The 223423-nt window shown below is 65.6% G+C and carries 226 protein-coding genes and 1 pseudogene (2 of these 227 cut by a window edge); 141 read left to right on the top strand and 86 right to left on the bottom strand.

The annotated features are described in order from the left end of the window. Together tuf and ACF3NP_RS08470 are read left to right on the top strand one after the other, a co-directional pair. Positions 1–480 carry the 3' end of an elongation factor Tu gene (gene tuf, locus ACF3NP_RS08475; RefSeq protein ID WP_181889784.1) on the top strand. It extends 711 nt beyond the left edge of the window, so only the last 480 of its 1191 coding nucleotides appear in the window; its start codon lies beyond the left edge, outside the window; it ends in the stop codon at positions 478–480. 85 nt (positions 481–565) lie between these two features. Further along, on the top strand, positions 566–1246 hold the full coding sequence (locus ACF3NP_RS08470; protein WP_181889785.1) for a hypothetical protein: 681 nt from the start codon (positions 566–568) through the stop codon (positions 1244–1246). On the opposite strand, the gene ACF3NP_RS08465 is transcribed toward ACF3NP_RS08470, so the two are convergent. The 6 genes from ACF3NP_RS08465 to ACF3NP_RS08440 are packed head-to-tail and all read right to left on the bottom strand — an operon-like array spanning position 1243 to position 4523. After that, entirely contained in the window at positions 1243–1803 is a 561-nt protein-coding gene (locus tag ACF3NP_RS08465; protein WP_181889786.1) for a hypothetical protein, read from the bottom strand. The genes ACF3NP_RS08470 and ACF3NP_RS08465 overlap by 4 nt on opposite strands. Next, complete coding sequence (locus tag ACF3NP_RS08460; RefSeq protein WP_181889787.1) at positions 1800–2468, bottom strand: hypothetical protein; 669 nt, start codon at positions 2466–2468, stop codon at positions 1800–1802. Before ACF3NP_RS08460 ends, ACF3NP_RS08465 begins: the two co-directional genes overlap by 4 nt. Then, positions 2452–3432: an Asp23/Gls24 family envelope stress response protein gene (locus tag ACF3NP_RS08455; protein WP_181889788.1), complete on the bottom strand. Its 981-nt coding sequence runs from the start codon at positions 3430–3432 to the stop codon at positions 2452–2454. The genes ACF3NP_RS08460 and ACF3NP_RS08455 overlap by 17 nt, the downstream gene beginning before the upstream one ends. Next, on the bottom strand, positions 3432–3632 hold the full coding sequence (locus ACF3NP_RS08450; RefSeq protein ID WP_181889789.1) for a hypothetical protein: 201 nt from the start codon (positions 3630–3632) through the stop codon (positions 3432–3434). Before ACF3NP_RS08450 ends, ACF3NP_RS08455 begins: the two co-directional genes overlap by 1 nt. A gap of 42 nt (positions 3633–3674) precedes the next feature. Next, complete coding sequence (locus ACF3NP_RS08445; RefSeq protein WP_181889790.1) at positions 3675–3977, bottom strand: hypothetical protein; 303 nt, start codon at positions 3975–3977, stop codon at positions 3675–3677. A 3-nt stretch (positions 3978–3980) separates the two neighbouring features. Then, positions 3981–4523 (bottom strand): Asp23/Gls24 family envelope stress response protein, encoded by a 543-nt coding sequence (locus ACF3NP_RS08440; protein ID WP_181889791.1) that lies wholly within the window; start codon positions 4521–4523, stop codon positions 3981–3983. Between the two features lie 591 nt (positions 4524–5114). Between ACF3NP_RS08440 and rpsJ the strand changes: the two genes are divergently transcribed. From rpsJ to glmS, 15 genes are all read left to right on the top strand, one after another. After that, positions 5115–5420, top strand: a complete 306-nt coding sequence (gene rpsJ, locus ACF3NP_RS08435) for a 30S ribosomal protein S10 (RefSeq protein ID WP_034997227.1) — start codon at positions 5115–5117, stop codon at positions 5418–5420. A 36-nt stretch (positions 5421–5456) separates the two neighbouring features. Beyond that, positions 5457–6113 (top strand): 50S ribosomal protein L3, encoded by a 657-nt coding sequence (gene rplC, locus ACF3NP_RS08430; protein WP_181889792.1) that lies wholly within the window; start codon positions 5457–5459, stop codon positions 6111–6113. Beyond that, on the top strand, positions 6110–6775 hold the full coding sequence (gene rplD, locus ACF3NP_RS08425; protein ID WP_392398628.1) for a 50S ribosomal protein L4: 666 nt from the start codon (positions 6110–6112) through the stop codon (positions 6773–6775). Before rplC ends, rplD begins: the two co-directional genes overlap by 4 nt. Continuing rightward, positions 6776–7081, top strand: coding sequence for a 50S ribosomal protein L23 (gene rplW / locus ACF3NP_RS08420; RefSeq protein WP_070475003.1), 306 nt, complete (start codon positions 6776–6778; stop codon positions 7079–7081). Positions 7082–7123: 42 nt separating this feature from the next. Next, entirely contained in the window at positions 7124–7957 is an 834-nt protein-coding gene (gene rplB / locus ACF3NP_RS08415; RefSeq protein WP_181889794.1) for a 50S ribosomal protein L2, read from the top strand. Between the two features lie 16 nt (positions 7958–7973). Then, positions 7974–8249: a 30S ribosomal protein S19 gene (gene rpsS / locus ACF3NP_RS08410; RefSeq protein WP_018017481.1), complete on the top strand. Its 276-nt coding sequence runs from the start codon at positions 7974–7976 to the stop codon at positions 8247–8249. Positions 8250–8252: 3 nt separating this feature from the next. Next, a complete protein-coding gene (rplV, locus tag ACF3NP_RS08405; RefSeq protein WP_070475001.1) occupies positions 8253–8612 on the top strand; it encodes a 50S ribosomal protein L22 in 360 nt (119 codons plus the stop codon). Then, a complete protein-coding gene (gene rpsC, locus ACF3NP_RS08400; protein ID WP_181889795.1) occupies positions 8612–9355 on the top strand; it encodes a 30S ribosomal protein S3 in 744 nt (247 codons plus the stop codon). The genes rplV and rpsC overlap by 1 nt, the downstream gene beginning before the upstream one ends. A 3-nt stretch (positions 9356–9358) precedes the next feature. Next, on the top strand, positions 9359–9775 hold the full coding sequence (gene rplP / locus ACF3NP_RS08395; RefSeq protein WP_181889796.1) for a 50S ribosomal protein L16: 417 nt from the start codon (positions 9359–9361) through the stop codon (positions 9773–9775). Then, complete coding sequence (gene rpmC, locus ACF3NP_RS08390) at positions 9775–10014, top strand: 50S ribosomal protein L29 (protein ID WP_085956803.1); 240 nt, start codon at positions 9775–9777, stop codon at positions 10012–10014. Before rplP ends, rpmC begins: the two co-directional genes overlap by 1 nt. Positions 10015–10016: 2 nt before the next feature. Next, entirely contained in the window at positions 10017–10301 is a 285-nt protein-coding gene (rpsQ, locus tag ACF3NP_RS08385) for a 30S ribosomal protein S17 (protein ID WP_181889797.1), read from the top strand. 360 nt (positions 10302–10661) lie between these two features. Continuing rightward, positions 10662–12302: an IS21 family transposase gene (gene istA / locus ACF3NP_RS08380; protein WP_181888927.1), complete on the top strand. Its 1641-nt coding sequence runs from the start codon at positions 10662–10664 to the stop codon at positions 12300–12302. A gap of 3 nt (positions 12303–12305) precedes the next feature. Continuing rightward, positions 12306–13073 (top strand): ATP-binding protein, encoded by a 768-nt coding sequence (locus tag ACF3NP_RS08375; RefSeq protein WP_070771239.1) that lies wholly within the window; start codon positions 12306–12308, stop codon positions 13071–13073. A gap of 161 nt (positions 13074–13234) precedes the next feature. Further along, on the top strand, positions 13235–15202 hold the full coding sequence (locus ACF3NP_RS08370; RefSeq protein WP_392398627.1) for a PhoX family protein: 1968 nt from the start codon (positions 13235–13237) through the stop codon (positions 15200–15202). A gap of 103 nt (positions 15203–15305) precedes the next feature. After that, positions 15306–17171: a glutamine--fructose-6-phosphate transaminase (isomerizing) gene (glmS, locus tag ACF3NP_RS08365; RefSeq protein WP_181889800.1), complete on the top strand. Its 1866-nt coding sequence runs from the start codon at positions 15306–15308 to the stop codon at positions 17169–17171. A 213-nt stretch (positions 17172–17384) separates the two neighbouring features. Here glmS and ACF3NP_RS08360 read toward each other — a convergent pair whose 3' ends face one another. The 3 genes from ACF3NP_RS08360 to ACF3NP_RS08350 all read right to left on the bottom strand — a co-directional run bounded on the left by ACF3NP_RS08360 (position 17385) and on the right by ACF3NP_RS08350 (position 19424). Next, on the bottom strand, positions 17385–17984 hold the full coding sequence (locus ACF3NP_RS08360) for a Fic/DOC family protein (RefSeq protein ID WP_236883581.1): 600 nt from the start codon (positions 17982–17984) through the stop codon (positions 17385–17387). Between the two features lie 101 nt (positions 17985–18085). Beyond that, a complete protein-coding gene (locus tag ACF3NP_RS08355) occupies positions 18086–18307 on the bottom strand; it encodes an antitoxin VbhA family protein (protein ID WP_181889801.1) in 222 nt (73 codons plus the stop codon). Positions 18308–18557: 250 nt separating this feature from the next. Beyond that, positions 18558–19424, bottom strand: a complete 867-nt coding sequence (locus ACF3NP_RS08350; protein WP_181889802.1) for a carbohydrate kinase family protein — start codon at positions 19422–19424, stop codon at positions 18558–18560. An 18-nt stretch (positions 19425–19442) separates the two neighbouring features. On the opposite strand from ACF3NP_RS08350, the gene ACF3NP_RS08345 reads away from it, so the two are divergent. Together ACF3NP_RS08345 and ACF3NP_RS08340 are read left to right on the top strand one after the other, a co-directional pair. After that, entirely contained in the window at positions 19443–20711 is a 1269-nt protein-coding gene (locus tag ACF3NP_RS08345) for a glycoside hydrolase family 32 protein (protein ID WP_181889803.1), read from the top strand. A gap of 12 nt (positions 20712–20723) precedes the next feature. After that, positions 20724–22724 (top strand): sucrose-specific PTS transporter subunit IIBC, encoded by a 2001-nt coding sequence (locus ACF3NP_RS08340; RefSeq protein ID WP_181889804.1) that lies wholly within the window; start codon positions 20724–20726, stop codon positions 22722–22724. On the opposite strand, the pseudogene thiD reads toward ACF3NP_RS08340, so the two are convergent. The 4 genes and pseudogenes from thiD to ACF3NP_RS08320 form a co-directional block, all read right to left on the bottom strand. Then, positions 22712–23521, bottom strand: a pseudogene (thiD, locus tag ACF3NP_RS08335) (bifunctional hydroxymethylpyrimidine kinase/phosphomethylpyrimidine kinase); the annotation flags it as partial. The gene ACF3NP_RS08340 and the pseudogene thiD overlap by 13 nt on opposite strands. A 22-nt stretch (positions 23522–23543) precedes the next feature. Beyond that, the gene (locus ACF3NP_RS08330) at positions 23544–25136 is read right to left on the bottom strand and encodes a GTPase (RefSeq protein WP_392398626.1); all 1593 of its coding nucleotides are present in this window, start codon (positions 25134–25136) and stop codon (positions 23544–23546) included. Then, positions 25129–26973, bottom strand: coding sequence for a GTPase (locus ACF3NP_RS08325; protein WP_338026648.1), 1845 nt, complete (start codon positions 26971–26973; stop codon positions 25129–25131). Before ACF3NP_RS08325 ends, ACF3NP_RS08330 begins: the two co-directional genes overlap by 8 nt. 28 nt (positions 26974–27001) lie before the next feature. After that, complete coding sequence (locus ACF3NP_RS08320) at positions 27002–27793, bottom strand: formate/nitrite transporter family protein (RefSeq protein ID WP_181889808.1); 792 nt, start codon at positions 27791–27793, stop codon at positions 27002–27004. A 371-nt stretch (positions 27794–28164) separates the two neighbouring features. On the opposite strand from ACF3NP_RS08320, the gene rplN reads away from it, so the two are divergent. The 3 genes from rplN to rplE are packed head-to-tail and all read left to right on the top strand — an operon-like array spanning position 28165 to position 29438. Then, positions 28165–28533 carry a 50S ribosomal protein L14 gene (rplN, locus tag ACF3NP_RS08315; protein WP_038609661.1) on the top strand — a complete coding sequence of 123 codons (369 nt, stop codon included), beginning with the start codon at positions 28165–28167 and terminating at the stop codon, positions 28531–28533. Positions 28534–28536: 3 nt separating this feature from the next. Then, the gene (gene rplX / locus ACF3NP_RS08310; protein ID WP_181889810.1) at positions 28537–28851 is read left to right on the top strand and encodes a 50S ribosomal protein L24; all 315 of its coding nucleotides are present in this window, start codon (positions 28537–28539) and stop codon (positions 28849–28851) included. Beyond that, positions 28851–29438 (top strand): 50S ribosomal protein L5, encoded by a 588-nt coding sequence (gene rplE / locus ACF3NP_RS08305; protein ID WP_181889811.1) that lies wholly within the window; start codon positions 28851–28853, stop codon positions 29436–29438. The genes rplX and rplE overlap by 1 nt, the downstream gene beginning before the upstream one ends. 103 nt (positions 29439–29541) lie before the next feature. On the opposite strand, the gene ACF3NP_RS08300 is transcribed toward rplE, so the two are convergent. Beyond that, positions 29542–30741 carry a hypothetical protein gene (locus ACF3NP_RS08300; protein ID WP_181889812.1) on the bottom strand — a complete coding sequence of 400 codons (1200 nt, stop codon included), beginning with the start codon at positions 30739–30741 and terminating at the stop codon, positions 29542–29544. Between the two features lie 122 nt (positions 30742–30863). On the opposite strand from ACF3NP_RS08300, the gene ACF3NP_RS08295 reads away from it, so the two are divergent. After that, positions 30864–32381, top strand: coding sequence for an OFA family MFS transporter (locus ACF3NP_RS08295; protein ID WP_181890048.1), 1518 nt, complete (start codon positions 30864–30866; stop codon positions 32379–32381). On the opposite strand, the gene ACF3NP_RS08290 is transcribed toward ACF3NP_RS08295, so the two are convergent. Beyond that, the gene (locus ACF3NP_RS08290) at positions 32378–33133 is read right to left on the bottom strand and encodes a formate dehydrogenase accessory sulfurtransferase FdhD (protein WP_181889813.1); all 756 of its coding nucleotides are present in this window, start codon (positions 33131–33133) and stop codon (positions 32378–32380) included. The two genes, ACF3NP_RS08295 and ACF3NP_RS08290, sit on opposite strands and share 4 nt — an antisense overlap. 178 nt (positions 33134–33311) lie before the next feature. Between ACF3NP_RS08290 and ACF3NP_RS08285 the strand changes: the two genes are divergently transcribed. Then, complete coding sequence (locus tag ACF3NP_RS08285; protein WP_181889814.1) at positions 33312–34025, top strand: DUF2786 domain-containing protein; 714 nt, start codon at positions 33312–33314, stop codon at positions 34023–34025. A 468-nt stretch (positions 34026–34493) separates the two neighbouring features. Beyond that, entirely contained in the window at positions 34494–35567 is a 1074-nt protein-coding gene (locus ACF3NP_RS08280; protein WP_392398625.1) for an MFS transporter, read from the top strand. A gap of 18 nt (positions 35568–35585) precedes the next feature. On the opposite strand, the gene ACF3NP_RS08275 is transcribed toward ACF3NP_RS08280, so the two are convergent. After that, the gene (locus ACF3NP_RS08275; RefSeq protein ID WP_181889817.1) at positions 35586–36809 is read right to left on the bottom strand and encodes an amidohydrolase; all 1224 of its coding nucleotides are present in this window, start codon (positions 36807–36809) and stop codon (positions 35586–35588) included. Between the two features lie 354 nt (positions 36810–37163). Between ACF3NP_RS08275 and rpsH the strand changes: the two genes are divergently transcribed. The 19 genes from rpsH (at position 37164) to eccB (ending at position 52024) form a co-directional block, all read left to right on the top strand. Continuing rightward, the gene (gene rpsH / locus ACF3NP_RS08270; protein ID WP_181889818.1) at positions 37164–37562 is read left to right on the top strand and encodes a 30S ribosomal protein S8; all 399 of its coding nucleotides are present in this window, start codon (positions 37164–37166) and stop codon (positions 37560–37562) included. Between the two features lie 18 nt (positions 37563–37580). Continuing rightward, complete coding sequence (rplF, locus tag ACF3NP_RS08265; RefSeq protein WP_070474977.1) at positions 37581–38117, top strand: 50S ribosomal protein L6; 537 nt, start codon at positions 37581–37583, stop codon at positions 38115–38117. Between the two features lie 2 nt (positions 38118–38119). Beyond that, complete coding sequence (gene rplR, locus ACF3NP_RS08260) at positions 38120–38524, top strand: 50S ribosomal protein L18 (protein ID WP_181889819.1); 405 nt, start codon at positions 38120–38122, stop codon at positions 38522–38524. Positions 38525–38564: 40 nt separating this feature from the next. After that, positions 38565–39218 (top strand): 30S ribosomal protein S5, encoded by a 654-nt coding sequence (rpsE, locus tag ACF3NP_RS08255; protein WP_181889820.1) that lies wholly within the window; start codon positions 38565–38567, stop codon positions 39216–39218. Between the two features lie 5 nt (positions 39219–39223). After that, positions 39224–39409: a 50S ribosomal protein L30 gene (gene rpmD / locus ACF3NP_RS08250; RefSeq protein WP_181889821.1), complete on the top strand. Its 186-nt coding sequence runs from the start codon at positions 39224–39226 to the stop codon at positions 39407–39409. 7 nt (positions 39410–39416) lie between these two features. Next, complete coding sequence (gene rplO / locus ACF3NP_RS08245; protein ID WP_070474973.1) at positions 39417–39881, top strand: 50S ribosomal protein L15; 465 nt, start codon at positions 39417–39419, stop codon at positions 39879–39881. A 592-nt stretch (positions 39882–40473) separates the two neighbouring features. Beyond that, entirely contained in the window at positions 40474–41802 is a 1329-nt protein-coding gene (gene secY / locus ACF3NP_RS08240) for a preprotein translocase subunit SecY (protein WP_181889822.1), read from the top strand. Beyond that, positions 41802–42347 carry an adenylate kinase gene (locus tag ACF3NP_RS08235; protein ID WP_181889823.1) on the top strand — a complete coding sequence of 182 codons (546 nt, stop codon included), beginning with the start codon at positions 41802–41804 and terminating at the stop codon, positions 42345–42347. The genes secY and ACF3NP_RS08235 overlap by 1 nt, the downstream gene beginning before the upstream one ends. 79 nt (positions 42348–42426) lie before the next feature. After that, positions 42427–43218, top strand: a complete 792-nt coding sequence (gene map / locus ACF3NP_RS08230) for a type I methionyl aminopeptidase (RefSeq protein WP_181889824.1) — start codon at positions 42427–42429, stop codon at positions 43216–43218. A 51-nt stretch (positions 43219–43269) separates the two neighbouring features. Next, a complete protein-coding gene (locus tag ACF3NP_RS08225) occupies positions 43270–44055 on the top strand; it encodes a L,D-transpeptidase (protein ID WP_181889825.1) in 786 nt (261 codons plus the stop codon). A gap of 165 nt (positions 44056–44220) precedes the next feature. Further along, positions 44221–44439, top strand: coding sequence for a translation initiation factor IF-1 (gene infA / locus ACF3NP_RS08220; RefSeq protein WP_019193979.1), 219 nt, complete (start codon positions 44221–44223; stop codon positions 44437–44439). A gap of 175 nt (positions 44440–44614) precedes the next feature. Next, positions 44615–44983, top strand: a complete 369-nt coding sequence (gene rpsM, locus ACF3NP_RS08215; RefSeq protein ID WP_034997293.1) for a 30S ribosomal protein S13 — start codon at positions 44615–44617, stop codon at positions 44981–44983. Positions 44984–44986: 3 nt separating this feature from the next. Next, positions 44987–45388, top strand: coding sequence for a 30S ribosomal protein S11 (gene rpsK / locus ACF3NP_RS08210; protein WP_038609718.1), 402 nt, complete (start codon positions 44987–44989; stop codon positions 45386–45388). A gap of 27 nt (positions 45389–45415) precedes the next feature. Next, positions 45416–46021: a 30S ribosomal protein S4 gene (gene rpsD, locus ACF3NP_RS08205; protein WP_181889826.1), complete on the top strand. Its 606-nt coding sequence runs from the start codon at positions 45416–45418 to the stop codon at positions 46019–46021. A gap of 113 nt (positions 46022–46134) precedes the next feature. Next, positions 46135–47148 (top strand): DNA-directed RNA polymerase subunit alpha, encoded by a 1014-nt coding sequence (locus ACF3NP_RS08200; protein WP_181889827.1) that lies wholly within the window; start codon positions 46135–46137, stop codon positions 47146–47148. A 46-nt stretch (positions 47149–47194) separates the two neighbouring features. Beyond that, on the top strand, positions 47195–47689 hold the full coding sequence (gene rplQ / locus ACF3NP_RS08195; protein ID WP_181889828.1) for a 50S ribosomal protein L17: 495 nt from the start codon (positions 47195–47197) through the stop codon (positions 47687–47689). Positions 47690–47787: 98 nt separating this feature from the next. Next, a complete protein-coding gene (truA, locus tag ACF3NP_RS08190; protein ID WP_181889829.1) occupies positions 47788–48618 on the top strand; it encodes a tRNA pseudouridine(38-40) synthase TruA in 831 nt (276 codons plus the stop codon). Between the two features lie 33 nt (positions 48619–48651). After that, on the top strand, positions 48652–50769 hold the full coding sequence (locus tag ACF3NP_RS08185) for a DUF6541 family protein (RefSeq protein ID WP_392398624.1): 2118 nt from the start codon (positions 48652–48654) through the stop codon (positions 50767–50769). 40 nt (positions 50770–50809) lie between these two features. Further along, complete coding sequence (eccB, locus tag ACF3NP_RS08180) at positions 50810–52024, top strand: type VII secretion protein EccB (protein ID WP_181889831.1); 1215 nt, start codon at positions 50810–50812, stop codon at positions 52022–52024. A gap of 9 nt (positions 52025–52033) precedes the next feature. On the opposite strand, the gene ACF3NP_RS08175 is transcribed toward eccB, so the two are convergent. Beyond that, positions 52034–53107 (bottom strand): S8 family serine peptidase, encoded by a 1074-nt coding sequence (locus ACF3NP_RS08175; protein WP_202032266.1) that lies wholly within the window; start codon positions 53105–53107, stop codon positions 52034–52036. Position 53108: 1 nt separating this feature from the next. Beyond that, positions 53109–54419 carry a type VII secretion integral membrane protein EccD gene (eccD, locus tag ACF3NP_RS08170; protein ID WP_181889832.1) on the bottom strand — a complete coding sequence of 437 codons (1311 nt, stop codon included), beginning with the start codon at positions 54417–54419 and terminating at the stop codon, positions 53109–53111. Between the two features lie 129 nt (positions 54420–54548). On the opposite strand from eccD, the gene eccCb reads away from it, so the two are divergent. The 6 genes from eccCb to rpsI all read left to right on the top strand — a co-directional run bounded on the left by eccCb (position 54549) and on the right by rpsI (position 60877). Next, on the top strand, positions 54549–57974 hold the full coding sequence (gene eccCb / locus ACF3NP_RS08165; protein WP_181889833.1) for a type VII secretion protein EccCb: 3426 nt from the start codon (positions 54549–54551) through the stop codon (positions 57972–57974). Further along, complete coding sequence (locus tag ACF3NP_RS08160) at positions 57971–58879, top strand: type VII secretion-associated protein (protein WP_311390508.1); 909 nt, start codon at positions 57971–57973, stop codon at positions 58877–58879. The genes eccCb and ACF3NP_RS08160 overlap by 4 nt, the downstream gene beginning before the upstream one ends. A gap of 103 nt (positions 58880–58982) precedes the next feature. Then, the gene (locus tag ACF3NP_RS08155; protein WP_181889836.1) at positions 58983–59294 is read left to right on the top strand and encodes a WXG100 family type VII secretion target; all 312 of its coding nucleotides are present in this window, start codon (positions 58983–58985) and stop codon (positions 59292–59294) included. Positions 59295–59304: 10 nt separating this feature from the next. Then, positions 59305–59589: a WXG100 family type VII secretion target gene (locus ACF3NP_RS08150; RefSeq protein ID WP_070474959.1), complete on the top strand. Its 285-nt coding sequence runs from the start codon at positions 59305–59307 to the stop codon at positions 59587–59589. Positions 59590–59885: 296 nt separating this feature from the next. Then, entirely contained in the window at positions 59886–60329 is a 444-nt protein-coding gene (gene rplM, locus ACF3NP_RS08145; protein WP_034997310.1) for a 50S ribosomal protein L13, read from the top strand. Continuing rightward, entirely contained in the window at positions 60329–60877 is a 549-nt protein-coding gene (rpsI, locus tag ACF3NP_RS08140; protein ID WP_236883584.1) for a 30S ribosomal protein S9, read from the top strand. The genes rplM and rpsI overlap by 1 nt, the downstream gene beginning before the upstream one ends. 60 nt (positions 60878–60937) lie before the next feature. Here the strand turns inward: rpsI and ACF3NP_RS08135 are convergent, their stop codons facing one another. Then, positions 60938–62011: an HNH endonuclease signature motif containing protein gene (locus tag ACF3NP_RS08135; protein ID WP_181889837.1), complete on the bottom strand. Its 1074-nt coding sequence runs from the start codon at positions 62009–62011 to the stop codon at positions 60938–60940. 154 nt (positions 62012–62165) lie between these two features. Between ACF3NP_RS08135 and glmM the strand changes: the two genes are divergently transcribed. The 4 genes from glmM to ACF3NP_RS08115 all read left to right on the top strand — a co-directional run bounded on the left by glmM (position 62166) and on the right by ACF3NP_RS08115 (position 65319). Then, the gene (glmM, locus tag ACF3NP_RS08130; protein WP_181889838.1) at positions 62166–63509 is read left to right on the top strand and encodes a phosphoglucosamine mutase; all 1344 of its coding nucleotides are present in this window, start codon (positions 62166–62168) and stop codon (positions 63507–63509) included. Positions 63510–63617: 108 nt separating this feature from the next. Further along, positions 63618–63944, top strand: a complete 327-nt coding sequence (locus ACF3NP_RS08125) for a hypothetical protein (RefSeq protein ID WP_181889839.1) — start codon at positions 63618–63620, stop codon at positions 63942–63944. Further along, entirely contained in the window at positions 63941–65047 is a 1107-nt protein-coding gene (locus ACF3NP_RS08120) for a hypothetical protein (protein WP_392398623.1), read from the top strand. Before ACF3NP_RS08125 ends, ACF3NP_RS08120 begins: the two co-directional genes overlap by 4 nt. A gap of 2 nt (positions 65048–65049) precedes the next feature. Then, positions 65050–65319, top strand: a complete 270-nt coding sequence (locus ACF3NP_RS08115; RefSeq protein ID WP_181889840.1) for a hypothetical protein — start codon at positions 65050–65052, stop codon at positions 65317–65319. A gap of 18 nt (positions 65320–65337) precedes the next feature. Here ACF3NP_RS08115 and ACF3NP_RS08110 read toward each other — a convergent pair whose 3' ends face one another. Then, the gene (locus ACF3NP_RS08110) at positions 65338–66192 is read right to left on the bottom strand and encodes a poly(ethylene terephthalate) hydrolase family protein (protein WP_181889841.1); all 855 of its coding nucleotides are present in this window, start codon (positions 66190–66192) and stop codon (positions 65338–65340) included. Between the two features lie 69 nt (positions 66193–66261). Between ACF3NP_RS08110 and ACF3NP_RS08105 the strand changes: the two genes are divergently transcribed. From ACF3NP_RS08105 to groL, 10 genes are all read left to right on the top strand, one after another. Next, positions 66262–66912, top strand: coding sequence for a sulfite exporter TauE/SafE family protein (locus tag ACF3NP_RS08105; protein ID WP_181889842.1), 651 nt, complete (start codon positions 66262–66264; stop codon positions 66910–66912). Between the two features lie 7 nt (positions 66913–66919). After that, complete coding sequence (gene alr / locus ACF3NP_RS08100; protein ID WP_181889843.1) at positions 66920–67987, top strand: alanine racemase; 1068 nt, start codon at positions 66920–66922, stop codon at positions 67985–67987. Then, positions 67988–68455 carry a tRNA (adenosine(37)-N6)-threonylcarbamoyltransferase complex ATPase subunit type 1 TsaE gene (gene tsaE, locus ACF3NP_RS08095; RefSeq protein ID WP_392398622.1) on the top strand — a complete coding sequence of 156 codons (468 nt, stop codon included), beginning with the start codon at positions 67988–67990 and terminating at the stop codon, positions 68453–68455. A gap of 10 nt (positions 68456–68465) precedes the next feature. After that, positions 68466–68969 (top strand): hypothetical protein, encoded by a 504-nt coding sequence (locus tag ACF3NP_RS08090; RefSeq protein WP_181889845.1) that lies wholly within the window; start codon positions 68466–68468, stop codon positions 68967–68969. Continuing rightward, on the top strand, positions 68969–69601 hold the full coding sequence (gene tsaB, locus ACF3NP_RS08085; RefSeq protein ID WP_181889846.1) for a tRNA (adenosine(37)-N6)-threonylcarbamoyltransferase complex dimerization subunit type 1 TsaB: 633 nt from the start codon (positions 68969–68971) through the stop codon (positions 69599–69601). The genes ACF3NP_RS08090 and tsaB overlap by 1 nt, the downstream gene beginning before the upstream one ends. Next, on the top strand, positions 69598–70074 hold the full coding sequence (rimI, locus tag ACF3NP_RS08080; RefSeq protein ID WP_181889847.1) for a ribosomal protein S18-alanine N-acetyltransferase: 477 nt from the start codon (positions 69598–69600) through the stop codon (positions 70072–70074). The genes tsaB and rimI overlap by 4 nt, the downstream gene beginning before the upstream one ends. Continuing rightward, positions 70071–71120 carry a tRNA (adenosine(37)-N6)-threonylcarbamoyltransferase complex transferase subunit TsaD gene (gene tsaD / locus ACF3NP_RS08075; RefSeq protein WP_181889848.1) on the top strand — a complete coding sequence of 350 codons (1050 nt, stop codon included), beginning with the start codon at positions 70071–70073 and terminating at the stop codon, positions 71118–71120. Before rimI ends, tsaD begins: the two co-directional genes overlap by 4 nt. Before the next feature lie 65 nt (positions 71121–71185). Then, a complete protein-coding gene (locus ACF3NP_RS08070) occupies positions 71186–71647 on the top strand; it encodes a hypothetical protein (RefSeq protein WP_181889849.1) in 462 nt (153 codons plus the stop codon). Between the two features lie 155 nt (positions 71648–71802). Then, entirely contained in the window at positions 71803–72102 is a 300-nt protein-coding gene (gene groES / locus ACF3NP_RS08065; protein WP_038609785.1) for a co-chaperone GroES, read from the top strand. A gap of 5 nt (positions 72103–72107) precedes the next feature. Further along, entirely contained in the window at positions 72108–73715 is a 1608-nt protein-coding gene (groL, locus tag ACF3NP_RS08060; protein WP_181889850.1) for a chaperonin GroEL, read from the top strand. A 70-nt stretch (positions 73716–73785) separates the two neighbouring features. Here the strand turns inward: groL and ACF3NP_RS08055 are convergent, their stop codons facing one another. After that, positions 73786–74097 (bottom strand): WhiB family transcriptional regulator, encoded by a 312-nt coding sequence (locus ACF3NP_RS08055; RefSeq protein WP_070473359.1) that lies wholly within the window; start codon positions 74095–74097, stop codon positions 73786–73788. Positions 74098–74373: 276 nt separating this feature from the next. Here ACF3NP_RS08055 and ACF3NP_RS08050 point away from each other — a divergent pair, with 276 nt between their 5' ends. Both ACF3NP_RS08050 and ACF3NP_RS08045 read left to right on the top strand, forming a co-directional pair. Then, entirely contained in the window at positions 74374–74949 is a 576-nt protein-coding gene (locus ACF3NP_RS08050; protein ID WP_338026649.1) for a sigma-70 family RNA polymerase sigma factor, read from the top strand. Then, positions 74946–75896 carry a hypothetical protein gene (locus ACF3NP_RS08045; protein ID WP_181889852.1) on the top strand — a complete coding sequence of 317 codons (951 nt, stop codon included), beginning with the start codon at positions 74946–74948 and terminating at the stop codon, positions 75894–75896. The genes ACF3NP_RS08050 and ACF3NP_RS08045 overlap by 4 nt, the downstream gene beginning before the upstream one ends. Here ACF3NP_RS08045 and ACF3NP_RS08040 read toward each other — a convergent pair. Beyond that, positions 75893–76249, bottom strand: coding sequence for a DUF5319 domain-containing protein (locus ACF3NP_RS08040; protein WP_181890050.1), 357 nt, complete (start codon positions 76247–76249; stop codon positions 75893–75895). The genes ACF3NP_RS08045 and ACF3NP_RS08040 overlap by 4 nt on opposite strands. A 150-nt stretch (positions 76250–76399) precedes the next feature. Here ACF3NP_RS08040 and guaB point away from each other — a divergent pair, with 150 nt between their 5' ends. The 4 genes from guaB (at position 76400) to guaA (ending at position 82129) form a co-directional block, all read left to right on the top strand. Continuing rightward, positions 76400–77923 carry an IMP dehydrogenase gene (guaB, locus tag ACF3NP_RS08035; protein ID WP_181889853.1) on the top strand — a complete coding sequence of 508 codons (1524 nt, stop codon included), beginning with the start codon at positions 76400–76402 and terminating at the stop codon, positions 77921–77923. A 9-nt stretch (positions 77924–77932) separates the two neighbouring features. Then, positions 77933–79087: a GuaB3 family IMP dehydrogenase-related protein gene (locus tag ACF3NP_RS08030; protein WP_392398621.1), complete on the top strand. Its 1155-nt coding sequence runs from the start codon at positions 77933–77935 to the stop codon at positions 79085–79087. Positions 79088–79107: 20 nt separating this feature from the next. Then, on the top strand, positions 79108–80400 hold the full coding sequence (locus ACF3NP_RS08025; protein WP_181889855.1) for a PAS domain-containing protein: 1293 nt from the start codon (positions 79108–79110) through the stop codon (positions 80398–80400). Positions 80401–80575: 175 nt separating this feature from the next. Further along, positions 80576–82129 (top strand): glutamine-hydrolyzing GMP synthase, encoded by a 1554-nt coding sequence (gene guaA, locus ACF3NP_RS08020; RefSeq protein ID WP_338026650.1) that lies wholly within the window; start codon positions 80576–80578, stop codon positions 82127–82129. Between the two features lie 9 nt (positions 82130–82138). On the opposite strand, the gene ACF3NP_RS08015 is transcribed toward guaA, so the two are convergent. After that, complete coding sequence (locus tag ACF3NP_RS08015; protein WP_181889857.1) at positions 82139–83191, bottom strand: PspC domain-containing protein; 1053 nt, start codon at positions 83189–83191, stop codon at positions 82139–82141. 112 nt (positions 83192–83303) lie between these two features. On the opposite strand from ACF3NP_RS08015, the gene ACF3NP_RS08010 reads away from it, so the two are divergent. Then, positions 83304–84431: an ATP-binding protein gene (locus ACF3NP_RS08010; protein ID WP_236883585.1), complete on the top strand. Its 1128-nt coding sequence runs from the start codon at positions 83304–83306 to the stop codon at positions 84429–84431. Further along, positions 84428–85051 (top strand): LuxR C-terminal-related transcriptional regulator, encoded by a 624-nt coding sequence (locus ACF3NP_RS08005; RefSeq protein WP_181889859.1) that lies wholly within the window; start codon positions 84428–84430, stop codon positions 85049–85051. The genes ACF3NP_RS08010 and ACF3NP_RS08005 overlap by 4 nt, the downstream gene beginning before the upstream one ends. Here the strand turns inward: ACF3NP_RS08005 and ACF3NP_RS08000 are convergent. Beyond that, on the bottom strand, positions 85048–86919 hold the full coding sequence (locus ACF3NP_RS08000; RefSeq protein WP_181889860.1) for an FAD/NAD(P)-binding protein: 1872 nt from the start codon (positions 86917–86919) through the stop codon (positions 85048–85050). The two genes, ACF3NP_RS08005 and ACF3NP_RS08000, sit on opposite strands and share 4 nt — an antisense overlap. Positions 86920–87045: 126 nt before the next feature. Here ACF3NP_RS08000 and ACF3NP_RS07995 point away from each other — a divergent pair, with 126 nt between their 5' ends. The 5 genes from ACF3NP_RS07995 to ACF3NP_RS07975 are packed head-to-tail and all read left to right on the top strand — an operon-like array spanning position 87046 to position 93365. After that, the gene (locus ACF3NP_RS07995) at positions 87046–88677 is read left to right on the top strand and encodes a TIGR04028 family ABC transporter substrate-binding protein (protein WP_301614604.1); all 1632 of its coding nucleotides are present in this window, start codon (positions 87046–87048) and stop codon (positions 88675–88677) included. Next, a complete protein-coding gene (locus ACF3NP_RS07990; RefSeq protein WP_181889862.1) occupies positions 88678–89697 on the top strand; it encodes an ABC transporter permease in 1020 nt (339 codons plus the stop codon). It abuts the gene before it with no gap. Next, a complete protein-coding gene (locus tag ACF3NP_RS07985) occupies positions 89694–90569 on the top strand; it encodes an ABC transporter permease (RefSeq protein ID WP_392398620.1) in 876 nt (291 codons plus the stop codon). Before ACF3NP_RS07990 ends, ACF3NP_RS07985 begins: the two co-directional genes overlap by 4 nt. Then, positions 90566–92170, top strand: a complete 1605-nt coding sequence (locus ACF3NP_RS07980) for a dipeptide ABC transporter ATP-binding protein (RefSeq protein ID WP_392398619.1) — start codon at positions 90566–90568, stop codon at positions 92168–92170. The genes ACF3NP_RS07985 and ACF3NP_RS07980 overlap by 4 nt, the downstream gene beginning before the upstream one ends. Continuing rightward, positions 92163–93365 (top strand): alkylhydroperoxidase domain protein, encoded by a 1203-nt coding sequence (locus ACF3NP_RS07975; RefSeq protein ID WP_392398618.1) that lies wholly within the window; start codon positions 92163–92165, stop codon positions 93363–93365. Before ACF3NP_RS07980 ends, ACF3NP_RS07975 begins: the two co-directional genes overlap by 8 nt. A 13-nt stretch (positions 93366–93378) precedes the next feature. On the opposite strand, the gene ACF3NP_RS07970 is transcribed toward ACF3NP_RS07975, so the two are convergent. After that, positions 93379–93864 carry a PspC domain-containing protein gene (locus ACF3NP_RS07970; RefSeq protein ID WP_392398617.1) on the bottom strand — a complete coding sequence of 162 codons (486 nt, stop codon included), beginning with the start codon at positions 93862–93864 and terminating at the stop codon, positions 93379–93381. 291 nt (positions 93865–94155) lie between these two features. Between ACF3NP_RS07970 and ACF3NP_RS07965 the strand changes: the two genes are divergently transcribed. Next, a complete protein-coding gene (locus ACF3NP_RS07965; protein WP_392398616.1) occupies positions 94156–95547 on the top strand; it encodes an RNA-binding domain-containing protein in 1392 nt (463 codons plus the stop codon). A gap of 91 nt (positions 95548–95638) precedes the next feature. On the opposite strand, the gene ACF3NP_RS07960 is transcribed toward ACF3NP_RS07965, so the two are convergent. After that, positions 95639–96055, bottom strand: coding sequence for a hypothetical protein (locus ACF3NP_RS07960; RefSeq protein ID WP_392398615.1), 417 nt, complete (start codon positions 96053–96055; stop codon positions 95639–95641). Between the two features lie 176 nt (positions 96056–96231). Between ACF3NP_RS07960 and ACF3NP_RS07955 the strand changes: the two genes are divergently transcribed. Together ACF3NP_RS07955 and ACF3NP_RS07950 are read left to right on the top strand one after the other, a co-directional pair. Then, on the top strand, positions 96232–96921 hold the full coding sequence (locus tag ACF3NP_RS07955) for a hypothetical protein (protein WP_392398614.1): 690 nt from the start codon (positions 96232–96234) through the stop codon (positions 96919–96921). After that, on the top strand, positions 96918–98471 hold the full coding sequence (locus ACF3NP_RS07950) for a Y-family DNA polymerase (RefSeq protein ID WP_181889868.1): 1554 nt from the start codon (positions 96918–96920) through the stop codon (positions 98469–98471). Before ACF3NP_RS07955 ends, ACF3NP_RS07950 begins: the two co-directional genes overlap by 4 nt. Here the strand turns inward: ACF3NP_RS07950 and ACF3NP_RS07945 are convergent, their stop codons facing one another. Further along, positions 98472–99059 carry an AMIN-like domain-containing (lipo)protein gene (locus ACF3NP_RS07945; protein WP_202032267.1) on the bottom strand — a complete coding sequence of 196 codons (588 nt, stop codon included), beginning with the start codon at positions 99057–99059 and terminating at the stop codon, positions 98472–98474. 141 nt (positions 99060–99200) lie between these two features. On the opposite strand from ACF3NP_RS07945, the gene ACF3NP_RS07940 reads away from it, so the two are divergent. Beyond that, positions 99201–100079 carry a sucrase ferredoxin gene (locus ACF3NP_RS07940; RefSeq protein WP_181889869.1) on the top strand — a complete coding sequence of 293 codons (879 nt, stop codon included), beginning with the start codon at positions 99201–99203 and terminating at the stop codon, positions 100077–100079. A gap of 202 nt (positions 100080–100281) precedes the next feature. On the opposite strand, the gene ACF3NP_RS07935 is transcribed toward ACF3NP_RS07940, so the two are convergent. The 6 genes from ACF3NP_RS07935 to ACF3NP_RS07910 all read right to left on the bottom strand — a co-directional run bounded on the left by ACF3NP_RS07935 (position 100282) and on the right by ACF3NP_RS07910 (position 105690). After that, entirely contained in the window at positions 100282–101052 is a 771-nt protein-coding gene (locus tag ACF3NP_RS07935) for an HAD-IIB family hydrolase (RefSeq protein WP_181889870.1), read from the bottom strand. A gap of 11 nt (positions 101053–101063) precedes the next feature. Continuing rightward, a complete protein-coding gene (locus ACF3NP_RS07930) occupies positions 101064–101765 on the bottom strand; it encodes a methionine ABC transporter permease (protein ID WP_181889871.1) in 702 nt (233 codons plus the stop codon). Continuing rightward, on the bottom strand, positions 101762–102790 hold the full coding sequence (locus ACF3NP_RS07925; RefSeq protein ID WP_181889872.1) for a methionine ABC transporter ATP-binding protein: 1029 nt from the start codon (positions 102788–102790) through the stop codon (positions 101762–101764). The genes ACF3NP_RS07930 and ACF3NP_RS07925 overlap by 4 nt, the downstream gene beginning before the upstream one ends. Then, positions 102791–103681 (bottom strand): MetQ/NlpA family ABC transporter substrate-binding protein, encoded by an 891-nt coding sequence (locus tag ACF3NP_RS07920; protein ID WP_181889873.1) that lies wholly within the window; start codon positions 103679–103681, stop codon positions 102791–102793. It abuts the gene before it with no gap. 40 nt (positions 103682–103721) lie between these two features. Further along, a complete protein-coding gene (locus ACF3NP_RS07915) occupies positions 103722–104615 on the bottom strand; it encodes a MetQ/NlpA family ABC transporter substrate-binding protein (protein WP_181889874.1) in 894 nt (297 codons plus the stop codon). A 94-nt stretch (positions 104616–104709) separates the two neighbouring features. Beyond that, positions 104710–105690: a helix-turn-helix transcriptional regulator gene (locus ACF3NP_RS07910; RefSeq protein WP_236883586.1), complete on the bottom strand. Its 981-nt coding sequence runs from the start codon at positions 105688–105690 to the stop codon at positions 104710–104712. Between the two features lie 72 nt (positions 105691–105762). Between ACF3NP_RS07910 and ACF3NP_RS07905 the strand changes: the two genes are divergently transcribed. From ACF3NP_RS07905 to ACF3NP_RS07885, 5 genes are all read left to right on the top strand, one after another. Next, positions 105763–106320, top strand: coding sequence for a DinB family protein (locus ACF3NP_RS07905; protein WP_181889875.1), 558 nt, complete (start codon positions 105763–105765; stop codon positions 106318–106320). 33 nt (positions 106321–106353) lie between these two features. Next, on the top strand, positions 106354–109542 hold the full coding sequence (locus tag ACF3NP_RS07900; protein ID WP_181889876.1) for an error-prone DNA polymerase: 3189 nt from the start codon (positions 106354–106356) through the stop codon (positions 109540–109542). A gap of 29 nt (positions 109543–109571) precedes the next feature. After that, positions 109572–110273 (top strand): hypothetical protein, encoded by a 702-nt coding sequence (locus ACF3NP_RS07895; RefSeq protein WP_181889877.1) that lies wholly within the window; start codon positions 109572–109574, stop codon positions 110271–110273. 461 nt (positions 110274–110734) lie between these two features. Next, positions 110735–111229: a PH domain-containing protein gene (locus ACF3NP_RS07890; RefSeq protein ID WP_236883587.1), complete on the top strand. Its 495-nt coding sequence runs from the start codon at positions 110735–110737 to the stop codon at positions 111227–111229. Further along, positions 111226–112611 (top strand): PH domain-containing protein, encoded by a 1386-nt coding sequence (locus ACF3NP_RS07885; protein ID WP_338026653.1) that lies wholly within the window; start codon positions 111226–111228, stop codon positions 112609–112611. The genes ACF3NP_RS07890 and ACF3NP_RS07885 overlap by 4 nt, the downstream gene beginning before the upstream one ends. A 398-nt stretch (positions 112612–113009) precedes the next feature. Here the strand turns inward: ACF3NP_RS07885 and ACF3NP_RS07880 are convergent, their stop codons facing one another. Further along, entirely contained in the window at positions 113010–113474 is a 465-nt protein-coding gene (locus tag ACF3NP_RS07880) for a tRNA (cytidine(34)-2'-O)-methyltransferase (RefSeq protein WP_181889878.1), read from the bottom strand. Positions 113475–113498: 24 nt separating this feature from the next. Here ACF3NP_RS07880 and ACF3NP_RS07875 point away from each other — a divergent pair, with 24 nt between their 5' ends. The 4 genes from ACF3NP_RS07875 (at position 113499) to ACF3NP_RS07860 (ending at position 116841) form a co-directional block, all read left to right on the top strand. Then, positions 113499–114371: a bifunctional methylenetetrahydrofolate dehydrogenase/methenyltetrahydrofolate cyclohydrolase gene (locus ACF3NP_RS07875; RefSeq protein WP_181889879.1), complete on the top strand. Its 873-nt coding sequence runs from the start codon at positions 113499–113501 to the stop codon at positions 114369–114371. Between the two features lie 52 nt (positions 114372–114423). Then, positions 114424–114762 (top strand): DUF3017 domain-containing protein, encoded by a 339-nt coding sequence (locus ACF3NP_RS07870; protein ID WP_236883588.1) that lies wholly within the window; start codon positions 114424–114426, stop codon positions 114760–114762. A 79-nt stretch (positions 114763–114841) separates the two neighbouring features. Then, the gene (locus ACF3NP_RS07865; RefSeq protein ID WP_181889880.1) at positions 114842–116137 is read left to right on the top strand and encodes a hypothetical protein; all 1296 of its coding nucleotides are present in this window, start codon (positions 114842–114844) and stop codon (positions 116135–116137) included. Positions 116138–116157: 20 nt separating this feature from the next. Next, on the top strand, positions 116158–116841 hold the full coding sequence (locus ACF3NP_RS07860; RefSeq protein WP_181889881.1) for a metallophosphoesterase family protein: 684 nt from the start codon (positions 116158–116160) through the stop codon (positions 116839–116841). Here the strand turns inward: ACF3NP_RS07860 and metX are convergent. The 3 genes from metX to ACF3NP_RS07845 all read right to left on the bottom strand — a co-directional run bounded on the left by metX (position 116838) and on the right by ACF3NP_RS07845 (position 119769). Continuing rightward, on the bottom strand, positions 116838–117974 hold the full coding sequence (gene metX / locus ACF3NP_RS07855) for a homoserine O-acetyltransferase MetX (RefSeq protein WP_181889882.1): 1137 nt from the start codon (positions 117972–117974) through the stop codon (positions 116838–116840). The two genes, ACF3NP_RS07860 and metX, sit on opposite strands and share 4 nt — an antisense overlap. Then, positions 117975–119309, bottom strand: a complete 1335-nt coding sequence (locus tag ACF3NP_RS07850) for an O-acetylhomoserine/O-acetylserine sulfhydrylase (protein ID WP_181889883.1) — start codon at positions 119307–119309, stop codon at positions 117975–117977. It abuts the gene before it with no gap. Between the two features lie 118 nt (positions 119310–119427). Next, on the bottom strand, positions 119428–119769 hold the full coding sequence (locus ACF3NP_RS07845; RefSeq protein ID WP_181889884.1) for a hypothetical protein: 342 nt from the start codon (positions 119767–119769) through the stop codon (positions 119428–119430). Between the two features lie 154 nt (positions 119770–119923). Between ACF3NP_RS07845 and ACF3NP_RS07840 the strand changes: the two genes are divergently transcribed. Next, positions 119924–121912 (top strand): hypothetical protein, encoded by a 1989-nt coding sequence (locus ACF3NP_RS07840; protein WP_181889885.1) that lies wholly within the window; start codon positions 119924–119926, stop codon positions 121910–121912. Then, a complete protein-coding gene (ccmA, locus tag ACF3NP_RS07835; RefSeq protein WP_181889886.1) occupies positions 121909–122523 on the top strand; it encodes a heme ABC exporter ATP-binding protein CcmA in 615 nt (204 codons plus the stop codon). The genes ACF3NP_RS07840 and ccmA overlap by 4 nt, the downstream gene beginning before the upstream one ends. A gap of 425 nt (positions 122524–122948) precedes the next feature. On the opposite strand, the gene ACF3NP_RS07830 is transcribed toward ccmA, so the two are convergent. The 7 genes from ACF3NP_RS07830 to ACF3NP_RS07800 form a co-directional block, all read right to left on the bottom strand. Then, positions 122949–123596, bottom strand: coding sequence for an ATP-binding protein (locus ACF3NP_RS07830; RefSeq protein ID WP_181889887.1), 648 nt, complete (start codon positions 123594–123596; stop codon positions 122949–122951). Between the two features lie 119 nt (positions 123597–123715). Next, positions 123716–124483 carry an ATP-binding protein gene (locus ACF3NP_RS07825; protein WP_392398613.1) on the bottom strand — a complete coding sequence of 256 codons (768 nt, stop codon included), beginning with the start codon at positions 124481–124483 and terminating at the stop codon, positions 123716–123718. Beyond that, positions 124480–125505, bottom strand: coding sequence for a Mu transposase domain-containing protein (locus ACF3NP_RS07820; RefSeq protein ID WP_392398612.1), 1026 nt, complete (start codon positions 125503–125505; stop codon positions 124480–124482). Before ACF3NP_RS07820 ends, ACF3NP_RS07825 begins: the two co-directional genes overlap by 4 nt. 42 nt (positions 125506–125547) lie before the next feature. Continuing rightward, positions 125548–126897, bottom strand: coding sequence for an IS256 family transposase (locus ACF3NP_RS07815; protein WP_392398611.1), 1350 nt, complete (start codon positions 126895–126897; stop codon positions 125548–125550). A 30-nt stretch (positions 126898–126927) separates the two neighbouring features. After that, entirely contained in the window at positions 126928–127572 is a 645-nt protein-coding gene (locus ACF3NP_RS07810) for a Trp family transcriptional regulator (RefSeq protein WP_236883590.1), read from the bottom strand. 129 nt (positions 127573–127701) lie between these two features. Further along, positions 127702–128529: an AlbA family DNA-binding domain-containing protein gene (locus tag ACF3NP_RS07805; RefSeq protein ID WP_181889889.1), complete on the bottom strand. Its 828-nt coding sequence runs from the start codon at positions 128527–128529 to the stop codon at positions 127702–127704. Positions 128530–128844: 315 nt separating this feature from the next. After that, complete coding sequence (locus ACF3NP_RS07800) at positions 128845–131031, bottom strand: NADP-dependent isocitrate dehydrogenase (RefSeq protein WP_181889890.1); 2187 nt, start codon at positions 131029–131031, stop codon at positions 128845–128847. 60 nt (positions 131032–131091) lie between these two features. Here ACF3NP_RS07800 and ACF3NP_RS07795 point away from each other — a divergent pair, with 60 nt between their 5' ends. The 3 genes from ACF3NP_RS07795 (at position 131092) to bsaP (ending at position 133369) form a co-directional block, all read left to right on the top strand. Next, positions 131092–132006: an exodeoxyribonuclease III gene (locus ACF3NP_RS07795; protein ID WP_181889891.1), complete on the top strand. Its 915-nt coding sequence runs from the start codon at positions 131092–131094 to the stop codon at positions 132004–132006. 75 nt (positions 132007–132081) lie between these two features. Continuing rightward, positions 132082–133143 carry a biotin synthase BioB gene (gene bioB, locus ACF3NP_RS07790; RefSeq protein WP_181889892.1) on the top strand — a complete coding sequence of 354 codons (1062 nt, stop codon included), beginning with the start codon at positions 132082–132084 and terminating at the stop codon, positions 133141–133143. A 22-nt stretch (positions 133144–133165) separates the two neighbouring features. Continuing rightward, the gene (gene bsaP / locus ACF3NP_RS07785; protein ID WP_181889893.1) at positions 133166–133369 is read left to right on the top strand and encodes a biotin synthase auxiliary protein BsaP; all 204 of its coding nucleotides are present in this window, start codon (positions 133166–133168) and stop codon (positions 133367–133369) included. Here bsaP and ACF3NP_RS07780 read toward each other — a convergent pair. The 7 genes from ACF3NP_RS07780 to ACF3NP_RS07750 form a co-directional block, all read right to left on the bottom strand. Further along, a complete protein-coding gene (locus ACF3NP_RS07780) occupies positions 133366–134049 on the bottom strand; it encodes a hypothetical protein (protein ID WP_181889894.1) in 684 nt (227 codons plus the stop codon). The two genes, bsaP and ACF3NP_RS07780, sit on opposite strands and share 4 nt — an antisense overlap. Further along, positions 134046–134729, bottom strand: a complete 684-nt coding sequence (locus ACF3NP_RS07775; RefSeq protein WP_181889895.1) for a P-loop NTPase family protein — start codon at positions 134727–134729, stop codon at positions 134046–134048. The genes ACF3NP_RS07780 and ACF3NP_RS07775 overlap by 4 nt, the downstream gene beginning before the upstream one ends. Beyond that, positions 134726–135079: a GntR family transcriptional regulator gene (locus ACF3NP_RS07770; RefSeq protein WP_070614319.1), complete on the bottom strand. Its 354-nt coding sequence runs from the start codon at positions 135077–135079 to the stop codon at positions 134726–134728. Before ACF3NP_RS07770 ends, ACF3NP_RS07775 begins: the two co-directional genes overlap by 4 nt. A 98-nt stretch (positions 135080–135177) precedes the next feature. Further along, positions 135178–136980, bottom strand: a complete 1803-nt coding sequence (locus ACF3NP_RS07765) for an acetyl/propionyl/methylcrotonyl-CoA carboxylase subunit alpha (protein ID WP_181889896.1) — start codon at positions 136978–136980, stop codon at positions 135178–135180. A gap of 14 nt (positions 136981–136994) precedes the next feature. Further along, positions 136995–137204, bottom strand: coding sequence for a hypothetical protein (locus ACF3NP_RS07760; protein WP_181889897.1), 210 nt, complete (start codon positions 137202–137204; stop codon positions 136995–136997). A gap of 11 nt (positions 137205–137215) precedes the next feature. Continuing rightward, positions 137216–146254 (bottom strand): fatty acid synthase subunit beta domain-containing protein, encoded by a 9039-nt coding sequence (locus ACF3NP_RS07755; protein WP_392398610.1) that lies wholly within the window; start codon positions 146252–146254, stop codon positions 137216–137218. A gap of 36 nt (positions 146255–146290) precedes the next feature. Further along, a complete protein-coding gene (locus tag ACF3NP_RS07750) occupies positions 146291–147922 on the bottom strand; it encodes an acyl-CoA carboxylase subunit beta (RefSeq protein WP_181889899.1) in 1632 nt (543 codons plus the stop codon). 172 nt (positions 147923–148094) lie between these two features. On the opposite strand from ACF3NP_RS07750, the gene ACF3NP_RS07745 reads away from it, so the two are divergent. Then, complete coding sequence (locus tag ACF3NP_RS07745) at positions 148095–148454, top strand: holo-ACP synthase (protein ID WP_236883591.1); 360 nt, start codon at positions 148095–148097, stop codon at positions 148452–148454. A gap of 161 nt (positions 148455–148615) precedes the next feature. On the opposite strand, the gene ACF3NP_RS07740 is transcribed toward ACF3NP_RS07745, so the two are convergent. From ACF3NP_RS07740 to ACF3NP_RS07710, 7 genes are all read right to left on the bottom strand, one after another. Further along, positions 148616–149383 (bottom strand): ATP-binding protein, encoded by a 768-nt coding sequence (locus ACF3NP_RS07740; protein WP_181889901.1) that lies wholly within the window; start codon positions 149381–149383, stop codon positions 148616–148618. Beyond that, a complete protein-coding gene (locus tag ACF3NP_RS07735; protein WP_236883592.1) occupies positions 149380–150069 on the bottom strand; it encodes a Mu transposase domain-containing protein in 690 nt (229 codons plus the stop codon). The genes ACF3NP_RS07740 and ACF3NP_RS07735 overlap by 4 nt, the downstream gene beginning before the upstream one ends. Before the next feature lie 38 nt (positions 150070–150107). Next, positions 150108–151457: an IS256 family transposase gene (locus tag ACF3NP_RS07730; protein ID WP_181889902.1), complete on the bottom strand. Its 1350-nt coding sequence runs from the start codon at positions 151455–151457 to the stop codon at positions 150108–150110. A gap of 22 nt (positions 151458–151479) precedes the next feature. Then, entirely contained in the window at positions 151480–152472 is a 993-nt protein-coding gene (istA, locus tag ACF3NP_RS07725) for an IS21 family transposase (RefSeq protein ID WP_236883593.1), read from the bottom strand. Positions 152473–152713: 241 nt separating this feature from the next. Further along, positions 152714–153397 (bottom strand): type 1 glutamine amidotransferase, encoded by a 684-nt coding sequence (locus ACF3NP_RS07720; protein WP_181889903.1) that lies wholly within the window; start codon positions 153395–153397, stop codon positions 152714–152716. 2 nt (positions 153398–153399) lie between these two features. Then, positions 153400–153561: an RNA helicase gene (locus ACF3NP_RS07715; protein ID WP_101494221.1), complete on the bottom strand. Its 162-nt coding sequence runs from the start codon at positions 153559–153561 to the stop codon at positions 153400–153402. Beyond that, the gene (locus ACF3NP_RS07710; RefSeq protein ID WP_143339012.1) at positions 153558–153971 is read right to left on the bottom strand and encodes a hypothetical protein; all 414 of its coding nucleotides are present in this window, start codon (positions 153969–153971) and stop codon (positions 153558–153560) included. Before ACF3NP_RS07710 ends, ACF3NP_RS07715 begins: the two co-directional genes overlap by 4 nt. An 83-nt stretch (positions 153972–154054) precedes the next feature. Between ACF3NP_RS07710 and trpS the strand changes: the two genes are divergently transcribed. Together trpS and ACF3NP_RS07700 are read left to right on the top strand one after the other, a co-directional pair. Further along, on the top strand, positions 154055–155065 hold the full coding sequence (trpS, locus tag ACF3NP_RS07705; RefSeq protein WP_181889904.1) for a tryptophan--tRNA ligase: 1011 nt from the start codon (positions 154055–154057) through the stop codon (positions 155063–155065). 77 nt (positions 155066–155142) lie between these two features. After that, entirely contained in the window at positions 155143–156237 is a 1095-nt protein-coding gene (locus tag ACF3NP_RS07700; RefSeq protein WP_181889905.1) for a YhjD/YihY/BrkB family envelope integrity protein, read from the top strand. Here the strand turns inward: ACF3NP_RS07700 and ACF3NP_RS07695 are convergent. From ACF3NP_RS07695 to ACF3NP_RS07675, 5 genes are all read right to left on the bottom strand, one after another. After that, entirely contained in the window at positions 156197–157450 is a 1254-nt protein-coding gene (locus tag ACF3NP_RS07695) for a D-alanyl-D-alanine carboxypeptidase family protein (protein WP_181889906.1), read from the bottom strand. The two genes, ACF3NP_RS07700 and ACF3NP_RS07695, sit on opposite strands and share 41 nt — an antisense overlap. After that, on the bottom strand, positions 157451–158581 hold the full coding sequence (locus tag ACF3NP_RS07690) for a TRIC cation channel family protein (RefSeq protein ID WP_181889907.1): 1131 nt from the start codon (positions 158579–158581) through the stop codon (positions 157451–157453). It lies immediately after the preceding gene. 69 nt (positions 158582–158650) lie between these two features. After that, positions 158651–159889 (bottom strand): hypothetical protein, encoded by a 1239-nt coding sequence (locus ACF3NP_RS07685; RefSeq protein WP_181889908.1) that lies wholly within the window; start codon positions 159887–159889, stop codon positions 158651–158653. A 10-nt stretch (positions 159890–159899) separates the two neighbouring features. Further along, positions 159900–160943 carry a C40 family peptidase gene (locus tag ACF3NP_RS07680; RefSeq protein ID WP_236883594.1) on the bottom strand — a complete coding sequence of 348 codons (1044 nt, stop codon included), beginning with the start codon at positions 160941–160943 and terminating at the stop codon, positions 159900–159902. Next, positions 160940–161221, bottom strand: a complete 282-nt coding sequence (locus ACF3NP_RS07675; RefSeq protein WP_181889909.1) for a hypothetical protein — start codon at positions 161219–161221, stop codon at positions 160940–160942. Before ACF3NP_RS07675 ends, ACF3NP_RS07680 begins: the two co-directional genes overlap by 4 nt. 86 nt (positions 161222–161307) lie before the next feature. Between ACF3NP_RS07675 and upp the strand changes: the two genes are divergently transcribed. The 4 genes from upp (at position 161308) to ACF3NP_RS07655 (ending at position 165313) form a co-directional block, all read left to right on the top strand. Further along, complete coding sequence (gene upp, locus ACF3NP_RS07670) at positions 161308–161943, top strand: uracil phosphoribosyltransferase (protein WP_181889910.1); 636 nt, start codon at positions 161308–161310, stop codon at positions 161941–161943. A gap of 106 nt (positions 161944–162049) precedes the next feature. Beyond that, complete coding sequence (locus ACF3NP_RS07665; RefSeq protein WP_181889911.1) at positions 162050–162460, top strand: helix-turn-helix domain-containing protein; 411 nt, start codon at positions 162050–162052, stop codon at positions 162458–162460. A gap of 199 nt (positions 162461–162659) precedes the next feature. Then, positions 162660–163841 (top strand): amidohydrolase, encoded by a 1182-nt coding sequence (locus ACF3NP_RS07660; RefSeq protein ID WP_338026654.1) that lies wholly within the window; start codon positions 162660–162662, stop codon positions 163839–163841. A 65-nt stretch (positions 163842–163906) separates the two neighbouring features. Continuing rightward, positions 163907–165313, top strand: coding sequence for an NAD(P)H-quinone dehydrogenase (locus tag ACF3NP_RS07655; protein ID WP_392398609.1), 1407 nt, complete (start codon positions 163907–163909; stop codon positions 165311–165313). On the opposite strand, the gene ACF3NP_RS07650 is transcribed toward ACF3NP_RS07655, so the two are convergent. Further along, positions 165310–166569: a helix-turn-helix domain-containing protein gene (locus tag ACF3NP_RS07650; protein WP_181889914.1), complete on the bottom strand. Its 1260-nt coding sequence runs from the start codon at positions 166567–166569 to the stop codon at positions 165310–165312. The genes ACF3NP_RS07655 and ACF3NP_RS07650 overlap by 4 nt on opposite strands. Positions 166570–166737: 168 nt before the next feature. Here ACF3NP_RS07650 and prpD point away from each other — a divergent pair, with 168 nt between their 5' ends. The 4 genes from prpD to ACF3NP_RS07630 all read left to right on the top strand — a co-directional run bounded on the left by prpD (position 166738) and on the right by ACF3NP_RS07630 (position 173941). Then, complete coding sequence (prpD, locus tag ACF3NP_RS07645; RefSeq protein ID WP_392398608.1) at positions 166738–168249, top strand: 2-methylcitrate dehydratase PrpD; 1512 nt, start codon at positions 166738–166740, stop codon at positions 168247–168249. Beyond that, on the top strand, positions 168249–169172 hold the full coding sequence (gene prpB, locus ACF3NP_RS07640; protein ID WP_181889916.1) for a methylisocitrate lyase: 924 nt from the start codon (positions 168249–168251) through the stop codon (positions 169170–169172). The genes prpD and prpB overlap by 1 nt, the downstream gene beginning before the upstream one ends. Before the next feature lie 38 nt (positions 169173–169210). Then, positions 169211–170356 carry a bifunctional 2-methylcitrate synthase/citrate synthase gene (locus ACF3NP_RS07635; protein WP_181889917.1) on the top strand — a complete coding sequence of 382 codons (1146 nt, stop codon included), beginning with the start codon at positions 169211–169213 and terminating at the stop codon, positions 170354–170356. Positions 170357–170512: 156 nt separating this feature from the next. Further along, positions 170513–173941, top strand: a complete 3429-nt coding sequence (locus tag ACF3NP_RS07630; protein ID WP_239357042.1) for a pyruvate carboxylase — start codon at positions 170513–170515, stop codon at positions 173939–173941. 93 nt (positions 173942–174034) lie between these two features. On the opposite strand, the gene ACF3NP_RS07625 is transcribed toward ACF3NP_RS07630, so the two are convergent. Then, complete coding sequence (locus tag ACF3NP_RS07625; protein WP_181889919.1) at positions 174035–174538, bottom strand: GNAT family N-acetyltransferase; 504 nt, start codon at positions 174536–174538, stop codon at positions 174035–174037. Positions 174539–174561: 23 nt separating this feature from the next. On the opposite strand from ACF3NP_RS07625, the gene ACF3NP_RS07620 reads away from it, so the two are divergent. Continuing rightward, positions 174562–175473 carry a chymotrypsin family serine protease gene (locus ACF3NP_RS07620; protein ID WP_181889920.1) on the top strand — a complete coding sequence of 304 codons (912 nt, stop codon included), beginning with the start codon at positions 174562–174564 and terminating at the stop codon, positions 175471–175473. 10 nt (positions 175474–175483) lie between these two features. Here ACF3NP_RS07620 and ACF3NP_RS07615 read toward each other — a convergent pair whose 3' ends face one another. Then, positions 175484–177262 carry an acetyl/propionyl/methylcrotonyl-CoA carboxylase subunit alpha gene (locus tag ACF3NP_RS07615; RefSeq protein ID WP_338026655.1) on the bottom strand — a complete coding sequence of 593 codons (1779 nt, stop codon included), beginning with the start codon at positions 177260–177262 and terminating at the stop codon, positions 175484–175486. Positions 177263–177355: 93 nt separating this feature from the next. After that, a complete protein-coding gene (locus tag ACF3NP_RS07610) occupies positions 177356–178240 on the bottom strand; it encodes a sulfurtransferase (RefSeq protein ID WP_181889921.1) in 885 nt (294 codons plus the stop codon). Between the two features lie 286 nt (positions 178241–178526). Here ACF3NP_RS07610 and ACF3NP_RS07605 point away from each other — a divergent pair, with 286 nt between their 5' ends. After that, positions 178527–179588, top strand: a complete 1062-nt coding sequence (locus tag ACF3NP_RS07605) for a Cj0069 family protein (RefSeq protein WP_181889922.1) — start codon at positions 178527–178529, stop codon at positions 179586–179588. Between the two features lie 179 nt (positions 179589–179767). Here the strand turns inward: ACF3NP_RS07605 and ACF3NP_RS07600 are convergent, their stop codons facing one another. Together ACF3NP_RS07600 and ACF3NP_RS07595 are read right to left on the bottom strand one after the other, a co-directional pair. Further along, positions 179768–180502, bottom strand: coding sequence for a hypothetical protein (locus tag ACF3NP_RS07600; RefSeq protein WP_392398607.1), 735 nt, complete (start codon positions 180500–180502; stop codon positions 179768–179770). 6 nt (positions 180503–180508) lie between these two features. Beyond that, complete coding sequence (locus ACF3NP_RS07595; RefSeq protein ID WP_392398606.1) at positions 180509–180907, bottom strand: DUF3151 domain-containing protein; 399 nt, start codon at positions 180905–180907, stop codon at positions 180509–180511. Positions 180908–181014: 107 nt separating this feature from the next. On the opposite strand from ACF3NP_RS07595, the gene ACF3NP_RS07590 reads away from it, so the two are divergent. Genes ACF3NP_RS07590 through ACF3NP_RS07580 form a run of 3 tightly spaced genes read left to right on the top strand, consistent with a single transcriptional unit; the run spans position 181015 to position 182611 of the window. Beyond that, positions 181015–181536: a hypothetical protein gene (locus tag ACF3NP_RS07590; RefSeq protein WP_392398605.1), complete on the top strand. Its 522-nt coding sequence runs from the start codon at positions 181015–181017 to the stop codon at positions 181534–181536. 9 nt (positions 181537–181545) lie between these two features. Further along, a complete protein-coding gene (locus ACF3NP_RS07585; RefSeq protein ID WP_392398604.1) occupies positions 181546–182073 on the top strand; it encodes a hypothetical protein in 528 nt (175 codons plus the stop codon). A 16-nt stretch (positions 182074–182089) separates the two neighbouring features. Further along, positions 182090–182611 (top strand): hypothetical protein, encoded by a 522-nt coding sequence (locus tag ACF3NP_RS07580; RefSeq protein WP_392398603.1) that lies wholly within the window; start codon positions 182090–182092, stop codon positions 182609–182611. Positions 182612–182739: 128 nt separating this feature from the next. Here the strand turns inward: ACF3NP_RS07580 and ACF3NP_RS07575 are convergent, their stop codons facing one another. From ACF3NP_RS07575 to ACF3NP_RS07560, 4 genes are all read right to left on the bottom strand, one after another. Beyond that, entirely contained in the window at positions 182740–183330 is a 591-nt protein-coding gene (locus ACF3NP_RS07575) for a Maf family protein (RefSeq protein ID WP_392398602.1), read from the bottom strand. Beyond that, entirely contained in the window at positions 183330–183515 is a 186-nt protein-coding gene (locus ACF3NP_RS07570; RefSeq protein WP_392398601.1) for an acyl-CoA carboxylase subunit epsilon, read from the bottom strand. Before ACF3NP_RS07570 ends, ACF3NP_RS07575 begins: the two co-directional genes overlap by 1 nt. A 20-nt stretch (positions 183516–183535) precedes the next feature. Then, positions 183536–185050, bottom strand: a complete 1515-nt coding sequence (locus ACF3NP_RS07565; protein ID WP_392398600.1) for an acyl-CoA carboxylase subunit beta — start codon at positions 185048–185050, stop codon at positions 183536–183538. A 94-nt stretch (positions 185051–185144) separates the two neighbouring features. Continuing rightward, the gene (locus tag ACF3NP_RS07560; RefSeq protein WP_392398599.1) at positions 185145–186026 is read right to left on the bottom strand and encodes an ATP-binding protein; all 882 of its coding nucleotides are present in this window, start codon (positions 186024–186026) and stop codon (positions 185145–185147) included. Between the two features lie 137 nt (positions 186027–186163). On the opposite strand from ACF3NP_RS07560, the gene ACF3NP_RS07555 reads away from it, so the two are divergent. Further along, positions 186164–186370, top strand: a complete 207-nt coding sequence (locus ACF3NP_RS07555) for a hypothetical protein (protein ID WP_392398598.1) — start codon at positions 186164–186166, stop codon at positions 186368–186370. A 207-nt stretch (positions 186371–186577) separates the two neighbouring features. On the opposite strand, the gene ACF3NP_RS07550 is transcribed toward ACF3NP_RS07555, so the two are convergent. Further along, a complete protein-coding gene (locus ACF3NP_RS07550; RefSeq protein ID WP_392398597.1) occupies positions 186578–188674 on the bottom strand; it encodes a catalase in 2097 nt (698 codons plus the stop codon). A 158-nt stretch (positions 188675–188832) separates the two neighbouring features. On the opposite strand from ACF3NP_RS07550, the gene ACF3NP_RS07545 reads away from it, so the two are divergent. Then, a complete protein-coding gene (locus tag ACF3NP_RS07545; protein ID WP_392398596.1) occupies positions 188833–189561 on the top strand; it encodes a biotin--[acetyl-CoA-carboxylase] ligase in 729 nt (242 codons plus the stop codon). Positions 189562–189583: 22 nt separating this feature from the next. Further along, a complete protein-coding gene (locus ACF3NP_RS07540) occupies positions 189584–190045 on the top strand; it encodes a hypothetical protein (RefSeq protein ID WP_269508083.1) in 462 nt (153 codons plus the stop codon). 9 nt (positions 190046–190054) lie between these two features. Here the strand turns inward: ACF3NP_RS07540 and budA are convergent, their stop codons facing one another. Continuing rightward, positions 190055–190783, bottom strand: coding sequence for an acetolactate decarboxylase (gene budA, locus ACF3NP_RS07535; protein WP_392398595.1), 729 nt, complete (start codon positions 190781–190783; stop codon positions 190055–190057). A gap of 58 nt (positions 190784–190841) precedes the next feature. Between budA and ACF3NP_RS07530 the strand changes: the two genes are divergently transcribed. The 4 genes from ACF3NP_RS07530 to ACF3NP_RS07515 are packed head-to-tail and all read left to right on the top strand — an operon-like array spanning position 190842 to position 193274. Next, positions 190842–192005 (top strand): 5-(carboxyamino)imidazole ribonucleotide synthase, encoded by a 1164-nt coding sequence (locus ACF3NP_RS07530; protein WP_392399143.1) that lies wholly within the window; start codon positions 190842–190844, stop codon positions 192003–192005. Positions 192006–192009: 4 nt separating this feature from the next. Further along, the gene (gene purE, locus ACF3NP_RS07525; RefSeq protein WP_070845032.1) at positions 192010–192513 is read left to right on the top strand and encodes a 5-(carboxyamino)imidazole ribonucleotide mutase; all 504 of its coding nucleotides are present in this window, start codon (positions 192010–192012) and stop codon (positions 192511–192513) included. Then, positions 192506–192973, top strand: a complete 468-nt coding sequence (locus ACF3NP_RS07520; RefSeq protein WP_392398594.1) for a YdcF family protein — start codon at positions 192506–192508, stop codon at positions 192971–192973. Before purE ends, ACF3NP_RS07520 begins: the two co-directional genes overlap by 8 nt. Positions 192974–193001: 28 nt before the next feature. Next, complete coding sequence (locus ACF3NP_RS07515) at positions 193002–193274, top strand: ribbon-helix-helix domain-containing protein (protein WP_239356841.1); 273 nt, start codon at positions 193002–193004, stop codon at positions 193272–193274. 113 nt (positions 193275–193387) lie between these two features. Here ACF3NP_RS07515 and ACF3NP_RS07510 read toward each other — a convergent pair whose 3' ends face one another. Continuing rightward, positions 193388–193699, bottom strand: coding sequence for a hypothetical protein (locus ACF3NP_RS07510; RefSeq protein ID WP_239356839.1), 312 nt, complete (start codon positions 193697–193699; stop codon positions 193388–193390). Positions 193700–193765: 66 nt separating this feature from the next. Then, positions 193766–194425: a TIGR03089 family protein gene (locus tag ACF3NP_RS07505; protein ID WP_392398593.1), complete on the bottom strand. Its 660-nt coding sequence runs from the start codon at positions 194423–194425 to the stop codon at positions 193766–193768. On the opposite strand from ACF3NP_RS07505, the gene ACF3NP_RS12060 reads away from it, so the two are divergent. Beyond that, complete coding sequence (locus tag ACF3NP_RS12060) at positions 194424–194594, top strand: hypothetical protein (protein WP_262360355.1); 171 nt, start codon at positions 194424–194426, stop codon at positions 194592–194594. The genes ACF3NP_RS07505 and ACF3NP_RS12060 overlap by 2 nt on opposite strands. Before the next feature lie 15 nt (positions 194595–194609). On the opposite strand, the gene ACF3NP_RS07495 is transcribed toward ACF3NP_RS12060, so the two are convergent. Continuing rightward, on the bottom strand, positions 194610–196208 hold the full coding sequence (locus ACF3NP_RS07495) for an LCP family protein (protein WP_392398592.1): 1599 nt from the start codon (positions 196206–196208) through the stop codon (positions 194610–194612). Between the two features lie 81 nt (positions 196209–196289). On the opposite strand from ACF3NP_RS07495, the gene ACF3NP_RS07490 reads away from it, so the two are divergent. The 3 genes from ACF3NP_RS07490 to ACF3NP_RS07480 all read left to right on the top strand — a co-directional run bounded on the left by ACF3NP_RS07490 (position 196290) and on the right by ACF3NP_RS07480 (position 198953). Next, positions 196290–197222: a glycosyltransferase family 2 protein gene (locus ACF3NP_RS07490; protein ID WP_392398591.1), complete on the top strand. Its 933-nt coding sequence runs from the start codon at positions 196290–196292 to the stop codon at positions 197220–197222. Positions 197223–197257: 35 nt separating this feature from the next. Further along, entirely contained in the window at positions 197258–198376 is a 1119-nt protein-coding gene (gene manB / locus ACF3NP_RS07485; RefSeq protein WP_070844803.1) for a mannose-1-phosphate guanylyltransferase, read from the top strand. Between the two features lie 328 nt (positions 198377–198704). Next, the gene (locus ACF3NP_RS07480; RefSeq protein WP_171194374.1) at positions 198705–198953 is read left to right on the top strand and encodes a WhiB family transcriptional regulator; all 249 of its coding nucleotides are present in this window, start codon (positions 198705–198707) and stop codon (positions 198951–198953) included. A 3-nt stretch (positions 198954–198956) separates the two neighbouring features. Here the strand turns inward: ACF3NP_RS07480 and ACF3NP_RS07475 are convergent, their stop codons facing one another. Continuing rightward, positions 198957–199430 (bottom strand): metallopeptidase family protein, encoded by a 474-nt coding sequence (locus ACF3NP_RS07475; RefSeq protein ID WP_070476127.1) that lies wholly within the window; start codon positions 199428–199430, stop codon positions 198957–198959. Positions 199431–199523: 93 nt separating this feature from the next. Between ACF3NP_RS07475 and ACF3NP_RS07470 the strand changes: the two genes are divergently transcribed. The 4 genes from ACF3NP_RS07470 to manA are packed head-to-tail and all read left to right on the top strand — an operon-like array spanning position 199524 to position 203633. Beyond that, the gene (locus ACF3NP_RS07470; RefSeq protein WP_239306709.1) at positions 199524–199991 is read left to right on the top strand and encodes a DUF3499 domain-containing protein; all 468 of its coding nucleotides are present in this window, start codon (positions 199524–199526) and stop codon (positions 199989–199991) included. 52 nt (positions 199992–200043) lie between these two features. After that, positions 200044–201414, top strand: coding sequence for a phosphomannomutase/phosphoglucomutase (locus ACF3NP_RS07465; protein ID WP_392398590.1), 1371 nt, complete (start codon positions 200044–200046; stop codon positions 201412–201414). A 25-nt stretch (positions 201415–201439) separates the two neighbouring features. Then, on the top strand, positions 201440–202441 hold the full coding sequence (locus ACF3NP_RS07460; protein WP_392398589.1) for a hypothetical protein: 1002 nt from the start codon (positions 201440–201442) through the stop codon (positions 202439–202441). Positions 202442–202451: 10 nt separating this feature from the next. After that, positions 202452–203633 carry a mannose-6-phosphate isomerase, class I gene (manA, locus tag ACF3NP_RS07455; RefSeq protein ID WP_392398588.1) on the top strand — a complete coding sequence of 394 codons (1182 nt, stop codon included), beginning with the start codon at positions 202452–202454 and terminating at the stop codon, positions 203631–203633. Here manA and ACF3NP_RS07450 read toward each other — a convergent pair. Then, on the bottom strand, positions 203630–204658 hold the full coding sequence (locus ACF3NP_RS07450) for a hypothetical protein (RefSeq protein WP_392398587.1): 1029 nt from the start codon (positions 204656–204658) through the stop codon (positions 203630–203632). The genes manA and ACF3NP_RS07450 overlap by 4 nt on opposite strands. Positions 204659–204881: 223 nt before the next feature. Between ACF3NP_RS07450 and ACF3NP_RS07445 the strand changes: the two genes are divergently transcribed. The 8 genes from ACF3NP_RS07445 (at position 204882) to secA (ending at position 214460) form a co-directional block, all read left to right on the top strand. Further along, the gene (locus tag ACF3NP_RS07445; RefSeq protein WP_269508038.1) at positions 204882–205232 is read left to right on the top strand and encodes a hypothetical protein; all 351 of its coding nucleotides are present in this window, start codon (positions 204882–204884) and stop codon (positions 205230–205232) included. A gap of 4 nt (positions 205233–205236) precedes the next feature. Continuing rightward, positions 205237–205845 carry a dTMP kinase gene (locus ACF3NP_RS07440; protein WP_070476148.1) on the top strand — a complete coding sequence of 203 codons (609 nt, stop codon included), beginning with the start codon at positions 205237–205239 and terminating at the stop codon, positions 205843–205845. Positions 205846–205880: 35 nt separating this feature from the next. Next, a complete protein-coding gene (mtrA, locus tag ACF3NP_RS07435) occupies positions 205881–206564 on the top strand; it encodes an MtrAB system response regulator MtrA (RefSeq protein ID WP_070476151.1) in 684 nt (227 codons plus the stop codon). A gap of 33 nt (positions 206565–206597) precedes the next feature. Then, positions 206598–208253, top strand: coding sequence for an MtrAB system histidine kinase MtrB (gene mtrB / locus ACF3NP_RS07430; RefSeq protein ID WP_239356830.1), 1656 nt, complete (start codon positions 206598–206600; stop codon positions 208251–208253). Further along, a complete protein-coding gene (gene lpqB / locus ACF3NP_RS07425; protein ID WP_392398586.1) occupies positions 208195–209949 on the top strand; it encodes an MtrAB system accessory lipoprotein LpqB in 1755 nt (584 codons plus the stop codon). Before mtrB ends, lpqB begins: the two co-directional genes overlap by 59 nt. Before the next feature lie 10 nt (positions 209950–209959). Further along, the gene (locus ACF3NP_RS07420; RefSeq protein WP_070476156.1) at positions 209960–210586 is read left to right on the top strand and encodes a ComF family protein; all 627 of its coding nucleotides are present in this window, start codon (positions 209960–209962) and stop codon (positions 210584–210586) included. Between the two features lie 442 nt (positions 210587–211028). Then, positions 211029–211721 (top strand): ribosome hibernation-promoting factor, HPF/YfiA family, encoded by a 693-nt coding sequence (gene hpf / locus ACF3NP_RS07415; RefSeq protein WP_392398585.1) that lies wholly within the window; start codon positions 211029–211031, stop codon positions 211719–211721. Between the two features lie 180 nt (positions 211722–211901). Further along, positions 211902–214460: a preprotein translocase subunit SecA gene (gene secA / locus ACF3NP_RS07410; RefSeq protein WP_269951500.1), complete on the top strand. Its 2559-nt coding sequence runs from the start codon at positions 211902–211904 to the stop codon at positions 214458–214460. A gap of 27 nt (positions 214461–214487) precedes the next feature. Here the strand turns inward: secA and ACF3NP_RS07405 are convergent, their stop codons facing one another. Further along, positions 214488–214925, bottom strand: coding sequence for a hypothetical protein (locus ACF3NP_RS07405; RefSeq protein WP_392398584.1), 438 nt, complete (start codon positions 214923–214925; stop codon positions 214488–214490). Between the two features lie 155 nt (positions 214926–215080). Here ACF3NP_RS07405 and ACF3NP_RS07400 point away from each other — a divergent pair, with 155 nt between their 5' ends. Then, positions 215081–215494 (top strand): HAD family hydrolase, encoded by a 414-nt coding sequence (locus ACF3NP_RS07400; protein ID WP_269508017.1) that lies wholly within the window; start codon positions 215081–215083, stop codon positions 215492–215494. After that, complete coding sequence (locus tag ACF3NP_RS07395) at positions 215494–215997, top strand: DUF6912 family protein (RefSeq protein WP_070476171.1); 504 nt, start codon at positions 215494–215496, stop codon at positions 215995–215997. The genes ACF3NP_RS07400 and ACF3NP_RS07395 overlap by 1 nt, the downstream gene beginning before the upstream one ends. Here the strand turns inward: ACF3NP_RS07395 and rsgA are convergent. Both rsgA and aroA read right to left on the bottom strand, forming a co-directional pair. Then, a complete protein-coding gene (gene rsgA / locus ACF3NP_RS07390; RefSeq protein ID WP_392398583.1) occupies positions 215971–216996 on the bottom strand; it encodes a ribosome small subunit-dependent GTPase A in 1026 nt (341 codons plus the stop codon). The two genes, ACF3NP_RS07395 and rsgA, sit on opposite strands and share 27 nt — an antisense overlap. After that, entirely contained in the window at positions 216996–218267 is a 1272-nt protein-coding gene (gene aroA / locus ACF3NP_RS07385; RefSeq protein ID WP_392398582.1) for a 3-phosphoshikimate 1-carboxyvinyltransferase, read from the bottom strand. Before aroA ends, rsgA begins: the two co-directional genes overlap by 1 nt. A gap of 22 nt (positions 218268–218289) precedes the next feature. On the opposite strand from aroA, the gene ACF3NP_RS07380 reads away from it, so the two are divergent. Then, positions 218290–218952 (top strand): SOS response-associated peptidase, encoded by a 663-nt coding sequence (locus ACF3NP_RS07380; RefSeq protein WP_392399142.1) that lies wholly within the window; start codon positions 218290–218292, stop codon positions 218950–218952. 17 nt (positions 218953–218969) lie between these two features. Here the strand turns inward: ACF3NP_RS07380 and ACF3NP_RS07375 are convergent, their stop codons facing one another. Further along, on the bottom strand, positions 218970–219434 hold the full coding sequence (locus tag ACF3NP_RS07375) for an aminoacyl-tRNA deacylase (protein ID WP_392398581.1): 465 nt from the start codon (positions 219432–219434) through the stop codon (positions 218970–218972). A 45-nt stretch (positions 219435–219479) separates the two neighbouring features. Between ACF3NP_RS07375 and ACF3NP_RS07370 the strand changes: the two genes are divergently transcribed. The 3 genes from ACF3NP_RS07370 (at position 219480) to ACF3NP_RS07360 (ending at position 222272) form a co-directional block, all read left to right on the top strand. Continuing rightward, positions 219480–220118, top strand: a complete 639-nt coding sequence (locus ACF3NP_RS07370) for a sigma-70 family RNA polymerase sigma factor (RefSeq protein ID WP_181889959.1) — start codon at positions 219480–219482, stop codon at positions 220116–220118. Then, positions 220118–220396 carry a mycothiol system anti-sigma-R factor gene (locus tag ACF3NP_RS07365; RefSeq protein ID WP_181889960.1) on the top strand — a complete coding sequence of 93 codons (279 nt, stop codon included), beginning with the start codon at positions 220118–220120 and terminating at the stop codon, positions 220394–220396. Before ACF3NP_RS07370 ends, ACF3NP_RS07365 begins: the two co-directional genes overlap by 1 nt. A 535-nt stretch (positions 220397–220931) precedes the next feature. Then, complete coding sequence (locus ACF3NP_RS07360; protein ID WP_392398580.1) at positions 220932–222272, top strand: zinc metalloprotease; 1341 nt, start codon at positions 220932–220934, stop codon at positions 222270–222272. Positions 222273–222359: 87 nt separating this feature from the next. Here the strand turns inward: ACF3NP_RS07360 and ACF3NP_RS07355 are convergent, their stop codons facing one another. Both ACF3NP_RS07355 and ACF3NP_RS07350 read right to left on the bottom strand, forming a co-directional pair. Then, positions 222360–222434 (bottom strand): 50S ribosomal protein bL37, encoded by a 75-nt coding sequence (locus tag ACF3NP_RS07355; RefSeq protein ID WP_095066802.1) that lies wholly within the window; start codon positions 222432–222434, stop codon positions 222360–222362. A gap of 84 nt (positions 222435–222518) precedes the next feature. Beyond that, on the bottom strand, positions 222519–222782 hold the full coding sequence (locus ACF3NP_RS07350; RefSeq protein ID WP_034997533.1) for a WhiB family transcriptional regulator: 264 nt from the start codon (positions 222780–222782) through the stop codon (positions 222519–222521). A 519-nt stretch (positions 222783–223301) separates the two neighbouring features. On the opposite strand from ACF3NP_RS07350, the gene ACF3NP_RS07345 reads away from it, so the two are divergent. After that, positions 223302–223423: the 5' end (the start) of a hypothetical protein gene (locus ACF3NP_RS07345; RefSeq protein ID WP_269951605.1), read on the top strand. It continues 289 nt past the right edge of the window; only the first 122 of its 411 coding nucleotides appear in the window; the start codon lies at positions 223302–223304; the stop codon falls past the right edge of the window.

Genomic DNA, 223423 nt, shown 5'->3' with positions numbered 1-223423 from the left:
CTCAACCTCAACGACGAGGTCGAGATCATCGGTATCCGCGAGAAGTCCCAGAAGACCACCGTCACCTCCATCGAGATGTTCAACAAGCTTCTTGACACCGCTGAGGCTGGCGACAACGCAGCTCTGCTGCTCCGTGGCCTGAAGCGCGAGGACGTCGAGCGTGGCCAGGTTGTCATCCACCCGGGCGCTTACACCCCGCACTCCAAGTTCGAGGGTTCCGTCTACGTCCTGTCCAAGGACGAGGGCGGCCGCCACACCCCGTTCTTCGACAACTACCGTCCGCAGTTCTACTTCCGCACCACCGACGTCACCGGCGTTGTGAAGCTGCCGGAGGGCACCGAGATGGTCATGCCGGGCGACAACGTCGAGATGTCCGTCGAGCTGATCCAGTCGGTCGCTATGGACGAGGGCCTGCGCTTCGCTATCCGCGAGGGCTCCCGCACCGTCGGTGCTGGCCGCGTCACCAAGATCCTGGACTAATTCCAGACCTGGTGTAACCAGCTGACGTAGAAGCCGTCTTCCCCGCCGGGGAAGGCGGCTTTTCGCATGCGCTAGGCTCTCATGCGTGCACGACCCCACCCGAATCCCACGCCTGACCCAGGCGCTGCAGCGTGCCTGGGAGGGCCAGCCGGACCTGAACTTCGCCCAGCTCATCGGCGTGCTGCAAAACCGCGGCCTAGGGTGGGGCACAACCGACGACGAGACCATGGAGCTCTTTGCGGCGATGGAGCGCGAGCATCCTTCGCTTATCGACGCCACCGCCGGCCCCCACACCATCACCACCCTCAACCCGCCGCACCTGGTGACCATCACGGGCGGCTACGTGGTGGTGCGCAGCGGCACCGATCCCGAACGTATGCCATCTGTGTGGCGGATGGGCGGGATGCGCAAGACCGGCCCCGGTCTTCCGTTAGTCGTCTCCGACGAGGAAGGCGTGGAGCACCGCCTGGGGATAGTGTCGTTGGTGGAGCGGATTGCGGGGGAAGCGGAGGCGTCGATAAGCATCGCGCAATCGGCGGTGGGCAGTAGGCGCTGGCTGGTCCAATTCAGCGACGGCGCGCGAGCCGTGGTGGGGCAGCGCATCCGCCTCTGGCGGGTAGACGGGCGGGCAGTGGACACCAAACGTATCGCCTGGAGCGAGATTCTGCGCTGCGAACCTGGTGCGGAGATGGAAATAGCCCCAGCGGGCGGCGGGATGCCGGTCTCGCTGGGGCTGGTGCAGCTCGTGCTGGAGTTGGAACGCTAGGCGGTAATCCGATCCAGCTGGAGCTTCCACACCGAGTCAATGTCCATGGTGTGATTAGCCATGCGGAAGTCCTGATCCGCGGCCTCGATGATGCGCACGGCATCATCGAGCGGGTACTCCGGGTTGGCAAAGACGGTGAACGTCGCGGTCGGACGCTGGCCCACCATCGCCACCTTGCTGGACGCGCGGCGGATCTCGTTGGCGTCCTCCAGGGAGGAGCACGCTGCCTCGGCAACCCGCTGGACGTTGATGACAGTCTCGCCGTGCTCCGGATCCGCAGGCAGGATGCCACGGTTCGAAAACGCGCGGGACCGGATGTTCGCCAGCAGGATCCACAGGCCCAGGATTGCCGCCACGACAGCGCCGATGATCAGCGCGGTGACGTAGTGGTCCTGGTAAGCCAGGTCGATCAGGCGGGTGCGGTCGAGGTAGTCGGCCGCGTCGACGAGGTAGGGGATCTGCCAGTACTCGGCGACCGGGAAAAGGCCAGCGGCGATCAACAGCAAACTGAGCAGGAAGAGCACTAGTCGGTTGAAGAAGCTGAGTGTCTTCGTCATCGCGTCACCTCCGGGGTCGTCGTGGTGGCGGGCGCGGACTCCGTAGTGGTCTGAGGCGCGCCTGAACGCTGGGCAGTCGATTGCTGCGTAGCAGGGCTGGGCAGCAACTTCACCGACACAGCCGGCGGGGTTTGCAGGGCATGGAACTCACCGTTCAAGGATTGGGTGATGCGCTCCTGCATGGCGGCGCCGGATCCGTCGTCGACTACTTGCACCTTCACATTCTTGCGGTTCGCCTTCGTGCTCACCTGTTCACCGCCGAGGTCCCCGCGGGTGGTGAACGTGGCCTTGCGGGCGATGTCCACCGGGCGGGTCCAAATGGAGGCGGGGGAGTTCACCCGCACGTAGCCGTGCGGGCGCGGCTTGAACGTGAAGAACAACAGGATCAGGCCGAGCAGCACCAGAATGATGCCCACGACAACTGCCGTCACATCGGCCTCAAAGGAACCGAGGAAGTCCCAGGTGCGGCCCAGCCAGGAGTCCGACGGGGCCTCGTCGCCGTAGAAGTGGTACCACAGGTCGCGCGCCGCGACGCCAGCCAGCGCGAGCAGCAGCAGGCTAATCAGCACCGCGAACCAGCGCGAGGCCGGGTTGCCCAGCGGCTCGTCGCCCGGGTGCGGGCCCACTGCTTGAGCTGGGGGTGCAGTGTTAGCGGGAGCGGTCATAGTACTTCACCACCGGTTCAATCGTGATCTGCTTAAGCGGCTTCGGCGCGGGCGCCGTGGGCACCACTACCGGCTGCGGCCCAGGTGCGGAGGAAATCGGGGCGCGCGCCACCGGCTCCACCACGATGGGCTTGAGCGGCGGGCGGTTGACCGTGATCTCCTTCAGCGGAGCGCGGCGCGGCAGCGGCACCTCGCGGGGCTGGGCGAAACGCTGGACGTCCACAGGCTTGAGCGCCTGCAGTGGGGGCAGCTGCGGATGGCGGGCGACAAGCTCGTTCGCCTGCGGCGACCACGGCTGCACCGGTTCCGGCGGGAACGGGACCCGCGCCTCCGTCGGAGAGGTGTGGATGGCAACGAGGCGCTGCGGCTCCGGCACCTCGGGGGAGAACGTGCGCACTGGCTCCGGGGTCTCCGGAGTAAACGTGCGCACCGGCTCCGGCTGGTCCGGGTGCTCCACCTCGATTGGGGCGGGGACGACCACATCCCGCATGTCTTCGACGAGCGAGCGCGCCTCGATCGGCATGAGCTGCTCGAGTGGCTTGGTCACGGGGTGCTCCACGCGGGTCGGGGAGACCTCGATGGGGGTCGGGATCACGAAGGCTTCGTGCTCCGCCACCTGGTCCCAGGTCACGCGGCCGGTGTCGGGGAGGGTTTCCACATTGGCCACTGTGACCTTCACGCGCGAGACGTCCAGGCCCACCAACGTGCGGATGTGCGCGATGATGGTTGCGCGCACAGCGTCGGTGATGGCAGCTACCGGGGCGGGGTAGGAGGTGGCAATCTCGGTGTCCACCGCCACTGTGCCCGTCGCCTGGTCCAGCCGGGCGTGGATGCGCGGGAAGCTGCGTCCCGCGAGCCCGGCCAGCTTTGCGTCGATGGTCCGGCATCCCGGCACCGCCGCAGCTGCCACCTCAGCGACGCGCTCGATGGTGCGCTCACTGACGTGGTAGAAGGAATTATCCATTAGCTTCGGCCTCTGCCGGTGCCGTTACTCAGGGCCGCGGACAGGTCCAGACGGCCGTCGAGCTGGGCCCCGACAACCCCGCCGATGATGGTGAACAGCAGCAGCCAGAGCAGGCCCGGCCAACCGCCGAAGGTGACAAAGAAGGCGATTACAACACCGATGAGGATGCCGGTCAGCGCCTTGTTAGCAAAAAGATTCATAATAAAACCACGTTTCGGGTTATGAGGTTGGGGCGGGCAGCGCTACTGCGCGTCGCCTGCGACAACGTCCACGAACTCCGCATCGGATGCGCCGAGAACAGCCGCCCGGACATCCTCGGCCACGTCCTGCACCTTGCGGCCGGATGCGACGTCGAAGACGAAGTGGACTTCAAATCCGGTTCGGCCGTCCCGCGAGATGGCCTTCAGGCCTTCAATGCGGGTGTTGGGCAGGTAGGTCGCAATCTCGCCGACGCGGCCGCCGTGCAATGCGGCGACCCCGTCGACAGCGACGGCGGCATCGCGGACGCCCTCCGCAACCTCGCGGCTAACGGGGGTGTACGCCATGGCTTACTGGTTGATCGGCTGGTTGACAGCCTGGTAGTTCGCGTTGGTGTCCTCGAGCTGCTCGGCGCCCTCCTGCTCCGGCAGGTGCACGTCGTGCACGGTGACGTCCACGCGGTCCACGATCAGGCCGGTCATGCGGGTGATGGCGACGGTGACGTTCTCGCGGATAGCGTTAGCCAGCTCGTGGATGGCCACGCCGTACTCGGCGATGATGGCGACGGCGACGGAAGCGTGGCCGTCCTCGACCGCCACGTTGACGCCCTGCTGGACGTTGGTGGAGGAGGTCAGGGACTCGCGCACAGCGCCCCACATGCGGGCAGCGCCGCCGCCCAGGTTGTTGACGCCGGAGACCTCACGGGCAGCGATGCCTGCGATCTTGCCCACAACGTTGTCGTCGATGACGGTGGAGCCGTGCTCGGTCTCCAGGTTCTCGTTGCGCGGGCGGACCTGCTCCGGCTCCACTGCGGTGGAGGAGGACGCCGGGGTGTTAGCGCCGGTGGTCTTTGCGGTGTTTGCAGAGGTCTCGTTAACGTTCTTGTCGGCCATGACGGTCCTTTCAATCTGTAAATACTGTGCATCCGTGACCTCCGGATGTGAGGCGCACGGTCTGGAAATAAAGGGTACACAGATCTAATCGCTCGGGCTGGGGTGAGGAGAAGGTGATACCAAGTTGCAATATTTGTGGGCTCGCCGGAGGTTCGTCGTGAAGCGGGGCTTGTGCTTCCTGCAACCTTGTGTTTTAATACCCAGGTTGCCTTGACATGGGCCGGGTGAAACCGGCCGGTGGCCAGGCAAACATGACACCTTCCAACCGGAAGAAACCGGAGAAGGGCCATGGCAAATTCACAGCGGCAGTACGCAAGGGTCACGCGCCCTTCCGAGTCTGACACCCAGGCATGTGCTTATAGACGGGCACGCCTTGGCGGAAGCACTGAAACAGCATGAATTTGCTCGGTCACCTTCCGGACGTGTCATGGCAGTCAGAAACGACACTGGCGTTGAGCCAAGGGCCCAGCCCGGACAACGTTATAGAGAAACTAGAAGCTACAAACCCCACCGCTTCGCCCGTTTCTCACTCCGTTCGAAATGAGCGGGAGAGAATAAGGACGAACGTGGGGATGCGAGGAAGAGGTAAGCGTGGCGGGACAGAAGATCCGCATCAGGCTCAAGGCTTACGACCACGAGGCGATCGACGCATCCGCGAAGAAGATCGTCGAGACGGTCACCCGCACGGGTGCCCGCGTCGTGGGCCCGGTGCCGTTGCCCACCCAGAAGAACGTGTACGCCGTTATTCGTTCTCCCCACAAGTACAAGGATTCTCGCGAGCACTTCGAGATGCGCACTCACAAGCGCCTCATCGACATTCTCGACCCGACGCCCAAGACGGTGGACGCGCTCATGCGCATCGACCTGCCGGCAAGCGTCGACGTGAACATCCAGTAGAGCAATCCCCAACGTAAGTAGTGGAGAACTAACAACATGTCTGAGAACCAGATCAAGGGCATTCTGGGCAAGAAGCTCGGCATGACCCAGATCTTCGACGAGGACAACCGTGTTATCCCGGTTACCGTCGTCGAAGCTGGGCCGTGCGTGGTCACCCAGATCCGTACCCCTGAGACCGATGGCTACTCCGCCATCCAGATCGCCTACGGCGACATCGATCCCCGTAAGGCAAAGAAGCCACAGGCCGGCCACTTCAAGAAGGCCGGCGTGAACCCGCGCCGTTTCGTCGCCGAGATCCGCATGGAGGACACCTCGGGCTACGAGCTCGGCCAGGAATTCAACGCAACCATCTTCGAGGGCGACACCTACGTGGACGTCGCCGGCACCACCAAGGGCCACGGCTACGCCGGCGCCATGAAGCGCCACGGCTTCGCCGGCCAGGGTGCCGCACACGGTAACCAGGCTGCGCACCGCCGCGTGGGCTCCATCGGCGCCTGCGCAACCCCGGGCCGCGTGTTCAAGGGCACGCGCATGGCAGGCCGCATGGGCGGTAACCGCGTTACCACCCAGAACCTGAAGATCCAACGCATCGACGGCGACAACAACCTCATCCTGATCAAGGGCGCCATCCCGGGCGCAAAGGGTTCCGTTGTCACCGTCAAGACCGCAGTGAAGGGCGGTGCTCACGCATGACGAACCTGACGCTTGACGTCCACACCGCTGACGGAGCCACCAAGGGCTCTGTCGATCTCCCGGCCGAGTTCTTCGACCGCGAGGCTTCCGTGGCGCTGATGCACCAGGTTGTGAACGCACAGCTTGCTGCAGCTCGCCAGGGCACCCACGCGACGAAGACCCGCGGCATGGTTTCCGGCGGCGGCAAGAAGCCGTTCCGCCAGAAGGGCACCGGCCGCGCACGCCAGGGTTCCACCCGTGCGCCGCACTTCACCGGCGGTGGCACCGTGCACGGTCCGCAGCTGCGTTCCTACGCGCAGCGCACCCCGAAGAAGATGATCAAGGCTGCCCTCGCAGGCGCTTTGACCAACCGCGCACAGAACGAGCGCATCCACATCGTGGAGGACCTGGTTCCGGGCCAGACCCCGTCGACCAAGTCCGCCCGCGCTTTCATCGAGCGCCTCACGGACCGCAAGTCGGTTCTGCTGGTGATCGGCCGTGATGACGTGAACTCCCGCCTTTCCGCAAGGAATCTGCCGGGCGTCCACATCATTGAGCCGACCCAGCTGAACGCATACGACGTACTCAACGCTGACGATGTCGTGTTCTCGGTCGAGGCGCTGCACACCTTCGTCAACCGCGGCAAGGAGCTCGCTACCGCCGCTGCGGAGGAGGAGAAGTAAATGGCTAAGATCGCGAACCCGCGCGACATCATCATCGCGCCCGTGCTCTCCGAGAAGAGCTACGGCCTGATGGAGCAGAACACCTACACGTTCTTCGTCGCTCCGTCGGCCAACAAGACCCAGATCAAGATTGCCGTGGAGCAGATCTTCGGCGTCGACGTCGCATCGGTGAACACCGCTAACCGCGAGGGCAAGCGCAAGCGCTCCCGCACCGGCTACGGCCAGCGCAAGGACACCAAGCGCGCCTACGTCACGCTCCGCGAGGGCAGCGACTCCATCGACATCTTCGGAGGTGCGACGGCCTAACGGCTATCGCACAGCGAAGAGGACGATAGAAAAGGAACCATTATGGCTATTCGCAAGTACAAGCCGACAACTCCGGGTCGCCGTGCCAGCTCCGTTTCCGCGTTCGAGGAGATCACTCGCTCGACCCCGGAAAAGTCGCTGCTGCGCCCGCTCCCGAAGAAGGGTGGCCGTAACTCTCACGGCCACATCACCACCCGTCACCGCGGCGGCGGCCACAAGCGCCGTTACCGCGTGATCGACTTCCGCCGCTCCGACAAGGACGGCGTGCTGGCAAAGGTCGCTCACATCGAGTACGACCCGAACCGCACCGCAAACATTGCGCTGCTGCACTACTACGACGGCGAGAAGCGCTACATCATCGCGCCGAAGGGCCTGACCCAGGGCACCGTCGTCGAGGCTGGTCCGAACGCCGACATCAAGGTCGGCAACAACCTGCCGCTGCGCAACATCCCGACCGGTACGACCATCCACGCTGTGGAGCTCAAGCCGGGTGCTGGTGCCAAGCTCGCCCGCTCCGCCGGTGCGTCCATCCAGCTGCTGGGTAAGGAAGGCAACTACGCAGTCCTGCGTATGCCGTCTTCCGAGATCCGTCGCGTGGACATCCGCTGCCGCGCCACCATCGGTGAGGTCGGCAACGCCGACCAGATCAACATCCGCTGGGGCAAGGCCGGCCGCATGCGCTGGAAGGGCTGGCGCCCGACCGTGCGTGGTGTGGTCATGAACCCGGTCGACCACCCGCACGGTGGTGGCGAGGGCAAGACCTCGGGTGGCCGCCACCCGGTGTCGCCGTGGGGCCAGAAGGAAGGCCGCACCCGCAACCCGAACCGTTATTCCAACAACATGATCGTGCGGCGCCGCCGCTCGAAGAAGCGCTAAGAGGAGGTAAACAGACATGCCACGTAGCCTGAAGAAAGGCCCGTTCGTCGACGAGCACCTCCTCAACAAGGTGGACGCTCAGAACGAGGCTGGCACCAAGCAGGTCATCAAGACCTGGTCGCGCCGTTCGACCATTCTCCCCGATTTCATCGGTCACACCTTCGCCGTCCACGACGGCCGCAAGCACGTGCCGGTGTTCGTCGACGAGTCCATGGTCGGCCACAAGCTCGGCGAGTTTGCACCGACCAAGACCTTCAAGGGTCACGTCAAGGAACAGAAGGGACGTCGATAAGCAATGGCTGACACCATCACCACTGCATCCGCGACGGCCAAGTTTGTCCGCGTCTCGCCGATGAAGGCCCGCCGCGTGCTGGCACTCGTCCGCGGCAAGGACGTTGCCGAGGCCCTCGCGATCCTGAAGTACGCACCGCAGGGTGCTGCCAAGGACGTTGCGAAGGTTGTCGCCTCCGCAGCGGCCAACGCTGAGAACAACTTCGGCCTGGACCCGCGCACGCTCGTCATCTCCGAGTGCTACGCAAACGAGGGCCCGACCATGCGCCGCTACCAGCCGCGCGCCCAGGGCCGCGCCTTCCAGATCCGGAAGCGCACCTCCCACATCACCGTTGTTGTCGAGTCCAAGGAAGGGGCCAAGTAATGGGCCAGAAGATTCACCCGCACGGCCTGCGCCTGGGTATCACTTCCGACTGGAAGTCCCACTGGTACGCCGACAAGAACTACGCTGACTACGTTGCGGAGGACATCAAGGTCCGCGAGTACCTCGAGAAGAACCTCGAGCGCGCCGGCATCTCCGACATCGTCATCGAGCGCACCCGCGACCGCGTGCGTGTGGACATCCACACCGCTCGTCCGGGCATCGTCATCGGCCGCCGCGGCGCTGAGGCAGACCGCATCCGTCGCGAGCTGGAGAAGCTCACCGGCAAGATGGTCGCGCTGAACATCATCGAGGTCAAGAACATCGATGCCGACGCAACCCTGGTTGCACAGTCCATCGCTGAGCAGCTGGTAAACCGTGTCGCGTTCCGTCGCGCCATGCGTAAGGCCATCCAGTCCGCGATGCGCAACCCGCAGGTCAAGGGCATCAAGGTTATGACGTCCGGCCGTCTCGGCGGCGCGGAAATGTCCCGTGTCGAGCGCTACCACGAGGGTCGCGTTCCGCTGCACACCCTGCGTGCAGAGATCGATTACGGCACGGCAGAAGCACACACCACCTTTGGCGTCATCGGCGTCAAGGTGTGGATCTACAAGGGCGACGTCGTGGGCGGTGTCCGCGAGTCCGAGCTCAACGCTCCGAAGAACGAGCGCGGTGGCCGTGGCGACCGTCGCCCGCGCCGCGGCGGCCAGCGTCGCCAGCGTGCAGAGCAGAAGAAGGAGGGCTAATTCATGCTCATCCCTAAGCGCGTGAAGTACCGCCGTCAGCACCGTCCGCACCGCACGGGCGTGTCCAAGGGCGGCAACAAGATCACCTTCGGCGACTACGGCCTGCAGGCGCTCGAGCCGGCGTACATCACCAACCGCCAGATCGAGTCCGCACGTATCGCCATCAACCGCCACGTCAAGCGTGGTGGCAAGGTGTGGATCAACATCTTCCCGGATCGTCCGTTGACCCAGAAGCCGCTCGGCGTGCGTATGGGTTCCGGTAAGGGCCCGGTGGAGAAGTGGGTGGCCAACGTCAAGCCTGGCCGCATTCTTTTCGAAATGTCCTACCCGAACGAGGAGACTGCAATCGAGGCTCTGCGCCGCGCTGGCGCGAAGCTGCCGTGCAAGGTCCGCGTGATTAAGAAGGAGGACCAGTTCTAATGGCAACCGGTACCCCCGCATCTGAGTTCCGCGAGCTCAACGACGATGAGCTGCGCACCCGTCTGACCGAGGCGAAGGAAGAGCTGTTCAACCTGCGCTTCCAGCTCGCGACCGGCCAGCTCACCAACAACCGCCGCATCTCCACCGTGAAGCGCGACATCGCTCGCATCTACACGGTGCTGCGCGAGCGCGAGCTCGGCCTGTCCGTTGTCCCGGAGTCCACGGGAGCTGAGGCATAACCATGAGTGAGGCAAACGTGACTGAGAACACCAAGGTCAAGGCAGTGCAGAAGCGTCGTCGTGGCTACGTTGTGTCCGACAAGATGGACAAGACGATCGTCGTCGAGGTTGAGGACCGCAAGTCCCACGCCCTGTACGGCAAGATCGTGCGTACCACCACCCGCGTGAAGGCACACGACGAGGAGAACACCGCCGGCATCGGCGACCTCGTCCTCATCGAGGAGACGCGTCCGCTGTCCAAGGACAAGCACTTCCGTCTCGTCGACATCATCGAGAAGGCTCGCTAAGAGCACCTAGCTTTTCGACGTCGTACCCGTCCAACCTCGTGTTGGGCGGGTATTTTCGTGTGTTTGACAACTGTTCACCCGGATTTCGGCGCTCATTTACTCGTGTTGAGTAACTTCTTCCAGGCCAAACTCTGTATACGTTTCCTGGGAGAACTCATGCCTATCAAGGGTATTAACCTGCTGTTCCAGTCCAAGCGCTCGTCTTTGACCTGTACCTACAAGTGTTGTTACGCGGTCGTATCTAGTAACACCGTGGTGAGTATCGAGTAACGCATTGGTGAGCATCCAGTAACAGTCCGGGGGAGGATTCTGGTGACCGCGTGACTTCAGGGCACGCGGCGTTACCAGAGGAGTCTGATTGTGACTGACTACCGGGCGGTAATGGATCAAGTGCTCAAAGGCTGGTCTGTCCGCCAAATCTGTTCGAGTCTGCGGTGCTCGCACACCACGGTGCAAAAAGCACGCGATGCGCTGGTGGAACACAACATCACAACCCGTGAGCAACTTCGTGGGGTTGCGGATCATGAGCTGGTGGACTGGTTCGTCGACGGGCGCAGCCATGCTCAGGGCGATTTCGTCCCGATCGATTTCGACGCTGTCGCCAAGGCACGCACCGGGCGCAACAAGGTGACCCTGCAGGTACTGTGGGGCCGCTACACCGCACAGCCTGCGGACCCAGGCCAGCGGTATTACAGCTACGAGCGGTTTCGCCAGCTTGTGGCCCAACACGTTGATGCAGCTGGGCTGACCGCCAGGATCACCCATGCCCCAGGCCATACGATGCAGGTGGACTGGGCAGGCACAAAGATGCGGCTGTGTGACCCCACCGGCGGGCAAGGATCGAAGGTCAGTATCTTTGTCGCCTCGCTGCCGTATTCAGGCATGGTGTTCGCCTGCGCGTGCGCGGATGAGCGCCAGGACGCATGGCTTGCAGCTCATATCCGCGCGTTTGAGTACTTCGGCGGGGTTGCCGAGGTCATCGTGCCAGATAACGCCTCGACAGCCTCGAACGCGATTAGTGCCGCGGACAAAAATCGTCGGGTCAACTCCACCTACGAGGAGTTTTTGGAGCACTACAACACCGCCGCATTGCCGGCTCGGGCGAAACGACCCAAAGACAAGGCCAGCGTCGAAGCCGCAGTCAAGATCGTCACCCAAAACGTCATCCACGCACTCGATGGCCACCAGTGCGTCGGGATAGACGAGCTCAACGCGAAAATCACCGCCCTGGTCGATGGGATCAACGCTGCCACGCCGTTTCGCGGCAATGCGACGAGCAGACGCGCATTGTTTGATCAGTTCGAACGCGACGTGCTCACCGCGCTGCCTGCAACACCGTGGCAGCGCACCGAATGGAAACGCGCCAAAGTCGCACCCAATTTCCACATCAGAGTGCACAACGCGCATTACTCGGTACCGCACCAGCTGGTGGGCCGCACCGTGGATGTGCGCATCACCGGTGACAGTCTCGCCGTCTTCGACGCCGGGCAGCGTGTGGCCAGACACCAACTCGCGCGTGCCCGCGGGGTGTATGTCACCGACACCGACCACATACCGGCGAACCTGGGTGATACCCGTGGGTTGTGGACAAGTGAGTACTTCCTGCGCGAAGCCTCCAAGATCGGGCCGGCCACACGCCAGGTGATTGCCGAGCTCATCGAAGCTAAAGCGATCCCTGCCCAGGCGTACCAAGCGTGCCGCAACGTGCTCAACATGGGCAAACACGCCAACAAGCCAATCCTCGAAGATGCCTGCAGACGTTTGGTGTCCACCGACGGCAGAAGGCGTGCTGTGTCGTATACCGCGGTGAAAAACATGATGGCCGCCGTGCGCAAAGACACCTCCACACGACCTACAGGTGCTGACCTGCCAATCGATCAATTAACCGGCAGACCCGCTGACGGTGCGCCTGCCCCGTCAGCGCGTGACACCCGCGGCGCCTACCTCGGTGGTGCTGCCCAGTTCAGCCTCGAAAACCTCACCAAGAAAGGATCTGCATAACCCATGCCCCACCCGCAACCAGCATCATCATCCGCCCGCTTCCTCGACGAATCAGTCCTGCCGATCTTTACCGATCTACGCATGACCGCCTTCGGACAAAGCGTCATCGACATCGCCGCCGATCCCGCATTCGACGACTGGAGCTTCTCCGACAAAGTGCTCTACGCACTCGATAAAGAGGTAGCGGCCAAGCGTGAGAGGCGAGTCAACAAACTGCTCAAAGCATCCCGATCGCCAAATCCCGATGCTTGTATCGAAGACATCACCTACACGCCCGGCCGCACCATTAACAAAGAGCAAATCACCCGACTCGCTCACTGCCAATGGTGCCAAAGCGCACAAAACATTGTCATCCTGGGCAAATCCTCCGTCGGCAAAACCTACCTCGCCCAAGCACTACTCACCGCGGCGTGCAGAAATGACTACTCCGCACGCTTCTTCCGCACCGACACACTCGCCAACCACCTCGCCGTGCTCAAACACGACGACCCAGCCCGCATCACGTTCCTCGAAGACCTACACAACACAGACGTGTTAGTCCTCGACGACTTCCTCACCACCCCAATCGATGCCGCCACCGCACACCAACTGCTCAATATCCTCGCAGAACGCGAACCCCGCGGATCGACCATCGTGACATCCCAGTTCACACCCGACGAGTGGTACAAATCCATCCCCGACGCCGTCATCGCCGAGTCAATACTCAACCGACTCGTCGCCGGCGCCGAAATCATCACACTCGAAGGCACCAACATGCGACTGACCCAATAACCCCCGCTACCAACCTAAACGCCCGGGTGTTACTCGATACTCACCCGGGCGTTACCCGAAACTCACCACACCGTTACTAAACACGTGGTCTAAACAAGTGCGGCAACGCGTGTGCTGGCGATTGCACCAACGAGTCCGACAACCCGTACTTCGGCGACCTGATGTCCCGCCGCGGCGTGCTGAAGGCATTCGGTGCTGGCACCGTGACCCTCGGCGGCGGCGCACTGCTCGCCGCCTGCGGCGTCGACGAGGATGTGGCGGAAACCACCGAATCCGCGACGGCCACCTCCACCAGCACCGAGGTCGCGAAGGCTGAGATCAAGCCGGCTGCTGGCATGCGTTTCGACGGCGTGCAGCCGAACGAGAAGGACGAGGTTGTCGTCCCGGCGGGCTACGACACCTCTGTGCTGATCGCCTGGGGCGACCCGGTGTACGAGGACGCGCCTGAGTTCGACCCGAACAACCAGACCGCCGCAGCTGCAGCCCGCCAGTTCGGCTTCAACAACGACTTCGCCGGCCTGATGGAGCACCCGACCGACAAGAACCGCATGCTCTACGTCTGCTCCCACGAGTACTCCACTGAACCGCAGATGCTGCCGAACTACGATCCGGAGAACCCGACGGACGAGCAGATCAATATCGGCATTGCCAGCCACGGCCACACCGTCCTCGAGGTGTCCAAGGACCCCAAGACCGGTGAGCTCAAGCGCGAGTTCGGCCCGCTGAACCGCCGCATCACTGGCGAGACCGAGTTCAAGATCGTCGGGCCGGCTGCCGGCCACGACCTGCTCAAGACCTCCGCCGATCCGACCGGCACCACGGTCTTCGGCACCTTCAACAACTGCTCCGGCGGTGTGACCCCGTGGGGCACCTTCCTTTCTGGCGAGGAGAACATCGACCAGTACTGGGCCAACGCCGCCGCCGTCACCGGTGAGCGCCCGGCCGCGGACGTGAAGCGCTTCGGCGTGTCCGAGAACGCGTCGCAGCGCAAGTGGGAGCGCCTGCACGACCGCTTCGACCTGGCGAAGGAGCCGAACGAGTTTAACCGCTTCGGCTACCTGGTTGAGATCAACCCGTACGATCCGGAGTCCGTCCCGGTCAAGCACACCGCCCTGGGCCGTTTCAAGCACGAGGCCGGCAACGTCCACGTCACCGAGGACGGCACCGTGGTGTGCTACTCCGGCGACGACGCGCGCTTCGAGTACATCTACAAGTTCGTCTCCTCCAAGAAGGTCAAGGAGGGCGACATCGCCCACAACATGGCAATCCTCGACGAGGGCACCCTCTACGTCGCCAACCTCGAAGGTAACTCCGAGGCCGGCGAGATCACCGGCGACGGCGACCTGCCCAAGGACGGCGACTTTGACGGCACCGGCAAGTGGATCCCGCTGCTGACCGCCCATGCCGACGGCACCGCCGAGTCCCACGTGGACGGCTTCACCGGCGAAGAGGTGGCCATCTACACCCGCCTCGCCGCAGACGAGGTCGGCGCCACGAAGATGGACCGCCCGGAGGACTTCGAGGTCAACCCGGTCAACGGCAAGCTCTACGTCGCGCTGACCAACAACAGCTACCGCGGCGCCACCGGCGAGAACGCCAAGAAGAGCAAGGAAGACGTCACCGAGTACGCGCCGATCCGCGAGAACAAGAACGGCCTGGTCATGGAGATCGAGGACGACTACGCAGGCACCGAGTTCAAGTGGAACCTGCTGCTCGTCTGCGGCGACCCGAACGCCGCGTCGACCTACTTCGGCGGCTTCCCCAAGGAGCAAGTGTCCCCGATTTCCTGCCCGGACAACGTCGCGTTCGACTCCCACGGCAACCTGTGGATCTCCACCGACGGCAACGCGCTCGGCACTAACGACGGCCTGTACGCCGTCGGCCTCGAGGGTGAGAACCGCGGCCAGGTGCTGTGCTTCCTCACCGTGCCGTACGCCGCTGAGACCTGCGGCCCGATCGTCACCGACGAGCTGGTCCTGGTCAACGTCCAGCACCCGGGCGAGGAGGACGATGCCACCTTTGAAAAGCCCGCGTCCCACTGGCCCGACGGTGGCAACTCCGTTCCGCGCCCGGCCGTTGCTCAGGTGTTCCGCACCGACGGCCAGAAGATCGGCATGGAGAAGGCTTAAACGCTAGGTGTCTTTTGCTCGAACCCGCCGCTGTCCACACTCGTGGCCCGTGGCGGGTTTTCCACTTTCTACAGACAACTAAACTGGAGTAAAATTTTTCCCCATGTGTGGAATCGTTGGATACGTAGGCGCCGGCACCGCTGAGCGCGACGCGAAAAATGTCATTGTCGAGGGACTGCGCCGCCTCGAATACCGCGGATACGACTCCGCCGGTGTCGCGGTTGCCAACAACGGCGTCATCGAGTGCCGCAAGAAGGCCGGCAAAGTTGCAGACCTGGAAGCCGAAATCTCGGACAACCCAATTGCGGCTTCCAAGCTCGGCATCGGGCACACCCGCTGGGCAACCCACGGCGGACCGACCGATGCAAACGCCCACCCGCACGTCGTCGGCGACGGCCGCATGGCTGTGGTCCACAACGGCATCATCGAGAACTTTTCGGCGTTGAAGGCGGAGCTCGTCGATAAGGGCTACCGCTTCGTCTCCGAGACCGACACCGAGGTCGCTGGCACCCTGCTGCTGGACATCTACGACAAGGAAGCAGACGGCGACCTCACCCGCGCGATGCAGCTGACCGCGCAGCGCCTCGAAGGCGCCTTCACCCTGCTGGCGATCCACGCAGACCACCCGGACCGCATCGTCGCAGCGCGCTGGAACTCCCCGCTGGTCATCGGCGTCGGCGAGAACGAAAACTTCCTCAGCTCCGACGTCGCCGGCTTCATCGAATTCACCCGCGACGCCGTGGAGATGGACAACGGCCAGATTGTCACCCTGACCGCCGAGGGCTACGAGGTCTGCGACTTCGACGGCAACCCCGCCGAAGCCAAGCCGTTCACCGTTGAATGGGACGTCACCGCCGCGGAAAAGGGCGGCTTCAACTCCTTCATGGAAAAGGAGATCCACGACCAGCCCACCGCCGTCCGCGACACCCTCTACGGACGCTTCGACGAACAGGGCAAGCTCATCCTCGACGAGCTGCGCATCGACGAATCCGTGCTGCGCTCCATCAACAAAATCATCATCGTGGCCTGCGGCACCGCCTCCTACGCGGGCCAGGTGGCGCGCTACGCCATCGAACACTGGTGCCGCATCCCGACGGAGGTGGAGCTCGCCCACGAGTTCCGCTACCGCGACCCGATCGTCAACGAGCGCACCCTCGTGGTCGCCGTGTCCCAGTCTGGCGAAACCATGGACACGCTCATGGCCGTGCGCCACGCCCGCGAGCAGGGCGCGAAGGTGATCGCCATCTGCAACACCGTCGGTTCCTCCATCCCGCGCGAGGCAGACGCGTCGCTGTACACCTACGCCGGTCCGGAGATCGCCGTGGCGTCGACGAAGGCGTTCATCTCCCAGATCGTGGCCGCATACCTGCTCGCCCTGTACCTGGCTCAGGTGCGCGGCAACAAGTACGCCGACGAGATCCGCCAGATCGTGGACGAGCTGCAGGAAATGCCGGACAAGATCCAGCAGGTGCTGGACAACGAAGGCCAGGTCAAGCAGCTGGGCCAGGACATGTCGGACGCGAAGTCCGTGCTGTTCCTAGGCCGCCACGTCGGCTTCCCAGTCGCCCTCGAAGGCGCGCTGAAGCTCAAGGAGGTGGCCTACCTGCACTCCGAGGGCTTCGCCGCCGGCGAGCTCAAGCACGGCCCGATCGCGCTCGTGGAGGAAGGCCAACCGGTGTTCATCATCGTGCCGTCCAAGCGCTCCCGCAATAACCTGCACGCCAAGGTCGTCTCCAACATCCAGGAGGTCCGCGCCCGCGGTGCGGTGACCATCGTGATCGCGGAAGACGGCGACACGGACGTGGAGGCCTACGCCGACCACATCATCCGCATCCCGCAGTCCGCCGGCCTGATGCAGCCGCTGTTGTCCACCATCCCGCTGCAGATCTTCGCCTCCTCCGTGGCGGAGGCCCGCGGCCTGAACGTGGACCAGCCGCGCAACCTGGCTAAGTCCGTGACGGTGGAGTAGGGTTTGCCGCGCTTTCCTGGCGTCGGGCTCGGGCGGTTTCGTCTGGGCCCGGCGCCGTTCTTGTGCCGGTTTCGCGGATCGTCTAGCAGCGCATAGAGGAGTGCTAGACGATCATTTGTTGGGCGCGGCGTTTGCCCAGGTGATGTTGGAAATAGTTGTCGTTAGCAGCGTGATCGTATAGCAGCGGTAGCGAGCCGCTAGACGATCCGGGCCTCAGTGGGATTCGGGAGACCACGCCGCGCCGGGGTGCGCGCGGCGGAACTCCATCATCCGGTGGAAGACCTCAGCTGCGCCTGCTCTTTGGCCCTGCGTCTCGCTGAGCGCGCCACTGCCGTCGGGGAGATCTGTCGGGGCGAACACGCCAGGGCGCAGTACTTGAGCGAGAAAAGAGGGATCGGCAGTTGCAGCGCCGACGTATCGGGCAGCGTGTGCCTGGGTGGCGTCGATACGCGTCCAGTCCACCGCCCAACCTGCAGCGCGCAGCATCTGATCGAAGAAGTACCGCTGTGTGCGGGAGTTGCCGTCGCGGAACGGGTGCACGATTGTGAGCTCGCTCCAGTGATCTGTGACGGTCCGCACCGCAGACTCGATTTCTGACGACGAAGGCGGCAACTTCGCGATGCGGCTCATGACCCGGTCAAGCTCAGTGTCGACGTACTGCGCCCGGCACATGGCCATTCCCATTGCGCCGACCTCCTCGGTGCGGATCTCGCCGGCCCACGGGTAGATGTCTTGCATCAGGTAGTGGTGGGTGCGCAGGAGTGATTCGCGGGTGAACTCGGTGAGGGGAGGGCCGAGCTCGAGCTCACCCAACCGTTGCGTAGCAAGGCTCCCAGCGATGCGTTCTAGCTGCGCGGGATCTGAAATCCCAAACAGGTTATCGGGTGCTTCCCGGCTCTGTCGGGCCACGATGCTTAGGCCACGCCGGCGATACGTCGGCGCAGTTCGTGTGCGCGTGGCGAATCGCCCAGCCCCTCGCGCTCCAAGACAAGCAATACTGCCTCGTCGGCGGAGACCTCGCTACGGAATTGCCGTCTTAGCAGCGCTTCGTCCTCGGCTGATAGGGGTTGCCCCGCCATGACCATGGAGGCGTTCACGGCGGCAACCTTTTGGTCTTCACTGCGCGGGTCGGTCATGGTGCAGCATTTTACCTGTTCAGGAGTAGAAGCGGAACCCTGCGGATCTGCTAGCTCCGCTTTGGACGGCACTAGCAGATCAACTGTCCAAGTTTTTGTTTGTGCAGGTGATGTTGAAAGGCGTTGTCGGTAAGAGCGTGATCTGCTAGTTACCTGGAAGAGGGCGGGGCGGGGAACTAGCAGATCCGCGCGCCGGGGGGTGAGAAGACGGTGCCAGACCGGAACCCCACAGACCCGCGCAGATCCGCGCCTACACCAGCTCGTGCAGATACGGCGTGTCGGCGCCGGTGCGGGAAACGGTGATGGCGGCGGCGCGGGCGGCGAAGTCCAGGATCTCGCGCCACTCGTCCGCGCCCAGCGCCAACAGCGCGGAACGGTCGAGGCCGCGGGCGTCGAACTGGTGCACCAGCGCGGCCATGATGGTGTCGCCGGCGCCGATGGTGTCCGCGACCTCCACGGTGGGGGCCTGCACTTCGCAAACGCCGAACGGTGCACGGACACGGATGCCTTCGCCGCCGAGGGTGGTCACCACGACGGGCACGTGTGAGGTGTCGCCGAGGAATTCGACTTCCTCGTCGGAAAGCTTCAACACCGTGACCGATTCCAAGAGACCGCGCAGGAACAGGCGGTGTTTCTCCGAGGAAAACGCGGGCCGTAGGTTGGGATCCAGGCACACGATCGCGCCGTTGTCGGCGCTGACTCGCGCGGCCTCTGCGTAGCGCAGCGAGCCGGGTTCCAGGGCCAGGGACAACGTGCCGAACACTGCGTAGCCGCTCTCCACCGGCACCGGTTGGGCGAGCCGGTCCGCGGTGCCGTTGACGTAGAAGGTGTAGGAGGCGGAGCCGTCGTCACGCAATGCGGTCCCTGCGAGGGTGGTGGGCTCGCTGCCGCTGGGGCATTTCGAGAGGTCGACGCCTTCGTCGATGAGTGATTGCCGCAGCGCCGCGCCGTACGCGTCGGATGAGAGGCGCGACTGGAACGCCACAGGAGAGCCGAAGCGCCCGAGCGCGCGGGCCACGTTGAACGGGCCGCCGCCGAGCGCCGGGGTGAGCGGCGCGAGCGGGCCGGGGGCGGACGGCACGAGGTCGACCAAGGCTTCGCCGTACACGGTGATCATGCGTCATAGAATAAACACATGTCGTACCGGCCGAAACACCACCTCACCGCGCCTCAGGGCAGGCTCAACGACCCTAACGGGATGATGTTGCTCGGCGATGAGCTGCATGTGTTCTACCAGCACGACCCGTCCTTTCCCGCCCAGCCCAAACGCACCGGCTGGGGGCATGCCGTGACCACGTTGGGCTCAGGCGTGTGGCGGCACTTCCCGGACGCGCTCTACCCGGGCGTGTCGTACGACGAGAACGGCTGCTACTCCGGCTCTGGCGTGGTGCACGACGGCCAGATTCGCCTGTTTTACACCGGCAACGTCAAACGCGACGGAAAGCGGCTGACCAGCCAGAACATCGTGGACGTGGGCGGCATCGAGGGCCCGATGGGCGGAACCTACCGCCGCCGCGGCACCAATCCCGCGATCGATGGCCCCGCGGACGGCTACACCGCGCACTACCGCGACCCGCACGTCACCCAGGCGCCGGACGGCACGTGGCGGATGGTGCTTGGCGCCCAGCGCGAAAACGGCACCGGCGCCGCTGTGCTCTACACCTCCGACGACCTGGACAGGTGGCAATTCGCCGGCGAGATCGAGTTCGCGGGCCTGAACTACAACGTCGCCTCGGCCTACATGTGGGAGTGTCCAAACCTGCTGCGGATGCACGATCAGGCCACGGGCGAGATGCGCGACGTTTTCGTGTTTTGCCCGCAGTTTCCGGATTCGGACGAGTGCGGGTACGTCGTCGGCAAACTTGAAGGCCTGCGGTTCGAGGTCGAGCGGGATTTCACGCCGCTGGATTTCGGCTCTGAGTTCTACGCGCCACAGCTCATCAGCGACAACAACGGCGGCGCGCTCATGCTCGGCTGGATGGGGCTGCCCGCGCGCGACGACACCCCCAGCTTCCCCGCGGAGGGGTGGGTGCATCAGCTCACGCTGGTCAGGGAGCTTTCGCTTATCGACGGCCACCTAGCCACCGCCCTGCAGATCCCGGACGCCCACGACATGCTGGTCGAGCGGGTAGCGCTGGGGGACGCCCCCTGGGCGGCGGATCTCGTCGCGGAGGGGGATCACGTGTGCGCCACGGTGACCTGGCAGCCGGACGGCGCAGGGCGCGGCACAGTGTTCGTCGACGTGGCAGGCCGCATCCGGTGGGCCGAGTGCGCCGCGGGTGAGCTGGTGCTTACCGCGGACGGCGCGGCGGTGGAGTGCACCGCGGGCGACGGGGAAGTCGCGTTTTCTTTTGCCGTCTTTGCTCCCGGTGGGGCGCAGTGGTCGGCGCTGACACCTCAATAGGAAGGAACAACCGTGCAACATAAGGACGTGGCCAGCCGGGTGCTGGCCGCCGTGGGCGGCGAGGACAACATCGTCGGCGCGGCGCACTGCGCCACGCGCCTGCGGATGGTGCTGAAGGATTCTTCGCTGGCGGACACCGCCGCGCTGGAAAACGACCCAGACCTCAAGGGCGTGTTCGAAACCGGCGGGATGTACCAGATCATCGTCGGCCCTGGCGACGTGGACAGGGTGTTTGCGGCGATGGACGCGATGACGTCGAGAAGCATTGCGGTTTCCACCGAGGAGCTGAAAAGCGTGGCGGCGAACCAGGGCAGCTGGTTCACCCGCTTTATCAAGGTGTTTTCGGACATCTTCGTGCCGCTGATTCCGATCCTGGTCGGCGGCGGCCTGCTCATGGCGCTGAACAACGTGCTTACCGCAGAGGGGCTGTTCGGCGACGAATCCCTGGTGGGGATGTTCCCGCAGATCCAGGGGCTGACGGAGATCATCAACGTCCTGTCGTCCGCGCCGTTCGCCTTCCTGCCGGTGCTGGTGGGCTTCTCCGCGACGAAGCGCTTCGGCGGCAACGAGTACTTGGGCGCCGGCATGGGCATGGCGATGGTGCACCCGGCGCTGGTCAACGGTTACGACGTGGTCACCTCCATGGCGGAGGGCACCATGCCGTACTGGGACCTGTTCGGCTTCCCGGTGGCGCAGGGCGGCTACCAGGGCGCGGTGCTTCCGGTGCTGGTGGTCGCGTGGATTTTGGCCACGATTGAGAAGTGGTTCCACCGCCGCCTCAAGGGCACCGCAGACTTCCTGATTACCCCGCTGGCCACGCTGCTGATCACCGGGTTCATCACGTTCATCGCGGTCGGCCCGTTCGTGCGCTGGCTGGGCGACCTGCTCATTCACGGCCTGGCCAGCCTGTACGACCTCGGCGGCCCGGTGGGCGGGTTCCTGTTCGGCCTGGTGTACTCGCCGATCGTGATCACGGGCCTGCACCAGTCCTTCCCGCCGATTGAGCTGGAGCTGTTTAACCAGGGCGGCTCGTTTATCTTCCCCACGGCGTCCATGGCCAACATCGCGCAGGGCGCGGTGGCGCTGGCCGTGTACTTCCTGGCGCGCAACGCCAAGCTCAAGGGCCTGGCGGGGTCCTCGGGCATCTCGGCGGTCTTCGGCATCACCGAGCCGGCGATCTTCGGCGTGAACCTGCGTCTGCGCTGGCCGTTCTACATCGGCATGGGCGCGGCGGCCATTGGTGCGATGCTCATTGCGCTTTTCGACGTCAAGGCCACCGCCCTCGGCGCCGCCGGCTTCATCGGAGTTGTGTCCATGCGCCCCGGCGATATGCCCACGTTCCTGGCGCTGGCAGCCGTCACGTTCGTCATCGCGTTCGCGGCCGCGTACGGTTACGGCCTCTACCTGGTGCGCAAGCAGGGAACCATCGACCCGGACGCCCCGGAGGATTCGCGGGCCGACGCGGCCGCGGCGGCGACGCTGCGCGAGGCATCGGCGGACGCGCTGCCGGTCGCGGCCCCGCTCACCGGCGAGGCGCTGCCGCTGGCGGACGTGTCCGACCCGATGTTCGCCCAGGCCAAACTCGGCGAGGGCGTGGCAATCCGCCCGACGGTGGGGGAGCTGCGCTCGCCCCTCGACGGCAAAGTGGTGGTCACCTTCCCGTCCGCCCACGCTTACGCGGTGCGCGGCACCGGCTCCGACGGCAAGCCTGTGGACGTGCTGATGCACATCGGCTTCGACACCGTGAACCTCAAGGGCGAGCACTTCACCCCGCAGGTGAAGAAGGGCGATGAGGTGCGCGCGGGCGATCTGCTAGCCACCTTCGACATCGAGGGCATCGAGGCCGCTGGCTACGAGGTAACCACCCCGGTAGTGGTGTCCAACATGAAGAAGGTCGGCGAGGTCCTGCCGGGCCTGCTGCTGCCCGGCAGCGTCAGCGCCGGCGACAAGCTGTTCTCCGTGGAGCCGAAGCCGGCTGCGGCCGAGGCTCACACCCCGCCCGCCAGCCGGTAGAGGCGGTGGAAGTGGTGCACGGGGCCGTTCCCGCGGCCGACGTTGAGCTCGTCGGCGTGGGCGATGGCCTCGTGGAGCCAGTCGGAGGCCCAGGTGGCCGCGGCGTTGGCGTCGCTGAGCACCATGCGCGTGGCCAGCGCCGCCGAGAGCGAACACCCGGTGCCGTGGGTGTTGTTGGTCTCCACGCGCGGCACCTCGGCGACGTGGGCCTCGCCGCCGGGGGTGACTAGGGCGTTGGAGGCGCGGTCGCCTTTGAGGTGGCCGCCTTTGACCAGCACGCTGACGCCCGCGTCGTTGGCGTAGGTGCGGCCCAAGGCCACCGCCGCCTCAAACGATTCCGGCTCGGGCTGGCCGGTGAGCACGGCCAGCTCCGGCAGGTTCGGGGTGACCACCGTGGCGTGGTCGCGGACCAGCTGGCGCAGGGCCTCCTCCGCGTCGGCAGAAAGCAGGCGGTCGCCGGAGGTGGCCACCATCACCGGGTCCACCACCACGACCGGCACCGGGTGGGCGGCGAGGTAGTCGGCCACAGTGCGGGTGGTTTCAACGTCGCCGAGCATGCCGATCTTCACGGCGTCCACTTCGACGTCGTCGAACACCGCGTCGAGCTGCGCGCGCAGAAACGACTGCGGGGGAGTGTGGATCTCGCGCACACCCTGGGTGTTTTGGGCCACCAGCGCGGTGGTCACGCACATGCCGTAGCCGCCGGCGGCTGCGATGGATTTCAGGTCGGCCTGGATGCCGGCGCCGCCGGTGGGGTCGGTGCCGGCGATGGACAAGACTCTGGGAATTCGTGCCATATTCGCCGACCGTACCGGGAAACTAGCCCGCGGCCACGGCGATGCGCTCGGCGAAGCGGGAGTAGTCTTCCCGGATGGCCAGCAGCGGCTCCACCACCGCGGTCTGGGAGACCTCGGCGACCTGTTTCTGCACCGCCGAGCGGGTGCGCCGCTTCACCCCGGAGCCGAGCATCCCGCCGAACACCGCGGAGATCAGGCCGATGACCAGGCCGGTGAGCAGCCCTGCCATGATCAGCAGCGTCGGGATTGGCCAGCCTTCCACGTCGGGCACGAGGTCGCCGCCGAGCAGGGGAGTGAGCACGCCCGGCACGAACGCGACCAGCAGGTACCACAGCACGCCCACCAGGGCGGCCAGCAGCGCCAGCCACTGGATCACGGTGAGCAGCGACAAGCCCTTGGACGGCTCCGCGGGCAGCGTGGTGCGGGCGACGGCGCGGTCCAGCTCCGCGGGCAGGCCGGCGGAGACCTCCTCGGCGCGGTCGGCCACGGCGGCGGACCACTCGTGCGGCAGCCCGTCGGCGACGGCGCCCGCGTAGTCGCGCACGCCCCGGTTTGCCACGGCCTTCGACGCGGCGTCGAGCTCCGGCATTGAGCTGCGGTGCACCCCGATCTCGTCGGATGCTTCGCGCAGTCCCAGCCGGCGCAGCGGGTCGGGTTTGAAGCGGGTGATCCAGGAGGTCAGCAGCCACCCGGTGCGTTCGCGCAGCCGCTTGCGGTACGCCGCGGCGGTGGTCTCCGCGATGCGGTCCGCGCCGGCGGCCTGCGCCAGCACGGCGTCCATGTCGCGCTTCGCATTCTTTGCGACGCCTCCGGCACCCCTCACCCCGGAATACCCCTCGGCGACAGAGCGGATGTCCGCCTCGATGCGCGCGGTCTGCGCCGTGTGCGCCTTGGCCACCTTCGCGATCGCGGCGCGCAGGTTCTCGATTCCGGCGCCCGTCAGGGTGGAGGTGGGGACGACCTGGACGTTGGTGAGGCCGTCGTCACGCAAAAGCCCCGCGTACGAGTCCGCGACGGTGCCGACATCTCCCGCGGCGAGCAGGTCGGACTTGTTCAGCACCGCCAACGTCACGGCGGAGTGGTTGGCGTGCGGGCGGATGAACTGGTCGTGGATGACGGAATCCGCGTATTTCTCCGGGTCGGAGACCCACACCAGCACGTCCACCTGGCCGGCAAGGCGTTCCGCGATGGCGCGGTTGGACGCCTCCACCGAGTCGAAATCGGGCAGGTCTAACAGGATCAGCGGGCCAGCGCCGCGGGCGAACTCGCCCTGGCGGGCGCGGCGGTCCTCCACGCCCAGCCAGTCCAGCAGCTCCTCGGAGCCGTCCGGCTCCCAGATGGCGGCCAGCGGCGAGGAGGTGGTGGGGCGGCGCGCGGCGGCCTTGCCCAGGTCCTCGCCAACAACAGCGTTGAACAGCGAGGTCTTGCCGGAGCCGGTGGCGCCGAAAAAGCCCACCACGGTGTGGTCGCCGGACAGCGCGCGGCGTTCCGCGCCGGCTTTCGCCACGCGCTCGAGGCCCTCGCGGTTGCCCGGCGAGAGGTACGGTGCGCCGATCTGCGCGGCCTGATCCAGCGCCTCCAGCCGCTCGGTCAGGCCAGCTTTCTTCCTAAACATTGCCGTCCCCCTTGCCAAAGCTGCCGCGCAGCTGGTCAAACAGCCCGCGCAGCGTGCCGCGCTCGAAGCTTTCCTCCACATCCTCCTGCTTCGCGGGAAGCTGCGGGGCTTCTTGCCTATCGACGAGCCCAAGGAGCCTCACGTCCACAGCGCGCTTCGCCTCCGCGGAAGCTTCCCGCATCTGCTCGGCGGTCGCGCCCTCGAGCAGCGGATCCGTCAAGACGTGGTAGCGGTCGCGCTCCGCGGCGAACAGCTCGCCCAGGCGCTGGTTTAAGTCCTCCCGGGCCTGGACGACCATGCGGCGCACGGTGTCCTCGCCGAATATCGTCTCAAGCAGTTTCTGGCCCACCACGGCGGATCCGCCCGCGATGGCCACCTCGCCGCCGGTAATGCCCGCCGTGGAGGCGAAGACCACCAGCATCAGCGCCACGGTGGCCACGTTCAGACCGAACGACATGAGGCGGGCGCGCTGGCGCTTGTCGCCGGCGGTGTCCTGGATGTGCTGCACCATGTCCTTTTGCCAGTCGCGCACCAGCTGCGCGGCCTTGTCGGAGATGTCCGCGCTGGCGCGGGCGAGCGCCGGATCCGCGTCCGCGCGCAGCTCCGGGGCCACCGAACCGGTGTGGGACCACGCGCGCGACGCGGCGGTCTCGGCCGCGTCTACGATCACGGCATGCAGGCCGGACTCGATCTCGGTCTCCACCTCGCGCAGCGGCGCGGGCTGGCCGGTGAAGAAGCTGCCCACCTTGTCCACGGCGCTGGAGAACCAACGCTCGACACCGCGGAACACATCTGAGGTGCCGACGACGTCCTGCCAACGGTCCATCACCTCGGAGCGCAGCAGCTTACCGTCGGAGGTGGCGTCGATGACATGACGGTTCGCGGCGGTGTAGAACTCGTGGATCGACTCGTCGAGCTGGTTGGCAAAGTTTTCCTGGCGTTCGCGGCGGCCCACCAGGGCATCCACGCGGGTAAGCGCCGATTCCACCGCACCCGCAACGGTCTTGCCGGCCACGTCGCGCCGGGCGGCGGTGTCGTCCGCGAGCGTGGTCAGGTACTCGCGAAGTGGTGCGACCAGCTCCTCGCCCAGGAATTCGCCGGACTGCTCGCCACCAAGGTCCGCCACAAACGGGACGGTAAATACGGTGGCCTTGGAAAGTCCCGCGTCGTTCATCATGCGGCGCAAGTCGTCTGGCACCGTCTCCGCGGCCTTGTCGTCGAGGCGGTTGAGCACCACCACGACCTCGATGCCGCGGCCGGCGGCGTCGTTGAGGAAGTTCCACACCAGCTGGTCCGCGTAGCGCGCCGGGGTGGTGACGAAGATCCACAGGTCCGCGGCGGCGAGGAGCTGGGACGCCAGGGCCCGGTTCTGGTCGTCGATGGAGTCGAAATCGGGGGCGTCGAGAAGCGCCAAGCCCTCCGGGATGCGGGGCGTGTCCACGACACGCAGGGTGGTGGAGCGCTCGTCGCCCGCGCCGTGCGAGCGGGCCAGGCCGGGCAGCACCTGCGGGGAGTTGAACCAGTCCGCGTCGCCCGGGTTGGCCACCAGCACCGGCTGACGGGTGGTGGGGCGGATCACGCCCGGGTTAGACACCCGCTCGCGCAGCAGCGCGTTGACAATGGTGGACTTGCCGGAGCCGGTGGAGCCGCCGATGACGGCGAGCAGGGGCGCGTCGAGGTTGGCCAGGCGCGGCAGCACATAGTCGTCGAGCTGATTGACTATGGCGCGGGCTTCGGAAGCGACGTCGACAGGCAGTGCCGTGTACGCCACCGCATCGCGCACGCCGCGCACGGCCTGAAGGACATCTGGAGCCGAGTGGGAAACAGGTGTATTCACCCGTCCCATTCTGGCAGACGGCGCGGAACTAGTCCTTGTAGTCCGTCTTGGTCAGGTTGAGCCAGCCGTAGAGCCCGCCCATCATGAAGCCGCCGCCGACGAAGTTGCCCAGCCACACGACGACCCAGTTGCGGATCACGTTCCAGTTGGTGAAGCCCTCGATCACATCCGGGCCGAGCGTGAAGCCGCCCAGGCTGGTGAGGATGAAGTTCGCGATGGAGTGCTCGTAGCTCATGGTCGCAAACGACGGGATGATCAGGATGACGCCCCACAGCTTCGCGCTGTAGTCTTTGCCCGCCTGGGTTGCCAGCATGAAGGCGATGTTGACCACGACGTTGGCCAGGATTGCTTCGACAAAAAGTGTTGAACTGGACTTTTGCAGCTTGGCCACCAGCAAGTCGTGGAGGAACCCGTCCACTTCCACAAGCTGGCCCATGGTGGTGCGGGAAATCAGCCATGCGATCACCACTGCACCGATGAGATTGAAGATGGTGACGAACAGGACCAGCAACAGACCCCTGACCACAGTGTTCTTTTTGTGGATCGCGCCATAGGTCATGAACATCATGTCGCCTGTGGCGAGTTCGCCTTGCAGCACGATGATGATGTACAGCGTGGAGGCGAAGATGCCGCCGAACGCGTACTTGCCCCACCCCGGGGCGTACGTGTCCGTCAGCTGGGCAGTGGAGGCGGCGAACGCCGTCATGATCCCCAGATACACGCCCGCCAGTACTGCACGGGTGGCAAACCGGGCGGGCTCTTCGGAAAAGAGGTCAACCTTGTTCTTAATCGCCGTAGGGGCGGCTTCGTAAAAACTCACGGGATTTAACGTACAAGAGGTCATACCTTATGGCGAAACTTCGCGATACCGCCGGGAAGCCGCTGACCTGCCGTGTTGGTGCTTGTTGCGTTTCGTGTGTCTAGATTCACAGGCAGAAGTAAGACTCCCGGACAGCGACGCGAGCGGCGCAGGAAGCTGCCCGCGCGCGGATTTGGGGAATCGGCCCAGCTCGTGGTTGAATACTCCAGTTGTCTACTGCTGGTCGGGTGCAACGCGCGTTTCCGAGCTGCGCATCCGAGACCCTTCGACCACGTGGTGGTTCGTCGATAAGCAATGGGCACCGCAAACATTGACCACGTGCGTGCAGGACGGAAATCTGGCGCACATTGATCCAGGTCAGGAGACCAACTGTGATTCAGCAAGAATCGCGTCTGAAGGTCGCCGACAACACTGGTGCACGCGAGATTCTGTGCATCAACGTTCTCGGCGGTTCTGTTCGACGCTTCGCCGGCATCGGCGACACGATTGTCGCCACCGTGAAGGAAGCTGCCCCGGGCGGCAACGTCAAGGAGGGTGAGGTCGTCAAGGCTGTCATCGTCCGCGCGAAGAAGGAAACCCGTCGTCCGGACGGCTCCTACATCTCCTTCGACGAGAACGCTGCCGTCATCATCAAGAACGACACCGAGCCGCGCGGCACCCGCATCTTCGGCCCGGTCGCTCGTGAGCTGCGCGACAAGCGCTTCATGAAGATCGTGTCTCTCGCACCGGAGGTGATCTAACTTATGAAGATCAAGAAGGGCGATATGGTCCAGGTCATCGCCGGCAAGGACAAGGGTGCTCAGGGCCGCGTCATCGAGGCGTACCCGCAGCGTGACAAGGTCCTGGTCGAGGGCGTGAACCGCATCAAGAAGCACGTCGCAAACTCCTACACCGAGCGCGGCGCCGAGTCCGGCGGCATTGTCACCCAGGAAGCCCCGATCCACGTGTCCAACGTGATGATCCTGGACTCCGACGGCAAGCCGACCCGCGTCGGCTACCGCTTCGACGAGGACGGCAAGAAGATCCGCGTAGCCAAGTCGAACGGGAAGGACATCTAATGACTGAGAGCATTCAGAACTACACCCCCCGCCTGAAGACGCGTTACCAGGACGAGATCCGCACCAAGCTGAACGACCAGTTCTCTTACGACAACGTCATGCAGATCCCGGGCCTGACCAAGATCGTCGTGAACATGGGTGTCGGCGACGCCGCCCGCGACTCCAAGGTCATCAACGGCGCGCTCGAGGACCTCACCGCGATCACCGGCCAGAAGCCGCAGCTGCGTCGCGCGAAGAAGTCCATCGCTAACTTCAAGCTCCGCGAAGGCATGCCGATCGGCGCGAAGGTCACCCTCCGCGGCGACCGCATGTGGGAGTTCCTGGACCGCCTGCTGACCGTGGCCCTGCCGCGTATTCGCGACTTCCGCGGCCTGAACGACAAGCAGTTCGACGGCAACGGCAACTACACCTTCGGCCTGTCCGAGCAGACCATGTTCTACGAGATCGACATCGACAAGATCGATCGCGTCCGCGGCATGGACATCACGCTCGTCACCACCGCCACGAACGACGACGAGGGTCGCGCCCTGCTGACGCACCTCGGCTTCCCGTTCGCCGACAAGGACGGCAAGATGAAGCGCGCATAAGCGTTCGCTTGCTTGGCTGCTTTGCGCCCCCGGTTCTTTCTGGACCGGGGGCGTTTTGCGTGTGTTGGGGTGGGCTGGGCGCCGGGCGCCGCCTGAGGTGCGACTAACGAGGTTCACGAGTGGGGTCGGGCGGGAACGCCAAATCGAGCAGTTCTACTTCGGTGAGGGTTTCCGGGTTGTGCCACAGGATTGCTTCGATCCGCCCGTCGTGGTTGTAGAGCGTGACCCAGTGCTCGTAGAGGACAATTCCTGCACGCCCGTCGTCGGCCCAGGGGACGCCGAGGGCATCGAGCTTCTCCGTGAACCTCGAGGTTGGGATGTGGAACGGGATGCCCAGGAAACTGGCGTTGTACTGCGGACTGATTTCGAGCTCGGTCACCACACCGTCCTTTTCGGTGGCCCTGGCAGCAAACGCTTGCCCATTCAGTGACAGCGTCGCCTGGTACCCGTTTCCGAGGAACTCGTTCCAATTCATGCGGTCGATGATGGGGGTCGGCTCGGGATCGCCCATTGCGTCCAGCACGTCCTCGAACTTCAACGGGCAGTCCGTGGTGAAGTCGACGAGCGGCTCGTACCCAGCGCGGTCCTCGGCCGGCTGGGCAGGGGAAGTGGTGCGTGCGGCTGACGCGGCGGCTTCGGCTTGCACGTTTGCCTCGTAGATCTTCCGCACTGTCTCAACCGGTCCAACAATCGACACCACTCCAGGTTCGTTGGCGACGGTGACGCTGTGCGTATCGACGCCCGCGCGTTCGGTTATGCGCGCGCCTATCGCCGCTCCGCATTCTCTTGCCTCAGCCTCCGCGAGCACCGGGGGAAGGAAGTCTTCGAAGACGAACACGTTGCCCACGTCGTCGATCTCGACGAAGTGGAGCGTTTCGCCGGTGACCCGGCTGCGTGCCGCGGCGAGCGAGCGGATGAATCGGAGGTAGTCGTCCTTGTTGGGCGACAGTGCGACGCCCAACTGCTCCCAGTACTTCACCCTGTTCGACGTGAGGTCCGCGACGGCATCCAACACATTCATGGCGATGGTGTCGGCCGGGTCCGGGTCTTCGGGCCATGCACCATTAAACGCGTTGTCGAGTTGGTCGTAGCAGGTGTCCATTCGGGCACGTGCGTCGTCGCTAAGCGAAAAGTCCCTCGTTGATGCATCGAACTCGATGCTGTTGATGATGGCGGTGACCTCCGGCCACCTCGCAGTGCAAGAGCGGGCGTAACCGTGGAGGAATGCCTTCGCGGTTTGTAGGGCGCCGAGCGCTGAGGCAGTTGTGGATCCGGCGTGTTGGAGTGCTTCGTCGTAGAACATCGGCCGTCGACCTCCTCGTGCTGTGCGGCCCACCTTAGATGAATGGAAGCTCTCTGATTCTGCCCACCTGCGAGTTATTATGCGCTTCGTAATTTATGCAGACGAGACGGCAGGAAGCGTCCATGTCATTCTTCTCCCGAGGTGCGATCATCGCGCCCAAGGAATTCAACCGCTGGCTCATTGTCCCGGCAGCCTTGGCGATCCACCTCTCCATCGGGCAGGTGTACGGGTTCTCCGTGTTTAAGAAGCCGATGATGGAGCACTTCGGGGTGGGGGAAGTTGCCGTGGGGTGGATCTTCTCGCTGGCGATCGGCATGCTGGGCACCTCGTCTGCGCTGTTTGGCTCGTGGGTGGAAAAGGTCGGACCGCGTGCCTCCATGTCCGTCGCTGGGGTGCTGTGGGTGACCGGATTCCTGGTGGCAACGCTGGGCATCAGCACCGGCAACCTGTGGCTGGTGTACTTCGGCTACGGGTTCATCGGCGGCATTGGCCTGGGCATCGGCTACATCTCGCCCGTGTCTACGCTGATGAAGTGGTTCCCGGACCGGCCGGGCCTGGCTACCGGGCTGGCGATCATGGGCTTCGGTGGTGGTGCGCTCATCGCGTCGCCGGCCTCGAACCGGCTGATGGAAGCATTCGGCGGCGGGGCTGAACTCGCGGACCGCGCCGCGGGGCTTGAACCGACGTTTATCACCCTCGCGGTGGTGTACTTGCTGGTCATCGCGATGGGTGCGTACTGCATCCGGCTGCCGCACCCGGACTGGACCCCGTCAGGCGCGCCGAAGATCAAGGCGAAGCCGGCGAAAGTCGCCATCGTCGGCGCGAATGTCAGCGCGAACAACGCGATCCGCACGCCGCAGTTCTGGTGCCTGTGGGTGATCCTGTTCTGCAACATCACCGCCGGCATCGGCATCCTGGAAAACGCCGCGCCGATGGTGCAGGACTACTACCCGGCGCTGAGCGCCGCGGCCGCCGCCGGCTTTGTCGGCCTGCTGTCGCTGGCCAACATGGGCGGGCGTTTTATCTGGTCGTCCGCCTCCGACGTGATCGGCCGCAAGAACATCTACATGGTCTACCTGGGCGTCGGCCTGATCTTCTACTTCGTGGTGGCATCCGCCGGCCACACCAGCCTGGCGTTGTTCGTGGTAAGTACCCTGATCCTGCTCACCTTCTACGGCGGCGGGTTCGCCACCATCCCGGCGTACCTGCGCGACCTGTTCGGCGTGTACCAGGTCGGCGCGATCCACGGCCGGTTGCTCACCGCCTGGTCCGCGGCGGGTGTGGCGGGCCCGCTGATCATCAACATGGTGGTGGAGCGCCAAGCCAGCCGCGGCAACTCGGGCCCGGAGCTGTACCAGCTCTCGCTCTACATCATGTGCGTGCTGTTGGCGGTGGGGCTCGTGGCCAACGTGCTGGTCCGGCCTGTTGCGGAGAAGTGGTTCGAGGATCCGGAGACGGTGGCCGCGAAGGTTGAGGCGGATCGTGCGTCGGCGAGAGAGTCCGCAACGACGGCGACCGGTGGCGGTGCTGGATCCATCCACGCGCTGGTGGCTGCGGTGCTCGCGCTCGTGATCACGGCGCTGCTCGTCTACGGGCTGTGGGAGACCGCGGCGAAGGCCTCACAGATGTTCGCTGGCTAACCCCCGGCGTAGACGCTGAAACGTTCGGCGCCCACCTCGCCAACGAGCACCGTGTTGCTGGCCCGGGCGAGCTCCACGGCCATCGACGTCACGCCGGCAGTGGTGGCCACCACGCCGAACCCGGCGGCCGCGGCGGCGCGCACGATTTCGAAGCCCACCTGCGCATCGGTTGCGAGGGTGAGGGTGGGGGACGGGAGGGCGTCGAGAAGCATGTGCCCCGCAATCTTGTGCACGGCGTTTAACGGATCGAGGTCCTGGCGCCCCGCATCGCCCGCGACCGCCGTGGGCAGGTCGCGCGTGCGGTGCTGCGACAACACCCCGGGCAGCGCGAATATTGCAGACGGCTCGAGCTCCATGAACTCGTCGCGCACGTCGAGGTTGGCGGCGAGCTCGCGCACTCGCTGCTCGGCGGAGATGCCGCACGCGTCGCCGGGGATCGGGTCGATAAATTGCGGGGACGCGGGGCGCGCGAGCTGGACATCCAGCAGGTTGTAGGTATTTTCGCCGCCGATCGCGCCCTCGCAGTAGCGGGCGGTGACCACGTCCTCGACACGCGTGATCATCCCGCGCGCCAGCAGCAGGCCGTGGGCGAGCTCGATGTCGTGGCCCGGGGTGCGCATCAGCGTTGCGACGCTCACGCCACCGGCCCGGATCTCCAACGGCTCTTCAACCGCGACCTGGCCCGCGCGGGTGTCGCGGGTGCCGTCGGCGGAAATCTTGGTGACTGCGAAGCTGCGTTTGGTCCTGCTCACGGGAACCGATGGTATCGCCGGATGCTTAACTCGCGAACTTGCGGCGAATCTGCGTGCGAAAACGCGGGTTATCCACAGGGGTGCGAACGCGAATTCCACAAGCCCGAAAACATCCGCCTTGACGCCCCGCTACAACTGCACCCACACATCCGAACTCAGAAAGGGGTGGGTGCGTCCGATGCGTACCGAAGACAAGATCAAACAACGACTGCAGAAACTGCTCAACCAGGCCCGCGACCGTGAGGGCACGCCGGAGGGCGACGCGTTCTACGCCAGGGCGTTCGAGCTCATGGCGGAGTACGGCTACGAACAACGCGACCTGGACACCGAGGACGGCGACGAGGTGGGCCAGCGCACCTACGAGTTCGCCGGTTCCTACACGGAGATGCAGGCGAACCTGCTGCTGACCATCGCATTCGCCCTGCACTGCACCGGATTTTCGCAGCGCGTGTACAACTCCACGCGCATGAAAGACGCCGTCATCTTCGGCTGCGCGCGCCACCTGGAACGGGTGGACATGCTCTACGCGCTGCTTCTGCCCGTCATGCTCGCGGACGCGCAGAAGGTGCGCGCCACCCACTGGGGAGAATCGGCGGTGGTGCGCCGCCGCAGCTTCATGTCCGGCTTCGCTGCGAGCATCGGCGCGCGCCTCGCCGAAGCCGAAAAGACCGTGGAGGAATCAGACGGGGAGTATGGGCTCGTGCTTGTCGACGACTTCCAGAAGGCCACCGAAGCCCGCGACAACTTCGCCGCAGAAATGGGCTTCTTTTTAGGCAGCTTCTCGTCCAAGCGTTCCTTCGACGCGGATGCGTTTGACCAGGGGCACGAGGCGGGGCAGCGCTCCGACATCGGGCAGACGCGGGTGCGCTCACGGCCGGCGCTGCCGTTCTAGCGGTTTCGGGGATCTTCGTGATCGTGCAGCTTTTCTTGTACGGTGTTGGTGCAAGAAAAGTTGCACGATCACGGGAGGTTCGATGACACCACGCGAATACGACCATCCAACAACCGACGAAATCACCCTGACCAGGGTGCTTGGTGCTTTGAGTGACCCCACCCGACTCGAGATGATCCGTCGGCTCGCCGACGGGTTGGACCATGACAGTCTCGAGCTTGCAGACGATTTGCCCCGGTCGACGCTCACGTACCACACGCGCATGCTGCGAGAGGCGGGGGTGACGTGGACCCGGGGGGAGGGACGCGCATGCTTGATCCGATTGCGGCGGGACGATCTAGATCGTCTATTTCCCGGTGTGCTTGCGGCAGTGATCGCCAACGCGAACACCGAGGGGGAACAGGGATGATGCGTCGGCTATGGCCTTTCGTGCTGGGGAGCGTGGCACTCGGCCTAGACGCATACGTGGTGGCGGGACTTCTGCCGGCCATCGCAGCCGCACTTGGAACGCCAGAAGCCACGGTTGGGCTGGGGGTTGCGGCGTTTACAGGTTCGTATGCCGTCGTGGGGCCGTTACTGGCGGGAAAGGCAGGGCGGCAATCGCGGCGCAGCCTGATCATCGCCTTGCTTGTGTTCACTTTGGCGAACTCGGCCACGGCGCTGTCGCCGACAATCTGGGTCTTCCTGGCTTCTCGCGTGGTGGCCGGCGCGGCAGCCGGTGTGTATTCGCCGCTGTCTTCGGCGGTCGCCGCTGAAATCGTGGGGCCGGAACGCCGAGGGCGCGCATTGGCGTTAGTCCTTGCTGGCTTAGCGGTCGGCACTGTATTCGGCGTGCCGATCGGTCTGATGCTGGCACAGTATTGGGATTGGCGTGCCGCGATACTGCTTATCGTGGTCGTCGGAGGTACAGCACTCGCGGGTATTGCACTTCGAGGAGGGGACCTGCCAGCGATTCCAGCGTCTAGTCCCGCCGACCGGCTGCGGTCTATTACACGGCCTAAGAATCTCCTCACGGTCATTGTGACGCTGTTGACCGGCGTCGCTTCTCTGGGGCTTTACACCTACCTCACAGTCGTGCTGTCTGGGGGAGCCCTTGCGGCGCATCAAAACATAGCGATTTGGGTGTGGGGGCTGGGCGGTGCTGTCGGAGCACTGGGGATTGGGTTGCTCGCGGACAGGCATGACCCGCTGCGGCTCAGTGCTGTGATCCTTGGGGGCCTCACCTGTGCGTTGCTCGGCATGACCCAAGGCCAGGTTCCAGTGTTGGTGGTAGTCAGTCTGTTTGTCTGGGGATTATGCGGATGGGCTTCTCTCGCGCCCCAGCAACAAGTATTAATTCAAGCGAATCCTGCTGATGGCGCGACGGCTGTTGCTGCAAACGCTTCGGCCAACTACCTGGGGTCGGCGCTGGGCGCGGCCGCCGGGTCGCTATTGGTCGCTGCACATGCGACACCGGCCGTACTTAGTGGCTCAGCAGCGGCCGTAGCAGCGCTTGCGTTGTGCTGCCAGCTCGTTCGGCAGCGCATGGATACCAACGGCTGAGAGAAACTTTTGTTGTTCTCAGTCCACCAGCCACGCGGCAGCAGCCACGATCATGGCCTCGGCCGCGCGGTCGAGCGTGGGCTGCAGGTCGGGCGCGAAGGCCGGGGAGTGGTTGCCGGGGGCGTTTTCCCAGTCCTTGAAGCCGCCCAAGCCCCAGTACGTGTACGGCACGTCGAGCGCGTCCGGGATGATGGAGAAATCCTCAGAGGCGGGGATCTGGTCCAAGTCCGCGGCGTCGCTGCCGAAGTGGGCGTCGAACGCGCCGCGAACGCGGGAGGTGGTCTCCGGGTCGTTGTCCGTGAGCGGGTACTCGTCGTAGAACGTGATTTCCGGCTCCCGCGGGCTGCCGGCGGCGGCGCACTCGCCCTCAACAATGCGGGTGATTGCGCTGCGCAGCGTGTCGCTGACCTCCCGGGTGTAGGCGCGGGTATTCACCAGAAGCTCGGCGGTTTCCGGGATCACGTTCGCCTTCACACCGGAGTGGATCGCGCCGACGGTGAGCACCGCGGTGTCTTTCGCTTGCACTTCGCGGGAGACCACCGTGTGTAGGCGGGTGACGATGTTGGAGGCGAGCAGGACCGGGTCAACGCCCTTTTCCGGCATGGAGCCGTGGGTGCCCTTGCCCCACACGGTGATCTGGGCGGAAAACGCCTGGGACATGAACGGCCCCGGGTGGGTGCCCACAACACCTGCGGGCAGCATCGGCAGCACGTGCTGACCCAAATACACGTCGGGTTTCGGCATCGCCTCGCGGATGCCGTTGGCCAGCATCACCCGCGATCCGGCGTACGCCTCCTCCGCGGGCTGGAACACGGCGACCAGGGTGCCGCGCCAGCAGTCGCGGTTGACGGCGAAAGCCTCCAGCGCTCCGAGCACGCCCATAATGTGGAAGTCGTGCCCGCAGGCGTGGGCGACGTGCTCCTCGCGGCCGCTGACAGCATCCACCTGCGTGGCGGTGGAGGCGTACGGCTTGCCGGAACGCTCCTGCACCGGCAGCCCGTCGATGTCCGCGCGGATGGCCACCACCGGGCCGGGCCCGTTGTCCAGCACGCACACCGTGCCCGTTTCGCCCACCTGCGTGTGCGGCAGCTGCAGCGCATCCAGCCGGGAGCGGATCTTCGAGGCCGTCTGCAGCTCCTGCAGCGACAACTCGGGATGCTGGTGGAACCAGACGTAAAGATCCTTGCGGGCCTCGCGCGTGGCGGTCAGCGATCCGACGAGCTGTGCAAGGGCGGTATCCATGCAGGGCAGTCTATGGGGTCTTGAATCTCTGGCGGGTTGGTGGGGCGCTGAACGTGCCCGTCGATAAGCGATTTGCTCATTGGTGCAGGAAAGCGGTAAGTTACCCCCTCGGACTTGCGCGCCGACGCTTCGGCGTGCGCAAGCCGAAGTACATTTGAACATCCAACTTTGTTGCAGGCCCCCCGCCATGATGCGGACCGCGTGCAAGGGAGGCGGCGAGCGGCCCGCGCTATTGAGTGCGGGCAGCGTGAGTAGCCCCCGACAGACCATGCGGAAAACGCGACCCGAAACGCCTCAGCGTTACAGGTCACCCGGTGGATGGGAACCGCAACGAGAAAGGTAACGGTCACCACAATGACCATGACTGATCCGATCGCGGACATGCTGTCGCGCGTGCGCAACGCAGCAAATGCGCAGCACGACGCCGTGTCTATGCCTTCGTCCAAGATCAAGGTGAACATCGCCGAGATCTTGAAGCAGGAAGGCTACATCGAAGATTACAAAGTTGAGGACGAGAAGGTCGGCAAGTCGCTGACGCTCAACCTCAAGTACGGCCCGACCCGCGAGTCTTCCATCGCTGGTCTGCGCCGCGTGTCCAAGCCGGGCCTGCGCGTGTACGCGAAGTCCAACGACCTGCCTCAGGTGCTCGGTGGCCTGGGCGTGGCAATCATCTCCACGTCCCACGGTCTGCTCACCGACCGCCAGGCTCAAGAGAAGGGTGTAGGCGGGGAAGTCCTCGCTTACGTCTGGTAAAGGGAGGTTGAAAGACTTATGTCTCGTGTAGGTAATGCACCCATCGCAATCCCGAACAACGTCGAGGTGAAGATCGACGGCCAGCACGTCGAGGTCAAGGGCCCGAAGGGCACCAAGGATCTGGATATGCCGGCACCGATCACCGCTTCCGTCGAGGACAACCAGATCCTGGTGGCTCGTCCGGACGACCACCGTGACAACCGTTCGCTGCATGGCCTGACCCGCTCCCTGATCAACAACATGGTCGTGGGCGTGACCGAGGGCTACAAGATCAACATGGAGATCTTCGGCGTCGGCTACCGCGTGCAGCAGAAGGGCAAGGACCTCGAGTTCTCCCTCGGCTACTCGCACCCGATCCTGATCGAGGCGCCGGAAGGCATCACGTTCTCCGTCGACGGCAACACCAAGTTGGCCATCGAAGGTTCCGATAAGCAGCAGGTTGGCCAGATTGCGGCAAACATCCGCCGTCTGCGTAAGGATGACCCGTACAAGGGTAAGGGCATCCGTTACGCCGGCGAGCAGGTCCGCCGCAAGGTCGGAAAGACGGGTAAGTAATCATGAGCAATACTGCAGAGAACACCAAGCGCACCCCGGTTGGCAAGGACATCTCGTCCCGCCGCCGCGAGGCACGCGCACGTCGCCACAACCGCATCCGCAAGACGCTGCGCGGCACCCCGGAGACCCCGCGTCTCGTTGTGCACCGCTCCTCGCGTCACATCCACGTCCAGGTCATCGACGACCTCGCAGGCCACACCCTGGTCTCCGCGTCGTCCATCGAGCCGGACGTGCGCAACCTGGAGGGCGACAAGAAGGAAAAGGCTGCCAAGGTTGGCCAGCTCGTCGCTGAGCGCGCCAAGGCTGCAGGCATCGAGGCAATCGTCTTCGACCGCGGCGGCTACAAGTACCACGGCCGTGTCGCGGCCCTGGCCGAAGCAGCTCGTGAAGGTGGTCTGAAGTTCTAATGATCACCGCAAACATCACCATCAACGGAAGGATCGCGTAATGGCCGAACGTGAACGGCGTGACGGCGGGCGCTCCGCCGACAACCAGAACAACAACGACCGCAACGACCGCAACGATCGTGGCAACCGTGGTGGCCGCGGCCGCCGCGATGACCGTCGCAACAACCAGAACGACGAGCGCGACAAGTACATCGAGCGCGTCATCACCATCAACCGCGTTGCCAAGACCGTCAAGGGCGGCCGCAACATGTCCTTCACCGCACTCGTCGTCGTCGGCGACGGTGAGGGCATGGTCGGCGTCGGCTACGGCAAGGCAAAGGAAGTTCCCGCCGCAATCCAGAAGGGTGCAGAGGAAGCTCGCAAGAACTTCTTCCGCGTCCCGATGATCGGCGGCACCATTCCTCACCCGGTCCAGGCAGAAGAGGCTGCGGGCATCGTCATGCTCCGCCCGGCTGCTCCGGGTACCGGTGTCATCGCCGGCGGCGCTGTCCGTCCGGTGCTCGAGTGCGCTGGTATTCAGGACATCCTGGCCAAGTCCCTTGGCTCGGACAACGCCCTGAACGTGGTCCAGGCAACCGTCGCAGGCCTGAAGCAGCTTGTCCGCCCCGAAGAGGTGGCTGCCAAGCGCGGCAAGTCCGTCGAGGAAGTTGCACCGGCTCGTATGCTGCGCGCACGCGCAGGACAGGAGGCCTAAGCACCATGGCACTGAAGATTACGCTGCACCACGGCAAGGTTGGCGAGAAGCCGACCACCCGTAAGAACCTCGAGGCTCTCGGCCTGCGCAAGATCGGCCAGTCCGTCGTGAAGAAGGACAACGCGGCTACCCGCGGCCAGATCCTCAAGGTGCGCCACCTCGTCACCGTTGAAGAAGTTGCAGGGGAGTAGATACAACATGGCTGACATCATCAAGCTCCATGATCTGCGCCCGGCAGAGGGCGCAAACAAGGCCAAGACCCGCGTCGGTCGCGGTGAGGCCTCCAAGGGCAAGACCGCCGGCCGCGGTACCAAGGGCACCAAGGCTCGCAAGCAGGTTTCCGCTGCTTTCGAGGGTGGCCAGATGCCGCTGCACATGCGTCTGCCGAAGCTGAAGGGCTTCAAGAACCCGAACCGCGTCGAGTACCAGGTGGTCAACGTCGCGGATCTGGCTGAGGCCTTCCCGCAGGGCGGCGACATCGCCATCGCCGACATCGTTGCCAAGGGCCTCGTTCGCCCGAAGCAGCCGGTGAAGGTGCTGGCAGAGGGCGACATCAACGTCGCGCTCAACGTCACCGCGAACAAGTTCTCCAAGTCCGCTGAGGAGAAGATCAAGGCCGCTGGCGGTTCCGCCAACGTCGTTGAGTTCTCCAAGCGTGCGTAAGAGCACTTAGCTTTACGACGAGCCCCCGCCCCGGACATTCCCGTCCAGGGCGGGGGTTTCGCCGTTTTTGTGGGGAGGGCGTCCTGACACATCGCGGCGGCCGTTTGCGCCGACCTGTGTTTTTGGGGGCGCTCTGACGGATTCCGCCGCGAAGTGTCGGGGGAGCGTGGGGGATTTGTCCACTCGCGCAGTCGGTCCGAGTGAGCAAGTACCTAGTTGGGTGGACAATGTGTTCATTTTGCGCAGGTCGGTGAAATCGACGGGCGGATCTGTTCATCGGCCGGTGAATCAATTTAGGCGGGGGATCCGTCCCCGCCCGCCACCTCTGACACATCACGGCAGCCGGTTGTACCGACCTGGGCCGATAGGTCCCGCCTGACGGATTCCGCCACCATGCGTCAGTCCGAGCGCCTGGGAGGAGACTGGGAGTCGCGCCGTAACCGAACCTGAAATATCAACTTTCCATCGGGTGCTGTTAGTGTAGTGGGGTCAAAAGACGGCCCCGCCGGTTTTCGCGTGCCCGCGAAACCTGGGCGAGGAGTCGAATGTCCACTACCTCCCGCCCGTGGCGCGGCGGGGGCCAGGAGGCTTTGTGTCCGCTATTGCTCAGGCGTTCAAGGATCCGGATCTACGCAAGAAGATCCTGATCACCCTTGCGCTGATGTTTCTGTACCGCGTCGGCTGCCAGATCCCCACTCCGGGCGTGGATTACGGGCTGATTAACTCGCGCCTGGAGGAAATCTCCCAGGGCGACCAGGCGACGATGTTCTCCATCATCGGATTGTTCTCCGGTGGCGCGCTGCTGCAGCTTTCCATCTTCGCCATCGGCATCATGCCGTACATTACGGCCTCGATTATCGTGCAGCTGCTCACCGTGGTGATCCCGAAGTTTGAGGAGCTGAAGAAGGAAGGCCAGTCCGGCCAGGCGAAGATGACGCAGTACACCCGCTACCTCACGGTGGCGCTGGCGCTGCTGCAGTCCGCCGGCATTGTGGCGCTGGCGGACCGCGAACAGCTGCTCGGTCAGGGCATGCCGGTGCTGGTGGAGGACCGCAACATCTGGACGCTTCTGATGATGATCATCGTCATGACCTCCGGTGCGGTGCTCATCATGTGGCTCGGCGAGATCATCACGGAAAAGGGCGTCGGTAACGGCATGTCCCTGCTCATCTTCGCGGGCATCGCCACCCAGATCCCGTCCGAGGGCGCGTTCATTCTCCAGCAGTCGGGCGCGGTCACCCTGACCCTGGTTGTCCTGGCGCTGATTGCGCTCGTCGTCGGCATCGTGTTCATCGAGCAGGGCCAGCGCCGCATTCCGGTGCAGTACGCCAAGCGCATGGTGGGCCGCCGCCAGTACGGCGGTTCCTCCACCTACCTGCCGCTGAAGGTGAACCAGGCGGGCGTGATCCCGGTGATCTTCGCCTCCTCGCTGATGTACGTGCCGGTGCTGATCACCCAGATCGTCACCATGAACAACCAGACCCCGCCGGACAACTGGTGGATGAACCACGTGATGGCGTGGCTGCAGAACCCGGGTTCCTGGCAGTACATCCTCACCTACGTGGTGCTGATCATCTTCTTCTCCTACTTCTACGTCTCCATCCAGTACGACCCGGTGGACCAGGCGGAGAACATGAAGAAGTATGGCGGCTTCATCCCCGGTATCCGTCCGGGTCGCCCGACCGCGGAGTACCTGGCGTTTGTGATGAACCGTTTGCTGTTCGTCGGCGCCATCTACCTCGCCGCGATCGCTGTTCTGCCGAACCTGGCTATGGACGCCGGCATCACCGGCTCCGGCCGTATGGGCATGAGCGCGTTCGGCGGCACCGCGATCCTGATTATGGTGTCCGTGGCCCTGACCACGGTCAAACAAATTGAATCTCAGCTCCTGCAATCCAACTACGAAGGACTTTTGCGATAATGCGTCTCGTTCTCCTTGGCCCTCCCGGTGCCGGCAAGGGCACCCAAGCCGCGATTCTCTCCGAGAAGCTCGGTGTGCCGCACATCTCCACGGGCGATTTGTTCCGCGCCAACATCGGCGAGGGCACCCCGCTCGGCGTTGAGGCGAAAAGCTACATCGACGCCGGCAAGCTCGTGCCCACCGACGTCACCGCGCGCATGGTGGAAGACCGCCTGAATCAGGACGACGCGAAGGACGGCTTCCTGCTGGACGGCTTCCCGCGCACTGTGGAGCAGGCTGAGATCCTCACCGAGCTGCTGAGCAAGAAGGGCGAGAAGCTCGACGGCGTGCTCAACTTTGTCGTCGACGAGGACGTTGTGGTCGAGCGCATGCTCGCCCGCGGCCGCGCGGACGACAACGAGGAGACCATCCGCACCCGCCTCGGCGTCTACCGCGACGAGACCGCCCCGCTGATCCAGCACTACGGCGACCAGATCATCTCCATCGACGCCGTGGGCGACGTCGACGAGATCAACCAGCGCGCCATGGAGGCGCTGGGCAAGTAGCCCACGTAGCGTGAAGGCCGGTGTGTTTGCACCGGCCTTTCGCATTTCGCTTATCGACGAACCAAAGGACCACCACGCAATGGTTTTCAGGAAACGCAAGATCGCGGCCAAGACGCCGGAGGAGCTCGACGCCATGGAGGCCGCCGGGCGCATCGTCGGCACCGCCCTGCAGGAAGTGCGCGCGGCAGCGAAACCCGGAGCGAGCACGCTCGACCTGGACAAGGTCGCCGAGACGGTCATCCGCGACCATGGCGCCATCCCGACGTTTTTGGGCTACCAGGGCTTCACCGGCTCTATCTGCGCGTCGGTGAATGAGGTGGTCGTGCACGGGATTCCGTCGAAAAGCATTGTGCTCGAAGAAGGCGACTTGGTCTCCATCGACTGCGGCGCCACCCTCGACGGCTGGGTGGGCGACAGTGCCTGGTCGTTCGGCATCGGCGAGTTGGCTCCGGAGGTGGACGCCCTCAACTGCGCGACCGAGTGGGTGCTGGCGGAAGGCCTCAAGGCGATGGTGCCGGGTAACAAGCTCACCGACGTCTCCCACGCGCTCGAGCTGGCCACCCACGCGGCTGAGGAGCGTTTCGGGGTGGAGCTGGGCATCGTCGACGGCTACGGAGGCCACGGCATCGGCCACACCATGCACGAAGAGCCGTACCTGGCCAACGAGGGCAAGCCGAACCGCGGTCCCGTCATCCAGGACGGATCCGTGCTGGCCATCGAGCCGATGCTGATCCTCGGCGGGGAAGTGGACACCGAGGTGCTGGAGGACGAATGGACCGTGGTGTCCGTAGACCGCGCACCCGCCGCGCACTGGGAGCACACCGTCGCGGCGACCGCAGGCGGCCCGAGAATTCTTACGCCGCGCGTGTAGTTTTCTGGCGCGTTGTGGTGCGTTTGATGACAGGGAGGTTATACTTCCGCCATGTCTTACCGTCCCCGCCACGCAAAGCAGTCGCCGCTGAAGCGACGCGCAACCACGTTCGCTGCCGGCCTCGGTGTCGTCGCCTCCCTGGCAGCACCGGTTTCCGCCCAGGCCGCGCCCGCGCAGAACCCGGTTGCCATGTCCAGCTTGGACTCGCTGTCCAACCAGGCGACCACCTCCTTCAGCAATCTGGATAAGTCCGCGCGCGACGCCGCGTGGAACATCCGCAACGGCCTGCGCCAGCAGGCTGACGCTCTGGCCGCCATCGACCCGCAGCTGCCGGCGAAGGCGAAGCAGCGCATCGACGAGATCCTCGAGATGTTCTTCCCGGGCCTGATCGCCGAGAAGACCCCGAAGCCGAAGCCGGCACCGGCCCCCGCACCGAAGCCCGAGCCGGCGCCAGCTCCGGCACCGGCCCCGGCACCTGCGCCGCGTACCTCCCCGTGCCCGGCGGACGCGAAGGCCTGCGTGGACCTGACCAACCAGAAGTCCTGGCTGCAGAACAACGGCGAGATCTACTACGGCCCGGTGCAGATCAGCTCCGGCCGCCCGGGTCAGGACACCCCGAAGGGCACGCACTACGTCAACCGGAAGGTCAAGGACGAGATCTCCTACGAGTTCAACAACGCTCCGATGCCGTACTCCGTGTACTTCACCAACAACGGCATCGCGTTCCACCAGGATGATCCGTACGTGCCGTCTGCGGGCTGCATCCACCTTTACCGCGCGGACGCGCAGCGGTACTTCAACGACCTGCAGATCGGCGACAAGGTCTACGTGTTCTAGCACGTGCCCGCGATGAGCCCCGGCTAGCGCTGGGGCTTTTTGCGTTTTCGCAGGTAAATGGCTAATGTAGTCCAGCGGTGTTTGTGCAACCTTGCGCAGGCCCCGCATGTAACCGGTAAATACGTCTGCTGCCTGCACTTTCAGGCGGCGTAGGAAGTGGAGTGTATGGCGAAAGAAGGCGCAATCGAGGTTGAGGGCCGCATTGTCGAGCCCCTGAAGAACGCGATGTTCCGGGTCGAACTGGACAACGGGCACGAGGTTCTCGCCCACATCAGTGGCAAGATGCGCCAGCACTACATCCGCATCCTCCCGGAGGACCGTGTCGTGGTGGAACTTTCCCCCTACGACCTGGACCGCGGGCGTATCACTTACCGCTACAAGTAAGCATTTCAGCCTTCTCACCCAGATCCGTCCCGGTGGCGGATCGTGCACCTCTGGCCACGGTGGCTGGAGCCGCGCGTAACCACAACCCACTCTCCGGCACGGCCCGGACAAAGCGTTGTTTGGCGTGGACGGGTGGGGAGAAAACCACCGTAACAACCCGAAAGGCACGTACCTCATGGCACGTCTAGCTGGTGTGGATCTCCCGCGCAACAAGCGCATGGAGATCGCACTCACCTACATCTATGGCATCGGTGCAACCCGAGCCAAGGAACTGCTCGAGAAGACCGGCATTTCTCCGGACCTGCGTACGGACAATCTGTCCGACGATCAGCTCGCCGCTCTGCGCGACGCGATCGAGTCCTCCTACACCGTAGAGGGCGATCTGCGCCGCGAGGTGCAGGCAGATATCCGCCGCAAGATTGAAATCGGCTCCTACCAGGGCATGCGCCACCGTCGTGGCCTGCCCGTCCGCGGCCAGCGCACCAAGACCAACGCGCGCACCCGCAAGGGCCCGAAGAAGACCATCGCAGGAAAGAAGAAGTAACCTATGGCTCCTCAGACTCGTTCCGGTGCGCGTCGCGGACGCCGCACCGTCAAGAAGAACGTGGCCGCTGGCCACGCGTACATCAAGTCCACCTTCAACAACACCATCGTGTCCATCACGGACCCGCAGGGCAACGTGATCTCCTGGGCATCCTCCGGCCACGTCGGCTTCAAGGGCTCCCGCAAGTCCACGCCGTTCGCCGCGCAGATGGCTGCCGAGAACGCTGCCCGCAAGGCGATGGACCACGGCATGAAGAAGGTCGACGTCTTTGTCAAGGGTCCGGGCTCCGGCCGCGAGACCGCAATCCGTTCGCTCCAGGCTGCCGGCCTGGAGGTGTCCTCGATCTCCGACGTGACGCCGCAGCCGTTCAACGGCTGCCGTCCGCCGAAGCGTCGTCGCGTTTAAGGCTGAAAGGAAAAGAGGTAAAGAAACATGGCTCGTTACACCGGCCCTGCTACCCGTAAGTCCCGTCGCCTCCGCGTCGACCTCGTCGGCGGCGACATGTCCTTCGAGCGTCGCCCGTACCCCCCGGGGCAGGCAGGCCGCGCCCGCATCAAGGAGTCCGAGTACCTGCTCCAGCTGCAGGAGAAGCAGAAGGCTCGCTTCACCTACGGCGTGATGGAGAAGCAGTTCCGCCGCTACTACGAAGAGGCGAACCGTCGTCAGGGCAAGACCGGCGACAACCTGCTGATCCTGCTGGAGTCCCGTCTGGACAACGTGATCTACCGCGCTGGTCTGGCTAAGACCCGCCGTCAGGCACGTCAGCTGGTCTCCCACGGCCACTTCACCGTCAACGGCAAGCACATCAACGTGCCGTCGTTTGCGGTGACGCAGTACGACATCATCGACGTCCGCGACAAGTCCCGCAGCATGCTGTGGTTCGAAGAGGCTCAGGACAACCTGCTCGAGGCCGTCGTTCCGGCGTGGCTGCAGGTCGTTCCGGACACCCTGCGCATTCTCGTGCACCAGCTGCCCGAGCGCGCTCAGATCGACGTGCCGCTGCAGGAGCAGCTCATCGTCGAGCTCTACTCGAAGTAAACTTTCGTTTGCTTCACCCCGCGCACTGTCGACGCGTTCGGCCGGTGCTCGGAATCTTCCACATATCCGTTCCTACCGGCTTCAAATAGCGGGAGCCGACAAAGGAGAAGTTCATGCTCATCTCTCAGCGTCCTGAACTGACCGAGGAGTACATCGACACCAACCGCTCGAAGTTCATCATCGAGCCGCTCGAGCCTGGTTTCGGTTACACCCTGGGCAACTCTTTGCGCCGCACGCTGCTGTCGTCCATCCCGGGCGCAGCCGTGACCTCCATCAAGATCGACGGTGTGCTCCACGAGTTCACCACGATCACCGGCGTCAAGGAGAACGTCTCTGAGATCATCCTCAACATCAAGGACATCGTCCTGTCTTCCGACTCCGACGAGCCGGTTGTCATGCAGCTTGCTGTTGAGGGCCCCGGCGACGTCACCGCAGGCGACATCGAGCCGCCGGCTGGCGTGGAGATCCACAACCCGGATCTGCACATCGCGTCGCTGAATGAGCAGGCTCGCCTCGAGATGGAGCTTGTTGTCGAGCGCGGCCGCGGCTACGTCCCGGCCATGCCCAACTCCGGCGGTGAGGCCGGCCGCATCCCGGTCGACCAGATCTACTCGCCGGTCACCCGCGTCGCCTACAAGGTTGAGGCGACCCGTGTTGAGCAGCGCACCGACTTTGACAAGCTGATCATCGACGTGGAGACCAAGAACTCCATGACCGCACGTGACGCCCTCGCGTCGGCCGGTTCCACCCTGGTGGAGCTCTTCGGCCTGGCGCGCGAGCTGAACACCGCGGCCGAGGGCATCGAGATCGGCCCGTCGGCGCAGGAGACCGAGTACATCGCCGCGTACTCCACGCCGATCGAGGAGCTGAACTTCTCCGTGCGCTCCTACAACTGCCTGAAGCGCCAGGACATCCACACCGTCGGTGAGCTCGCAGAGTGCACCGAGTCTGACCTGCTGGATATCCGCAACTTCGGCCAGAAGTCCATCAACGAGGTCAAGATCAAGCTTGCCAGCCTGGGCCTGACCCTCAAGGACGCTCCGGAAGATTTCGACCCGACCCAGATCGAAGGATACGACGCCGAGACTGGCGACTACGTCGACACCAGCGCGGACGAGACCGAGTAACACCACAGAGCACGCGCTCAATTAACCGCACACGAGGAGTACGAAAATGCCTACCCCGAAGAAGGGCGCCCGTCTCGGAGGCTCGGCCGGCCACCAGAAGCACATTCTGTCCAACCTGGCCCTGGCCCTGTTCGAGCACGGCGCAATCAAGACGACGGACGCGAAGGCACGTATGCTGCGTCCGTACGCCGAGAAGCTGATCACCAAGGCGAAGAAGGGCACCGTGGCTGACCGCCGCGCCGTGCTCGCCGAGCTTCCGAACAAGGAGGTTGTGACCTACCTGTTCAACGAGCTCGCGCCGAAGTTCGCCAACCGCGATGGCGGCTACACCCGCTCCATCAAGCTGGAGAACCGCGCCGGCGACAACGCTGCGATGACCCAGATCTCTCTGGTCCTCGAGGAGACCGTGTCTTCCGAGGCAACCCGCGCAGCACGCGCCGCCGCTTCCCGCCAGGCCGATCAGGCCAAGGCTGAGGAGGCTCCGGCAGAGGCCGCAGAGTCCACCGAGGCTCCGGCTGAGGAGACCGCAGAGGAGAAGTAGCCCACAGCTACGCCCCGCACGAGCGCCCGCCCACCTGCACTGCAGCGTGGACGGGCGCTTTGCTGTGCGCGCCAATTCCGGCGATACAATGCCTCACCATGGACGACACGCTGCGCCTGCGCCTGGACATCGCCTACGACGGCACCGACTTCCACGGCTGGGCCCGCCAAAAAGGGGACCTGCGCACCGTCCAGCAGACCATCGAAGACGCGCTGTCGCTCGTGCTGCGCACCGACGTGGCGCTGACCGTCGCCGGGCGCACCGACGCGGGCGTGCACGCCTCCGGCCAGGTCGCGCACGCCGACATTCCCAAAGACTCGCTCAACCAGCGCTCGATTGAGGGGGATCCGGGGCGGTTGGTGCGTCGATTAGCAAAATTGCTCCCTGAGGACGTCCGCGTGTTCGGCGTCACCCAAGCCCCCGCGGGCTTCGACGCGCGCTTTTCCGCCCTGACCCGCACCTACTGCTACCGGGTGACCACCCACCCCGCGGGTGCGGTACCCACCCGCGCGCGGGACACCGCCGTGTGGCCGAAACCCGTGGACCTCGACGCGGTGCAGGCCTGCGCCGACGCGCTGGTGGGCCTGAACAACTTCGCGGCGTTTTGCCGCCCGAAGGAGCACGCCACCACCATCCGCGACGTGCACTCCTTCACCTGGCGCGAAGTCGAACCGCAGCTTTTCGAGGCGCGCATCACCGCCGACGCGTTCTGCTGGAACATGGTCCGCGCGCTCGTGGCCACCTGCCTCACCGTCGGCGAAGGCCGCCGCGCGCCCGAGTGGCCGGAGGAGCTTTTGCTTCTCGACGCCCGCGAGCCCGACGTCCCCCTCGCCCCCGCCCGCGGCCTCACACTGGTGGGGGTGGACTACCCGGCAGATAGCGACCTGGCGGCGCGAGCCGAAACGACGAGAGCTATGCGCGAGATGTAGCATGCTTGGGTTACATCAGAACCGGGAGGTGCCATGACAACAGTCGCTGCCGCGTGGTTTGCCGTGGTGTTCTTCACCCTCCCCGGATTCGTGTTCTCCTGGGTCGCCGGCATGAAAGCCCCGGCGGCAGGCGTGGCCGCGCTGCCGGTGACCTTCGGCCTGTTTGGCGTGACCTCCTGGTTCTGGGGGCTGACCAGCGCGCCCTACAACCTGTGGACGTTCGGCGTGAGCATGGTCGTGGCACTCATGGCGGCCGCAGCGTGGCGGTACATGTTCGTGCGCCGGGCGCGCCGCGGGGGAGCGGTGAGCTGGCGCCGGGCGCTGTTTCCCGGCGACGTGCGCAAGGGAAGCATCGCCGACCCGTACTGGGTGCTGCCCGCCGTAGGCGTCGGCGTGGGCGCGTTCATGGCGGCCTCGGAGAGGCTGCACTGGCTGGAACGGATGCCCAACGGCGTCTACAACATCGTCCAGGGGTGGGACGTGCAGTGGCACGCCAACCTGGTCCGCTTCATCATGGACGAGGGCGTCGCCTCCGCCACCCGCATGGGCGAGCTGCAGAACGTGGAAACCCAGCTGAAGCTGTTTTACCCGTCCGCCTACCACGCAGGCATCGCCCTGTTCGGCGAGACGGCGGGCCTGGACCCCATCCCGGCGCTGAACATCGCCTCCGCCGTGCTGCCCGCGCTTGCGCTGCCGGCGACGCTGGCGTGCCTGGTGTTCGCGTTCTTGCGCTCCACGGGTGTCACGGCGCAGATCGCCGCCGCGCTCGCCGCGATCATGGGCTATGCCGCCCCGCAGCTGTTCTGGATCCCGGACTACGTGGGCATGTGGCCCTACCTGTTCGCCGTGGCGCTGACCGGCACCGTGACGTGGCTGCTTGTCACCGTGCCGCGCAGGCGCGCCAGCGCCCTGCCCGCCGCACTCGCGTTCGTGGCGGTGCTGTGCGTGCACCCGTCCGCGGTCACCATCGTCGTGCTCGCCGTCGGGTTCTACTGGCTGACCTCCACCCTGACCTCCCCGGAGCGCACGCGGCTAACGGACACGCTGTGGATCGCCGTGCCCGCCGTCGCCGGCGTGGCCATGTTCGTCCCGCAGGTGCTCGCCGGCTCCGCCCAGGCGGGCGAGGTGGCCTCCTGGCGGCCAGAGGAAACCCTGGGCGTCGGCGGGGCGTGGGGCACAGCGCTGCGGATGGAGACGCGCCACGTGCTGCAGTTCTTCCCGGCGTACGACCCCACCGTGCTGCTCTGGCTCGCCGCCGCGGGTGCGGTGGTGTGCCTGCTGTGGCGCCGCCAGATCTGGCCGGTGCTCTTCTACGCGGTGTCTTTGGCCATTACCGCCAACGCCTTGGCGCCCTTCGGCAACACGCTCGGCCACCTGCTCGACTACGTGGGCAACCTGCACTACAGCACCGGCCACCGCCTGATCATGCCGGTGGTCATGGCTGTCACGGCCTCGGCCGCTATTGCCGTGGCGGCGGGGATTCGCGTGGTCACGGCAGCGCCCGTCGCTAAGCGGTACGCGAAAGGCGAGCGAGCCTCCGCAATCGCGGGCATCGTCGTCGCCTGCATCGTCGCCTCCGCCGCGGTCCCGATGATCCGCGAGCACACCGACCACGGCGCCGAAAAAACCTACGCCGCCGCCCGCGTCGCCGACCGCATGGTCGACGCCGAGGACCTCGAAGCCTTCGACTGGCTGGCCACCCAACCCGCCGCCTGGGAGGGCCTGACCGCGGGCGACCCCGCCGACGGCTACTCCTGGATGTACGCCTACAACGGCGTGCCCACCTTGAACCGCCACTACCTGTGGCCCAACGGCGGGCGCGGCACCAACGGCGACATCATGTACTGGAACGCCGACTTCATCGGGGAGGGAGAACACAACCTCGTCGACGAGACCGTGGAGAACCTCAACGTGAAGTTCTTCCTGCTCAGCCCCGGCGCGTTCTGGAACTACCAGTACCCGCCGTACGAGATGCTGCGCGACTTCTGGGTCTCCGAGGGTGTGACACCCGTCTACCGCAAGGGGAAAACGGCGATCTTCGCGGTGAACAGCCAGTTCAGCGAGGCGGAGCTGGAGGAGATGATCGCAGACGGTAAGGAGCACGGCTCGGACGAGCTGTTTGCGCTCGCGGAGGTGGGCGCGACGCAGTAAGCTTTTTGCCAGGTGTTTTTCTCGGGGGAGGGGAATTGTCATGGCGAAGCTTCTGCCAACCACGCGTGCCCAGGTGTCGGGGCACAAGTTCATGCGCCGTCGTATGGAACACGGCCTGGTCTTCGGGGATATCCGCATGATCCACGATCCGTTGGCCTCGAGGCGTCGCGCGACCATTTTCGGCACCGCGGCGGTGGCGATGATCGCGGGTGTGATGGGGCTGTTCGCGTGGATGCGGCCGAACGCGGACCCGGGTGATGCGCCGATTGTGCGCGCCGCGGACGGCACGCTGTACGTGCGCGTGGGGGATGCGGCGCACCCGGTGACGAACTTGGCGTCGGCGCGCCTGATTGCAGGGCAGGCGGCTGATCCCGCCCGCATCGGCGACGAGAAGCTCGCCGAGTTGCCGCGCGGTGTGCCGGTGGGCATCGTCGCCGCGCCGGGCATGTTCGCGCCCGAGGACGCGCAATCGGCCAGCTGGTCAGTGTGCGGCGCGGACACGATCACGGTGGTCGCGGGCAAGGCTCCGGAGCCGTTGCCTATCGACGCCGCCGTCCTCGCCGCCGACACCACCCGCGAGTGGGTGGTTACTGCTGAGGGGCGGCGCCTGCTGCCGGAGGCACACACCCCGCAGGGCCGCGTGATCCGCCGGGCGCTGGGGATTACCCCGGACACGCCGCGGTGGACGCCGCCGACGCAGGTCATCTCCGCGTTGCGGGAGCTGCCGCCGGCGGCGTTGCCGGATCCGCTGCCGCAGATCATCGACGCGGACGACCAAGCCTGGGCGCTCGCGGACGGGCGCATCCAGCCGATCACCGGCACCCAACGGACCATGCTTTTGGACGCCGGGGCGAAGGCCGCTGTCGCGAGCCGTGAAACCCTGGCGTCGTACCCGGACGCGGAGGAGGAACTGCGTTTGCCGGGGCAGCGGCCGCGGTGGGTCGAGCCGCACCTGGCGTGCGTGGACCAAAACCGCGGCGGGGCCACCGTGGACGAGGTGCCGGAGGGCATCGAGCTGTCCGGCACGTCCGTGGCCACGCACTTCGCGGGGTTGGACGGCGGCTCCGTCGGGGTGGACTCGGGCCACGGGTTCCACGTCGTTTCCGCCAACGGGCTGCGCCACCGCGCCCCCGACGCCGAGACGCTGGCGACCGTGGGTGCGGCGCACGTGGAGGACGTGCCGTGGGAGATCGTCGCGCTTTTGCCGGAGGGCGCGGAGCTTTCGCGCGACGCGGCGATGACGGCGACGTACTAGGCCCAGTTGCTAGAGCTGCCGGGCGCGCAGCGCGACCACCAGCGCGGCCAGCGCGAGCGCCGCGCCGGCGAGCGCGCCGAGCCTGCCCACGGCCGGGTTGGGCCGCGGGTCCACGGGTCTCACCTGCGCGGTCGGGCGGTCCGCCAGCTCGTGCGGCGTCAGTTGGGTCAGCGCTGCTAGCGGGTCGATGGCGCCGCCGCCGGGTTGGGCGGAGGCGTCGAGAAGCGAGCGTACATGCTCCGGGGCGATGCCGGGGTAGCGCGACTGCAACAGCGCCACCGTGCCGCTGACCACCGGGGTGGCGAAGCTCGTGCCCGCGTACGGGTGCACGCCGTCTTTGACCAACGTGCCTTCCGCCCACCCGCCCGGGGCGAGCGCGGCCGGCGCATGCCCCGGCGCGGAGAGTGCGGCGGGCAGGGAGTAGTCGGCGATGGCGTGGTCGTCGGCGCGCGCGGCGACCGCCAGCACGGTGGGGAAGCGGGCGGGGAAGACCTCGAAGCCGGGCTCGCAGTCCGGACCGGCGTTGCCCGCGGCGGCCACGACCACCGCGCCTTGCGCCTCCGCGCGGTGGAGGGCGGCGGCGATGCCGGAGGTGTCGATGCGCGAAGCGAACCCGGGCTCCAGGCAGGACACGACGGAGATGTTGAGCACGCTCGCGCCTTCGTCGAGGGCGTTGTGGATCGCGTCGGTGAGCGTTTGCAGGTTGCCGGCGTCGACGTCGCGGTAGTGCGCCGAGGTCTGGCGGATCGAGATGATTTCCGCGTCCGGGGCGATGCCGAGGGTGTGCCCGGCGATGATCCCGGCGACTGCGGTGCCGTGGTTGTCGCAGTCGTGCAGCGCGTCCGCGGCCACGAAGTCGCGGCCCGGTCGCAGGTGGGTGATCTCGGGGTGCGGGGCGACACCGGTGTCGATCACCGCCACGCGCACCCCGGCGCCGGTGGCGAACTCCCGCAGCGCTTCGGTCGCGGGTGAAGCAGCAGGTGTATCGACGATCGCCGGCACCGCGCACGCCACATCCTGGGCTTGGGCAGGCGCAGGCGTGAGGCTGAGCGCGAGCAGGGCAGAGGCGACGAACTTGCGCATCTTAGAGCCCCCGGATCATGTCGAACAGCCCGGTCAAGTGCACCGCCAGCGGGATCACGGCGATGGTGGCGGCGACCTCGGCGCGCTCGAACCACACGATGGTGGTCGGCTCCACGTCCGGCACCCGCGGCGCCCACGCGACCGTCGCCGCGGCAGCCAATGCCGCGAGCGCCGCGACGGCGATGCACGCCGGGTGCCCGGTCTTTGCCGCGGCGACCACGGCGGCGACCACGGCGGAAAGCGCCACCGCGGTCAGGCACGCCCGCGGCACGGACCAGTGCTGGCGCGAGGCGTAGACCACCAGCGCGCCAGCCACGCACAGGCAGAACACGAACACCCACGCCCCGCCGGCCCGGCCCAGCCAGAAAAGCGCCGGCACGCAGCACGCGGCGATCGCCGCCGAGATGGCGGAGGCGATGGTGGACGCGGCGGCGCTGCGGGCGTCCACGTCGTGCTGGTAGTCGTCGGAGCGGTCGAACTCCTCGCCGGCGGTTGGCACCCGCGGCACCGTCAGCCCCGCCGCGCGCGTGGACGCGCCGGGCGTGGCCATCACCCCGAGCACCCCGGTGAGCACCGTCAGCGCCGGTGGGGCGAGCGGGCCGGGCAGCCACACGCCGGCCGCCCCGGCGCCGCCGAGCACGCAGACCGCGGCGGTGAACGCCACCTGCGCCGCCCCGGCCAAGCCCAGCGCCACACCGACACCGACGGCCACCGCCGCCGCGAGCAAGCCCGCCAACGCTCCGAGGCCGAGCGAGGCCGCATCAGCACCGCCGCCGCCACCGGCGACCCACGCACCCGCGGCGAGCCCCGCCAGCAGCGGCACGGCGGCGAACGCCGGGCGCGACCTGCCTATCGACGTCACCGCCAACGCCAGCAGCGCCACTGCCCCCAGCGCGACCGGCCACGGGGCGAACACCCGCGCCAGAAGCAGCACCGCCGCAAGACCGGCGAACGTCGCCGCCGCGTCCAGCCCGCGCACCTGCCGCGCCGACTCGGCCGCCCCGGCCAGGGCGTCGGCCGCGTCGCGCACGACCGGCGGGGGCGTGGGCTCTTGGGGATGGAGGGCGACGGTGGCGCCGTCGTGAAGCTTTAGTGCGTACAGCGGCGTGTGCATATCCAGCACCGCCCCGCCTGCGGTGGTGGCTTGCCACGGGCGGTGCACCTCCGGCAGCTCCACTAAGCGCGCGAGCTCCGGCAGCACCTCCGAAAGCGTCGACGACGTCGGCAGCGTGACGTCGATGTCGCGGTGGAACGCGACAACCGAAATGCGGACAGTGACGCGCACGACGTGGTGCGCAGACGTTGCAACCAACTTGAAAAACCCCCGAAATATCAGGCGCGGCCCCCATTCGCCGCGCGACGGGAAACAGTATGGCTTACAATCCACAGCGCGTCCACAGTTCGGGGGAACTGTGAGAAACCACAAGGGGGAAAATCCACGATGCTTGGCCTCGACTACGACCAAGTCCTCGCACCAACAACCGGCACTCAAGCGGCGATCGACGCCGCGCCGCCGCCGACCGGCAACTTGCGCGCCGAGCCCGTGCCCGCGGCGCAGAAACCGCAGTCGCCGCCGGTGATAAAGATCCTGCTGCCGGTGGTGATGGTCGTCGCGATCGGCGCAGTGATGGTGCTCATGGCCATGTCCGGCCGCGCCGTGAGCCCCATGATGCTGATCTTCCCGCTGATGATGCTCTTCGGGCTCGCCGGCATGGTCAACCCGCAGGAAAAGCAGGGCGACATCGACGAGACCCGCCGCGTCTACCTGCGCCACCTCGATGCACTGGCGAACAAGGCGCGCGCGAACGCCGCGACCCAGCGCACGCACGCCACTACGTTGCACCCCGCGCCGGGCGAGCTGGTGGCCGCGGTGCCGGTCGAGCGCGTCTGGGAGCGCGCCGGCGCCCCGACGGTGCGCCTGGGCACCGGCGCGGGCGCGCTGTGCACCCCGGTGGACGTGGACGATCCGGGCAGCCCCGAGGACTTGGACCCGGTGTGCGCGGTGAGCCTGCGCCGCACCGTCGCGGCGGTGAGCACGGTGCCGGGCATGCCGATCATGGTGCAGCTCGACGCGTTTCCCGCGATCACGCTCGCAGGTCCTACGGCGGACGACGTGGCGCGCTCCATCGTGTGCCAGCTGGCGTTTTTCTACGGCCCGGAAAAAGTCCGCATCGACGCGCCGTTCGCCTGGGCGAAGTGGGTGCCGCACGCGCGCTCCGAGGGGGCGTTTCGCATTGCGCTTATCGACGGCCACGCCTCGCCCGCACCCACCGACGCCGACCTGGTGGTGACCATCCACGACGACCCGGACTTCTTCGTCGACCCGGACGCGTTCCACCTGATCTGCACCGACGTGCTCGAGGCCGCCACGGCCCAGGGAATTGAGCAGCTTGGCGTGCCGGATCGGTTCACGGACGCGGAGGCGGAGTTCGTCGCAAGGCACTTAGGCTTCTACCGCCGCCCCGACGGCGCGGTGGAGGCCGGCGGGGATTTCCTGTCCATGCTGGGCGTGCCGGACGTCGACGCGCTGGACGCGCACACGATGTGGCCGGGGGTGCGCAACAAGCTCACCGTGCCGATTGGAGCGACCCCCGACGGCCAGCCGGTGTACCTGGACTTGAAAGAGGCGGCGCTCGGCGGGATGGGCCCACACGGGCTGTGCATCGGGGCGACCGGGTCCGGCAAGTCGGAGCTTTTGCGGACCCTGGTGGTGGCGCTGGCGGCGACGCACTCGCCCGACGAGCTGAACTTCGTGCTGGTGGACTTCAAAGGCGGCGCGACGTTTTTGGGCTGCGAGTCGCTGCCGCACACCGCGGCGGTGATCACCAACCTCGAGGACGAGGCGGTGCTGGTGGAGCGCATGTATGATGCCATCTCCGGCGAGATGCACCGCCGCCAGGAACTGCTGCGGGCCGCCGGCAACTTCGCAAACATCACGGACTACACCAAGGCGGGCAACACGTTGCCGTCGCTGGTCATCGTGGTCGACGAGTTCACCGAGCTGCTCACCCAGCACCCGCACTTCGCGGACCTGTTCGTGGCGGTGGGCAGGCTCGGCCGCTCCCTCGGCGTGCACCTGCTGCTCGCCTCGCAGCGGCTGGAGGAGGGCAAGCTGCGTGGGCTGGATTCGCACCTGTCCTACCGCATCGGCCTCAAGACGTTTTCCGCCGGCGAGTCCCGCCAAGTCCTCGGCGTGCCGGACGCCTACGAGCTGCCCGGCGAGCCCGGCTCCGGCTACCTCAAAGCCGGCATGGACCTGACCCGCTTCCGGGCGGCGTACGTCTCCGGCCCGCTGACCCGCACCGTGGTGGAGCACCCCGGCGAGCAGCACGTGCGGCTGTTCACCGGCGACGAGATCGAGCTCGCGCCCACCGCCTACGTGGAGGAGGACCGCTCCACCACGCTTTTGGACGCGGTGGTGGCCAAGGCCCGCGACGTCGCCGACGCCCGCGGCATGCGCGCCCACCAGGTGTGGCTTCCGCCGCTGCCGGATCGCATCCCGCTGGCGCAGCTGGCGCACATGGACGGGGCGCTCGGGCTTATCGACGAGCCCTACAAGCAACGCCAAACCCCATTCCACCTGGACCTGAATGCTGCCGGCGGGCACGTCGCCATCGCGGGCGGGCCGCAGACGGGCAAGACGATGGCGGTGCGCAGCATCGTCGCCACGCAAATGCGCGCAGGATTGGCCGTCTACATCATCGGCGACCTGCCGGAGCTCGAGGCGCTGCCGCACGTCGCCGGCGTGGCCAGCATGAAAGACACCGAGCGCACCCGCCGCGTGATCGACGAGGTCACCGGGTTCTTGGACCACCCGCGGCCCGTGATGCTCGTCGTCGACGGCTGGCACGCCCTCGACGAGGACCTGCGCGAACCGCTCGCCCGCATCGCTTCCGAAGGCCCCGACGCCGGCATCCACCTCGTGGCGACCACCCAGCGCTGGAGCGCGATCCGCCCGAACGTGCGCGACCTCATCGGCACCCGCCTCGAGCTGAGGCTGACCGAACCGATGGACTCCGTGATCAACCGCAAACACCAAGAAAAACTGCCCGCCACACCCGGCCGCGGCCTGACCCCGGACGGCAAAACCGTCCAGCTCGCCTTCACCAGCGGCGAGGACATCGCCCACCTCGCCACCTCCGACCAGGCGCCGGTGGAGAGGCTGCGGGTGCTGCCGGAGCGCGTGGATACGCACTCGCTTCTCGACGGCCAAAGGATCCCCCTCGGCATCGGCGGCCCCACCCTCGAGCCCGTGTACTCGTCCGGGCACGTCCTGGTCATCGGCGCCGGCGGCTGTGGCAAATCCACCTTCATCGCCAGCACCATCACCGCGGTGGAGCACATGGGCCGCGAAGCCGCTCGCATGGTGGTGCTCGACCCCAGGCGCGCGCACCTGGGCCGGGCCAGCGAGGAGATGGTCGCCGCCTACGCCGCCTCCACCAGCGCGATCACGCAGGCCGCTAAATCGCTCGCCGTCACGCTCACCGAGCGCCTGCCCGGGGCCGATGTGACACCCGAGCAGCTGCGCGAGCGCTCCTGGTGGACCGGGCCCGAGCTGTACCTGATCATCGACGACTACGAACTCGTCGGCGAAGAACCCTTACGCCCAATCGCGGAACTGTTGCCGCACGCGCGTGACATCGGCCTGCACGTCGTGGCCGCCCGCAAATTCGGCGGCGTTTCGCGCGCGCTGTTCGGGCCGTTCCTCACCGCCGTAAAAGACCTGCACCCCGACGTGCTGCTCATGGACGGCACCCGCGACGAAGGCGCCATCTTCGGCGTGCGACCCAGCCCGCAACAACCCGGCCGCGCCACCTGGATCAACGGGGAAGCGCGCGGCACCGTCCAACTCCCGGAGGCACAATGACCGAGCTGCGCATCACCGCCACCGACGCATCCACCGTGATCACCGGTGCGGCCAACATCCACCGCTTCGACGCACCCACCAGCCGCGAAATCGCCGGCACCGTCCGCAGCGTGTTAGGCCCCGAGCCGCACGGCGCGCCGGTGCACATCGCCGCCGACCCGCAACGCCTACGCGAACTGACCCACGCGCTCGCCGACTACGACATCGACCTGACCACCGAACCCCTCGAACCCGCCCCGCCCCCGCCCGACGACGCGCCCGAAGCCTTCCACCGGCCACCGCCGCCCGAGCAGGAGCCGCGCTCCGGCACGTGGATCATCGCCGGCGTCGTCGCCGCGGTCGCGCTCGCCTGCGCCGCCGTGATCTGGGGTTTAACCAGCGGGGGAGCGCAGTCGCAGGCTCCTGCGCAGGAGGAAACGGAGCAGTCACAACCACCGTCACCGCCGCAGGCTGCGCAGTCTCCGTCTCCTGTGCAGGAGGAGGAACGGGCGGAGCAGACGTCGATAAGCATTGAGCGCGAGGGCCTCACCGTCCAACTTCCCGCAGGCTTCACCCTCGAAGCCGACGACGGCATGTGGCGCGCCACGGGCGACGACCCCAACTTCCGCCTGCAGATGGCCGTCGAGCACCTCTACCAGTTGCCCGCGCGCACCATGGCCGAACAACTGCTCGCCGACATTGAGGCCGACCCGGAAGTCGAACTCGTCGACACCGACGGTATCGCCGTGACCTACCTCGAGCGCGCCGGCGACGGCTCGCAATCACTGTGGAAGACCTGGCCCAACGGGACGGTGCAGCTGTTCGTGGGCTGCCACACACGCGCCGAACCCACCGTCGTGCAACGCGCCACCTGCCGCATGGCCATGGAAACCGCTGAATATAAGGGGGCTGACGTGGGGCCATAAAAAAGTTTTGCGACCGATGGAACCGAAAGGGCCAAACGTCAGTCAGATATACGGACAGCACAGACGTTGTCCGTCCCAACACACAACGAGGGGGAAAGAAACCATGGAGCAGTTCGCAACCGAAGCCGAGGTCATGCGCGCCGCTGCAGACCGCACCGACGACACCAACGCCGACGTCAACCGCGAAATCGACCGCGTCCAGCAAGTCGCCGAAGCCACCCGCGGCTACTGGGTGGGCAACGCACAGCGCAGCTTCGACGACCTGATGATCAGGTACGACGACGCCCAAAGGCGATTGTCTGAAGCGCTGAGCGCGATCGCCGTGAACATCCGCGACAACGCCAAGAACTACGAAACCACCGACGCCACCAACACCGACAGCCTCCGCCAGATCGCCGGCGGACTCGCACTGTAAAGGGGAAACCATGCAGATCAAGTACGACTTCGCGCAGATCGCCGGCGCCGCAGAGGACATGCGCGCCTCCGCCTCCCGCATCAACGGCGACCTGGCCGAACTCAAGCAGATGCTCCAGCCCATGGCCCAGACCTGGGAAGGCACCGCAGCCGCGGCCTACCAGGCGCACCAGGCCAAGTGGGACCAGGCGGCAGCGGATCTCAACCAGATCCTCAACCAGATCGCCAACACTGTTGAAGACGGCAACACCACCATGCTCGCCGTCAACAACGCAGCCGCAAACAGCTGGGGCTAAACAACAAGACTTGCGTCGCGGGCCGTGACGGGGCCGTTTTCATCGGGGGACGGGCTCGGCTTCGGACCGGCCCGCGGCGCAACCACACGGGGGATACGGGGGACGTGCCGCCGCAGGTGATGGGGGAATCACCTGCGGCGGCGCTTTTTTGTTTTCGGGGGCGCGTGCCGTAGGGTGTTATCCCTGTGTGTCCCGCCGGATGCGCTTTTCGGGTCTCCACCGGCCGCCGTAAAGCACAAAGGGGCAGACGAAGTTTTTGGCCGGCAGCCATCTAGACAGACTTTAAGGAGTCATGCATGTCTACTTACCACCCGAAGAGCGGTGACATCACCCGTAAGTGGTACGTCATCGACGCAACCGACGTGGTGCTGGGCAAGCTTGCTTCCACCGTCGCAGACATCCTGCGCGGTAAGCACAAGCCGCAGTACGCACCGAACGTCGACACCGGCGACCACGTCATCGTGATCAACGCCGACAAGATCCACATCTCCTCCAACAAGCGCGAGCGCGAGATGCGTTACCGCCACTCCGGCTACCCGGGTGGTCTGAAGTCCATGACCCTGGGCCGCGCGCTGGACGAGCGTCCGGATCGCGTGATCGAGGAAGCTGTCAAGGGCATGATGCCGCACAACAAGCTTTCCCGTCAGTCCATCAAGAAGCTGCACGTCTTCGTCGGTGCCGAGCACCCGTACGCTGGCCAGCAGCCGGAAACCTACGAGTTTAAGCAGGTGGCACAGTAATGACCGAGCCGAACAACTTCGAAAACACCGCCGCTGAGGACCTGGGCACCGACGTCGATGCCGCAACCGCCGCGACCGAGGAGTTCAACTACACCATCGGCGACGCCATCGCCCCCGAGGCTGAGGCAACCGAGGAGACCGTCGAGGTCGCTCCGCTGCACGAGGGTCCGATCCAGACCGTTGGCCGCCGTAAGCGCGCCATCGCCCGCGTGACCGTCGTCGAGGGCGAGGGCAAGATCACCGTCAACGGCCGCGAGTTCGAGGACTACTTCCCGAACAAGCTGCACCAGCAGGACATTCTCACCCCGCTGACCCTGCTCGAGCGCGAGGGCCAGTTCGACATCAAGGCCAACATCTCCGGTGGCGGCCCGACCGGCCAGTCCGGTGCTCTGCGTCTGGCTATCGCCCGTGCGCTGAACATCTACAACCCGGCTGAGCGCCCGACCCTGAAGAAGGCCGGCCTGCTCACCCGTGACGCCCGTGCCGTGGAGCGCAAGAAGGCAGGTCTGCACAAGGCCCGTCGCGCACCGCAGTACTCCAAGCGTTAATCGCTTTTCGCGCGCGCCGAATCGCCGTCGTCCGTTTTTGGGCGGCGGCGTTTCGCGTTGCTAGGTGCTTTGTGGTCCGAAGAGTTGGTCGAGTGCTCCACGGTCGGTGTTTCTCAGGTGGTATCCGCGGGGTGAGACCCACCAGGGCGCGCCTCTGATCATCGCGATGCGGCCGCGGGATTTGCGCCAGGGGTCGTCGTCGTTGACCCGGTTGTGGTACTTACACAGCGGCACCAGGTTGTTCATATTGGTGTAACCGCCGTGTTTCCACGCATCCACGTGGTGGATCTCGGAGCCCAACGCCCCGTGCCGGCAGCCTGGGAACGCGCACACGGGTGAGACCATGCAGGCGAGGTCGCGTTGTTTCTGGTTGGCGAAACGCTCGGTGTCGTACAGGTTCACCGCCCCTTCTTCCGGGTGGAACGCTGCGACCTCCAACACCTCGCCGAACTCTTGCTGCATGTACTCCGCCCCGGTCATGGTGGTGCCGTCAGTCAAGGTGAGGATGACGTCGTCGCCCTCGCCGGCCATAATCCGTGCGTGCTCCGAAATCGGCACCATCACAATGGGCCTGGGTGCCGCGGCGACGACCCCGCCGGTTTTGCCTTCGACGATGCGCCAGAACGCCTCCTCCATCTGGGGTGCTGCCGGCAGTGTGGCGTCGATGCCTTGTTTCAGGCGGTGCTCGAGGTCTGCGGCTTTGCGGTCGGTGGTGTCGATGGTGATGCGTGCTCGGCCGTTCTTCGGCGCGGAGAAGGCGACCTGCTTTTTCTTCGGGGCATTGTCCTCGCGTGGCACCAGCTCTCGTGCGGCGCGTTCGATCGCGCGGTACCCGCCGGTGACATCCAGCAAGGCGAGGCGCAGCCGCCACCGCTCGCCGGTGTCTTTCACGCCCCCGACGCGGCGTTCGATCAGTGCGAGCTCGTCCAGGGAGAACCCGCGGGCCTTCTGTACTGCCAAGGCCTGCTTGCGGGTGAATTTTGTGGGCCCGTAGTACACCTTCTGCATTGCGTCCCACGCACGTGCCCGATCCGGCGCCATGCCAGCCGAAAGCGCAACAGGCAGGTCGAAGTGCCGCAGCGTCTCCATGGATGCTGCGGCCATCGCCTGAATGAATGCGTCGAACGGGTTCATGCCACGAACACTAAAACAATCGCAACCCCGCCCCGCCCGGCCCTGTGGAATTTGTGTCATCACCCCTGTGGATAACTACCAAACCCGCAGGTAAAATCGCGCGAAAGTTGGGGTGGCGGAGCGATCGTCGATAGGCAAGTGCATAATTGTGCGCATGACTCGATTGTTCGGAACTGACGGTGTCCGCGGCCTGGCTAACGAGGCCCTCACCGCATCGCTTGCCCTCAAGCTCGGCGCCGCGGCCGCGACCGTGCTGACCAAGGACCGCGGCTCTGAGAAGCGCCGCCCGATCGCGCTGATCGGCCGGGACCCGCGCGTCTCCGGCGAGATGCTGGCTGCCGCGATGGCGGCCGGTATGGCGTCGAAAGGCGTGGACGTGCTGCGCGTCGGCGTCATCCCCACCCCGGGCCTGGCGTTTCTCACCGACGACTACGGTGCCGACATCGGTGTGATGATCTCCGCGTCCCACAACCCGATGCCGGACAACGGCATCAAGTTCTTCGCCGCCGGCGGCAAGAAGCTGCCGGACGACATCGAGGACGAGATCGAGCGCGCCATGGCCGTGCTGGAGGAAACGGGCCCGACCGGCACCGCCATCGGGCGCGTGATCGAGGAGGCGCCGGACGCCCAGGAGCGCTACCTCGCCCACCTCAAGGAGGCTGTTACCGAGCCGCTGAGCGGCATCAAGGTCGTGGTGGACTGCGCCAACGGCGCCGCCTCCGAGGTCGCCCCGAAGGCCTACGCGGCCGCCGGCGCCGAGGTCACCGCCATCCACAACACGCCGAACGCCTACAACATCAACGACGGTTCCGGCTCCACCCACATGGACCAGATCCAGGCGGCCGTGGTGGAGCACGGCGCGGACCTGGGCCTGGCGCACGACGGCGACGCCGACCGTTGCCTGGCCGTGGATGCGCAGGGCAACGTGGTCGACGGCGACCAGATCATGGCCATCCTCGCCACCGGCATGAAGGAGTCCAACAGCCTGAAGGACAACACGCTGGTCGCCACGGTGATGAGCAACCTGGGCCTGAAGCTGGCCATGCAGCGCGAGGGCATCGAAGTGCGCGAAACGAAGGTGGGCGACCGCTACGTGCTCGAGGAGCTCGGACGCGGCGATTTCTCGCTGGGCGGCGAGCAGTCTGGCCACATCGTGGTCCCGGCGCATGCCACGACTGGTGACGGCGTCCTGTCCGGCCTCATGCTCATGCAGCGCATGGCGGAGACCGGCAAGACGCTCGCCGAGCTGGCGGAGGTGATGACGGTACTGCCGCAGACGCTGATCAACGTGCCGGTGTCCAACAAGGCGCTGATCTTGGAGGACCAGTCCGTCAAGGACGCCATCGCCGAAGCGGAGGCTGAGCTGGGCGAAGCCGGCCGCGTGCTGCTGCGCCCGTCAGGTACCGAGGAGCTGTTCCGCGTCATGGTCGAGGCCGCTGAGGAGGAGCAGGCGCGCAAGGTTGCCGGTCGCCTCGCGGCGGTCGTCGCCGCGGTGTAGGTTTAATCGCGGAAAAAGTTTTTTGCCCCGGCAGGGAACCGCCGGGGCGTTGGGGGAGTCTAACTAAAGGTAAGACAGTTCAACTGCGAGCCTTTCGGGGGTGGGCATATGACACATGTTGGGGCACTCGACATCGATATCGATGCGGTGCGCACGAAGTACACAGAGGCTATCGACGCGTACCGCGACGCCGCGTGCGAGCTCGACGCCGGGCGGCCGGTGGTTGCCGCGTCAGCGTTCGGCGCGGGTTTCGCGGAGGAGGGCCAGCGCATCGTGGATGCGCTGGAGGCGTTGCATGCCACGTCGCAACGCTTCCTTGCGGCGCGCGGGGAGAATTGGGGGCAGGTGCTTTCGCTTAGCGACGCCACCGTCGCCGCCGACCAGCTCTCTTCCGAGTATTTGGCATCGATCGCGGGCGGGGTGGATAACGCATGATGGCCGCGGTGAAAGACGACGTCCAGTCGCTGGTGCGCGCGGTCGATGTCGCGCCGGAGGTGGGGCCGGCGCAGCGCGCCGTGGTCCACGGCTTGGCCGGCGAATTGTTGGAGCAGGTCGCGCAGACCGACGGGCTCGACTTGAGCGCGTTTCTCGCCGCGGGCCTGAAGTTGTCCGCGGGCGGGAAGCGCCCGGACACGCCGGCGCGGACGTGTTCGTGCGACGAGAGCGCCTGGTTCGACGAGGTGGGCATCCGCGAGCGCGAGCGTTGCGACGAAGCACGCGAAACCGAGCATTTCGACCGCGCGAAAGCCGCAGGCGAGTCGATCGGGCAGTGCGGGGAGGCGATCAAGACGATCGTGGACACCGCGGAATCGGCGGTGCGCGCCCTGCTGGAGCCGGCGCGGCGCATGCTGGACATCGTGCTGAACTGCGGGATTGGGCAGCTGATCCAGCCGGCGGTGGAGATGGTCATCGAGGCGCTGCGCAGCGCGCGCGAGACCGCCAGCGACCGCAACGGCGTGATCAAGGAGTGCCTGGGGGAGGTTGCCACGCGCGTCGACACCGCGGCCGTCGAGCAGCCTGCCCCGCCGGTGCAGTTCGGAGAGAAGGGGCATTCGCCTTGCGACGTCACGACGCGCCCCGCCGCCGCCACCAGCGCTTCCGACGTATCTGCCGATTCAGGCGCCCGCTTGGGGCTGGATCTGAAGTTGGATCTGACGTTGGACGCGAAACTGGAGGCGACGCTCGGCATCGAGGAGACGGCGCTCGAGGACTGCCCGACGGAGCCTGCGGCGACGCCGGAGTGCGAACCGGAACCGGAACCAGAACCAGAACCGGAGTGCGAACCGGAACCCGAGCCGGAGCCGGAATGTGAACCGGAACCGGAGCCGCCGCCACCGCCGCCTCCCGCACCTGCGGATGACGGGGTGATTGCCCCGCCGCCGGAGCTGTCGCAGGTGGAGGAGCCGGCGCCGCCGCCGAAGAAGCTGGAGAATCTGGAAACGCAGCCGGCACAGGCGGGAGATGGCGGCGGCAATGACACCGATGCCGGTGGGGTGGAAGCTGATCCGTGGGCAATGAAGAAGGCAGGGGAGTGGTAGCGATGGATTTCGAGCTTTTTGTGGCGCAGTACCAAAAGCGCACCGCGAAGCGCATGGCGGATTTTGAGGCGTTGATGAAGGAAACGCAGCAGAAGATGGAGATGACCGCCAAGCATCACGCGCGGGCCCGGGAGACGATGCCTAGGCAGCCGGTGACGGTGCCGCGGGGGGATTACAGCATGCCGCGGAGTCGTCGTAACGCTTCGCAAAAGCAGCAGATCCAGGCGGTGCTGCGCGCGATTGGCCCGAACGGCGAAAACCCCGTCGTGTAAGCACGACGGGGGAGGTGGCTAGAACAGGGAGAAGCGGGCGTTGTCGCGCGCCAGGCCGGCGGCCTTGGACAGCTTCTCGCCGGTCAGGGACTCCACGCCGGAGCCTTCGGCGTCCGGCTCGGAGTAGGAGGCGTAGGCCTTGTCTTCGTCGAGCTGGTGCAGCAGGTAGCCCACGAGCAGGCCGCGGATGGTTTCCTGCAGCCCGCGGTCGGACTTGCCCACACCGAGGATGCGCTTGACCAGGTTGTCCTCGGAGAAGGACTGCTGGTCGCCCTTCTTCGGCGCGCGGTAGACCACTTCGCCGGCCCAGTTGTAGGCCAGCTTGGCGGGGTTGCCGGGGTCGAACAGCGAGTCGCCGTCTTCGCCGGGGCCGACGACCATGCCGGGGACGAACAGGTTGCGCGCCGCCTCAACTGCGGACGGCGCCACGTTGGCCGGGTACACCGCCGCCACGGCCTTCGCCTTCGGGTTGTCCACCGCGGCGAGCACGGCCGCGCCGCCGCCCATGCCGTGGCCGACGATGCCGAGCTTGCCGGGCGAGATGGAGATGTTGCCGTTGCCCAGGCGCACGCCGCCGAGGATCTGCATGGCGGTCTCCAGGTCGGCGGCGAGGCCGACGTGGTCGGGCTTGAAGCCGGTTTCGGTGTCCGGCGCGGCCACGGCGATGCCCCAGCTGGCCAGGTGGCGCAGGGTGTCCTCGTAGGCGGCGACATCCTTGAGCCAGTCGTGGCCGAACGCCACGCCGGGCAGGTTCTTGCCTTCGGCGGGGGTGTAGACCTTGCCGGGCAGGCCGGTGTAGCCCAGGTCGCCTTCCAGGACGCGGTGCGGGCCGCGCTTGGACAGGTCGGAGAGTTTCTTCAGCTTCGCAGACACGCGGGCAATCCTACTGCATACCTGTCTCCGCTAGGGTGAGTCCGACAAACCCCACAGACAGGAGGTCGGATGCTCGGTGCGTTGCAGCTGGCGTTCATTGATTCGGTGAATCTGCTCCTCATCGGCGTCATCGTCGCGGTCGGCATTGCTGCACGGAGCAACTATGCCAAGACCACCGCGCTGCTGATCGCGGGCGATTGGTGCGGCGTGGCTGGCTTGGCGCTGATCATGCTGGTGATTTTCGACGGCCTGGGCCCGGTGGTGCAGCGCTTCGTCGAAGGCCCGGTGTTCGGCATTTTGCTCATCGCCACAGGCGTCCTCACCGCCGTCCTCGCGGTGCGCGGCGGCGACAACCAGGCGCTGGTGCAGAAGATCATGCGCCCGCTGCACACCCCCGGCCCCGCCACGGTGGGAACCGGCGTGGTGCTCGGCCTGATCCAGTCGGCGACCTCGTTCCCCTTCTACGGCGGGCTGGCGCTGTTGTCCGCCGCCGGCATCGACGCGCAGGTGCGCTACGCCGCAATCCCGCTGTATGCCACGGTGGCGCTGTCGCTGCCCACGTTGGCGGCGTTGGCCGTCGGCTGGGTGCGCGCGAAGCCGGGAAGCGCCGCCGCGCGCGGCTTCGACTGGGCGCGCGCCCACCCCGACCAGGTCACGGCTGCTGCGACGTGGTCGGTGGCGGTGCTGCTCATCGTTTTGGGTGTGACCCACGTGGTGTAATAGGCCCGTGCTGACAACAACGATCGATCTGGACGCTATCGCGCACAACACCCGCCGCCTGCGCGAGCAAACGACCGCGGAGCTGATGTGCGTGGTCAAGGCGGACGCCTACAACCACGGCGTTAAGCGCTGCGTGCCGGTGATGGAGGCGAACGGCGCGGACGCGTTCGGCGTGGCCACGTTCGCGGAGGCGCGCCGGGTGCGCGAGCTGACCACTAAGCCGGTGCTGGCGTGGCTGTGGGATCCGCATGAGGAGCTCCCGGATGGCGTCGATGTCGCGGCCCCGTCGATGACGCATTTGCATTCGCTTATCGACGCACCAACGGCGCCCACCGTCTACCTCAAAGTGGACACGGGCATGCACCGCTCCGGCATCGACGAGGTCCGCTGGCAGGAGGCCTTCGAGCTCGCCCTGGACGCGCAGCGCGAAGGCAAGCTCGAGGTGGCGGGGCTGATGACGCACTTCAGCTGCGCCGACGACCCGTCCGACCCGTACACGGACCAGCAAGCGGCCGGGTTTCGCCGCGCGATCGCCCAGGCCCGCCAGGTGGGCCTTGAGGTGCCGCGCAACCACGCGGCGAACTCGCCGGCGACGTGGACCCGCCCGGACCTGCACTTCGACATGGTCCGGCCGGGTTTGAGCCTGTACGGCCTGGAGCCGGTCGACGGCCTCGACCACGGACTGAAACCGGCGATGACCTGGTCGGCGCCGGTGGTGACGGTGAAACCGATGCGCAAAGGCGAGGCCACCAGCTACGCCCGGACCTGGGAAGCGCCGGCGGACGGGTTCACGGCCGTGATCCCTGCGGGCTACGCGGACGGGGTGCAGCGCTCCTGGCAAGGCGCCGTGGAGGTCGACATCGCGGGCCGGACCTACCAGCAGGTGGGCCGGGTGTCCATGGACCAGATTGTGGTCTGGCTCGGCGACAACGAAGCGGACGTCACAGCGGGCGATGAGGCCGTCATCTTCGGCGACGCCACCGCGCTGGCCAAGCGCGCCGGCACCATCAACTACGAGGTGGTCTGTGCTCCGCGCGGGCGCACCACCCGCACCTACATCGGGGAGGGCAAGTAGATGAAGACCACGTTTCCGGCGCAGGGCGAGCGGCTGTGCGACGACGCCGCGGATACTCAAGCGCTCGGCGAAGAGCTGGGGCAGACGCTCGAGGCGGGCGACCTCGTGGTGCTCGACGGCCCGCTCGGCGCGGGCAAGACCACCTTCACACAGGGCATCGCGAGGGGCATGGGGGTCAAGGGCCGGGTGACGAGCCCGACGTTCGTGATTGCGCGGGAGCACTCGTCGATAGGCGATGGCCCCTCGCTCGTGCACGTGGACGCCTACCGGCTCGGCGACGACCCGCTGGGCGAGCTCGACGCCCTCGACTTAGACAGCGCCCTCGAAGATGCCGTGGTGGTGGCCGAGTGGGGTGGCGGACTGGTGGAGCAACTCGCGCAGCGCCACGTGCGCGTCACGCTGGATCGGCGCACGCACGCCGACACAGAAGCCCGCATTATCTCCTGGCGCGTCGAAGACGGGATGTAGGCTTACACGCATGCTCAACCTCACTAGCCAGTCCCGCCGCTGGATCGTGCTCGCAGCTGTGCTGTGGCTCGTGATTTTGGCGGGGATCATCTTCATCCCGCAGTCCCGCTCCGACGAGGTCGCCCAGGTCGCACCCACGAACTCGCTGACGCGCTCGCTGCAGCAGACCCGCCCGGGCGGCGATGCCGTGTCTGCGCAGCTGGTGGACCCGGCGCGCATCTACGACGCGGAGCGCTACCTCGGCTACACCACGCTGTGCCCGGGCGAGCCGCAGGAGCTGGTGGACGCCAAGCTTGAGGCCTTCGGCATCAGCGCCGACGACCTGGACCTCGGCGGCGACCTCGGCTACGTGCTGCTCATTCCAGGCGGCGAGGGCGAGGCTCCCATGGTGGACCCGGTGGAGCTGAACAAGGTGGACATCTGCACCGTGCCGCAGTCCGAGTCCTTCCCGCTCAACACCGCGATGCCGTTCCACATGAACCAGGGCCGCTGGACCCTCGGGTTGGGCCAGTAATGCTCGTTCTCGCCCTGGACACCGCCACGACTGACCTGGTCGCAGGCATCGTGGACGGGGACCGTGTGCTCGCGGAGACGGCCGTTGCCACCCGCGCGCACAACGAGACGCTTATGCCGGAGATCACCCGGCTGCTGGATCAGACGGGGATCGAGTTCGCGGACCTGGGCGCGGTCGTGGTCGGCTGCGGCCCGGGGCCGTTTACCGGCCTGCGCGTCGGCATGTCCACCGCGTCGGCGCTGGGGCAGGCGCTTGCCATTCCGGTGCACGGGGTGTGCACGCATGACGCGGTCGCCGCGTCGCTTGGCGGTGAGGCGCTGGTGGTCACCGACGCGCGCCGCCGCGAAGTGTACTGGGCGCGCTACTCCGGCGGCAAGCGCGTCGCCGGCCCTAACGTGTGCAAGCCGGCGGACCTGACCTCACCCGCGGTGGATGTGGTCAGCGTGCCGTCGTCGCTCGCGGAGCTTTTGCCTATCGACGCCCAAAGGGTGACTTACCAACCCCCAACACCTGCCGGCCTCGTCGCAGTCGCCGACCTGGGCGCGCCGCCGGAGCCGCTGGTGCCGCTGTATCTGCGCCGGCCGGACGCGGTGCCGCCGAAGCAGGCCCCGAAGTCGCCGGCGCTGCCATGAGCGTGGCCTTCCGCGAGCTGGGCGTCGCGGACGCCCCGGCGGCCGCCGCCATCGAGGCGGTGCTCTTCGCCGGCGACAGCCCGTGGTCCGAGGCGGCGTACCGCTCCGAGATCGCCGCGCGCCACACCTTCTACCTGGGCGCCTTCGACGGCGATGAGCTGGTCGGCTTTGCCGGCCTGGCCATGCTCGGGCCGAAAGACGACCCGGAGTTTGAGATCCACACCATCGGCGTCGACCCCTCCCGGCAGGGCGAGGGCCTGGGCCGGGCGCTGATGGACCAGATGATGCACACTGTGGACCTTTTGGACGGGCCGTGCTTTTTGGAGGTGCGGGTGGACAACACGCCCGCGATCCGGCTGTACGAAAGCTTCGGGTTTTTCACCGCGGGCGTGCGCAAGAATTACTATCAGGCCTCCGGCATGGACGCGTACACCATGACGCGGCCGAAAAAGAGCGAAAGGCGAGACCAGTGATTGTGTTGGGCATCGAGTCCTCGTGCGACGAAACCGGCGTGGGCATTGTCGAGCTGCGCGAAGACGGCACGATGGACATCCTCGCCGACGTCGTCGCCTCCTCGATGGAGCAGCACGCCCGCTTCGGTGGGGTCGTGCCCGAGATCGCCTCGCGCGCGCACCTGGAGGCCATGCCGCAGGTGATGGAAAAGGCGCTGGCGGACGCGGGCATCGACAAACCCGACGCGGTGGCCGCCACTGTCGGGCCGGGCCTGGCTGGCGCGCTGCTGGTCGGCGCGTCCGCGGCCAAGGCGTACGCGGCGGCGTGGGGCGTGCCGTTTTACGGCGTGAACCACCTAGGCGGGCACGTCGCGGTAGCGAACCTGGACGGCGAGTCGCTGCCGCACGCGGTCGCGCTGCTGGTCTCCGGCGGTCACACGCAGCTGCTCGAGGTCGAGGCCGTGGGCAAGCCGATGCGGGAGTTGGGCACCACGCTCGACGACGCCGCCGGCGAGGCCTACGACAAAGTCGCCCGCCTGCTGGGCTTGGGCTACCCCGGCGGCCCGGTGGTGGACAAGCTCGCGGCCGAAGGCGACCCGGAGGCGGTGAAGTTCCCGCGGGCGCTCTCGCGCGCCGAGGACCTCCGCGGCGAGCACCGCTACAACTTCTCCTTCTCGGGCCTGAAAACCGCGGTGGCCCGCCATGTCGAGGCCGCCGAACGCGACGGGCGCGTGATCTCGCTGGAGGACGTCTGCGCGTCCTTCCAGGAGGCGGTGTGCGACGTGCTCACCGCGAAAGCCGTCATGGCCTGCGAGGACACCGGCGCGAACACGCTGCTGCTCGGCGGCGGCGTGGCCGCGAACCGCAGGCTTCGCGAACTTGCGCAGCAGCGCTGCCAGGCAGCCGGTATTGAGCTGCGCGTGCCGCGGTTCAAGCTGTGCACGGACAACGGGGTGATGATCGCGGCGTTGGCCGCGCAGCTCATCCACGAAGGCGCTGCGCCGTCTGGGCTGGGCGTGGGCACGGACACGTCGCTGGAGGTCGAGGTCCCGCTCGTGTCGTCGTAAAGCGAGAAGTGCTGGTTGCGGATACGCTTGGGGCCTGCACGTCTTGTTCGACGAAAGGAATACCCGTGTCCGCTGAAACTACCGAGCAATTCGACCAGGGCCAGGCCGACCGCGAGCGGTTCGGGTTCCTGGTCAACCCGGATCTGACCTACCGCCGCATCGTGTTCGACGAGGACACCGCGCGCGAGACCCTCGGCGGCATCACCGGCGAAGCCGTCGATGTCGCCTTCGACCAGGAAGGCAACCGCTTCCACGCGATCTTCCGCCCGGACGCGGCCCAGCTGGGCCAGGAGCCGAACCCGGTGGCGTCGCTGGCACGCAACACCGCGGAGACGGACAACCCGGAGTTCCTCACCGACCCCACCCGCGCGATCTCCGGTCCGGTGATCTTCACCGCGCGCGACGGGGAGAGCGTGGACGAGCGCACCATCGGCAAGGTGCTGCAGGCGATTCGCGCGGTGGAGAACTACCGCACGGACAACGCCGAAGAGTACGAGCTTTGGCGAAACGCGGTGCTCAACCGCTAGATCGCACTTACGCACGGCCTGTGGTTGTTGGCTGGCACTCTCGGGGGTAGAGTGCCAAAGCAGGTTGTGTGAAGCACAGTTGTTCACCCGCGACGACGGCTGCGCCTCTTCAGACCTGAACTGTTGAATCATTCACCAATGAAAGGTTGCTGATCATGGCAAACGTCAACATCAAGCCGCTGGAGGACAAGGTCCTCGTCCAGATCGCCGAGGCTGAGACCACCACCGCGTCCGGCCTGGTTATCCCGGATTCCGCCGCGGAGAAGCCGCAGGAAGCCGTCGTCATCGCTGTCGGCCCGGGCCGCCTGGACGATAACGGCAACCGTGTCGCCGTGGACGTCAAGGAGGGCGACACCGTCGTCTTCTCCAAGTACGGCGGCACCGAGCTGAAGTACGGCGGCGAGGAGTACCTGCTGCTGTCCGCCCGTGACCTGCTGGCCGTCGTCGAGAAGTAAGCGCCATGGCAAAACTCATCGCATTTGATCAGGAGGCCCGCGAGGGCATCCAGCGCGGCGTGGACACGCTCGCCGACGCGGTGAAGGTCACCCTCGGCCCCCGCGGCCGCAACGTCGTGCTGTCCAAGTCCTGGGGCGGGCCGACCGTCACCAACGACGGCGTGACCATCGCCCGCGACATCGACCTCGAGGACCCGTTTGAAAACCTCGGTGCGCAGCTGGTGAAGTCCGTCGCAGTCAAGACGAACGACATTGCCGGCGACGGCACCACCACCGCAACGCTTCTGGCTCAGGCGCTCGTCGCCGAGGGCCTGCGCAACGTCGCGGCCGGCGCGAACCCGATCGAGCTGAACAAGGGCATCAAGGCCGCCGCCGAGAAGGTCGTCGAGGAGCTCAAGGCCCGCGCGACCGAGGTGCAGTCTTCCGCCGAGATCGCGAACGTGGCCACCGTGTCCTCGCGCGACCCGGAGGTCGGCGAGATGGTCGCCGGCGCCATGGACAAGGTGGGCAAGGACGGTGTGCTCACCGTCGAGGAGTCCCAGTCCATCGACTCGTACGTGGATCTCACCGAGGGCATCTCCTTTGACAAGGGCTTCCTCTCGCCGTACTTCATGACGGACCCGGACGCCGGCCAGGCAGTGCTGGAAAACGCCCGCGTGCTGCTGGTGCGCGGCAAGATCTCCTCCCTGCCGGACTTCCTGCCGCTTTTGGAGCAGGCCGCTTCCGAGTCCGTGCCGCTGTTCGTGGTGGCAGAGGACATCGAGGGCGAGGCGCTGCAGGCGCTGGTGGTCAACTCCATCCGCAAGATCCTCAAGGTCGTCGCAGTGAAGTCGCCGTACTTCGGCGAGCGCCGCAAGGCGTTTATGGACGACCTCGCGGTGGTCACCGCCGCGACCGTGATCGACCCGGAGGTCGGCGTCAACCTCAAGGACGCCACCCTGGACCACCTCGGTTCCGCCCGCCGCGTGACGGTGACGAAGGACGACACCGTCATCGTCGACGGCGCCGGCACCGCTGAGGCAGTGGAGGACCGCCGCAACCAGATCCGCCGCGAGATCGAGTCCACCGACTCGACCTGGGACAAGGAGAAGGCGGAAGAGCGCCTGGCCAAGCTGTCCGGCGGTGTGGCCGTGCTGCGCGTCGGCGCTGCCACCGAGACCGAGCAGAACGAGCGCAAGCTGCGCGTCGAGGACGCCATCAACGCCGCCCGCGCGGCGGCGGACGAGGGCATCATCGCCGGCGGCGGCTCCGCGTTGGTGCAGATTGCCAAGCAGCTCGAGACCTTCGCCGAGGGCTTCGAGGCCGAGCAGAAGACCGGCGTGCTGGCCGTGGCCCGCGCCCTGTCCAAGCCGGCGTTTTGGATTGCCGACAACGCGGGCCTCGACGGCGCCGTTGTGGTGTCCAAGGTCGCCGAGATGCAAAACGGCGAGGGCTTCAACGCCGCCACGCTCGAGTACGGCAACCTCATCGAGCAGGGCATCATCGACCCGGTGAAGGTCACCCACAGCGCGGTGGTCAACGCCGCGTCGGTGGCGCGCATGGTGCTCACCACGGAAGCGTCTGTGGTGACTAAGCCCGCTGAGGAAGACGAGCACGAGGGCCACGCGCACTAGTCGCGCATCAGCCGAAGGTTCGTCGATAAGCAAAAACGCCCCGAAATCGGGGCGTTTTTCGTATTCCGGGCTACTTGGCGGAAGCCGCGGCGACCTTCATGCCGCCGGCGGTGCCGCGCAGGATGGCGGAGCGCTCGGATTCGCTCATGCCGCCCCAGATGCCGTACGGCTCAGCCACACGCAGCGCGTGCTCGCGGCACTGGGAGAGCACCGGGCACTCGAAGCAGATGGCCTTCGCGCGGTTTTCGCGCTGCGTGCGCGCCCGGCCGCGCTCCCCGTCGGGGTGGTAGAAGATTTCGGAGGCCTCCCCCCGGCACTTGCTGTGTAGCTGCCAATCCCAGAAGTCTGCGTTGGGTCCGGGAAGCTGATGCGGCAAAGACATAATCGGGAGTGCTCCTTTGTGGAAGTACCTCAAACGTGTAACCGGCAACGAGTGTGGACTGCTCTGGTTAACGTTTGGTTTCGTCCCGGTTACAGACTGCTGTCGCGCAGTCGAACCGCGCGAAAATACCCCTGTCTTACTGCGTTAACGCTCCTGGTTACGGGCAGGTGAATTCCTGGCAAAAGCTCGGTAGCGTAAACAAAATGGCAAGTGCGTCTATTATGTACGGGTTACGCGAGTCCGGAGCGGGCTGACAGATATAGGGAGGAGATGCGCGTGGCTGCAAGCGATGAAGACGCAGAACTCGCTGGCTTGGTCCCCGCCGCTGCGCAGGGCGACCGGCGGGCGCTGCAGCGCATCATCTCCATCATCCACCCGCGCGTGCTGCGCTACGCCAGGGCGCGCATCGGGGGAGGGCGGATGCCTACCCCCGAAGATGTGGCCCAGGAGATCTGCCTCGCGGTGGCGACGAGCATTGACCGCTACAACGACACCGGGCGGCCGTTCATGGCGTTCGTGTACGGCATCGCGTTTAACAAGGTCGCAGACGCGCACCGTGTGATGGCGCGCGACAAGCTGAGCCCGGTGGAGGAGGTGCCCGACACCGAAATGGCGACAATCACACCGGAGGACGCCGCGATGGTGTCGTCGGGGAGTAACGCTGTGCGGGCTTTGCTCGATTCATTAAACGAGAAGGCCCGCGACATCGTTATTCTGCGAGTGTTTGTGGGGCTGTCCGCGGAGGAGACGGCTGAAGTCATGGGCAGCACACCAGGTGCAGTGCGTGTTGCCCAGCACCGTGCGCTGTCCAAACTGCGGAAGCAACTGGACGGAGGGCAGGCGGAGTTATGACACGGCAGGACGATCATTTTGAGGAGTTCGCGAACAGCGACGCGTTCATTGAGGCGCTCATGCTTGGCGACGATCCTTCGGTAGGCAACGACCCCCTCGCCGCCGCCCTGCTGGAGCTGAAGGGCGATGTCGACCGGCCGATGCCGCCGGCGCCACAGCTGTACGTGGAGGATTCCCAGTCCGTCGGCAACGTCGCCTCGCTGGACGAGAAGCGCGCCGAGAAGGCGAAGCGCCGCGTCAGCCCGTGGCTGTCCGGCTTGATCGGCGCCGCCGCGGCGACCGTGGTGTGCGTCGGCACCGGCGCCGCCCTGTTCGAAGACGGCGCGCAAGGCGAAGACACCACGATGGTGGAGCTGGCCACCACCCTCGACGAGCTTGAGGCGGCCAACGAAAGCGGCGATGCCGCTGCCGCCCGCGACCTGCTGGAGCAGGCGCGCGGCCTGGTGGCCACGATGAAGGAGCGCGAGCGGCGCGCGGCCAAGGACGGCGCGGCCGCGACGGTGACAGAGACGGTCACGGAGGCGACCACGGTGCCGGCGGAGGACACCTCCACCGAGCAGCCGACTCCGGAGCAGGCCCCGGCTGTCCCGGCGCCGCCGGCGCAGCAGCAGCCGCCGCAGTCCTCGCAGGATCCGGCGCAGCGCGGGCCGGGTGCAGGCAATGGCTCAGGCTCCGGTGCGGGCGCCCGCCAGCCCTCGCAGTCCACCCAGCCGACGCCGTCGAGCACGCAGCCGAGCGCGACTTCCGGCATCACGGCGCCGACGCAGGGCACAACCGGTGGGTCCTTGGCGGAGGGCACCGCCTCGGAACAGGAGCACCCGTCGCTGCGGGTCAACGACCCGGCGACGATGGTGAATCCGCCCGCTGAGTTCGGCGCGGGCAACAGTGTCTCCGGCGGCGCAGAGGGCGGCCCGATCGTCCACCCGCCGGTGGGCAGCAGCTCCTAGCGCCCCTCTAAGCCGTCCAGGTAGCCCATGGCGTAATCCCAGGGCACGTAGGCCTCGATGTTGGGGTTCGCGCTCGGCTCATGCACCGGGGGCAGCTGGTTGTTCAGCGAGGCGATCATGTTTTGCTCCATGATCTCCCAGTCGTAGTAGTGGACTTGGTCGCAGTCCTCGCAGAGGAACGACACCCCGAGGATTCCGCGGGGTTTCAGCATGCGCTTCGCGTCGCGCACATGCGAGAGATCCTGGATGACTGCGACGCGTTCGGCGGGCGACAGCGGCTCGGCGTGCTCTTCGTCCTCGATGAAGGATGCCGGGTCGTTGGGGTCGTCCGCGAACGGGTCCAATGGCATCATGTCGTCGTAGTTCACCCGTCTAACCCTATACGGTGTGGCAAACCGGCTCGATCCCCCGCTCGCAGGAGCGCTGAACTGGGTGGCACGGTCGGGGTTTGCGGGGCGTTATATCATGGCGAAAAACATCCGCGCGGGAGAGGAGACTAAGCGATGGCGAACGAGCGTGTGTGGACTGGTGGGGACGATCCGGACAAGGTTGCGCTTCGCGGCCTGACCTTCGACGATGTGCTGCTGCTGCCGGCGGAATCCCACATCGTCCCGTCCGAGGTGAGCACCGCCTCCCAGTTCACCAAGAACATCCGGTTGGGCATGCCGATCGCCTCCGCCGCGATGGACACGGTCACCGAGTCCCGCATGGCGATCGCGATGGCGCGCCAGGGCGGCATCGGCGTGATTCACCGCAACCTGAGCGCCCAGGACCAGGCGGAGCACGTCGACATTGTGAAGCGCTCCGAGTCCGGCATGGTGTCCAACCCGGTAACCGCAACCCCGGACATGACGCTTGAGGACGTGGACGCGCTCTGCGCCCGCTTCCGCATCTCCGGCCTGCCGGTGGTTGACGACGGCGGCCGCCTTGTCGGCATCATCACCAACCGCGACATGCGCTTCGAGGCTGACTTCAAGCGCAAGGTCGCCGAGGTCATGACCCCGATGCCGCTCGTGGTCGCACCGGAGGGCGTCGATAAGCAAGAAGCGCTCGCGCTGCTGTCCGCGAACAAGGTGGAGAAGCTGCCGATCGTGGCTGCCGACGGCACCCTGGCCGGCCTGATCACCGTGAAGGACTTTGTGAAAAGCGAGCAGTACCCGAACGCGTCCAAGGACGCGGACGGCCGCCTGCTCGTCGCCGCTGGCGTGGGCACCGGCGAGGACGCCTTCGACCGCGCCGGCCTGCTGGTGGAAGCCGGCGTGGACGCGCTCGTGGTGGACTCCGCGCACGCGCACAACAACCGCGTGCTGGAGATGGTCTCGCGCGTGAAGAAGGAATTCGGCGACCGCGTCGACGTCGTCGGCGGCAACCTGGCCACCCGCAGCGCGGCGAAGGCCATGATCGACGCGGGCGCAGACGCGATCAAGGTGGGCATCGGCCCGGGCTCCATTTGCACCACCCGCGTGGTGGCCGGTGTGGGCGCGCCGCAGATCACCTCGATCCTCGAGGCATCCGTCCCGGCGAAGGCCGCAGGCGTGCCGATCATCGCTGACGGCGGCATGCAGTTCTCCGGCGACGTGGCCAAGGCGCTGGCCGCAGGTGCGTCGACAGTCATGCTCGGCTCCATGCTCGCCGGCACCGCAGAGGCCCCGGGCGAAATCGTGGTCGTGGGCGGCAAGCAGTACAAGCGCTACCGCGGCATGGGCTCCATGGGCGCGATGCAGGGCCGCGGCCTGACCGGCGAGAAGCGCTCCTTCTCCAAGGACCGCTACTTCCAGGCGGACGTGACCAGCGAGGACAAGCTAGTGCCGGAGGGCATTGAGGGCCGCGTGCCGTTCCGCGGCGAGCTGGACTCCATCACCCACCAGATCGTCGGCGGCTTGCGCGCCGCCATGGGCTACACGGGCGCGGCCTCCATTGAGGAGCTGCAGACGAAGCAGTTCGTCCAGATCACCGCCGCCGGCCTGCGCGAGTCGCACCCGCACGACATCACGCAGACCGTCGAAGCGCCGAACTACCGCCAGTAGGGGAGAGACATGCGCGACTACGTGGAAATCGGCCTCGGCCGCGAGGCCCGCAGGGCGTACGACTTGGGCGACCTTTCGATCGTGCCGAAGCGCCGCACCCGTTCTTCCAAGGACGTGGACACGAGCTGGCACATCGATGCCTACACCTTCGACATCCCGCTCGTTTCCCACCCGACCGACGCGTTGGCCAGCCCCGAGTTCATCATCGAGATGGGCAAGCAGGGTGGCCTCGGCGTGATCGACGCTGAGGGGCTGTGGGGCCGCCACGCCGACTTTGAGGCCGCGGTGAAGAAGGTCGTGGAATCCTGCGAGGACGCCTGGGGCATCGACTCGGAGGAGAAGTACCAGGAGTACCTCGACTCCGGGGAGCGCTCCGTGCGCACGCTGCAGGAACTGCACGCCGCCGAGCTCGACCGCGACCTGCTCACCGAGCGCATCGCCCAGGTGCGCGACTCCGGCGTGACTGTTGCAGTGCGCGTGAGCCCGCAGAACGCGCGCGAGCTCGCGCCGGTGGTCATCGCCGCGGGTGCGGAGATCCTGTTCATCCAGGGGTCCATCGTCTCTGCCGAGCACGTGCAGCAGGGCGGCGAGCCGCTGAACCTGAAAGAGTTCGTCGGCTCGCTCGACGTGCCGGTGATCGCGGGCGGGGTGTTCGACTACTCCACGGCAACCCACCTGATGCGCTCCGGTGTGGCCGGTGTGATTGTGGGCTCGGGCCACGCCGACACGGTGGTCAATGTCCCCATGGCTACGGCGATCGCTGACGTGGCGGCGGCACGCCGCGACTACCTGGACGAGACCGGCGGGCGCTATGTGCACGTGCTGGCGGACACCGCCCTGTGGGAACCTGGTGCCGTCGCCCTTGCTATTGCGTGTGGCGCTGATGCGGTCATGCTCGGCCGCAACTTGGCGCAGTCGTCCGAAGCTGCGGCTGGCGGCGTGTACTGGGAGGCGCAGGCGGCGCACCCGCGATTCCCGCGCGGCGACGTGAGCAAGGACGCCACCGCGGGCAGGGGCGTGCCGTTGGAGACGGTGCTCTTCGGCCCGTCCAGCGACCAGTGGGGCGGCCTGAACATCGTCGGAGGTCTGAAGAGAATCATGGCAAAGTGTGGTTATACTGATGTGAAAGCTTTTCAGAAAGCCGATCTGGCAATCCGTAGTTGAGAAATTGGATGAGTACGCCCATGTCTAGCCGTGTAACCATTCTTCGCGACGCACCAGAGGGTGCCTCGCACGAAGTCGATGTCAACGACATCTTCTTCTCGGTCACCGACGCGAAGGGTGTGATGACGCATGTCAACGACGTGTTCATCAAGTACGCCCAGTACGACGCGGACGAGATGATCGGCAAGCCGCACAACCTCATCCGCAACGATGAGATGCCGGGCGGCGCCTTCAAGCTCATGTGGGACACTATCGAGGACGGCCGCCCCTTCGCCGCGTACGTGCGCAACAGCGCCAAGAGCGGTTCGGCGTACGACGTGCTCGCCACCGTGACCCCGCTGCCCAACGGCGGCTACCTGTCTGTGCGTACCCGTCCGATGACGGAGCGCTTCGAAGCGGCAGGCAAGCTGTACCAGGAGGCGAACCTGGTCGAGCACGAGGCGAAGGCCAACGGCGTGGGCCGCCGCGAGCGCGCCGTCAAGGGCGCGGAGAAGATCGGCGAGCTGCTGCCGGACTACGACGCGTTCATCCGCGCCGCCCTGCCTGCCGAGGTGCAGGCGCTCGAGGATGCCGGATTCACCCTGCCGGAAGGCTCTGGCGACGTCTACGACGCGGCCCACGCGCTGTACAGCGAGCTGGACCAGTTCATGTCCGTCCAGACCGCCATCCAGGACGCGGCCGACGAGCTGCGAAAGGCTTCCGCCACCCTGGTGGAGGAAAACGCCGTCACCAACAACGTGAAGGCGGAGATGGAAAACGTGGTCACCGAGGGCGCTTCGCGCACCCTGCTGCTCGCTCCGCTGCAGGTGTGGGCGACCATGCGTGGCATCATCGACGAAAACGCCGCCACGCTGGAAGAGGTGGCCGAGGAGCTCTACGCCAAGACCGCGAACGCGCGCATGGCGATCGCCCTGGCCCGTCTGCACACCGCGCAGACCGCGCAGTTCTCCACCGAGGCCGGCGCGGATGAGTCCATGCGCCTGCTTGTGGACGCGCTCGAGGTTGACGTTCGCGAGATGGACGACGCGGTGTTCCTGCACTCGTCCTTCCGTCGCCGCGTGGAGCTGAAGGTCAACTCCATTTCCGAGCTGACCAAGATCCCGCTGGAGATGATCCGCCGCTGGTCCCAGAACACCAACGAGTCCACCATGGGCGCCGAAGTGATGCCGCTGGTGGAGCAGGTCAACAAGGCTATGGAGGCAGCGGATAATTCCATCGCCCAGCTGCAGCAGGCTTCCGAGAAGCTCGCGCAGGCGCCGTCCACCGACGAGGTGCGCGCCGCCCTGGAGCGCCTCAGCTCGGCTGTAAAGTAGCGCTTTTCGCGCGAGTCGCGCGGGTGGTGCCATTCCGGCGCCACCCGCACGGCTTTCCTTTGTCCTCGACCACGCCGGCGCGGGGGCACGCAAGGTCATGCTGGTCATTCTGGGGTTTTCCCGGACGCTGCACAAGCAGTTGGGTCTCGCGCGCGATCGACTACGATCTAGGCCTGTGAATACTCCGCAAGCCCGCCCAGTCCTTGTCCTCGATTTCGGCGCGCAGTACGCGCAGCTGATCGCCCGCCGTGTGCGCGAGGCGAACGTGTTCTCCGAGGTGGTTCCATCCACCATCACCGCCGCTGAAGTCCGCGAGAAAAACCCACAAGCCCTGATTCTCTCCGGCGGCCCGTCGTCGGTGTACGAAGAAGGCGCGCCGCAGCTCGACCAAGAGATCTTCGAGCTGGGTCTGCCAATCTTCGGCATCTGCTACGGCTTCCAGATCATGACCCGCGCGCTCGGCGGCGAGGTGGCCAAGACCGGTGCGCGCGAGTACGGCCGCACGCAGATGCGTGTCGACGGCGGCGTGCTCCACGCAGGCCTCGAGCCCGAGCACGCCGTGTGGATGTCCCACGGCGACTCCGTGACGCAGGCACCGGAAGGCTTCGAGGTCACCGCCTCCACTCCGGGCGCGCCCGTGGCCGCGTTCGAGGACACCTCCCGCAAGCTCGCCGGCGTGCAGTACCACCCGGAGGTCATGCACTCCCCGCACGGCCAGGAGGTGCTCACCCGCTTCCTCACCGAGATTGCTGGCCTGGAGCAGAACTGGACCGCCTCCAACATCGCCGAGCAGCTCATCGCGGACGTGCGCGAACAGGTCGGCGAGGGCCGTGCGATCTGCGCCCTGTCCGGCGGCGTGGACTCCGCCGTCGCGGGGGCACTCGTGCAGCGCGCCATCGGCGACCGGCTGACCTGCGTGTTCGTGGACCACGGCCTGCTGCGCCAGGGTGAGCGCGAGCAGGTGGAGACCGACTTCGTGGCCGCCACCGGCGCGAAGCTGGTCACCGTGGACGAGCGCAAGGCGTTTTTGGACAAGCTCGCCGGCGTGACCGAGCCGGAGGCGAAGCGCAAGGCCATCGGCGCGGAGTTCATCCGCTCCTTCGAACGCGCTGTTGCCGGTGTGCTGGAGGGTCAGCAGGTGGACTACCTGGTCCAGGGCACCCTGTACCCGGACGTGGTGGAGTCCGGCGGCGGCACCGGCACCGCCAACATCAAGAGCCACCACAACGTCGGCGGCCTGCCGGACGATGTCGAGTTCGAGCTCGTCGAGCCGCTGCGCCTGCTGTTCAAGGACGAGGTCCGCGCCGTCGGCCGCGAGCTGGGCCTGCCCGAGGAGATTGTGAACCGCCAGCCGTTCCCGGGCCCGGGCCTGGGCATCCGCATCATCGGCGAGGTCACCGAGGAGCGCCTGGAGACGCTACGCGCCGCCGACGCCATCGCCCGCGAGGAGCTGACCAAGGCCGGTATGGACGATGAGATCTGGCAGTGCCCGGTCGTGCTGCTCGCCGACGTGCGCTCCGTGGGCGTGCAGGGCGACGGCCGCACCTACGGCCACCCGATCGTGCTGCGCCCGGTCGCCTCCGAGGACGCGATGACCGCGGACTGGGTGCGCATCCCGTACGAGACCCTGGAGGTCATCTCCACCCGCATCACCAACGAGGTCGCCGACATCAACCGCGTGGTGCTGGACGTGACCTCCAAGCCGCCGGCCACCATCGAGTGGGAGTAAGTCCCGGACTCACTCCTCGTAGTACGCGGACACGGACCCGATACGCTCTGTCACGTTGATCGTGAGTAGCGCGCTGTCCTTGTCCGCGTTTTGCGTTTCTTCGGGGCAGGCGGTCTCGCCGATGGTGACTTGACAGTTCACGTCGACGGGGACGTTGTTGGGCAGGATCACTTCCACCTTGCCGATGGTGTTGCTGACTTCGACGGTTTTCGGCTCGCGCAGCGGCTCGAGCTCGGAGAGGTCAAGGTAGGTCTCGCCGACGAAGCCGTTGACGCCCGGTTGGTCTGGCAGGGTGTCGACGTCGTACACGGTGATGTGCGCGCTGCCGAAGCGCCCGTAGTCGCCGTCGCGAACGTCGCTGTAAAACGCAAGCGCCACGAGAGAGGCCGCTGAGAGACCCAAGGCGACCGGGATCCAGAACCAGTTGCGTTTTTTGGACTGCTGCGGCGCCGGTTCGCTCGGCTCCGGCAGGTGCCACAGCTCCGGCGCCGCGCCGAGCGGGTCCCAGGCGGGCGGGCGCTGGCCGGGGTGTTCGTGTCCTTCGGGCACCGTCAGGTGAGAGGTGTCCACAGCGGGGCGGTTGCTTGTCCGTGCCTCCTCCGGCTCGCCCACCAGCAACCCAGCCGGCGGCTCGGGCTGGCGCTGGTGCAGGAAGTACCAGCCGGCGGCGAAGAGGATGAACGTGACCAGCACCGCCCGCAGATCGCCTGCGACGGAAATGGACGGTAAAAACAGGAACAGCCCGAGCAGCAGCCACCAGCCGGTGTCGCGATCCTTCATCTCCGCTGCGGTCAGCTGCTCTTTCGGAGTGATGATCGCGGCCCACGGGCTGCGGGTCAGCCCGAAGCGGGGCATGTTGATCCAGCACAGCAGGTAGAGGAAGATGCCGCCGCCGAACGCGAGCGAGAGCGCGACGAAAACTACGCGGACAAACGTGGGGTCGATGTGGAAGCGGGCGCCGATGCCTTCGCAGACGCCGCCGATGACGGCCTTGCCGCCCTGGTTCTCCGGGATGCGGGGCGGGCGGGTGTCCCACATCTGTGTGAGTGTGTTGTTCTCCATAGCTCTATCCTCCCGCGGGAGCGCGGGCCGCGGTATCGGGAACGACCCTGATTTTTCGTTTCAGGGTTTTCCCCGATGTGCCCTCAGGTGCACCCGTGCAACGATGGGGGTTATGTCTGCGTTGTATCCCCGGCTGACCCGGAACCGCTCCCGCCGCGTTGTGGCTGGCGTGGCCTCCGGTGTGGCCGACCACCTGGGGGTGGAGGACAAATGGGTGCGCCTGTTCTTCGTCGCGGCCAGCTTCGCGGGCGGGTTCGGCGCGCTGCTCTACGCCGGTTTGTGGATGTGTACGCCCCTGGGCGACAGTGGGGCGCAGCGCCAGCGCCCGGGAACGATGGATCTCGCGCTAGTGGTGCTCGGGTTCGCAGGGGCTCTTGTTGCGCTGCAGCTGTCTTCGGGCGCGGGCGCCACGGTGGTGTTCGTGCTCGGCGTGCTCATCGTCGGCGCGGTGATTGCGCTGCAGGCCTACGACCGCGGTACGGGGTCGTGGGGCAACATCGCCGCGCTGACCTTGGGTGCGCTGCTGGTCATGGCCGGGGTGCTGGCAGTGGCGTTTGTGGGCGAAAGCGCCGGGGTTGGCGGCGTGGTGGTCTCTGTGCTGGTCACGGTCGTGGGCGTGGCGGTGCTGGTTGTGCCGCTGATAGCCAAGCTGGCTAATTCGCTCGTCGCGGAGCGGGAGGCGAAGGCGGTGGCGGACCAGCGCGCGGAGATTGCCTCGCGGCTGCACGATTCGGTGCTGCAGACCCTCGCGCTGATTCAGAAGCAGGCAGGCGATGCGGATGAGGTCGCCCGCCTCGCGCGCGCCCAGGAGCGCGAGCTGCGGGCCTGGCTTTTCGACGACTCCGTGCCCAACCACACCACCACCTTTGCCGCCCTGCAGAAAGCGGCCGGCGAGGTGGAGGACGCCTTCCGCGTGGTCATCCAACCGGTCACGGTGGGCGAGGATGTCGCCTTCGACGAGCGCACCGAAGCGGTCGTGCTGGCCGCGAGGGAGGCAATGGTCAACGCCGCCAAGCACGCCGGTGTGGACACCATCGACGTTTACGCGGAGCATCTCGCGGGCAGGCTCGAGGTGTTTGTGCGCGACCGCGGTTCCGGCTTCGACCCGGACGCCGTCCCGGCCGATCGGCACGGTTTGCGCGACTCCATTGTGGGCCGCGTTCGGCGGGTTGGGGGAGAGGTGCACGTGGTGTCGTCGATAGGCAATGGCTCAGAGGTGGAGATAGCGTTAGAGCTATGACGAGCGTGTTCTTGGTGGACGATCACTCCGTGTTCCGCGCCGGGGTGAAAGCTGAGCTGGCGGACGCGGTGGACATTGTGGGTGAGGCCGGCACGGTTGCTGAGGCGGTGCGTGGGATCGAGCGCACGCACCCGGACGTGGTGCTTTTAGACGTGCACATGCCCGACGGCGGCGGACTGGCCGTGCTCAAGCGGGCACCGGGTCCGGCGTACCTGGCGCTGAGTGTCTCCGATGCCGCCGAGGACGTCATCGCGCTGATCCGCGCCGGCGCGCGGGGGTACGTGACCAAGAACATCGCAGGCGCCGAGCTCGCCGAAGCGATTGCACGGGTGCGCGGCGGGGACGCGTACTTCTCGCCGCGGCTGGCTGGGTTCGTGCTCGATGCCTTCGCCTCCGGACCGGTGGTGGAAGAGGACGACCCGGCAGTCGACTCGCTGACCCGCCGCGAGCTCGACGTGCTGCGGCTGCTCGCGCGCGGCTACACGTACAAGGAGATCGCCGAGCGGCTGTTCATCTCCGTCAAGACGGTAGAGACGCACGCGTCGAACATTCTGCGCAAGACGCAGACCTCCAACCGCCACCAGCTCACCAGGTGGGCGGTGGCGCGGGATCTGGGCTAGAGCACGCCCGCCTGGGTGAGCAGCGAACGTGCCGTCTTGTCCGTCTCCTGCAGCATCAGCGGGTCGGTGCCGGGCATGGGGGAGATGGTGGTGTCCGCCCACTGCTTGCCGGTGGGGATGCCCACGATGTGCAGGCGATCGTCCAGCTCGCCGTCGGGGTGGACGGTGCGGCGGGTGTCATCGTCGGTTTCCGGGGAGGCGGTTTCCACGCCACCTGGTGCGAACGGGCGCACGCGGCCGGCCTCGCGCAGCGATGCGGTTAGCGCGTCGGGGGAGGTGCGGATGTCGGGGCCGGGCAGAAAGGCGTCGGCAAGTGCGGCGGCGTGAACCGAGCGGGCGTGGCTGGCGGCAACGTACTCGCCGTCGGTGAGCTCCACTACCGGGTCGGGGCCTAAGAAGGTGACCAGGCCGGCGTCGAAAAGTGCGAGCAGCTCGCGGGTGCGGAACAGCGGCGGGCCGGAGCCGACCATCTGGCCGAACGCCATGTACTGCGCAAGTGCCGCCTCGCGGGGGCCGCGGCCGTTTCGCGTGGCGATCGCGCTGGGCTTGCGGCCCGCGGAGACCGCCCACAGGCCCGCCTTGAGCGGGGAGTCCCAGGCGGAAACGGCCTCGGCGATGTCTACCTCCATGCCCTCGGCGACGCGGCGGTTCAGCTCCTCCAGGTCCAGCTCCTCGGTCCCGGCGAGCGGGTCCACCCAGGCGGCCATGTCGAACGGCTCGGTGCTCAAGCCTTCGAGCGCCTCAGTCAGCGCGTTCGCGACCGGCAGGATGTCGTCCGGGGAAGCGACCGCGGAAAGGTCGGTGGCGTCGATGGCCGCCAGGATCTCGTCGAGGGCCGCGCTGAGCGCTTCTGGACGCACCCGGGCAAGCACGCGGTAGTACTCGGCGTAGGCGTCGCGGGCGAGCGCGGGCCAGAGGTCGCGGCCGAAGGACACCGGCGCCTCGGAGGCGTCGATGGCGGCGCGCAGGCGCGACAGGTCGGCCTTCGGCGGCAGGGAGTGGTACTCGGATTTGGGCAGGTAGGGGTAGCCGCGCCCGGAGGTGACCACGAAGTGAGGCTCCTTGCCGGTGGCCTCGTAGCGCAGGCCGGAGCGGGCTGCAGGATCCTCGACGAAGCGGCCGCCCCGGTTGATGGTGGCCAGCGCCATGAGATCGAAAAAGCCCATTCCCATGCCGCGCACCACAACGCGCTCTCCGGCCGGAAGCAGCGAAACGTCCTGCTCCACCGGGTTGCCCGGCGGGATGTAGGTCAGGCCCGAGTCGGCGAACTCCTGCTGCGCGGGCGTGGGGGCGGGCAGCACCCAGCCGGAGGCGATGACGGTGGCGTCGGCGTGGACGACCGTGCCGTCGGCAAGCGTGATGGCGTCTTGGGCGCCCTCGGCCGCAAGCGACACCGCGCGGGAGTGGTGCTCGACCACCTCGACTGTGTCCGGCAGCTGCGCGAGCGCGACCTTCCAGGCCCAGCGCAGGTACTCGCCGTACAGCGCGCGCGAGGGGTTGGATTCCGGGCGGGTGGCGCGCAGCTCCTCGTTGTAGTGGTCGGGGAGGGAGGTACCGGAGGCGTCGATAAGCGGGTGGCTTTCTTCGCCGCGAAGCGCCTGGATCCACTCGTACATGGTGGGGCCTTCGAGCACGGGGGCGGAAACGGTCGCGCCGGGTTCGGTGAACAGGGTGACCGCGCCGGCGAGGGTGTTCATGCACAGCGTGCGGGTTTGGTCGGTTTCCCAGATGCGGCCGGCGCCGAGTTGGGCGTCGTCGATGATGTGCAGGGTGAGCGTCTCGCTGCGGTCGCCCAGGTAGGCGGCGATGCGTTCGGTGATGGAGATGCCGCGGGGTCCTGCTCCGACGATTGCGATGGATGCTGCCACGGTGAAAAACCTCCACGATTTCTGTGAACTATTGATCGTATGTAGACTGACTAGTCTATTGCTGAAGAACCAGATTGTCTAACGGTGGTAATGTGCACTGCGCAACCGAAGAAAGAGGGCGATAACGTGCCTAAAACAAAGGTAGCCGCGACGCTTGCGCTCGGCGCGGCAGCCAGCCTGCTCGCCGGATGCGCGGCGGCGGCAGGCGGCGATGACGGTGACGTGCTCACCTACCTGGAGTCCAACTGGTTTAACAGCCTGTACCCGCCGGCCGCCGGGTTCTACCCCAACGGCGGCGTAGTCAACCAGCTGACGGACCGGCTGCTCTACCAGGACCCGGAGACCCTGGAGCTTGAGCCCTGGATTGCCACGGACCTGCCGGAGATCAACGAAGATGCCACGGTGTTCACCTTCGACATCCGCACGGATGTGACCTACTCCGACGGCACGCCCATGACCGCGCAGAACATCGTGGACAACTTCGACCTGTTCGGCCTGGGCGACAAGGACCGGCTCCTCAACGTCTCGGAGCAAATCTCCAACTACGAGCGCGGCGAGGTCGTCGACGAGGACACAGTGCGCTTTTACTTCTCCGCGCCCTCGCCCGGCTTCGCGCAGGCGACGTCCACCTACAACGCGGGGCTGTTGGCCGATTCCTCGCTCAAGCTGCGCAACGAGGACTTCGGCCCCGGCAACGCGGAAAACGTCATCGGCTCCGGCCCGTTCGTGGTGGACAGCGAGACCCTGGGCACCGACCTGGTGCTCAAAGCCCGCGAGGACTACGACTGGGCGCCGCCGTCGCTTGAGCACCAGGGGCGCGCGCGTATCGACGGCATCCACTACACCCTGGCCGCGGAAGAGGCCATGCGCTCCGGCGCGCTGCTGTCCGGCCAGGCCGACGTCGCGCGCACGGTCTCCCCGCCGGTGGAGCGCCACCTGAAGGACCAGGGCGTGCAGGTGGTCGCCGCCACCGCCAACGGCATGAACAACCAGCTGGCGCTGCGTTTCAACCACCCGCTTTTGCAGGACATCCGCGTGCGCCAGGCGATCATCCACGGGGTCAACCGCGAGGAGATCATCCGCATCCTGCTGTCGGATTCCTACCCGCTGGCCACCTCGTCCATGACGTCGAAGGCCCTGGGCTATGCGGAGCAGCCGGACGCGTACACCTTCGACCCGGATCAATCGCGCAAGCTTCTCGACGATGCCGGCTGGACCCCCGGACCGGACGGCATCCGCGAAAAGGACGGACAACGCTTGAGCTTGTGGGTCAACCACGCCCTGCCGCAGCCGCGCTCGAAGGAGATCGTCACCATGATCCAGTCCGACCTGCGCGAGCTGGGCATCGAACTCAACATGGTCGCCGGCGACCGCGCAACGCAAAACGCGGCGCAAAAGGACATCAACCGCGTCCAGCTCATGCACACCATGGTGGGCCGCGCTGACTACGACGTGATCGAGTCCTTCCTTTCCGTGGACCGCCGCGATTCGCTTCTGAACAACGCCGGCGACGGCGAACCCATCGACACCGAGCTGCAGGCGCTTCTGGACAAGGTGGTCTCCACCCCGGACGACGCCGGCCGCGCCGCCGCCTCCAAGGCGGTGCAGGACCACCTGACCGAAAACGCGTACACCCTGCCGCTGTTTGAGGAGCCGCAGGTGTACGCGGTTGCCCCGCACGTGAAGGGCTTCGGCACCGAGGCGGTGGCGCGCCCGAGCTTCTACTCGGTGTACTTCGACCGCGAGGAGGACAAGTAGATGGGCAAGTACGTACTCAAGCGCATCGGCCAGGCGCTCATCGTGCTCCTTTTGGCCTACACCCTGGCGTTTTTCCTGCTGTCCGCGCTGCCTTCCGACGGCGTGGCCGCCCGCTACGCGGACCCGGCCCTGGGCCTGTCCCAGGCGGAAATCGAGCAGATCCGCGAGCAGATGGGCGTGGACAAGCCGCTGATCCAGCAGTACTTCGCCACCCTGGGCGGGCTGTTCACCGGCGATCTGGGCTACTCGGTGGCATCCGGCACGCCCGTGTTCGACCTGATCACGGACGCCGCGCCGCACACGTTCGCGCTTGCCGCGACGTCCGTGGGTTTAGCCATCGTGGTGGCGCTGGCCACCGCGTACGTGGCCACCCTGCCGGGAGCTGGCGCGCTGCGCAGCGCCGTGCGCGCCCTGCCGTCGTTTATGGTGTCCCTGCCGGGGTTCTGGATCGCCATCTTGCTGCTGCAGTTCTTCTCCTTCCGCCTGGGCTGGGTCAACGTGGTTGACCCGACCCCGCTGGAGGGGCTGATCCTGCCCACGCTCACCCTCGCCGTACCCATGGCCGCGCCGCTGATGCAGGTGCTGATCCGTTCCATCGACGAGGTCCGCGCCCAGCCGTTCGTGCAGGTCGTGCGCGCCCGCGGCGCGAGCGAGGCCCGCATCTTCTGGCGCGACGTGCTGCGCAACTCGCTTCTGCCTGCGATCACCATGGCCGGCCTGCTGTTCGGCGAGCTGGTCGGCGGCGCCGTGGTCACCGAGACCGTCTTCGGCCGCGCCGGGCTGGGCTCGCTGACCGTCAATGCCGTGTCCAGCCGCGACATGCCTGTGCTGCTGGGCGTGGTGCTCATCGCGGCCACCGCGTACGTGGTGATCAACCTGATTGTGGACCTGCTCTACCCGGTGCTGGACGTGCGCCTGCGCGACCAGGCCGCGGCGCAGACCGCGACCACCCCGGCGGCCCGTGATGAGCAGACCGCCGCACACACCTCGGCTACGACCGCAAAGGAGGCCGTCCGATGAGCACGACCAACCTGGTGCACAACCAGCGTGCGCCGCAGAAGGACCACCGGCCGCGCAAGGTCCGCAAGCACCGCCGCTGGAGCTCGCCGGCGACCATCCTGTCGCTGATCGTGCTGGCCATCGCCGCGCTGTGGGCGATCGTGCCGGGCGTCTTCGCGCCGCACGACCCGTACAACGGCGTCGACGTGGCACTGCTCGGCCCTAACGGTGACTACATCTTCGGCACCGACGCGGTGGGCCGCGACCTGTTCTCCCGCGTGGTGTACGGCGCGCGCCAGTCGCTGCTGGGTGCGGTGATCGCCGTGGCCGTCGGCCTGGTGCTGGGTACCCTGATCGGCCTGATCGCCGGCACGCAGCGCGGCTGGGTGGACACGGTGCTGATGCGCCTGGTGGATGTGCTGCTGGCCATCCCCGGCATCCTGCTGTCGCTGTCCATCATCATCGTCACCGGCTTCGGCTCGCTGCAGGCGGCGTTCGCCGTCGGCATGACGTCGGTGGCCACGTTCGCGCGCCTGGCGCGCTCGCAGGTGATCCAGATTGCGGGCGCAGATTTCGTGGAGGCCGCCTACGGCTCCGGCGCCACCCAGACCCAGGTGCTGTTCCGCCACGTGCTGCCCAACTCGCTGACCCCGGTGCTGGCGCTGGCCGCGCTGCAGTTCGGCACCGCCATCTTGCAGCTGTCCATCCTGGGCTTTTTGGGCTACGGCGCGCCGCCGCCGACCCCGGAGTGGGGCCTGCTCATCGCGGAAGGCCGCGACTTCATGGCAACCGCTTGGTGGCTGATCCTGCTGCCCGGCCTGGCCATCGTGGCCACCGTGATGTCTGCCAACCACCTGTCCCAGGTGATCCAACAGGAAGGTGATGCGAAGTGACCACGCCTCTGCTTGATGTCAGCGGCCTGACCGTCGCGTATGGCGACGCGGACCCGGTGGTTCGCGACATCTCGTTTTCCGTCGAGGCCGGGAAGATGACCGCCATTGTGGGTGAGTCCGGCTCCGGCAAAACCACCTCCGCGATGGCGGCGCTGGACCTGCTGGGACCTTCCGGCAACGTGCTCTCCGGCAGCATCCGTTTCAAGGGCGAGGAGCTGTCTGGCCTGTCCAACGCCGAGTGGCGGAAGTTACGCGGCACGAGGATCGGGTTGGTGCCGCAGGACCCGAACAACTCGCTCAACCCGTTGAAGACCATCGGCGCCTCGGTGGAGGACGGGTTGGCAATTCATGGGGTCGGTGATGGGGCGGAGCGCCGTCGTAAAGCAATTGCCCTGCTGGAACGCGTGGGCATCGACGACCCGGAGCGCCGCTACAACCAGTACCCGCACGAGCTGTCCGGCGGCATGAAGCAGCGCGTGCTCATCGCGGCCGCCGTGGCGCTCGAGCCCGAGGTGCTGATTGCAGACGAGCCGACGTCCGCGCTCGACGTGACGGTGCAGAAGACCATTCTGGACCTGTTGGACGAGATGCGCGCTGAGCTGGGCCTTGGCATCGTCTTCATCACCCACGACCTCGCCGTCGCGGGCGACCGTGCGGACGATGTGGTGATCATGGAGCGCGGCCGCGTGGTCGAGCACGGCCCGGTGGGCCAGGTGCTGACCAGCCCGCAGCAGGACTACTCGAAGCGCCTGCTGGCCAACGTGCCCTCGCTTGCGGTCGCCGATGCCTATCGACGTCCTCCGGTCACCCCCGACACCCTCCTTTCCGTCAGCGGGCTGACTAAGCGCTACGGCGACTTCACGGCGGTCGAGGACATCTCCTTCGACGTTGCGCGCGGCTCCACCCACGCCCTGGTCGGCGGCTCCGGCTCCGGCAAGACCACCACCGGGCGCGCGATCGCCATGTTCAACCAGCCCACCGCGGGAAGCATCACCCTAGACGGCACGGAGCTGACGGGGCTAACACCAAAGCAACAGCGGGCCCTTCGCGGCCGGGTGCAGATGGTGTACCAGAACCCGTACTCCTCGCTGGACCCGAAGATGCGCGTCGGCGAGATCGTCGCCGAGCCGCTGCGCAACCTCGCCGGCGCATCGAAGCGTGAGGCGCTCACACGCGCCGACGAGTTCTTGGCGCGCGTGGCGCTGGACCCGGCGAAGTTCGCCTCCCGCACCCCGGCGCAACTGTCCGGCGGGCAGCGCCAGCGCGTGGCCATCGCCCGTGCGCTGATCGTGGAGCCGGAGCTGGTGGTGCTGGACGAGGCCGTCTCCGCCCTCGATGTGACCGTGCAGGCCCAAATCCTGGAGCTTCTGGAGGACCTGCAGCGCGAGCTCGGCCTGACGTACGTGTTCATTTCCCACGACCTGGCGGTGGTGCGCCAGATTTCGGATACCGTGAGTGTATTCAGCCGCGGCCGCCAGGTGGAATACGGGGCGACCAACGACGTGTTTGCACACCCGCAGCACGAGGTCACCCGCGAGCTCATCAACGCCATCCCCGGCACCGTGTTCCGCGCCCGACAGTTAGGAGAGTTTGTTGTCTAATACCACCGACATTATTGACGCCCTTGCCGAGACCCCGGCCCAACTCACCGAGCTGCGCCGCCGCCGTCCCGAGGCCGTGGACAACGCCCAACGCAGCTTCGAGGCGCTGTTCGAGCCCACCGACGACGTGCTGATTCAGGCGCTGCCGGTGTCCACCCGCTACGCCGTCGCCGCGTTCATCGCCGGCGTCTCCGGCGCGAAGCGCGCCGCGGCGTTCTACACCGACCTGCTTGCGGACGAAGACGAGTCGCTCGTCGCCGTAGTCGACGATGCCGTGCGCGCAGGTGTGTCCGCCGGCCCCTACGCCGGCGGCGACTTCGTGACCTTCGGCGAGGGGGCTTTGGCCGCCGCGTTCGACTTCGCCCACCTGCTCACCTTCCACCCCAAGGACGCATCCCCCGCGGCGATCGGGCACCTGCAGGAAGCGGGCTACAACGAAAACGCGATTGTCTCGCTCGGCCAGCTGATCGCCTTTGTGGCGTTCCAGCTGCGTGTCGTGCACGGCGTGCGTGTGCTGGCGGGGAGCGGCGGGGCGCCGGAGGGCGTCGATAGGCGAGCCGGCGTTGCGGATCCCGGTTGGGCGCCCGCGGAGGCCACCTTGCAGCCCGAGGTGGTCGCGCCCGAGAAGTTTGTGGCGCACTCGCTGGGCTGGAAGCCGTGGGTGGCGCCGCTGGAAAAGGACGAGTTGACCGACGAGCACATTGACGCGCTGATCAAACCCGAGCGTGCCGACATGGAGTACTTCCGCTTGCTCGCGCGCGACCCGCAGGCGCTGAAAGCCCGCACGCTGACGGATCTGGACATCTTCTACAACACCGAAGGCGGGCTGGGCCGCGCCGAGCGCGAACTCGCCGCCACCGTGGCCTCGCGCCTCAACGGCTGCGAGTACTGCGCCTCGGTGCACCAGGGCCGTTCCAAGGAGGAAGGCGGCGACGCGGAGGCCATTGACACGCTTCTCGACGAAGGCGTCACCGCCGACCTGAACTCCGGGCTGTGGAACGCCATCCGCGACTCCGCGGTGGCGCTGACCCGCACCCCCTACGAGTTCGGCGCGCCGCACGTGGACGCGCTGCGGGCCGCTGGCCTGGACGACCTGGCGGTGCTGGACGTGGTGAACTCGTCCGCGTTCTTCAACTGGGCGAACCGGCTGATGCTCACCCTCGGCGCGCCGGACGTGCCGAAGCGCTACCGCTAGTTGGTTTTGCTGGCTAGCGCCAGACCAGATCGTCGTTGCTGTTGGGGCCTGCCGGCGGCTCCGGCTGGCGCGCGTAGGTGAAGAACCAGACGAAGAAGAACGCGGCGAAGCTGATCAGGGTGCCACGCAGGTCCCCCGCCTGCCCGGCCGCGGGCAGGAACACGATCAGGCCGAGTAGCAGCCACCACCCGGGCTTGCGTTCCTCGATCTCGTGCGGGGTGAGCTGCTCCTTCGGCGTGACGATCGCCTTCGCCGGGGTGATGTTCATGCCCACGCGCGGCATGAATATCCAGCACAGCAGGTAGGCGAAGATACCGCCGCCGAAGACGAGGCTGAGGATGACAAACGCGATGCGCACGGCCACCGGGTCGACGTTGTAGCGCTCGCCGAAACCGGCGCAGACACCGGCGATGACGGCGCGCCCACCCTCGTCCTTCGGGATGCGGTGCGGGCGCGTGTCCCACATGTGTTGAAGCGATGTCGAAGATCCTTGAGCCATGTGCGCCATTATCCGTATCTCCGCCGGACTTCGCAGCCGGGGTTTTGGTGCGGCGGGGCTGGGGCGGGGCTGTCTTGCTGTGGCGATTGCGCCGTGCCACCCACAGACCCCCAGTGACAGACCCCGAGTATGCGCCGATTTCGGCTTTAATAGGGCTTTGCTACTAGGGGTCTGTGCGAAGGTGCTCCTGCGGAGCTCGAAAGCTACTAGAAAGCTACTCGAAAGGGAATGTTTCTAGGTTGAGCTGCGAAAACTCGTCTACTAGAAAGCCTTTCGAGTAGAATTCCTCGCGTGAACCCCGAAAGAAACTATCGAGATGATCCGAGCCTCCTCCTGCGTCTGCCGGAAGATCAATGGTTCGAGCGAAAGTCTTTCCGTATCAAGCCGAAAGATCTCGCCAAAACCATCGTCGGCATGGCTAATGCGGAGGGCGGCATTATTGCTGTCGGAATTACTGACCGGGAGTTCGATGGGGTGCCGACGCCTAAACAGGACAATGATTTGAGACAAACATCGCTCGACCACACGGATCCAACCGTGCGTGTTCGGATCGAGCCGTTTGATGTCGGCGACGGTGCGCAGGTTTACCTGTTTCATGTGGACCCGAGTGAGCGTGTGCATTATTTGCGGTCGGGGGACTGTTTCCTGCGTGTCGGCGACGAATCTCGGTTGCTGAATGCAGACGGCATTCTCGAACTGCGTTACACCAAGGGCGAGCAGCAGTTCGATGCGACGGTACCGCCCCGTGTCGATATGGGTGATATCGATATGAAGGCAGTTGGTGAATATGCAAGCGCTATTGGTTCCTCATCCGCTGAAGACGCTCTCAGGGCAAGAAATCTCATCGACCGCGAAGGCAGGCCCCGTACAGCAGCACTCTTACTTTTTGGTAAAGACCCGCAAGAGTTCTTTCCTAATGCGCATGTCCGAGTTCTTCGGTTCGGTGAGGATGAACGGCTCGCGGGTCACCAGCAGCAGCTTTTGGCCGATGAACGGTTCGGGGGCCCGTTGCCGCAGCAAATTCGGGCAGCTCAGCAGATGATTGAGGGAATGCTGCCTCAAGTTCGGAGACTGGGGGCTTCGGGTTTGTTCGAGGATGAAAACCTTATCCCGCACGACGTTTGGCTTGAGGGTTTGGTAAATGCTGTCATTCACCGGTCGTACAGCATGGCTGGCGACCATGTGCGGTTTGAGATCTATCCATCTCGCATCGAAGTTTCGAGTCCGGGACGCTTTCCCGGGTTGGTGGACCCCACACGGCCCGAATCTATTGCCCGTTTTGCACGCAATCCCCTCATTGCTCGCGTGACGGCGGAGCTTCGGATTGGCCAAGAACTCGGCGAGGGTATTCGCCGTATGTTCGCTGGTATGCGGCGAGTGGGTTTTGCGGACCCGATTTACCAGCAGACGAGCGGAAGTGTTCTGCTTACGTTGAAGGCGGTTCAGCGGCTTGATCCGAAGACCGCGGACTCCCTCCCGCCTCACGCTGGTAGCGTCCTGGCAGTCATGCAAGCGAAAGGCAGGCCAATGTCTACGGGGGAGGTTGCGGATGCTTTGGGTATTTCAAACCCCCCTGTCCGCCGCGCGTTGAAAGCGTTGCGGGAAGAGGGGCTTATTCAATGGCGCGGTAAAGGTCCGCGGGACCCTCGGGCAGTGTGGCTGCTGGAGGGTCCGTTGCGGTAGCTCGAAAGCTACTCGAAAGGGAATGTTTCTAGGTTGAGCTGCGAAAACTCGTCTACTAGAAAGTCTTTCGAGTAGATTCTTTCGAGTAGTTCTATGCGTACGCGAGGCGCCGCGACCCGTCCACATGCGGGTACAGCACCCACGCCGCCGCGGCCGCCAGCACGCCCGCAACCCACGCGCCCACCGCGGGCCAACCGGCCAGCGGCGCGAGCATGAGCAGCAGCCACCACAGCATCAGGGGGAGCACCATGCCTATCGACGGCACCCTAGCCACGCCCTTCTCCTCCGCGAACGCGCGGAGCTGTTTGCGGTAGGGGTGCAGCAGCGTGACGGCGACGGCGGAAACGACGCACAGGATCGCCACAACCGCTTTGATATCCAGCGATGCCTGCGAAACCATCACACCGATGGATCCGCCCACGCCGAGCGACCCCAGCGCCCGCACGACGGTCGGGGTGGGGATCGGCGTGACGCGGTTGCGGACCTCTGCTGCGCTGATCGGGATCATGCTGGGCAGCTTAACCGGTCAGCTTCGTGGCGCGACTATGTGCTTGCGCGGGACAATATATACGCAAATATGTTCGACCAGGGGCGTTGCCTGTGTCGGCCCCGGGGTGCATACTGTCTGGCGTGAGTGGAACACCTATTCGAGCTGCGTCGGCAGCGGCGGCAAACCTGGCGGTTGTGGATGAACCGTCAGGTCAGCCCTCGCGCGCCGACCAGATCGCCGAGCTGCGCGCCCGTATGGCCGCTATCGGCGGGGAGGTTCCGCAGCAGGTCGTCGAGGACGCGGAGACCCTGATGGTGGCGGGCGGGCTTTCGCTCGTGCTGCCGAACGGGGGCCTGCCGCGCCGGGCGGTCACGCACGTCAGTGACACCCCGGCGCTGATCGTGGAGCTCATCGGCCAGGTGGCCCAGGCCGGCGGGCGCGCAGGCGTGGTGGGCTGGCCGGAACTGTCCTACGCCGGCATCGGTACAGGCGACGACGCAGACGCGATGGAGCGGGTGGTGGCGGTGCCGGACGCGGGCCTCGACGACTTGAGCGTCGCGGGCGTGCTCGCCGAGGGCCTCGACCTGGTGGTGCTGCGCACCCGCAGCCCGTTCCAGCTCACCCCGGTTCGCGCACGCCCCCTGCTCGCCCGGATCCGCAAAGGCCAGGCAGCGCTGGTGTGCGTGAACGTGGAAGTGCCCTCGCCGGCGCTGACCGTCACGGGCCAGCTCGCGCAGTTCCACGGCATCGGCCGGGGTACAGGCCGCATCACCGGCATCGATTTCGACGTCCGCGCGCAGGCCAAGGGCTACCGTCCGGCGAGTGCGCGGGTGACGCTGGGCACCGGAGGCGTCGAGAAGCGAAGGCTCCGGGCCGTCACATGAGGGCCGCGGCGCTGTGGTTCCCGGACTGGCCGGTGCAGGCCGCGCGGCTGGAATCGGGCGATGAGCTGGCAGAACCGATCGCGATCGCAGCGCAGCACCGGATAAAGGTGTGCTCGCACGCCGCACGCCAGCTGGGTATCCGCCGCGGGATGCGGGTGCGCAACGCCCAGGCGGTCGCGCCCGAGCTGACGGTGATAGAGGACAACCCGGACCGTGACGGGCGCATGTTCGCCTCGCTGGCCGCCAGCTTCGACGAGGTCGCCGCCAGTGTGGAGGTCTTACGCCCCGGGCTCGTGGTGGTGGATGTGGACGCCGCGGGCCGCTTTCACGGGTCCGAGGACAAAGCGCTCGAGATGCTTATCGACGCTGCCTCGCGCCGCGGCATCGACACCCAGGCAGGCGCCGCCGACGAGATCGCCACCGCGCTCATCGCCGCGCGCGTCTCCCAGGTGGTCCCACCCGGTGGCTCGGCCGAATTCCTGGCCGCGCAGCCGCTGGGCGTGCTGATGGCGGAAGAGTCGCTCGCCGCGGACATGGACACCGTCAAAGCGCTCGGCCAGCTGGGCATTTCCACCCTCGGGGAGCTGGCGAAACTGCCGCCGAACGCGGTGACCACCCGCTTCGGTACCAAAGGCATGCGCATCCACCGCATCGCCTCCGCCGCGCCGGACCGCCGCGTCGCCCCGGAGCTGCCGGTGGAGGACCTCGCTGTGGCGATCACGCCCGAGGACCCGATCGAGCGCGTGGACGCAGCCGCGTTCGCCGCCCGCGCCCTTGCCGCCAGCCTGCACGAACGGCTCAAAGACACCGGGCGAAACTGCCTGCGCCTGAAAGTTGTCGCCGAGCTCCACGACGGCACCCGCGTCGAACGCGTCTGGCGCACCCGCGAACCACTCACCGAAGCCGCCACCGCGGACCGCGTGCGCTGGCAACTCGACGGCTGGCTGACCAACGGCGGCTCCGGCGCAATCACCAGCCTCATCCTCGAGCCGCTCGAATTCGCCCCGCCGGAACCAGTGGGGGAGCTGTGGTCCGACGGCGCCTCCACCGATACCGCGCGCCGGGTGGTCGAGCGGGTCCAATCCCAACTCGGCATCGACGCCGTACTCCAACCGCGCCTTGTCGGCGGGCGCGGGGTGGCCGAGCGCGTGGCGATGGTGCCGTTCGGGGAGGAACCGGAGGACGTCGATAGGCAATCGTGGCCCGGGGCGATCCCAAAACCCCTGCCCGCGCGCCTCGGTGGCGGCATCGACCACCCGGCCTCGCGCATCATGCTTATCGACGCCTCCGGTGCCCCCGTCATCGTCACCGCCGAAGCGATGCTGAGCAGCGAACCGTACGGGCTGGCCTGGGGCGAGAAGCGCTATCTGGTCACCGGGTGGGCGGGCCCGTGGCCCGTGGACGCGGACTGGTGGACGCAAACCGAGCTGCCCGCAGGCCGCGTCGCGCGCATGCAGGTCGTGGGCCGCGAAGGCGGAGAAGAAGGTGCCGTGACCGGCTGGCTTTTGGTGTGGAGTCGGCGCAGCTGGCGCGTCGAGGCTGTGTATTAGCTACTTCTGGACGATGTCCACAACAACGCGCTTCGGGTTCTCCAGCACCTGCACCGAGTACGGCAGCTCAGAGCGCAGGCCCACCACGATCTGGCTGCGGCCCTCGTACGTGCCGGCGCTGATCACGTCGATGACGTTGCCGGTGTCGCCCGCCATGGTGACCGGGACGTTGTTGTCTTTGCCCAGCTCAAAGGGGTAGACGGTGCCGTCGACGTTGATGTTGAGGAAGAAGTTGCCCGCCACCTGCAGTGGCTGGCCGACCGTCTCCTGCATCGGGGTGGAGGTGTAGTCCACGAACCAGCCCGGGTTGCCGTCGCCCTCCAGGTCCACCACCACGCGGTCGAAGCCCTCGTGCGCGCCGACACGCACGCCGACCACGGCCAGGCGCGACGGCACCGAGGGGCGCTGCGTCTTCGGCGCCGGGTCGGCCGTGCCCAGCGGCTGCGCCTGCGTAGTGGGGGAGGAAATGCTGCCCATCAGGGTATTTCCGGCACCGTCGCTGACGGCCCCGCAGGCGCCGCACGCGGCAGCGACCGCCACGCACGCGCCCGCGAACGCCGCGCGGGAAAGACCGGAAATTTTAAACACCCAGTCACCGTAGCCAGCGGACAGGTGAGATCAAAAAGGAAAAGAGCGAAATCGCAAAAGGTTATACAACCGTTATAACTTGGTGTGGTGTCTAAGAGGTGGTCTCGGAGGCAATTTTGCTCTCTTGGCTATGGTGGGGACATGCAACAACTGCCCTGCTCTGACGTAGAGGTTGAACCGCTGCCGGGGACCGCCAAGCCCGGCTCGGTGTACGTGCTTTTCGAGTGGCCGGAAGCCTGGCCCCGCGACGTCATGGGCGACGCCGCCCTCGGCGAAGAACTCACCGCCAAGCTCAAGCCGCTGCTCGAGGCACATAACGCGACGCTGCTGCTGATCCGCCACCCAACGCGCGAGGGGCGCAATATCAGCGACCACCACCTGTACCTCGTCTTCGCCGACGAGGCAGTCACCGAGGTCAAGCACATCGATGGCCCCGACGAGCTGCTGGATCTGGACCTCTCCGGCCCGGGCCGCAACGGCGCGGAGCGCCGCGAGCGCCCGCTGCTGCTCATTTGCACCCACGCCAAGCGCGACCGCTGCTGCGCGGTAAAGGGCCGCCCCATGGTCAACGAGCTGCACGCGCGCCACCCGTTCGGCCCCGGCAACGACGTGGTGTGGGAGACCTCCCACATCAAGGGCCACCGCTTCGCGCCGACAATGCTGCTCATGCCGTGGGCCTACAGCTTCGGCCGCATGAACGTCGAGGCCACCGACGCCATGCTTACCGACGCATCCGAAGGCCTCTACTTCGTCCCAGGCAACCGCGGCCGCGGCACCCTCGGCCCCGTCGAGCAGGTCGCCGAGCTCGCCGTCGCCGCCGAGGTGCCCGGCGCACGCTACGGCCAGTTCGATGTCGCTGCGTCTGATGACGGCTCCGCTCTGGTCACCGACACCGCGTCCGGCCAGGTGTACGAGGTGCAGCTGGAGCAGCGTCCGGTGTCCGGTGTGGTCGACTCGTGCGGGAAGGCGCCGAAGGAGAGTACGGCCTGGGTCGCAGCGTCGGTGACCCTGCGGGGTTAGCTTCCTGCTTCCCGCGCCGCCACAGATCAGGTTTCGGGGGTGTCCTGGGCTGGTGCTGCGGATCGTCTAGCAGCGTCGCCACCCTGCTAGACGATCAGGCCGATACCGACAAACATGTTCATCATCACCTGGGAAAACTTGTCCGCGTTTGTCGGACCGTCTAGCAGTGTTCTCCCGGCTGCTAGACGATCTGTGAGGGGCGCTACATGTACTCGCCCAGGACCTCCGACACGGAGCCGATGACGCGGTCTGTGGCGGCGCGCACCTCGGCGGGCGAGTGGTGGAAGCTGTGGGAGGTATCTGCGATGGCGTGCATGGGCAGGTCGTTCCAGGAATCGCCGAATGTGTAGAGCTGGAGGGATTCGCGGGGGAGGCGGAGCTCGTCGAGAAGCTGCAGGATGCCTGAGCCCTTGGAACGGCCGGGGGCCATGAGATCGATGTAGTCCTGGTTCTGCGCGACTGCGACCTCGCCGAGCGCGGACGCCCAGTCGACGACCTCCGCACGCAGGTCCGCGTTACCCGGCACCCAGATGGGCACGAGAACAAAGCGGTGGTCGGGGATGTCCGTGGGAGTCATCTGCTGGAAATTTGCGGTGGCTGAGTTGGTGATGCCAGTGTTGTCGACAAACACCCCGTCGACGTGGCCCAGGGTGGTGCCGAAGATGGCCAGGCCGTCGCGGGAACCGAAGGTGTCCAGAGTCGCCCGCAGTACGTCCCTTGAGACCTCGTGGCCGAAGATGAGCTGGCGGTTCGCCCCGTCCGTGGCGGCGCCGCCGTTGGACAGCACCTGGTAGTCGAACGCGAGCCCGCTGCCGCGCATCCCGTAAGCGAGGGCGGTGCGGGAGCGGCCGGTGGCAGAAATGGCGAGATGCCCGGCTTTACGCCAGGCATCTATCGCGGAGATGTCCTCCTCGTGGAAACCGTGGGGAGGGTGGTGGAGAGTGCCATCGAAGTCGAACGCCGCAACCTTCATGGCACCCAAACTTACCGGCGCATGACCTTCTTGGACAGCCAGTTGCCCAGGAACTGCGCCAGCTGCACGATGACCACGATGACCAGCACCGCAGCCCAGGTGACCTGAGGCTCGAACGCGCGGTAGCCGTACACGATGGCGAAGTCGCCCACGCCGCCGCCGCCGATGTAGCCGGCCATGGCGGACATGTCGATCACCGCGATGAAGATGAAGGTGTAGCCCAGGATCAGCGGGCCGAGCGCCTCCGGGAGGATCACCGAGGTGATGATCTTCCAGGGTCTCGCGCCCATGGAGCGGGCAGCCTCGATGACGCCCGGATCAATGGCCACCAGGTTCTGCTCGACAATGCGGGCGACGGTGAACGTGGCGGAAAAACACATCACAAACGTCGCCGCGGCGCGGCCGATGGTGGTGCCCACCACCTGCAGGGTCAGCGGGTAGAGCATCGCGATCATGATGATGAACGGGATGGGGCGGAAGAAGTTCACCGCCACGTTGATGATGGTGTACACCGCCTTGTTCTGCAGGATGCCGCCCGGGCGGGTGGTGTACAGAAACAGGCCCAGAAGCAGGCCGAAGAATCCGCCGACGACCATGGTGATGGCCACCATCCACAGGGTGTCGCCGATGGCTTCGAGGAAGGTGGGGCCGAGGGTGTCCCAGTTCGGCTCAGCGAGGATGTACTCGGTTACGCCAGTGCTTGACGGGTTCATCGGGTGATCTCCTCAATCTCGGTGCTTTGCTGCAGGGTGGCCAAAAACTCGTTGATGGCGGCATCGTCGCCGTTGAGGCGCACGGTCATCTTGCCGAAGGAGCGCTCCTGCAAGGTGGTGATGCCGGCGTGCACCGGCTCCACCGACACGCCGCGCTCGCGGGCGGCTTCCGCCGCGCCGAAGAACCCGGAATCCTCCGTCAGATCCACGGTGAACAAGCGGCCCGGCTTGGCCAGAAGCTCGCGGGCCTCCACCTCGTCGGGGCGGTTGCGCAGGCTGGTGGCGGCGAAACGCTGCGCCACAGAAGTCTGCGGGTTGGCGAACACATCGTAGACGCTGCCGTACTCCACCACCTGGCCGTCCTCCATGACGGCGACTTTGTCGGCGATGGAGCGGATGACATCCATCTCGTGGGTGATCACCACGATGGTGATACCGAGCTCCTCGTTGACGCGGCGCAGCACCGCGAGCACCTCTTGGGTGGTTTCGGGGTCCAGGGCGGACGTGGCTTCGTCGGCAAGCAAAAGCGACGGGTTGGTCGCCAGCGCACGGGCGATGCCGACGCGCTGCTTCTGGCCGCCGGAGAGCTGCTCCGGGTAGTTCTCGCCGCGCTCGGACAGGCCGACGAAGTCGAGCAGCTCGGCGACGCGGCGCTTGCGTTCCTGCTTGTCCACACCGGCCAGCTTCAGCGGGTACTCGATGTTGCCGGCGGCGGTGCGGGAGGAAAAGAGGTTGAACTGCTGGAAGATCATGCCGACGTTGCGTCGGATCTCGCGCAGTTTGCGCTCGGGCATGCCGACGACGTCGGTGCCGTCGAGAAGCAATTGCCCCGAGGTAGGCATGTCCAGGCCGTTGATGAGGCGGACAAGCGTGGACTTGCCGGCACCCGAATAGCCGATCACGCCGAGGATCTCGCCCGGCTCGACGGTCAGGGTGACGTCGTCGACGGCTTTGACCTCGCGGTCTTTGGTTTTGAAGACCTTGGATACGTTCCGGAACTCAATCCGGGTGCCGGTGTGCGTCATCTACTTGTACTCCTCCACAAGGTGGTCGAGGATCTCGTTGAGGTCCTCCTTGGAACGCTGGACCTGCACGGCGGTGCCGTTGGAATCCTCGTTGAGCGCCGCGGTGACTTCCTCGGACTGCCAGACGTCCACGATCTTTTCGTAGGTCTCGTTGTCCAGGTCGTCGCCGGAGACGGTGAAGACGTTGATGTACGGCTCCGCCAGCTCCGAGTTCGGGTCGTCCGCGGCCACAGAGGAGGCCGGGTCGATGCCCGCGCGCGCCAGCCAGTTGTTGTTGATGACAGCCGGGCGGCCCTCGTTGTAGGCGTTCGGCGTCTGGGACGCATCCACGGCGACGACCTTGACCTTGGAGGCGTCCTTGTCAATGTCGGCCGGGGTCGGGGTCAGCTTCGGCGCGCCGTCGCGCAGGGTGACCAGGCCGGCCTGGACCAGCACGTTGATCGCGCGGCCCTGGTTGGACGGGTCGTTCGGGATCGCGACCTCGGTGTCCTCGATGCCGTCGAGGGAGTCGTGGTCCTTCCAGTACAGGCCCAGAATGTTGATCTCGCCCGAGCCGATGATGCGCAGGTCCTCGCCGGCGGTGGCGTTGTACTGGGCCTGGTAGTTGATGGTCTGGAATTTCGAGATCTCAATCTGGCCCTCGACCTGCGCCGGGTTTACCTGCGGGTACTCGGTGAACCGCATGATGTCTAGGTCGATGCCGGCCTTCTGCGCCTCGTCGGCGAAGACACTCCAGGCCTTCTGGTCGGCGTCGGTGGTGCCGATCTTCACGGTGACCTTGTCGCCATCGCCATTGCTTGTCGACGACTCCGTCTCCGACGAGCAGGCCACCAGCCCGGTGGCCGCGATGAGCGATGCCGCTGCAGCGGCGATAACGCGCTTGGTACGCATAAAGCGTGCTCCTTTTGCTTAGTTGGGTGTTTGCGGAGACTTACTTGTTCTGGAGGCGGTCCAGAATCTCGTTGAGCTCAGCCTTGTCGCGGTAGACCGGCACGGAGGTGCCCTTGGAGTCCTTCGCAGCAGCCTCGGCGACCTCCGGGGTCTGCCACAGCTCGACCAGCTTGTTCAGGGTCTCGTCGTCGATGTTGTCGGCCTGGGCGGCGAAGACGTTGATGTACGGCTCAGCCTCCTTGGACTCCGGGTCGTCCTCGAAGATAGCCAGACCCGGCTCGATGCCGGCGCGGTCCAGCCAGGTGTTGTTGATGATGGCCGGCTTGCCCTCGTTGTAAGCGGACGGGGTCTGGGACGCGTCCACCGGGGTGACGGTGACCTTGGAGGCGGCCTTGTCGATGTCCGCCGGGGTCGGGGCGAGCTCGTCTGCGACAGTGTCGCTCAGGGTGAGCAGGCCAGCCTGGACCAGCACGTTGATGGCGCGGCCCTGGTTGGACGGGTCGTTCGGGATGGCGACGGACTCGCCGTCGATGCCGTCGATGGAGTCGTGGTCCTTCCAGAACAGCGCCAGCGGCACGATCTCGGTGGAGCCGACGATGCGCAGGTCGTTGTTGGAGGCCTTGTTGTACTCGGCGAGGTACTTGATGTGCTGGAACTTGTTCACGTCCAGCTCGCCCTGCGCGAGCGCCTCGTTGACCGGGGAGTAGTCGGAGAAGGAGACGATGTCCAGGGTGATGCCGTTGTCCTTGGCCAGGTCCTTGAACACGCGCCACGCTTCCTGGTCGGCCTCGGTGGTGCCGATCTTGACGGTGACGTTGTCGCCGTCCTTGGCGGCGGTGTCAGCGGTGTCGTCGGACTCGTTGGAGCAGGCGACCAAGCCCGTGGTGGCGAGGGCAGCCGCGGCAACGGTTGCGAGGGTGCGCTTGATACGCATTGGGGTCTCCTTGGGTAGGGAATCTATGACGGGTCAGAATCTAGCACCCTATGTACCGCTTAGTCTATTTTTTAGAACGAAGCAGTTTGCGCTTCTATGCCTGGGCCAATAAAAGCGCAGCTTGTCCGATGTTGTGCAACGCCGTTCGAAGGTGGTCTGACTCTGCGCTCGCATCCAACTTCATCCTGCAGTCCAGGTCGCGGCATACCCAAAGAAGGTGCCATGCAAGATCGTCCCAATCTGGTGCGCCGGTGACGAAAGTACATCCATTTTTGGCTACCTCTAGGTCGGTGCGATAGGGAGGGGGGATCCGTTCGGCCACCAGCTCGGGTGAGCTTTCCAGCTCCACACGGATGACGCAGGGATAGCGTTTTGCGATATCGCTGCTGAAGTCCGGGGGTGGTGGAACTTTCGGGGTGAAACCCCAGCATGTTGTTTGTGCGTTGCTTATTCGGTCGAGGCGAAAAGTGCGCCAGTCGTCTCTGCTTTTGTCAAATGCTTGGAGATACCAGAGCTCGCCTTGGGTCATGAGCCGGGCTGGTTCAACTTCCCGCGTGGATGATGTGCCGTTGGGCTTGCTGTAGGTGAAACGTACGAGCGTGTGGTCCCGCTGTGAAGTGGCGAGTTGGGTGAGTAGTTGTAGTTCGACGGTCGGGCGCTCATGGGGGAGCGCCGTAGTTGCGTTATCAACCGCTGATGCTAGGGCTCGCAGGTGGGGCGGCAAGATGTGATCAATCTTGGCCAAGGCGCGAAGTGCGGCTGTTCCAGCGTTGTCGGTGCCGTTCAGGGCCATCATGCGCAGACTCGCGACGAGCGCGACGGCCTCGGTGTCGTCGAGGAGTAGGGGCGGTAAATGGCGACCAGTGCCCAATTGGTAGCCGCCCTCGATCCCGCTGCTGGAATTGACCGGGTAGCCCATATCGCGCAACCGCGCGATATCGCGGCGCACTGTGCGCTCTGTGACGCCGAGCTCAGAGGCGAGGGCGCTTGCTTGCCACGTGGTTCGCGCTTGCAATAGTCCCAAAAGCTGGAGCACGCGCTGCGTCGTATTTGCCATGCGGTCATTCTTCTCCATGCTGCGGACAAAAGCTGTCCTCAACGGGGCTTAGGGTTCCGGTTGGAAAGTGATCAACAGGAAGGAATACCGATGTATTTTCCGCGCAAAGACAATGAGCTAGACACGCTTTGTAACTATCTTGACGTGCAGTTAGATGCGCTGCGGGCTAGCGCGTTTGGGCTTGACGACGATGCTGCGAGGCGCACTCCACTCCGCAGTGCGCTGAGCATTAGCGGACTGCTCAAACACGTCACGTTTGTCATGGTGGGGTCGCTTTCCGGTGCCGGTGTTGCCGGGTATGAACACTCGCAGGCCGACTTTGCAGCCAGCTTTACGCCGACTGCCGAAGAGACGCTGGACCGCATCTTGGAACGCTTCGATAGCGTGCGAGCTGACTATATGGAGATGTGTCGCGGTGGTGACCTTGAGGCGGAACTGCCGGTGGGGCCGTTCCCGTGGTACGGCATGGATGAGCCGCAGGTAGCTAAGTTGCGCTACATCTACGTGCATGCGGTGGAGGAGTTCGCCCGCCATGCCGGGCATGCGGACATCATTCGGGAGCAGATTGACGGTGCGCAGGCTGCAGAGTTGCTCGCAGCGATCGAGGGGTGGGAACCGAACGAATACATCACCCCTTGGAGTAAGTAGCACACAGTTTCGAACAGTGGTAGCGTTCCCGCTATGAGGTTCAACGGGGGAGCGCCGCTGTCGTGGTCGCGGCTCGAACGCATCCTCTCCGGCCGCCCAGGCCCGGAGCCGGTGCCGGTCGGCCACACCGGCACGCCCGCAGGCGCCGCGTACGGCAAGGCGGAGTCGACGTCTCCATCGCGCGAGCGATGCCTATCGACGACACCGTTCGCCGAGCTGCACACCGTCAGCTCGTATAGTTTCCTCGGCGGGGCGAGCGAACCGGAGGACTTGGTGGATCGGGCTGTTGAGCTGGGGCTGAGCGCGGTGGGGCTGCTGGACCGGGACGGGTTTTACGGCGCGGTGAAGTTCGCGGAGGCGGCCGCGACGGCCGGGCTGGACACCGTCTTCGGGGCGGAGCTGACGCTCGGCGACACCGTCCTGCCCGTGATCGCCCGCGGGCCGGAGGGGTACAAGCGCCTCTCCCACCTGATGGCGGACGCGCACATGGCCACCCGCGAGAAGGACAAGGTGGCCTACCCGCCGCTGGAGCTCATCGGCGATCAGCTGGGCGGCACCTGCGTCGTGCTCGCCGGCTGGCGCTGGGCGGGAGAAATCGACCACCTGGTCGACGTGTTCGGCGCGGACAATGTGGTGCTGGAGTACGAGGTGTCCATGACGCCCGAGGACGCGGACCGGCACGCAGCGCTGGACCGGGCACGAGACGCGCACGCGGAAAAACACGCACGCGAACTCCCCGCCATCGTCACCGCGATGCCGGCCGCGGCCACACGCGACCAGGCCCGGCTGGCCCAGGCGAAGCGGGCGTTGGCTAGGCGCGAGTCGCTCGCCCAGGCGCACGGGGACCTGCACCCGATGGGGGCGAACTGGCTGCGCTCCGGCGACCAGCTCCAACGCATGTACCCGGGGTGCGAGGACAAGCTCGCCTACAGCGTCGAATTAGCCAAACGCTGCGCGTTCACCCTCGACCTGGTCGCGCCGGAGCTGCCGCGCTACCCCACGCCGGACGGCCGCAGCGAGATGGACCACCTGCGAAATCTCACGCTGGCGAGTGCGCAGTTTCGCTATGCGTCGCGGGGACCGGAGGTGCGTCGTAAAGCAATGGCCCAAATCCGCTACGAGCTGGAGGTGATTGAGGAGCTGAATTTTCCCGGCTACTTCCTCATCGTGTACAACCTGGTGGATTTCTGCGCGAGGCAGAACATCATGTGCCAGGGGCGCGGGAGTGCGGCGAACTCGGCGGTGTGCTTCGCGCTGGGCATCACTAATGTGGAGCCGATCGAGGCAGGTCTGCTGTTCGAGCGTTTCTTATCCCCGGACCGCGACGGCCCGCCGGACATCGACTTGGACATCGAGTCGGGCCGGCGCGAGGAGGTGATCCAGTACGTCTACGACACCTACGGGCGCGACAACGCGGCGCAGGTGGCCAACGTGATCACGTACCGGACCAAGGGCGCGGTGCGCGACGCCGCTCGTGCTTTGGGGTTCGCGCAGGGCGCGGCTGATAGTTGGGCGAAGGGGATGACGGAGGTACCGGAGGCCGTCGAAAAGCTTGCGGCGCAATTGAAAGGGCAGCCGCGCCATCTGGGCATCCACTCCGGCGGCATGGTGATCTGCGACCGTCCGATCGCGGACGTGGTGCCCGTGGAGTGGGCGCGCATGGAAAACCGCTCGGTGGTGCAGTGGGACAAGGACGACTGCGCCTCGGCCGGCCTGGTCAAGTTCGACCTGCTCGGCCTGGGCATGCTCGAGGCGCTGCACCACATGGTGGATCTGGTGGAGGAGACCACCGGCCGCACGGTGCACTTGTGGGAGCTTCCGCTTGACGACGCCCACGTGTACGACATGCTCTGCCGCGCCGATTCTGTCGGCGTGTTCCAGGTGGAATCGCGCGCGCAGATGGGCACCCTGCCCCGGTTGAAGCCGCGCCGGTTTTTCGACCTGGTGGTGGAGGTGGCGCTGATCCGCCCGGGACCGATCCAGGGCGGATCGGTGCACCCGTATTTGCGCCGCCGCGACGGGCTGGAGCCGGTGGAGTACGACCACCCGGTGCTCGAGCGCGCCCTGGGCAAGACGCTGGGCATCCCGTTGTTCCAGGAGCAGCTCATGCAGATCTGCGTGGATGCGGCAGGCTTTTCCGGCCGCGAGGCCGATGCGCTGCGGCGGGCCATGGGGTCGAAGCGTTCACCGGCTCGCATGGCGGCGTTGAAGTCGCGGTTTTTCGAGGGGTGCTGGCGCACCAACGAGATTGGCTCGGAGGTCGCCGAACGGCTGTGGCAGAAGATCGTGGCCTTCGCCGCCTACGGGTTCCCGGAGTCGCACTCGCAGTCGTTCGCCTCGCTGGTGTACTTCTCCGCCTGGTTTAAGCGCCACTACCCGGCGGAGTTCTGCGTGGGGCTTTTGCGCGCGCAGCCGATGGGGTTCTACTCCCCGCAGTCTTTGATCCAGGACGCGCGCCGCCACGGGGTGGAGGTGCTGCCGGTGTGCGTGAACAACTCCGGGTGCGAGGCGCGGTGCGTGGACTCCTCGACGATCCGGGTGGGGTTGGGGTTAGTGCGGGGCCTGGGTGCGGACGCGGCTTTGCGGATTGAACAGGCCGCGCCTTTCGACGGGATCGCGGACCTGGCGCGCCGGGCCGACCTGTCCGTGGAGCACGTCGAGGCGCTGGCCCGGGCGGGGGCGCTGGACTGCTTCGGGGGCACGCGCAGGCAGGCGCTGTGGCAGGCGGGCGTGGCCGCCACGGAGCGCGAGGGCATGCTGCCCGGGTTGTCGTCGGTGGTGGCGCCGTCGCTGCCCGGCATGAACCCGTTTGAGCTGATGGCCGCCGACGTTGTGGCCACCGGTGTCACGCCGGGGCTCATGCCGGTGGAGATGGTGCGCGAGGCGTTGTCGGCGCAGGGGGTGGTGCCGGCGGCGGAGTTGTTGCATGGGGTGGAGGACGGCACCCGCGTTCGCGTGGCCGGCGTGATCACGCACCGCCAGCACCCAGCCACCGCAGGCGGGGTGACCTTCTTGGGCATGGAGGACGAGACCGGGCTGATCAACGTGGTCATCTCCGTCGGGCTGTGGAACAAACAGCGGGTGTTAGCGCGCACCGCCAAGGCGCTGGTCGTGCGCGGGATCGTGCAAAACGCCTCCGGTGCGGTGTCCGTGGTGGCGGACCGGCTCGAGCCTCTGGCGATGGGGGAGCTGCTCTCCCGCGGGTCCCGGGACTTCCGGTGATGGGGTACAAGTGGAGCAGAGGGGGGAAAATGAAAATTTCGACCAATCCGGTGACAAAAACCTCGGCGGAGATCATTCTGGGCTCGCTACCTGAAGCGAGACGACAAAGGTACATGGATCTCGCCGGGCAAAAAGGGCCTTTGGTTGCTGCTCAGATTTATCTCTGGAACTCCTATGTTGCTGCAGCGATTCTCCGAACCACAGGGTTTGCAGAGGTGCAGCTGAGAACAGTCATCGACGAAAGTTTTGCGGAGTGGAATATCCAACACGGCGGAACTCGGGAGTGGATTACCGACCCAGTTGATTTGCTCGCGACAGTGGTGGCACAGCCGAAAAGGCCGCTGAGGTCATTCGCCGATTTGAAAACTGCTGGGCCGAACCCTACCCATAATGATTATGTGGCTGGATTAAGTTTTGGATCGTGGACCCAGCTGTTGCCGACGTCCCATTACCAAAACGACAGAAATCCTCGGCACGTGCTGTGGGTCGAAGCGATCCGCCCACGGTTAACTCACGCGGATGAGACGAACTTTTCTTCTCGAGCAAATAGTTTGCGGACCATCCGAAACCGAGCTTCGCATCACAGGCCGATTATTTCGGAGGAGAATGCAGTGAGACAGGCGCACCAAGACAGCGTTGAACTCTGCAAAATGATTAATCCGAAACTTGGTGAGTGGCTTCGGCGTGAACGCTGGATTTTAGAAGCGCTCAACCAGTCACCACTGAAATGAGGACAGCCCCCACAACTGAGGTGGGGGCCGTTGCCTATTCGCCGGAAAACCCGGCTCCGTGGAAGAAATCGTACAGTGCGAAACAGGAGGTCGCAACTGTTTGGCACGCGAGGCGGCCCGATGCTCTAGCGTGTCGTCGTTGCCGTAAAACTGCGCTGGGCGGATACCGAACAGTGCGTCGACGGCACCGAAGCAGCAGGAGAACTTGTCGTAGTCCACACGGGTCGCGCGTTTTCTGGTGATGGGTGTGTGACCGGGTGGCTGTGCCGGGTGTTGGCTGTGGATGCTTACCCCAGGATGCTTACTTCTAAACGCTTACTTCTCGAGAGAGCCAGGGCGATGCCAGCCGCCGTACTCGATGGGTAAGCATCCTGGAGTAAGCATCTACGCCGAGTAAGCATCCTGGGGTAAGCATCTACGCCGGAACAGCCCAACCATCCCGGGCTGGTAGCGTGAGCGCCATGTCAGACGCACCGCTGCAGCCTTTGCCCACCTCGGTGGAGACGATGCACAAGGTCTCCCCGAAGTTGATGTGGCCGAAGCTGGTCAGCAACGCCATCTGGATGTTCTTCGTCTGCGGCGGGCTCTACCTCTGTTACCACGAGTGGGGCTGGGGTTTTCTCATCCCGCTGGGCTTGTTCGGCGTCTTTTTCATCTGGCGGTTTTTCCTCATCCCGTTCCAGGTGCGCAACATGGGCTGGCTGGAAACGGACAATGAGCTGGTGTTGAGCAAGGGCAAGATGTTCCACACCATTACGGTGATCCCGTACGGGCGCATCCAGTTCGTGGATGTGGAGTCCGGCCCGATCTCCCGCTCCCTCGGCCTGAAGGAGCTGAAGGTGCACACGGCGTCGAGCTCGTCGGATTCGGATCTTCCGGGCCTGCTCGCGGAGGACGCCGACGCGCTGCGCGACCGCCTGGCCGTCAAAGCCCGCGAGCGGATGAGCGGCCTGTGAGCACTGAGCACACCACGCCCGGCATGGAGGGCTACCGCCGCATCCACCGCCTCACTCCACTGCTGCGCGTGTGGGCGTTCGTGCTGGCCCTGGCCACGATCGCGCTGTTCAACTTCACCATGCCCATCTACCACTGGGCGCAGCGCGAAAACGTCGGCGCGCGCGAGATTGCGTGGGCGGCGGCGGGTGCCGTCGCAGCGCTCGCGGTGATTTTCGCGGTCTCCCAGATCTGGTGGCGCCGCAGCGGCTTCAAAATCGGCGACGAGGAGGTGGAGGTGCGCCGCGGGGTGCTCACCAACCAGGTCCGCGCCGCGCGCTACGACCGCATCCAGGCCGTCGACGTCATCGAATCCTTCGCGCCGCGCATCTTCGGCCTCGCGTCGGTGCGCATCGAGGCTGCCGGCAACGCGCAATCCGCCATCGACATCACCTACCTGCCGCGCGATGAAGCGGAGGAGGTGCGCGCGCAATTGCTGCGCCGCATCGGGGGACCGCAGAAGCAGTTGCCTATCGACGCCTCCGGCCCGAACCTCGTGCCCCCAATCCCGATCCGCAGGTCGCTCATCGGCACCGCGTTCCAGATGTCCACGCTGTTCACCATCGCGTGGGCGTTCGTACCGATTTGGACGGACCTGACCGCCGCGGCGATCATCCCGGTGCTGGTGGGGTTCCTGCCACGGATCTGGCGCACCATCGACCAGTCCTGGCGGTTCACCTGCACCAAGGAGGGGGAGATGTTCCACCTCACGTACGGGTTGGCCAACCGCCGTCGTCAAGCGGTGCCACGCTCGCGCATCCACGCGGTGCAGCTGCGCCAGCCGATGTTCTGGCGGCTGTTCGGCTGGTGGACCGTCTCCGTTGTGGTGGCGGGCTACGGCTCGGAGCGCAACAAGCAGACCGGCACCTCGAAACTTTTGCCGGTGGGCACGTGGGAGCAGGCGAAGGCGATGGTGGACGCCATCGGGCCGATGACTGGCAGCGACCTGACGGATCTTGCTAGCGTCGACTACCGTTCGCCGCGCGGCGCCCGGTGGGTCTCGCCGATCGATTGGAAGCGCCAGACCGTCACCATCCGCGACGGCGCAGTCGCCGCGACGGCCGGCCGGCTGGGCCGCTGGTATCAGATGGTGGAAACCCCGCACATCCAGGAGCTGGCGTTCGAGCAGGGCCCGCTGCAGCGCGCCCTCGGCCTGGCCAACGTGGACCTGGACATGGTGCCCGGCCCGTTCAGTGTCTCCCTGCGCGATGTGGGGGAGGCGCAGGCGCGTGAAATCGTCGATAAGCTGCGGGCCCGCAAGCTCCCGCCGATGCAGGTCACGGACCCCTTGTCAGATGCCGCCGACGAACCCGAGCTGGCGCCACGCCTCGTAGACGGCGACTGAGCTTACGACAAGTTCAGGGTGTCACGGTGTTTCTACGCTATTTATTTGTGCGATGTTTGGCTATATGGCTTGATGCTCAAGATTCTCGCTCGCTTTATAAGAAAGGACCCCTGGTGGCGCATCGTGGAGAGGCTTTGCAGGGGGACCGTTGATGCAAAATATATATCAACAGCCAAGTAGCTAGGTAAAACTGATCACTTTTACCCCCGTATGTAGATGGGATAAGCAGCATTCACTTACTACTGTTCAGCCGGAAGCGATCAACATACACTAGGCACATGGTCGCAAGAATCGTGAGAAACGAAGAGGGATTCTTGGTCGCTGTCGGCTCATCTGAGGTCACGGACGAAGATGTCCGGATGTTGGTTGCGGATCGTCTGGAATCGGTACTCGAGGATCTAGACCCCGCCGAGGAACCCGAGCTGGCGCCACGCCTCGTAGACGGCGACTGACGCGGAGTTGGTCAGGTTCATGCTGCGCCGCGCAGGCAGCATCGGGATGCGCACCTCCCGCGTGATCCGCGGGTGGGCGAGGTGCTCTACGGGGATGCCGTTGGCCTCGTTGCCGAACAGCAGCGCGTCGCCGTCCTGGTAGGACACCTCGTGGTAATGGTGCTCGGTGTGCGCGGTGAACGCGAAGATGCGCGAGTCGGGGATGGCGTCGAAGCAGGCGTCGATGTCCGGGTGGATGATCACGTCCGCTAGGTCGTGGTAGTCCAGGCCAGCGCGTTTGAGGTGCTTGTCGTCGAAGTTGAAGCCGAGCGGCTCGACGAAGTGCAGCTGTACCCCGGTGTTGGCGGCGAGGCGGATGGCGGCGCCGGCGTTGCCGCCGATGGCCGGGTTGTCGTAGATCAGGTGGAGCACGCCTGACAGTCTAGGATTGGGGCCGTGACTGCGATCAAACTGGACGGAAAACTCTACCGCGAGGAGATTTTCGCGGATTTGAAGGAGCGCGTGGCTCGTCTCAAGGCTGAGCACGGCGTCACCCCGGGCCTGGCCACGGTGCTGGTGGGGGAGGACCCGGCGAGCCAGAACTATGTGCGCATGAAGCACAAGGACTGCGAGGAGCTGGGGATCGCGTCCATCATGAAGGAGCTGCCGGGCGATAGCACTCAGGAGGAGCTCGAGGCGCTTATCGACGAGCTGAACCACGACCCGGCCGTCACCGGCTACATCGTCCAGCTGCCGCTGCCGAAGCACCTGGACGAAAACCGCATCCTGGAGCTGATTGATCCGTCCAAGGACGCCGATGGGCTGCACCCGGTGAACCTGGGCAAGCTCGTGCTCAACGAGCCGGCGCCGCTGCCGTGCACCCCGAACGGCTCCATCAAACTGCTGGAGCGCTTCGGCGTGGATTTGAACGGCGCGATCGTCTGCGTGATCGGCCGTGGCGTGACGGTGGGCCGGCCGATCTCGCTGATGCTCACCGCCCGCGACGTCAACGCCACCACCGTGCTGTGCCACACCGGCACCAAGGACCTGGCCGCGGAGACCCGCCGCGCCGACGTGATCATCGCCGCCGCCGGAAAGCCGCACATGATCACCGCGGACATGATCAAGGAAGGCGCCGCGCTTCTCGACGTCGGCGTGTCCCGCGTCGACGGCAAAACCGTCGGCGACCTGCACCCGGACGTGTGGGAGAAGGCCGGCTGGGTCTCCCCGAACCCGGGCGGCGTGGGCCCGATGACGCGCACGTTCTTGGTGCGCAACATCGTGGAAAACGCGGAACGCCAAGCCGGCATCGGCCAGGACGCCAGCTAGGGCGTGAGCCGGTTTGGCAAGTAGCAGGATCCAGCTGCCTGGGAGCGACCGGTTGAGTACGGAGCTTCCGGACGGGCTGACGCTGGACAACCCCCACGACCGCGGCGCCGCCGCCTCGCCGTTGCCCGTTGTGGTGCAGCGGGTGATGGCCGCACTGTTCGTGGTGGGTTTCGTGCTCTCGGGGCTTTACGCGGCCACGGAGCACTGGCGCCGCGCCACGTTCACCCTCGGCGCGGCCATGCTGTGGCTCACCGTGATGCGCCTGACCTGCGATTCCAAAGTGATCGGCCTGGTGGCGGTGCGCTCGAAGCGTTTCGACGCGCTGTTTACCACCGCCCTTGGCGCGGCCATGCTGTGGCTGTCCTGGTCGGTGGACGCCCTCGGGTCGTAGCGCACACGTTCGGTAATTCGGAGCTGCGTGTCGGCGGGCTTCGTAGGGTTGAAGCTGTCGTTTCCCCAGGAGGTCCCGCATGACAGATTCCCACCCGAGTATTTTCTCGTTCACCACCGACATCCCCGGCACCGAGGTTGAGGTCACCGTGTCGGTGAAGTCGATTTACGAGGACGAACCGTCTCCCCAGCAAATTGATTTTGCCCGCAAGATGACGGCCGAGCTGTCGGCCGCTGTGTCCGAGTACACGCCAGTGCAGCCGTGGCGTACCGAGTCTTTGGATGCCTACGTCGTGCTGGCCAACACCCACCAACTGCTGGATTTGGGGCGCGATTCCGTTGACACCACCCCTTCACAGGCGCGCCGCTACTTCGCGGAAGCCGCCGACAACCTAGAGATTCTCAAAGAATGGGACCCACGCTTCACCACCGCGTACTACCAGGCCAGGAAGTGCGAACAGGCGGCCGGCAACTTCCTCATGGGTGAGCTTGAGGAGTTTCACAATTGCTTAGAGACGTGGATGCCAACGCGCCTGGGAGGCGACAGTCCCACAGAGCGAGTCGTGGTGGTGGACGATTTGCAGACGCAGGAAAGCTTCGCCGCCACGCTCACCCCGGACCACGAGGCGGTGAGCGTGAACATGCTGGACGCGGACGAGGTGGACGACTACTTCGCGGTCGGCCGTACCGTGTACCCGGTGCCGATGTACCCGGACGGGACGGTGATTTCGCGGCTTGCTACATCGGTCTACGTCGACGACATGCGCATCACCTACCTTGTGCACACCGAAGATGAGGCGTTTCCGTTGCTGAAGGAGCTCGGCGAGACCGCCGAAGAATTCTGTAGTCTCACCTGCGGTTACACGCCGGTGGAGTACTACACCGAACTCGCCTACGCGAAGCAGCTGGACAACCTGGTGTATTCCCCGCGCTTCGACGAGGACGGGGTGTACCGCCGCAACCTGCTGGACATGTACGCGTACTCGTTGTCGGTGATGAGCAACTTTGACGAGGTGTATGAAGTGCCCCGCGACTTGGCCCGCAGCGCGGCGAAGCTCAACGAGGAGATGCGTGTCGACGCATCAGTCGAGCTGGCCCGCACCATTGGGCACTGGCTGCCACGCGACATCTCGGAGCTCATCCCGCGCGGCTGGACCGACGCCAGCAACCAGGAATTCTCGCTTGCACTTGAAGATGGGCTGAACCTGCTCCCGGGCCGCCGATTCGTGGCGGTGTTCGACCACCAGTCGCCAGAAGAGTACGGGGAGACGTGCTTGCCGAACCGGGAGCAGCTATACCCGTTTGTGTACGGGCATGTGGCGGAGGCGGACATCTTCGACCTGCGTCACGCCCAGATTTTCCTGGGCGACGTGTAGCCCGCGGATATCCTGGCACCATGCCTAACCACGCAGCTGAATCCCACCACGCAGCCGACCCCGTCCTCGTTGTCGCCGACATCCACCTCGGCCGCAAGCAGCACGGCGACAAGAAGACCGGCCCCGGGATCGACTGGGCGCTGGACACCCTGCAACGCGGCGCGGAGGCGGGCGCCCGGCACCTGGTCATGCTGGGCGATGTGATCGACCGCAAGCGGTTCACTGAAGCGACGTACGGCGAGGTCACGCGGTTTTTCGCTCGCGGTCTCGAGCTGTTCGACACGGTCGTGTTCGTCGCGGGCAACCACGACGTGCACCACGACCTCACGGCAGTGATTCCGGGCGGCGTGATCGTCGCAAGGCAAGAGCCCCAGACCATCCGGGCGGGCGGGTGGGCGCTGCACACCGCCGCGGTGGAGGTGGACCGGGACCCGCGGGAGCTCGTCGCAAGGTTCCCGGCGCCAATCAAGGACGAGCCGAACCTGGGGCTGTTGCACACCTCCGTGACCGGCGAGTTCTCCAACAACCCGTGTCTGCCGTGCACCCGCGAGGAGCTCGCCGCGTTGGGGTACGGCGCGTGGCTGCTCGGGCATGTGCACGAGCGCATCACGCTTGCCGACGCCCCGTTTGCCGGCTGGGTCGGCATGGGCCGGGCCTACCTGGCCACCGCGGACGGTACCGCGGTGCAGGTCATAGACCTTTAGATGTCGTAGGCGCCGCGCTCGGCGGCGACCTCGCGCGCGGACGGGGTTTCGTGCGTCAGCGAGATGAAGTTGCGCAGGATCCGGTCCATCTGGCGGGCCTCCACGAGGAAGGCGTCGTGGCCGACCGGCGAGGACAGCTTCGCCATGGCGAGCAGGTTGCCCAGGTTGCGGGAGAGGTGTTCCTGCTGGTGGTAGGGGTACAAGATGTCGGTGTCCACGCCCACGATCATGGTCGGCACGGTCGACGAGGCCAGCGCTTTGTTCAGCCCGCCGCGGTTGCGTCCCACGTCGTGGCGGTTGAGGGCTTCGGTGAGGGTGACGTAACTGGCGGCGTCGAAACGCTGGGTGAGCTTCGTGCCCTGGTGCTCCAGGTAGGACTGCACGGCGAAGCGCTCGCCGTCGGTGCGGAAGGGGCCGAGGGGGTTTTCGCCGGGTTGGGCAGCGGTGCCGAAGCGCTCGTCGATCTCCAGCTCGCCGCGGTAGGTCAGGTGCGCGATGCGGCGCGCTGCCGCCAGACCGGCGTCCGGAGCAGAACCGGTGCGGTGGTAGTCGCCGCCGTGCCAATCCGGGTCATGGGTGATCGAGGTGATCTGCGCGGACTGGATGCCAATCTGCCAGGCGCTGGCCCGGGCGGACACCGCGAGCACCAGCGCGTAGTCCACGGCCTCGGGGTAGAGCAGGGTCCACTCCAGGGTGCGCGCGCCGCCCATGGAACCGCCGATGATCGCGTGGACCCGGCCGATGCCCAGCGCTTCCAGGAACGCGCGCTCGGCGTGCACCATGTCTCGCATGTTGATCGCCGGGAAGCGCGAGCCCCACACGCCGCCGTCCGGGTGTTCGCTTGCCGGCCCGGTGGAGCCGTAGCAGGACCCAAGCGCGTTCGTGCAGATCACGCACCACGCGTCGGTGTCCAGCGCCTTGCCGGGGCCGATGGCCTCGCACCACCAGTCGGCGGCGTCGGTGTCGCCGGTTAAGGCATGCTCCACCAGCAGGATGTTGTTCTTGCCGCCCAGGTCGCCGCGGGGGACGCCCCACCGTCGATAGGCAATGTGCGCATCCTGAATCACCGCGCCTGCCTCGGTGTGGACGTCGCCGATGGCGGCGGTGCCCAGCTCGCCTTCCGCAGCCAGCATTTACACCGCCGCGAAGCCGCGCTCGAGGTCCGCGATGATGTCCTCGACGTCCTCGATGCCCACGGACAGGCGCACCGTGGCCTGGGTGATGCCGGCGCGCGCGAGACCCTCGGCGTCGGACTGCGAGTGCGTCGTGGACGCCGGGTGGACCACAAGCGAGCGCACGTCGCCGATGTTAGCCAGATTGGAGTGCAGCTTCAGCGCGTCGATGAACTTCCAGGCCGCGGTCTTGTCGTCCTGGTCACCCGCGATGTCGAAGGACAGCACCGAACCGGTGTACTTCAGCCCCAGCTTCTCCTGCGTGGCCTTGTACGGCGAGCCCTCCAGGCCTGCGTAGTTGACCTTGGCCACCTTGTCGTGGGCTGCGAGGAACTCGGCGACCTTCTTCGCGTTCGCATTATGCTTTTCGACGCGCAACGCCAACGTATCGATCCCCTGCAACGCCACCCAGGCATTGAACGGAGAAATCGCCGCACCCGTGTCGCGCAGCAGGCCGGCGCGGGCGCGCAGCGCAAACGCTGGCGCGCCGAGGTCCGCGTACTTCAGGCCGTGGTAGGCCGGGTCCGGGGTGGTAAACAGCGGGAAGACGTCCTCGCCGTCACGCTGGACGGTCCAGTCGAAGTTGCCGCCGTCCACGATCGCGCCGCCGATGGCCGCGCCGTTGCCGGTGTAGAACTTCGTGGTGGAAAGAACCACGATGTCAGCGCCGAGCTCCAGCGGACGAACGAGCGCCGCGGTGGCCATGGTGTTGTCCACGATCAGCGGGACCTGGTTGTTGTGGGCGACCTCGGCAACCGCCGGGATGTCCAGCACGTCCGCGATCGGGTTGCCGAAGGTCTCGCCGTAGAACGCCTTCGTGTTCGGCTTGACGGCGGCCTGCCAGCTTTCCGGATCGTCCGGGTTCTCCACGAAGGTGAAGTCGATGCCCAGCTTCGGCAGCGTGTGCTGGAAGAGCGTCTCGGTGCCGCCGTAGAGGCGCGGGGAGGTGACCACGTGGTCGCCCGCCTGGGCGAGGGTGAGGATCGCGGCGGTCTCCGCGGCCATGCCGGAGGCGAACGCGGTGGCGGCCACGCCGCCCTCGAGGGAAGCGAGGCGGTCCTCCAGCGCGGACTGCGTCGGGTTGGTCAGGCGGGTGTAAATCGGGCCCGCGTCCGAGAGGTTGAAGCGGCTCTCCGCATGCTGCGCGTCGTCGAAGACGTAGCTGGTGGTCATGTAGATCGGCTGGTTGCGCGCGCCGTAATCCTGGTCCACCTGCTGGCCGGCGTGGATGGAGCGGGTGCCGAACGACCATTCGCTAGCGTTGGAGTTGTCGTACTTCTGCTTCGAGTTCGTCATGGGGTGCAATGTAGTCCGCTTTGTCTGCCATTGTGTACCAAGCGGTCTATATAGGGTTTGGGCTGTGGGTTTGGCTGAATATAAATCTGCGAGGGAGCCGTGGCGGGGTTCCCTGCGTCTAAGAGCCATGGGGATGGACTGAGAAGACACACATAAACTGGAGCGTTGGGAAGAACGGAAAGGGGAGTTGAGGGCGGAGCTCGTCGATAAGCGAAGGCTCGCGCACGACTTCTTCCCGGGGTTTCTTGTTGATGGTCTCGGCGTAGTCATGCAGGTCCTTGGCGATCGGACTGAAGATCTCGGCCAGCTCTGCGTCGTTGGTGACAGGGCCTAACGGCCCGTAGTGTGCTAAATCATAAAAAGCAGGTTTTCCTACTTGTGCAACAAAATCTCGGGTTTGATAATTGTCATACGGTGGGAGCCCCTCCGCCGCTGAATATCTGCCGATGGGAGGAATCATGAAAATTCAAAATCGGCACCGCATCGGTGGTGTAGTTTGGGCGGGAGCGTCGACCTCTGCTGGCGCGGGTGCTGCTGTGGCGACGACGGCTAACATCGACGGCCACTACTTTCACAACGGAGTTCGTCATGGCTCTACAGATGTGGGCTAGAGCATGTCTCTTCTGAAATCAGGCCTATTAGCCGTGGGGATATTCGCCACGGCCATTCTGGCGACTACCGTGGCTTTCCTCGGCGCGAGGCTTTACTCAGCGATCGATGGCCACCTGGGTGAGTACGGGGTACAGGTGGAATCAGATCGCACCGCTTCGGAGCGTGCGAGTTTCTATACCGAGCTGGCCGAGTTTGCGCGAAGCAATGACTTCGATATCGCGATTAACTACTCGTCGCTCGCTGTCTCTGGTGGTGAGCAACGAGTCTACTCATCCTCGCTTCCGCCTGACGGCGGTCGGATGGAACGGCCGCGCTTTGAACGTGGGGAAGTTGACATATTTTATCCGCTGGAAGACTTTCCATACTCTGATCCAAGGCAACCTCTCCATATCAAAGGGTCTGCGACGGACGAGCAACACTTGCTGCGGTGGTTAGCCGAACAGGGGCTCGACGCGGAGCCTCTTACCAGTTACTTCTCCGAAATCTTTGCATCTTCGGCAATTCCCATTCTGCTGATCCTATCTGTGCTCCTGTGTCTGGTGCTAGGCGCGGGCCATGTCCTTGCCCGCTCGCGGGAGGTCGGTGTTCATCGACTGCTTGGACTCAGCGTCGCAGAAACGACCCGTATTGAAATTCAGCGCCAAAGCGTTGCGCTTACGATCGCCTACCTCGGAAGCCCCCTGATTGTTGCTGGCCTTCTTTATGTCTACAACGGGTGGGCGGAGAGCTGGGTATTTTGGAGAATGTATTTCACGATCAGCGTGATTCTGTCTGTGTGTTTGCTCGTTGGCTACCTAGGTGGGCAGTTTCTGGTTCGCAGGACATCGATACCGCAATCCATCAAGGGCAAGATCCACGCGCGGCCAATGCTATATGCCCTGACTGCAGTCCGCGGAGTGACCCTGGTTGCTGCGCTCAGTGTGGTCGCAACCTTGGTTGGGTTTTCTGCGGAACTCGAGGCGCGTCACCGCTTGCAGGGGATGTGGGATGCGCACCGTGGGCCGCAAGAGTTGGCGTTGAACGTCAACACGGCCTTCGAAGACTGGTCAGATACAGAGACCGCAGCGCCATTCCGGGTTGCCGACGAGGCGGGAGACGTACTCCTCGTTGATCCTTATTGGATTACATGGCCCGTGGAACTAGAGGCACCAGTTCTATTAGCGAACCAGGAATTCGCGCGACAGGCGGGAGTGTCGATGCTGGATGGTGCTGTAGTGACGGTCTGCTCGCCGGGAGAGTTGTCTGTGCACTCGAGAAACGTGATCGAGGATTCGCTCGAGTTCGAGGCCGGCTATGCCAATGAACCAGCGCCCGACATAGAGTGGCGGGACGGTTGCAGCTTAGGCTCGGTATTCACCTATGACGTTAACTACCGTCCGCAACTCGATAACCCGATTCTCGTCATACTCCCGCGTGGCCTCGCTCCGTTGGGCGACCACAACTTGATGTCAAAGGTATCCCAGCAAGTCCTTCTAACTGTCTCCCCTGACGTGCCTTCGCAAATGTTGAAGGGTGCTACCGGGAACTCACTTGCTTTCTTTAGACCGCGTGAAGACTCATGGCAGGCGAGCATTCGCACCGCCGAGCAGAATGTGGCTCTGTGGGGGCTGAATGGTTTTGCATCAGTCCTGCTTGTGACGGTCTTGGTCGGAGCCACGGTCCTTACTTTTCGCGTCACCTACCGGCGCAAAATCCACGTTGCCTATGTTTGTGGGCGAAGCCCTTGGTGGGTTGCAAAAGAAGCAGTAGCTATCGAAGTTGCATTCTTCCTAGCCACGATTGGTTGGCTGCTTTATAAGGTTCGCGATCATTGGATTCAAGCCGAGAGCCGCGTGCCGTCAACCTGGAGTATCGGGTTTGAAAATCAATGGTCGCCATCCACCATCGTCGCAGTAGTAGGTTTCGGCGCAGTATGGTTCATGGTTTCTGTGGGGTTGATGCTCAAAGCTGCTTCGCGGTGGGATGCAAGAGGAGGTAGGGAACCGCAATGACAATTCAGGTAAGCAACGTATCCTGCGCATTTGGCGAGCGGACGGTTTTGCAAGCTTTCACAGCCACGTTTAGGGCAGGTCGAATCACGGCGCTCACAGGGCCCTCCGGCAGCGGCAAGACAACCTTGCTCAATATGTTAGGTGGGCTGACCACGCCGGATTCGGGGACGATCGAGTTCGAGGGGCTCGACATCGCATCTATGAATTCGCGCGCACGTCGCAAATTTCGGCGATCAAACGTCGGATATCTGTTTCAGGACTACGGTTTGGTCTCCGATCTCTCTGTGATGGAGAACATCAAGATCGCTGTCCCCCGCGTCTCCCGCGAAACAATGGAGTCGGCGCTGAATGAAGTCGGACTTGGCGGATCCGAGAAGCGAACGGTGAGCGAACTTTCTGGTGGTGAACAACAACGCATCGCTTTGGCACGACTCATTCTCGCGCAGCCGAAAATAGTGTTAGCAGATGAGCCAACCGGAGCCCTCGATAAAGCAAATGCGCAACTCGTTCTCAAACATCTACGCCATTTTGCTCAGAAAGGCGCAGTAGTCGTCGTAGCCACCCATTCTGCGTTTATTTCCAATAATTCAGATGAGGTAGTGGAGCTCTGATGTAGCGGAAAAATATAGCTGGGATCGAGCGTCACCCCTGTACTTGTCGGATGCGCAGTCGTTTGGTGACGCGTAGGCAGCACCCAGAGACTACGGGAGGGGTGGCGTTTGGGGATGGAAGGCGAGACTGGGCTGATCAACGCGGTTGTCTCGGTCGGGCACAGCGCTTCCCAGCCGGCTAACGCCGGTGGCGAGACCTTCCTCGTACCCAAGACGATCCAGGTCACCATGAACGGGCTCGCCATCGCCTGCGCAACGCCGGGGAGGTTGTCGGCTTCGACGCCTCGGAGCCGGAGAGGCGGATCCAACCTAAAACGCGCCCGAGAAGCAAGAAACAGGCAATAAAACATTTCCGCAGGTAGGGGAGTTTGTAAAGGGGTTCTAAGCCTGTGCTGGCGCCCTTTTTCGGTTACGGAGCAAGAAAACTACTCAGCCCAGAAAGGGACATAACGGCGGTTGCGTGGTCCGGCATCCGGGTCGTAGAGCCGGATGAGGCCTTTGTCTACCGTGGCGTTAATAAGTCGGGTCGCCTGGGAGGCCTGCGAATCCCTGAGTCCGAAGCGATGCCGTATTGATGCGTTAGTAATAGCGCGATTATCCAGAAACCCGAGGCACGCATGCTGGTAGACGGCTTCGATCTTTTCATCCGTAGTCATTAGGTTGAAGGGGCGGTAGGCGCTCAGTGTGACGGTGGTTGTGCCGTTTGCGCGAATGAGTGCCGGTGGAAAGTGCTCTTTTTCCAGCGACGCAACGATCTTGTCCCAGCCGCTTCCGCGTTGCTCTACGAAGTGTGCGAGGCGAAGTGCTTCGCCGAGGTGTGCATTACGAGTGGTAGAAGCCGAGTCAATAAAACGTTGAGGATCGACCAACGGTGTACCAGGATTGGTTACTTCCACGCGGTCGCTGAAAATCTCAACGGTCAAGTACTGACCGCGCTGTTCCAGATCCTGGTGCATGAGCGCATTCGCAAATACTTCGCGAAATGCCACAGTGGGCAGCAGCGGGGTTTCAATTCGGCGTCCGCTTGGATCGATAGTCTCTCCACCGGGTTTTAACGTGTTCACCAAGGTCACGATCTCGCTAAACGAGGCGGCGTATTGTTTAGAAGATCGAAATGGAAGCGGTGTGGTGAGTTTGTGGTAGCGCTTGAGTGGGGATCCGGTAGCGGGTCCCTGCTCAGGCGCTTTGTGTGTTACTGGTTAGCTTCCAGTCTCATGTTTGGTCCTTCGAGGGTGATGATTTCGGCGCCGGCGATGAGTCGGTTGAGGATGGACTCGGCGATGACGGCGTCCGGGATGGATCTGTACCAGTCTTGCGGGGTGAACTGTGAGGTCACGATTGTTGATCGGTTGCCTTCTCGTTCGGAGAGAATGTTGAAGAGCAGGTGTGCGGTGGCGGCGTCGACTGGGGTGGTGAGGAAGTCGTCGAGGACTAGCACGTCGACGTTGATCAACTCGCGGGTGAGTTTGAGCCGGGCTGGGTCGTCGAGTGGCATTACTGCGAAGTGCGCGGCGAGCATGTCGGTGCGGTAGAACCTGGCGGAGTAGTCGTTGCGGCATGCTGCGGTGATCAGTGCTTGGGCGAGGTAGGTCTTGCCGACTGAGGATTTGCCCAAGATGACTATGTTTTGGCCCAGGTGGCACCATTGTCCGTGAGCGAGTCGGCTGACTTGTTCTGGGTTGATGTTGCGGTCAGGTGCGTAGGCGACGTCTTCGAGGCAGGCATCGGGGTTTGGCGATCGTGATGCCTTGAGCAGTTTGTTGATGCGGCGTTCGCGTCTGGCCGCGACTTCTTTGTCGAGTGCGTAGAGCACCTTTTGGGAGAAGGTCCACGTGTCGAAGGCTGGGTCGTTGGCGATGTCGATGACGCTTTTGCCGAAGGCTGTCATGCGCATTGCTGTGAAGTCCGCGAGGACGGATTCGTCGAGGAAGCGCTCTTGCGGCGGGGTCGGTGGGGTCATGGCGTTGTGGTTCCTTTCTTGATGAGGTTGTCCAGGCTGAACTGTGCTGCGCCACCGAGGTAGGCGCCGCTGGTGTCGCGTGTGGCAGCGGCGGGTGCGTGGGCCGGATGCCCAGGTGTGGCCGGTGCCGGTTGGTCGAAGCCGTGTGGTCGGGTTGCGGCTTCTTTGCGTACGGCGGCCATCATGTTTTTGACCGCGGTGTAGGACACCGCCCGGCGGGTCCCGTCGGAGGAGACCAAGCGCTTACATGCTTCTTCCAGCACGGGCTTGTTGGCGTGTTTGCCCATTGACAGCACGTTCCTGCACGATTGGTACGCCTGGGCCGGGATTGCTTTCGCCGTGATCATTTCCTCGATGACGGTGCGTGTCGCCGGCCCGATCTTTTGGGCTTCGCGCAGGAAGTAATCGCTCGTCCACAGTCCCTGGGTGTGATCCATGTTCGCCGGTATGTGGTCGGCATCGGTGACATACGCCCCGCGGGTGTGGGCAAGCGTGTGGGTTGTAACGGCACGGCCACCATCGAAGACCGTGAGCACTTGCCCGGTGATGCGCACATCGACAGTGCGGCCAACGAGCTGGTGCGGCACGGAGTACCGCACGCTGGCTACGGTGATGTGGAAATCTGGGGCGATCTTGGCGCGTTTCCACTCGGTGCGCTGCCACGGGGTATCGGGAAGCGCTGTCAACAGGTGTCTTTCATGCGCATCGAAAATGTCTTTGCGGCTTGACTGCTGGTGACGAAACGGTACCGCCTGGTTGATCTGGTCAACCAGCTGCTGAATTCGCGAGTTGAGTTCGTCAAGGTCGACGCACTGGTGGCCATCGAGTGCGTGGATGACCTTGTGGGTGACGATCTTGACTGCGGCTTCGACATTCGCTTTGTCTTTCGGCCGTTTCGCCCTCGTGGGCAGTGCTGCGGTGTTGTAATGCTCCAAAAACTGCTCGTAGGTGTCGTTGACCTTGCGGTTTCGATCCGCCGCGCTGATCGCGTTCGACGCAGTCGAGGCATTATCCGGCACCACAACCTCAGAGGGTGTCCGATTCTTTGTGTGCGGGGGTTTGGTTTACAAGTAGTCCGCGAATCGGTCGGGGTAAGCCACGGCTAGTTGGTTGATGGCTTGTTTCCACCCGGTGGCTTTCGCTCCTTCAATATAGCCGTTGCACTCAACGTCGCGCTTCGCTTTCTTGGCTCGCTGCGCAGCGCGCTTGTCTTCGATGTTGCAGATCATCAACCAAAGCGTCTTCAGCGCCGCGGTATCGTTCGGGAATTGCCCGCGGTTACGGGTAGCTTTCCGCAGTTCAGCATTCAGCGACTCGATCGAATTCGTGGTGTAGAGCACCCGGCGTGCCGCCGGCGGAAACTGTAAAAACGGCACGAACCGCTCCCAAGCGTCGCGCCAAACTTTGACCGACTGCGGGTATTTCCGGCCCAGTTCACTGGCCTCGAACGCATCCAAGCTGGCACGGGCGGTGTCCTCGTTTGTGGCCGTGTAGACCTCACGCAGCGCCCGGGAGACACCTTTGCGGTCCTGATACGACACCCACCGGTTCGCAGCCCGAATCAGGTGCACGATACAGGTCTGCACCATGGAATTCGGCCAGGTGGCTTCCACGGCTTCCGGCAAGCCTTTGAGCCCGTCGCAGCAGACAATGAACACGTCCTGGACACCGCGGTTGGCCAGGTCCGCGCACACCGATGCCCAGAATGCGGCACCTTCATTTTCAGCGATCCACAATCCCAGGATGTGCTTGATGCCGTCCATGTCGACACCAACCGCCATATAGCAGGACTTGTTGACCACGCGGTGCCCGTCACGGATCTTGACGCGTAGCGCGTCGAGGAAGATCACCGGGTAAAACTCGTCGAGCTGACGGTTTTGCCAGATCATGACCTCCTCTAGCACCGCATCGGTAATGGTGCTGATCGTATCCGGACTCATATCCACCCCCAGGGTGGTCGCGAGGTGGTGCTGAATATCGCGCACTGTCATCCCGCCGGCGTATAGCGAGACGATCATGTCATCGAGTTCTGTGAGCCGGCGTGCGCCCTTGGGCACCATCCGGGGAGTAAACGTGCCGGCACGATCCCTGGGCACGGTCACGTCCACCGCGCCGTACCCGGAGTTGACGGTTTTGGTGTACGACCCGTTGCGGTGATTGTTGCCCTGTGCGGATTCGACTTGGGCTTTGGTCTTGCGGTCGGAATGGCTATAGCCCAAGTGCGCATCCATCTCCGCCTGCAGACCAGCGTTGATCGATGCCTGCAGCAGGCCTTTGACCAGCTCGCTTGCATCATCAGCGGAAGCCGACAGCTCGCTGATCAAGCTGGCGAGCTCAGGATTTTCCATCAGCTTCTCGCTGATCTCATTGACCTTTGCCGGGTCATGGTTTTTCTTCGGTGACACCGTAGTCATTATCGGTGAAACTCCTTCTAGATCAGAGCCTCACACACAAACTTCCTGACACCCTCCAACCTCAGGCACGCCCCCGAAGTAGGCGAACGCGTGGTGGTGGGCATCAAGCCAGGAATGCTGGCGCTCATCCGGACATGCGAGGGCAAAAATCATCCCTGAATACGGCATTGAGGCGACAAACACGCTGACCTTCACCCCCGGTGCGCCATAAGGGTCGAACAGGCGCATCTTGGTGCCTGCCCAATCCACCTGCATGGTGTGCCCCGGTGTGTGGGTGATGCGTGCGGTCAAACCGGCCGCATCGACATGAGACGCCACCAACTGGCGAAACCGGTCGTAGCTGTAATGGAGCTGGCCGGGTAAAGCAGGTGTGGTGGTGTAGCGCGCCCACAGCACTTGCAGTGTCTGCTTGTTACGCCCCGTGCGGGCTTTGACCACCGCATCAAAATCGATAGGGACGAACTCGCCCTGGCCGGTACTGCGCCCATCTACGAATAACTCGTCGAGCTCATCATCCGTCAACGCCAAAACCTGGTCGACGGTGCGAATCCCAAGGGATCGAAGCACCTGATTCGACCGGGAAATCGTGCGGTGCGAGCACCCGAGCTGTTGTTCAATCTGGCGGTACGAACGCTGCTGCACAAGCAGCTTCATCACCGCCCGGTAATCCGTCATCAGCGGACTCCTTCCGGTAACCGGCTACACCCCTGTGGCGCAACCACCCGAAAGCATCACCCGCCACCGCCAACCCCGCTACCGGAAACCCACTGAACCGCTACCCGAAAGTCACCACACCGCTACCAACTAGCCGGTCGCAACAGCGTATCCCTCGTCAAACTCCCATTCTCGTTGGAGTTGCGTCCGCGATGTGTCACCGAAGTGCATCACGCGAGGGGCTAAGCCGGCGAGGTGTGGGAAGGATTTGAGTGAGCGCGCGTACATCAGAGCAGACCAAGCAGGAATACACCAGCCCAATTCGTGGGAGTATGTAATCGCCTCCGCTGCTCGCATTGTGTCGATGAGGGCGCCACCAACATTGCGTGGCAGTTCGGGCCGGTTGATAAAGAAAGCGTCGGAGGAGAGAAGGGAGGTGATCTCTTCGGGTTCGAGGCCTTCCGCGGCGTTGCTGGTTTCAAACTCGAACTGGTTGAGTTTCCTCCACAACTCGCGTTCACGATCTGGAAAGTCCATTAAGTTTTTTGTGTAGCTGCCCTGTCGGAAGTAACGGGTCCCATCGTAGGCATAAGGGGCCGAAAGGGCAGCCGGAATCCGGAGGAGTACGACGGTTCTATTTTCGATTGTGACCGATTCGAAGGAGATCGTCGGCGTGGGGGAGACTACACGCTGCAACCAAGGGAATAGGTCTTCGTTGCCTTTGCCTTTCGTTATCTCCCATTGGAACGAAGTGCCTACGATTTCATGCGTATCACTTACACCCCAGATCAGGTAACCTGCTGGTTCATCATGAAGACGAGCTGAGTTGCCTAAAGCGCACACATACCTGGCAATTTCCGGGCCGGTCGTGGTGCTGTTTTCCTTAAACTCCAGCCAAGGGAGCTCCGCAGGCAAATCGAGGAATCGCTGGATTTTAGCGATGAGTTGAGGCTCCGGGGTGGAATTAAGTGGTGACATGCCTCAAGTATCCCCCAGAAGCAAGAAACAGGCAAGAAAACGATTCCGCAGGTAAGGGAGTTTTTAAAGGGGTTCTAGGCCTGTGCTGGCGCCCTTTTTCGGTTACGGAGCAAGAAAGAGTGTGAATGTACGGGGCCAGAAAGAATCGTGCTTCTGATCTGATGTAGGTGGTCTAGTTCCTCGGGTAAGCGTTTGCGGTAAATGGGGCGGAGGTACTGGGCTGGGCACAGCGCTGCCCAGCCTGACCAAACAAAAAACGGCCGGTGCCGGGGCGCGAAACCCCGACACTGGCCGGCCGTTTTTTAGATCAGCGAGCTACTTCTCCAGTTCGTCGATGATCTTGTTGAAGGTTGCGGACGGGCGCATGACCGCCGAGGTCTTCTCCTCGTCCGGCCAGTAGTAACCGCCGAGGTCGGCAGCGTTGCCCTGGGCGTCCAGGAGCTCCTTGTCAATCACATCGGCGTTGTCGCGCAGGTCCTTCGCGATCGGGCCGAAGACCTCGGCCAGCTCGGCGTCGTCGGACTGGGCTGCCAGCGCCTCTGCCCAGAACAGGGAGAGCCAGAAGTGGGAGCCGCGGTCGTCGATCTCGTTCACCTTGCGCGACGGGGACTTGCCTTCGTCGAGAAGCTTCTCGGTAGCCTTGTCCAGCGCGGCGGCGAGAACGCCGGCGCGCTCGTTGCCGTTAGTGTTCTTCTCGTGGCGGAAGGACTCAGCCAGCGCGAGGTACTCGCCGAGGGAGTCCCATCGCAGGTGGTTTTCTTCCTGGACCTGCTGGACGTGCTTCGGGGCGGAGCCGCCGGCACCGGTCTCGAACAGGCCGCCGCCAGCCATCAGCGGGACCACGGAGAGCATCTTGGCGGAGGTGCCCAGCTCGAGGATCGGGAACAGGTCCGTGTTGTAGTCACGCAGGACGTTGCCGGTCACGGAGATGGTGTCCTCGCCGCGGCGGATGCGCTCCACGGAGGTCTTGGTGGCCTCGACCGGGGAGGCGATGGAGATGTCCAGGCCCTCGGTGTCGTGGTCGGCCAGGTACTTGTTCACCAGCTCGATGAGGTTGCGGTCGTGGGCGCGCTCCTCATCCAGCCAGAAGATGGTCTTCATGCCGGACAGGCGTGCGCGGTTGACGGCCAGCTTGACCCAGTCCTGGATCGGGGCGTCCTTGGTCTGGCATGCGCGCCAGATGTCGCCGGCCTCGACGTCGTGCTCGATCAGCACGTCGCCGGCAGAGTTGACCACCTGGACCTTGCCGTCGGCCGGGACCTTGAAGGTCTTGTCGTGGGAGCCGTACTCCTCAGCCTTCTTCGCCATCAGGCCGACGTTCGGGACGGTGCCCATGGTGGTCGGGTCGTAGGCGCCGTTTTCGCGGCAGTCGTCGATCACGGTCTGGTACACACCGGCGTAGGAGGAATCCGGGATGACGGCCAGGGTGTCCTGCTCCTGGTCGTCGGCGTTCCACATGTGGCCGGAGGTGCGGATCATCGCCGGCATGGAAGCGTCGATGATCACGTCCGACGGCACGTGCAGGTTGGTGATGCCCTTGGCGGAGTTCACCTGCGCCAGAGCCGGGCCGTCCTGCAGGGCCTTGTCGAAGGCGGCGCGGATCTCCTCTCCGTTTTCCAGCTCGGACAGGCCCTCGTAAATTGCGCCGAGGCCGTTCTCGCCGTCCAGGCCCGCTGCGAGGAGCTGCTCGCCGTACTTGTCGTAGACGTCCTTGAAGAAGGCGCGCACGACGTGGCCGAAGATGATCGGGTCGGAGACCTTCATCATGGTGGCCTTCAGGTGGGCGGAGAAGAGCACGCCTTCGTCCTTGGCGCGCTTCACGGCGTCCAAAAGGAACTCATCCAAAGCGCGGGCGGACATGTAGGTGCCGTCGATGACCTCGCCCTTTTCAACCTTCAGGCCGTCCTTGAGTACCTCCTCGCCGCCGTCAGCCTTGACCAGCTTGATGGTCAGGGTGTCTTCGGACGGCATGATGACGGACTTCTCGTTGTGGCGGAAGTCGCCGGCGTCCATCGTCGCCACGTTGGTCTTCGAGTCGGAGGACCACTCGCCCATGGAGTGCGGGTGCTTCTTGGTGAAGTTCTTCACGGCCTCCGGAGCGCGGCGGTCGGAGTTGCCCTCGCGCAGCACCGGGTTCACGGCAGAGCCCTTGACTGCGTCGTACTTCTCCTGCGCGTCCTCGTAATCCGGGATGTCAAAGCCTGCGGCCTGCAGCTCAGCGATGGCCTTCTTCAGCTGCACCAGGGAAGCGGAGATGTTCGGAAGCTTGATGATGTTGGCTTCCGGCGTCTTCGCCAGCTCACCGAGCTGCGCGAGCGCGTCGTCGACCTTCTTGTCGCCGAGGCGGTCCGGGAACTGCGCGAGGATGCGGCCGGCCAGCGAGATGTCGGCAGTGTCCACGTCGATGCCGGCGCGGGAAGCGAAGGCCTCCACGATCGGCTTGAGGGAGTACGTCGCCAACAGTGGCGCTTCGTCGGTGCGGGTCCAAATGATCTTCGCCATAATGCTCCTTTGATTTAACGTGTCTGACTTCAGCCAACCAGACTACTAGGGTCATCACACATGAGTCTCACAATTGCGTCGGTCAACGTCAACGGCATCCGCGCCGCCACCAAAATCCGCAACGAAAACAACCCGGGCATGCTGGCCTGGCTCGATGAAACCCCGGCGGATGTGGTGCTTATGCAGGAGGTTCGCGCCACTGCCGAGCAGGCGCGCGCGGCGTTGGCGCCCGCGCTGGAAAAGGGGTGGCACCTCGCCGTCGCCCCCGCGGAGACCCCCGGCGCGAAAGGGCGCGCGGGTGTGGGGATCCTGTCGCGCACCCCGCTTGACGACGTCACCTTCGGCATCCCCAGTTTCGAAGATGCCGGACGTTTCATCGCGGCCACACTTTCCGACGGCACCCGCGTCGGCTCGTTGTACCTGCCGTCGGGTTCCGCCGACACGCCAAAGCAGGACGAGAAGTACCGCTTCCTCGACGAGTTCGAGCCGCTGCTGGAGCAGTGGGCGGGTGAGTACCCGGGCATGGTCATCGGCGGCGATTGGAACATCTGCCACCGCCGCGAGGACCTGAAGAATTGGAAGACCAACCGCAAGAAGTCGGGCTTTTTGCCGCACGAGCGCGCGTTCATGGACGCGGTGTTCGGCTGCTTCCCGGACGAGGAGGCCCAGGACTTAGACGTCAAGGCAGACGCTGTGTGGGCGGGCGCTGTGGAGTACGTGTCCAAGGGCCGTCGAGAAGCGAATGGCTCCCCGAAGTGGTTCGACGTGGCGCGCAGGCTGCACCCGGAGGACGCGCCGTACACCTGGTGGACGTTCCGCGGGCAGGCCTTCAACAACGACGCGGGGTGGCGCATCGACGTGCAGGCTGCGACCGCGAACATGCTCGAGCGCGCCGAGCGGACCTGGGTGGACAAGGCGCCGACGGTGGAGCAGCGGTGGTCCGACCACTCGCCACTTTTGGTTGAATACCGCTAAATGCTGAACACCGTTCAAGGACGGGCTACACTGACACCTACTTGTGACGTGAACCACCAAGAACGGAGTCCAGTAATGACTGACATCCTTGACATCGCACGCGAAAAGGCCCTGGAAAACGGCGAGGGCCTGAACCAGGAGGAGCTCGTCCAGATCCTCAACATCGAAGACGAGCGCTTGCCGGAACTGCTCGACCTGGCGCACCAGGTGCGCATCAAGCACTGCGGCGTGGACGTCTCCCTCGAGGGCATCATTTCCCTGAAGACGGGCGGCTGCCCCGAGGACTGCCACTTCTGCTCACAGTCCGGCCTGTTCGAATCCCCGGTGCGCGCCGTGACCCTGGACATCAACGAGCTGGTGGAGGCCGCCAAGCAGTCCGAGAAGATGGGCGCAAGCGAGTTTTGCATCGTCGCCGCCGTCAAGGGCCCGACCCAGCAGCTGCTCGACCAAGTCGCCGAGGCCGTCACCGCCATCCAGGACGAGGTGGACATCTCCATCTCGGCCTCCCTGGGCATCCTCACCCGCGACCAGGCCCGTCAGCTGGCCAAGATGGGCGTGTCCCGCTACAACCACAACTTCGAAACCGCAGAGTCGTTCTTCCCCAACGTGGTCACCACCCACACCTGGCAGGAGCGCAAGGACACCCTGGAAAACGTGCTGGCAGAGGGCATGGAAACCTGCTGCGGCGGCATCATCGGCCTGGGCGAGACCATCGAACAGCGCGCCGAGTTCGCCGTGCAGCTCGCGGAAATCCAGCCGCACGAGGTGCCGATGAACTTCCTCGACCCGCGCCCGGGCACCCCGTTCGCGGACCGCCCGCTGGTCCCGCAGGGCGAGGCGCTGCGCGCCGTCGCCGCATTCCGCCTGGCCATGCCGTCCACCCAGCTGCGCTTCGCGGGTGGCACGGAGCTCGCGCTTGGCGACGACGGCACCGAAGCCGGCCTCATGGGCGGCGCCAACGCCATCATCGGCGGCAACTACCTGACCACCTTCGGCCGCCCGATGGAGAAGGACCGCGACGCCGTGGACCGCGTGATGGAAGGCGCGACCCCGGGCGTGAACCTGGGCATCACCCCGGTGGGCGAGAAGGTCAACTCCGGCCACGGCGTGCTCTACGACACCATCAAGTCGCTGTAATCTTCGCTAGGTTTTTCCGCGCATGAAGATTCCCGACAACACCGATCTCGCCGACGCCGTTTTGTCCGGCGAGATCGCCTGGCCGCTCGACCCGGCCCGCCCCTACGATGCCCCGCGCATCTGCCCGCTGTGTGAGCGCCGCATGGTAGTGAAAATCAGCCCGATGGCGTGGGAGGCTGCTTGCTCCCGCCATGGCCTGCTGCGGTCTGAGTGGTTGGAGCGTTAGTGCACGAAACGGCGGGTTCTAGCGAACACAATTGCGCTGGCTGCTAAAACTACTGGCCCCGCCGCCGCTACGAAGATGGCGTAGACGTAGGGATCGGAGGGGTTCACATCCGCCTTGTAGATACCCACTAGGAGCCCGGTGAAACCACCCACGAACATGCTGTCGAGCATGAACCACTGCATGCGGGTGCCCCGCGCAAGGCCGATTGCTACACCGGACAGCCCCATCGTAATGAAGATGACGAAGTGGAGTAGCACAGTTGACACGACGGATGTCAGGTCCTGCGCAGCACCTTCAACGAAATACGGTTCGCCGCTGAAGTCGATCCAGGGCATCGGTTCTCCGTTGGTAACAATGAACGGGTCGTACCGCTTGTAGTACGGGCTATGTGCTTGGTGGTACACCGCCGACGCGGCGGTAAGTGGCGTGAGTATGACCGCTGCCACGAAAGCCGTTAGCGCTGCCGAATTCATCCATCGGTTGAAGCTCGCGCCCAGCTGATTCATTGCTGGCCAGTTCGATCCTCCGATCGCGAAGAGAATCCACAGTGTGGCAGCGCCCGCCATGGTCCACAGGCCGCCGTCGCCAAACTCCAATCGTCCAAAGGGAACGGCAATGCAGAGGACAAGAAAGACGCCCAAATACATTGTTGGTTTGAAGGGGCTGAGGAAGAGCTTCATCGTGCGGGCCTTTCTGTCGCGAGGAGGTCAATGAGTTCGGCATCGTCCGGATACTCGATGGGCAAGTGGACATCGGCCTCGCCGATAGGTTCGGCGAACGTCGCGCGTGTCGTGGGCCCGAGGCTCGCTGTTTCGGCGACGGGGAAGCGGGCGATAAGGTCTTTGATCTCGGCGGTGGGGCCGGTGACCGTTGGAAAGCACAGGCGGGCGTCGTCGAGTGGGACTGGGCGCGAAACCACCCGATCAAACACTTGGATGACATGAGTGGCGAGACCCACGAAGTCCTCAGAGCGATGCGATGCCATCACCACTCTGCGCTGCGGGTTCTCCGCGATGTAGTCGATCAGTCTCTGGCGGACCTGTTTGCGGGTGGTGGTGTCGATGCCGTCAAACGGCTCGTCGAGAAGCAACAGGTCTTTGCCGATGGCTAGGGCCACCTCAATGGTGAGTAGGCGGCGTTGCCCAACGGAGAGATCTCTGATACGGGCGTTGGGAAAGCCTAGGTCTACGTGCGGGTAGATCGCTGCGACTGCGCGCAGGTGATCGTCCACGGTCGTGCCTGCAAACTTGGTATCCGCACCAGCCGGGACGAACGCGGCGTGCCGGCTCATTAGCGTGTGGAGGTAGTGGGTTTTACCGGCGGCGTTCGGGCCGACCAGCGCGTAGAAGCCGGGATTCATTGGGCGCGCTCCTTTTCGATCATTGCCGTCAGCTCCTCGGTGGTGATGCCGAGTTGGTTGGCCTCATGGACAAACGGCTGGACAAAATCGCGGGCGAATGCTTCGCGACGAGTACGTAACACCTGCTCACGCGCACTCTCCAGGACGAACATGCCGAGTCCGCGGCGTTTCTCCAGTAGACCCTCGTTGAAAAGTTCGGTGAGCGCTTTGGCGGAGGTGGTGGGGTTGACGGAGTGGTAAGCGGAGAGCTCGTTGGTAGACGGCACCCGGTCGCCGGGGGCGAGGGTGCCTGCGCCGATGAGGTCACGTAGCTCATCCGCAATCTGTAGGTATATGGGTTTACCACTCATGTGGGTAACCATAGAACTGGAAAGCCCGGCGCGTCAACCCCCAATTTTTGACGCGCCGGGTGAGATCCGGTTATGTCGATGAAACCGCAGGCCAGCGGCTACTCGGCGTCGGTGATGTCGAGGAGTGCCACGCCCTTATCTACATGGCTGCCGGCCTCCACCGCGAGGTTCTTCACAACACCGCTCTTGTGAGCCTTGACCGGGTTTTCCATCTTCATGGCCTCAAGGATGACCACGATGTCACCGGCTTCGACCCGAGCACCTTCGGTAACTTCGGACTTCACCACGGTGCCCTGCATCGGTGCGGTCAGGGTGTCTGCGCTGGCTGCGCCCTTGCCGGAACCCTTACCTCCCGATCCACCGCTACGGGAGCGGCGCTTGCGGTCGCGGCGAGTCAAAGCAGAGGCGCCGAGAAGCAACGTCTCCGGCAGAGTGATCTCGATCGATCGGCCGTTGACCCCGACAGAGACGGTGCGGCGGCGCACCTCATCCTGGTCACTGTCTTCGCCAGCGCCGTCGGACTCGTAGGGCGCGACGTCCGGGTCCCATTCCTCTTCGATCCAGCGGGTGTATACGGCGAATTGGGAGGCGTCGCCGGTGAAGGTGTCGTCGTCAAGCATGCGCTGGTGGAAGGGGATGATAGTCGGCATGCCTTCTACCCGGAATTCGGCGAGGGCGCGCTTGGCGCGGGCGATGGCCTGATCGCGTGTTTCGCCGCGAACGATGAGTTTGGCCAGCATCGAGTCGAACTGGCCGCCGATGGTGGAGCCTGCGCGGATGCCGGAGTCGACGCGCACGCCGGGGCCTGCGGGTTCGATGTAGGTGGTGGCGGTGCCGGGCATGGGCATGAAGTTGGTGCCGGCGTCTTCGGCGGTGATGCGGAACTCGAAGGCGTGGCCGGTGGGCTCCAGATCGACGTCGAAACGCAGCGGCTCGCCGGCGGCGATGCGGAACTGCTCGATGACAAGATCCACGCCGGTGGTTTCTTCGGTGACGGGGTGCTCGACCTGGAGGCGGGTGTTGACCTCAAGGAAGGAGATCATCCCGTCAGCTCCGACGAGATATTCCACGGTGCCAACGCCCACGTAGCCTGCTCGCTTCGCAATCGCTTTAGCGGACTCGTGGATGCGTTCGCGCTGCTCATCGGTGAGATATGGGGCGGGGGCTTCCTCGATGAGCTTTTGGAACCTGCGCTGCACGGAGCAGTCGCGGGTGCCAGCGACGATGACGTTGCCGTGCGTATCCGCCAGCACCTGTGCTTCAACGTGGCGGGCGCGGTCGAGGTAGCGCTCCACGAAGCACTCGCCACGGCCGAACGCTGCTTTGGCTTCGCGGGTGGCGGACTCGAACAGTTCGCGGATCTCGCCACGCGTGCGGGCGACCTTCATACCGCGGCCGCCACCACCGTACGCCGCCTTGATAGCCACCGGTAGACCGTGGTTGTCGGCGAATGCGACCACATCGTCGGCGCTGTCTACCGGGTCCTTTGTGCCCGGCACCAGTGGGGCGTCGACCTCTTCAGCGATGCGTCGGGCAGTGACCTTGTCGCCAAGCGCGTCGATGGCCCGCGGCGGCGGTCCGATCCAGGTCAGACCCTCGTCAATGACGCGCCGGGCGAACTCGGCGTTTTCCGCCAAAAAACCGTAGCCGGGGTGGACGGCGTCCGCACCGCTGTCGCGGCAAGCCTTGAGCACTTTGTCGATATCCAGATAGCTTTGCGACGATGTCTCGCCACCGATCCCAATCGCCTCATCCGCCATTTCGGTATACGGCGCGTCCTTGTCGGGGTCGGCGTAGATCGCCACGGAGGCAAGGCCTGCGTCGCGGGCTGCGCGGATGATACGGACCGCGATCTCGCCGCGGTTGGCGACGAGGACCTTACGGAACGGAAAGTCATGCATATGTGCGGTCCTTTCTAGAAGTAGGTTACGTTGCCGATGGTTGGCTGGCTGCCAAACGGCTGGCCGAATGCATCGCCGAACACGTTGTCTTCGTTGGCAGCACCGGCGCCGGCCTCAGCAGCGGAGGTGGCCTGCCAGGTTTGGGCCTCGGCGAGCACGGTGGTCAGTGCTGCCAGTTCGTCGTGGGACAGCGACGTGTCGTCGGTACGAAACAGTGGTGTCATGGTGTCTCTCCTTAAACGGTCGGGGTCGCGGTCGCGTACGTGCCGTCGGCGTTGAGACGGGCATCGGGGTTGAGCAGGAGTGCGATCTCGTCGGCGTGGTCGTCGATACCAGCGAAGCGGCGGTTCTCCACCTGGGTGAAGAGGTCGGCGCGGCCGATCATCCCGGCCTCGAGTCGGCTTGCGCCCTGGGTGAGGCGTTCGGTGGCGCGCTCACGCCAGGCGTCGGCGTCGTGGCCGTCGCGTGTCAGTGCGGCTTCGAACACACCCGGGTGGCCCAGCACGACGAGCGCGCCGACGTGGCCGAAACCGAGCGAGGTCAGGGCCGCCGCCTTCACGTTGCCGGCTCCGAGAGCGAGCGGGGAGCGCAGCCACACCAGGTTGGTTGCCTTCGGCTCGATGAGCGGGTCGACGCAGTCCAGCGAGGCGTTCGGCGGGAGGTCGCCGGTTGCCAGGACGTCGATAAGCCCGCCGGTCTGCAGCAGCGCCGCACCTGCCTTGGAGTGACCGGTGAGGGTCTTCTGCGAGATGACGTACATCGGTGCATCCGGGTCGCGGCCAACGGCCGGCCACAGCACGGAGTGCAGTTCGGACTCGTTCGGATCGTTGGCGTTGGTGGAGGTGTCGTGCTTGGACAGGACGGTGACATCATCAGGCGTGAGTCCCAGCGAGGACAGGGATCGGGCCAGGCGCGAGTCGGTACCGCCGCAGGCCGCCGCCAACACGCCGAGGCCTGGTGCCGGGATGGAGGTGTGTGCGCCGTCGCCGAAGCTGGAGGCGTACGCGACCACTGCCAGCACCGGCAGGCCGAGTTCGGCGGCGAGGGTGCCGCGGGCGAGCAGGACCGTGCCGCCGCCTTCGGCTTCGAGGAAGCCACCGCGTCGACGGTCGTTAGCGCGTGAGATGAAGCGGCCGTCGATACCTTGTGCCGTCATCTTGGCGGTTTCGGCGGTGGCGTTCATGTCGCCGAAGCCCTGGAGGGATTCGACCTGGACGTCGTCGATACCACCGGCGACGACAAATTCGGCCTTGCCCAGCGCAATCTTGTCCACCGCTTCTTCGATGCTGACTGCGGCGGTGGCGCACGCGCCGACCGGGTGGATCATGGAGCCGTAGCCGCCGACAAGCGCCTGCATGGTGTGGGCGGCTACCACGTTGGGCAGCGCTTCCTGCAGGATGTCAGTCTGGCGTTCCTCGCCGATGAAGCGGGAGACGAACACCTTGTGCAGCGATTCCATGCCGCCAATACCGGTGCCTTGGGTGGTGGCGATGAAGGATGGGTGCACCTTCTGTATGAGCTCCGCCGGGGTGAAGCCGGCGTTGATGAACGCGTCGACGGCGGTGACCAGGTTCCAGGCGGCCATGCGGTCCATGCCGTCGGCCATCTGGGCGGGGATGCCCCACTTGGTCGGGTCGAACCCGTCCGGCATCTGGCCAGCGACGGTGCGCGACAAGGTGGCCTTCTTCGGCACGTGCGCCAGGGCACCGGCGTGGCGGGTCACGCTCCATTCGCCGTCGATCTGGCGGATAGTGGTCTTCTCACCGTCGGCTTCCACGTATGCAAGTGCTTCTTCTTTCGTGGTCACGGTAAACGTGATGTCGCGGTCGAGGTAGACCTGCTCAAGGTCTATGGAGCCTTGGTCGGTGAGGAAGTACTTGTCCGTCAGCGTGCGGATGCCGCTGCGTGCGATGACGTCGTCGCGGAAGCGCTCGTAGATGTCCTCTTCGGCAACCTCCGCGCCGTCGTCGTCGTACCAGGCCGGGTTCGGGTCCTCGGACCAGGTGATCAGGCCCATCATCCACGCCAGTTCGAGGACGCCGGCTGCAGTGAGGTCGACCTCGCCGGTGCGTGTGATGCCGTATTCGGCTTCGCGGCGGGTGCGCCCGGAGCCCCAGCTGGATACTTCGCCGATGCCGACGACAACCACCATGTCGTCCAGCGAGCAGGTGACATCGCCCACGCTCGCCGGTGCGGGTTGGCGTGGGGTAGTGACGTTTGGCAGTGCGCGCACCGTTGCGCCATTGCTTGTCGACGATTCCGTGCCCGCCGCATCAACACGTGCATTTCGTGCCAGATCGGCGATGGACACGCCTGCGTTCTCGAGCCCGCCGGTGAGGTCGAGATCCAGCGGGGACTGCTTCGCCTGCTCACGGGATTCCTCGGTGACCAGGCCGAGCAGCTGTGTGGAGATCTCCTCCGGGCTCCACACGTGAATACCTGCGGCCTGTGCCGCCGGGACGAGGCCGTCGTTGCCGCCCATCAGGTGCGTGCCGGCAACCCAGCCGATGCGGGCCTGCGCCAGGGTGACACCTTCCGGCCAGCCGGTTTCCGCGGACCACTTGTTCACAATCGCGTCGAAGGCTGCCTTGACCTCCCCGTAGGCGCCGTCGCCACCGAACGTGCCGCGGTTCGGCGAGCCCGGCAGAACGATGTGAGCGCGCTCGGCAGGGAAGTTATCGCCGTGCTGCGCCAGGTCGGACAGGCCGGCAATGGTGCGTTCGACCGACCACAGCAGCAGGCGGGCCTGCGTTTCGGCGTTGCCACCGACCTCTGCAAGCGAGCCGGACACAGGAGGTGCGGCGAACGGGAAGGCAAGGGTCGGGGTGAGTGCCGGTTTGATGATCTTGACGTCCTTGCCGACGGTTTCCTTCTGTTCGGCCCCGATCCAGTCGATGAGTGCATCGATGTCGCGGTAGGACGACAGGTTCGTCGGCACCAGCCACAGGCGCGCGCCCACGGAAGCGTGCTCGGCGAAGAGGGTGCGGGCGAATTCCTTGCGCGCCTGGCTGACGTTGGATGCGGTCATGATGACCGTCGCACCGCCTGCGAGCAGGCGTTCCACCACTGCGGTGGCGATGGAACCCGGCGCGGCTCCGGTGACTAAGGCGACGTCGTCTGCGTACGGCTCGTTCGCGTCGGCGATGGCGGCTGCTGCGATCTCGCCGAGTACGTTGCGACGATCACCTTCCACGCGCTTGGCGTACCACTCGGCCTGCTTTGCCACGGTGGAGCCGGTGCCAGCGAAGCGCTGTGGTGCGAGGTCGATCTCGCCGAAGGCGACGCGTGCGAGGTCTTCGCGGGCTTGGGCCCAGCGGTCGTCGAAAAGCACTGCCTTGCGCTCGTCGAAGACTGGGGTGACCTGCTTGACCCAGCCGGAGCCGAGTTCTGCCTCGATCGTTTCCACGATCGTGGTGTCCGGTGCGGGGATTTCCGCGACCTCGTCTTCGATGCCGAGCTTGTTCAGCAGCGTGCGGGCGGTGGCCACCAGGGTGTCGGTGACTTCGTCCTTGTAGGCGTCGAGTGCAGCCGAATCCACCACTCCGCCGCCGGAGGAACCACCGCTGGTGGCCTGGGAGACTGCAACGCCGTAGCGTGCGGCGACGTTTTGTACCGCCTGGTCGATCAGTGCGGTGATCTCCGCCTTGGTCGTGGCCGACGGCAGGCTGTTGAGCGAACCGCCGCGGACCGATTCCTCAGTGCGGCTGCCCAGCAGGATCTCGGCTTCGACGTGCGCGGTCCAGGTTGTGGGCAGGCCCCACGCGGCCGCGAGGTGCTCGCCGACAAACGCCGGCTTCAGGCCTGCGCTGCCGAAGAGTTGGCGCAGGCGGGTGCCCACGGCCTCGGATAGGACAGCGCCGAACGGGGTGTAGCCCGGTGCGGCGGTGTTCACGCGCGTGTTCAGCGTAGCCACGTCGGCCTCCGCTGCGCCGTCGATGGCAGGCACGCCGAGCTCGGCGGACATGTCCATGAGCAGCTGGTTGCGTCGCGACGACACCCCGCCGGTGAGCTCCTCAATCGTGTCCGAATCGTTGATCTGCTCGGGGCGGATCTTGTTCTGCAGCGCGAACAGGACGGTGATCGCATCGGCTGCGGTGAAGGGAAGGTCGGACACGGGCGCGCCGGATGCCGGTGCAGCCGGTGCTGGCTCTGCTGGTGCTGACTCTGCTGGTGCGGCGGGTGCTGCCTCGGCTGCCGGTTGTGGGGCGGATTCGGTCGCTGGGGTCGAGTCGGCTTCTGTGTTGGCCGGGGCGTCGTCGACAAGCACGGGCTCCGGCGCGGAAACCACGTCGTTGAGCATGACGATGTCCTGGCTTGCCTCAACGTTGAAAACCGGCACGTGAATGCCGATGACATCCATCTCGCGCTTTGCCAGGTTGGTCAGCGTCGGTGAAGAGGCAAGGCCGACCTCGATGACCTGGTCGACGCGACCAAGCAGGTAGTCCTGGGTTTCAATCCAGCGCACAGGGGAAGCGAACTGCCACGCCAACAACTCGATGAGCAGCGTGCGCGCGAGCGCGTTGCGGTCGGTGTTCTCCGGCGTCATGCCCTTAAGGCGCTCGGAGGGGACCTCGTTGGTGACCGCATCGATGAACTCTTGAGTCAGCGCAAACGGCTTGGCCACCAAGTTCGGAATGTAGCGGTCCACCAGCGTGTCCACATCGATGATTTCCGGCATGTGCTCGTCGAGCTTTTCGGCGAAGTCTGCAACACCCTCGCGCAGCACGCGTGAGTGGAAAGGAACGTCCACGCCCGGAACCGTGACGTAGGCGCGTGGATTAACCGAGTTAGCCTTGCGCTCCAGGGCGGCAAGGCCGCGCTTCGTGCCAGCCACGGAGTACTGCTGGCCCTTGATGTTGTAGTTGACAATCTCCAAGAACTCGCCGGAATCCTGCGCAACACCAGCGACGTACGCTTCGACCTCTTCCGGGCCGACACCGATCATGTTCGGGCGCAGCGCGCCCATGCCGTAGTCGGAGTTGCCCTCCGCATCGCGTGGCACCAGGGAACCCATGGCGGAGCCACGCGAGTACACGATGTCGATGACCGCTTCCAGGTCAAAGATGTTGCCCAGGGCTGCAAGCGCGGTGTATTCACCGAGCGAGTGGCCCGCAAAGTACGCACCGGAGGCCAACGTGTTGGCCTCGTTCAGTCGCTGCGTCTGCGCGTAGGCGACAACGGCCATGGCCACCTGCGTGAACTGGGTCAGGTGCAGGACGCCATCCGGGTGTTTGAACTCCAGACCGCGGATGACCAGGCGCGACGGGTTGTCCTCCACAATGCGCTGGATGGAGAACCCGTGGGTCTCACGCGTGTGGCGGTCAGCGCGGCGCCACACGTCGCGCGCGGCAGCGGAAGCAGCACGGTCACCGTTGCCCATGCCCTGGGTTTGAATGCCCTGGCCGGGGTAGACGTAGGCGGTGCGCGGCTGGGCCAGAAGCGCCTGACCACGGGAGACGACGTCGCCGGCGATGCGGCAGGTCACCTCAAGGGCCTGCTGGATGCCGACGCGGCCGACGCGCTCGACGGTGATCTCTACATCGTCGTCAAGCTGCACCATGCCGTACATGGAGTAGGTCCAGCCGATGACCTGGCCGTGGCCAGCAGCCAGGTGCTGTGCGGTGGCGGATAGCCACATGCCGTGCACCAGCGGCGCATCCAGGTTGACCAGGGCTGCTGCGTTGGTGGAGGTGTGAATCGGGTTGTAGTCGCCGGAGACCAGAGCAAACGGGGTCATGTCCGACGGTGCGCGCACCACGGTGCGGTCCACGAATGAACGCGGGGTCGGCTCAACCTGCTCGCTTGCTGCGCCACCACCATAGGCCGGTGCCGGGACTGGTGTTGCAGTACCGGTGGCGCGACCACGGATGGCAAAGCGCTGCATCTGGGTTGCCACAACCTCGTCGCCGGAGCGCAGCTCCAACTCGACGGTGACAATACGGCCAGAGGTGGACTCAGCGATCGAGGTGCACTTGGAGGTCACGTCGATGCGCCGGCCATCTGCAAGCTCGGTAAGCGGGACGCGCAGGTCGATGACGTGATCTAGGTGGACGGCGTTGAGCAGGCCCTCGATCACCGGCGTGCCGTCAGCCAACTTGCCGGAGCCCAGCGCTGCGTAGATCGCCGGCCAGCAGGGGCCAACCAGCACGTCTGGCGTGCCCACCACAGCGTTGTCGGCCACAGCGCCGCCGGTGACCGCGGAGTGCGATGCCAAAAGGGAAGCGGGCAGCGTAAACGACGAGCGCGCCACACCAAACGGCGCGTCCTCGGTCGGTGTCTCGATCTGCGGGATCTCAGTAATCGTGTCGCCGGCCTCGCTGACCGAACCGACACCAGCCAGGCCAGACAGCAGCTCGAAGACGCTGTCAGACAGGCGATCGCCGTCCACAATCGGGGAGGCACCCGTGCCCGCACCGGCAGGGATCTCGACCGGGATGTTCACCTCACGCACGTAGAACGGACGCTGGTCGTCCTGCAGGTGGTCCCACGCGGAATCAGCGTGGATTCGGATCGTCCACTCGCGCTCACCAGCCGCGTTGGTGGTTGCCTCCACGTCGAAGGCGTCCTCGTCCAGCGCGTATGCAGGGTTGGCCATCAGGTGGCCGTGCCACACCAAGGTCGGGCAGGAGCGCAGATACGCGGCCTCGTCGGCGGCGTCGCTGCGTCGAGCGAAGCGGGATTCAGCGGTGGCGCCGTCGTCGATAAGCATCTGCGTCGCGGCATCCTCAAAACGTGCCAGCAACTGCGCAACCGGCTCGTTCTTACGCGTAATACCAGCAACCGCAACCGGGCCCGGGATAATGCGCACCTGGTCAGCGGTGTAGCGCTCATCCTGTGCCTGCCACAAGGTGTCCTTGCCAAACCAGGACTTCAGATCCGCATCAAGTGCTGGCACCCACGGCATCGGCTTCGGGTAGGCATAGTGCAGACCGATCCACCACGCCGCATCGCGCGGGGAAACCATGACCTCGCGCGCCTGCGGGTAGTGCTGCAGCAAGGTGCTGAGACCATCGCGCGGGGAGATCTCGACATCGTCGGGGAAGAGGGTCGGGATCTCACCGTGGTCGGCCTCGTTCAGACGTGCCTCGATGCGCTGGAGCAACGCAACAAAGCGCGCGTTCCAGGTCTGGTCGATAAACGGATCGGCGAGCTCGACGAAGCGCTCGACCCACTCGGCGTACGTCATCGTCTCCACGTCGCCGAAGTACGGCTTCGCCGTCTTCGACAGTGCCTCGATGATCTCCTCGCGGTGCGCCGGGTACTCCTCAATATCCAACGAGGCGATGAACCGTGCCGCCTTGGCAAAGGAGTTGTCCAGGTCGTGCAAGTCCGCCAGCAGGTGCGATTGCGACGACGCCACACCCGCCACGCCGCGACCGCGACCGACCCAACCGCCGTTGTTCTCCGGCGGCAGGCCAGGTGTGTCCACGAGCAGCTGCTTGACCGAATCCGTGGCCTTCGCCTCCTTCGTGGCCATGGCCACGGTGCCGACAAACACTCCATCCACCGGCATCGCAGGCAAACCGAACTTCTCAGACCAACGGCCCGTAATCAGCTCCGCGGCACGCTCCGGCGAGTACACGCCACCGCCGACGGTGAGCACCGCGTTGTCGTGCGCGCGGATCTCGGGGTAGGTCTCCAACAGCATGTCCTCCAGATCAACCCAGGAGTGGTGGCCGCCAGCGTGGCCGTCCTCCACCATCAAGATGACCTGGTCGTCCGGGTTCGCCGCAGCGATTGCGAGCGCGTTGCGGATCTGCTGCGTTGTACCGGGCTTGAGCGCAATGTAAGGGAAGCCATCCTGGTGCAGCTGCGCGAACAGCTCTGTGGCCTCGTCGACGTCCGGAATGCCCGCGGAGATACACACGCCGTTAAACGGAGCACCAGCAGCGCGGGCCTTTGGCACCATGCGCGTTTGGCCGAATTGCAGGTTCCACAGGAAGCGGTCGAAGAACATGGTGTTGAACTGCGCGGTGCGACCAGGCTGCAAAAACGCCTTGAGGTTGGCGGTGTGCTTGCCAAACTCCTCCTCGGAGTACATGCCGCCACCGGCAAGTTCCGCCCAGTATCCGGCGTTGGCAGCGGCGGCGACAATCTCGCCGTCCGCGGACGTTGGGGTCATGCCACCCAGGATGATCGGGGACAGACCAGTTAGCGACGAGAACTTCGTCTGCGTGTACGTCTTGCCATCCGGCAGCGCGATCACTCGTGGTGCGTAGGCCGAGTAGTCCACGCCCTGCGGCAACTCAGCGCCCGGGCGTGCAAGCTCGTCGCGCTTCGCGGCGGTGGACGCGTCCAACACAGCGACGCCGGAGCCGTTGGCCAAGTTGGTCGCAATCGTCGCCGTAGCCGTATCAAACGTGAAAATGTGGCTCGCGCCCTGGGCAATCAGGTCGCGCACGGTTTCGGTGAAGTCGAACCGGTCCACCAAAATCGATTGCGCCAGTTCACGGGGAGTGGTGGTTTCAAAGGTGATGCCGCATGCGTCCGCCCACTGCTGCGCCAACTCCACACCGGGGGCGTTCGTGTCCACGTGGAAGGGGTACGCAACATCAAGCGAGTCGAACACCGGCGTGATTTCGGATCCGCCGTACTCCACTTCCAACTTGGCGTTGTAGCTGCTCGCAGCCGCTTCGATGTCTTTGCGTGCCTGCGCGAGCGCCTCCGGGCTGCCAGACAGCACCACGTGGCGGTGCCCATTGATCACGCTGATAGGAGCCGCTTGCGTATCGACGACAAACTCACCGACCTGCTCAGGCGTCAGCCCACGAACCGAAAGCATCCGGCTGCGCGAGTCGGCGCCACCGTACACGTTGGTTGCGGCAGCACCCATGATGAAGGCGAACGCAAGAGCTTTCTCCGCAGCCTGTGGGCCGTTGGCGCGATTGAGCGCGGCGGCACCCAAGATGCCCTGGGAGTGTCCAGCGAACAGTGCGTCGGTGGTGTCGAGCCCGAGCTGCTCGAGATCTTCCGCGGCAACAATCTGCGACAGCAGAATCGCCGGTGCACTGACCGCGGGCAGGGCGTCGATCGCCTCGTGCGAGGTGTCCGCATCCATCGCGTCGCGAATACGCTGCACAACTCCTGGCACGACAGAGGTCAACGGGCGGGCAACAGCGGCGGTGAGGGACTGGGCGTCGTTAAGAAGCTGCTCCATGCGGATACGTGCCACAGGAGTCGCGGCAGCATCAGCGAGCACCTGCTGCCAGGAAGAACCCTGCCCCGGGAACAGGATTGCGGGACGCTTCAGGGAAGAAAAAGAGGTGGAATTCATAACAGTGTCCTTATGGTCCTTTGCATCGGAGCGGGATTAGAGCGGGATATTGCCGTGCTTGCGCATTGGACGCGCCACGGTCTTGTCACGGAAGAAACGCAGTTGCGCTGCGATAACAGCAGGGGTTTCGCTTGGGAGGATGACCGAATCGATCAGGCCTCGCTCAGCGGCCTTGTACGGGTTGAGCATCTCGTCCTCGTAGTTGCGCTCGTACTGCGCAATCAGTTCGCGGAGCTCCTCGTCGTTCACGCCGGAATCGCGGGCGTTTGCAATGTCTTTGCGGTTGATGAAGCCGACCGCGCCAGACGCACCCATCACCGCGATCTGCGCGGTAGGCCATGCCAAGTTCACATCGGCGCCAAGGCCTTTTGAGCCCATCACGCAATACGCGCCGCCGTATGCCTTGCGCATGGTCACGGTCACCTTCGGCACGGTTGCTTCGCCGTAGGCGTACAGCAGCTTTGCACCGCGGCGCAGAATGCCGCTGTGCTCCTGGTTCGCGCCGGGTAGGAAGCCGGGTACGTCCACCAGCATGACAATCGGGATGTTGAAGCTGTCGCACGTGCGGATGAAACGCGCGGCCTTTTCCGCCGAGTCGATGTCCAAGCAACCTGCGAGCACCATGGGCTGATTAGCGACGAAGCCCACCGGCTGGTCCTCAATCCGACCAAACGCAGTGACGACGTTTTCAGCACGCTGCTCCATGACCTCCAGGAATTCGCTGTCGTCCGCGATATGCGCAATCACGTCGCGGACCTCGTAGGGGGTGTTGGGCGAGTCTGGGATCAATGAATCCAGCGCGGCAGCATCGGTGGCGTCTGCCTCTGCATCGGTTGGGGTTGCGGGACGCGGCGCCGACTTCTGGCGGTTGTTCGACGGCAAGTACTCAAGCAAGTCAGCCACCCAGTCGAGCGCATCCTCATCGGATTCCGCAACGTAGTGGCAGTTGCCGCCCTGCTGCATGTGCATCCAGGCGCCGCCGAGCTCTTCTTGTGAGATTTCCTCACCCGTGACGGTCTTGATTACGTCCGGGCCGGTGACGAACATCTTCGAGGTCTCGTCCACCATGACCACAAAGTCAGTCAGCGCGGGGGAGTAGGCGTTGCCACCGGCGCAGGCGCCCATGATCACGCTGATCTGCGGGACCACCCCGGACGCTTCGATGTTGTGGCGGAAGGTGCGCGCGATCCAGTCCAGCGACACCGCACCGTCTTGGATGCGGGCGCCTGCACCTTCGTAAAGTCCGATCAGCGGACGGCCGGTGGTCACGGCGAGGCGCTGGATCTTGGTCATCTTTTCGCCGTAGACCTCACCGAGTGCGCCGCCGAAGACGGTGCCGTCCTGGGAGAAGATGCAGACTTCACGCCCGTCGATAGTGCCGTGGCCGCACACGATGCCGTCTGTTGCCGGGCGCTTGGCCTGCATGCCGAAGTCGTGGGTGCGGTGGCGCACCAACTGGTCGGTTTCCACGAAGGAGCCCTCATCGAGCAGATAGTCCAGGCGCTCGCGTGCGGTGAGACGGCCGGCGGAACGGACCTTGTCCAGGGGTTTCGAGCCCACTGGCTCGTGTGCCTCGGCACGCCGGCGTCGAAATTCCGCTATTTTGTCGGCTGTTGACGAAAGTGGTTTTTCATCCAAAATTGTTTTGGAGTCAAAATTAAAAGCCATGCGGGCATAGTAAACCTACTGAAGCGTAAGTAAAAGGATTGGCCACAATTCACAGAAAACAGCCAGCATTTCTTATGCGATCGCAAACACAACAAAGTCGCAACCGCCGACGGAAGGAACGCGCATGCACATCGGCACCGACCTGGTCCACATTCCCGGTTTGGCTCAGCAAATGAAGTTGCCGGGATCCACCTTCATGCAGGTGTTTACCGACCGGGAGCGGCGCGAATGTGCCGCGAAGCCGGACCCGGTCGCATCGCTGGCTGGCCGCTGGGCCGTTAAAGAGGCTTACGTCAAAGCCTGGGCGTCCACCCGCTTCGGGCGGCCGCCGCAAATCGCCCCCGACGACTTCAATTTCGCGGAGGTGGAGGTAGTCCAGGATGTGTTTGGGCGCCCCGCGGTCCAGCTGCACGGCCGCGCCGGGGAGGTTGGGCCGCCGGTTTGCAGCGTGAGTATCAGCCACGACGGCGACTACGCCGTGGCCGTGGTTGCAGTGGAGGTGGCCACGGGGGCGGGCCGCGGCAGCCTCTAGATGCTTACCCCAGGATGCTTATTCCTCGAGAGCGATCGACCGTTGTGGAGTGCGCCACTTGAGAAATATGTTTAGAAGATCGGAATGGTAGCGGTGTGGTGAGTTTGTGGTAGCGCCTGAGTGGGGATCCGGTAGCGGTCCCGGCTCAGGCGTTTTGTGTGTTACTGGTTAGTTTCCAATCTCATGTTTGGTCCTTCGAGGGTGATGATTTCGGCGCCGGCGATGAGTCGGTTGAGGATGGATTCGGCGATGACTGCGTCCGGGATGGATCTGTACCAGTCTTGCGGGGTGAACTGTGAGGTCACGATTGTTGATCGGTTGCCTTCTCGTTCGGAGAGAATGTTGAAGAGCAGGTGTGCGGTGGCGGCGTCGACTGGGGTGGTGAGGAAGTCGTCGAGGACTAACACGTCGACGCTGATCAACTCGCGGGTGAGTTTGAGCCGGGCTGGGTCGTCGAGTGGCATCACTGCGAAGTGCGCGGCAAGCATGTCGGTGCGGTAGAACCTGGCGGAGTAGTCGTTGCGGCATGCTGCGGTGATCAGTGCTTGGGCGAGGTAGGTCTTGCCGACTGAGGATTTGCCCAAGATGACTATGTTTTGGCCCAGGTGGCACCATTGTCCGTGAGCGAGTCGGCTGACTTGTTCTGGGTTGATGTTGCGGTCAGGTGCGTAGACGACGTCTTCGAGGCAGGCATCGGGGTTTGGCGATCGTGATGCCTTGAGCAGTTTGTTGATGCGGCGTTCGCGTCTGGCCGCGACTTCTTTGTCGAGTGCGTAGAGCACCTTTTGGGAGAAGGTCCACGTGTCGAAGGCTGGGTCGTTGGCGATGTCGATGACGCTTTTGCCGAAGGCTGTCATGCGCATTGCTGTGAAGTCCGCGAGGACGGATTCGTCGAGGAAACGCTCTTGAGGCGGGGTCGGTGGGGTCATGGCGTTGTGGTTCCTTTCTTGATGAGGTTGTCCAGGCTGAACTGTGCTGCGCCACCGAGGTAGGCGCCGCTGGTGTCGCGTGTGGCAGCGGCGGGTGCGTGGGCCGGATGCCCAGGTGTGGCCGGTGCCGGTTGGTCGAAGCCGTGTGGTCGGGTTGCGGCTTCTTTGCGTACGGCGGCCATCATGTTTTTGACCGCGGTGTAGGACACCGCCCGGCGGGTCCCGTCGCAGGAGAGCAGACGCTGGCATGCTTCTTCCAGCACGGGCTTGTTGGCGTGTTTGCCCATTGACAGCACGTTCCTGCACGATTGGTACGCCTGGGCCGGGATTGCTTTCGCCGTGATCATTTCCTCGATGACGGTGCGTGTCGCCGGGCCGATTTTTTGGGCTTCGCGCAGGAAGTAATCGCTCGTCCACAGGCCCTGGGTGTGATCCATGTTCGCCGGTATGTGGTCGGCATCGGTGACATACGCCCCGCGGGTGTGGGAAAGCGTGTGGGTTGTCACGGCACGGCCACCATCGAAGACCGTGAGCACTTGCCCGGTGATGCGCACATCGACAGTGCGGCCAACGAGCTGGTGCGGCACGGAGTACCGCACGCTGGCTACGGTGATGTGGAAATCTGGGGCGATCTTGGCGCGTTTCCACTCGGTGCGCTGCCACGGGGTGTCGGGAAGTGCTGTCAAAAGGAGAGTGTCCGATTCTTTGTGTGCGGGGGCTTGGTTTACAAGTAGTCCGCGAATCGGTCGGGGTAAGCCACGGCTAGTTGGTTGATGGCTTGTTTCCACCCGGTGGCTTTCGCTCCTTCAATATAGCCGTTGCACTCAACGTCGCGCTTCACTTTCTTCGCTCGCTGCGCAGCGCGCTTGTCTTCGATATTGCAGATCATCAACCACAGCGTCTTCAGCGCCGCCGTATCGTTCGGGAACTGGCCCCTGTTGCGGGTAGCTTTCCGCAGTTCAGCATTCAGCGACTCGATCGAATTCGTGGTGTAGAGCACCCGGCGTGCCGCCGGCGGAAACTGCAGAAACGGCACGAACCGCTCCCAAGCGTCGCGCCAAACTTTGACCGACTGCGGGTATTTCCGGCCCAGTTCACTGGCCTCGAACGCATCCAAGCTGGCACGGGCGGTGTCCTCGTTAGTGGCCGTGTAGACCTCGCGTAGCGCACGGGAGACGCCTTTGCGGTCCTGATACGACACCCACCGGTTCGCAGCCCGAATCAGGTGCACAATGCAGGTCTGCACCATGGAATTCGGCCAGGTTGCCTCCACAGCTTCCGGCAGGCCTTTGAGCCCGTCGCAGCACACAATGAACACGTCCTGGACACCGCGGTTGGCCAGGTCCGCGCACACCGATGCCCAGAATGCGGCACCTTCATTTTCAGCGATCCACAATCCCAGGATGTGCTTGATGCCGTCCATGTCGACACCAACCGCCATATAGCAGGACTTGTTGACCACGCGGTGCCCGTCACGGATTTTCACGCGTAGCGCGTCGAGGAAGATCACCGGGTAAAACTCGTCGAGCTGACGGTTTTGCCAGATCATGACCTCCTCTAGCACCGCATCGGTAATGGTGCTGATCGTATCCGGACTCATATCCACCCCCAGGGTGGTCGCGAGGTGGTGCTGAATATCGCGCACTGTCATCCCGCCGGCGTATAGCGAGACGATCATGTCATCGAGCTCTGTGAGCCGGCGTGCGCCCTTGGGCACCATCCGGGGAGTAAACGTGCCGGCACGATCCCTGGGCACGGTCACTTCCACCGCGCCGTACCCGGAGTTGACGGTTTTGGTGTACGACCCGTTGCGGTGATTGTTCGCCTGTGCGGTTGCCACTTGGGCTTTGGTCTTGCGGTCGGAATGGCTATAGCCCAAGTGCGCATCCATCTCCGCCTGCAGACCAGCGTTGATCGATGCCTGTAGCAGGCCTTTGACCAGCTCGCTTGCATCATCAGCCGAGGTCGACAGCTCGCTGATCAAGCTGGCGAGCTCAGGATTTTCCATCAGCTTCTCGCTGATCTCATTGACCCTTGCCGGGTCATGGTTTTTCTTCGGTGACACCGTAGTCATTATCGGTGAAACTCCTTCTAGATCAGAGCCTCACACACAAACTTCCTGACACCCTCGTCAAAAGGTGTCTTTCATGCGCATCGAAAATGTCTTTGCGGCTTGACTGCTGGTGACGAAACGGCACCGCCTGGTTGATCTGGTCAACCAACTGCTGAATTCGCGAGTTGAGTTCGTCAAGGTCGACGCACTGGTGACCATCGAGTGCGTGGATGACCTTGTGGGTGACGATCTTGACTGCGGCTTCGACATTGGCTTTGTCTTTCGGCCGTTTCGACCTCGTGGGCAGCGCTGCGGTGTTGTAATGCTCCAAAAACTGCTCGTAGGTGTCGTTGACCTTGCGGTTTCGATCCGCCGCGCTGATCGCGTTCGACGCAGTCGAGGCATTATCCGGCACCACAACCTCAGGCACGCCCCCGAAGTAGGCGAACGCGTGGTGGTGGGCATCAAGCCAGGAATGCTGGCGCTCATCCGGACATGCGAGGGCAAAAATCATCCCTGAATACGGCATTGAGGCGACAAACACGCTGACCTTCACCCCCGGTGCGCCATAAGGGTCGAACAGGCGCATCTTGGTGCCTGCCCAATCCACCTGCATGGTGTGCCCCGGTGTATGGGTGATGCGTGCGGTCAAACCGGCCGCATCGACATGAGACGCCACCAACTGGCGAAACCGGTCGTAGCTGTAATGGAGCTGGCCGGGTAAAGCAGGTGTGGTGGTGTAGCGAGCCCACAGCACTTGCAGTGTCTGCTTGTTACGCCCCGTGCGGGCTTTGACCACCGCATCGAAATCGATAGGGACGAACTCGCCCTGGCCTGTGCTGCGCCCATCTACGAATAACTCGTCGAGCTCATCATCCGTCAACGCCAACACCTGGTCGATAGTGCGAATCCCGAGGGATCGAAGCACCTGGTTCGACCGGGAAATCGCGCGGTGGGAGCATCCCAGCTGTTGTTCAATCTGGCGGTACGAACGCTGCTGCACAAGCAGCTTCATCACCGCCCGGTAATCCGTCATCAGCGGACTCCTTCCGGTAACCGGCTACACCCCTGTGGTGCAACCACCCGAAAGCATCACCCGCCACCGCCAACCCCGCTACCGGAAACCCACTGAACCGCTACCCGAAAGTCACCACACCGCTACCAACTAGCCGGTCGCAACAAAATAAGCATCCTGGAGTAAGCACCCTCGGAATTGGGGGAAAAATTGGGCCGGAATAGGACCGGAATGGGGGGCGGGGCAGCGGCGACCATTTCCGTCAGCGCCAGGCGCGGGCCGCGGCGACGAAGCCCTCGGCCAGCCTTTCGCCGGTGCGGGTGAGATGGTCGTCGTGGCGCAGCAGCTCCGCTTCGACCGCGGCACCGTCGTGGCCGCCGTTCGCCGCCCACTGGCCGGCAACCTCCGGCGAGCACTCCGGGTGGAACTGCACCGAGACGATCGACTCCAGCCGCATGGCCTGGATCGGGCAGCGCTCGCTGGATGCCAGGAGTGTCGCGCGGGGAGGGAGCGTGACTACCGCGTCGTGGTGGGATTGCTCGACCATCAAGGTTGCGCCGAGGGGGCCGAGCAGGGGATCGTCCACACCTGCGTCGGTCAACGTCACCTGGGTAGCGCCTTCTTCGTCCTGCGCCGCCAGGCCGACGGAAACTTCGCCGCCGAAACAGTCGGCGATGATCTGATGGCCCAAACAGATGCCGAGGACGGGCGTGCCCGATTCAAAGGCGCTGTGCAGCAGCTCGTGCACCGCCGGTAGCCACGGCGAGGCGTGCGTGTCCAGCGCATCTGCGCGTCCACCGAGGAGGATGAGGGGGTCGCCGGAGGCGTCGATAGGCAATGGCTCCCCGAGATCGACGGTGCGCAGGGTGGCGCCGGCGCGCTCGAGCCACGGGCCGAGGCGTTGCAGTGGCGCGAACGAATCGGGCTGCAGAACGGTGATGCGCATGGCTAGAGGTCGAAGGATGCTGCGCGGAGAATGTCCGGCGTAATGGGAACCTTGCCTTTTCCTTCCTTATCGCGCTTCACGATGAGCTTGGCCGCGGCGATCTGGCTCCGGGAAAACTCCGGCTTCGGAGACTGAATTTCTCTAGCTTTGGATCGGGCTGTCATCGCTGCTCCTCAAAAGGCGTGTTGGGATTTCGGAACACGGCGGTCAAGATCGCGTCGATTACCTCGTGCTGGTCGGCAGGGATTTCCGACTGCCTGTCGATGGAATCGAGAATAGCAATCCCCGCCTCAACTTCACGCTCGCTCGAGGCGTTGCACATGTCAGTCGCCCAGCGAAGCATCGTGTGCCACTCCTTAACACGGTCCAGCTTTTGCGAGTTATCGAGTGTTTGCGAAACCCCGAGCCAAGCAATGCAAGCAGCTCCAAGAGGCCCGATGATGCGAGACGCGAAGTCGAGCACCATCCAGGCTTCTTCGGCCGAACGTGTTGCATTACTGACAGCAAATCCGAGAGAAACAGCAACTGCGAGCGCTGTAAGCAACCAAGGTCTGTCTGATTTTGTAAGAGCCAACGTGTACTCCTTCTGTGGACGGCATTAAAGAGTTAGACGCGCCCGCACCGCCACCGGTTCCCTCCCCGCACCGGCCCACTACTATGAACCCCATGCAACGCGTGCTTTCCGGAATCCAGCCCACCGCCGACTCCTACCACCTGGGTAATTACCTCGGTGCGCTGAAGCAGTGGATCGACTTGCAGGACGGCTACGACGCCTTCTACTTCATCCCGGACCTGCACGCCATCACCGTGGACCAGGACCCCGAGGAGCTGCGCCACCGCACCCTCGCCGGCTGCGCCCAGCTGATCGCACTCGGCATCGACCCGGAGCGCTCGACCCTGTTCGTGCAGTCGCACGTGCCCGAGCACGCCGAGCTGACCTGGGTGCTGCAGTGCCTGACCGGCTTCGGCGAGGCCAGCCGCATGACGCAGTTCAAGGACAAGTCCGCCAAGCAGGGCCAGGACCGCACCTCCGTGGGCCTGTTCACCTACCCGGTGCTCATGGCCGCGGACATCCTCCTGTACTCCCCGCAGCTCGTGCCGGTGGGCGAGGACCAGCGCCAGCACCTGGAGCTGACCCGCACGCTGGCGGAGCGCTTCAATTCCCGCTACGGCAAGACCTTCACCGTGCCGGAGGGCATGATCGTCGAGGGCGCGGCGAAGATCTACGACCTGCAGGACCCCACCTCCAAGATGTCCAAGTCGGGCGCGAACCCGAAGGGCATTGTCAACCTGCTCGACGAGCCGAAGACCTCCGCAAAGCGCATCCGCTCCGCCGTCACCGACAACGACGGCGTGATCGCTTTCGACAAGGAGAACAAGCCGGGCGTGTCCAACCTGCTGGTCATCCAGTCCGCGCTGACCGGCAAGCCGATCGACGACATCGTCGCAGGCTACGAGGGTCAGGGCTACGGTGCGCTCAAGGTCGACACCGCAGAAGCACTCGAAAGCTTTACGACGCCACTGCGCGCACGTTTCGACGAACTCATGTCCGACCGCGCAGAACTCGAATCCATCTTGGCCCGCGGCGCCGAGCGAGCCCGCGAGGTCGCGGCCCCGCTGCTGGCGGACGTGTACGACAAGGTCGGCTTCCTCGCCCCGAAGCGTTAGGCCCGCACCTCGCGTCACCGTCGCACAGCCTCCTCTACGATGTGTTTGGTAAATGACACATAGTTGAAGGGACGTCGATGGCTACCTCGACCGCGCCGCGCAAGGCGTACACCGACGAACACGGCATTGAGCGCGCCTCGAAGCAGCAGCAGGGCGGCTTTGAGGCGAAGGTGGAGAAGAAGTCTCCCGCCGCCGGCCACGTGCTGCGCATGAATGAGCGTTTCGGCTCGCAAGGCGGAAACCAGATGGCCGCCGGCATCACCTACTTCTCGGTGCTGGCGCTGTTCCCGCTGCTGATGCTGGTCTTCGCAGGACTCGGCTTCTTCCTCAACGCCCGCCCGGATCTGATGGACGACATCCAAAACCAAATCACCAATTCCCTGGACGGGGACTTGGGCGACATGGTCAACGAGCTGGTCGAGACCGCCATCGACCAGCGCGGCGCCGTGGCCGGCATCGGTTTGCTCACCACCCTGTGGTCCGGCCTGGGCTGGATGAACAACCTGCGCGTCGGCGTGTCCGCGATGTGGAAGGTGGACGCGAATGAGGGCGGCAACTTCGTGACCAAGAAGCTCGCGGACCTGGTCGGCTTGATCGTGCTGATCGTGCTGTTCCTGGTCGCCACGTCGGTGACCGCGGTGGGCCTGTCCAGCTGGACCAGCACCGCCATGGACCGCCTGGGCATCGGCGACTTCCCGGGTTCCCGCGCGGTGGTGTGGCTCGTCGGCTTCCTGGTCAGCGTGCTGGCCAGCTTCCTGGTCATGCTGTGGGTGAACATGTACATGCCTCGCACGAAGGTGCCGGCGAAGTCCGGTTTGAAGGGCGCGCTGCTCGGCGCGGTCATCTTCGCCATCCTGCAGCAGTTCGCCGGCCTGGTCATTTCTTCGGCCACCGGTAGCCCGGCGGGTGCGATCTTCGGCCCGATCATCACGCTGATGGTCATGCTGTACTTGGTCTGGCGCGTGGTGCTCTACGTCGCGGCGTGGACCGCCACCACCGAGGAGTCCCTCGCGTTGGCCCCGGCTGAGGTGCCGGAGCCGGCCGTGATCAACGTCCGCGCGGGCGCGGTCCGCGGCAGGGAGGAGTCCAAGCCGTCCGGCAAGGCGCTGGGGGTTGGCGCGGCGCTGGGCGCTATCGGCGTCGGCGTGGTTTCTCTCCTGTCCCGAGACTAAACGCGGTGGCCAGCGCGGCGAGCGCGAGTACGGCCACCACAATCACATAGGACCACCAGCGGTTCCAGGTCGTCTCCTCCCCAGCTTGCTCAGGCGCAGGCGCGGGGGTGGGGGCGGCCGTTGTCGTTTCTGGGGTCTCCGCAGCGAGGGGCTCAAGCTTTGCGACGGAGCTTCGCACCCCATACGCCTCGTGCAAAAGCATCTGTGCCTGCTCCCAGGGGCGGTGGTCGTAGGCCGTGGTGTCCAGCACAACCGCCACGAGGCGGCGGCCTTCGTGGTTCACGGCGCCGACGAACGTGTGGTTCGCGTCGTCGGTGTAGCCGGTCTTGCCTCCGATGCCGTCCGGGTCGTTGAGGTAGAGCTGGTTGTCGTTCCACAGCTCGAACGCCGGCAGGTCGTCGAAGCCGGGGAAGGTGGTGTGCTCCGTGTCCACGATGCGGGTGAAGGTGGGGTCGGCGAACGCCGCGGTGTAGGCCAGGCCCATGTCCCAGGCGGAGGTGGACATGCCAGCGCCGTCTAGGCCGGAATACGACGTCGCGCGGGTGTCCGACATGCCGAGCTTCTTGGCCAGCGCATTGACCTTGCCCAGCGCCAGCTCGTCGCCGCCGAGGGCCTGGGCGAGCGCGTGTGCGCAGTCGTTGCCCGAGGACAGCAGCAGGCCGGTGAGCAGGTCTTCGACGGTGTAGTCGCCGCCCTCGCCGATGCCGGCGGCGGAGCCTTCCTGGCCAGCGGATTCCGCGGAGACCGGGACCTTCTGGTCCAGCGGCAGCTCGTCGATCACGGTCAGCGCGAGCAGCACCTTGATGATGGAGGCGGGCCGGTAGCGCCCGTGCGGGTCCTTCATCGCCACCACGTCGCCGGAATCTAGGTCGGCCACCAGCCAGGAGGAGGCGACCACGCCGTCGGGGACCTGGTAGCCGTCGGCTGCGGTTATGCCGCAGGGGCCGTCGAAAAGCACGGGCAGCGGGGAAGGGGAGGACGCGGCGCGCTCGGAGGTGGACACCGGCTCCGGCGGCCACGTGGCCTGCGGGCAGTTGTCGGTGTCGGGGGCGCGGCCGCGGCTGGGCGGGACCCAGTTGCCGCCCTCGTCGTAGTAGCCGACGGTCGGGCCGGCCGAGGAGGTGGCTTCGGTCGGGGTTTCGGCGTCTTGGGCGTGAGCTGCCGTCGCAAAGCAAAAGCTCAATGCTGTGGCAGCTGCGAGCGCACGCTTCATCTAGGAATCCTTCTGGTCGTAGCGGGCCGCGAGCCGCTCGATGAGCTCGTCGGTGAGGGCCTCGTCTGAGAGAATGATATCCAGCATGTCGGCGTGCATCGCCTCCGTCTCGGCCGGGTCCGGCTCCTCCGCGGCCTCGTCCTCGTAGGAATCGCCGGCCAAATCCACGCCGATGCTGTCGAAGAGGCTCTCGTCCTCTGCAGCTTCGTTGGCGCCCACGGCCTCCGCCAGCACCTCAGCGTCGATGGCGGGGAACTGGGTAGTGAACTCGGTGAGGAAATCGTCCGCGTCGCTGACCGCCTCCGCCGGGCGCTTGCCCTTGCGGATCTCCGCCTCGATGCGCCGCTGCAGCGCCTTCTCCATCTGCCGGTGGCGCCAAGAGCGCACACGGGTGGGCTCAAGCTCGCGGGCCACCGCGCGCGACTTGTTCTCCGCCTTCTTGGCCAGGTGCGCGACTTGCGTGGCCGTCATGTTCACCGTGGCGTTCACGGGCGCGAACTCGGAGTCGGTGGAAACGCGCCAGTTGCCCCAGTAGCCGGCGAGGAACAACGCGAAGCTGACCACGGGGCCGATGACCATGCCGAGCGCGAGGAAGCCGGTGGCGTTGCTCACCAACATGATCACTGCGCACGCCACCGCTGGGATGACGGTGGGTTGGTTGCCGCCGAACACGCTGGGTTCGCGGCCCGTGACTACGTCGCGGATCATGCCGCCGCCGGTGGCGGTGAACACGCCCATCATGATCGTGGGCAAAACCGGCAGGCCGTACTGGATGGCCTTGGAGGCGCCGGTGGCCGCCCACAGGGAGGACACCAGCGCGTCGCCGTGGGACTGCAAAAGCTCCCACGCTTTGCCCTTGAAGTAGGTGAACCGGGCGATCAGCGCGCCGGTGAACGCCAGGATGAGGTACTCCGGCTGGCTCATCGCAGCGACGGTGCCCTGGTTGATCAGCACGTCGCGCAACATGCCGCCGCCGAGGGCGGAGAGCATGGCGATGAAAAAGAAGCCCACGATGTCGTAGCCGAGCTGGCGGGCCAGGGTGCCGCCGATGATGCCCATCAGTAGCACGCCGGAGACGTCCATCCAGTGATAGATGGAGCTGATGAGGGGGTCGACCTGGTCCACTGCCATAGCTGGAAATTGTAAAGGTGGCACGTTTCGCCGGCATGTCGGGATGCCCAGGGGCAACGGCGAAGCGGTTTAGAACTTGGAGAAACGCTTGATCAGCTGGTTTTCCATTTCGGTCCACGCCTCCGCCTTGTCGGTGAACGGCGCGGACGGCACGTAGCCCGCGGCGCGGGTGGAGCCGAGCATGTACGCCAGGTAGTCCTGCATGCGCGGGTTGGCCAAAAGCAGGGAGTTCAGCGAGTCGTCCTGCGCCCAGTCCGCGGCATCCGCGAGCAGCTCGTAAGCCTTGGACATCTGTGCGGTGTCCACCGCGTCGGTGCCCTTGTTGATGTCGGCTGCGATGCCGTTGAAGGAGTAGGAGTTGTCCGGGTGGACCTCCACCTTCAGCTCGCCGGCGTTGGCGGTGTCGATGAGGTCCTGCCAGGTGGACACGCCAGCCAGGTCGTGGTCGTCGTTTTCCAGGATCCAGCGGCCCAGGTGCTTGGTGGACGGGAAGGTGATGATCTCGCCGTACTTGCCCAAGAACACCGGGGCGCCGCGCAGGTAGGTGCGCAGCGTGTACACGCTCTGGCCCTGGATGGAGATCTTCACCGGGTCGATGCCGGCGCGGCCCCACGCGGAGGAGTCGTACGGGTCTTCCGCGGCAGCGCGGGCCTCCTCGTCCGCGCGCGCCTGCTCGGCGGCAGCGGCGCGGGCTTCGGTGGCGGCGGCAATAGCGGTGCCGGCGGCTGCGACGCGCTGGGCATCGAGCTCCTGCGTATCGACGACACGGACAGACTCATCCAACGACTTGACCACATTCTCCCAGTTCGCCAGCACAACACGGCCGACGCCGGACCACTCGGACAGGCCGTTTTCGCCTGCGTAGTGGTCGGAGCCGCGGCTGACGTTGCCCAGGATGGAGTGGGAGGCGAAGAAAATCTGCGCCTGCTCCGCGGAGGCGACGTCCGCCAGGGAGCGGGAGATCTGGAACACGCGCGACAGGCGCGAGACGTTTTCGTGGCTCGGGCGGCCGGCCAGGAACTCGGGTGCGCCGATGATGTCGAAGTACTGCTTGTCGTTGGGCACCACGCGGTCGTCGCCCTGGGCCTGGAACTCCTGCCACTTTGGGTGGTCCGCCAGGTCGTGGGCGTTGGTCGTTTCCAGGTAGGCCAGGAGCTCCTCGGGGGAGTGGAAGGCCAGCACGGCTTGGTCGTCGCCGAGGAAGGCCTGCCACTCGCTGCCCTTTTCTTTCCAGGTCGGTGCCCACAGGGTGTAAAAGTCGCCCTCGGTGAGGGAGATCTTGACGGGGAGAATCGCGCGCGTAGTCATGCGGGAAACTTTAGCCGGTCGGCCTCCAGAATCCGCGGAAGGTCATGCCCAGATTTTCTGTGCGCACCGGGTTCAGCTGCACGGGGCTGCCCGCCTCGATCATCATCCCGTCTCCCGCGTACATGGCGGCGTGGCCGGACCACAGCACCAGATCCCCCGGCTGCAGCTCCTCGTACGAGACCTGCCGGCCCACGGTTTGGTCCGCGGCGACGCGCGGGATGTCCAGCCCCGCCTGCTTGTACGCCCAGGAGGTTAGGCCGGAGCAGTCGAACCCGCCGGGTGCGGCCCCGCCCCACACGTACGGTGTGCCGATCTGGCTTTTCGCGGCTTCGACGGCGGCTGCGCCGACAGCGGATCCCGACTCTTGCGCCGGAGCAGGTTCCGGCGGCGGGGCGGCCGCTGCGGCAGGTTCCGGCGGTGGTGGCGGGGCGACGGCGGAGGCTGGCTTCACCTCCGGCGGCGCGGGCTGTGCAGCCGCCTTGGCCGGAGGCGCAACCAGGGAGGCCAGACGCTGCAGTTCCCCTCGCGCCTTCTCGGTTACAGGGCCGGGGCCGGGCATGATTCGGTTTTGAGCCGCAGCGGTCGCGGAGGAGAGCGTTTCCGCAACTTGCCGGAGGTCCTTCTCCAATGCGTTGAGCACCCGCAGTGCGTCCCTGATGGCGTCGGCGATGAGCCCGGCCACGTACGCGGCGGCGCCGAGCAGGCTCGCCGGTGAGATCGCAATGGCGGGCGTCGCAGCGGCTTTGCGGATGAGCTCCGCGCCGATGGTGGCTAACTCAAAGGCCGCGGTGCCGATCAGCACGCCTCCGCGCACGACGCCGTCGCTGATCGTTGCGCGGTAGTCCGCCAGGTCCGCCGCAGCACCCGTCCGGGAAGCGCCGGAGGCGTTCGCCACCGCAGCCAGCGGGTCGAAGTCCGTGAAATCCGGCATACGAAACCCCGGCAGCGTCGGCATGTCGAAGGGCAGCAGTTTCGCCAGCATGCTGGCTGTGCCGTGCACATCCAGGCCAGCACTGGTTAAGGGGCCAGCGAAATCGAGTTTCAGAGAGCTCATAGCGTGGCCCCCAGCTTCTGGCAGGTGCAGGCGTCAACGGCCGCGGCGGCGTCGACCGCCAGGTCCATCGCCTCGGCGATGCGGTGGGCCTCGGCGCGCAGTGCCTCTGCATCAGTGTTGGCTTTGGCGATGGACTCGCTCACCGCGGCACTGAATTCGCCGAGGGGCCAGGTGGCGGGCACAGAAACGTCGTGAAGCAATTGCAAACGTGCTGCGTCGTCGCGCAGCGACTCGGTCATGGCGGATACGGCAGCGGAATCAATGTGGAAAACAGTCATGGCCATTGGACGCGAAAAACACCGCCCCGGTTCCCTCGGGGCGCAAAAAATCTCCGCGCCCCGCGGAGTGAACTAGCATGAGCCGCATGGATATCACGGTTGTCAACCACCCCCTTGCCGCGTCCCGCCTGACCATCATGCGCGACAAGCGCTCCAACAACGCGGCGTTCCGTGCGGCGCTGGCGGACCTGGGCGCGATGCTCATCTACGAAGCGGCGCGCGGCCTCGAGGTGGAGGAGTTCGACACCGAAACCCCCGTCGCCACCGCCCGCGGCGCGCGTCTTGCCACCCCGCCGATCATCGTGCCGATCATCCGCGCGGGCCTGGGCATGGTCGACCCGGCGCTGTCGATGATCCCGGACGCGCAGGTGGGCTTCATCGGGCTTGCGCGCGACGAAACTACCCACGAGCCGGTGCCCTACCTGGAGGCCCTGCCGCAGGACCTGTCGGGCCAGCCCGTGTTCCTGGTGGATCCGATGCTGGCCACCGGCGGCTCGTTGCTGCACGCCATTGACCTGCTGGTTGAGCGCGGCGCGGACGACATCACGTGCATTTGCATGGTTTCTGCGCAGCCGGGCGTAGACAGGCTGGAGGCCCACGGCGGACCGGTGCGCCTGGTCACCGCCACCATCGACCCGTCGCTCAACGAGGACGCCTACATCGTCCCTGGTCTGGGCGACGCGGGCGATCGTCTCTACGGCCCGCGCAACATCGAGCTTTAAGCTTGTCGACGTTCCTCCGGTAGCGCCGCCGTCAATCCCGCGCTACATTGCGTGGCGTAACTGGTTGACCGCTTTGGGGAGCGCCGACGTAAACGGGGGAAAGACCATGGGGGAAGTACTGCCGCAATCGCACTGGGCGAGCTACGCACTCGGGCTGGGGGAGCGCGTGCGCGCCATCCGGCTCATGCGGGGGCTGAGCCAAACGCGCCTGGCGGAGCTGGCGGGCGTGTCGCGCTCGCTGATCTCGAATCTGGAGCGCAACGACTACAACTCCAAGGTGGCCGACCCCACCTTGAGCACGTGCTACCGGCTCGCCTCCGCGCTGCAGGTGCCGCCGGCGGCGCTGCTGCCCGGCGCGGCGGAAAACGTCGAGGGCTGTTTCCTGATGTCTGAGGCGCCTGGGATGGATGCCCCGGCGCCGATCCGGTTCCAGTGGCCGCGCAGCGCGCAGGACACCGCCCGGTTCCACGACACGTACCTGCGCCGCGGCGCGCCGCAGGGTACGCCGGCGTTCTAGCGGCCCGTGGCGGCTTCGACGTCCGCTTCGTTTACGCCTTCGTCGGCCATCTCCGTGCGGGTCTCCTGGGAGTAGTCGGTCTCATGTGAGCCACCGTAACAACACCTTCCGCACCGCTTTGTCTACTTTGCGGCAGGTGCGCGTACACTCTTGTCAGCAAAACCCGATAACCGAAGATGACAAAAAAAGGGGAGCGCACGTGGATAACGCCGGTATCGCCGCTGCGGTGGATCGCTGGTTCAGCGAAAACCAGGAACGCGTGATCGGCTGGCGCCGCCACATCCACTCCCACCCGGAGCTGTCCAACGAGGAGGTCTCCACCACCGATTTTCTGGCGGAGACGCTGGAGAGCTACGGCCTGCACCCGGTGCGCTTCCCGGGCACTGGCCTGTACGTGGACCTCGGTCCAGCAGAGGGCAAGCGCCTGGCGTTCCGGGCGGACATCGACGCGCTGCGGGTTCCGGAGCAGACGGGCTTGAGTTTCGCATCGGCCAACCCGGGCGTGTCCCACTCCTGCGGCCACGATATCCACACCAGCGTCGCCTTGGCGCTCGCCTGCGCGCTGTCCACGGTGGAGTTGGAGCATCCGGTGCGCATCATCTTCCAGCCCGCGGAGGAGGTCATGGGCGGCGGCGCCCTGGACGTGATCAAGTGGGGCGGGCTCGAGGGTGTTGCCGCGATTTACGCTGTGCACGCTGAGCCGCACATTAAGGTCGGCGAGATCGGTGTGCGCACCGGTGCGATCACCTCGGCGTCCGACGTAATCCGCATCGAGGTTCACGGCCCCGGCGGGCACACCTCGCGCCCGCAACTGACTGCGGACGTGGTCTACGCCATGGGTGCGCTGATTACCCAACTGCCGGGGCTGTTGTCGCGCCGGGTGGATCCGCGCACGGGAACGGTGCTGGTGTTCGGGCATGCGGAGGCGGGCGACGCCGCCAACGCGATTCCGAAGCGGGGCCTCATCGAGGGCACGTTGCGCACCGCGGACATCACCACCTGGCGCGAGATCGAGGACCTGCTCACAGACCTCATCGATCTGGTTGTCGCGCCGACGGGCTGCACCTACCACCTGGACTACATCCGCGGGGTGCCGCCTGTGCTTAACGACGATGCCGCGACAGCGCTGGCCGTCGAGGCAGCGCGCGCGGTGGACCCGCAGTCGGTGGTGTCCGCCCCGCAATCCAGCGGCGGGGAAGACTTCTCCTGGTACCTCGAGCACGTGCCTGGTGCAATGATGCGCCTTGGCGCCTGGAGTGGGGAAGGTGATTACCAGGATCTGCACCAGGGCAATTTGAACGTGGACGAGCGCGCGCTCGGCGTCGGCGTTCGCCTGTTCGGCTCCATCGTGGAGGAGTACTTCCGCCCGGGCGAAGAATAGAAGTTCTCTGGGTAGACTGTCTCCCAGTTTGGTTCCCTGTCACCCGACCCATGAGGAGTGCTGTTTTGTCCAAGAAGATCGTCATCATCGGTGGAGGCCCGGGCGGCTACGAGGCTGCGCTGATGGCGTCCAAGTACGGTGCGGACATCACCATCGTCGAGGACAGCGGCGCGGGCGGCTCAGCGATCCGGAAGGACGTTGTGCCGTCGAAAAGCTTCATTGCGGGCGCGAACATTAAGAACGACCTGCGCCGCGCGGACGACATGGGACTGAGCCACGCGCTAGGGGATTCGAAGCTGTCGCTGCTGGCGCTCAATGAGCGCGTGAAGTCGCTCGCCGGCAAGCAGTCGGACGACATTCGCGCGCAGCTTGAGCAGGGCGGCGTGCGCTTCATCGAGGGCCGTGCCCGCTTTGCGGACGAGCAGAAGGGCCACACCACCCACAACATCGAGGTCGAGGCCGCGGACGGGTCGACGGAGACCATCACCTGCAACATGGTGCTCGTGTGCGTCGGCGCGAGCCCGCGCGTGCTCAAGGGCGCGGAGCCGGACGGCGAGCGCATCCTCAACTGGCGCCAGATGTACGACCTGAAGGACCTGCCCACCCACCTGATCGTGGTCGGCTCCGGCGTCACCGGCGCGGAGTTCGTCTCCGCGTTCGCCGAGCTCGGCGTGAAGGTGACCATGGTGGCCTCGCGCGACCGCATTCTGCCTCACGACGACGCCGACGCCGCCGATGTGCTCGAGGACGTGCTGGCGGACCGCGGCGTGCAGCTGGAAAAGGACGCCCGCGTGGAGCGCGTGGAAAACACCGGCGACGGCGTGGTCGTGCACACCACCGACGGCCGCGCCATCGAGGGCTCGCACGTGATGATGTCCATCGGCTCTATCCCGAACACCGCCGAGCTCAACCTGGAGGCCGCTGGCGTGGAAGTCACCCCGTCCGGCCACATCCACGTCGACCGCGTCTCCCGCACCAACGTTGCCGGCATCTACGCCGCCGGCGACTGCACGGACCTGATGCCGCTGGCGTCCGTGGCCGCGCAGCAGGGCCGCATCGCCGTGGACCACGCGCTCGGCGAAGGTGTCACTCCGATCCGCCTGAAGACCGTGGGTAACGCCGTGTTTACCCGCCCCGAGATCGCCGCGGTGGGCGTGACGGAGCAGCAGATCCGCGACGGCGAGGTCGACGCCGACATCTACAAGCTGCCGCTGGCGACCAACCCGCGCGCGAAGATGCGCTCGCTGCAGTACGGCTTTGTCAAGATCTTCGCCCGCAAGGGCTCCGGCCAGGTGCTCGGCGGCGTGATCGTCGCGCCGACCGCCTCCGAGCTGATCCTGTCGCTGACCATCGCCGTGGCCAACAACCTCACCGTGCGCCAGCTCGCCGGCTCCATGGCGGTCTACCCGTCGCTGTCCGGCTCCATCACCGAGGCCGCGCGCCGCCTGGTCACCAAGACCGATCTGGACTAGTACTCCGGGAACGCCCGCTGCGGACACTCCGTCCGCGGGCAGGTGGCACACCCGGGCCCGATCGGGGTGGCGGACGCCGGGTCCACGTCCAGGCCGTCGGCGTAGACCAGCTCGTGGGCGTGCACCGCGTCGCAGCCCAGCGCCACCGCGTGTTCGCGCCTGGGCAGGCCGAACCCGACCGCCGGACCCTGCACCATCCGCGCCACCCACAGCTGCGTGCGACCGTCCGGGGTGGTGGAGACCTGCCTGGTCACCCGGTTCGGCGTTTCAAAGGCGCGGTGCACCACCCACAGCGGGCACGTCGCGCCCGAGCGCGGGAAGTGGAACCCCGCCGTGACCTGGCGCTTGGACACGTTGCCGGCGCGGTCGGTGCGGATGAACACGAACGGCACCGCCTTCGCGCCGGGCCGCTGCAGGGTGCCCAAGCGCTGGCAGGTGGATTCGAAGCCGGTGCCGAAGCGGGCGGAGACCACGTCGATGTCGTAGCGCGTCTCCCTCGCCGCGGAAAGTACCTCCGCGTAGGGCATGGTCACAGCGGCGGCGTAGTACTGCGCCAGGCCGTGGGTGGTGACGGTGCGGGCCGGAGGGTCGTCGATAGGCGATGTGAGCTCTTGGATCTCCCGGTCGTGCGCGAGCGTGCCGTAGTGGTAGGCGAGCTCGAAGCACTGTTGCGCTTCGGTCAGTCCAGCCCGCAGGCGGATTTCGCGGGGCTGCCTATCGACGGCACTTCGCCCCCGAACGTCCTGGTTGAAGCGCACCGGGTAGCCGAAGTCCCTATCCAGCGCCGCGGCCAGGCGCGTTAAGCGCATCTGGCGGCCGCCGAGGTGCTCCGCCAGCGACTCCGCGGCTGTGTCCAGTGTGTGGAAGTAATTGCCGTGGTCCTGGAAGAAGTTGCGCGTGGCCTCGTACGGGTTGGGGGAGCTGCCCTCCAGCCGAGCAGGGATGCCGCGCACCTTGTCCGCGATGGCCGGGTAGGCGCGGGCGAAGGCGGCGAGCTCGTGTTCGGGGGTGTCGGGGATGAGCTCCGCCAAGTCCGCGGCGGCGGCGCGCTCGGCCGCGCCGGAGAAGTACGCCGCGTCCACCCCGAAGGCGGCGGTCAGCTGCACGAGCACGCTGGCGGTCAGGGGGCGCTGGTTGTTTTCCAGCTGGTTGAGATAGCTGGGGGAGAGCTCGAGCGCCTTGGCCATCTCGGCTTGCGTGAGGCCGCGAGTGGTGCGCAGCGTGTGTATTTGTCCCCCCGCGTAGAGCTTCGCCATAGCCGCCTTTCCTCTCCAATTGCGCCGTTGTGCTGCTGACTTACAACACTTTGCAATATTGCTCGCTTTTGGACGCAAGAATACACACAAAAGACTATGACCCGCGACACATTTTCGGTCTTAGTATGAGGCACACCATCACGGTCGGTATTTGAAGGAGCCTCACGCATGATCAACCACGAAGTACGCACCCATAAGTCCGCCGAGGACTTTCCCATCGAAGAGCATCTGGCTTACAAGATCGCCAAGGTCGCAGTCGACCCGGTTGAGGTGCCGGAAGACACCCGCGAGATGATCATCAACCGCATCATCGACAACGCCTCCGTCGCCGTCGCCTCCTACAACCGCCGCCCCGTCGCCGTGGCCCGCGAAATGGCCAAGGCGCACCCCGCCGACAACAACGGCGCGCTCGTCTTCGGCGAGGACGGCACCTACTCCGCCGAGTGGGTCGCCTTCGCCAACGGCACCGCCGTGCGCGAGCTGGACTACCACGACACCTTCCTCGCCGCCGAGTACTCCCACCCGGGCGACAGCATCCCGCCGATCCTCGCCGTCGCCCAGCACAAGGGCCTGGACGGCAAGGCCCTGATCCGCGGCATCGCCACCGGCTACGAAATCCAGGTCAACCTGGTCAAGGGCATCTGCCTCCACGAGTTCAAGATCGACCACGTGGCCCACCTCGGCCCGTCGGCAGCCGCAGGCATTGGCACCATGCTCGGCCTGGACGTGGACACCATCTACCAGGCCGTGGGCCAGGCGCTGCACACCACCACCGCCACCCGCCAGTCCCGCAAGGGCCTGATCTCCTCCTGGAAGGCCTCCGCGCCGGCATTCGCCGGCAAGATGGCCATCGAGGCCGTGGACCGCGCCATGCGCGGCGAGGGCGCGCCCGCCCCGATCTGGGAAGGCGAGGACGGGTTCATCGCCTGGATGCTGCACTCCCCGGAGCGCACCTACACCGTGCCCCTGCCAGCGGACGGCGAGGAAAAGCGCGCCATCTTGGACACCTACACCAAGGAGCACTCCGCCGAGTACCAGGCGCAGGCCCCGATCGACCTGGCCCGCCGCATGAAGCAGACCATCGCGGACGCCGGCAAGACCACCGCCGAGATCGAGTCCATCGTGCTGCACACCTCGCATCACACCCACTACGTCATCGGCACCGGCGCGAACGACCCGCAGAAGATGGACCCGGCCGCCTCCCGCGAGACGCTGGACCACTCGATCATGTACATGTTCGCAGTCGCGCTTGAAGACGGCGGCTGGCACCACGTGGACTCCTACACCCCGGAGCGGGCGAACCGCCCGGAGACCGTCGAACTGTGGCACAAGGTCTCCACCGTGGAGGACGAGGAGTGGACCCGCCGCTACCACTCAACCGACCCGGACGAGAAGGCCTTCGGCGCACGCGCCGTGATCACCTTCCAAGACGGCACCGTCATCGAGGACGAGATGGCTGTCGCGGACGCCCACCCATACGGCGCACGCCCGTTCGTCCGCGAGAACTACATTGCCAAGTTCCGGACGTTGGCCGAAGGCATCGTCGATAAGCAAGAGCAGGACCGCTTCCTCGCAGCGGTGCAGGACCTGGAAAACCTCACCGACCTGAGCGAGCTGAACATCCGCGTCAGCGACGCCACCCGCGCCGCCGCCGAAGAAATCCCGGGAGGCATCTTCTAATGTTCGCACCCGAAAAGACCCCGAACGAACGCCGCAAGGCACTGCGCGCGTCGCTTACCGACGCAACGATTACGACCCTGCCCGGCGCCTTCAACCCGCTGACGGCACGCCTCATCGAAGACATCGGCGCCTTTTCCGGCGTCTACGTCTCCGGCGCCGTGGTGGCCAACGATCTCGGCCTGCCGGACATCGGCCTGACCACCCTGTCCGAGGTGGCTAACCGCGGCGGCCAGATCGCCCGCGCCACCAACCTGCCCGTGCTCATCGACGCCGACACCGGCTTCGGCGAACCCATGTCCGCCGCCCGCACCGTCGCCGAGTTCGAGGCCGCGGGCCTGGCGGCGCTGCACCTGGAAGACCAGGTCAACCCGAAGCGCTGCGGCCACCTCGACGGCAAGGAAGTCGTGCCGCGCGATTTGATGGTGCGCCGCATCACCGCCGCGGTGCGCGAGCGCCACGACGACGACTTTGTCATCTGCGCGCGCACCGACGCCGCCGGCATCGAAGGCATCGACGAGGCCATCGAGCGCGCCAAGGCCTACGCGGACGCCGGCGCCGACCTCATCTTCACCGAGGCGCTGTACTCCGAGGCGGACTTTACCAAGTTCCGTGAGGCCGTCGATACGCCCCTGCTGGCGAACATGACCGAGTTCGGCAAAACCGAGCTGCTCAGCGCCAAGCAGCTCGAAGACCTCGGTTACAACGCCGTGATCTGGCCGGTGACCACCTTCCGCATCGCGATGGGCCAGACCGAGGCGATGCTGCGCGACATGGCCGAAACCGGCACCCAGGTGCCGTGGCTGGACAAGATGCAGCACCGCTCCCGGCTCTACGAGCTGGTCCGCTACGACGAGTACAACCAGTTCGACCAGTCCGTCTTCACCTACTCCAAGGACACCTACAGCTCCACCTTTGAGAAGTAGGCCCCACCCACCCCCAACCCCAAAAGGAGAGATCCATCATGACCGAGCAAGACATCCGCAAGGGCCTCAACGGCGTCGTCGCAGACTACACCGCCGTGTCCAAAGTGAACCCGGAGACCAACTCGCTGCTCTACCGCGGCTACCCGGTCCAGGAGCTGGCAGAGCACTGCACCTTCGAGGAAGTGGCCTACCTGCTGTGGAACGGCGAGCTGCCCAACGACGAGCAGCTGGCGGAGTTCCGCGGCGGCTGCATGGAAAACCGCGACATCGACGAGAAGCTGATCCAGGTGATCAACTTCATGCCCAAGGACTGCCACCCGATGGACGTGCTGCGCACCGCTGTGTCCTACCTGGGCGCGGAGGATGCCGAGAAATTCACCCCGGATTCCGACCACCTGCGCGGCATCGGCCGCAAGCTGTTAGCCAAGCTGCCCACCATCGTGGCCACGGACATCCGCCGCCGCCAGGGCAAGGACTACATCGCGCCGAGCAAGGAGAAGGGCTTTTCCGAGAACTTCCTCTGGATGGTCTTCGGCGACGAGGAGAACTCGCCGGCGAACATCCCGTCCGACATCGAGGCGTTTGAGAAGACGATGATCCTCTACGCGGAGCACTCGTTTAACGCCTCCACCTTCACCGCCCGCACCATCGCCTCGACCATGTCGGACGGCTGGTCCGCCATCACCGGCGGCATCGGCGCGCTCAAGGGCCCGCTGCACGGCGGCGCCAACGAGTTCGTCATGCACCACATGGAGGAAATCGGTGACCCGGCCAAGGCGGAGCAGTGGTGCCTGGACAAGCTGAAGAACAAGGAGCTTGTCATGGGCTTCGGCCACCGCGTGTACAAGAAGGGCGACTCGCGCGTGCCCACCATGGAAGCTGCATTTAAGAAGCTGGCCGCGGAGCACCCGGAAAAGGATGCCCAGAAGTGGGTGGAGATGTACGACATCATGGCCAAGACCATGTACGAAAACACCTCCATCAACATCCGCCCGAACCTGGACTTCCCGTCGGGCCCGGCGTACTACATCCTCGGCTTCGACATCGAGTTCTTTACCCCGCTGTTCGTGATGTCGCGCATCACCGGCTGGACCGCGCACATCATCGAGCAGTTTGAGAACAACTCGCTGATCCGCCCGCTGTCCGCCTACAACGGGCCGGAGGAGCGCCACATCGAGCGCTAAATCGCTTTTACCCCCGAAACGCGGGCAGTCGCTTGTCGACGGCCCGCGTTTTTCCACCCCCACGCCGTCCCCCAAAGTGTCCCGAAAATGATGTGATCTGTATTAAACTTGTCCTATCCGTATGACCGCAAGAACTTCCTTTGTGAAAGGAAACCGATGAACCCGGATAACCTCCCGCTTCACGACCTGCCCGCCTTCAGCAAGATCCTGGTGGCCAACCGCGGCGAAATCGCCGTCCGCGCCTTCCGTGCAGCATTCGAGACCGGCGCGAAGACCGTCGCCGTGTACCCCCGCGAGGACCGCAACTCCTTCCACCGCCCGTTCGCGGACGAGGCCGTCCAGATTGGCGAGCCGGGCCAGCCGGTGAAGTCCTACCTGGACATCGACGAGATCATCCGCGCCGCGAAGGAAACCGGCGCGGACGCGATTTACCCAGGCTACGGGTTCCTCTCCGAGCGCGCCGACCTGGCGCGAGCCTGCCGCGACAACGGCATTAAGTTCATCGGCCCCTCCCCGGAAACGCTGGATCTGACGGGCGACAAGTCCGCCGCCGTCCAGGCCGCGGAGCGCGCCGGTCTGCCGGTGCTGAAGGACTCCGAGCCTTCCGACGACCCGAAGCAGCTGGCGGAGTACGCCAAGGACTTCGAGTTCCCGGTCTTCGTCAAGGCAGTTGCAGGCGGCGGCGGACGCGGTATGCGCTTTATTGAGCGACCGGAGGACGTCGAGAAGCTTGCTGCTGAAGCCTCCCGTGAAGCAGAGGCCGCGTTCGGCGATCCGAACGTCTACATCGAGCGCGCCGTGATCCGCCCGCAGCACATCGAGGTGCAGATCATGGCGGACTCCCACGGCAACGTCGTGCACCTGTTTGAGCGCGACTGCTCCGTGCAGCGCCGCCACCAGAAGGTCGTGGAGATCGCCCCCGCGCAGCACATCACCGAGGAGCAGCGCCAGCGCATCTGCCAGGACGCGGTGAACTTCTGCAAGGAGATCAACTACGAAGGCGCCGGCACCGTCGAGTTTCTCGTGGACGAGTCCGGCAACCACGTCTTCATCGAGATGAACCCGCGCGTGCAGGTCGAGCACACCGTGACCGAGGAAGTCACCGGCATCGACATCGTGAAAAACCAGATGTACATTGCCGCCGGCGCGAAGCTGGAGCAGCTCCACCTCACCCAGGACCTCATCGAGGTCAACGGCGCCGCCCTGCAGTGCCGCATCACCACCGAGGACCCCGCCAACGGCTTTAGGCCGGACTCCGGCGTGGTCACCGGCTACCAGTCCCCGGGCGGCGCGGGCGTGCGTCTCGACGGCAACGTGGCCGTCGGCACCACCATCACCCCGAACTTCGACTCGCTGCTGGTGAAGATGACCTGCCGCGGCCGCAACTTCCAGGTCGCCGTGGACCGCGCGCTGCGCGCCTTAAACGAGTTCACCATTAACGGCCTGTCCACCAACATCGGCTTCCTGCGCGCCCTTCTGAGCGAGCCGGAGTTCCGCCACGAGCGCATCAACACCGGCTTCATCGCGGACCACCCGAACCTGCTGGAAGCGCCGGCAGCAGCCGACGACGCCGGCAAGATCCTCAACTACCTGGCGTCCGTGACGGTGAACCAGCCCAACGGTCCGCGCCCGACCAACATCCGCCCGTCCAAGAAGCTGCCGGAGGCCAACTACGGCGACCTGCCGCGCGGCTCCCGCGACGAGCTGCTCGAGCTCGGCCCGGCAAAGTGGGCGGAGAAGCTGCGCAACCAGACCGCGCTGGGTGTCACCGAGACCACCTTCCGCGACGCGCACCAGTCGCTTTTGGCCACCCGCATCCGCACCAACACCCTGGTCGCTGCGGCGAAGCACGTCGGCCACCTCACCCCGGAGCTGACCTCCGTGGAGGCTTGGGGCGGCGCCACCTACGACGTGGGCATGCGCTTCCTCCACGAGTCGCCCTGGATGCGCCTGGACGAGCTGCGCGAGGCCATGCCGAACGTGAACATCCAGATGCTGCTGCGCGGCCGCAACACCGTGGGCTACACCCCGTACCCGGACTCCGTGACCAAGGCGTTCGTGCGCGAGGCCGCCACCTCCGGCATCGACATCTTCCGCATCTTCGACGCGCTCAACGACGTCTCGCAGATGCGCCCGGCCATCGAAGCGGTGCTGGAGACCAACACCACCGTCGCCGAGGTGGCCATGGCCTACTCCGGCAACCTGATGGACCCGGCGGAAGACCTGTACACGCTGGACTACTACCTCAAGTTGGCCGAGGAGATCGTCGACGCCGGCGCCCACGTCCTGGCCATCAAGGACATGGCGGGCCTGATGCGCCCGGCAGCCGCCGCCAAGCTGGTCACCGCGCTGCGCGAGCGCTTTGACCTGCCGGTGCACGTGCACACCCACGACACCGCGGGCGGCCAGCTGGCCACCTATCTGGCAGCCGCGAACGCTGGTGCCGACGTGGTCGACGTCGCCTCTGCGCCGCTGGCGGGCACCACCTCGCAGCCGTCCATGTCCGCCCTCGTCGCCGCCTTTGCGGAGACGGAGCGCGACACCGGCATCGACCTGCAGGCCGTCTTCGACATGGAGCCCTACTGGGAGGCCGTGCGCCAGGTCTACGCCCCGTTCGAGTCCGGCATCCCGGGCCCGACCGGCCGCGTGTACAAGCACGAGATCCCGGGCGGCCAGCTGTCCAACCTGCGCACGCAGGCCAAGGCGCTGGGTCTGGAGGACCGCTTCGAGCTCATCGAGGACTACTACGCCGGCGTGAACGAAATCCTCGGCCGCCCGACCAAGGTCACCCCGTCCTCCAAGGTCGTCGGCGACCTAGCGCTGCAGCTGGTGGGCCAGGGTGTCAGCCCGCAGGAGTTCGCCGAAAACCCGCGCAAGTACGATATCCCGGAATCCGTCATCGGCTTCCTGCAGGGTGAGCTGGGCACGCCTCCGGGCGGCTGGCCGCTGCTGCGCGACAAGGCGCTGGAAAACCGCAGCGAGGTCGACCACACCGTGAAGGTGCCGGAGGAGCTCGCCGCCGACCTCCAGTCGGAGGACCACGACACCCGCCGCGCCGCCCTGGACAAGCTGCTCTTCCCGAAGCAGTACGCCGAATACCAGGAGCACTTGCGCACCTACGGCATCACCGACCAGCTCGGCGACAAGGCGTTCTTCTACGGCCTCGAAGAGGGCGAGGAGACCATGATCTGGTACGGCGAGATCGACGAGAACCGCCCGCCGCTGGTGGTCAGCCTCGAGGCCGTGGGCGAACCGGACGAGAAGGGCATGCGCCAGGTCATCCTCACCGTCAACGGCCAGGTTCGCCCGATCACCGTGCGCGACGAGTCCGCCGAGTCCTCCGTCGCCGAGGTGGAGAAGGCCGACTCCTCCAACCCGGGGCATGTGGCAGCGCCGTTCGCCGGTGCCGTCACGGTGACCGTCAAGGAAGGCGACGAGGTTAAGGCCGGCGACCCGGTGGCAACCATCGAGGCCATGAAGATGGAGGCCGCGATCTCCGCCACCAAGGACGGCAAGATCGAGCGCGTCGCGTTCACCCAGCCGACCAAGGTGGAAGGCGGCGACCTCGTGGTGGTCATCGCCTAGCAGGGGTGTTATCAGCACCGCGCGGACCGTTTCACGGCCGCGCGGTGTTTGCTTTGCTGTGCCGAGGCGCGCTCGGGCACCGGCGACACCGGCCTACGCGGTGAAGTCCTCCACGTCCACGACCATGACGTTGTCCTCGCCCTCGACATTCTTGAAGCCGAACTTCTCGTAGCGGTGGCGCGCCCGGTCGTTGTCCGGGTCCACCCACAGCGCCACCTTCGGCGCGCCCTGGCGCTTCGCCAGCTCCACCGCCGCCTGCAGCAGCCTCACCGCGAGACGGTTGCCTGCGTAGCGGTTTTCTACCGCGATGGCTATTTCGGGGATGTCGGGGGCGAGGTTCGCGTGCCCGTCGTCAGGCGACTGCCAGTACCGCAACCACACGCCACCTGCAGGTACGTGGAATTGATCGAATGCGACGATGCCGCTTTCGCGCTCCGGGTCCCACTGGCCCACATAAGTTTCGGCGCCTTCGCGCTCGCTGTGGCCGACATCGCCGGCCTCGTTGCCGAAGACGTCGGCGAGGTAATTCAGCCGACGCAGGTAGGTGCGGTCGGACTCGGTGGCCTCGCGTAGTTGGAACTCAGGTGTGTAATCCATGCGCTCCACGTTAATCTTTCCCCATGCTTCGACGCATTTGCCTATCGACGTCCACCGCCCTGGCCCTCGCCGCAACCCCCGCATTCGCCGTGGCAGCGCCCGTGGTGAACGACGCTCCACCCGCCGCCACCCCCGTGGTCAACCAGGGCGATGTGGTGGACGTGGTGGGCAAAGGGCGCTGCACCATCGCGTTTAACGACCGGGGCCAGAACGTCAGCTACACCGCCGGGCACTGCGGCGAAGAGGGCGACCGCGCCCTGGTAATGGGGGAGGGGTTCCGCGCCTCCGGCACGTTCCACCCGTCGTCGGCGATGAACGCGGACGAGGGCACCGCCAACGACTGGGGTGTGATCCGCTGGGCAGATGGCGTGAAGCTGGGCAAGAACGCCATATCCGGGGACGCGGTGGTGGCGCCGTCGCTGATGCGCTCTGGCGACCCGGTGTGCGTGTACGGCGGCACCAGCAAGAAGACGACGTGCGGCAGCTTCGCAGGCGCCATCGGCAACAACCTCTACTGGGACGGCCCGTCCGGCAAACCCGGCGATTCCGGAGGCCCGGTGTGGGTGGAGGGCAAGGGCTTTTTGTCCGTCTACACCGGCGTGAGCCTGGCGGTGGGCAGCAAGGGGGAGGAAGGCCGGCTCAACCGCAGCTCCGTGCCGGACAACGGCCCGCAGGTTAGCCCAGAAGAAGAACTGGAGCTGCTGGCGCAGGCGAAGCGCATCTCAACGCCGGTGGTGCACGAAACCGCGGTGCCGGGCGGCACACCGGAAAAGGTGAAAGACGGCGGCAGCTCGGATGTCAGCGCGGTGGGGATCACCGCGATCGTGCTCGTCGCCCTTGCCGGGGTGCTGCTCGCGCTGCCGCAGATCGTCGGCGCGCTGCCGCCGCAGTATCGCGAGCCGGCGCTGCGGATCATGCAGGGCTGGGGCTCGTAACGGGGAGGGGCTACTTCAGCTCCATCAGCACTGCGCCCTTGTTTACCTGGCCGCCAACCTCGACGGCCAGGCCGGTCACAGCGCCGGCCTTGTGGGCCTTGACCGGGTTTTCCATCTTCATCGCTTCCAGCACGACCAGCACGTCGCCCTCGGCGACTTCCTGGCCTTCCTCCACGTTGACCTTGATCACGGAGCCCTGCATGGGGGAGGCGACGGCGTCGCCGGAGACGGCTGCCTTGCCTGCCCGGCGCTTCTTCGGCTTGCGCTTGGCGGGACCCGTCGCGACGAGTTCCTCGGGTAGGGCGACTTCGATGCGGCGGCCGTCGATCTCCACCGCGAAGGTGCGGCGGGCAGGCGTCTCAGTGTCCGCGTCCTCGTCGGTTTCCGGGGTGGTGGGCAGCTCGCCGTCCCACTCTTCTTCGATCCAGCGGGTGTAGACGCCGAAGCCGTCCTCGTCGCCGACAAACGCCGGGTTGTCCAGGATGGCCTGGTGGAACGGGATCACGGTGGGGAAGCCGGCCACGACGTACTCGCCGAGGGCGCGGCGGGCGCGCTCGATCGCCTCCCGGCGGGTGGCGCCGGTGACGATCAGCTTGGCCAGCATCGAGTCGAACTGGCCGCCCACCACGGATCCTGCGCGCACGCCGGAATCCACGCGCACGCCCGGGCCGGCCGGCTCGGCGTAGGCGGTGACGGTGCCGGGCGCCGGCATGAAGTTCGCCGCCGCGTCCTCGCCGTTGATGCGGAATTCGATGGCGTGGCCGTGGGGGACCGGATCGGCGTCGATGAGCAGCTGCTCCCCGCGGGCGATGCGGAATTGCTCTCGCACCAGGTCGATGCCGGTGGTGGCCTCGGTGACGGGGTGCTCCACCTGCAGGCGGGTGTTGACCTCCAGGAAAGAGATCAGGCCGTCGGAGCCCACGAGGTACTCCACGGTGCCCGCGCCGAAGTAGGCGGCCTCGCGGCAGATGGCTTTAGCGGAGGCGTGGATGCGTTCGCGCTGCTCGTCGGTGAGGAACGGCGCCGGGGCCTCCTCCACAAGCTTTTGAAAACGGCGCTGCAGGGAGCAGTCGCGCGTGCCGACGACCACCACGTTGCCGTGCTGGTCCGCCAGCACCTGCGCTTCCACGTGTCGGGCCTTATCCAGGTAGCGCTCCACGAAGCACTCGCCGCGACCGAACGCGGCAGTGGCCTCGCGGGTGGCGGACTCGTACAGCTCCGGGACCTCCTCGAGCGTGTAGGCCACCTTCATGCCGCGGCCGCCGCCGCCGAACGCCGCCTTGATTGCCACGGGCAGGCCGTGTTCTTCAGCGAAGGCGACTACCTCGTCGGCGCCGGCAACCGGGTTCTTCGTGCCCGGCGCCATCGGGGCCTGCGCGGCCTCGGCGATGTGGCGGGCGGTGACCTTGTCGCCAAGCGCGGCAATGGCCTCGGGGGAGGGGCCGATCCAGGTCAGGCCTGCGTCGATGACCTTCTGCGCAAACTCCGCGTTCTCTGACAGGAAGCCGTAGCCCGGGTGGATCGCGTCCGCGCCGGACTTTTCCGCTGCGGCGATGACCTTGTCCATGTCCAGGTAGCTCTCGGCCGCGGTTTCGCCGCCAAGCGCGAAGGCCTCATCGGCCAACTGCACAAACGGCGCGTCCGCGTCCGGCTCGGCGTACACGGCGACAGACGCGATGCCCTCGTCCACACACGCGCGGATGACACGCACGGCGATCTCGCCACGGTTGGCCACCAGCACCTTGGTCACGCGGTTAGGCAAGTCAGTAGTCGCTGCAGTGGTAGGCACGAAGCAATCCCGTCCTTACATTCGGAAAACACAAACCGTTAGAAACGTCGGACAAACGTCGAACCATGTTACAGCGCTACCGCGCCGGCGCACTTAATCTGCAGCGTTGTCGGGGTTGTCGCCCTTGGCCACCGGCATGCGCACCATGTTTCCCCACTCGGCCCAGGAGCCGTCGTAGAGCGCGACGTTGCTAAAGCCCAGGATGTGCTTGAGCACGTACCAAGTATGCGAGGAACTCTCGCCGAGCTGGCAGTACACCACCGTCTCGGCGTCCTTGTCGAAGTCGGCGTAGATCGCTTCAATGTCCTCCAGCGAGCGGAAGCGGGCGTTCGGGAAAACGGAACGGCCCCACGGCACATTCACCGCGCCGGGGATGTGGCCCTGGCGCAGCGACGGCGCGGAGGAAGGCCCCGGATTCGGGTCTTCGCCCAGGTAGAACGGGGCCGGCCGGGCGTCGATAAGCTGCGCGGGCGTGCGCTCCAGCAACTCCGAAGCAAACGCGCGGAAGGGCGCATCCTGGCGCTGAACCACCGGGTAGTCCGATCGCGGGTAGTCCGGCACCACAAAGGAAGTGTCGCGCTCTTCGCCCATCCACGCGTCGCGGCCGCCGTCGAGAAGCCGCACGTCCGGGTGGCCGAACAGCTCGAACACCCACGCGGTGTAGGCCGCCCACCAGTTGGACGAGTCGCCGTAGACCACCACAGTGTCGTCGCGGTTGATGCCGCGCGAGCGCATCAGCTCCGCAAACGCCTCGCCGTCGATGAAGTCGCGCACCAGCGGGTCGTTCAAATCCCGCTTCCAGTCAATGCGCACCGCACCGGGGATGTGGCCGATGTCGTAGAGGAACGCGTCCTCATCGCTTTCCACGACCTTCAAACCCGGCACGCCCAGGCGGGCGGACAGCCACGCCGCGGAAACGAACTTCTCCGGGTGCGCGTACTGCTGGAACTGCGGGGTGTCGTCGAGCTCGATGCCCATGGCGGCAACCTTTCTTCTCGCTCGTGTGCGGTGTGCAACACCAGTGTGCAAAACCACCGTCAACGATACAGAAACGAATGCGGGGCACTTGATATGTTTCGCCGAAAAATACGGTGGTGTGAACTTGCACACTATCAAATCGCTCACCCGGTGGAACTCACTGCCGCCGGTTAAAGTCGGAGGTAGGAACATACAGGTCGCGGCCAGTTTGTTCTAGCAATCTGACCTGCCCCGACGGCTCCTGCGTGAGCGTGAAGCGGGGCATGAACCATGAAAGGGACCAACCGTGCACAAGGCGATTGTTGTCTTCGAGGTCGAAGGCGGCTCCGACAAGTCCTTCGACGGCCACCGCAAGGACACCATGCCCATCGTTAACGCCATCAAGGAAAAGGGCTGGCACTCCGAGGTCGTCTACTTCCGCCCGGAGTGGGCGGACGACCTGTTCACCTACGTCTCCGAAAACTTCGACGCCTACATCTCCCGCGTGAACCCGGGCAACATCCCTGGCGGCGAGAAGGGCTACTTCGACCTGCTCACCCGCCTGTCCGAGGCCGGCCTGGTGGGCATGTCCACCCCACAGGAGATGATCTCCTACGGTGCCAAGGACGCCCTGGTCAAGCTGAACAAGACCGACCTCGTGCCGGAGGACACCGCCGCGTACTACGACGTGGAGGAGTTCCACAACACCTTCCCCAAGTCCCTGTCCTACGGCGAGCGCGTGCTCAAGCAGAACCGCGGCTCCACCGGCTCCGGCATCTGGCGCGTGCGCCTTGCCGACGAGTCCCTGGCCGAGTCCGTCGAGCCGGGCACCGCCCTGCCGCTGGACACCAAGCTCAAGTGCACCGAGGCCGTGGACAACCACACCGAGGACCGCGAGCTGGGCGAATTCATGGACTTCTGCGACCAGTACATCGTCGGCGATAACGGCATGCTCGTGGACATGCGCTTCATGCCGCGCATCGTCGAGGGTGAGATCCGCATCCTGCTGGTCGGCCCGCACCCGGTCTTCGTCGTGCACAAGAAGCCGGCTGAGGGCGGCGACGCGTTTTCCGCGACCCTGTTCTCCGGCGCGAAGTACACCTACCAGAAGCCGGAGGAGTGGCAGGAGCTCGTCGACATGTTCGCCGAGGCCCGCCCGGTCATCGCTGAGAACCTCGGCGGCGACAACATCCCGCTGATCTGGACCGCGGACTTCATGCTCGCCGACGACGACGAGACCGGCGAGGACACCTACGTCCTCGGCGAGATCAACTGCTCCTGCGTCGGCTTCACCTCCGAGCTGGACATGGGCATCCAGGAGAAGGTGGCCGAGGAGGCCATCAAGCGCGTCGAGGAGAAGCACGCCTAAGAGCATTTCGCTTCTCGACGAGCACTCCGCCCGTTCGCAACGGATCGTCTAGCAGACACAATGGCCTGCTAGACGATCCGTTTCTTATTGGCACCCATCTCCAACATCAGCTGGGGAAATAGATTGCCGGGTGCGGGATCGTCTAGCAGTATTCGTTGCGGTGCTAGACGATCCGGCGATTAGTTGAGCAAGTAACCGGACTGGTTCCAGAACCGGTTGAACTGCTCGACGTCGCCAGCGACGGGCTGCACAGCGTCGCCTTGTGCCGTGAGGTCCACGGTGTAGTGGTCGGTAATACCTGCCGCGGTGGCTTCTCCGCGTTCACCCCAGGAGAGGCGGAGCTGGCCGTCGTTAAGCAATTCGATGCTCTCAACCTCTGTGAATAGCCGCATGTCGCCTGCGGGCTGGCCGTTGACGTAGAGCGCGAGGCCGTCGCTGATGGAGGCGCCGGTGCCTGCCGGGCGATCCCCGTCGCCGAGTGAGCCGCGGAACGTGATCCAGCTGATCGGCGCGCACGGATCGTAGTGGTTCTCGATGTCCTCGATCCAGTAGTTCATGTCCGACTGGCTGTCAGCTGCCGGCATGCGGCCCGGGGCTGTGCCGGTGGCATACTGCTGGCGCGGATCGGTGGGCAAGCTGGCGCAATTTTCCCCCTCGGGGGCGGCTGCTGGCGGGGCAGCGGCCTCGCTGGCTGGTTGCTGCGCGGCAGCCTCGGTGACGGTCTTTTCCTGGATCTTCTCCTGCGTCACCGTTTCCGCCCCGGCGCCGCCGATGGATGCGGTGACCGTGGGCGCTTCGCCGCCGGTTTGCGCAGAAGTGTCCGCTGTCGTGTCTTCCGTGGCGCTGCACGACGCAATCGCGAGCGCCGCCGGAACTGCAATGAGCAGCTTGGTCGCTTGGTTGATTCGCGTCATACCTCGTTAGGGTAAGAGCTTTTCCACGCTTTGCGGGTCGGCGTCGGAAAGCATCTGGCGGCAACGGTCGTATTCTGCCTGGTCACCGATAGCCTGTGAGGTTACTGCCAACATCGCAATGGCCTTCAACACGCCCTGATTCGGCTCGTGGGAGGCGGGAACCGGGCCCCAGCCCTTCCAACCGTTGGCGCGCAGGCGGTCCAGGGACCGGTGGTAGCCGGTGCGGGCGTACGCGTAGGCGACGAGCTTGTCGCCGTCACTCAGTTCGCGTTCCGCGCGGGCGGCCCAGACGGCGGGGGAGTCGGGGTGGGCGAGCGCGGTGTCGTCTGCAAGCAAATCCTTGCCCGCGGCTGGGTCGGCGGGCAGCTCGATGGGCTTCGGGGCGAGCATGTCGTTGATTTCCATGGCCGCCAGGCTACTAGTTTCCTGGGAGACCGTGACGGGCCAGGCATTCGCGCATATTGTGGGGCGCGTAACCCGATGTGACCTGCGTCCCACACCGAGGAGCACCAATGGCTAGCCCGCTGTATGTCGCCCAAAACGGAACCTACGAGGAGTTTCTGGAGGTCTACGACCCAGAAGCGCACGATGCCACGGAGATGCTGTGCGCCGGACTGATCAACCGCGACCCTGAGGCACGCGAAAAGATCAGCAACGACATGCTGGATCGCGGCGCGGATCCAACGGTGGTGGATTACGGGCAGAACACGCTGACGCTGCTGCTGAGCCACGACCGGTTCGCTGACGGCGACCCTGCACTGGCGCAGCGGCTTATCGACGGCGGCGCCGACGTGGACTATCGCGAAAGCGGTGGCGACGTACCCATGATGCTTGCTATTCGAATCCGCGTTGACGACGACGAACAGCGCCGCCCCCTGTACGAGGCACTGTTCGCCGCGGACGTGGATTTGGACGAGCCGACGAACCTGCGCACCCGAAAGAACTCGATCGGGAAGTGGCTGCGCATGAACGTGGACGGGCGCCCCGGCAAACTCGATGTCCTGGACGAGTTTCTCAAGGCCAGAGGCTATTAGGAGGCGATTGTGGCAAGCCCGACGCATACGGCGAAGAAGGGCACCTACGAGGAGTTTCTCGAGGTGTTCGACCCAGAGGTGAACGACCCGACGGACATGTTGCTTAACGGCCTTACCAACAAGGATCCGGAAACCCGCGCCGCGATCTGCAACGACATGTTGGACCGGGGCGCGGATGCGTCGAGAGTCGAATACGGGCAGAACGCGCTGACAGTACTGCTTGGCAGGCACCGCCACCTGGGGTCTGGTGATGCTGCTCTCGCGCAGAGACTTGTCGACGGCGGCGCCGACGTGAACTACCGCGAACGCCGGGGATCCTTGGTCCTGCAGCTGGCGATCGAGATCCGTGTGGACGACGACGAGCAGCGTCGACCGCTCTATCAGGCCCTGTTTGGAGCAGAAGAGCTGGATCTGGATCTTCCGTCCAACGCACACGAGCCAGTCATGAGCATCGGTGAGTGGCTGCGCATGAACGCCGACGACCGTCCGGAAAAGCTCTATGTCCTCGACGAGTTCTTGAAAGCAAAAGGTTATTAGCGAGGGAGAGAAAACCATGGCAAGCCCGCTGTATGTCGCCCAAAACGGTACCTACGAGGAGTTTCTGGAGGTCTACGACCCGGAAGCGAACGACGCCACAGAGATGCTGTGCGCCGGACTGATCAACCGCGACCCGGAGGCTCGCGAAAAGATCAGCAACGACATGCTGGACCGCGGCGCCGATGCGACGGTGGTGGACTATGGGCAGAACACGCTGACGCTGCTGCTGAGCCACGACGATCTCGGCGACGGCGACCCGGCTCTCGTGCAGCGGCTCGTCGAAGCAGGCGCCGACGTGAACTACCGCGAAAGCCACGGGGACACACCGATCAAGCTCGCGGTGAAGATCGGAGTGGAGAGCGACGAGCAGCGCCGTCCCATCTACGAAGCGCTGTTCGGTAAGGACGTGGACTTGGACGAGCCGTCGAGTGTCCGCAACCCCAAGAACAAGATCGGCGAGTGGCTGCGCATGTGCGTGAACCACCAGCCGGAGGGGCTCAAGGTCCTCGACGAGTTCCTCACCGCCCGCGGATTCTAGGGGCGCGTGCGGGGGGGTCGTCGCAAATTTGTACGAATCAACAACGCTAAAATCCGACCTGGGGTTTTGCAGGGCAGATTCCGAAAAATGTCGATTCGTACAAAACCGCCCGGATCTCGGCCAGCCCCTCACTCCCAGAAGTCGGAGGCGTCCAGCCCGAAGCGGTAGAGGCAGCGGCGAAGCAGCGGCATGGACAGGCCGATGACGCTGGTGGGGTCGCCCGAGATGGAGTCGATGAACCAGCTGCCTAGGGCCTCCAGCGTGAAGGCGCCGGCGCACTCGAGGGGCTGCCCGGAGCGGGCGTAGGCCTCGATGTCTGCGTCCGACACCTCGCCGAAGCGGATGGTTGTGCCAACGGTGTCCACGACCCACTCGCCGCCGAACCACACGGCGTGGCCGGTGAGCAGCTGCGCGTCCTTGCCCCGCTGCGCCTTCCAGCGGCGCACCGTCTCCTCAACGGTGTGGGGCTTGCCCAGCAACTCGCCATCGAGCAGCAGCATGGAGTCGCAGCCCACCACCACGTCGTCGGGAAACTCGGCAATCGCGGTCTCGGCCTTGGCCCGGGCTAGGGTGGAAACGGTGGTGGCCGGAGGGGCGTCGATAAGCGATGCGATCACCGCGTCCTCGTCGATGTGGGCCGGTCGTAGCACCGGCCGCACGCCGCCTTGCTCGAGCAGCATGCGCCGCGACGGCGACTGCGACGCCAGCACCAGGCGCATCAGAAGTAGGCCGCCGAGTCGAAGGCGTGCGGGTTGAAGGCGGTCGCCGGGTGGTCGACGCCCCAGAGACTCGCGTCTGGCCGCACGCCGGCGAGCTTGCGTTCGCGCTGCAACTGTTCCAGCACCTGGGAAAGCGCCTGAAGCTCCGCCGCGGTGGGGTTGCCCTTGAGTACCTGAATGTCCACGTCAGCCTCCTTTTCGTGCCTTACAGCGGGATGTTGCCGTGCTTCTTCTGCGCCGGGTAGCCCACCTTGCGCTCCAGCAGGCGCAGGCCCTCGAGCACGCGGTCGCGGGTGGCGGACGGCTCGATCACGGCGTCGACAAGGCCGCGCTCGGTGGCCACGTACGGGTTGAGGTTCTCCTCGGCGTACTGCTCGGCGTCGGTGCCGATGGCTTCGGCGGCGGTGGGGGCGTCTGCGAGCGCGATCTGCGCGGTCGGCCACGCGAACACCAGGTCAGCGCCCAGGCCCTTCGAACCCAACAGCGCGTACGAGGGGCCGAACGCCTTGCGGGTGACCACGGTGATCGTGCCCACCTGGGCCTCGGCGAACGCGTAGGCCAGGGCGGCCGCGGCGGCGGACGAGCCGGCGCGCTCCTCCTCGACGGCCGGCAGGAAGCCCGGCGAGTCCACGAACTGCACCACCGGCAGGTTGAACGCGTCGCAGGTGCGGATGAAGCGCGCGGCCTTGCGGGCGGCGTCGCGGGTCAGGCAGCCGGCCAGCACGCTCGGCTGCGTGGCGACGACACCAACGGCACGCCCGCCGACATGCGCAAACCCGGTGACCACAGAGCCCGCGTAACCTGCGGAAAGCTCGAAGAAGTCCCCGTCTGTGACGGCGTTGACCACGTCCAGCACGTCGTAGGGCTGGTTGTCGTCGTCTGGGATGAACGTGTCCAGGTCAGCACCGGAACCGGTAGCCTCGGCGCCCAGCGGGGACGCGGCCTTGTTGTTCAGCGGCAGGTAGCCCACCACCGCGCGCGCGAGCTCCACGGCCTCCACGTCGGTGGCGGCGGTCAACTGCGCCAGGCCGGTCTCCGCGGCGTGGACGGCACTGCCGCCGAGCTGCTCGCTGGTGGTTTCGGTCTCGGTCACCTTACTCACGATGTCGGCGGTGGTCACGTGCATCGCCGCGCCCTCGGCCATGATGGTGATGTCCGCCAGCGGCACGGTCGCCGCAGCCAGCGCCGCCGCGTCGCCGGCCACGACCGCGATCTGCGGGATCAGCCCGGACGCGCGGGTGGCGGCGCGCAGGATCTGCGCCTGCATGTGCGCGGTGACAATGCCTTCCTTCCAGCGCGGGCCGGTGGAGTCGTAGATGCCGATCAGCGGCACGCCGGTCTTGGTGGCCAGGTCGTAGATCTTCAGCATCTTCTCGGCGTAAACCTCGCCGATCTGCCCGTCGAAGACGGTGGGGTCTTGGGAGAACAGGCATACCCTTCGGCCGTCGATAAGCCCGTAGCCTGTGACTACGCCGTCGGTGGAGGGCTTGGATTTGTCCATCTTGTACGCCTCGACGCGGTGCTTTGCCAGCGCGTCGGTTTCCACGAACGTGCCTTCGTCCACAAGCTTTTGTACGCGCTCGCGCGCGGTGGCGGCCCCAGCTGCGTGCACTGCATCGATCGCGTCCTGACCGACCGGAGCCTGCGCCTCATCCAGGCGGTTGCGCAGATCCTCGATGCGGCCCGCGGTGGTGGTCATGTCGGGTTTGGATGAACTCATAACGCCTCAGTCTAGATTCCTTATGTGCCGCAATGCTTATCGACGGCTCCGCCGCCCGCGTTTCACCCTCCACCGACGGGCAGTAGAGCGGCGCCTAAGCGCCGAGGAGGGCGAGGGGCATGACGATGATTCCGTCGGGGCGGACGTATGCCTGTTTACCTGTGGTTACCACCATCAGGTTGGTTACCCGGTCCGGGATGCGCTCGCGCAGCCACAGAAGGTGTCGGACGTCGGTGTCCTCAACCCGCGGCTTGAGTTTGACCTCAACACCGACGACTTCTCGTTCCGGCCCTTCGACGATGAAGTCGACTTCCCGTTCTCCGGCGTTTGATCGGAGGTGGTACACCCGCGCTCTGGCTGCTTGAGCCAGCACACGGAGTGTGAGCGCAGTCAGGGATTCGAAGAGTGGCCCAAACATATGGGCCGCGCGGTTGCTGAGGAGGCTGGATGCGCCGATGCCGAGCAGTCGTGCCGCGAGAGCGGGGTCGGCGAGGTGGTGTTTGGGACCCTGCTGCAACCGCTTGAACTCGTTATGTTCCGGAACCCACCCCGGGACAGGGTCGAGTAGCCAGATTTTCGCAAGATGCTCTCGGTAGGCGAGTGTGGTCTTTTGGTTTGGTTTTTCGGTCTGTCCGCCTGTCGTGGCGTCAAGCAATCTGGAGTAGGCCGTGGTGGTCGACGTCGCCGCAGCGTATGCGCGCAGCCAGCTCCGGAGCGCTTCGGGCCGGCGGACTTCGTAGCCTGCATCGGGGATGTCGCGGTCGACGATGCGCTCGATATACGAGTCGAGCATCAGTGTTTGGACCGTGGGGTCAGCCGCGGCAATGGCGGGAAAACCACTGCCGGTAATGAGCTTGGCGTAATCGCCGACCTCAAAATCTGAGTGTCCCGACACGTCGTTGTCTCCGGCCAAGATCCTGGCGAAGCTGCACGTGGGGTCGGAGACGCCGCGTTCATGGACCGCCATCGGGCGCATACGCAACGAGAAGATCCGCCCGGCACCCGAGTGGGAGCCCTTTGCATCGACGGGAGTGGCTGAGCCGGTGAGGAGAAAACGCCCGGGGCAGCTCCTTGGTCCACCTGGCGGCGAACTGCATCCCAAACCTGGGGGAGATGCTGCCACTCGTCGATGAGCAACGTGCCGTCCGGCGCCGAGGAGAGCGAAAAATCGGCCTCCGCAATGCTGCGCATATCCGGATCATCAAGGAACCAAGTGGTGTTGGCGCGGCGTTTGGCTGTGTCGGTTTTCCCGACACCTTTCGGTCCGTCAATGGCGATTGCGGACAGGTGAGGCATGAGAAGGTCGAGCTCGTCGTCTAGGGTGCGTCGGAGGTAGGCCATATTGAGCATTGTACTGCACGAAAGCGTCCTACTACCGCATTTTCAGGACTTCTACTACCCAATTTTCAGAAGCTCTACTACTCTATTTTCAGGACTCCTACTACCCGATTTTCAGAAAAGAGGCCCCGCGCCGGGTAAGCGGCGCGGGGTTCAAGCGAGGGTCAGGGTTGTGGAGTGACTACAGCACTACCGGTCCCAAACACGGTGGGAAGCCAGCAGCTCCTTCACCGGATCGGCGGCCGCGTCGGCGGTGTCGACCGCGACGATGCCGGGCTGGTCCGCCGGGACGCGTGCGGCCTCCAGCGCCTGCTTGCCGGCCTCGCCCACGGCGACGATGGCCTTCTTGTGGCGCTCGCACTCGCCGAGGATGGTGTCCACGTCCGTCTTCGCCGGCGGGTTAACCACCACGACCGCGTCGAACTCGATCGAGCTGGCGGTGAGGTAGGTGCGCGAGATCGGCGCGTCCTTGTCGCCCAGCTTCACCGTGCCGCCCTTTTCCGCCACCACGAGCGGGGTGGTGCCGGCGGCGGAAAGCTCGTCGACGAGTTTGCCCACGGCTGCGGCCTGGTCGCCCTCGATGTCGGTGGAGATCAGCACGCCGATCTGGCGGCCGTCGATAGGCCAGGTGCCGCCCATCTGGGACAGCGCCTTCGAGGGCTCCACGTCCGCGACCTGCTGCTTCTCCGGGTGCGGCAGACCCAGATTGTCGGCGACAGTCTCCGCGAGGTCCTGGTCCACGTGCGCCAGCACCTCGAGGTAGCGCGTCTTCACCGACTCCTCGTAGCACTTGCCCAGCTCGAACGACAGGGCCTGGGTGAGATGCTCCTGCTCCACGTCGGTGAGCGAGACGTAGAACAGTCGGGCCTGAGAGAAGTGGTCGTCGAAGGACGCAGGGTGCTCGCGGGTGATCTCGCCGTTCACGGCGACCGGCACGTCGATAAACGCGCCCTCGTCCACAGTGGCCTCGGTGGGTGCGCCGCCGTCGAGCGTGTTCGGCTTGTACGGCGCGACGCCGGTGTGGGAGGCCACCTGGTGCATGCCGTCGCGAAGGTTGTCATTGACCGGCGCCTGCGGGCGGTTGATCGGCAACTGCGAGAAGTTCGGCCCGCCCAGACGGGAAATCTGGGTATCCAGGTAGGAAAACAGGCGGCCCTGCAGCAACGGGTCGGCGGTGACGTCGATGCCCGGAGGCAGGTGCGACGGGCAGAACGCCACCTGCTCAACCTCTTCAAAGTAGTTGCGCGGGTTCTTGTTCAGCGTCATCGTGCCGATGATCTCCACCGGCGCGAGCTCCTCCGGCACCAGCTTGGTCGGGTCCAGCAGGTCGATGCCCTCAAACATCTGGTCCTCGGTGTCCGGGAACACCTGCACGCCCAGGTCCCACTGCGGGAAGGCGCCGGCCTCGATGGCGTTGTACAGGTCGCGGCGGTGGAAGTCCGGGTCCATACCGCCGGTGATCTGGGCCTCCTCCCACACCTGCGAGTGCACGCCGAACTTCGGCTTCCAGTGGAACTTCACCAGGGTGGTCTCGCCGGCGTCGTTGATGAAGCGGAAGGTGTGGATGCCAAAGCCCTCCATCATGCGCAGCGAGCGCGGGATGCCGCGGTCCGACATGTTCCACAGCGTGTGGTGCGTGGCCTCAGTGTGCTGGCCCACAAAGTCCCAGAAGGTGTCGTGAGCGGACTGCGCCTGCGGGATCTCGCGGTCCGGGCGCGGCTTGCCAGCGTGAATGATGTCCGGGAACTTGATCGCGTCCTGAATGAAAAAGACCGGGATGTTGTTTCCCACCAGGTCCCAGTTGCCCTCTTCGGTGTAGAACTTGGTGGCCCAGCCGCGGGTGTCGCGCACAGAGTCCGCGGAGCCGCGCGAGCCCAACACGGTGGAGAAACGGACAAAGACCGGGGTCTCAGCGTCCTTCTTGAACACCTTCGCCTTGGAAATCTTCGAGGCATTGCCATTGGCGACGAACACGCCGTGCGCACCCACGCCACGGGCGTGGACGGCGCGCTCCGGGATGCGCTCGTGGTCGAAGTGGGTGATCTTCTCGCGGAAGTGGTGGTCCTGCATCAACAGCGGGCCACGCTCGCCGGCGCGCAGGGACTTCGACGTCTCCGACAGGCGTGCGCCTTGCGCGGTGGTGAGGTACTCGCCCTGCTGGGCGCGCGGGTCGGTGCCGCCGGAGTTGTCGGCTCCGAAGTGGAACGGGCAGCCGGTGGGGGAGACAGCCGCTGGGGCCTGCTGCTCCGGTGCGTCCTGGGGCGGGTTCTGCTTCTTGTCGGTCACGTGTCACAACCTTTTCGTGTTGGGTTTCCTCAAGTCATCGTCAAGGCGCTGAGGGTGGAATCGAGGGTAGGCTCGTTCGCTTATGCGCGTTTGGACGTGCGGACAGGTTGGCGGCGGCGGGGCGAAGCAAACGTCGATAGGCAATATGCTCTTTAGCCATGACTGTGCGCGACATTCAGGCCATCCAGGACGCGGTGGCGGAGTACTGGCCGAACGTGCGGTGGGTGGAAACCACCGGATCAACCAACGCTGACCTGCTTAAAGAGGGCGAGCCCGGCACGGTGCTCATCGCCGACGAGCAGACTGAGGGCAAAGGGCGCTTGGGGCGCCATTGGGTCTCGCCGAAGGGCTCGCAGCTGGCGATGAGCATGGTGGTGGAGGTGCCCGAGAAGGTGCCGCCGTTTGGCCTTTTGTCCATCGCGCCGGGCGTGGCCGTGACAGACGTGGTGCCGCAGGCGCGGCTGAAATGGCCAAACGACGTGCAGATCGGCGGCAAGAAAATCGCCGGCATCCTCTCCGCGCTGGACTTGCCGCGGGTGATTGTGGGCATCGGCATCAACGTGGCCATGCGGACCGAGGACCTGCCGGTGGAGACCGCCACCGCGCTCAACCTCGAGGGGCTGGACGTGGATTTCGACGACTTCACCGCCGACATCCTGCTCGCCATGGGCAAGCGCCTGAACCAGTGGCGCGAGGGCGACCCGCAGCTGCTCGAGGACTACCGCGCCGTGTGCTCGACCATCGGCCAGCACGTGCGCCTGGAGATGCGCGAGGGCGAGGAGACCGTCACCGGCACCGTCACCGGGATCAACGACGAGGGCGAAGTGCTTATCGACGGCTCCGCTTTCTCCGTCGGCGACGTCCACCATCTGCGGCCGACGTCCTAGGCGTGCAGTACCCTGCCTGTTTATGGCTGGCAAAGCACCGTTTCGCGTCGGCGGGGACGAAGTTGTCCTCGCCGACGTGTGCGCGCCGCTTTCCTCGCTGACCATCCCGCTGCTCGAGCTGGTGGCCGTGACCGGCGTAGCGTGGATGGCCGTCGGCTGGATGGACGTGACCCCGCACGTGGACCCGGGCCTGCGCAACATTGTGGTGCTTATCTGGGCGCTGCTCGTGCTGTGGCGGTTCATCGTCCCGCTGGTAGCGTCCAGGCGCCGGCGCTTCATCGTCACCGACAAGCGCATCCTGGCCCGCGGCCGGCGCGGGGCGGTGGATTCCATCCCGCTGCGCCAGATCCACTCTGTGCGCCGCGAGCGCGGCGGCATCAACGTGGCGGTGTACGGCTACGCCCAGCCGATCGTTTTCGAGCGGGTGGGCAAGACGCGCTCGGTGGAGAAGGTGCTGCAGCGCGCGCTCGGCGCCACGCGCTAAGAGCGCTTGTTAGCCCTTGATCTCGGTGGTGTGCAGCTGCTCGTCCAGGTCCTCGGGGGACAGCTTGCCGCCCAAGAACTCGGCGGTGACGGGCAGGTGCAGCTCCATGTCGGTGCCGGGGCACAGCTCGATCACGGCCTCGTCGACGGTGTAGTCCAGCACGTGGCCGCCGCGCGAGTGCTCGTCGTTGATGAAGTGCACGTGGCAGCCCGGCACGCCGATGCCCTTGGCGTACATGGGGGTGCGGAAACCGCCGATGACACCTTCGACGTCGGTGAAGACGTGCTCCGCGTCGTCGGAGACGGCCTCGGACATTGGCAGGTAGGGCTTTTCCTGCTTGGTCACGGTGCGCACCACCACTTCCTTGAAACGGCCGGTGATTTTCACGGCGGTGAAGAAGTTGTGGCTGGGTTCGGCGTTGTCGATGAACTTGGCCAGCTCGGAGCGGACCATGCCGGCGGGCGCGTCGAATCGCATCCTCGGCACGAAGTTGGTCACCACGGTAAAGGGGGTGCGCTGGTCCAAATCGGCCACGCGTGCCTTGCCGTCGGAGGTGAGCTGGTGGCACACCCCGTCCAGGATGAGCATCTCGCCGTCGAGCGCGTCGAAGGTGCCCAGGCCGAAGTTGCCTTTGCTCAGGATGTCGCTGATGGTCAGCTCGCCGTCGTAGATGCCGTCGAGAAGCGCGGTCATCAGCGAGTTTTGGAAGATGGTGTGGCGGGCGATCGTTTCAGACATGGCTGCGATGCTAGTCGGAGGGGCGACTACAGTGTGCAGAGTGAGTAACGCCTATGGGATGCCCGTCGTCGCCGTCATCGGCGACGGCCAGTTGGCACGGATGATGCAGACGGAAGCGATCGAGCTCGGCGTGGAGACCCGCGTGCTGGCGGCAAGCAAGGACGCCTCGGCCGCGCAGGTGTTCGGCGATGTGCGCCTCGGCGACTACACCAAGCTCGAGGACCTGCGCGCGGTCGTGGATGGCGCGGATGCGGTCACCTTCGACCATGAGCATGTGCCCAACGAGTACGCGCAATTGCTTATCGACGATGGCGTGGCCGTCGAACCCCGCCCCGATGCTTTGATCTACGCGCAGGACAAACTCGAGCAGCGCAAGCGCCTGTCCGAGGCCGGCCTGCCGGTGCCGGCGTTTACGGCGATCGAGTCGGCGGCGGACGCCGAGGCGTTCTGGGATGAGACTGGCGGCCAGGTGTGTCTGAAAGCCACCCGCGGCGGCTACGACGGCCACGGGGTGTGGTTCCCGTCGTCACGCGAAGAGTGCGCCGAGCTGGTCGAGGACCTGCTGGGCCGCGACCTGCCGCTGATGGCGGAGAAGAAGGTCGCGTTCACCCGTGAGCTTTCCGCGATGGTGGCGCGCAACCGCTCCGGCGACGTGCGCGCCTGGCCGGTGGTGGAGTCGCGCCAGGACGGCGGCATCTGCCGCGTGGCCATCGCGCCCGCGCCGGGCATGTCCCCGGAGCTGGCCAAACGCTGCGAGGAGCTCGCCGTGCAGGTCGCCGAAGGCTTGGGCGTGACCGGCGTGTTGGCCGTGGAGCTGTTCGAGTACGAGGGCGACAACGGCCCGGAAGTGTCGGTCAACGAGCTGGCCATGCGCCCGCACAACACCGGCCACTGGACCCAGGACGGGTGCGTGACCTCCCAGTTCGAGCAGCATGTGCGGGCTGTGCTGGATTGGCCGTTAGGTGCCGTCGATAAGCTTTCGCCCGCAACCGTCATGGTCAACACCCTCGGCGGCGACGAGGACCCCTCCGTGCCGATGGCCGAGCGCGTCATTGCGGTGATGCGCAAGTACCCGCAGGCCAAGGTGCACCTCTACGGCAAGGACCACCGCCCCGGCCGCAAGATGGGCCACGTCAACGTGTGCGCCGACACCGTCGAGGAAGCGCTCGCCGTGGCCGAGGACGCCGCGCACTACATCATCCACGCAACCTGGAAGGACTAGACACATGGCACAGCCAGTCGTTGGCATCATCATGGGCTCCGACTCGGACTGGGACACCGTCGCCCCGGCCGCCGAGGTGCTCGCCGAATTCGGCATCCCCTTCGAAGTGGGCGTGGTCTCCGCGCACCGCACGCCGGAGAAAATGCTGGCCTACGCCAAGGAAGCGCACACGCGCGACCTGCAGGTGATCATCGCCTGCGCCGGCGGGGCGGCGCACCTTCCGGGCATGGTGGCGGCAGCGACCCCGCTGCCGGTCATCGGCATCCCGCGCGCCCTGGACACGCTGGACGGGCTGGACTCGCTGCTGTCCATCGTGCAGATGCCGGGCGGCGTGCCGGTGGCGACCGTCTCCATCGGCGGGGCGAAAAACGCAGGCCTTCTGGCCGCGCGCATCCTGGGTGCCGCCGACCCGTCCGTGCAGCGCAAGATGGTGGACTACCAGGCGCGCATGGCGGCCGAGGTCGAGCGCAAGGACGAGGCGCTACGCAAGCGCCTGATGGGTGAATAACCCAATCGTCGTGCTGGGCGCCCGCATCGTCGACGGGCGCCCCTCGCGCATGCTCGAATTCCGGCTGCGCCGGGCGCTCGAGGTGTGGCGCGCGGCCCCCGCGCCGCTGGTCGTCTCCGGTTTTGAGGAGGCCCCGGTGATGGCGGCGTGGCTCGTGGAGCACGGGGTGCCCGAGTCGGGGGTGGTGCTGGAGCCGGAGGCGCGCTCCACCAACGAAAACCTGGAGCGCTCCCGGGCGCTGTTCCCGGAGGTCGAGTGCCTGACCGTGGTGACCAGCGGGTTTCACGTGTTGCGCACCCGCGTGTGGGCGTGGCACCTGGGTATTCCGGTGCAGTTGGTGGCGGCACCGACCCCGGAGACGTCGCGGGTGAAAAACTACGCGCGGGAGGTGGTGGCGCTGCCGCACTCCGTGGCGCGGGTGGTTTGGCGCCGTTTCGTGCGCCGCGTGCTCGGGCGGTAGGGGTCGGATTTTCGTATACGATATCCGCATGGAAAAGATCCACGGCAAATCGATCACCGAAGAGCAAATTCAGCGGTGGGCTGATGAGGCTGAAGCGGGTTACGACCTTTCAAAGCTGCCGGCTCCGCGCCGAGGTCGTCCACCAGTAGGTAAAGGTGCAGGCACGGTCGTGCCGGTGCGTCTCGACGACGAAACGGTCGCCGCCCTCATGGCCCGCGCCGAAGCGGAGGGTCTGGCCACCCGGTCGGATGCGATCCGTGAGGCTATCCGGCAGTGGACTGGGGCAGACCTACAGAGCTAAACCCCGAGTAAGTGATCCAGAGTAAGGCCGATTTTGGGCCATACTCTGGATCCCTTACCCGGGGTTTGTGGAATGGGGGTCGCGCCGAGACGGGGGCCGCGCGGCCGGAAGCGCTACTTCTGCAGACCCGGCAGGTTCAGGCCCAGGTGCGGGCCGGCGAAGTACAGGCCGGCGGCGCCGATGGTGGCCACGATGGCGAGGATGCCGGTGAGCAGGCCGGCGAAACGCATGGCGTTGTCGATCTCGTCCTGGGTGAACTCGGAACTGCCCGGGCCGCTGGACTGTTTTTCCTTCGCCGGGGCGGCGGTGTCGGTTGCCGGGGCGGCGGTGGCCACCGGGGCGGCGCCGGCGACGAGGGCGACGGCGAGCGCGGGGGCGATGGCGCGGCGGGAGATAGAGCTGGTGAGCATGGGCGGTCCCTTCATGGGCGTGAGTGTATCCGCCACAGGATAGCCGACCGGGCCAGAATAACCAGCCACAGCCCCGCCGCGTTACTGCCCGTCGATGAAGCGGGTGACTTTCTCCGCTTCGGCGATCTCTTTCAGCCGCTCGGCGGACACCAGCCCGGTGACCACCACGACGGAGCCGCCGGCGGCGATGGGGCCGAGCACGTTCGCGGCGAACTCCTCGGTGGTGTGCCAGTCCTGCACCAGGTAGCGCTCCGCCTCAATGCCGGGCACCGCGAACGAGCTCAGCGCAGGCGAGGTGCCGAAGTAGTCGTCGCCGTAGAAGCGCACGGTGGGTCCGAAGTCCACGGTGCCCACGGGCAGTTCGCCGCCGGCTTCCACCACGCCGCGGCCGAACGGGTCGTCGGAGACCACCACGCAATCGGGCACCTCGCTCCACCGCGCGGCGCCGTCCAGGGTGGTGAAGATGAGGTCGGGGGCGGGGGCACCTGTGGCGTCGATAAGCGGGGTGCGCGAGGAGTTGTACGCGCCGATGGCGATGACCGCCGCTTGCCACGACACCGGCAGATCGATAGCGACCTCGTCGCCGGCGTCGAATTCCTCGTCGAGCATGTTGGCGACCTTGCTGGCCCAGTTGTCCAGCGTCTGCGCCGAAAAATCCATGCGCACGCCGCGGGAGTCGTCGTAGACGGTCAGGCGCGGCGTCGAGGGGTCGGTCTGCATTAGCGGTGCGAGCATGCTCATGCCCGCCCATCGTAAGGGGCAATTGCTTTACGACGCCAACATGATCGACGCGCCCGGCCCCAACGGCAAGTCGAATTGGTACCAGATAAACAGCAGTACCACCCAGAACAGCCAGAACACCACGGTGAACACGATCAGGCGCGACATCAGGGTGCCGATGCCGGACTAGGTGTCGGGGGCGGGGCTAGTTCACGCAGCGCGGGCTGTCGCCGTCCGCCTTGATCTCGGGGCCGATCTCGGTGGCGCCGAAATCCTCGCCCGGCGTGCCCACAGGCGCCTCCTGCTGCGCTTCCTCCTCAGTCATGAGACCCGGGCCTGCGTAATCGTCGGCCACGACCGCCACCATCGTGCCCGGCTCGAGCGTGGCGTTGGCCACCACCGGCACACCGCCGAGGATCCGCGCGAGCTCCTGGGCGGCAGGGTCGTCCGCGTCGGGCGCCACAACCTGGCTCTGGTAGTACAGGCCGTCCATTGCGTTGGCCACCTCGGAAACTTGGATGCCCTGTTTGCCCAGCTCCTCGCCGACGCGGCCCGCCTGGCCCGGCACAGCCCCGGCATTGAGCACGATGACGTCCTGGGAGCTAAGCGTCGACGACGCCGCGGAGTCGGAAGAGTCTGCGGAGTCGGAGGTCTCGGTGGTGTCCTCTTCCTGATCGGGCTCCACCGCGTCTTCCATGAACCGGTGCACCTGGGCCACGTCGACGGTGACGATAGATTCGCCGTAGTCGCCCACACCGTTGACGGAGGTCACCGGAATGGTGGTGAAGGTGACGTTGTCGCCGGCCAAGCCGGAAAGTTGCTGGGCGAAGCGGACCACGTCCCAGTCCTTATCCAGCGTGACGGAGCGCTCGGCGGCGTTAGCCAGCTCGCGCAGGCGCGCCGGATTGGTCAGGGTGCCCGCGGAGAGCATGGTGCGCACCAGCGACGCCATGAACGTCTGCTGGCGGACAATGCGGTCGAGGTCGCCGCGCGGCAGGTCGTGGCGCTGGCGCACGAACGACAACGCCTGCGTGCCGTTGAGCGTCTGCACGCCGGCGGGGAAGTGGGCGCCGGACAGCGGCTCGTCCACCGCGTTGTTCAGGCACACGGTCACGCCGCCGACGGCGTCGGTGAGCAAGACGAAGCCGAGCAGGCCCACCTGCGCGAAGTGGTCCACCTCCACGCCGGTGAGGTCGGCCACCGCGTCGATCAGCCCCTCTTGGCCCGCGCGCGCGACCCGCTGCTCCAGCTCGGGGCCTTCGGACATGCCCTCTTCCTCGACCAGCTCTTCGCGCTTGTCGGCAGCGTAGGCGCCGTAAACGCCGTTGATCTTGAGGTTGCCGTAAGTGGAGTCGTGGACGTAGGTGTCGCGCGGGATGGAAACGGCCGTCGCCTTCGAGCCGTCCTCCGGGATGCGGACAACCATGATGGTGTCGGTGTTGATCTCGCCGTCGGCCACACCGGCGTTGAGGCGGGCGAGCTCGTCCTCGCTTAAGGGGTTGCCCTGCGCGTCCGTGCGCGAGTCGGAGCCGACGAGCAGGATATCCACCGCGCCGTCGAGCACCGCGTCGTCCTTGTTGCCCTTGCCCTTGGATTTGCTCTGGGAGCTCACGTCCAGCTCCGAGGCGGACAGCTGCCCGCCCAAACGGCCGACGGCGAAGTAGCCGACGCCGGACAGGGTGATCGCCAGGGCGGAGACTACAGCCAGCACTCCTTTGACCACAGGGTGGCCGGACTGGGACACGTCTCGCGTTCGCGATGGTGCCGCCTGAATGTCGCGGGCACGGCGGTTGGGGTCAGTCACGCGGGGAAGTATACGACATTCCCTCCCGAATACCCTCGGCTGTGCCTGTGCCGTACACCAATTCCGGCCCCACTGGTGGGTATGATTCCAGCCATTGTGAACGCAGACTTTCTCCATCCGACTGACGCACCGCTTGCCGTGATTACGGTGACGTACTCGCCGGGCGAGCATTTGTCGCACCTGATTGCGTCGCTCGACGCGGCGACGCGCGGCGAGGTGCATTTGGTCTGCGCGGACAACGGCTCCACCGACGGCGCGCCGCAGCGCGCGGCCGCTCAGCACGAACACGTGGAGTTCCTCCCCACCGGCGGAAACATCGGCTACGGGGCGGCGATTAATGTCGCGGCCGCGGCGCTGGCGGAGCGTCGAGAAGCGAATGCGATCCGAAACGACTACTTCCTCATCGTCAACCCCGACGTCGAGTTCGGCCCGGGCAGCATCGACGAGCTGATCCGCTGCATCGACGCCGCTCCAAAGGCGGGGGCGGCGGGCCCGCGCATCGAGGAAGCGGACGGCTCCGCGTACCCCAGCGCCCGCGAGGTGCCCGGGCTTGCCACAGGCATCGGGCATGCATTGCTTTACGACGTCTGGCCACGCAACCCGTTTTCCCGCGCCTACAAGGCGGACGCGAACATGCACGTCCAGCGCACCGCAGGGTGGCTCTCGGGCGCGTGCCTGCTGGTGCGGTGGGACGCGTTCGACGCCATCGGCGGCTTCGACGAGCGCTACTTCATGTACCTCGAAGACATCGACTTCGGCGACCGGCTTTCTCGCGCCGGGTGGGACAACCTGTACTGCCCGTCGTCGGTGATCCTGCACGACCAGGGTCACGTGGCCAGCAAGTTCCGCAAGGTCACGGTGCCCGCCCATCACGGTTCGGCCTACCGCTTCCAGCGCGACAGGCACCCGCACCCGTGGCAGGCACCGCTGCGGTGGGCGTTGTGGCTCGGGCTGAAGGTGCGCGGGGCGTTCCAACTTGGCCTGCGCAAACCGCGGCGGCGCACCGATACTTAGTTAGACCACAAACACCAGGAAGAAAAGGACAAGCAATGGCAACTTCGGAGCACATCGGCGCCGCGCAGGCGCCCGACGGGGCAGTCACTGAGATGGACGCGGTGATCCTGGTGGGCGGGCGCGGCACGCGTCTGCGCCCGCTGACGGTGTCCACCCCGAAGCCGATGCTGCCCACCGCGGGCTACCCGTTTTTGGCGCACCTGCTTGCCCGCATCAAGGCGGCAGGCATGAACCACGTGGTGCTGGGCACGTCGTACAAGGCTGAGGTATTCGAGGAGTACTTCGGCGACGGCTCCGAGTTCGGCTTGGAAATCGAGTACGTGGTGGAGGAAGAGGCCCTCGGCACCGGCGGCGGCATCCGCAACGTGTACGACAAGCTGCGCTACGACAACGCCATGGTGTTCAACGGCGATGTGCTCTCCGGCGCGGACCTGTCCGCCATCGCCACCACCCACGTGGACAAGGACGCCGACGTGACGCTGCACCTGGTGCGCGTGCCGGATCCGCGCGCGTTCGGCTCGGTGCCTACCGACGAGGACGGCAACGTGCTGGCGTTTTTGGAGAAGACGGAGGATCCGCCGACCGACCAGATCAACGCCGGCTGCTACGTGTTCAAGCGTTCTGTGATCGAGCAGATCCCGGCCGGGCGCGTGGTGTCGGTGGAGCGCGACACGTTCCCGGGTCTGCTGGAGGCGGGCGCGAAGGTGGTCGGCCACGTGGATTCGTCCTACTGGCGCGACATGGGCCGCCCGGACGATTTCGTCCAGGGGTCTTCCGATGTGGTGCGCGGCATCGCGTACTCGCCGTTGCTCGAGGGGCGTACGGGCGAGTCGCTTGTGGACGACTCCGCTGGCGTCGCGCACGGCGTCATCCTCATCGGTGGCACGGCTGTGGGCCGCGGCTGCGAGATCGGGGCCGGCTCGCGTGTGGACGACTCGGTGATTTTCGACGGCGTGACCATCGAGCCTGGCGCGATGGTGCGCAACTCGATTATCGCCGCTGGTGCGCGGATCGGCGCGAACGCGCGGATCACGGACTGCGTGATCGGCGAAGGGGCAACGATTGGCGCGCGTTGCGAGCTGCAGGCGGGCATGCGCGTGTGGCCGGGCGTGGAAATCCCGGATTCGGGAGTGCGTTTCTCTCCGGACGCGTAAGCGACACGCCAAAACTGAAAAATAGTTGCTCAATTCGGCGCCGCTACCATATGTAGTACCCCCGATGTGCACCCCCATCTTCTGGCGCGTGTGACTAATGTGACTCGTGTGACGAGCGACGTGGGAAATGGGGGGCGGGGGACCGAAACTGCAGAATTCTGGTTGCGGCTATTTAGTGTCCCGGTGTGTAATCACAGCAGTGTTATCCGCAGTGCCCGCCAGCCGGGAACTGCGGTCACCACTCTTATACGACCGACAAGCAACTAAGGAAGGTAATGGCGTGGAAAACCAGGCAGACGCCACCCTCCGCGGCGCGGCCGCAGGAGGGATGACCCTCGACGAGTTGTTCGGCGCCGTCGAGCAGGAGTGGCAGGATCAGGCGCTGTGCGCCCAGACCGACCCGGAGGCGTTTTTCCCGGAGAAGGGCGGCTCCACCCGCGAGGCGAAGCGGATCTGCAAAGCGTGCGCAGTGCGCGACGAGTGCTTGGAATACGCGCTCGAGCACGACGAGCGTTTTGGCATTTGGGGCGGGCTCTCCGACCGTGAGCGCCGCCGCCTGAAAAAGCAGATCGGCTAAGCCCTACCAGGGGAAGTCTGGGGAGATAGTCCTCGGATCCAAGTTGAGGTAATTGGCCACAAGAGCGGTCAGAACCCAGGTGATGAGTTCTGACCGCTCTTGTGTTTGCGCTGCCCGGTGCTCGATGGGCATGCGGAACACCACGAAGCGTGCGCGGGTGGGGTTGCCCTGCTTGTCCACCCCGGCCTGCAGCACGCGCCCGAGCGGCACCGGGCCGTCGGCGATGATCTCGTCCGGAAACACCGTCATGTCGGGGCTGAGACGCATCCGGGGAATAGTGTCCACGGCAAGGTCCACGCCGGCCAGCTCGTTGAAGTACTGGTTGTGCAGCGGTGCGTAGGCGTCGATGACCAGCTGGTCGAAGCTGTCTGCGCGGGTGCGGTAGCGCGGCACGCCGATCGGCAGGATGGGCCCGCGCACACCGTGGCCGTGGCGGTTGCGGGCCGGTTGCACGTGGGAGGGGCCAGTGGAGCTCATAGCTGGCAATGCTATTGCGCCGCGGGGCGCAGGTGGCGCGGGCGCGCCGCGTTGCACTATCGAAATCTCAATGTGGGGTTTAGACTTGGCGCCGTGAATATCTACCGCCGTTGTTGCCGCCCCGGGTGCGGCCGGCCCGCCGTGGCCACGCTGATCTACGCGTACGCGGATTCGACGGCAGTTATCGGGCCGCTCGCGCCCGCCCCGGACCCGCACGCGTGGGATCTGTGCGAGCGCCATTCCGCGCACATCACCGCCCCGGTGGGCTGGGAGCTAGTCCGCGTCGAGCACGTCGAACTCGACGACGACGAACTGGACGAGGAGAACACCGACATCACCGCACTCGCGGAGGCGGTGCGCGAAGCAGGACGGGTGACCACCGGGCTGGTGGAAACCGGCCAGGACCCGATCGAGTACTCGGCGGAGAAAGACTTCAACAACCCGGACACCTCCAACCACCCGGTGCACCGCACGAAGCGGGTGGAGGAGCAGATCGCGGCGGCCAAGGCGGCGCGTCGCTCCCACCTGCGCATCGTGCCGGACCCGGAGGTAGAGCAGTAGCAACAGCGGTCTGCGCAGGCCCGTGTCGGGGGCGCGCGATAAGATACCGCGCATGGCTATTGAGCACACAGAAGCAACGCTGAAAAGCGTGATCAAGGCGTACGACGTCCGCGGCGTCGTCGGCGAGACCATCGACGAGGACTTCGTCCGCACCGCTGGCGCGGCGTTCGCGCACATCCTGCGCGGGGAAGGCGAGACCCGCATCGCGGTCGGCCACGACATGCGCCCGTCCTCGCCGGCGCTTGCAGACGCCTTCGCGCAAGGCGCCGCCAGCCAGGGGATCAACGTGACCCTGCTGGGCCTGACGTCCACCGACGAGCTCTACTTCGTCGCCGGCACCCAGCGCTGCGCCGGCGCGATGTTCACAGCCTCGCACAACCCGGCGCAGTACAACGGCATCAAGCTCTGCCGTGCGGGCGCGACCCCGGTGTCCACGGACACCGGCCTGGGCGAGATTGGCCGCATGATCCTCGAGGGCGTGCCGGGGTACGAGGGGGAAGCGGGAGTCGTCGATAAGCATGACGCCCTGGAGGAGTACGCCTCCTACCTGCGCGAGCTTGTGCCGGTGCCCACGCGCCGCAAGCTTGTTGTCGCGGTGGACGCGGCCAACGGCATGGCCGGCATGACGGTGCCGGCGGTGCTGGGGGACATGGACATCCGCCCGCTGTACTTCGAGCTCGACGGCACCTTCCCCAACCACGAGGCGAACCCGCTGGACCCGAAGAACCTGGTGGACCTGCAGAAGTTCACCGTGGAGCAGGGCGCGGACATCGGCCTGGCTTTCGACGGCGACGCGGACCGCTGCTTCGTGGTGGACGAGCGCGGCGAGGCCGTCTCGCCGTCCGCGATCACCGCGCTGATTGCCACCCGTACGCTTGAGCAGCACCCGGGCGCGACGATCATCCACAACCTGATCACCTCGCGCGCGGTGCCGGAGCTGATCGAAGAGCACGGCGGCAAGGCGGTGCGCACCCGCGTCGGCCACTCCTACATCAAGGCGCAGATGGCGGAGCACTCCGCGCTGTTCGGCGGCGAGCACTCCGCGCACTACTACTTCTCCGAGTTCTTCAACGCCGACTCCGGCCTGGTGGCCGCGCTGCACGTGCTGGCCGCGCTGGCGGAGCAGGACGCGCCGCTGAGCGAGCTGATGGGCGCCTACGAGCGCTACACCGCCTCCGGCGAGATCAACTCTGAGGTCGCCGACCAGGCCGCCGCCACGAAGCGCGTGGTGGACGCGTTTGCGGACCGCGCGGAATCCGTGGACACCCTCGACGGCGTGACGGTGCAGCTGAAGGACTCCAAGGCGTGGTTCAACGTGCGCGCCTCCAACACCGAGCCGCTGCTGCGCCTGAACGCCGAGGCGCCGACGCGCGAGGAGGTGGACGCGCTGACCGAGGAAATCCTCGGCATCATCCGCGCATAAGCTTCCCCGCGTACGCTCGCGGGGTATGAGCGGATTTTCCAGGGAAGACGCCCTGTTTTTCGACATCGCCCACGAGGGCGCCCAGCTCCGCGCCGTGGGCCAGGCGGCGCACCTGCTTGCGGGGCTGCGCGGGCTTGCACCCCGCAGCGTGGTCGTGCTGGCCACCGACCAGGTCGCGGCCACCGCGGCGCGGGCGGTGGCGGCGTTCGCCGCCCCGCTCGATGTGCCGGTTGTGGTCGCCGACCAGCTTCCGGCGTACGTCGGCGCGCTCGACGTCGTGGTAGTTGTGGGCGACAACGCCGGCCGCGAGGAGGATCTGCGCGGTTTGACCACCGCTGCCAGCCGCGGCGCCGAGACCATCCTCGCGGGCCCGAATACGGGGCCCTTGCTTGACGACGCACCACAGGCCGCCACCGTCATCCCCGCCCTGCCCGACACCGCCGGGGCCTCCCCGCTTCGCACCTGCGCCGTGGTCGGCGCGGTGCTGCTCGCGCTGCGCCAGCCGGCCGAAGTGGTGGCGGAGCGCTTCGAGCTCTTGGCCTCGGAGGTGGACGCCGAGCTGGAGTCTGTTTCCCCAAGGCGCGACGTGGCGGTCAACGCCGCGCGAAAGCTGCGCGCGCAGGCCGAGGGCGCCCGTGTGCTCCACACCGGCGTCGGGCGGGCAGGAAGCGCGGTGGCAGAGCTGGTGGCGGCATTGTGGTCCACGCACGGCATCCCTGCTTCCGCCGTGGGCGCGGAGGAACTTCCCTTCGCCGTCGAGCGTGCTCAGGAGGGCAATTCCACGGCTGGCGCGGACGATTTGTTCCACGACCCCTACATCGACGGCCCCGCGAAGCTGGTAGGTTTAACAACCGTTGTTTGGTCGTGCGGGACCGCCAGCCCGGTGGTCTCGGCGGGCAGCCGGGTCGAGTCCGTGGAGACGGACGTGGATGATCCGGCGGCCCGTGCGGCGCGCCTGGTTGCCAGGGCGTACGCGGCGACGGCGCTTGCAGCCGACGCCGCCGATGCCGCCGCCTCGGAGGAGTAGAAGGAGAACCATGGAGCACCTTGAAGGAGCTCTGCGCCCCTACCCCTGGGGCTCCCACACGTTGATCGCTCAGCTGCGCGGCGAGCCTTCGCCGAGCCCGCAGCCCCAGGCGGAACTCTGGTTCGGCGCCCACCCGGCGGCCCCGGCGACGGTGAACGGGCAGGGCCTGGACGACGCCATCGCCGCCGACCCGGCCGCCGCGTTGGGCAAGCGCGTGCAGGACGCGCACGGCGACCAGCTGCCGTTTCTGGTCAAGCTGCTCGCCGCGGCCGCGCCCTTGAGCATTCAGGCCCACCCCTCGCTGGAGCAGGCCAAGGAAGGCTTCGCGCGCGAAAACGCCGAGGGCATCGAGCTAAACAGCCCGAACCGCAACTACAAGGACCCGAACCACAAGCCGGAGCTCATCGTGGCGCTGACCGAGTTCCGCGCGTTGGCCGGGTTCCGCCCGGTGCCGGACACCGCCGCGTTTTTCGCCGAGCTGAGCAGTCCGGAGCTGGACCGCTACGCCACCTTGCTGCCCACGGACGGCGAAGGGGATCTGCGGGCGTTGTTCACCACGTTGATTTCCCTGCCGCACCAGCCGCGGGTGGAGCTGATCGAATCGGTGAAGCGTGCTGCGGCGGAGCTCGTCGACAAGCGAAACGCCCCCGAGTGGATGGTGGAGGCCGCGGAGGTCTACCTCGAGCTCAACCAGACCTACCCGGGCGATGTGGGCGTACTGGCGGCGCTGCTGCTCAACGTGCTCACCCTTGCACCCGGCGAGGCGGCGTTTCTGCGCGCCGGCCAGCTGCACGCCTACCTGTCCGGTCTGGGCGTGGAGGTGATGGCGAACTCCGATAACGTGCTGCGCGGCGGGTTGACCACCAAGCACGTGGATGTGCCGGAGCTGGTGAAGGTGCTGGACTTCAGCACCCTGGAAAACCCGCGGGCGGAAACGGCCCCGTCGCACGGCGGCGTGGAGTTCCAGCTTCCTGTGGACAGTTTCGCGGTGCGCATGCATGCGCTTGACGACGGCGACACGTTGGCCGTCGACGAAGACGGCCCCGCGATCGTGCTGTGCACCGCCGGCGAAGTGCGCGGCGCCGACGGGTTCGTCTTAACGCAGGGCAACGGCGCCTGGGTCCCGGCGAGCGAGGCGGCGACGGAAATCACCGCAGCCGGCAAATCCCAGGTGTTTGTGGCGACGGTCTAACGGCCGGTGATCTTGTCAATCACGTCGCGGGCCGTCACGCCTTCTTTCTCGCGCGGGTAGCCTGCGACATCTTCCTTGCCCGCGACGGGAGTCGGCGCCTCATTGCCTCCCGTGGCGGCATCCGGGGTCTGCGGCGCCTCGCTCGGCTGAGCGCTGCCCTGCGGTGCGGCGTCTGCCGCGCTTTCGGTGCCGGGAACCGATTGCGCTGCGGCTCCTGCGCCCTGCATCCGCATCTCCGGGCGCTGGTCTTCCTGCGCGGCGGGGGATCCAGGCTCGGACGGGGTGCCCTCTTGCATTCCGTCCGGCACGTGCGACGGACCAGAGCCGTGGCCCGGCTGTGCCGTTGGCTCAGACTGCTCCGGCTGCTGCGTGGTCTGCGGCTGATCCGGACGCTTCGACGGCTGCACCTCGGATCCACCCGGTGCCGGGGTGGCGGCGGTGCTCGTCTGCGCGGCGCCGCCGTCGCCCGGCTCGCGCGGCGGGGTGCTGCCCGGCGTCTGCTGGGAGGTGGTGCGGTTGTCCGCGGAGGCCGGAGTGGGCTCCGCCGCCGGGTTGGCACCCTGAGGGGCGGCCATGGGCCGGGCCGGAGACGGCACGATGTTGGACGGGCGGTACACGCGCGACGGCTGCGTGGACTCCTGCGCCGGAGCGACTACCGCGTGCGGCGGCAGGTAGGGGTCGTGCGCCGCGTTGTAGCCGGTGGGCATGGAAGCGCCTGCGCGCCCCGCGCCGGAGCCTGCCGCGCCCGCATCCGCGCCGTGGTGCGCGGCGGGGCCGTTGTCGGGGGAGTTGGTGGAGCTGCGCACGGTGCGGGTGTGCGTGAGGTTCTCCGTCACCGTCTCCGTTGTCGGGCTCGCGGTGGTGGAGGCGGCGCTGTTGCCAGTGGTGCCAGCGGCTTCCGCGGTAAACCCGGCGCGGTTGTTCTGGCCGGGGCCGGAGGTCGCCCACACCGTGAAACCGACGACGGCAGCAAGCAGTGCACCTGCGCCGATGAACACGGCTACCCGGCGTGCTGTCCCTTCCACGGTGACTCCTCCCGCGGGCGTTTCCGGCCCGCGCATTGGTTACAACTTGGTAACGTTTGGCTTCGTAGCACTGTTTATAGCACGTCATCGTGAAATGGGGAACCCCTGCGCGGCGAGTTGTTTTGCGTTTGTGTGCCCCGGAGCGTCGTTTTGCCGTATACAAATGGGTGCGACACGTTGTGCGGGCGCCCGCTCGCGCACCATCTACGGAAGGAGCGCCGCAGTGAGTACTTGGGACGAGCAGATTTTCACGGTCGATGCCAACACGGACTTCCTGGACGAGCTAGTCGATCTTGATTTCGAGGATGTTTTTGAGGCGGTCCGTGACGCGGTGCTCCTCGCCGCGAAGCAGGATCCCTCTGAGGAAGAGCTGCTCAACGGCCAGGCCGCAGCCACCATCGCGGCGATCTGGGCGGGCGCGCCGTTTTCCGCCGGCGAGATTGCGGAGACGTACCCGTTTATCCGCCTGCGCCCAGACGAGATGGACGAGCAGTTGGTGGAGTCTGCCGCTTCCGTGCTCGAGGAGGCGGACACTGAGGAGGACTTGGAGCAGTTCCTCGAGGCGCTGGCGTAGCTGAATGATTGTTGCAGTTGAAGGCATCGACGGCGCGGGCAAGAACACGCTAGTCACTGCGGTGAAGGAGCGCTTCGGCGCTGAGACGCTAGCGTTTCCGCGCTATGAAACGTCCGTGCATGCGCAGCTGGCGCACGACGCCTTGCATGGGCGCATGGGCGACCTGACGGATTCGGCGTTCGGTATGGCCACCCTGTTCGCCCTGGACAGGCATGGGGCGAAGCAGCTTCTCGACGGCTTCGCTGGCGACCCGCACAGCGTCATCGTCCTGGATCGTTATGTCGCCTCCAACGCGGCGTACACGAGCGCGCGCACGGGCGACCCGGCCGCCGTGAAGTGGGTCCACGACCTGGAGTTTGGAAAGTTGGGGCTGCCCAAGCCCGACTTGCAGGTGCTGGTGGACACCACCCCGGACGTTGCGCGCGAGCGCGCGGAGGCGCGCGAGGAACAGGACGCGACGCGCACCCGGGACCGCTACGAGCGCGACGTGGCGCTGCAGGTGGCGACGTTTCAGGCGTACGCCGAGCTCGCGGAGCGCAACTGGGCGAGCCGGTGGCTTCGCACGTCGGAACCGGCGGTTATCATGCAGGTAGTGGGCGAGCTGGCGCAGTAAGGCCAGCTCAGCGCGAAAAGGATAGAGGAGGACGCATGGCACCGAAGATCCTCGTGGTGGACGACGACCCGGCGATCAACGAGATGCTGACAATCGTGCTGGAGGCCGAGGGGTTCCAGACCAGCTCCGTGACGGACGGTGCCGAGGCGGTGCCCGCCTTCCGCTCGTTCGACCCGGATTTGATCCTTCTGGATCTGATGCTGCCGGGGATGAACGGCATCGACATCTGCCGCGAGATCCGCAAGGAGTCCGCGGTGCCGGTGGTCATGCTCACCGCCAAGACGGACACGGTGGACGTCGTGCTGGGCCTGGAGTCCGGCGCGGACGACTACATAACCAAACCCTTCAAGCCGAAGGAGCTTGTCGCCCGTATCCGCGCGCGCCTGCGCCGCACGGACGAGACTCCGGCGGACGTCTTCGAGGTCGGCGACCTGACCGTGGACGTGCCGCAGCACACCGTCACCCGCGGCGACGAGGAGATCCAGCTGACCCCGCTGGAGTTCGACCTGCTGGTGGAGATGGCACGCAAGCCGAACCAGGTGCACTCGCGCGAGGAGCTGTTGGAGTCCGTGTGGGGCTACCGCAACGCCTCCGACACACGCCTGGTCAACGTGCACGTGCAGCGCCTGCGCTCCAAGATTGAGCACGACCCGGAAAACCCGGAGATCATCCTCACCGTCCGCGGCGTGGGCTACAAGACCGGTAAGTCGGAGGTGTAGCACCTGGACGCCATACGTCGTGTCGGCGACCGGGTGCGGCACGCCTGGTCCACGAAACTGCAGGTCCGCTTCGTGGGCACGGTGCTGCTCGTGTCCACGGTCGTGATGTCTGTGCTTGGCTTCGCGCTGGCGTCCGTTGTCACCGACCGCATCACCGCAGCCAAGATCGAAACCGCCACTGTGGAAATCGAACGCGCGCGTTCGACCGTGGAGTACCAGCTGGCCAACTCTGGCTCCTCCGCCTCGTTGCAGGCGCGCCTGAATTCGGCGCGCGCCGGGCTGACGCAGCGCGCGCAGGAAAGCGGCGACTCCGCCAGCTTCTACGAGCCTGTGCTGGTGGTGGAGGCGCCGAACGGTGCTGTGACGTCGTCGCCGGAGGCTTACCAAATTCCGAAGCGCCTGGGCGACTATGTTGAAGACGGCAACGTGGCCTACCAGTTCGCCACCGTGGAGCGCCCGGACGGCTCGGCCTACGACGCGCTGATTGTGGGCACCCCGACCAACGCCGACATCCCCAACCTTCGCTTGTACCTGGTGATGAACATGGAAAGCGAAGTCTCCACGGTCGCACTCATGCGCGGCATCTTGGCGTCCGCCGCGGTGATCGTCGTGGTGCTGCTGATGGGCATTTCCTGGCTGGCGTCCCAGCAGATTGTGGCGCCGGTGCGCTCCGCCTCGCGCACCGCGCAGCGCTTCGCATCAGGCCACCTCCGGGAGCGCATGCCTGTCGACGGCGAGGACGAGATGGCCGTGCTGGCCATGTCTTTCAACGACATGGCGGACACCTTGAGCAAGCAGATTGCCAACCTGGAGGAGTACGGCTCGCTGCAGCGCCAGTTCACCTCCGACGTCTCCCACGAGCTGCGCACTCCGCTGACCACGGTGCGCATGGCGGCGGATCTGATCGCGGCGAACGAGGATTCGCTGGAACCGGCGACGAAGCGCGCCTCGGAGCTGATGACCAGCGAGTTAGACCGCTTCGAAGCGCTGCTCAACGACCTGCTGGAGATCTCCCGCCACGACGCGGGCGTGGCTGAGCTCTCCGCGGCGAACGTGGACGCCCGCCAGCCGGTGGAGTCCGCTTGGCAGCAAACCCAGCACCTGGCCGAGGAGCTGGACGTGGACGTCATCTTCGACATCCCGGACGAGCCGCAGACGCTGGAAGGCGACGCCCGCCGCATCGAGCGCGTGGTGCGCAACCTCATCGCCAACGCCATCGACCACTCGGAAGGCAACCCGGTCACCGTGCGCATGCGTTCCAACGACGAGGCGGTGGCGATCACCGTCACCGACGGCGGCGTGGGCCTGAAGACAGGCGAAGAGGACCTGGTGTTCAACCGCTTCTGGCGCGCCGACAAGTCCCGCAAGCGCCACTCCGGCGGCACCGGGCTGGGCCTGGCCATCGCACGCGAGGACGCGCAGCTGCACGGCGGCGTGCTCGATGCGATCGGCGAGTACGGGGTGGGCTCGCAGTTCCGCCTCGTGCTGCCGCGCGACATCGAGGCCGGTTTCACGGAATCGCCGCTTCCGCTCGAGGCGCCGCGCGCTATCGCCCCCGAAGCGCTCGACGCCCCGGAGGACACCGAAGGCGCCGGTGACGCGGCAGCCGGCGGCGGCGACGGGGGAGCTGATGGAGGGGCACCTTTGGACGTCGATAAGCGAAGGCTCCAGGAGGACACCGATGCGTAAAACACTCGCCTGCCTCACGGTGGCGCTGACGACCCTGGCCGCCGGCTGCGCCTCGCTGCCCACGAACTCGGCGCCGCATGTGATCCGCTCCTTCGCGCCCGAGGAGACGGAAACGCAGGCCGCGGGGCCGAAGGACGGCCAGGAATCGGACCTTCTGCTGCGCGACTTCTACCATGCCTCTGCCACCCCCGACAGCGACTACGAGGCGGCGCGCGCCTACCTCACCGAGGGCGCTTCCGCCGCGTGGGACCCGAGCGGGCAGAAACTCGTGGTGGACAGCATCGGCATGACCACCCTGCCGGGATCCTCAGTGGGGCAGCGCAGCTACTCGGTGCACGGCGAAGTCGTCGGAGTGGTGCGCTCCGGCGGTTCATACTCGCCGGAACGCGGAGACTATGAGGCCACCATCGACATGGAGATGGTGGACGGGCAATGGCGCATCTCCTCGCTGCCGGAAGGCGTCGTGTTCGAGCGCACGGAGCTGCGCAACCAGTACCAGCCGTACAACCTGTACTTCTTCGACCAGGACGACCGGGAGCTGGTCACCGACCGCCGCTGGGTGCACTCGCGCCGCGAAACGCTGGCGAGCGACCTGATCGGGCTGCTCATGGAAGGCCCCTCGGAGCGGCTACGGCCCGCGCTCACCGGATCGCTGCCCTCGAGCGTGTCCTACACGGGAGAACAGGACGGCGCCTACACCTTCACCGGCTTCGCCGGCGTGAGCGAGGACGAACGCGCCCGCTTCGCGGCCCAGGTGGTGTGGACGCTCGCCACCGCGGGTGTCACCGGGCCCTACGAGCTCAAGGCCGACGGGCAACCGCTTATCGACGGCACCGACAGCCTCGACACCGACGACTTCATCGCCGCGAGCCCGCTGGTGGAAACCGTCGGCGAAACCAAGCTGTACGCCCTGGCGGGCGGCAAGGTCGTCCGCGTGGACGAGCGATCCACGCAGCCGGTGGAGGGCTCACTCGGCGCCGCGAGCGACGTCATCTTCGCCGACATCGCCAAGGACGGGGAGTGGGCCGCCATTTTCGGCAAACCCGGCGATGCCGAGGACGATATCTTCCGCGTGGGCAAGTTCGACGGATCCGAGGCCGAGGTCATGCGCGCGGGCACGTTCACCCGCCCCGCCTTTGAACCGGACGCGGCGGCGGTGTGGACGGTAGCTGACGGCAAGCGGATCCTGCGCACGGTGCAGTCCGCCGCCACCGGCAGCCTGACCACCGGCGAGGTCAAAGTGGAACTGCCCGACGGCGTGGACGGCAACATTTCCGTGCTGCGGCTGTCGCGCACCGGCACCCGGGTGGTCATGGTGATCGACGGCCGCCTCTACACCGGCATCGTGCGCCGGCAACCCTCCGGCGAGCGTTCCATCGTCAACGTCTACGAGTACGCGCATGAACTCTCAGGCAGCGTGATCTCCGCAGACTGGCGCCCGGACGGCTCCCTCTTGGTAGGCACGACCTCCACTACACCGGTGATGCGCGTGGAGCAGGACGGCTCCTCCATGACCGCGATGTCCGCCGGCAACATTTCGGCGCCGGTGGTGGCGGTGGCGGCGTCGCCGAGCACGCTATACGTCACCGACGCTAACGCGCTTTTGCAGGTGCCGGCCTCCGGTGCGGACAACCCGATCTGGCGCGAGGTGCCGGGACTGGAAGGCGTGCGCGCGCTGCCGATCACTTCGCGCTAGCCTTTCCCGCATGGGGGAGATATTCGGTCAAGTCGGCGAGCTGCTGTTGCCGCGGAAATGCGCGGGCTGTCGCGCGCCGGGGCCGCTGCTGTGTCCCGCGTGCCGCGAAGGCTTGGCGACGCCACCGCAGCGGGTATTTCCCAACACCACCCCGCACGCGCCGGTGTTCGCGCTCGGACCGTACGCCGACCCGCACCGCGGGGTGATCCTGGCCATGAAGGAGCGCAATCACCTGGCTGTGCGCCGCCATGTCGGCGCGGTGCTCGCGGCCGCGCTGGAGTACCTGGAGGCGCGCGGCGAGATCCCTGCCGGGGCGGTGCTGGTGCCGGCGCCCACGCGCACCCGCTCCGCACGGGCGCGCGGCGGGGACCCGGTGGAACAGGTCTGCCGCGCCACCGGCAGGCGGGTGGCGCCGGTTCTCACGCTGGACCCGCGGACGGCGGACCAGTCCGGCCTGGACGAAGCCGGGCGGCGGGCCAACCTTTCGGGGCGCGTGCGCATTTCCGGCGTGCCCGCCGGCCGGGTCGTGCTTGTGGACGACGTGGTCACCACCGGCGCGACGCTGCAGGCCAGTGCCACTCTTTTGCTCTCGCGCGGGGCCGACGTCGCCGCGTGCGTGGCGCTGTGCGCGGCGTAGCGGCGGGGTCCCGGCGGGCTTGGCGGCGGATTCCCGGGGATTCCTGACAGATTACGGCGGCCGTTTGCGTCCACCTGGGGATTTAGGGCCAGCCTGACAGATTCAGCCGTGATGCGTCGGGGCGGGGAAATGTGTTCACTCGCTCCACCCCGTCCGAGTGAACACATCCCGATCCGCGGGCGAATTTGTTCACTTTGCCCAGGGCGGAAAATTCCCAAGCGGAATCTATTCACTAGCCGGTGAATCAATCTGGGGCCGGCGGATTCCTGACAGATTACGGCAGCCGTTTGCGCCGACCTGGGCCTCAAGCGCCAGCCTGACAGATTCCGCCGCGATGTGTCGGGGCAGGGTAGCGAGCTTTCGCCAAAACCGGCCGAATTGGTCATAACCAGTTGTATAGTGGTGGTGGACACAGTTCCTACTACCGCAAGGGAGGACGCAGATGACGTCTGCAGACCGTAACCCGATCCAAGAGACGCTGAGCCCGGATGCCCAGGTCACCATCACCGGGCGAAACGTCGAGGTCCCAGAGCATTTCCAGGAACGAGTGAACGGCAAGCTGGCCAAGATTGAAAAGCTTGACCCGACGCTGAAGTCGTTCCATGTGGAGCTGCAGCACGAGAAGAACCCGCGCCGCGAGGCGGAGGCGGAGCGCATCCAGATCACCGCCACCGGCTCCGGCCACCTGGCCCGCGCCGAGGCGAAGGAAGAGAACTTCTACGCCGCGCTCGAGGCCGCCGTGGACAAGCTGGAGCGCTCCCTGCGCAAGGTCAAGGCGCGCCGCAACATCGCCCTGTCTGGCCACCGCGCGCCGAAGGGCGCCGGGGTCCTCGCCGCGGCGATGGAGGCGGATGCCAAGGCGGAGCAGGAACGCGCCGCCCAGGAGGCCGGCAAGTACGACGTGGACCCGTACGCCGACCAGGTCGAGGACATCGTCCCGGGCCAGATCGTGCGCTCCAAGGTGCACCCCAACGCGCCGCGCAGCGTGGACGACGCGCTGAGCGAGATGGAACTGGTGGGCCACGACTTCTACCTCTTCATCAATGAGGAGACCAACCGCCCGGCAGTGGTCTACCGCCGCCACGCGTTCGACTACGGCTTGATCGAGCTCGCCCCGGAAGGGGACGCGGAGTAACCGCAGCTCAAGCTACTAAACCCCGCCCCGGCTCAGTTCTGTTTATGGTTCTGGGCTGGGGCGGGGTTCGTCGATAGGCAATTGTGCCTATGGGGTTGTCTATACCCAGGGAGGCGTGCGTACAATGGCCGGTTGTATCACCTTGGCCCTGTCAACCCATCAGTAAAGGACTTTGCACACGTGTTTGGACTGTCAAAGCTGCTCCGTGCCGGTGAGGGGCGCACCGTAAAGCGCCTTGCCAAGATCGCCGATCAGGTCATGGCGCTCGACGACGAGTACGCCGCGCTGACCGACGAGGAGCTCAAGGCCAAAACCGCCGAGTTCAAGGACAAGCTCGCAGACGGCGCGAGCCTGGACGACATTCTGCTCGACGCGTTCGCCACCGCCCGCGAAGCCTCCTGGCGCGTGCTGGGGCAGAAGCACTTCAAGGTGCAGATCATGGGCGGCGCCGCCCTGCACTTCGGCAACGTCGCCGAGATGAAAACCGGTGAAGGCAAGACCCTGACGTCGGTGCTGCCGGCGTACCTCAACGCCCTGTCCGGCAAGGGCGTGCACGTGGTCACCGTCAACGACTACCTGGCTAAGCGCGACGCCGAGATGATGGGCCGTGTCCACCACTTCCTGGGCCTGGAGGTGGGCGTGATCCTTTCCGAGATGCGTCCGGCTGAGCGTAAGAAGGCGTACGCGGCGGACATCACCTACGGCACCAACAACGAGCTCGGCTTCGACTACCTGCGCGACAACATGACGCGCTCCGTCGACGACATTGTCCAGCGCGGCCACAACTACGCCATCGTGGATGAGGTGGACTCCATCCTTATCGACGAGGCACGTACCCCGCTGATCATCTCCGGCCCGGTGGACGGCTCCAGCCAGTTCTACACCGTGTTCGCGCAGCTCGCGCCGCGTATGCGCGAGGGAATCCACTACGAGGTGGACCAGCGCAAGCGCACCGTGGGCATCTCCGAGGAGGGCGTGGAGTTCGTCGAGGACCAGCTGGGCATTGACAACCTGTACGCCCCGGAGCACTCGCAGCTGGTCAGCTACCTCAACAACGCCATCAAGGCGAAGGAGCTGTTCGAGCGCGACAAGGACTACATCATCCGCCAGGGCGAGGTGATGATCGTGGACGGCTTCACCGGCCGCGTGCTGGCGGGCCGCCGCTACAACGAGGGCATGCACCAGGCCATTGAGGCCAAGGAGCAGGTGGAGATCAAAAACGAGAACCAGACCCTGGCCACGGTGACCCTGCAGAACTACTTCCGCCTCTACGAGAAGCTGTCCGGCATGACCGGTACCGCCGAGACTGAGGCGGCGGAGCTGCACCAGATTTACAAGATGGACGTTGTCCAGATCCCGCCGAACCGCCCGAATCAGCGCACGGACCGCGACGACTTGATCTACAAGACCCAGGAAGCGAAGTTCGCGGCCGTGGCGGAGGACATCGCGGAGCACGCGGCCAAGGGCCAGCCGGTGCTGGTGGGCACCACCTCGGTGGAGCGCTCCGAGTACCTGTCGCAGCTGCTCACCCGCAAGGGCGTGCAGCACAACGTGCTCAACGCGAAGTACCACGAGGAGGAGGGCCGCATCATCGCCGAGGCTGGCCTGCCGGGCAAGGTGACCGTGTCCACCAACATGGCTGGCCGCGGCACCGACATCGTGCTCGGCGGCAACCCGGAGATTCTCCTGGACGCGAAGCTGCAGGCGCAGGGCCTGGACCCGCTGGAGGATTCGGAGCGCTACCAGGAGGCGTGGGACGAGCAGCTCCCGGCCGCCAAAGAGCGTTCGCAGCAGCTTGGCGACGAGGTGCGCGAGGCCGGCGGCCTGTACGTCATCGGCACCGAGCGCCACGAGTCGCGCCGCATTGACAACCAGCTGCGCGGCCGCTCCGGCCGCCAGGGCGACCCGGGCGAGTCCCGCTTCTACCTGTCCATGCGCGACGAGCTCATGGTGCGCTTTGTGGGCCAGTCCATGGAGAACATGATGAACCGCCTCAACGTGCCGGACGATGTGCCGATTGAGGCGAAGATGGTCTCCAACGCGATTAAGGGCGCGCAGTCCCAGGTGGAGAACCAGAACTTCGAGATGCGCAAGAACGTGCTGAAGTACGACGAGGTGCTCAACGAGCAGCGCAAGGTGGTCTACCGCGAGCGCCAGGAGATCCTGGCCTCGAAGGACATTGCCGGTCAGGTGCGCCGCATGATCGATTCCACCATCGGCGCGTACGTCGACGGCGCGACCGCCGATGGCTACGTGGAGGACTGGGACCTCGAAGGCCTGTGGAACGCGCTGGATTCCCTGTACGGCCCGACGGTCAGCGCGCAGGAGCTCATCGACGGCGACGAGTACGGCCGCGCCGGCGAGCTCACCTCGGAGCAGCTGCGCCAGGCGCTTCTCGACGACGCGAACGCCCAGTACGACAAGCTGGAGGAAAACGTGGCGTCGATTGGCGGCGAGGAGCAGATGCGCAACTTGGAGCGCATGGTGATCCTGCCGATCATCGACACGAAGTGGCGCGAGCACCTCTACGAGATGGACTACCTCAAGGAGGGCATCGGCCTGCGCGCGATGGCGCAGCGCGACCCGCTGGTGGAGTACCAGAAGGAGGGCGGCGACATGTTCAACGCGATGAACGAGGCCGTCCAGGAGGAGACCGTGCGCCAGCTGTTCACCATGCGCAAGCAGTTTGAGACGCAGGACGCTGAGCAGGCTGAGGCGGGCGGCTCGACCGTCGTCTAGCAAATTGCTTGTCGACGAGCTGCCGCCTCAAAGCACCTTGAAGGAGACCAGCTTGCCGTCGCAGATTTTCGCGGCGTAGGCCCTCCTGGTGCCGTCTTGAGTTTCGACGGTGCCGAAGAATTCACCGCCCTCGCGGGCGTGGCAGGTAACCACCTGGAGCCTGTCCGCCGCGGGGGCGGTGCTTGTTGGTGCGTTTGTTAGCGCCGCCGCGTGCTGCCGGGCGCGGATGTGGGCGCGCACCGCCGGCGCGAAGCGCCACGCCATCATGGACGTGGCGCGGTGTTTGCTCAGCGCGGCGTTGAGCGCTTCCGCCACGACCGGTTCGACCTCGGCGGCAGTGTTCGGCGGCGGAGCCGCGGACCCGGAGTTGCGCGCTTGGATGAGCCGGCCGAGCACGGCTGGGCTCCGGTTCAGCTGCGGCACGAGCACTTGCACGTGCCGGTGCCCTGGGGCGGTGTAGTACATGGCGGGTGTCCTCCCTCAACTGAGCGGGAATGCGTGGTGGAGGGGGACGGGCGTGGTGCGGGGTAGGTAGTATTGTCCACGTTCGCAGCCGCCCGTGTAAAGGGTGTGCTCACTACAGTAGGCATCCGCGACGCAACCAACGAAAGAGGGAACCCTTGCAGGGCTTGATCATCGATTACGCAGGAGTGCTGGACACCGGTGCAGAGGACGAGCAGCGCTGGAAGACCCTCATTCAGGCGGTGAAGGCGAAGGACATTTCCGTGGGCATCCTCTCCAACGAGGAGGGCGACGGCGAGATGGCGGAGAAGATCCGCGAGTGGGAGTTCGGCGGCGTGGTCGACGCTGTGGTGCTCTCCGGCGAGATCGGGGCGGAAAAGCCGGAGCGCGCCGCGTTCCAGGCCGCGGCCGACGCGATCGGGGTGGACCTGAACGATTGCGTGATGATCGACGACGACATCATGAACGTCCGCGCCGCTGTCGAATACAACATGATCGGCATCCTGCACACGGCGATCGACCGCACTGCGGTGGAGATCCAGTCCCTGTTCGACGTCGAGGGCGAGTTCTAGTGCGCGTCTACATCCCCGCGACCTTCGGCATGCTCGCGGCGCTGGAGGACAACCGCCTGATCCACGCCCGCAACGGCTGGGCGTTCGCCGCCACCGAGGCGCTGCACGAGTTTTTCACCTCCGGCGACCAGGAGGAAATCGAGGCCGTGGCGTTCGACGACGCGGCGATGGCGTCCATCCGCCTTTTGGCCATCGGCGACGAGGAGCGCCACCCGCACCGCCGCGTGGTGGTCTCCGCGGACGTGCCGGATTCTCAGGCCACCCCGGATCCGGAAATGGGCGAGTCCGTGGTGAAGCTGTCCGCGCCGGTGAACCTCGAGGACATCGCCGCGATCCACGTGGACATCGCGGAGGTCGAGGAGGCCACCGCGAAGGCCATCGAGGTCATCGACGCCGCCGACCTGGGCGACGAGGACGCGGAGCTTGCCGTGGGCGACGCCCAGGACAACTACATGGCGTTCTACGACCCGAGCGAGCTACCGGTGCTCGTCGAGCTGCTTTAGCTCCCACTCGTTGTTGGAGTGCAGGGCCGCCAAAAGGCCCCGCACCGCCGCAGCCCGGCGGCCGACGGGGGAGTCCGGGTCCAGCTCGTCCCAGGCGCATTCCGGATCCGCCGGGGGACCCAAGTGCGTGCAGCCGCGGGGGCAGCGCTGCGCCGCCTCTTCCAAGTCCGGGAACACATCCACGATTTCCTGGGGGGAGACGTGCGCCAGGCCGAAGGAGCGGATGCCGGGGGTGTCGATGATCCAGCCGCCGCCGGGGACCTCCAGTGCCACGGACTGGGTGGAGGTGTGCCGGCCCTTGCCTACGCCGGAAACCTCGCCGGTTTCGCGGTCCGCGTCCGGCACGATGCGGTTGACCAAGGTGGACTTGCCCACGCCGGAGTGGCCGATAAGGGCGGAGACGTGCCCGTCGATAAGCTTTAGCAGCTGCTCCACGCCGTCCTCGACGCCGGTGCGCAACACCTCCACACCCATGGCCTCGAGCTCGCGCTCGAAGTCGGAGGGGTCCGCGAGGTCGGTCTTGGTCACGCACACCACAGGGGTCACGCCGCCGACGAAGGCGGCGATCAGGGCGCGCTCGACAAAGCCGGTGCGCGGCGGCGGATCCGCGGCCGCGACCACGATGAGCATCAGCTGCGCGTTGGCGACGATGATGCGCTCATACGGGTCCGTGTCGTCCGCGGTGCGGCGCAGCACCGAGGTGCGCTCCTCGCGTTTGACGATGCGGGCGAGGGTGTCTTTCGCGCCCGAGGTGTCGCCGACGACACCGACGCGGTCGCCCACCTCGATGGACGTGCGCTTCAGCTCGCGGGCGCGGGTGCACTGCAGGCGGGTGCCGGCATCATCGAGCACCACACCCCAGCGGCCGCGGTCCTTGGCCACGACGAGGCCGAACTCGGCGTCGTCGTGCGTGGGGCGGTTCTTCGAGCGCGGGCGCGAGCCCTTGCCGGGGCGCACGCGCACGTCGGACTCGTCGTAATCGGCGAAGCTGCGGCCCATTACTGCGCCACCACCTCCGCCCACATGTCGGCGAACCCGGGCAGCGTCTTGGCGGTGGTCTCGATGTTTTCCACCTCGACACCGCCCACCACCAGGCCGATGATCGCGCCGGCGGTGGCCATGCGGTGGTCGTCGTAGGTGTGCCAGGCCCCGCCTCGCATCCGGGTTGGGGTGATGCGCAGGCCGTTGCCGAGCTCCTCGCAGTTGCCGCCCAGTCCGTTGATTTCTCGTGAGAGCGCGGCCAGCCGGTCGGTTTCGTGGCCGCGCAGGTGGGCGATGCCGGTCAGCTCGCTCGGGGTGGTGGCGCAGGCGGCGATGGCGGCGACGGTGGGGGCGAGCTCGCCGATGTCGCTCATGTCGATGCGGATGCCGCGCAGGTTGCCGGCCTCCGGGCCGCGTACGCGCAGGGTGTGGCCGGCGCCGGCGGCCTCCAACTCCACCTCGCAGCCCATGCGCTCCAGGATGGACTGCATGGTCGCGCCCGGCTGGGTGGTGGTCACCGGCCAGTTCGGGATGCGCACCTCGCCGCCGGTGACCGCCGCGGCGGCCAGAAACGGCGCGGCGTTGGACAGGTCCGGCTCGACCTCCCAGTACGCGCCGCGGATCAGCTGCGGCTCCACGGACCAGGAGTTAGCGGTGGCCTGCACCTTCACGCCCGCGTCTTGCAGCATTGCCACCGTCATCTCGATGTGCGGCATCGACGGCAGGGTGCCTCCGGTGTGGCGGATCTGCACGCCGCGCTCGAACCGGGGCGCGGCGAGCAGCAGGCCAGAGACGAACTGGGAGGAGCCGGACGCGTCGATCTCCACCGGGCCGCCCTCGGCGCGGCCAGTGCCGTGGACGGTAAACGGCAGCGCGTCGCCCGCCACGGACACCCCCAAGGCGCGCAACGCGTCCAGGATGGTGGACATGGGGCGTTTACGGGCGTGGGCGTCGCCGTCGAAAAGCACGGGCCCATCCGCGAACGCCGCGACGGGCGGCACGAACCGCATCACGGTGCCCGCCAGCCCGCAGTCGACCTCGGCGGAGCGCAGCTTGCCCGGGGACACGCGGATGGTCTCGCCGTCGCGCTCGATGGCGGTGCCCATGGCGCGCAGCGCATCTTCCATTAGGTCGGTGTCGCGCGAGCGCAGCGCGCCGACGATCGTGGACGGGCCGGACGCGAGCGCCGACAAAATGTAGGCGCGGTTGGTCATGGATTTGGACCCGGGCACCTGTTGCGTGTGGGTGATCGGGCTGGGGTGAAACGGCGCAGGCCACATTTCGGTCATGGAAGTCATGATAATGGAGGGCATGTGCGGACGATTCGTTCTTTTCACGTCAGGCGACGACCTTGTGCAGGAGGTGGCGGGCCTTCCCGGCATCGCGGAAGTTGAGGCCCCGGACGGCACCCCGCCGCCGCGCTACAACATCGCGCCCACCCAGCAGGTGCCGCTGATCAGGGTTGCGGAAAGCAGCGCGCGTATCGACGCCGCGCGGTGGGGCCTGCTGCCCACCTGGAAGAAGGACGAGACCGGCCCGCCGCTGTTCAACGCCCGGGGCGAGACGGTGGCCGAGAAGCCGTCCTTCCGCAGCGCGTTCAAGGCGCGGCGCGGGCTGATGGTGCTGGACGGCTACTACGAGTGGAAGCAGACGGAAAGCGGCAAGCAGCCGTACTTCGTGCGCCCGAAAGACGGCATGCTCTACGCCGCCGCGCTGTGGGAGACGGGGCTGGACCGCCTCTCCACCACCATGGTCACCACCGAGGCCACGGAGAACATGGCGTGGCTGCATCACCGCCTGCCGTTGTTTTTGCGCGAAGACGAGATCCGCACCTGGGTCGACGGCACCCCGGAGGAAGCCCTGGAGCTGGTGCACCCTTCCCGCGTGGCGGAGTCCTTGGTGTGGAACGAGGCGGCCCAGGAAGTGGGCAACACCAGAAACGACTACGCCGAGCTGATGGGCGACGCCCGCTAAGGCCGCGGGCGCCGAAGCTACGGAGCACTGATTGGCGCGAACTCCGCCCTGGTCAGCTCCGCCAAGTCGCGCGGTGCGAGGCGGGCGGACAGGCCGCGCTGGCCGGCGGAGACGGTGACGGCGGGCAGGTCGGCCACGGAGGCGTCGATAAGCGTTGCAAGCTTGTGCATCGTGCCAAGCGGAGAGATGCCGCCGACGACGTAGCCGGTAGCGCGCTGCGCTTTGGCCGGATCTGCCATCTCCGCGCGCTTCCAGCCGAGCGCTTTCGCCGCGGCCTTTAAGGAAAGGTGCCCGGCCACCGGCACGCAGCAGATGGCAAGATCGCGCTCGTGGGCGACGACCAACGTCTTTAACACCGCGGCCGGATCCAAACCGAGCTCGGCCGCAGAATGCTCGCCGAAGTGGTCTTGGCTGGGGGAGTAGGTGAGCACCTCGTGGTCGGTGCATTTCAGTGCCGTCAATGCGCGGGTCTTCTCGGCCATGGCCACAGGGTAGCGCGCGCAGAAGGTGGCCCTACAATGGCTCACATGCCCGAAACCGAGCCAGACGCAGGCGTGAGCGATGACCTGAAGGCGCGCTTCAACGAGGAAGCGATGCCGCTTTTGGACCAGCTGTACGGCGGCGCGCTGCGCATGACGCGCAACCCGCAGGACGCCGAGGACCTGGTGCAGGAGACCTATTTAAAGGCCTACAAAAACTTCGGCAGTTTCACCCCCGGCACCAACCTCAAGGCGTGGCTGTACCGGATTATGACGAACACGTACATCAACTCCTACCGCAAGAAGCAGCGCCGCCCGCTGGAAACCTCCGCGGACGAGGTGACGGACAACCAGCTTTACACCTCCAGCTCGCACGACTCCACAGGCCTGGAGTCCGCGGAGGTGGAGGCGCTGAAAGCCATGCCGAACTCGCGGATCTCGGAGGCGCTCAACGCGTTGAACGAGGACTACCGCATGGTGGTCTACTACGCGGATGTGGAGGGGATGGCCTACAAGGAGATCGCGGATGTGATGGACATTCCCATCGGCACCGTGATGAGCCGGCTGCACCGGGGAAGAAAACAGCTCCGCGGGATGTTGAAGGACGTGGCGAAGGAACGCGGCATCGGCCTCGATCACGCTGACATGGCGGATGCCGCCGGCAAACAGGACGCGAAGGAGAAGTAATGTCCACCGGACACACCCACACCGACGCTCACGGCTGCGACGCCACCCACCGTTTGTTGTGCGAGCTGTTCGATGCCGACACTGCGCCTGAGCGCCGCGAGGAAATCAAGAACGACCTGGCGTCCTGCCCGGAGTGCCTGGCCGTCGCCCAGTCTGAGCGCGACGTCCGCGCGATGGTGCGCGAGTGCTGCGGCCCCGCGAAGGCCCCGGAGCCGTTGCGCCAGCGCATCATCGCCTCCATTACTACGGTGAGCTACACCGAAGTCCGCTATAGATAAGGCCTCTGTTTCTCGCCCGCAGCCTGTAGGTTGCGGGCTTTTTGCTTTGCGACGGCCCCTTGCCGCCGCAGCGGGGGTAAAAAACGGGGGTAGTGGGGGTTTCCGGATTGATGAACAATCCGCGGATCTTTGAACAATCCAGGGGTTTTGCTACACCCCTGAGGGGAAACCCGGGGAAAATAAGAGTGTATGAGTTGTGTATGCAATCCAAACATGCAGGTAGGCGCAAAATTGCCGGGATCCATGCTGGAAAACACCTTAAGGTGCATAACATGCGGTGATAGTGGATTGTTGAACCATCTACGACCATTGCCGGATTGATCGTTGAACAATACTGACGAAACCCCGGACCGCGCCCCCGGATTGATGAACAATCCGCAGCTAGGAACGGGTGGAAACGTTGAACAATCCGGAAAGAATGTTCAACGATTTAGGGTATTTTTCAGCCTGGCGGCGAGCGGTTTACCTGCGCATATTCGGTGCATAAACTCGGGGATGTCACAAAGAGAAAAACGCACACCAAGGAGTCACCGAGATGCGAGCAGCATTCCGAAACACCATCGCCGCAGCAGTTGCCGCCGCCATCGCGGTTTCCGGCGTAAACGTCGCACACGCCCAGCAGGACGTTGAGCTCGCACCGGTGCTGACCAACACCGCCACCCTCGTTGACTCCGACGGCGACGGCCTGCCCGACATCTGGGAAGAACAAGGCGTCGTTTTAGCAGACGGCACAGAAATCCCCCTGCCGGACTGGGGAGCCGACCCCAACCGCCCGGATGTCTTCCTCCAGCTGAACTGGATGGCCTCCGAATACGACACCCTCGGCTGCGACACGTCTGCTGCCCGCGAGTGCGCCAACGCCAACCGCACCTCCTACGCCCCGTCGACGCAGGGCCTGGACGATTTAGTGGACCTGTTTGCTGACCACGGCATTAGCCTGCACATCGACGCCGGCGAGCACTACACCAACATCCCTAACTACTCCGACGTCCACGGCGGCGAGACGCTGGAGTACCGCGATTTCTACTTTGACCCGAGCGAGTTTGAGGCGTTCCAGCTCATCGACACCATCAACAACCTTGGTGACCGCGCAAACATCTTCCGCCCCGGTGTGCTGGGCGACCGGATGCGCGCCGGCTCCAACGCCACGGGCCTGTCGCTGGTGGGCGATAACTCCTTCTACGTGGCCAACCCAGGCGGAATGGCAAACGCTGAGCAGGTGCGCAACACCATCCTCCACGAGTTCGGCCACACCCTGGGTCTGCGCCACTGGGGCGCACAAGAGTTCGTCCGCGACATCGTGGAAGGTTCCCCGATGCAGGCCGGCTACCAGTCGGTGATGAACTACGACCACCAGTTTGACTACTTCAACTACTCCGAGCAGGGCTACTTCGCCGACACCCCGGCAGGCAAGGTCCTCGTCCCCGCCGACTGGGACTCCCTGGTACTCGACAACCCGCGTATCGGCGCCTACGCCGAGTCCATCGGCGCCCGCGTTGACATCGCCGACAAGGCTGAGGTCGAGGAGATCGAGCAGCCGGAGGAGGTCGTCGAGGTTGAGAAGCCGGAGCCTGTCGAGGTTGCCGACGTGCACGAGATGGTCGAGCTGGTCCCGGCCGAGGAAATCGCCGACGAGCCGGCTGCCGAGGCCGAGGCTCAGCCGGGTGTCGTCCCCGCCAAGGCGGAGCAGCCGGTGAAGGACGATCCGAAGGTCGAAGCGAAAGCCGAGGCCAAGGTCAAGGTTGAGGTCAAGCCCGCCAAGGCTGAGGCTCCCAAGCAGGCTGACAGCCAGGTCAACGTCGCGGCCATCATCGGCGGTGTCGTCGCAGCCCTAGCAGCCCTGGGCATCGGCGCAGCATTCCTCGCAATGCGCTAAGAGTAAGGCTGGCCGGTAGGTAGAAACCAACAAGCGGGCCCTTCCCGAAATGGGAAGGGCCCGCTTGCTACTTCGTTTTACCGCGCTTTAAGAGTTGGGGCGCTTACCGCGGTTCGCGCTCTTCTTACGACGGTCCTTGCGCTTGCGACCACGCTTGCTCATGGGGGCCTCCTTTGAATATGGGTACCGGTTACAGATGTTCCACTGTATAGCCCTGCACTGCTGGCAAGGTAATCCGGCGGAGTTTTACGCCGACAGGCGTGCGCGGTTGCGGGCGCGGGCCTTGTTGCGGCGCTTGAGCGCGCGGCGCTCCTCCTCGGACAGGCCGCCCCAGACGCCGGCGTCCTGGCCGGTCTCCAGTGCCCACTTCAGGCACTGGGAGGTGACGGGGCAGCGGTGGCAGACCAGCTTGGCCTGCGCGATCTGGCTCAGGGCCGGGCCGGAGTTACCGACGGGGAAGAACAGTTCCGGGTCCTCGTCGCGGCAAATAGCTTCGTGGCGCCAATCCATGATGGTGACTCTCCTTTAAATGGTGTGGGTTGAATCCATGTGCAATTACGTGCGCACCACAAACACCCGCATTTGGCGGATGCGTTGCAAACGAAGTTTGATTCCTAGTGCCGGGCGGAGTGTCCCGTTGGATGCGGGACCCGTCTTCCGGTTTACCGGGCGTTAACCCTGTGGTGGCTTAGGGTTAAGGGCTGTGTAACCAGCCCGTTGTTTTTGCTACCCGGAAATAATGGCATGTTCACCTACACCGCGCTAGGGGTGTGCGCCAAATTGTGACGGGAATCATAGAATCTAACACTGCTTTCGTCGGCCGGGGTTGGATGCGGGGTGCGTCCGGAGGGCGTCGACAAGCAATGTGACCTGCAGAAAGGCTAGCACCCTTCGAGATAGGCTACCGTCAAATCGCGCAACGCAAATGGGAGCGCAAGCCGGTGGGGCCTAGACTGCTGTGATGTGGAAACCAACAACAACCCCGCCCCGAATAGGTCCGAAGTTGCGCATGGAACCGTGCCCGCAGTGATGCGTTTCAGTGCAGTCGTCGTGCTGGTGCAGTGCGCCGCGATGTTCATCTACGCGGCCTCTTTGATCGTCTCCCAGTTCACCGAGCACACCTCGACACTCGAGTCGCAGTCCCCGGCCGC

Source organism: Corynebacterium lehmanniae (assembly GCF_043161975.1).
Taxonomy (GTDB): domain Bacteria; phylum Actinomycetota; class Actinomycetes; order Mycobacteriales; family Mycobacteriaceae; genus Corynebacterium; species Corynebacterium lehmanniae.
This window is presented reverse-complemented; position numbering and strand designations above follow the sequence as displayed.

Excerpts from the sequence above, each read along its gene's own strand:
- ACF3NP_RS07740 (WP_181889901.1), bottom strand. The coding sequence starts at position 149,383 with ATGACCCCACCGACCCCGCCTCAAGAGCGTTTCCTCGACGAATCCGTC.
- ACF3NP_RS07825 (WP_392398613.1), bottom strand. The coding sequence starts at position 124,483 with ATGACCCCACCGACCCCGCCGCAAGAGCGCTTCCTCGACGAATCCGTC.
- ACF3NP_RS07475 (WP_070476127.1), bottom strand. The coding sequence starts at position 199,430 with ATGAGCTCCACTGGCCCCTCCCACGTGCAACCGGCCCGCAACCGCCAC.
- ACF3NP_RS07480 (WP_171194374.1), top strand. The coding sequence starts at position 198,705 with ATGACCCTCGACGAGTTGTTCGGCGCCGTCGAGCAGGAGTGGCAGGAT.
- ACF3NP_RS07840 (WP_181889885.1), top strand. The coding sequence starts at position 119,924 with ATGTCTCTTCTGAAATCAGGCCTATTAGCCGTGGGGATATTCGCCACG.
- ACF3NP_RS07860 (WP_181889881.1), top strand. The coding sequence starts at position 116,158 with ATGCCTAACCACGCAGCTGAATCCCACCACGCAGCCGACCCCGTCCTC.
- ACF3NP_RS07730 (WP_181889902.1), bottom strand. The coding sequence starts at position 151,457 with ATGACTACGGTGTCACCGAAGAAAAACCATGACCCGGCAAGGGTCAAT.
- ACF3NP_RS07915 (WP_181889874.1), bottom strand. The coding sequence starts at position 104,615 with ATGCGTATCAAGCGCACCCTCGCAACCGTTGCCGCGGCTGCCCTCGCC.
- ACF3NP_RS08175 (WP_202032266.1), bottom strand. The coding sequence starts at position 53,107 with ATGCGCAAGTTCGTCGCCTCTGCCCTGCTCGCGCTCAGCCTCACGCCT.
- ACF3NP_RS07610 (WP_181889921.1), bottom strand. The coding sequence starts at position 178,240 with ATGGGCATCGAGCTCGACGACACCCCGCAGTTCCAGCAGTACGCGCAC.
- rplO (WP_070474973.1), top strand. The coding sequence starts at position 39,417 with ATGGCTGACATCATCAAGCTCCATGATCTGCGCCCGGCAGAGGGCGCA.
- ACF3NP_RS07940 (WP_181889869.1), top strand. The coding sequence starts at position 99,201 with ATGCAACAACTGCCCTGCTCTGACGTAGAGGTTGAACCGCTGCCGGGG.
- ACF3NP_RS07555 (WP_392398598.1), top strand. The coding sequence starts at position 186,164 with ATGCTGCCACTCGTCGATGAGCAACGTGCCGTCCGGCGCCGAGGAGAG.
- ACF3NP_RS08375 (WP_070771239.1), top strand. The coding sequence starts at position 12,306 with ATGCCCCACCCGCAACCAGCATCATCATCCGCCCGCTTCCTCGACGAA.
- ACF3NP_RS08450 (WP_181889789.1), bottom strand. The coding sequence starts at position 3,632 with ATGAATCTTTTTGCTAACAAGGCGCTGACCGGCATCCTCATCGGTGTT.
- tsaB (WP_181889846.1), top strand. The coding sequence starts at position 68,969 with ATGCTCGTTCTCGCCCTGGACACCGCCACGACTGACCTGGTCGCAGGC.
- ACF3NP_RS07805 (WP_181889889.1), bottom strand. The coding sequence starts at position 128,529 with ATGTCACCACTTAATTCCACCCCGGAGCCTCAACTCATCGCTAAAATC.
- ACF3NP_RS07595 (WP_392398606.1), bottom strand. The coding sequence starts at position 180,907 with ATGGAAATCAACGACATGCTCGCCCCGAAGCCCATCGAGCTGCCCGCC.
- ACF3NP_RS08005 (WP_181889859.1), top strand. The coding sequence starts at position 84,428 with ATGACGAGCGTGTTCTTGGTGGACGATCACTCCGTGTTCCGCGCCGGG.
- glmM (WP_181889838.1), top strand. The coding sequence starts at position 62,166 with ATGACTCGATTGTTCGGAACTGACGGTGTCCGCGGCCTGGCTAACGAG.
- bioB (WP_181889892.1), top strand. The coding sequence starts at position 132,082 with ATGACTGACATCCTTGACATCGCACGCGAAAAGGCCCTGGAAAACGGC.
- rplD (WP_392398628.1), top strand. The coding sequence starts at position 6,110 with ATGACGAACCTGACGCTTGACGTCCACACCGCTGACGGAGCCACCAAG.
- rpsS (WP_018017481.1), top strand. The coding sequence starts at position 7,974 with ATGCCACGTAGCCTGAAGAAAGGCCCGTTCGTCGACGAGCACCTCCTC.
- rplB (WP_181889794.1), top strand. The coding sequence starts at position 7,124 with ATGGCTATTCGCAAGTACAAGCCGACAACTCCGGGTCGCCGTGCCAGC.
- rpsH (WP_181889818.1), top strand. The coding sequence starts at position 37,164 with ATGACCATGACTGATCCGATCGCGGACATGCTGTCGCGCGTGCGCAAC.
- rpsI (WP_236883584.1), top strand. The coding sequence starts at position 60,329 with ATGACCGAGCCGAACAACTTCGAAAACACCGCCGCTGAGGACCTGGGC.
- ACF3NP_RS07565 (WP_392398600.1), bottom strand. The coding sequence starts at position 185,050 with ATGAGTTCATCCAAACCCGACATGACCACCACCGCGGGCCGCATCGAG.
- ACF3NP_RS07380 (WP_392399142.1), top strand. The coding sequence starts at position 218,290 with ATGTGCGGACGATTCGTTCTTTTCACGTCAGGCGACGACCTTGTGCAG.
- ACF3NP_RS07505 (WP_392398593.1), bottom strand. The coding sequence starts at position 194,425 with ATGAGCATGCTCGCACCGCTAATGCAGACCGACCCCTCGACGCCGCGC.
- ACF3NP_RS07750 (WP_181889899.1), bottom strand. The coding sequence starts at position 147,922 with ATGGCTTTTAATTTTGACTCCAAAACAATTTTGGATGAAAAACCACTT.
- ACF3NP_RS08045 (WP_181889852.1), top strand. The coding sequence starts at position 74,946 with ATGACACGGCAGGACGATCATTTTGAGGAGTTCGCGAACAGCGACGCG.
- ACF3NP_RS07775 (WP_181889895.1), bottom strand. The coding sequence starts at position 134,729 with ATGAATCCCGGCTTCTACGCGCTGGTCGGCCCGAACGCCGCCGGTAAA.
- purE (WP_070845032.1), top strand. The coding sequence starts at position 192,010 with ATGGCACAGCCAGTCGTTGGCATCATCATGGGCTCCGACTCGGACTGG.
- ACF3NP_RS07845 (WP_181889884.1), bottom strand. The coding sequence starts at position 119,769 with ATGATTCCTCCCATCGGCAGATATTCAGCGGCGGAGGGGCTCCCACCG.
- ACF3NP_RS07815 (WP_392398611.1), bottom strand. The coding sequence starts at position 126,897 with ATGACTACGGTGTCACCGAAGAAAAACCATGACCCGGCAAAGGTCAAT.
- ACF3NP_RS08010 (WP_236883585.1), top strand. The coding sequence starts at position 83,304 with ATGTCTGCGTTGTATCCCCGGCTGACCCGGAACCGCTCCCGCCGCGTT.
- rplE (WP_181889811.1), top strand. The coding sequence starts at position 28,851 with ATGACTGAGAGCATTCAGAACTACACCCCCCGCCTGAAGACGCGTTAC.
- rpsQ (WP_181889797.1), top strand. The coding sequence starts at position 10,017 with ATGAGTGAGGCAAACGTGACTGAGAACACCAAGGTCAAGGCAGTGCAG.
- ACF3NP_RS08155 (WP_181889836.1), top strand. The coding sequence starts at position 58,983 with ATGGAGCAGTTCGCAACCGAAGCCGAGGTCATGCGCGCCGCTGCAGAC.
- ACF3NP_RS07375 (WP_392398581.1), bottom strand. The coding sequence starts at position 219,434 with ATGGCCGAGAAGACCCGCGCATTGACGGCACTGAAATGCACCGACCAC.
- ACF3NP_RS07715 (WP_101494221.1), bottom strand. The coding sequence starts at position 153,561 with ATGACAGCCCGATCCAAAGCTAGAGAAATTCAGTCTCCGAAGCCGGAG.
- ACF3NP_RS08440 (WP_181889791.1), bottom strand. The coding sequence starts at position 4,523 with ATGGCCGACAAGAACGTTAACGAGACCTCTGCAAACACCGCAAAGACC.
- ACF3NP_RS08275 (WP_181889817.1), bottom strand. The coding sequence starts at position 36,809 with ATGGATACCGCCCTTGCACAGCTCGTCGGATCGCTGACCGCCACGCGC.
- groL (WP_181889850.1), top strand. The coding sequence starts at position 72,108 with ATGGCAAAACTCATCGCATTTGATCAGGAGGCCCGCGAGGGCATCCAG.
- ACF3NP_RS08185 (WP_392398624.1), top strand. The coding sequence starts at position 48,652 with ATGACAACAGTCGCTGCCGCGTGGTTTGCCGTGGTGTTCTTCACCCTC.
- manA (WP_392398588.1), top strand. The coding sequence starts at position 202,452 with ATGGAGCACCTTGAAGGAGCTCTGCGCCCCTACCCCTGGGGCTCCCAC.
- ACF3NP_RS08135 (WP_181889837.1), bottom strand. The coding sequence starts at position 62,011 with ATGAACCCGTTCGACGCATTCATTCAGGCGATGGCCGCAGCATCCATG.
- rpsM (WP_034997293.1), top strand. The coding sequence starts at position 44,615 with ATGGCACGTCTAGCTGGTGTGGATCTCCCGCGCAACAAGCGCATGGAG.
- ACF3NP_RS12060 (WP_262360355.1), top strand. The coding sequence starts at position 194,424 with ATGCCCGCCCATCGTAAGGGGCAATTGCTTTACGACGCCAACATGATC.
- ACF3NP_RS07910 (WP_236883586.1), bottom strand. The coding sequence starts at position 105,690 with ATGGAGAAGAATGACCGCATGGCAAATACGACGCAGCGCGTGCTCCAG.
- groES (WP_038609785.1), top strand. The coding sequence starts at position 71,803 with ATGGCAAACGTCAACATCAAGCCGCTGGAGGACAAGGTCCTCGTCCAG.
- ACF3NP_RS07960 (WP_392398615.1), bottom strand. The coding sequence starts at position 96,055 with ATGATCCCGATCAGCGCAGCAGAGGTCCGCAACCGCGTCACGCCGATC.
- ACF3NP_RS07990 (WP_181889862.1), top strand. The coding sequence starts at position 88,678 with ATGGGCAAGTACGTACTCAAGCGCATCGGCCAGGCGCTCATCGTGCTC.
- ACF3NP_RS07865 (WP_181889880.1), top strand. The coding sequence starts at position 114,842 with ATGACAGATTCCCACCCGAGTATTTTCTCGTTCACCACCGACATCCCC.
- rplX (WP_181889810.1), top strand. The coding sequence starts at position 28,537 with ATGAAGATCAAGAAGGGCGATATGGTCCAGGTCATCGCCGGCAAGGAC.
- rplF (WP_070474977.1), top strand. The coding sequence starts at position 37,581 with ATGTCTCGTGTAGGTAATGCACCCATCGCAATCCCGAACAACGTCGAG.
- ACF3NP_RS07580 (WP_392398603.1), top strand. The coding sequence starts at position 182,090 with ATGGCAAGCCCGCTGTATGTCGCCCAAAACGGTACCTACGAGGAGTTT.
- metX (WP_181889882.1), bottom strand. The coding sequence starts at position 117,974 with ATGCTGGCTGCGGAAGGCGAGCTGGGCACCGCCGCCATCGGCGACGTC.
- ACF3NP_RS07770 (WP_070614319.1), bottom strand. The coding sequence starts at position 135,079 with ATGAGTGGTAAACCCATATACCTACAGATTGCGGATGAGCTACGTGAC.
- ACF3NP_RS07540 (WP_269508083.1), top strand. The coding sequence starts at position 189,584 with ATGGCTGGCAAAGCACCGTTTCGCGTCGGCGGGGACGAAGTTGTCCTC.
- map (WP_181889824.1), top strand. The coding sequence starts at position 42,427 with ATGGTTTTCAGGAAACGCAAGATCGCGGCCAAGACGCCGGAGGAGCTC.
- guaB (WP_181889853.1), top strand. The coding sequence starts at position 76,400 with ATGGCGAACGAGCGTGTGTGGACTGGTGGGGACGATCCGGACAAGGTT.
- ACF3NP_RS07745 (WP_236883591.1), top strand. The coding sequence starts at position 148,095 with ATGAAGTTGCCGGGATCCACCTTCATGCAGGTGTTTACCGACCGGGAG.
- ACF3NP_RS08225 (WP_181889825.1), top strand. The coding sequence starts at position 43,270 with ATGTCTTACCGTCCCCGCCACGCAAAGCAGTCGCCGCTGAAGCGACGC.
- ACF3NP_RS07460 (WP_392398589.1), top strand. The coding sequence starts at position 201,440 with ATGAGCGGATTTTCCAGGGAAGACGCCCTGTTTTTCGACATCGCCCAC.
- ACF3NP_RS08345 (WP_181889803.1), top strand. The coding sequence starts at position 19,443 with ATGTCGTACCGGCCGAAACACCACCTCACCGCGCCTCAGGGCAGGCTC.
- ACF3NP_RS08150 (WP_070474959.1), top strand. The coding sequence starts at position 59,305 with ATGCAGATCAAGTACGACTTCGCGCAGATCGCCGGCGCCGCAGAGGAC.
- prpB (WP_181889916.1), top strand. The coding sequence starts at position 168,249 with ATGTTCGCACCCGAAAAGACCCCGAACGAACGCCGCAAGGCACTGCGC.
- ACF3NP_RS08350 (WP_181889802.1), bottom strand. The coding sequence starts at position 19,424 with ATGATCACCGTGTACGGCGAAGCCTTGGTCGACCTCGTGCCGTCCGCC.
- ACF3NP_RS08105 (WP_181889842.1), top strand. The coding sequence starts at position 66,262 with ATGCTCGGTGCGTTGCAGCTGGCGTTCATTGATTCGGTGAATCTGCTC.
- ACF3NP_RS07905 (WP_181889875.1), top strand. The coding sequence starts at position 105,763 with ATGTATTTTCCGCGCAAAGACAATGAGCTAGACACGCTTTGTAACTAT.
- lpqB (WP_392398586.1), top strand. The coding sequence starts at position 208,195 with ATGGAGGGGCACCTTTGGACGTCGATAAGCGAAGGCTCCAGGAGGACA.
- ACF3NP_RS07810 (WP_236883590.1), bottom strand. The coding sequence starts at position 127,572 with ATGACGGATTACCGGGCGGTGATGAAGCTGCTTGTGCAGCAGCGTTCG.
- eccB (WP_181889831.1), top strand. The coding sequence starts at position 50,810 with ATGGCGAAGCTTCTGCCAACCACGCGTGCCCAGGTGTCGGGGCACAAG.
- rplC (WP_181889792.1), top strand. The coding sequence starts at position 5,457 with ATGTCTGAGAACCAGATCAAGGGCATTCTGGGCAAGAAGCTCGGCATG.
- ACF3NP_RS08115 (WP_181889840.1), top strand. The coding sequence starts at position 65,050 with ATGGATTTCGAGCTTTTTGTGGCGCAGTACCAAAAGCGCACCGCGAAG.
- ACF3NP_RS07405 (WP_392398584.1), bottom strand. The coding sequence starts at position 214,925 with ATGTACTACACCGCCCCAGGGCACCGGCACGTGCAAGTGCTCGTGCCG.
- istA (WP_236883593.1), bottom strand. The coding sequence starts at position 152,472 with ATGACGGATTACCGGGCGGTGATGAAGCTGCTTGTGCAGCAGCGTTCG.
- ACF3NP_RS07685 (WP_181889908.1), bottom strand. The coding sequence starts at position 159,889 with ATGACTACGCGCGCGATTCTCCCCGTCAAGATCTCCCTCACCGAGGGC.
- ACF3NP_RS07630 (WP_239357042.1), top strand. The coding sequence starts at position 170,513 with ATGAACCCGGATAACCTCCCGCTTCACGACCTGCCCGCCTTCAGCAAG.
- ACF3NP_RS07930 (WP_181889871.1), bottom strand. The coding sequence starts at position 101,765 with ATGAACCCGTCAAGCACTGGCGTAACCGAGTACATCCTCGCTGAGCCG.
- ACF3NP_RS07365 (WP_181889960.1), top strand. The coding sequence starts at position 220,118 with ATGTCCACCGGACACACCCACACCGACGCTCACGGCTGCGACGCCACC.
- ACF3NP_RS07530 (WP_392399143.1), top strand. The coding sequence starts at position 190,842 with ATGCCCGTCGTCGCCGTCATCGGCGACGGCCAGTTGGCACGGATGATG.
- infA (WP_019193979.1), top strand. The coding sequence starts at position 44,221 with ATGGCGAAAGAAGGCGCAATCGAGGTTGAGGGCCGCATTGTCGAGCCC.
- budA (WP_392398595.1), bottom strand. The coding sequence starts at position 190,783 with ATGTCTGAAACGATCGCCCGCCACACCATCTTCCAAAACTCGCTGATG.
- ACF3NP_RS08125 (WP_181889839.1), top strand. The coding sequence starts at position 63,618 with ATGACACATGTTGGGGCACTCGACATCGATATCGATGCGGTGCGCACG.
- ACF3NP_RS08200 (WP_181889827.1), top strand. The coding sequence starts at position 46,135 with ATGCTCATCTCTCAGCGTCCTGAACTGACCGAGGAGTACATCGACACC.
- ACF3NP_RS07545 (WP_392398596.1), top strand. The coding sequence starts at position 188,833 with ATGACTGTGCGCGACATTCAGGCCATCCAGGACGCGGTGGCGGAGTAC.
- ACF3NP_RS07440 (WP_070476148.1), top strand. The coding sequence starts at position 205,237 with ATGATTGTTGCAGTTGAAGGCATCGACGGCGCGGGCAAGAACACGCTA.
- ACF3NP_RS08055 (WP_070473359.1), bottom strand. The coding sequence starts at position 74,097 with ATGTCTTTGCCGCATCAGCTTCCCGGACCCAACGCAGACTTCTGGGAT.
- ACF3NP_RS07635 (WP_181889917.1), top strand. The coding sequence starts at position 169,211 with ATGACCGAGCAAGACATCCGCAAGGGCCTCAACGGCGTCGTCGCAGAC.
- ACF3NP_RS07490 (WP_392398591.1), top strand. The coding sequence starts at position 196,290 with ATGATTCCAGCCATTGTGAACGCAGACTTTCTCCATCCGACTGACGCA.
- ACF3NP_RS08445 (WP_181889790.1), bottom strand. The coding sequence starts at position 3,977 with ATGGCGTACACCCCCGTTAGCCGCGAGGTTGCGGAGGGCGTCCGCGAT.
- ACF3NP_RS07560 (WP_392398599.1), bottom strand. The coding sequence starts at position 186,026 with ATGCGCCCGATGGCGGTCCATGAACGCGGCGTCTCCGACCCCACGTGC.
- ACF3NP_RS07780 (WP_181889894.1), bottom strand. The coding sequence starts at position 134,049 with ATGAAGCTCTTCCTCAGCCCCTTCAAACCAACAATGTATTTGGGCGTC.
- hpf (WP_392398585.1), top strand. The coding sequence starts at position 211,029 with ATGACGTCTGCAGACCGTAACCCGATCCAAGAGACGCTGAGCCCGGAT.
- ACF3NP_RS07625 (WP_181889919.1), bottom strand. The coding sequence starts at position 174,538 with ATGGATTACACACCTGAGTTCCAACTACGCGAGGCCACCGAGTCCGAC.
- rpsE (WP_181889820.1), top strand. The coding sequence starts at position 38,565 with ATGGCCGAACGTGAACGGCGTGACGGCGGGCGCTCCGCCGACAACCAG.
- ACF3NP_RS07970 (WP_392398617.1), bottom strand. The coding sequence starts at position 93,864 with ATGGCTCAAGGATCTTCGACATCGCTTCAACACATGTGGGACACGCGC.
- ACF3NP_RS08295 (WP_181890048.1), top strand. The coding sequence starts at position 30,864 with ATGTCATTCTTCTCCCGAGGTGCGATCATCGCGCCCAAGGAATTCAAC.
- ACF3NP_RS07890 (WP_236883587.1), top strand. The coding sequence starts at position 110,735 with ATGTCAGACGCACCGCTGCAGCCTTTGCCCACCTCGGTGGAGACGATG.
- ACF3NP_RS08330 (WP_392398626.1), bottom strand. The coding sequence starts at position 25,136 with ATGTTTAGGAAGAAAGCTGGCCTGACCGAGCGGCTGGAGGCGCTGGAT.
- rsgA (WP_392398583.1), bottom strand. The coding sequence starts at position 216,996 with ATGGGCCGCAGCTTCGCCGATTACGACGAGTCCGACGTGCGCGTGCGC.
- ACF3NP_RS08370 (WP_392398627.1), top strand. The coding sequence starts at position 13,235 with ATGTCCCGCCGCGGCGTGCTGAAGGCATTCGGTGCTGGCACCGTGACC.
- trpS (WP_181889904.1), top strand. The coding sequence starts at position 154,055 with ATGAACCCCATGCAACGCGTGCTTTCCGGAATCCAGCCCACCGCCGAC.
- ACF3NP_RS07665 (WP_181889911.1), top strand. The coding sequence starts at position 162,050 with ATGGGGGAAGTACTGCCGCAATCGCACTGGGCGAGCTACGCACTCGGG.
- ACF3NP_RS07350 (WP_034997533.1), bottom strand. The coding sequence starts at position 222,782 with ATGGATTGGCGCCACGAAGCTATTTGCCGCGACGAGGACCCGGAACTG.
- glmS (WP_181889800.1), top strand. The coding sequence starts at position 15,306 with ATGTGTGGAATCGTTGGATACGTAGGCGCCGGCACCGCTGAGCGCGAC.
- ACF3NP_RS07370 (WP_181889959.1), top strand. The coding sequence starts at position 219,480 with ATGCCCGAAACCGAGCCAGACGCAGGCGTGAGCGATGACCTGAAGGCG.
- aroA (WP_392398582.1), bottom strand. The coding sequence starts at position 218,267 with ATGACCGAAATGTGGCCTGCGCCGTTTCACCCCAGCCCGATCACCCAC.
- ACF3NP_RS07795 (WP_181889891.1), top strand. The coding sequence starts at position 131,092 with ATGAGTCTCACAATTGCGTCGGTCAACGTCAACGGCATCCGCGCCGCC.
- ACF3NP_RS08235 (WP_181889823.1), top strand. The coding sequence starts at position 41,802 with ATGCGTCTCGTTCTCCTTGGCCCTCCCGGTGCCGGCAAGGGCACCCAA.
- ACF3NP_RS07935 (WP_181889870.1), bottom strand. The coding sequence starts at position 101,052 with ATGAAGGTTGCGGCGTTCGACTTCGATGGCACTCTCCACCACCCTCCC.
- ACF3NP_RS07950 (WP_181889868.1), top strand. The coding sequence starts at position 96,918 with ATGAGGGCCGCGGCGCTGTGGTTCCCGGACTGGCCGGTGCAGGCCGCG.
- ACF3NP_RS07900 (WP_181889876.1), top strand. The coding sequence starts at position 106,354 with ATGAGGTTCAACGGGGGAGCGCCGCTGTCGTGGTCGCGGCTCGAACGC.
- rpmD (WP_181889821.1), top strand. The coding sequence starts at position 39,224 with ATGGCACTGAAGATTACGCTGCACCACGGCAAGGTTGGCGAGAAGCCG.
- ACF3NP_RS08300 (WP_181889812.1), bottom strand. The coding sequence starts at position 30,741 with ATGTTCTACGACGAAGCACTCCAACACGCCGGATCCACAACTGCCTCA.
- ACF3NP_RS07720 (WP_181889903.1), bottom strand. The coding sequence starts at position 153,397 with ATGCGCATCACCGTTCTGCAGCCCGATTCGTTCGCGCCACTGCAACGC.
- ACF3NP_RS07850 (WP_181889883.1), bottom strand. The coding sequence starts at position 119,309 with ATGACGAACTCGAAGCAGAAGTACGACAACTCCAACGCTAGCGAATGG.
- ACF3NP_RS08025 (WP_181889855.1), top strand. The coding sequence starts at position 79,108 with ATGTCTAGCCGTGTAACCATTCTTCGCGACGCACCAGAGGGTGCCTCG.
- ACF3NP_RS07600 (WP_392398607.1), bottom strand. The coding sequence starts at position 180,502 with ATGACGCGAATCAACCAAGCGACCAAGCTGCTCATTGCAGTTCCGGCG.
- ACF3NP_RS07895 (WP_181889877.1), top strand. The coding sequence starts at position 109,572 with ATGAAAATTTCGACCAATCCGGTGACAAAAACCTCGGCGGAGATCATT.
- ACF3NP_RS08285 (WP_181889814.1), top strand. The coding sequence starts at position 33,312 with ATGCGTACCGAAGACAAGATCAAACAACGACTGCAGAAACTGCTCAAC.
- ACF3NP_RS07800 (WP_181889890.1), bottom strand. The coding sequence starts at position 131,031 with ATGGCGAAGATCATTTGGACCCGCACCGACGAAGCGCCACTGTTGGCG.
- manB (WP_070844803.1), top strand. The coding sequence starts at position 197,258 with ATGGCAACTTCGGAGCACATCGGCGCCGCGCAGGCGCCCGACGGGGCA.
- ACF3NP_RS08355 (WP_181889801.1), bottom strand. The coding sequence starts at position 18,307 with ATGACCGACCCGCGCAGTGAAGACCAAAAGGTTGCCGCCGTGAACGCC.
- ACF3NP_RS08460 (WP_181889787.1), bottom strand. The coding sequence starts at position 2,468 with ATGACCGCTCCCGCTAACACTGCACCCCCAGCTCAAGCAGTGGGCCCG.
- mtrA (WP_070476151.1), top strand. The coding sequence starts at position 205,881 with ATGGCACCGAAGATCCTCGTGGTGGACGACGACCCGGCGATCAACGAG.
- ACF3NP_RS07465 (WP_392398590.1), top strand. The coding sequence starts at position 200,044 with ATGGCTATTGAGCACACAGAAGCAACGCTGAAAAGCGTGATCAAGGCG.
- ACF3NP_RS07925 (WP_181889872.1), bottom strand. The coding sequence starts at position 102,790 with ATGACGCACACCGGCACCCGGATTGAGTTCCGGAACGTATCCAAGGTC.
- ACF3NP_RS07985 (WP_392398620.1), top strand. The coding sequence starts at position 89,694 with ATGAGCACGACCAACCTGGTGCACAACCAGCGTGCGCCGCAGAAGGAC.
- rimI (WP_181889847.1), top strand. The coding sequence starts at position 69,598 with ATGAGCGTGGCCTTCCGCGAGCTGGGCGTCGCGGACGCCCCGGCGGCC.
- ACF3NP_RS07620 (WP_181889920.1), top strand. The coding sequence starts at position 174,562 with ATGCTTCGACGCATTTGCCTATCGACGTCCACCGCCCTGGCCCTCGCC.
- ccmA (WP_181889886.1), top strand. The coding sequence starts at position 121,909 with ATGACAATTCAGGTAAGCAACGTATCCTGCGCATTTGGCGAGCGGACG.
- rplR (WP_181889819.1), top strand. The coding sequence starts at position 38,120 with ATGAGCAATACTGCAGAGAACACCAAGCGCACCCCGGTTGGCAAGGAC.
- ACF3NP_RS07765 (WP_181889896.1), bottom strand. The coding sequence starts at position 136,980 with ATGCATGACTTTCCGTTCCGTAAGGTCCTCGTCGCCAACCGCGGCGAG.
- ACF3NP_RS07920 (WP_181889873.1), bottom strand. The coding sequence starts at position 103,681 with ATGCGTACCAAGCGCGTTATCGCCGCTGCAGCGGCATCGCTCATCGCG.
- ACF3NP_RS07680 (WP_236883594.1), bottom strand. The coding sequence starts at position 160,943 with ATGAGCTCTCTGAAACTCGATTTCGCTGGCCCCTTAACCAGTGCTGGC.
- rplV (WP_070475001.1), top strand. The coding sequence starts at position 8,253 with ATGGCTGACACCATCACCACTGCATCCGCGACGGCCAAGTTTGTCCGC.
- ACF3NP_RS07755 (WP_392398610.1), bottom strand. The coding sequence starts at position 146,254 with ATGAATTCCACCTCTTTTTCTTCCCTGAAGCGTCCCGCAATCCTGTTC.
- ACF3NP_RS08030 (WP_392398621.1), top strand. The coding sequence starts at position 77,933 with ATGCGCGACTACGTGGAAATCGGCCTCGGCCGCGAGGCCCGCAGGGCG.
- ACF3NP_RS08160 (WP_311390508.1), top strand. The coding sequence starts at position 57,971 with ATGACCGAGCTGCGCATCACCGCCACCGACGCATCCACCGTGATCACC.
- ACF3NP_RS07590 (WP_392398605.1), top strand. The coding sequence starts at position 181,015 with ATGGCTAGCCCGCTGTATGTCGCCCAAAACGGAACCTACGAGGAGTTT.
- eccCb (WP_181889833.1), top strand. The coding sequence starts at position 54,549 with ATGCTTGGCCTCGACTACGACCAAGTCCTCGCACCAACAACCGGCACT.
- truA (WP_181889829.1), top strand. The coding sequence starts at position 47,788 with ATGGACGACACGCTGCGCCTGCGCCTGGACATCGCCTACGACGGCACC.
- ACF3NP_RS07360 (WP_392398580.1), top strand. The coding sequence starts at position 220,932 with ATGCGAGCAGCATTCCGAAACACCATCGCCGCAGCAGTTGCCGCCGCC.
- rpmC (WP_085956803.1), top strand. The coding sequence starts at position 9,775 with ATGGCAACCGGTACCCCCGCATCTGAGTTCCGCGAGCTCAACGACGAT.
- ACF3NP_RS07690 (WP_181889907.1), bottom strand. The coding sequence starts at position 158,581 with ATGGCAGTGGACCAGGTCGACCCCCTCATCAGCTCCATCTATCACTGG.
- rplP (WP_181889796.1), top strand. The coding sequence starts at position 9,359 with ATGCTCATCCCTAAGCGCGTGAAGTACCGCCGTCAGCACCGTCCGCAC.
- ACF3NP_RS08015 (WP_181889857.1), bottom strand. The coding sequence starts at position 83,191 with ATGGAGAACAACACACTCACACAGATGTGGGACACCCGCCCGCCCCGC.
- ACF3NP_RS08455 (WP_181889788.1), bottom strand. The coding sequence starts at position 3,432 with ATGGATAATTCCTTCTACCACGTCAGTGAGCGCACCATCGAGCGCGTC.
- rpsC (WP_181889795.1), top strand. The coding sequence starts at position 8,612 with ATGGGCCAGAAGATTCACCCGCACGGCCTGCGCCTGGGTATCACTTCC.
- rpsK (WP_038609718.1), top strand. The coding sequence starts at position 44,987 with ATGGCTCCTCAGACTCGTTCCGGTGCGCGTCGCGGACGCCGCACCGTC.
- ACF3NP_RS07515 (WP_239356841.1), top strand. The coding sequence starts at position 193,002 with ATGGAAAAGATCCACGGCAAATCGATCACCGAAGAGCAAATTCAGCGG.
- upp (WP_181889910.1), top strand. The coding sequence starts at position 161,308 with ATGGATATCACGGTTGTCAACCACCCCCTTGCCGCGTCCCGCCTGACC.
- rplW (WP_070475003.1), top strand. The coding sequence starts at position 6,776 with ATGGCTAAGATCGCGAACCCGCGCGACATCATCATCGCGCCCGTGCTC.
- ACF3NP_RS07650 (WP_181889914.1), bottom strand. The coding sequence starts at position 166,569 with ATGGCGAAGCTCTACGCGGGGGGACAAATACACACGCTGCGCACCACT.
- bsaP (WP_181889893.1), top strand. The coding sequence starts at position 133,166 with ATGAAGATTCCCGACAACACCGATCTCGCCGACGCCGTTTTGTCCGGC.
- ACF3NP_RS07675 (WP_181889909.1), bottom strand. The coding sequence starts at position 161,221 with ATGACTGTTTTCCACATTGATTCCGCTGCCGTATCCGCCATGACCGAG.
- ACF3NP_RS08465 (WP_181889786.1), bottom strand. The coding sequence starts at position 1,803 with ATGACGAAGACACTCAGCTTCTTCAACCGACTAGTGCTCTTCCTGCTC.
- ACF3NP_RS07420 (WP_070476156.1), top strand. The coding sequence starts at position 209,960 with ATGGGGGAGATATTCGGTCAAGTCGGCGAGCTGCTGTTGCCGCGGAAA.
- ACF3NP_RS07510 (WP_239356839.1), bottom strand. The coding sequence starts at position 193,699 with ATGAAGGGACCGCCCATGCTCACCAGCTCTATCTCCCGCCGCGCCATC.
- rplM (WP_034997310.1), top strand. The coding sequence starts at position 59,886 with ATGTCTACTTACCACCCGAAGAGCGGTGACATCACCCGTAAGTGGTAC.
- ACF3NP_RS08090 (WP_181889845.1), top strand. The coding sequence starts at position 68,466 with ATGCTCAACCTCACTAGCCAGTCCCGCCGCTGGATCGTGCTCGCAGCT.
- prpD (WP_392398608.1), top strand. The coding sequence starts at position 166,738 with ATGATCAACCACGAAGTACGCACCCATAAGTCCGCCGAGGACTTTCCC.
- rplQ (WP_181889828.1), top strand. The coding sequence starts at position 47,195 with ATGCCTACCCCGAAGAAGGGCGCCCGTCTCGGAGGCTCGGCCGGCCAC.
- ACF3NP_RS08120 (WP_392398623.1), top strand. The coding sequence starts at position 63,941 with ATGATGGCCGCGGTGAAAGACGACGTCCAGTCGCTGGTGCGCGCGGTC.
- ACF3NP_RS07695 (WP_181889906.1), bottom strand. The coding sequence starts at position 157,450 with ATGAAGCGTGCGCTCGCAGCTGCCACAGCATTGAGCTTTTGCTTTGCG.
- ACF3NP_RS07760 (WP_181889897.1), bottom strand. The coding sequence starts at position 137,204 with ATGACACCACTGTTTCGTACCGACGACACGTCGCTGTCCCACGACGAA.
- tsaE (WP_392398622.1), top strand. The coding sequence starts at position 67,988 with ATGAAGACCACGTTTCCGGCGCAGGGCGAGCGGCTGTGCGACGACGCC.
- ACF3NP_RS07700 (WP_181889905.1), top strand. The coding sequence starts at position 155,143 with ATGGCTACCTCGACCGCGCCGCGCAAGGCGTACACCGACGAACACGGC.
- ACF3NP_RS07575 (WP_392398602.1), bottom strand. The coding sequence starts at position 183,330 with ATGCGCCTGGTGCTGGCGTCGCAGTCGCCGTCGCGGCGCATGCTGCTC.
- ACF3NP_RS08040 (WP_181890050.1), bottom strand. The coding sequence starts at position 76,249 with ATGATGCCATTGGACCCGTTCGCGGACGACCCCAACGACCCGGCATCC.
- rpsD (WP_181889826.1), top strand. The coding sequence starts at position 45,416 with ATGGCTCGTTACACCGGCCCTGCTACCCGTAAGTCCCGTCGCCTCCGC.